The organism is Streptomyces hypolithicus (assembly GCF_052934925.1).
In genome coordinates this window covers 5,109,250-5,334,953 of record NZ_CM128811.1, presented here as the reverse complement: position 1 = coordinate 5,334,953, position 225,704 = coordinate 5,109,250, and the positions used below count along the sequence as shown (strand labels likewise).

At 70.8% G+C, this 225,704-nt stretch carries 206 protein-coding genes, 1 tRNA gene and 9 pseudogenes (1 of these 216 running past the window's edge); 78 read left to right on the top strand and 138 right to left on the bottom strand.

Features of this window, described 5'->3' with window-relative positions; genetic code table 11:
• Positions 1-123: 123 nt before the first annotated feature.
• Positions 124-1,551 (bottom strand): argininosuccinate lyase, encoded by a 1,428-nt coding sequence (gene argH, locus ACU6WZ_RS25110; RefSeq protein WP_447030468.1) that lies wholly within the window; start codon positions 1,549-1,551, stop codon positions 124-126.
• A 179-nt stretch (positions 1,552-1,730) separates the two neighbouring features.
• Positions 1,731-2,927 (bottom strand): argininosuccinate synthase, encoded by a 1,197-nt coding sequence (locus ACU6WZ_RS25105; protein WP_447030467.1) that lies wholly within the window; start codon positions 2,925-2,927, stop codon positions 1,731-1,733.
• A 206-nt stretch (positions 2,928-3,133) separates the two neighbouring features.
• Between ACU6WZ_RS25105 and ACU6WZ_RS25100 the strand changes: the two genes are divergently transcribed.
• A complete protein-coding gene (locus ACU6WZ_RS25100) occupies positions 3,134-4,537 on the top strand; it encodes an NAD(P)/FAD-dependent oxidoreductase (protein ID WP_447030466.1) in 1,404 nt (467 codons plus the stop codon).
• On the top strand, positions 4,521-5,099 hold the full coding sequence (locus ACU6WZ_RS25095; RefSeq protein ID WP_447030465.1) for a pyridoxamine 5'-phosphate oxidase family protein: 579 nt from the start codon (positions 4,521-4,523) through the stop codon (positions 5,097-5,099). The genes ACU6WZ_RS25100 and ACU6WZ_RS25095 overlap by 17 nt, the downstream gene beginning before the upstream one ends.
• 332 nt (positions 5,100-5,431) lie before the next feature.
• Here the strand turns inward: ACU6WZ_RS25095 and ACU6WZ_RS25090 are convergent, their stop codons facing one another.
• From ACU6WZ_RS25090 to argC, 5 genes are read right to left on the bottom strand one after another with little or no spacing between them, the layout of a single operon-like run.
• On the bottom strand, positions 5,432-5,974 hold the full coding sequence (locus ACU6WZ_RS25090; protein WP_447030464.1) for an arginine repressor: 543 nt from the start codon (positions 5,972-5,974) through the stop codon (positions 5,432-5,434).
• A 17-nt stretch (positions 5,975-5,991) separates the two neighbouring features.
• Positions 5,992-7,137, bottom strand: a complete 1,146-nt coding sequence (locus ACU6WZ_RS25085; protein ID WP_447034236.1) for an acetylornithine transaminase — start codon at positions 7,135-7,137, stop codon at positions 5,992-5,994.
• A gap of 53 nt (positions 7,138-7,190) precedes the next feature.
• Positions 7,191-8,096: an acetylglutamate kinase gene (argB, locus tag ACU6WZ_RS25080; RefSeq protein WP_447030463.1), complete on the bottom strand. Its 906-nt coding sequence runs from the start codon at positions 8,094-8,096 to the stop codon at positions 7,191-7,193.
• Positions 8,093-9,250: a bifunctional glutamate N-acetyltransferase/amino-acid acetyltransferase ArgJ gene (gene argJ / locus ACU6WZ_RS25075; protein WP_447030462.1), complete on the bottom strand. Its 1,158-nt coding sequence runs from the start codon at positions 9,248-9,250 to the stop codon at positions 8,093-8,095. The genes argB and argJ overlap by 4 nt, the downstream gene beginning before the upstream one ends.
• Complete coding sequence (gene argC, locus ACU6WZ_RS25070) at positions 9,247-10,275, bottom strand: N-acetyl-gamma-glutamyl-phosphate reductase (RefSeq protein ID WP_447030461.1); 1,029 nt, start codon at positions 10,273-10,275, stop codon at positions 9,247-9,249. The genes argJ and argC overlap by 4 nt, the downstream gene beginning before the upstream one ends.
• A 143-nt stretch (positions 10,276-10,418) precedes the next feature.
• Here argC and ACU6WZ_RS25065 point away from each other — a divergent pair, with 143 nt between their 5' ends.
• Together ACU6WZ_RS25065 and ACU6WZ_RS25060 are read left to right on the top strand one after the other, a co-directional pair.
• A complete protein-coding gene (locus ACU6WZ_RS25065) occupies positions 10,419-10,838 on the top strand; it encodes a helix-turn-helix domain-containing protein (protein WP_447030460.1) in 420 nt (139 codons plus the stop codon).
• A gap of 10 nt (positions 10,839-10,848) precedes the next feature.
• Entirely contained in the window at positions 10,849-11,265 is a 417-nt protein-coding gene (locus ACU6WZ_RS25060) for a VOC family protein (protein WP_447030459.1), read from the top strand.
• 231 nt (positions 11,266-11,496) lie between these two features.
• Here the strand turns inward: ACU6WZ_RS25060 and ACU6WZ_RS25055 are convergent, their stop codons facing one another.
• Positions 11,497-12,942 (bottom strand): glyceraldehyde-3-phosphate dehydrogenase, encoded by a 1,446-nt coding sequence (locus ACU6WZ_RS25055; protein ID WP_447030458.1) that lies wholly within the window; start codon positions 12,940-12,942, stop codon positions 11,497-11,499.
• Between the two features lie 197 nt (positions 12,943-13,139).
• On the opposite strand from ACU6WZ_RS25055, the pseudogene ACU6WZ_RS25050 reads away from it, so the two are divergent.
• A pseudogene (locus ACU6WZ_RS25050) lies at positions 13,140-13,514 on the top strand (FAD-dependent monooxygenase); the annotation flags it as partial.
• A gap of 4 nt (positions 13,515-13,518) precedes the next feature.
• Here the strand turns inward: ACU6WZ_RS25050 and ACU6WZ_RS25045 are convergent.
• Positions 13,519-14,862 carry an IS4 family transposase gene (locus tag ACU6WZ_RS25045; protein WP_447028847.1) on the bottom strand — a complete coding sequence of 448 codons (1,344 nt, stop codon included), beginning with the start codon at positions 14,860-14,862 and terminating at the stop codon, positions 13,519-13,521.
• Positions 14,863-15,064: 202 nt separating this feature from the next.
• Between ACU6WZ_RS25045 and ACU6WZ_RS25040 the strand changes: the two are divergent.
• From ACU6WZ_RS25040 to ACU6WZ_RS25025, 4 genes and pseudogenes are all read left to right on the top strand, one after another.
• Positions 15,065-16,388: pseudogene (locus ACU6WZ_RS25040) on the top strand (FAD-dependent monooxygenase); the annotation flags it as partial.
• 70 nt (positions 16,389-16,458) lie between these two features.
• On the top strand, positions 16,459-16,623 hold the full coding sequence (locus ACU6WZ_RS25035; protein ID WP_447030457.1) for a hypothetical protein: 165 nt from the start codon (positions 16,459-16,461) through the stop codon (positions 16,621-16,623).
• A 67-nt stretch (positions 16,624-16,690) separates the two neighbouring features.
• A complete protein-coding gene (locus ACU6WZ_RS25030) occupies positions 16,691-17,461 on the top strand; it encodes a VOC family protein (RefSeq protein WP_447030456.1) in 771 nt (256 codons plus the stop codon).
• A gap of 12 nt (positions 17,462-17,473) precedes the next feature.
• Positions 17,474-18,655, top strand: coding sequence for a methyltransferase (locus ACU6WZ_RS25025; protein ID WP_447030455.1), 1,182 nt, complete (start codon positions 17,474-17,476; stop codon positions 18,653-18,655).
• Here ACU6WZ_RS25025 and ACU6WZ_RS25020 read toward each other — a convergent pair.
• Positions 18,635-20,179 carry an aminotransferase-like domain-containing protein gene (locus ACU6WZ_RS25020; protein ID WP_447030454.1) on the bottom strand — a complete coding sequence of 515 codons (1,545 nt, stop codon included), beginning with the start codon at positions 20,177-20,179 and terminating at the stop codon, positions 18,635-18,637. The two genes, ACU6WZ_RS25025 and ACU6WZ_RS25020, sit on opposite strands and share 21 nt — an antisense overlap.
• Between ACU6WZ_RS25020 and ACU6WZ_RS25015 the strand changes: the two genes are divergently transcribed.
• Positions 20,076-20,996 carry a DMT family transporter gene (locus ACU6WZ_RS25015; RefSeq protein WP_447030453.1) on the top strand — a complete coding sequence of 307 codons (921 nt, stop codon included), beginning with the start codon at positions 20,076-20,078 and terminating at the stop codon, positions 20,994-20,996. The two genes, ACU6WZ_RS25020 and ACU6WZ_RS25015, sit on opposite strands and share 104 nt — an antisense overlap.
• A 107-nt stretch (positions 20,997-21,103) precedes the next feature.
• A complete protein-coding gene (locus ACU6WZ_RS25010) occupies positions 21,104-21,298 on the top strand; it encodes a DUF1918 domain-containing protein (RefSeq protein ID WP_447030452.1) in 195 nt (64 codons plus the stop codon).
• Positions 21,299-21,367: 69 nt separating this feature from the next.
• Here the strand turns inward: ACU6WZ_RS25010 and ACU6WZ_RS25005 are convergent, their stop codons facing one another.
• Positions 21,368-22,630, bottom strand: a complete 1,263-nt coding sequence (locus ACU6WZ_RS25005) for a glycoside hydrolase family 10-like protein (protein WP_447030451.1) — start codon at positions 22,628-22,630, stop codon at positions 21,368-21,370.
• 170 nt (positions 22,631-22,800) lie between these two features.
• Between ACU6WZ_RS25005 and ACU6WZ_RS25000 the strand changes: the two genes are divergently transcribed.
• Both ACU6WZ_RS25000 and ACU6WZ_RS24995 read left to right on the top strand, forming a co-directional pair.
• The gene (locus ACU6WZ_RS25000; RefSeq protein ID WP_447034235.1) at positions 22,801-23,661 is read left to right on the top strand and encodes a 3-hydroxybutyryl-CoA dehydrogenase; all 861 of its coding nucleotides are present in this window, start codon (positions 22,801-22,803) and stop codon (positions 23,659-23,661) included.
• A 165-nt stretch (positions 23,662-23,826) separates the two neighbouring features.
• Entirely contained in the window at positions 23,827-24,084 is a 258-nt protein-coding gene (locus tag ACU6WZ_RS24995; RefSeq protein ID WP_447030450.1) for a hypothetical protein, read from the top strand.
• A gap of 21 nt (positions 24,085-24,105) precedes the next feature.
• Here ACU6WZ_RS24995 and ACU6WZ_RS24990 read toward each other — a convergent pair whose 3' ends face one another.
• From ACU6WZ_RS24990 to infC, 9 genes are all read right to left on the bottom strand, one after another.
• Positions 24,106-24,636, bottom strand: coding sequence for an NUDIX hydrolase (locus ACU6WZ_RS24990; protein WP_447030449.1), 531 nt, complete (start codon positions 24,634-24,636; stop codon positions 24,106-24,108).
• Positions 24,637-24,687: 51 nt separating this feature from the next.
• Positions 24,688-26,028 carry a tetratricopeptide repeat protein gene (locus tag ACU6WZ_RS24985; protein WP_447030448.1) on the bottom strand — a complete coding sequence of 447 codons (1,341 nt, stop codon included), beginning with the start codon at positions 26,026-26,028 and terminating at the stop codon, positions 24,688-24,690.
• 335 nt (positions 26,029-26,363) lie between these two features.
• Positions 26,364-28,892, bottom strand: a complete 2,529-nt coding sequence (gene pheT, locus ACU6WZ_RS24980) for a phenylalanine--tRNA ligase subunit beta (RefSeq protein WP_447030447.1) — start codon at positions 28,890-28,892, stop codon at positions 26,364-26,366.
• Positions 28,892-30,019, bottom strand: coding sequence for a phenylalanine--tRNA ligase subunit alpha (pheS, locus tag ACU6WZ_RS24975; RefSeq protein WP_447030446.1), 1,128 nt, complete (start codon positions 30,017-30,019; stop codon positions 28,892-28,894). Before pheS ends, pheT begins: the two co-directional genes overlap by 1 nt.
• A 403-nt stretch (positions 30,020-30,422) precedes the next feature.
• Positions 30,423-31,544 carry a sensor histidine kinase gene (locus tag ACU6WZ_RS24970; protein ID WP_447030445.1) on the bottom strand — a complete coding sequence of 374 codons (1,122 nt, stop codon included), beginning with the start codon at positions 31,542-31,544 and terminating at the stop codon, positions 30,423-30,425.
• A gap of 95 nt (positions 31,545-31,639) precedes the next feature.
• Entirely contained in the window at positions 31,640-32,500 is an 861-nt protein-coding gene (locus tag ACU6WZ_RS24965; RefSeq protein ID WP_447030444.1) for a TrmH family RNA methyltransferase, read from the bottom strand.
• A gap of 121 nt (positions 32,501-32,621) precedes the next feature.
• Positions 32,622-33,008 (bottom strand): 50S ribosomal protein L20, encoded by a 387-nt coding sequence (gene rplT / locus ACU6WZ_RS24960; protein WP_447030443.1) that lies wholly within the window; start codon positions 33,006-33,008, stop codon positions 32,622-32,624.
• Between the two features lie 101 nt (positions 33,009-33,109).
• Positions 33,110-33,304, bottom strand: a complete 195-nt coding sequence (rpmI, locus tag ACU6WZ_RS24955) for a 50S ribosomal protein L35 (RefSeq protein WP_028815428.1) — start codon at positions 33,302-33,304, stop codon at positions 33,110-33,112.
• 121 nt (positions 33,305-33,425) lie between these two features.
• A complete protein-coding gene (gene infC / locus ACU6WZ_RS24950) occupies positions 33,426-34,091 on the bottom strand; it encodes a translation initiation factor IF-3 (RefSeq protein WP_447034233.1) in 666 nt (221 codons plus the stop codon).
• A 437-nt stretch (positions 34,092-34,528) separates the two neighbouring features.
• Here infC and ACU6WZ_RS24945 point away from each other — a divergent pair, with 437 nt between their 5' ends.
• On the top strand, positions 34,529-34,924 hold the full coding sequence (locus ACU6WZ_RS24945) for a DUF1844 domain-containing protein (RefSeq protein ID WP_447030442.1): 396 nt from the start codon (positions 34,529-34,531) through the stop codon (positions 34,922-34,924).
• Here the strand turns inward: ACU6WZ_RS24945 and ACU6WZ_RS24940 are convergent.
• From ACU6WZ_RS24940 to ACU6WZ_RS24930, 3 genes are all read right to left on the bottom strand, one after another.
• Positions 34,915-35,664 carry an SseB family protein gene (locus tag ACU6WZ_RS24940; RefSeq protein ID WP_447030441.1) on the bottom strand — a complete coding sequence of 250 codons (750 nt, stop codon included), beginning with the start codon at positions 35,662-35,664 and terminating at the stop codon, positions 34,915-34,917. The two genes, ACU6WZ_RS24945 and ACU6WZ_RS24940, sit on opposite strands and share 10 nt — an antisense overlap.
• Before the next feature lie 88 nt (positions 35,665-35,752).
• Positions 35,753-36,940, bottom strand: a complete 1,188-nt coding sequence (gene mycP, locus ACU6WZ_RS24935) for a type VII secretion-associated serine protease mycosin (protein WP_447030440.1) — start codon at positions 36,938-36,940, stop codon at positions 35,753-35,755.
• On the bottom strand, positions 36,937-37,734 hold the full coding sequence (locus ACU6WZ_RS24930; protein ID WP_447034232.1) for a hypothetical protein: 798 nt from the start codon (positions 37,732-37,734) through the stop codon (positions 36,937-36,939). The genes mycP and ACU6WZ_RS24930 overlap by 4 nt, the downstream gene beginning before the upstream one ends.
• 798 nt (positions 37,735-38,532) lie before the next feature.
• On the opposite strand from ACU6WZ_RS24930, the gene ACU6WZ_RS24925 reads away from it, so the two are divergent.
• On the top strand, positions 38,533-39,735 hold the full coding sequence (locus ACU6WZ_RS24925; RefSeq protein WP_447030439.1) for an alanine racemase: 1,203 nt from the start codon (positions 38,533-38,535) through the stop codon (positions 39,733-39,735).
• Between the two features lie 60 nt (positions 39,736-39,795).
• Here the strand turns inward: ACU6WZ_RS24925 and ACU6WZ_RS24920 are convergent, their stop codons facing one another.
• From ACU6WZ_RS24920 to ACU6WZ_RS24910, 3 genes are read right to left on the bottom strand one after another with little or no spacing between them, the layout of a single operon-like run.
• The gene (locus tag ACU6WZ_RS24920; protein ID WP_447030438.1) at positions 39,796-40,596 is read right to left on the bottom strand and encodes a 3-oxoacyl-ACP reductase; all 801 of its coding nucleotides are present in this window, start codon (positions 40,594-40,596) and stop codon (positions 39,796-39,798) included.
• Between the two features lie 2 nt (positions 40,597-40,598).
• Entirely contained in the window at positions 40,599-41,972 is a 1,374-nt protein-coding gene (locus ACU6WZ_RS24915; protein ID WP_447030437.1) for an aldehyde dehydrogenase family protein, read from the bottom strand.
• An 8-nt stretch (positions 41,973-41,980) separates the two neighbouring features.
• Positions 41,981-43,345, bottom strand: coding sequence for a glutamine synthetase family protein (locus tag ACU6WZ_RS24910; RefSeq protein WP_447030436.1), 1,365 nt, complete (start codon positions 43,343-43,345; stop codon positions 41,981-41,983).
• 77 nt (positions 43,346-43,422) lie between these two features.
• On the opposite strand from ACU6WZ_RS24910, the gene ACU6WZ_RS24905 reads away from it, so the two are divergent.
• The 3 genes from ACU6WZ_RS24905 to ACU6WZ_RS24895 all read left to right on the top strand — a co-directional run bounded on the left by ACU6WZ_RS24905 (position 43,423) and on the right by ACU6WZ_RS24895 (position 46,527).
• Complete coding sequence (locus ACU6WZ_RS24905; RefSeq protein ID WP_447030435.1) at positions 43,423-44,151, top strand: FadR/GntR family transcriptional regulator; 729 nt, start codon at positions 43,423-43,425, stop codon at positions 44,149-44,151.
• 124 nt (positions 44,152-44,275) lie between these two features.
• Positions 44,276-45,754 (top strand): ethanolamine permease, encoded by a 1,479-nt coding sequence (eat, locus tag ACU6WZ_RS24900; RefSeq protein WP_447030434.1) that lies wholly within the window; start codon positions 44,276-44,278, stop codon positions 45,752-45,754.
• Between the two features lie 53 nt (positions 45,755-45,807).
• Entirely contained in the window at positions 45,808-46,527 is a 720-nt protein-coding gene (locus ACU6WZ_RS24895; protein WP_447030433.1) for a gamma-glutamyl-gamma-aminobutyrate hydrolase family protein, read from the top strand.
• 102 nt (positions 46,528-46,629) lie between these two features.
• On the opposite strand, the gene ACU6WZ_RS24890 is transcribed toward ACU6WZ_RS24895, so the two are convergent.
• A complete protein-coding gene (locus ACU6WZ_RS24890) occupies positions 46,630-47,076 on the bottom strand; it encodes a hypothetical protein (protein WP_447030432.1) in 447 nt (148 codons plus the stop codon).
• A gap of 58 nt (positions 47,077-47,134) precedes the next feature.
• Positions 47,135-48,082 carry a LysR family transcriptional regulator gene (locus ACU6WZ_RS24885; RefSeq protein WP_447030431.1) on the bottom strand — a complete coding sequence of 316 codons (948 nt, stop codon included), beginning with the start codon at positions 48,080-48,082 and terminating at the stop codon, positions 47,135-47,137.
• A 90-nt stretch (positions 48,083-48,172) separates the two neighbouring features.
• Between ACU6WZ_RS24885 and ACU6WZ_RS24880 the strand changes: the two genes are divergently transcribed.
• Entirely contained in the window at positions 48,173-49,312 is a 1,140-nt protein-coding gene (locus ACU6WZ_RS24880; protein WP_447030430.1) for a TDT family transporter, read from the top strand.
• On the opposite strand, the gene ACU6WZ_RS24875 is transcribed toward ACU6WZ_RS24880, so the two are convergent.
• The gene (locus ACU6WZ_RS24875; protein WP_447030429.1) at positions 49,251-49,958 is read right to left on the bottom strand and encodes a helical backbone metal receptor; all 708 of its coding nucleotides are present in this window, start codon (positions 49,956-49,958) and stop codon (positions 49,251-49,253) included. The two genes, ACU6WZ_RS24880 and ACU6WZ_RS24875, sit on opposite strands and share 62 nt — an antisense overlap.
• Positions 49,959-49,972: 14 nt before the next feature.
• Positions 49,973-50,536: a helix-turn-helix domain-containing protein gene (locus tag ACU6WZ_RS24870; RefSeq protein WP_447030428.1), complete on the bottom strand. Its 564-nt coding sequence runs from the start codon at positions 50,534-50,536 to the stop codon at positions 49,973-49,975.
• Between the two features lie 215 nt (positions 50,537-50,751).
• Between ACU6WZ_RS24870 and ACU6WZ_RS24865 the strand changes: the two genes are divergently transcribed.
• From ACU6WZ_RS24865 to ACU6WZ_RS24840, 6 genes are all read left to right on the top strand, one after another.
• The gene (locus ACU6WZ_RS24865; protein WP_447034230.1) at positions 50,752-51,681 is read left to right on the top strand and encodes a 5'-3' exonuclease; all 930 of its coding nucleotides are present in this window, start codon (positions 50,752-50,754) and stop codon (positions 51,679-51,681) included.
• 97 nt (positions 51,682-51,778) lie between these two features.
• Positions 51,779-52,621 (top strand): siderophore-interacting protein, encoded by an 843-nt coding sequence (locus tag ACU6WZ_RS24860; RefSeq protein WP_447030427.1) that lies wholly within the window; start codon positions 51,779-51,781, stop codon positions 52,619-52,621.
• A gap of 231 nt (positions 52,622-52,852) precedes the next feature.
• Positions 52,853-53,437, top strand: coding sequence for a sigma-70 family RNA polymerase sigma factor (locus tag ACU6WZ_RS24855; RefSeq protein ID WP_447030426.1), 585 nt, complete (start codon positions 52,853-52,855; stop codon positions 53,435-53,437).
• On the top strand, positions 53,434-54,198 hold the full coding sequence (locus ACU6WZ_RS24850) for an anti-sigma factor (protein ID WP_447030425.1): 765 nt from the start codon (positions 53,434-53,436) through the stop codon (positions 54,196-54,198). The genes ACU6WZ_RS24855 and ACU6WZ_RS24850 overlap by 4 nt, the downstream gene beginning before the upstream one ends.
• A gap of 16 nt (positions 54,199-54,214) precedes the next feature.
• Positions 54,215-55,579, top strand: coding sequence for a cryptochrome/photolyase family protein (locus ACU6WZ_RS24845; protein WP_447030424.1), 1,365 nt, complete (start codon positions 54,215-54,217; stop codon positions 55,577-55,579).
• Positions 55,580-55,993: 414 nt separating this feature from the next.
• A complete protein-coding gene (locus tag ACU6WZ_RS24840; protein ID WP_447030423.1) occupies positions 55,994-56,647 on the top strand; it encodes a fasciclin domain-containing protein in 654 nt (217 codons plus the stop codon).
• A gap of 187 nt (positions 56,648-56,834) precedes the next feature.
• On the opposite strand, the gene ACU6WZ_RS24835 is transcribed toward ACU6WZ_RS24840, so the two are convergent.
• From ACU6WZ_RS24835 to ACU6WZ_RS24770, 14 genes are all read right to left on the bottom strand, one after another.
• Complete coding sequence (locus ACU6WZ_RS24835) at positions 56,835-57,476, bottom strand: TetR/AcrR family transcriptional regulator (RefSeq protein ID WP_447030422.1); 642 nt, start codon at positions 57,474-57,476, stop codon at positions 56,835-56,837.
• A gap of 94 nt (positions 57,477-57,570) precedes the next feature.
• Positions 57,571-58,941, bottom strand: coding sequence for a cytochrome P450 (locus ACU6WZ_RS24830; protein ID WP_447030421.1), 1,371 nt, complete (start codon positions 58,939-58,941; stop codon positions 57,571-57,573).
• 224 nt (positions 58,942-59,165) lie between these two features.
• On the bottom strand, positions 59,166-61,991 hold the full coding sequence (locus ACU6WZ_RS24825; protein ID WP_447030420.1) for a DEAD/DEAH box helicase: 2,826 nt from the start codon (positions 61,989-61,991) through the stop codon (positions 59,166-59,168).
• 205 nt (positions 61,992-62,196) lie between these two features.
• Positions 62,197-63,120: a diacylglycerol kinase gene (locus tag ACU6WZ_RS24820; RefSeq protein WP_447030419.1), complete on the bottom strand. Its 924-nt coding sequence runs from the start codon at positions 63,118-63,120 to the stop codon at positions 62,197-62,199.
• Positions 63,121-63,138: 18 nt separating this feature from the next.
• Positions 63,139-64,089, bottom strand: a complete 951-nt coding sequence (gene tatC, locus ACU6WZ_RS24815) for a twin-arginine translocase subunit TatC (RefSeq protein WP_447030418.1) — start codon at positions 64,087-64,089, stop codon at positions 63,139-63,141.
• 65 nt (positions 64,090-64,154) lie between these two features.
• Complete coding sequence (gene tatA / locus ACU6WZ_RS24810; protein WP_447030417.1) at positions 64,155-64,454, bottom strand: Sec-independent protein translocase subunit TatA; 300 nt, start codon at positions 64,452-64,454, stop codon at positions 64,155-64,157.
• 207 nt (positions 64,455-64,661) lie between these two features.
• Positions 64,662-64,859, bottom strand: a complete 198-nt coding sequence (locus ACU6WZ_RS24805; protein ID WP_447030416.1) for a hypothetical protein — start codon at positions 64,857-64,859, stop codon at positions 64,662-64,664.
• A gap of 54 nt (positions 64,860-64,913) precedes the next feature.
• On the bottom strand, positions 64,914-65,180 hold the full coding sequence (locus ACU6WZ_RS24800; protein ID WP_447030415.1) for a hypothetical protein: 267 nt from the start codon (positions 65,178-65,180) through the stop codon (positions 64,914-64,916).
• 17 nt (positions 65,181-65,197) lie between these two features.
• Entirely contained in the window at positions 65,198-66,157 is a 960-nt protein-coding gene (locus ACU6WZ_RS24795) for a helix-turn-helix transcriptional regulator (RefSeq protein ID WP_447030414.1), read from the bottom strand.
• Between the two features lie 16 nt (positions 66,158-66,173).
• Positions 66,174-67,130 carry a helix-turn-helix transcriptional regulator gene (locus ACU6WZ_RS24790; RefSeq protein ID WP_447030413.1) on the bottom strand — a complete coding sequence of 319 codons (957 nt, stop codon included), beginning with the start codon at positions 67,128-67,130 and terminating at the stop codon, positions 66,174-66,176.
• Positions 67,131-67,241: 111 nt separating this feature from the next.
• Positions 67,242-67,613 carry an FKBP-type peptidyl-prolyl cis-trans isomerase gene (locus ACU6WZ_RS24785; RefSeq protein WP_447030412.1) on the bottom strand — a complete coding sequence of 124 codons (372 nt, stop codon included), beginning with the start codon at positions 67,611-67,613 and terminating at the stop codon, positions 67,242-67,244.
• Positions 67,614-67,656: 43 nt separating this feature from the next.
• The gene (locus ACU6WZ_RS24780; RefSeq protein WP_447030411.1) at positions 67,657-68,607 is read right to left on the bottom strand and encodes an FKBP-type peptidyl-prolyl cis-trans isomerase; all 951 of its coding nucleotides are present in this window, start codon (positions 68,605-68,607) and stop codon (positions 67,657-67,659) included.
• 118 nt (positions 68,608-68,725) lie between these two features.
• Positions 68,726-70,087, bottom strand: a complete 1,362-nt coding sequence (pafA, locus tag ACU6WZ_RS24775; protein ID WP_447030410.1) for a Pup--protein ligase — start codon at positions 70,085-70,087, stop codon at positions 68,726-68,728.
• A 9-nt stretch (positions 70,088-70,096) separates the two neighbouring features.
• On the bottom strand, positions 70,097-71,368 hold the full coding sequence (locus tag ACU6WZ_RS24770) for an MFS transporter (protein ID WP_447030409.1): 1,272 nt from the start codon (positions 71,366-71,368) through the stop codon (positions 70,097-70,099).
• Between the two features lie 98 nt (positions 71,369-71,466).
• On the opposite strand from ACU6WZ_RS24770, the gene ACU6WZ_RS24765 reads away from it, so the two are divergent.
• A complete protein-coding gene (locus tag ACU6WZ_RS24765) occupies positions 71,467-72,537 on the top strand; it encodes a LacI family DNA-binding transcriptional regulator (protein ID WP_447030408.1) in 1,071 nt (356 codons plus the stop codon).
• Positions 72,538-72,629: 92 nt separating this feature from the next.
• On the opposite strand, the gene prcA is transcribed toward ACU6WZ_RS24765, so the two are convergent.
• From prcA to arc, 6 genes are all read right to left on the bottom strand, one after another.
• Positions 72,630-73,376 carry a proteasome subunit alpha gene (gene prcA, locus ACU6WZ_RS24760; RefSeq protein ID WP_447030407.1) on the bottom strand — a complete coding sequence of 249 codons (747 nt, stop codon included), beginning with the start codon at positions 73,374-73,376 and terminating at the stop codon, positions 72,630-72,632.
• A gap of 53 nt (positions 73,377-73,429) precedes the next feature.
• On the bottom strand, positions 73,430-74,275 hold the full coding sequence (gene prcB, locus ACU6WZ_RS24755) for a proteasome subunit beta (protein ID WP_447030406.1): 846 nt from the start codon (positions 74,273-74,275) through the stop codon (positions 73,430-73,432).
• Positions 74,227-74,469 carry an endonuclease domain-containing protein gene (locus ACU6WZ_RS24750; RefSeq protein WP_447030405.1) on the bottom strand — a complete coding sequence of 81 codons (243 nt, stop codon included), beginning with the start codon at positions 74,467-74,469 and terminating at the stop codon, positions 74,227-74,229. Before ACU6WZ_RS24750 ends, prcB begins: the two co-directional genes overlap by 49 nt.
• Positions 74,470-74,574: 105 nt before the next feature.
• Positions 74,575-74,793 (bottom strand): ubiquitin-like protein Pup, encoded by a 219-nt coding sequence (locus tag ACU6WZ_RS24745; protein ID WP_447030404.1) that lies wholly within the window; start codon positions 74,791-74,793, stop codon positions 74,575-74,577.
• A 123-nt stretch (positions 74,794-74,916) separates the two neighbouring features.
• Positions 74,917-76,428, bottom strand: coding sequence for a depupylase/deamidase Dop (gene dop, locus ACU6WZ_RS24740; protein WP_447030403.1), 1,512 nt, complete (start codon positions 76,426-76,428; stop codon positions 74,917-74,919).
• A gap of 247 nt (positions 76,429-76,675) precedes the next feature.
• Positions 76,676-78,442, bottom strand: coding sequence for a proteasome ATPase (gene arc, locus ACU6WZ_RS24735; RefSeq protein ID WP_447030402.1), 1,767 nt, complete (start codon positions 78,440-78,442; stop codon positions 76,676-76,678).
• A 242-nt stretch (positions 78,443-78,684) separates the two neighbouring features.
• Between arc and ACU6WZ_RS24730 the strand changes: the two genes are divergently transcribed.
• Positions 78,685-79,005, top strand: coding sequence for a ferredoxin (locus tag ACU6WZ_RS24730; RefSeq protein WP_447030401.1), 321 nt, complete (start codon positions 78,685-78,687; stop codon positions 79,003-79,005).
• Between the two features lie 34 nt (positions 79,006-79,039).
• Here the strand turns inward: ACU6WZ_RS24730 and ACU6WZ_RS24725 are convergent, their stop codons facing one another.
• From ACU6WZ_RS24725 to ACU6WZ_RS24715, 3 genes are all read right to left on the bottom strand, one after another.
• On the bottom strand, positions 79,040-79,609 hold the full coding sequence (locus ACU6WZ_RS24725; RefSeq protein ID WP_447030400.1) for a hypothetical protein: 570 nt from the start codon (positions 79,607-79,609) through the stop codon (positions 79,040-79,042).
• A 228-nt stretch (positions 79,610-79,837) separates the two neighbouring features.
• Positions 79,838-80,746: a tRNA (adenine-N1)-methyltransferase gene (locus ACU6WZ_RS24720; protein ID WP_447030399.1), complete on the bottom strand. Its 909-nt coding sequence runs from the start codon at positions 80,744-80,746 to the stop codon at positions 79,838-79,840.
• A gap of 108 nt (positions 80,747-80,854) precedes the next feature.
• Positions 80,855-82,192 (bottom strand): site-2 protease family protein, encoded by a 1,338-nt coding sequence (locus ACU6WZ_RS24715; protein ID WP_447030398.1) that lies wholly within the window; start codon positions 82,190-82,192, stop codon positions 80,855-80,857.
• Between ACU6WZ_RS24715 and ACU6WZ_RS24710 the strand changes: the two genes are divergently transcribed.
• The gene (locus ACU6WZ_RS24710; RefSeq protein WP_447030397.1) at positions 82,191-83,108 is read left to right on the top strand and encodes a RecB family exonuclease; all 918 of its coding nucleotides are present in this window, start codon (positions 82,191-82,193) and stop codon (positions 83,106-83,108) included. The two genes, ACU6WZ_RS24715 and ACU6WZ_RS24710, sit on opposite strands and share 2 nt — an antisense overlap.
• Positions 83,109-83,121: 13 nt before the next feature.
• Entirely contained in the window at positions 83,122-83,793 is a 672-nt protein-coding gene (locus ACU6WZ_RS24705) for a response regulator (RefSeq protein ID WP_447030396.1), read from the top strand.
• Between the two features lie 73 nt (positions 83,794-83,866).
• Here ACU6WZ_RS24705 and ACU6WZ_RS24700 read toward each other — a convergent pair whose 3' ends face one another.
• The 4 genes from ACU6WZ_RS24700 to metH all read right to left on the bottom strand — a co-directional run bounded on the left by ACU6WZ_RS24700 (position 83,867) and on the right by metH (position 91,949).
• Entirely contained in the window at positions 83,867-85,456 is a 1,590-nt protein-coding gene (locus tag ACU6WZ_RS24700) for an ABC transporter substrate-binding protein (protein ID WP_447030395.1), read from the bottom strand.
• Between the two features lie 71 nt (positions 85,457-85,527).
• Positions 85,528-87,129, bottom strand: coding sequence for an ABC transporter substrate-binding protein (locus ACU6WZ_RS24695; protein ID WP_447030394.1), 1,602 nt, complete (start codon positions 87,127-87,129; stop codon positions 85,528-85,530).
• Between the two features lie 499 nt (positions 87,130-87,628).
• A complete protein-coding gene (locus ACU6WZ_RS24690; RefSeq protein ID WP_447030393.1) occupies positions 87,629-88,330 on the bottom strand; it encodes an HAD family hydrolase in 702 nt (233 codons plus the stop codon).
• Positions 88,331-88,430: 100 nt separating this feature from the next.
• Complete coding sequence (metH, locus tag ACU6WZ_RS24685) at positions 88,431-91,949, bottom strand: methionine synthase (protein ID WP_447030392.1); 3,519 nt, start codon at positions 91,947-91,949, stop codon at positions 88,431-88,433.
• A gap of 248 nt (positions 91,950-92,197) precedes the next feature.
• On the opposite strand from metH, the gene ACU6WZ_RS24680 reads away from it, so the two are divergent.
• From ACU6WZ_RS24680 to ACU6WZ_RS24660, 5 genes are all read left to right on the top strand, one after another.
• Positions 92,198-92,962 carry an IclR family transcriptional regulator gene (locus ACU6WZ_RS24680; protein WP_447030391.1) on the top strand — a complete coding sequence of 255 codons (765 nt, stop codon included), beginning with the start codon at positions 92,198-92,200 and terminating at the stop codon, positions 92,960-92,962.
• Positions 92,963-93,207: 245 nt separating this feature from the next.
• Complete coding sequence (locus ACU6WZ_RS24675; protein WP_447030390.1) at positions 93,208-93,999, top strand: MIP/aquaporin family protein; 792 nt, start codon at positions 93,208-93,210, stop codon at positions 93,997-93,999.
• Between the two features lie 53 nt (positions 94,000-94,052).
• On the top strand, positions 94,053-95,579 hold the full coding sequence (gene glpK / locus ACU6WZ_RS24670) for a glycerol kinase GlpK (protein WP_447030389.1): 1,527 nt from the start codon (positions 94,053-94,055) through the stop codon (positions 95,577-95,579).
• Positions 95,580-95,591: 12 nt separating this feature from the next.
• Positions 95,592-97,202 carry a glycerol-3-phosphate dehydrogenase/oxidase gene (locus tag ACU6WZ_RS24665; protein ID WP_447030388.1) on the top strand — a complete coding sequence of 537 codons (1,611 nt, stop codon included), beginning with the start codon at positions 95,592-95,594 and terminating at the stop codon, positions 97,200-97,202.
• A 187-nt stretch (positions 97,203-97,389) separates the two neighbouring features.
• Positions 97,390-98,445, top strand: coding sequence for a PAC2 family protein (locus ACU6WZ_RS24660; RefSeq protein WP_447030387.1), 1,056 nt, complete (start codon positions 97,390-97,392; stop codon positions 98,443-98,445).
• A gap of 89 nt (positions 98,446-98,534) precedes the next feature.
• On the opposite strand, the gene mshC is transcribed toward ACU6WZ_RS24660, so the two are convergent.
• From mshC to ACU6WZ_RS24640, 4 genes are all read right to left on the bottom strand, one after another.
• Complete coding sequence (gene mshC / locus ACU6WZ_RS24655; protein ID WP_447030386.1) at positions 98,535-99,764, bottom strand: cysteine--1-D-myo-inosityl 2-amino-2-deoxy-alpha-D-glucopyranoside ligase; 1,230 nt, start codon at positions 99,762-99,764, stop codon at positions 98,535-98,537.
• 87 nt (positions 99,765-99,851) lie between these two features.
• A complete protein-coding gene (locus tag ACU6WZ_RS24650) occupies positions 99,852-100,685 on the bottom strand; it encodes an Rv2133c family protein (protein WP_447030385.1) in 834 nt (277 codons plus the stop codon).
• Positions 100,649-101,239 (bottom strand): Rv2134c family protein, encoded by a 591-nt coding sequence (locus tag ACU6WZ_RS24645; RefSeq protein ID WP_447030384.1) that lies wholly within the window; start codon positions 101,237-101,239, stop codon positions 100,649-100,651. The genes ACU6WZ_RS24650 and ACU6WZ_RS24645 overlap by 37 nt, the downstream gene beginning before the upstream one ends.
• A gap of 67 nt (positions 101,240-101,306) precedes the next feature.
• The gene (locus ACU6WZ_RS24640) at positions 101,307-101,993 is read right to left on the bottom strand and encodes a histidine phosphatase family protein (RefSeq protein ID WP_447030383.1); all 687 of its coding nucleotides are present in this window, start codon (positions 101,991-101,993) and stop codon (positions 101,307-101,309) included.
• 59 nt (positions 101,994-102,052) lie between these two features.
• Here ACU6WZ_RS24640 and corA point away from each other — a divergent pair, with 59 nt between their 5' ends.
• Entirely contained in the window at positions 102,053-103,045 is a 993-nt protein-coding gene (corA, locus tag ACU6WZ_RS24635) for a magnesium/cobalt transporter CorA (RefSeq protein ID WP_447030382.1), read from the top strand.
• 39 nt (positions 103,046-103,084) lie between these two features.
• Here corA and ACU6WZ_RS24630 read toward each other — a convergent pair whose 3' ends face one another.
• The gene (locus tag ACU6WZ_RS24630; RefSeq protein ID WP_447030381.1) at positions 103,085-103,873 is read right to left on the bottom strand and encodes a ferritin-like domain-containing protein; all 789 of its coding nucleotides are present in this window, start codon (positions 103,871-103,873) and stop codon (positions 103,085-103,087) included.
• Between the two features lie 402 nt (positions 103,874-104,275).
• Positions 104,276-105,325 (bottom strand): LLM class F420-dependent oxidoreductase, encoded by a 1,050-nt coding sequence (locus tag ACU6WZ_RS24625; protein WP_447030380.1) that lies wholly within the window; start codon positions 105,323-105,325, stop codon positions 104,276-104,278.
• Positions 105,326-105,475: 150 nt separating this feature from the next.
• Here ACU6WZ_RS24625 and ACU6WZ_RS24620 point away from each other — a divergent pair, with 150 nt between their 5' ends.
• Entirely contained in the window at positions 105,476-106,468 is a 993-nt protein-coding gene (locus tag ACU6WZ_RS24620; RefSeq protein ID WP_447030379.1) for an aldo/keto reductase, read from the top strand.
• The gene (locus ACU6WZ_RS24615) at positions 106,465-108,777 is read left to right on the top strand and encodes a helix-hairpin-helix domain-containing protein (protein WP_447030378.1); all 2,313 of its coding nucleotides are present in this window, start codon (positions 106,465-106,467) and stop codon (positions 108,775-108,777) included. The genes ACU6WZ_RS24620 and ACU6WZ_RS24615 overlap by 4 nt, the downstream gene beginning before the upstream one ends.
• 27 nt (positions 108,778-108,804) lie before the next feature.
• On the opposite strand, the gene ACU6WZ_RS24610 is transcribed toward ACU6WZ_RS24615, so the two are convergent.
• Complete coding sequence (locus ACU6WZ_RS24610; RefSeq protein WP_447030377.1) at positions 108,805-109,476, bottom strand: hypothetical protein; 672 nt, start codon at positions 109,474-109,476, stop codon at positions 108,805-108,807.
• Positions 109,477-109,915: 439 nt separating this feature from the next.
• Between ACU6WZ_RS24610 and ACU6WZ_RS24605 the strand changes: the two genes are divergently transcribed.
• Positions 109,916-110,104 (top strand): DUF5703 family protein, encoded by a 189-nt coding sequence (locus ACU6WZ_RS24605; protein WP_018535088.1) that lies wholly within the window; start codon positions 109,916-109,918, stop codon positions 110,102-110,104.
• 7 nt (positions 110,105-110,111) lie between these two features.
• Positions 110,112-110,477, top strand: a pseudogene (locus tag ACU6WZ_RS24600) (ATP-binding protein); the annotation flags it as partial.
• A 27-nt stretch (positions 110,478-110,504) separates the two neighbouring features.
• Here the strand turns inward: ACU6WZ_RS24600 and ACU6WZ_RS24595 are convergent.
• Entirely contained in the window at positions 110,505-111,098 is a 594-nt protein-coding gene (locus tag ACU6WZ_RS24595) for a TetR/AcrR family transcriptional regulator (protein WP_447030376.1), read from the bottom strand.
• 133 nt (positions 111,099-111,231) lie between these two features.
• Here ACU6WZ_RS24595 and ACU6WZ_RS24590 point away from each other — a divergent pair, with 133 nt between their 5' ends.
• Complete coding sequence (locus ACU6WZ_RS24590; protein ID WP_447030375.1) at positions 111,232-112,032, top strand: alpha/beta fold hydrolase; 801 nt, start codon at positions 111,232-111,234, stop codon at positions 112,030-112,032.
• 866 nt (positions 112,033-112,898) lie between these two features.
• Here ACU6WZ_RS24590 and ACU6WZ_RS24585 read toward each other — a convergent pair.
• The 3 genes from ACU6WZ_RS24585 to ACU6WZ_RS24575 form a co-directional block, all read right to left on the bottom strand.
• Entirely contained in the window at positions 112,899-113,714 is an 816-nt protein-coding gene (locus ACU6WZ_RS24585; protein ID WP_447030374.1) for a chaplin, read from the bottom strand.
• 142 nt (positions 113,715-113,856) lie between these two features.
• Positions 113,857-114,090, bottom strand: coding sequence for a chaplin ChpH (gene chpH / locus ACU6WZ_RS24580; protein WP_447030373.1), 234 nt, complete (start codon positions 114,088-114,090; stop codon positions 113,857-113,859).
• Positions 114,091-114,258: 168 nt separating this feature from the next.
• Positions 114,259-115,584: a M20/M25/M40 family metallo-hydrolase gene (locus ACU6WZ_RS24575; RefSeq protein ID WP_447030372.1), complete on the bottom strand. Its 1,326-nt coding sequence runs from the start codon at positions 115,582-115,584 to the stop codon at positions 114,259-114,261.
• A 149-nt stretch (positions 115,585-115,733) separates the two neighbouring features.
• Between ACU6WZ_RS24575 and ACU6WZ_RS24570 the strand changes: the two genes are divergently transcribed.
• Positions 115,734-115,821 (top strand) — tRNA-Leu (locus ACU6WZ_RS24570).
• 83 nt (positions 115,822-115,904) lie between these two features.
• Here ACU6WZ_RS24570 and ACU6WZ_RS24565 read toward each other — a convergent pair.
• The 5 genes from ACU6WZ_RS24565 to ACU6WZ_RS24545 form a co-directional block, all read right to left on the bottom strand.
• Positions 115,905-116,537, bottom strand: coding sequence for an MBL fold metallo-hydrolase (locus ACU6WZ_RS24565; protein WP_447030371.1), 633 nt, complete (start codon positions 116,535-116,537; stop codon positions 115,905-115,907).
• Positions 116,534-117,622 carry an S-(hydroxymethyl)mycothiol dehydrogenase gene (locus ACU6WZ_RS24560; RefSeq protein ID WP_447030370.1) on the bottom strand — a complete coding sequence of 363 codons (1,089 nt, stop codon included), beginning with the start codon at positions 117,620-117,622 and terminating at the stop codon, positions 116,534-116,536. Before ACU6WZ_RS24560 ends, ACU6WZ_RS24565 begins: the two co-directional genes overlap by 4 nt.
• A gap of 322 nt (positions 117,623-117,944) precedes the next feature.
• Positions 117,945-119,405, bottom strand: a complete 1,461-nt coding sequence (locus ACU6WZ_RS24555; RefSeq protein ID WP_447030369.1) for an amino acid permease — start codon at positions 119,403-119,405, stop codon at positions 117,945-117,947.
• A complete protein-coding gene (locus tag ACU6WZ_RS24550) occupies positions 119,402-120,136 on the bottom strand; it encodes a FadR/GntR family transcriptional regulator (RefSeq protein WP_447030368.1) in 735 nt (244 codons plus the stop codon). Before ACU6WZ_RS24550 ends, ACU6WZ_RS24555 begins: the two co-directional genes overlap by 4 nt.
• An 88-nt stretch (positions 120,137-120,224) precedes the next feature.
• Positions 120,225-120,926, bottom strand: coding sequence for a FadR/GntR family transcriptional regulator (locus ACU6WZ_RS24545; protein ID WP_447030367.1), 702 nt, complete (start codon positions 120,924-120,926; stop codon positions 120,225-120,227).
• 159 nt (positions 120,927-121,085) lie between these two features.
• On the opposite strand from ACU6WZ_RS24545, the gene ACU6WZ_RS24540 reads away from it, so the two are divergent.
• Together ACU6WZ_RS24540 and ACU6WZ_RS24535 are read left to right on the top strand one after the other, a co-directional pair.
• The gene (locus ACU6WZ_RS24540) at positions 121,086-121,604 is read left to right on the top strand and encodes a gluconokinase (protein WP_447030366.1); all 519 of its coding nucleotides are present in this window, start codon (positions 121,086-121,088) and stop codon (positions 121,602-121,604) included.
• 162 nt (positions 121,605-121,766) lie between these two features.
• A pseudogene (locus ACU6WZ_RS24535) lies at positions 121,767-121,958 on the top strand (GntT/GntP/DsdX family permease); the annotation flags it as partial.
• A gap of 231 nt (positions 121,959-122,189) precedes the next feature.
• On the opposite strand, the pseudogene ACU6WZ_RS24530 reads toward ACU6WZ_RS24535, so the two are convergent.
• The 4 genes and pseudogenes from ACU6WZ_RS24530 to ACU6WZ_RS24515 all read right to left on the bottom strand — a co-directional run.
• Positions 122,190-122,813 (bottom strand): annotated as a pseudogene (locus ACU6WZ_RS24530) (cytochrome b/b6 domain-containing protein); the annotation flags it as partial.
• Positions 122,797-123,462 carry a molybdopterin-dependent oxidoreductase gene (locus tag ACU6WZ_RS24525; protein ID WP_447034229.1) on the bottom strand — a complete coding sequence of 222 codons (666 nt, stop codon included), beginning with the start codon at positions 123,460-123,462 and terminating at the stop codon, positions 122,797-122,799. The pseudogene ACU6WZ_RS24530 and the gene ACU6WZ_RS24525, both read right to left, overlap by 17 nt.
• 135 nt (positions 123,463-123,597) lie before the next feature.
• Positions 123,598-125,160, bottom strand: coding sequence for an APC family permease (locus ACU6WZ_RS24520; RefSeq protein WP_447030365.1), 1,563 nt, complete (start codon positions 125,158-125,160; stop codon positions 123,598-123,600).
• Positions 125,161-125,194: 34 nt separating this feature from the next.
• On the bottom strand, positions 125,195-126,154 hold the full coding sequence (locus tag ACU6WZ_RS24515) for a hypothetical protein (protein WP_447030364.1): 960 nt from the start codon (positions 126,152-126,154) through the stop codon (positions 125,195-125,197).
• Positions 126,155-126,763: 609 nt separating this feature from the next.
• Between ACU6WZ_RS24515 and ACU6WZ_RS24510 the strand changes: the two genes are divergently transcribed.
• Entirely contained in the window at positions 126,764-127,342 is a 579-nt protein-coding gene (locus ACU6WZ_RS24510; RefSeq protein ID WP_447030363.1) for a dihydrofolate reductase family protein, read from the top strand.
• 328 nt (positions 127,343-127,670) lie between these two features.
• Here the strand turns inward: ACU6WZ_RS24510 and ACU6WZ_RS24505 are convergent, their stop codons facing one another.
• From ACU6WZ_RS24505 to ACU6WZ_RS24490, 4 genes are all read right to left on the bottom strand, one after another.
• On the bottom strand, positions 127,671-128,624 hold the full coding sequence (locus ACU6WZ_RS24505) for an AEC family transporter (RefSeq protein WP_447030362.1): 954 nt from the start codon (positions 128,622-128,624) through the stop codon (positions 127,671-127,673).
• Positions 128,612-129,535 carry an aminotransferase class IV gene (locus tag ACU6WZ_RS24500; protein ID WP_447030361.1) on the bottom strand — a complete coding sequence of 308 codons (924 nt, stop codon included), beginning with the start codon at positions 129,533-129,535 and terminating at the stop codon, positions 128,612-128,614. The genes ACU6WZ_RS24505 and ACU6WZ_RS24500 overlap by 13 nt, the downstream gene beginning before the upstream one ends.
• A 1-nt stretch (position 129,536) precedes the next feature.
• Positions 129,537-129,659 (bottom strand): hypothetical protein, encoded by a 123-nt coding sequence (locus ACU6WZ_RS24495; RefSeq protein ID WP_447030360.1) that lies wholly within the window; start codon positions 129,657-129,659, stop codon positions 129,537-129,539.
• A gap of 293 nt (positions 129,660-129,952) precedes the next feature.
• A complete protein-coding gene (locus tag ACU6WZ_RS24490; protein WP_447030359.1) occupies positions 129,953-131,608 on the bottom strand; it encodes an FAD-binding dehydrogenase in 1,656 nt (551 codons plus the stop codon).
• A gap of 323 nt (positions 131,609-131,931) precedes the next feature.
• Here ACU6WZ_RS24490 and ACU6WZ_RS24485 point away from each other — a divergent pair, with 323 nt between their 5' ends.
• From ACU6WZ_RS24485 to ACU6WZ_RS24455, 7 genes are all read left to right on the top strand, one after another.
• Positions 131,932-132,453 carry an NUDIX hydrolase gene (locus ACU6WZ_RS24485; RefSeq protein WP_447030358.1) on the top strand — a complete coding sequence of 174 codons (522 nt, stop codon included), beginning with the start codon at positions 131,932-131,934 and terminating at the stop codon, positions 132,451-132,453.
• Positions 132,454-132,475: 22 nt separating this feature from the next.
• On the top strand, positions 132,476-132,871 hold the full coding sequence (locus ACU6WZ_RS24480) for a YidH family protein (RefSeq protein WP_447030357.1): 396 nt from the start codon (positions 132,476-132,478) through the stop codon (positions 132,869-132,871).
• On the top strand, positions 132,868-133,200 hold the full coding sequence (locus tag ACU6WZ_RS24475; protein ID WP_447030356.1) for a DUF202 domain-containing protein: 333 nt from the start codon (positions 132,868-132,870) through the stop codon (positions 133,198-133,200). The genes ACU6WZ_RS24480 and ACU6WZ_RS24475 overlap by 4 nt, the downstream gene beginning before the upstream one ends.
• A 111-nt stretch (positions 133,201-133,311) precedes the next feature.
• Positions 133,312-133,608 carry a hypothetical protein gene (locus ACU6WZ_RS24470; protein WP_447030355.1) on the top strand — a complete coding sequence of 99 codons (297 nt, stop codon included), beginning with the start codon at positions 133,312-133,314 and terminating at the stop codon, positions 133,606-133,608.
• A gap of 107 nt (positions 133,609-133,715) precedes the next feature.
• Complete coding sequence (locus tag ACU6WZ_RS24465; RefSeq protein ID WP_447030354.1) at positions 133,716-134,627, top strand: MBL fold metallo-hydrolase; 912 nt, start codon at positions 133,716-133,718, stop codon at positions 134,625-134,627.
• Positions 134,628-134,720: 93 nt separating this feature from the next.
• A complete protein-coding gene (locus tag ACU6WZ_RS24460) occupies positions 134,721-135,755 on the top strand; it encodes a phosphotransferase family protein (protein ID WP_447030353.1) in 1,035 nt (344 codons plus the stop codon).
• Between the two features lie 6 nt (positions 135,756-135,761).
• Positions 135,762-136,994, top strand: coding sequence for an acyl-CoA dehydrogenase family protein (locus ACU6WZ_RS24455; RefSeq protein ID WP_447030352.1), 1,233 nt, complete (start codon positions 135,762-135,764; stop codon positions 136,992-136,994).
• Between the two features lie 60 nt (positions 136,995-137,054).
• Here ACU6WZ_RS24455 and ACU6WZ_RS24450 read toward each other — a convergent pair whose 3' ends face one another.
• Genes ACU6WZ_RS24450 through ACU6WZ_RS24440 form a run of 3 tightly spaced genes read right to left on the bottom strand, consistent with a single transcriptional unit; the run spans position 137,055 to position 140,097 of the window.
• Positions 137,055-137,648: a TetR/AcrR family transcriptional regulator gene (locus tag ACU6WZ_RS24450; protein WP_447030351.1), complete on the bottom strand. Its 594-nt coding sequence runs from the start codon at positions 137,646-137,648 to the stop codon at positions 137,055-137,057.
• A 32-nt stretch (positions 137,649-137,680) separates the two neighbouring features.
• Entirely contained in the window at positions 137,681-139,336 is a 1,656-nt protein-coding gene (locus ACU6WZ_RS24445) for a class I adenylate-forming enzyme family protein (protein ID WP_447030350.1), read from the bottom strand.
• Entirely contained in the window at positions 139,333-140,097 is a 765-nt protein-coding gene (locus ACU6WZ_RS24440) for an SDR family oxidoreductase (protein ID WP_447030349.1), read from the bottom strand. The genes ACU6WZ_RS24445 and ACU6WZ_RS24440 overlap by 4 nt, the downstream gene beginning before the upstream one ends.
• Before the next feature lie 181 nt (positions 140,098-140,278).
• On the opposite strand from ACU6WZ_RS24440, the gene ACU6WZ_RS24435 reads away from it, so the two are divergent.
• Together ACU6WZ_RS24435 and ACU6WZ_RS24430 are read left to right on the top strand one after the other, a co-directional pair.
• Complete coding sequence (locus ACU6WZ_RS24435) at positions 140,279-141,529, top strand: exo-beta-N-acetylmuramidase NamZ family protein (protein WP_447030348.1); 1,251 nt, start codon at positions 140,279-140,281, stop codon at positions 141,527-141,529.
• Between the two features lie 125 nt (positions 141,530-141,654).
• Entirely contained in the window at positions 141,655-142,269 is a 615-nt protein-coding gene (locus ACU6WZ_RS24430) for a hypothetical protein (protein ID WP_447030347.1), read from the top strand.
• Between the two features lie 37 nt (positions 142,270-142,306).
• Here the strand turns inward: ACU6WZ_RS24430 and soxR are convergent, their stop codons facing one another.
• Positions 142,307-142,801 carry a redox-sensitive transcriptional activator SoxR gene (gene soxR / locus ACU6WZ_RS24425; protein ID WP_447030346.1) on the bottom strand — a complete coding sequence of 165 codons (495 nt, stop codon included), beginning with the start codon at positions 142,799-142,801 and terminating at the stop codon, positions 142,307-142,309.
• Between the two features lie 159 nt (positions 142,802-142,960).
• On the opposite strand from soxR, the gene ACU6WZ_RS24420 reads away from it, so the two are divergent.
• Positions 142,961-143,422 (top strand): MaoC family dehydratase, encoded by a 462-nt coding sequence (locus ACU6WZ_RS24420; protein ID WP_447030345.1) that lies wholly within the window; start codon positions 142,961-142,963, stop codon positions 143,420-143,422.
• A gap of 43 nt (positions 143,423-143,465) precedes the next feature.
• On the opposite strand, the gene ACU6WZ_RS24415 is transcribed toward ACU6WZ_RS24420, so the two are convergent.
• The 3 genes from ACU6WZ_RS24415 to ACU6WZ_RS24405 all read right to left on the bottom strand — a co-directional run bounded on the left by ACU6WZ_RS24415 (position 143,466) and on the right by ACU6WZ_RS24405 (position 145,733).
• Positions 143,466-144,092, bottom strand: a complete 627-nt coding sequence (locus ACU6WZ_RS24415) for a TetR/AcrR family transcriptional regulator (protein WP_447030344.1) — start codon at positions 144,090-144,092, stop codon at positions 143,466-143,468.
• Positions 144,093-144,216: 124 nt separating this feature from the next.
• A complete protein-coding gene (locus ACU6WZ_RS24410) occupies positions 144,217-144,504 on the bottom strand; it encodes a YiaA/YiaB family inner membrane protein (RefSeq protein WP_447030343.1) in 288 nt (95 codons plus the stop codon).
• A 77-nt stretch (positions 144,505-144,581) separates the two neighbouring features.
• Positions 144,582-145,733, bottom strand: a complete 1,152-nt coding sequence (locus ACU6WZ_RS24405) for an acyl-CoA dehydrogenase family protein (protein ID WP_447030342.1) — start codon at positions 145,731-145,733, stop codon at positions 144,582-144,584.
• A gap of 62 nt (positions 145,734-145,795) precedes the next feature.
• On the opposite strand from ACU6WZ_RS24405, the gene ACU6WZ_RS24400 reads away from it, so the two are divergent.
• The 5 genes from ACU6WZ_RS24400 (at position 145,796) to ACU6WZ_RS24380 (ending at position 150,393) form a co-directional block, all read left to right on the top strand.
• Positions 145,796-146,446, top strand: coding sequence for a TetR/AcrR family transcriptional regulator (locus tag ACU6WZ_RS24400; protein ID WP_447030341.1), 651 nt, complete (start codon positions 145,796-145,798; stop codon positions 146,444-146,446).
• Between the two features lie 216 nt (positions 146,447-146,662).
• On the top strand, positions 146,663-147,850 hold the full coding sequence (locus tag ACU6WZ_RS24395; protein ID WP_447030340.1) for a sialidase family protein: 1,188 nt from the start codon (positions 146,663-146,665) through the stop codon (positions 147,848-147,850).
• Between the two features lie 88 nt (positions 147,851-147,938).
• Positions 147,939-148,499, top strand: a complete 561-nt coding sequence (locus ACU6WZ_RS24390) for a GNAT family N-acetyltransferase (RefSeq protein ID WP_447030339.1) — start codon at positions 147,939-147,941, stop codon at positions 148,497-148,499.
• An 80-nt stretch (positions 148,500-148,579) separates the two neighbouring features.
• Entirely contained in the window at positions 148,580-149,305 is a 726-nt protein-coding gene (locus ACU6WZ_RS24385; protein WP_447030338.1) for an ArsR/SmtB family transcription factor, read from the top strand.
• A 32-nt stretch (positions 149,306-149,337) separates the two neighbouring features.
• Positions 149,338-150,393, top strand: a complete 1,056-nt coding sequence (locus ACU6WZ_RS24380; protein WP_447030337.1) for a DMT family transporter — start codon at positions 149,338-149,340, stop codon at positions 150,391-150,393.
• Here the strand turns inward: ACU6WZ_RS24380 and ACU6WZ_RS24375 are convergent.
• From ACU6WZ_RS24375 to ACU6WZ_RS24335, 9 genes are all read right to left on the bottom strand, one after another.
• Complete coding sequence (locus tag ACU6WZ_RS24375; protein WP_447030336.1) at positions 150,353-151,684, bottom strand: MFS transporter; 1,332 nt, start codon at positions 151,682-151,684, stop codon at positions 150,353-150,355. The genes ACU6WZ_RS24380 and ACU6WZ_RS24375 overlap by 41 nt on opposite strands.
• Before the next feature lie 248 nt (positions 151,685-151,932).
• Positions 151,933-153,012: a Zn-dependent alcohol dehydrogenase gene (locus ACU6WZ_RS24370; RefSeq protein WP_447030335.1), complete on the bottom strand. Its 1,080-nt coding sequence runs from the start codon at positions 153,010-153,012 to the stop codon at positions 151,933-151,935.
• A 17-nt stretch (positions 153,013-153,029) separates the two neighbouring features.
• Positions 153,030-154,424 carry an aldehyde dehydrogenase family protein gene (locus ACU6WZ_RS24365; protein ID WP_447030334.1) on the bottom strand — a complete coding sequence of 465 codons (1,395 nt, stop codon included), beginning with the start codon at positions 154,422-154,424 and terminating at the stop codon, positions 153,030-153,032.
• 52 nt (positions 154,425-154,476) lie between these two features.
• Positions 154,477-154,602 carry a DUF397 domain-containing protein gene (locus ACU6WZ_RS24360; protein WP_447034228.1) on the bottom strand — a complete coding sequence of 42 codons (126 nt, stop codon included), beginning with the start codon at positions 154,600-154,602 and terminating at the stop codon, positions 154,477-154,479.
• A gap of 242 nt (positions 154,603-154,844) precedes the next feature.
• Complete coding sequence (locus ACU6WZ_RS24355) at positions 154,845-155,624, bottom strand: class F sortase (protein WP_447030333.1); 780 nt, start codon at positions 155,622-155,624, stop codon at positions 154,845-154,847.
• 94 nt (positions 155,625-155,718) lie between these two features.
• Entirely contained in the window at positions 155,719-156,309 is a 591-nt protein-coding gene (locus ACU6WZ_RS24350) for a hypothetical protein (RefSeq protein WP_447030332.1), read from the bottom strand.
• Between the two features lie 152 nt (positions 156,310-156,461).
• Positions 156,462-157,862, bottom strand: coding sequence for a CitMHS family transporter (locus ACU6WZ_RS24345; RefSeq protein ID WP_447030331.1), 1,401 nt, complete (start codon positions 157,860-157,862; stop codon positions 156,462-156,464).
• Between the two features lie 118 nt (positions 157,863-157,980).
• Positions 157,981-160,218 carry a molybdopterin oxidoreductase family protein gene (locus ACU6WZ_RS24340; RefSeq protein ID WP_447030330.1) on the bottom strand — a complete coding sequence of 746 codons (2,238 nt, stop codon included), beginning with the start codon at positions 160,216-160,218 and terminating at the stop codon, positions 157,981-157,983.
• Between the two features lie 111 nt (positions 160,219-160,329).
• On the bottom strand, positions 160,330-160,920 hold the full coding sequence (locus tag ACU6WZ_RS24335) for a TetR/AcrR family transcriptional regulator (protein WP_447034227.1): 591 nt from the start codon (positions 160,918-160,920) through the stop codon (positions 160,330-160,332).
• 230 nt (positions 160,921-161,150) lie between these two features.
• Here ACU6WZ_RS24335 and hmgA point away from each other — a divergent pair, with 230 nt between their 5' ends.
• The 4 genes and pseudogenes from hmgA to ACU6WZ_RS24315 all read left to right on the top strand — a co-directional run bounded on the left by hmgA (position 161,151) and on the right by ACU6WZ_RS24315 (position 165,810).
• Complete coding sequence (hmgA, locus tag ACU6WZ_RS24330; protein WP_447030329.1) at positions 161,151-162,470, top strand: homogentisate 1,2-dioxygenase; 1,320 nt, start codon at positions 161,151-161,153, stop codon at positions 162,468-162,470.
• An 18-nt stretch (positions 162,471-162,488) separates the two neighbouring features.
• Positions 162,489-163,238 (top strand): GntR family transcriptional regulator, encoded by a 750-nt coding sequence (locus ACU6WZ_RS24325; protein ID WP_447030328.1) that lies wholly within the window; start codon positions 162,489-162,491, stop codon positions 163,236-163,238.
• Positions 163,239-163,271: 33 nt separating this feature from the next.
• Positions 163,272-164,481: pseudogene (locus ACU6WZ_RS24320) on the top strand (type ISP restriction/modification enzyme).
• Positions 164,482-164,613: 132 nt separating this feature from the next.
• Positions 164,614-165,810 (top strand): CaiB/BaiF CoA transferase family protein, encoded by a 1,197-nt coding sequence (locus tag ACU6WZ_RS24315; protein WP_447030327.1) that lies wholly within the window; start codon positions 164,614-164,616, stop codon positions 165,808-165,810.
• 35 nt (positions 165,811-165,845) lie between these two features.
• On the opposite strand, the gene ACU6WZ_RS24310 is transcribed toward ACU6WZ_RS24315, so the two are convergent.
• Together ACU6WZ_RS24310 and ACU6WZ_RS24305 are read right to left on the bottom strand one after the other, a co-directional pair.
• The gene (locus ACU6WZ_RS24310) at positions 165,846-166,109 is read right to left on the bottom strand and encodes a hypothetical protein (RefSeq protein ID WP_447030326.1); all 264 of its coding nucleotides are present in this window, start codon (positions 166,107-166,109) and stop codon (positions 165,846-165,848) included.
• Between the two features lie 412 nt (positions 166,110-166,521).
• On the bottom strand, positions 166,522-167,331 hold the full coding sequence (locus ACU6WZ_RS24305; protein WP_447030325.1) for an SGNH/GDSL hydrolase family protein: 810 nt from the start codon (positions 167,329-167,331) through the stop codon (positions 166,522-166,524).
• A gap of 185 nt (positions 167,332-167,516) precedes the next feature.
• Here ACU6WZ_RS24305 and ACU6WZ_RS24300 point away from each other — a divergent pair, with 185 nt between their 5' ends.
• Complete coding sequence (locus ACU6WZ_RS24300; protein ID WP_447030324.1) at positions 167,517-167,939, top strand: hypothetical protein; 423 nt, start codon at positions 167,517-167,519, stop codon at positions 167,937-167,939.
• A 222-nt stretch (positions 167,940-168,161) separates the two neighbouring features.
• Positions 168,162-169,256, top strand: coding sequence for a DUF5925 domain-containing protein (locus tag ACU6WZ_RS24295; protein WP_447030323.1), 1,095 nt, complete (start codon positions 168,162-168,164; stop codon positions 169,254-169,256).
• Positions 169,257-169,363: 107 nt separating this feature from the next.
• Here the strand turns inward: ACU6WZ_RS24295 and ACU6WZ_RS24290 are convergent, their stop codons facing one another.
• Positions 169,364-169,738 (bottom strand): GntR family transcriptional regulator, encoded by a 375-nt coding sequence (locus ACU6WZ_RS24290; protein WP_447030322.1) that lies wholly within the window; start codon positions 169,736-169,738, stop codon positions 169,364-169,366.
• 72 nt (positions 169,739-169,810) lie between these two features.
• Between ACU6WZ_RS24290 and ACU6WZ_RS24285 the strand changes: the two genes are divergently transcribed.
• On the top strand, positions 169,811-170,731 hold the full coding sequence (locus ACU6WZ_RS24285; RefSeq protein WP_447030321.1) for a GNAT family N-acetyltransferase: 921 nt from the start codon (positions 169,811-169,813) through the stop codon (positions 170,729-170,731).
• Positions 170,712-171,197: a ribonuclease FAU-1 family protein gene (locus ACU6WZ_RS24280; RefSeq protein WP_447030320.1), complete on the top strand. Its 486-nt coding sequence runs from the start codon at positions 170,712-170,714 to the stop codon at positions 171,195-171,197. The genes ACU6WZ_RS24285 and ACU6WZ_RS24280 overlap by 20 nt, the downstream gene beginning before the upstream one ends.
• Positions 171,198-171,655: 458 nt before the next feature.
• Here ACU6WZ_RS24280 and ACU6WZ_RS24275 read toward each other — a convergent pair whose 3' ends face one another.
• Complete coding sequence (locus tag ACU6WZ_RS24275) at positions 171,656-173,083, bottom strand: IS1182 family transposase (protein WP_447033827.1); 1,428 nt, start codon at positions 173,081-173,083, stop codon at positions 171,656-171,658.
• A gap of 262 nt (positions 173,084-173,345) precedes the next feature.
• Here ACU6WZ_RS24275 and ACU6WZ_RS24270 point away from each other — a divergent pair, with 262 nt between their 5' ends.
• The 3 genes from ACU6WZ_RS24270 (at position 173,346) to ACU6WZ_RS24260 (ending at position 175,804) form a co-directional block, all read left to right on the top strand.
• Positions 173,346-174,338 carry a lytic polysaccharide monooxygenase auxiliary activity family 9 protein gene (locus ACU6WZ_RS24270; RefSeq protein WP_447030319.1) on the top strand — a complete coding sequence of 331 codons (993 nt, stop codon included), beginning with the start codon at positions 173,346-173,348 and terminating at the stop codon, positions 174,336-174,338.
• Between the two features lie 11 nt (positions 174,339-174,349).
• On the top strand, positions 174,350-175,513 hold the full coding sequence (locus tag ACU6WZ_RS24265) for an IS701 family transposase (RefSeq protein WP_185302568.1): 1,164 nt from the start codon (positions 174,350-174,352) through the stop codon (positions 175,511-175,513).
• A gap of 171 nt (positions 175,514-175,684) precedes the next feature.
• Positions 175,685-175,804 (top strand): LPXTG cell wall anchor domain-containing protein, encoded by a 120-nt coding sequence (locus ACU6WZ_RS24260; protein ID WP_447034226.1) that lies wholly within the window; start codon positions 175,685-175,687, stop codon positions 175,802-175,804.
• A 270-nt stretch (positions 175,805-176,074) separates the two neighbouring features.
• Here ACU6WZ_RS24260 and ACU6WZ_RS24255 read toward each other — a convergent pair.
• The 3 genes and pseudogenes from ACU6WZ_RS24255 to ACU6WZ_RS24245 form a co-directional block, all read right to left on the bottom strand.
• Positions 176,075-176,961: pseudogene (locus ACU6WZ_RS24255) on the bottom strand (esterase/lipase family protein).
• A gap of 171 nt (positions 176,962-177,132) precedes the next feature.
• Positions 177,133-178,095, bottom strand: coding sequence for a DNA polymerase Y family protein (locus ACU6WZ_RS24250; RefSeq protein ID WP_447030318.1), 963 nt, complete (start codon positions 178,093-178,095; stop codon positions 177,133-177,135).
• Positions 178,092-181,586, bottom strand: a complete 3,495-nt coding sequence (locus ACU6WZ_RS24245; RefSeq protein WP_447030317.1) for a DNA polymerase III subunit alpha — start codon at positions 181,584-181,586, stop codon at positions 178,092-178,094. The genes ACU6WZ_RS24250 and ACU6WZ_RS24245 overlap by 4 nt, the downstream gene beginning before the upstream one ends.
• Before the next feature lie 142 nt (positions 181,587-181,728).
• On the opposite strand from ACU6WZ_RS24245, the gene ACU6WZ_RS24240 reads away from it, so the two are divergent.
• On the top strand, positions 181,729-182,787 hold the full coding sequence (locus ACU6WZ_RS24240; protein ID WP_447030316.1) for an ABC-2 transporter permease: 1,059 nt from the start codon (positions 181,729-181,731) through the stop codon (positions 182,785-182,787).
• Positions 182,788-182,915: 128 nt separating this feature from the next.
• On the opposite strand, the gene ACU6WZ_RS24235 is transcribed toward ACU6WZ_RS24240, so the two are convergent.
• From ACU6WZ_RS24235 to ACU6WZ_RS24205, 7 genes and pseudogenes are all read right to left on the bottom strand, one after another.
• Positions 182,916-183,998, bottom strand: coding sequence for a S1 family peptidase (locus tag ACU6WZ_RS24235; protein ID WP_447030315.1), 1,083 nt, complete (start codon positions 183,996-183,998; stop codon positions 182,916-182,918).
• A gap of 780 nt (positions 183,999-184,778) precedes the next feature.
• Positions 184,779-185,543 carry an SDR family NAD(P)-dependent oxidoreductase gene (locus ACU6WZ_RS24230; RefSeq protein ID WP_447030314.1) on the bottom strand — a complete coding sequence of 255 codons (765 nt, stop codon included), beginning with the start codon at positions 185,541-185,543 and terminating at the stop codon, positions 184,779-184,781.
• 28 nt (positions 185,544-185,571) lie between these two features.
• On the bottom strand, positions 185,572-186,492 hold the full coding sequence (locus tag ACU6WZ_RS24225) for an MFS transporter (protein WP_447030313.1): 921 nt from the start codon (positions 186,490-186,492) through the stop codon (positions 185,572-185,574).
• 94 nt (positions 186,493-186,586) lie between these two features.
• Positions 186,587-186,841 (bottom strand): annotated as a pseudogene (locus ACU6WZ_RS24220) (MFS transporter); the annotation flags it as partial.
• A 165-nt stretch (positions 186,842-187,006) separates the two neighbouring features.
• Positions 187,007-187,591, bottom strand: a complete 585-nt coding sequence (locus tag ACU6WZ_RS24215; RefSeq protein ID WP_447030312.1) for a TetR/AcrR family transcriptional regulator — start codon at positions 187,589-187,591, stop codon at positions 187,007-187,009.
• Positions 187,592-187,744: 153 nt separating this feature from the next.
• Positions 187,745-188,560: a DUF1684 domain-containing protein gene (locus ACU6WZ_RS24210; protein WP_447030311.1), complete on the bottom strand. Its 816-nt coding sequence runs from the start codon at positions 188,558-188,560 to the stop codon at positions 187,745-187,747.
• A gap of 72 nt (positions 188,561-188,632) precedes the next feature.
• Positions 188,633-189,865 (bottom strand): DUF5685 family protein, encoded by a 1,233-nt coding sequence (locus ACU6WZ_RS24205; RefSeq protein ID WP_447030310.1) that lies wholly within the window; start codon positions 189,863-189,865, stop codon positions 188,633-188,635.
• A 312-nt stretch (positions 189,866-190,177) separates the two neighbouring features.
• Here ACU6WZ_RS24205 and ACU6WZ_RS24200 point away from each other — a divergent pair, with 312 nt between their 5' ends.
• Positions 190,178-190,618 carry a cell division protein SepF gene (locus tag ACU6WZ_RS24200; RefSeq protein ID WP_447030309.1) on the top strand — a complete coding sequence of 147 codons (441 nt, stop codon included), beginning with the start codon at positions 190,178-190,180 and terminating at the stop codon, positions 190,616-190,618.
• Between the two features lie 16 nt (positions 190,619-190,634).
• On the opposite strand, the gene ACU6WZ_RS24195 is transcribed toward ACU6WZ_RS24200, so the two are convergent.
• Together ACU6WZ_RS24195 and ACU6WZ_RS24190 are read right to left on the bottom strand one after the other, a co-directional pair.
• Complete coding sequence (locus ACU6WZ_RS24195) at positions 190,635-191,840, bottom strand: acyl-CoA dehydrogenase family protein (protein WP_447030308.1); 1,206 nt, start codon at positions 191,838-191,840, stop codon at positions 190,635-190,637.
• A 91-nt stretch (positions 191,841-191,931) separates the two neighbouring features.
• On the bottom strand, positions 191,932-193,665 hold the full coding sequence (locus ACU6WZ_RS24190) for an MFS transporter (protein WP_447030307.1): 1,734 nt from the start codon (positions 193,663-193,665) through the stop codon (positions 191,932-191,934).
• Between the two features lie 446 nt (positions 193,666-194,111).
• Between ACU6WZ_RS24190 and ACU6WZ_RS24185 the strand changes: the two genes are divergently transcribed.
• Positions 194,112-195,137 carry a phosphatase PAP2 family protein gene (locus ACU6WZ_RS24185; protein ID WP_447030306.1) on the top strand — a complete coding sequence of 342 codons (1,026 nt, stop codon included), beginning with the start codon at positions 194,112-194,114 and terminating at the stop codon, positions 195,135-195,137.
• 122 nt (positions 195,138-195,259) lie between these two features.
• On the opposite strand, the gene ACU6WZ_RS24180 is transcribed toward ACU6WZ_RS24185, so the two are convergent.
• From ACU6WZ_RS24180 to ACU6WZ_RS24160, 5 genes and pseudogenes are all read right to left on the bottom strand, one after another.
• Complete coding sequence (locus ACU6WZ_RS24180; RefSeq protein WP_447030305.1) at positions 195,260-195,475, bottom strand: I78 family peptidase inhibitor; 216 nt, start codon at positions 195,473-195,475, stop codon at positions 195,260-195,262.
• 372 nt (positions 195,476-195,847) lie between these two features.
• Positions 195,848-196,048, bottom strand: a pseudogene (locus ACU6WZ_RS24175) (WCX domain-containing protein); the annotation flags it as partial.
• 193 nt (positions 196,049-196,241) lie between these two features.
• Positions 196,242-197,108: a hypothetical protein gene (locus tag ACU6WZ_RS24170; RefSeq protein WP_447030304.1), complete on the bottom strand. Its 867-nt coding sequence runs from the start codon at positions 197,106-197,108 to the stop codon at positions 196,242-196,244.
• Positions 197,105-198,388: a glycosyltransferase family 4 protein gene (locus ACU6WZ_RS24165; RefSeq protein WP_447030303.1), complete on the bottom strand. Its 1,284-nt coding sequence runs from the start codon at positions 198,386-198,388 to the stop codon at positions 197,105-197,107. Before ACU6WZ_RS24165 ends, ACU6WZ_RS24170 begins: the two co-directional genes overlap by 4 nt.
• 282 nt (positions 198,389-198,670) lie before the next feature.
• Positions 198,671-199,234, bottom strand: a complete 564-nt coding sequence (locus tag ACU6WZ_RS24160; protein WP_447030302.1) for a transglycosylase family protein — start codon at positions 199,232-199,234, stop codon at positions 198,671-198,673.
• A 214-nt stretch (positions 199,235-199,448) separates the two neighbouring features.
• On the opposite strand from ACU6WZ_RS24160, the gene ACU6WZ_RS24155 reads away from it, so the two are divergent.
• On the top strand, positions 199,449-200,237 hold the full coding sequence (locus tag ACU6WZ_RS24155; protein ID WP_447034225.1) for a DUF8842 C-terminal domain-containing protein: 789 nt from the start codon (positions 199,449-199,451) through the stop codon (positions 200,235-200,237).
• A 98-nt stretch (positions 200,238-200,335) separates the two neighbouring features.
• The gene (locus ACU6WZ_RS24150; RefSeq protein ID WP_447030301.1) at positions 200,336-200,728 is read left to right on the top strand and encodes a hypothetical protein; all 393 of its coding nucleotides are present in this window, start codon (positions 200,336-200,338) and stop codon (positions 200,726-200,728) included.
• Between the two features lie 62 nt (positions 200,729-200,790).
• On the opposite strand, the gene der is transcribed toward ACU6WZ_RS24150, so the two are convergent.
• The 5 genes from der to aroH form a co-directional block, all read right to left on the bottom strand.
• Complete coding sequence (gene der, locus ACU6WZ_RS24145; protein ID WP_447030300.1) at positions 200,791-202,251, bottom strand: ribosome biogenesis GTPase Der; 1,461 nt, start codon at positions 202,249-202,251, stop codon at positions 200,791-200,793.
• 69 nt (positions 202,252-202,320) lie between these two features.
• Positions 202,321-202,977, bottom strand: coding sequence for a lysophospholipid acyltransferase family protein (locus tag ACU6WZ_RS24140; protein ID WP_447030299.1), 657 nt, complete (start codon positions 202,975-202,977; stop codon positions 202,321-202,323).
• On the bottom strand, positions 202,974-203,681 hold the full coding sequence (gene cmk / locus ACU6WZ_RS24135) for a (d)CMP kinase (protein WP_447030298.1): 708 nt from the start codon (positions 203,679-203,681) through the stop codon (positions 202,974-202,976). The genes ACU6WZ_RS24140 and cmk overlap by 4 nt, the downstream gene beginning before the upstream one ends.
• A gap of 102 nt (positions 203,682-203,783) precedes the next feature.
• Positions 203,784-204,869, bottom strand: coding sequence for a prephenate dehydrogenase (locus ACU6WZ_RS24130; RefSeq protein WP_447030297.1), 1,086 nt, complete (start codon positions 204,867-204,869; stop codon positions 203,784-203,786).
• Entirely contained in the window at positions 204,866-205,228 is a 363-nt protein-coding gene (gene aroH / locus ACU6WZ_RS24125) for a chorismate mutase (RefSeq protein ID WP_447030296.1), read from the bottom strand. Before aroH ends, ACU6WZ_RS24130 begins: the two co-directional genes overlap by 4 nt.
• Before the next feature lie 148 nt (positions 205,229-205,376).
• On the opposite strand from aroH, the gene ACU6WZ_RS24120 reads away from it, so the two are divergent.
• Together ACU6WZ_RS24120 and ACU6WZ_RS24115 are read left to right on the top strand one after the other, a co-directional pair.
• Positions 205,377-205,850, top strand: a complete 474-nt coding sequence (locus tag ACU6WZ_RS24120) for a Rieske (2Fe-2S) protein (RefSeq protein ID WP_447030295.1) — start codon at positions 205,377-205,379, stop codon at positions 205,848-205,850.
• A gap of 19 nt (positions 205,851-205,869) precedes the next feature.
• The gene (locus ACU6WZ_RS24115; protein ID WP_447030294.1) at positions 205,870-206,595 is read left to right on the top strand and encodes a nucleotidyltransferase domain-containing protein; all 726 of its coding nucleotides are present in this window, start codon (positions 205,870-205,872) and stop codon (positions 206,593-206,595) included.
• A 46-nt stretch (positions 206,596-206,641) separates the two neighbouring features.
• On the opposite strand, the gene ACU6WZ_RS24110 is transcribed toward ACU6WZ_RS24115, so the two are convergent.
• The 13 genes from ACU6WZ_RS24110 to pyrG all read right to left on the bottom strand — a co-directional run bounded on the left by ACU6WZ_RS24110 (position 206,642) and on the right by pyrG (position 221,242).
• On the bottom strand, positions 206,642-207,655 hold the full coding sequence (locus ACU6WZ_RS24110) for an ADP-ribosylglycohydrolase family protein (RefSeq protein ID WP_447030293.1): 1,014 nt from the start codon (positions 207,653-207,655) through the stop codon (positions 206,642-206,644).
• Positions 207,652-208,410, bottom strand: coding sequence for an NUDIX hydrolase (locus tag ACU6WZ_RS24105; protein ID WP_447030292.1), 759 nt, complete (start codon positions 208,408-208,410; stop codon positions 207,652-207,654). The genes ACU6WZ_RS24110 and ACU6WZ_RS24105 overlap by 4 nt, the downstream gene beginning before the upstream one ends.
• Positions 208,407-209,507 (bottom strand): AAA family ATPase, encoded by a 1,101-nt coding sequence (locus ACU6WZ_RS24100; RefSeq protein WP_447030291.1) that lies wholly within the window; start codon positions 209,505-209,507, stop codon positions 208,407-208,409. Before ACU6WZ_RS24100 ends, ACU6WZ_RS24105 begins: the two co-directional genes overlap by 4 nt.
• Positions 209,504-210,157 (bottom strand): nicotinamide riboside transporter PnuC, encoded by a 654-nt coding sequence (gene pnuC / locus ACU6WZ_RS24095; protein ID WP_447030290.1) that lies wholly within the window; start codon positions 210,155-210,157, stop codon positions 209,504-209,506. Before pnuC ends, ACU6WZ_RS24100 begins: the two co-directional genes overlap by 4 nt.
• 125 nt (positions 210,158-210,282) lie before the next feature.
• Positions 210,283-211,611 carry a pseudouridine synthase gene (locus ACU6WZ_RS24090; RefSeq protein WP_447030289.1) on the bottom strand — a complete coding sequence of 443 codons (1,329 nt, stop codon included), beginning with the start codon at positions 211,609-211,611 and terminating at the stop codon, positions 210,283-210,285.
• Positions 211,611-212,261 (bottom strand): SMC-Scp complex subunit ScpB, encoded by a 651-nt coding sequence (gene scpB, locus ACU6WZ_RS24085; RefSeq protein WP_447030288.1) that lies wholly within the window; start codon positions 212,259-212,261, stop codon positions 211,611-211,613. The genes ACU6WZ_RS24090 and scpB overlap by 1 nt, the downstream gene beginning before the upstream one ends.
• Positions 212,258-213,229 (bottom strand): segregation and condensation protein A, encoded by a 972-nt coding sequence (locus ACU6WZ_RS24080; protein WP_447030287.1) that lies wholly within the window; start codon positions 213,227-213,229, stop codon positions 212,258-212,260. Before ACU6WZ_RS24080 ends, scpB begins: the two co-directional genes overlap by 4 nt.
• Positions 213,230-213,289: 60 nt before the next feature.
• The gene (locus ACU6WZ_RS24075) at positions 213,290-213,892 is read right to left on the bottom strand and encodes a hypothetical protein (RefSeq protein WP_447034223.1); all 603 of its coding nucleotides are present in this window, start codon (positions 213,890-213,892) and stop codon (positions 213,290-213,292) included.
• Positions 213,889-215,010 (bottom strand): ParA family protein, encoded by a 1,122-nt coding sequence (locus ACU6WZ_RS24070; RefSeq protein ID WP_447030286.1) that lies wholly within the window; start codon positions 215,008-215,010, stop codon positions 213,889-213,891. Before ACU6WZ_RS24070 ends, ACU6WZ_RS24075 begins: the two co-directional genes overlap by 4 nt.
• Positions 215,011-215,392: 382 nt before the next feature.
• The gene (gene ald, locus ACU6WZ_RS24065) at positions 215,393-216,508 is read right to left on the bottom strand and encodes an alanine dehydrogenase (protein ID WP_447034222.1); all 1,116 of its coding nucleotides are present in this window, start codon (positions 216,506-216,508) and stop codon (positions 215,393-215,395) included.
• A 147-nt stretch (positions 216,509-216,655) separates the two neighbouring features.
• Positions 216,656-218,710, bottom strand: coding sequence for a tetratricopeptide repeat protein (locus tag ACU6WZ_RS24060; RefSeq protein ID WP_447030285.1), 2,055 nt, complete (start codon positions 218,708-218,710; stop codon positions 216,656-216,658).
• A gap of 154 nt (positions 218,711-218,864) precedes the next feature.
• Positions 218,865-219,491: an NUDIX domain-containing protein gene (locus tag ACU6WZ_RS24055; protein WP_447030284.1), complete on the bottom strand. Its 627-nt coding sequence runs from the start codon at positions 219,489-219,491 to the stop codon at positions 218,865-218,867.
• 77 nt (positions 219,492-219,568) lie between these two features.
• The gene (gene pyrG, locus ACU6WZ_RS24050; protein ID WP_447030283.1) at positions 219,569-221,242 is read right to left on the bottom strand and encodes a CTP synthase; all 1,674 of its coding nucleotides are present in this window, start codon (positions 221,240-221,242) and stop codon (positions 219,569-219,571) included.
• A gap of 403 nt (positions 221,243-221,645) precedes the next feature.
• On the opposite strand from pyrG, the gene ACU6WZ_RS24045 reads away from it, so the two are divergent.
• Entirely contained in the window at positions 221,646-223,448 is a 1,803-nt protein-coding gene (locus ACU6WZ_RS24045) for a glycoside hydrolase family 15 protein (RefSeq protein ID WP_447030282.1), read from the top strand.
• On the opposite strand, the gene ACU6WZ_RS24040 is transcribed toward ACU6WZ_RS24045, so the two are convergent.
• The gene (locus ACU6WZ_RS24040) at positions 223,449-225,083 is read right to left on the bottom strand and encodes a flavin monoamine oxidase family protein (RefSeq protein ID WP_447030281.1); all 1,635 of its coding nucleotides are present in this window, start codon (positions 225,081-225,083) and stop codon (positions 223,449-223,451) included.
• Between the two features lie 11 nt (positions 225,084-225,094).
• Positions 225,095-225,704 carry the 3' portion of an APC family permease gene (locus ACU6WZ_RS24035; protein ID WP_447030280.1) on the bottom strand. It continues 902 nt past the right edge of the window, so 610 of the gene's 1,512 nt are visible here — the last part of the coding sequence; the start codon falls outside the window, past its right edge; it ends in the stop codon at positions 225,095-225,097.

The window sequence follows — 225,704 nt, the reverse complement described above, 5'->3', positions numbered from 1 at the left end:
GAGACGACCATAACCCGAGTGAGACATTTGTGTCTCACTCGGGCGGGCGGACGGGCGATGGACGGGCAGGCGGGGAGGCCCGGCGGGTCAGTTCACGCCGGCCACTCGCCGGCCACTCGCGGGTCAGTTCTTCGCTGTGGCCCACGCGTGCTGCTTCGCCAGGTCCGCCTTCACCTCGGCGAGCTGGACGGCGACGGCGCGGGGAGCGGTGCCGCCGCGGCCGTCACGGGAGGCGAGCGCCCCGGCCACGTTCAGGACCGTACGCACCTCGGGGATCAGATACGGCGAGATCTTGGCGAACTGCTCGTCGGAGAGCTGGTCGAGTTCGATGCCGTGCCGCTCGCACTCCTTGACACACTCCCCCGCGACCTCGTGCGCCACCCGGAACGGCACGCCCTGCTTGACCAGCCACTCGGCGATGTCGGTGGCCAGCGAGAAGCCGGCCGGCGCCAGTTCCTCCATGCGCTCACGGTTGACGGTGAGCGTGGCCATCATGCCGGTGAAGGCCGGCAGCAGGACTTCCAAAGTGTCGCAGGAGTCGAAGACCGGCTCCTTGTCCTCCTGGAGGTCGCGGTTGTACGCGAGGGGCAGCGCCTTGAGCGTGGCCATCAGGCCCGTGAGGTTGCCGATCAGACGCCCCGACTTGCCGCGGGCCAGCTCCGCGATGTCCGGGTTCTTCTTCTGCGGCATGATCGACGAGCCGGTGGAGAAGGCGTCGTGGAGGGTGACGAAGGAGAACTCCTTCGTGTTCCAGATGATGATCTCCTCCGCGATCCGGGAGAGATTGACGCCGGTCATCGCGGTGATGAAGGCGAACTCGGCGACGAAGTCGCGGGAGGCCGTGCCGTCGATCGAGTTGGCCGACGAACCGTGCTCGAAGCCGAGGTCGGCCGCGACCGCTTCCGGGTCCAGGCCGAGCGAGGACCCGGCGAGCGCCCCGGAACCGTACGGCGAGACGGCGGTCCGCTGGTCCCACTGCCGCAGCCGCTCCGCGTCCCGCGACAGGGACTGGACGTGGGCCAGCACATGGTGGGCGAAGAGGACGGGCTGGGCGTGCTGGAGGTGCGTACGGCCGGGCATGGCGACGTCCGGGTGTGCCTCGGCGAGGCCGACGAGCGCGTCCTGCAGATCGGCGATCAGGCCGGCGACGATGCGGGCGTGGTCGCGCAGGTACATCCGGAAGAGCGTGGCGACCTGGTCGTTGCGCGAGCGGCCGGCGCGCAGCTTGCCGCCGAGGTCGGCACCGAGGCGCTCCAGCAGGCCGCGCTCCAGGGCGGTGTGCACGTCCTCGTCGGCGATGGTCCCGGTGAAGTCGCCCGAGGTCACGTCCTGTTCGAGCTGGTCGAGACCCCCGAGCATGCGGGTCAGCTCGTCCGCGGTGAGCAGGCCCGCCGTGTGCAGCGCGCGCGCGTGGGCGCGGGAGCCCGCGATGTCGTACGGTGCGAGGCGCCAGTCGAAGTGGACGGACGCGGAGAGTTTCGCCAGGGCCTCGGCGGGGCCGTCGGCGAACCGGCCGCCCCAGAGGCGGACATCGCCGGTGTTGCTGCTCACGGTTGCTCCTTGTCGTGCGGTGGGGCGGGGCGGGGAGTCGTACCCCGCCCCGCCCCTTCCCGTAACTGGGGACTCCGCCCACGGGCCCCGCTCCGCAAGCGCCGGAGGGGCCGAAGGGGCTGGAGGTTCGCGGTGCGACTGGTACGCCGACTGGTACATCGGGCCAGGTCGGCGTCAGGCTACGCCTGCAGGTCGCGCCGCGCCGCGATCTTCGACGAGAGGCCGAAGATCTCGATGAAGCCCTGCGCCTTGGACTGGTCGAAGGTGTCGCCCGAGTCGTACGTCGCCAGGTTGAAGTCGTAGAGCGACTCCTCCGAGCGCCGGCCGGTGACGACCGCGCGGCCGCCGTGCAGGGTCATCCGGATATCGCCCGTGACGTGCTGGTTGGCCTCATTGATGAAACCGTCCAGGGCCCGCTTGAGCGGGGAGAACCACAGGCCGTCGTAGACCATCTCGCCCCAGCGCTGCTCGACCTGCCGCTTGTAGCGGGCCAGCTCGCGCTCGACCGTGACGTTCTCCAGCTCCTGGTGGGCGGTGATCAGTGCCATGGCGCCCGGGGCCTCGTACACCTCACGGGACTTGATACCCACGAGCCGGTCCTCGACCATGTCGATCCGGCCGATGCCCTGCGCGCCGGCCCGCTGATTGAGCTGCTGGATCGCCTGCAGGACGGTGACGGGCCGGCCGTCGAGGGCGACCGGGACGCCCTCCTTGAAGGAGATGACGACCTCGTCGGCCTCGCGCGGGGCGGCCGGGTTCTCGGTGTACTCGTAGATGTCCTCGATCGGCGCGTTCCAGATGTCCTCCAGGAAGCCCGTCTCGACGGCGCGCCCGAAGACGTTCTGGTCGATGGAGTACGGGGACTTCTTGGTGGTCGCGATCGGGAGGTTCTTCTCCTCGCAGAAGGCGATCGCCTTGTCCCGGGTCATCGCGTAGTCCCGGACCGGGGCGATGCACTTCAGGTCGGGGCCGAGCGCGGAGATGCCGGCCTCGAAACGGACCTGGTCGTTGCCCTTACCGGTGCAGCCGTGGGAGACGATGCCGGCGTTGTGCTTGTGCGCGGCGGCAACGAGGTGCTTGACGATGGCCGGCCGGGAGAGGGCCGAGACCAGCGGGTAGCGGTCCATGTAGAGGGCGTTGGCTTTGATCGCCGGGAGGCAGTACTCGTCGGCGAACTCGTCCTTGGCGTCCGCGACCTCGGCCTCGACGGCACCACAGGCGAGCGCGCGCTTGCGGATGACGTCCAGGTCCTCGCCGCCCTGGCCGACGTCCACGGCGACGGCGATGACCTCGGCGCCCGTCTCCTCGGCGATCCAGCCGATGGCGACGGAGGTGTCCAGGCCGCCCGAGTAGGCGAGTACGACGCGCTCGGTCACGAGATTCTCCTAACGATGCATGCGGTGATGGGTATAAGTATGCACTCCACCGTATGTTTCGTCAACGCGCACCCGCGGGCCCTCTCCCAGAACCCGCCCCAGGACCCGAATGCACCCCGCCGGCGCGCGGGTGCCCCTGCTGGCGCAGAGGGTGGGAGGCACTACGCACAACAGCCGATGTCAGCCGTGAGGAGCAGTGGACTGCTATGACGCGAGCGAAGATCCTCGTGGTCGGCGCGGGTTTCGCCGGGGTCGAGTGCCTCCAGCGGCTGGAGCGCAAGCTCTCCCCTGGCGAGGCCGAGCTGGTGCTCGTCTCGCCGTCCGACTACCAGCTCTACCTGCCGCTGCTCCCGCACGTGGCGGCCGGAGTCCTCACCCCGCAGTCCGTCGCCGTGTCGCTGCGCCGCCGGCTGCGCCGTACCCGTATCTGCCCGGGCGGCGCCATCGGCATCGACGCCAAGGCGAAGGTCTGCGTCATCCGGAAGGTCACGGGCGAGGTGATCGCCGAGCCGTACGACCAGCTGGTCCTCGCCGCGGGCAGCACGACCCGCACCTTCGACATTCCCGGCCTGCGCGACCACTCGCGCGGCATGAAGTCGCTGTCCGAGGCGGCGTACATCCGCGATCACGTGATCGCCCAGCTCGACATCGCCGCGGCCACCACGGACGACGCCGACCGAGCGGCGCGGCTGCAGTTCGTGGTGGTCGGCGGCGGCTACGCCGGCACCGAGACCGCCGCCTGCCTGCAACGCCTCACCACCGCGGCGGTCCGCCGCTACCCCCGGCTGGACAGCGCGCAGATCAAGTGGCACCTGGTGGACCTGGCGCCGAGGCTGCTGCCCGAACTCGGCGAGAAACTGGGCGAGAAGGCCATGGCGATGCTCCGCTACCGGGGCATCTCGTTCTCCCTGGGCACCACGGTGGCCGCAGTCGACGCGACCTCGGTCAAGCTCACCGACGGCCGTACGCTGCCGTCGCACACCCTGATCTGGACCGCCGGAGTCGCCGCGAGCCCCCTGGTCGCGACGCTGGGAGCGGAGACGGTACGCGGCCGGCTCGCCGCCACACCGCAGCTGACCGTGCCCGGCTTCGACGGCCTGTTCGCCGCCGGCGACGCGGCCGCGGTCCCCGACCTCGCCCGGGGCGGCGACACGATGTGCCCGCCGACCGCGCAGCACGCCCAGCGCCAGGGCAAGGCCCTCGCCGACAACATCATCGCCCGGCTGCACGGCACTCCGCTGAAGCCGTACATCCACAAGGACCTCGGCCTCGTGGTGGACCTCGGCGGCAAGGACGCGGTGTCCAAACCGCTCGGCCTGGAACTGCACGGCCTGCCCGCTCAGGCCGTGGCCCGCGGCTACCACCTGCTGGCGCTGCCCACGCTGACGGCCAGGACCCGGGTGATGACCAACTGGACGCTCAACGCCGTCGCCGGCGACGACTTCGTCCGCACCGACTTCCAGTCCCGGCGCGCGGGCACACTCCAGGACTTCGAGAACGTGTCGTCCTACCTCACCCCCGACCAGGTCCGCGAGCACAGCAAACCGCTGGTGGCAGCGGCCCAGACGGTGGTCGACGCGCATAATGTGGGTCATGGGAAAGCTCTATGAACGGATAGACGGCCGAATCCGCACCTTCATCGAGGAACAGCCGGTCTTCTTCACCGCCACCGCGCCGCTCGCCCCGGGCGGACACGTCAACGTGTCGCCCAAGGGACGCGCCGGGACGCTCGTGGTGATCGACGACATGACCCTGGCGTACCTGGACTTCGGTGGCAGCAGCGCCGAAACCGTCGCGCACATACGGGAGAACGGGCGCGTCACGCTGATGTGGTGCGCGTTCACCGGACCGCCCAAGGTGCTGCGGGTGCACGGCCAGGGCGAAGCCGTGTTCCGGGACGACCCGCGCTGGGCAGAACTCATCCGCCGGTTCGAGGACGTCGACGGGCCGAGCGCGCGCGCCGTCGTCGTGGTCCGCGCCCGGCGCATCAGCGACAGCTGCGGCTTCGCGGTGCCGTTCATGGAGTACCAGGAGGAACGCACGCAGCATGCCGAGCACTTCGCCCGCAAGACGGACGACGAGTTCGCGGCGTACTGCGAGAAGAAGGAGTACGTCGGCGTGAGCCTGGACGGGCTGCCCGCCCTGCCGCTCCCGCTGCCACGGCGCCCCTAGCTTGAGATTTAACCTCCGGATTCGAACAGCTCCGACCAGCCCTTCCTGCCGCACGAGCAGGCCCCGCAGCACAGTCGGAAACCTAAGCAAGTCGGGACAAACGGTGCGCATGCTGGTTCCGTGAAGCCGACTTGCGGTCGTGTTCGAGCGGCGAGGTTAAATCTCAAGCTAGGGGGTGTCTGACAATTCCCCGCGGCGTCGCGACGCCCGGCACGCACGCTCGCAGCGTTGCCGAAAAGCCCTAGTAGCTCCGCTACGAGGACTGTCCGGCGCCTTACGATCGCACGCACCGGACGCCGCTCCTTGACCCACGGGGAATTGTCAGACACCCCCTAACGGTCGTTCTGGGCCAGCCGCAGCAGGTGGTCGGCCAGGGCCTGGCCGCCCGCCGGGTCGCGGCTGATCAGCAGCAGCGTGTCGTCGCCCGCGATGGTGCCGAGGACGGCGTTCAGTTCCGCCTGGTCGATGGCCGAGGCCAGGAACTGCGCGGCCCCCGGCGGCGTACGCAGCACGACGAGGTTGGCCGAGGCCTCGGCGGAGATGAGCAGCTCCCCGGAGAGGCGCCGCATGCGCTCCTCCTTGGCGGACTCGCCCAGCGGCGCGTGCGGGGTGCGGAAGCCGCCCTCGCTCGGTACTGCGTAGATCAGCTCGCCACCGGTGTTGCGGATCTTGACCGCGCCCAGTTCGTCGAGGTCGCGGGAGAGCGTCGCCTGGGTGACGCTCAGCCCGTCGTCGGCGAGGAGCTTCGCGAGCTGGCTCTGCGACCGCACCGGCTGCCGGTTCAGGATGTCCACGATCCGCCGATGTCTGGCGGTGCGGGTCTGCGGTACGGCGGGGCCGCCGTGCTCGTTGTCCTGCGCCTGGGTCTCGGTCATCGTCGTCAGTCTCCGGATCATCGGTCCCCGTGTGCGGTGTCGAGAACGCCGGGCAGGGCCCGGAGGAACGCGTCCACCTCGCCGTCCGTGATGACGAGCGCCGGCATGAGCCGTACGACATCGGAGGCGGGGGCGTTCACCAGGAGACCGGCGTCCTGAGCCGCCTGCTGCACCTGGGGAGCGAGGGACTCGGTGAGCACGATACCCAGGAGCAGGCCGCCGCCACGGACGTGGGATACGAGCGGGTGGTCGAGGGACTCGATCCCCTCCCGCAGTTTCTCCCCAACGCGCTTGACGTGGTCGAGCAGTCCTTCGGCCGCGATCGTGTCCAGTACGGCGAGTCCGGCGGCGCACGCCACCGGGTTTCCGCCGAAGGTGGTGCCGTGCTGACCGGGCGCCAGCAGGTCGGCCGCGGCTCCGAAGGTGATGGCCGCACCGATCGGCAGGCCACCGCCGAGACCCTTTGCGAGCGTGACGATGTCGGGCTCGACGGCCTCGTGCGCCTGGTACTCGAACCAGTGGCCGGTGCGGCCGATGCCGGTCTGGACCTCGTCGAGCACGAGCAGCGTGCCGGTGGCGCGGGTGATCTCGCGGGCCGCCCTGAGATAGTCCTCGGGCGGCACGATCACACCGATCTCGCCCTGGATCGGCTCGATGATCAGCAGCGCGGTGTCGGTGGTGACGGCCTCGCGCAGCGCGTCGACGTCGCCGTACGGGACGTGCGTGACGTCGCCGGGCAGCGGCAGGAACGGGGTGCGCTTGGCCTCTTGGCCGGTGAGGGCGAGGGCGCCCATGGTGCGGCCGTGGAAGCCGCCCTGGGTGGCGACCATGTGCGTACGGCCGGTGAGGCGCCCGATCTTGAACGCCGCTTCGTTGGCTTCGGCGCCGGAGTTGCAGAAGTACACGCGGCCGGGGCGGCCGGAGATCTGGATCAGCCGCTCGGCGAGGGCGATCGGCGGCTCGGCGACGAACAGGTTGGAGACGTGGCCCAGCGAGGCGACCTGGCGGGACACCGCGTCGACGACGGCGGGATGGGCGTGGCCGAGGGCGTTCACGGCGATGCCTCCGACGAAGTCGACGTACTCCTTGCCGTCGGCGTCCCACACCCTGGCGCCCTCGCCGCGGACGAGGGAGAGCTGGGGTGTGCCGTAGTTGTTCGTCATGACGGACTGCCAGCGCCGCTTCAGCTCCTGGTTCGCGGTCACGTCGTCCAACGTCACTTCGTTCCCCCCTCGTGCAGGTCGGGCACGACCATCGTGCCGATGCCTTCGTCGGTGAAGATCTCCAGCAGGATGGAGTGCTGCACCCGGCCGTCGATGACGCGGGCCGTGTTGACTCCGTTGCGTACGGCGTGCAGGCAGCCCTGCATCTTGGGGACCATGCCGCTGGAGAGCTCGGGCAGCAGCTTCTCCAGCTCCGTGGCGGTGAGCCGGCTGATCACGTCGTCGCTGTTCGGCCAGTCCTCGTAGAGGCCCTCGACGTCGGTGAGGACCATCAGCGTCTCGGCGCCGAGCGCGGCGGCGAGCGCGGCCGCCGCGGTGTCGGCGTTGACGTTGTAGACATGGTGGTCGTCGGCGCTTCGCGCGATGGACGAGACGACGGGGATACGTCCGTCGTCGAGCAGGGCCTGGATGGCGCCGGTGTCGATGCCGGTGATCTCGCCGACCCGCCCGATGTCGACACTCTCGCCGTCGATCTGCGGGAAGTGCTGGGTGGCGGTGATGGTGTGGGCGTCCTCGCCAGTCATCCCGACGGCGAGCGGGCCGTGCTGGTTGAGCAGCCCGACGATCTCACGCTGCACCTGGCCGGCCAGGACCATGCGTACGACGTCCATGGCCTCGGGCGTGGTGACCCGCAGGCCGGCCTTGAACTCGCTGACCAGGCCGTGCCGGTCGAGCTGGGCGCTGATCTGGGGGCCACCGCCGTGCACGACGACCGGCTTGAGGCCGGCGTGGCGCAGGAAGACGACGTCCTGGGCGAAGGCGGCCTTGAGGTCCTCGTCGACCATGGCGTTGCCGCCGAACTTGATGACGACGGTACGGCCGTGGTGGCGGGTCAGCCAGGGCAGTGCCTCGACGAGGATCTGCGCCTTGGGCAGGGCGGTGTGCTTGCGGGCGCTCACGAGCTGTACGCGCTGTTCTCGTGGACGTAGTCGGCGGTGAGGTCGTTGGCCCAGATGACGGCCGACTCGGTGCCGGCGGCGAGGTCGGCGGTGATCTTGACCTCCCGGTAGCGCATGTCGACGAGGTCACGGTCCTCGCCGACGCTGCCGTTCTTGCAGACCCAGATGCCGTTGATGGCGACGTTCAGCTCGTCGGGTTCGAAGGTGGCCCGGGTGGTGCCGATGGCGGACAGGACGCGGCCCCAGTTGGGGTCCTCGCCGTGGATGGCGCACTTGAGAAGGTTGTTACGGGCGATGGAGCGGCCTACTTCGACGGCGTCGTCCTCGGTCGCGGCGTTCACGACCTCGATCCGGATGTCCTTGCTGGCGCCTTCGGCGTCGCCGATGAGCTGGCGGGCGAGGTCGTCGCAGACGGTGCGTACGGCGGCGGCGAACTCCTCTTCGCCCGGCGTCACGTGGGAAGCACCGGAGGCGAGCAGCAGCACGGTGTCGTTGGTGGACATGCAGCCGTCGGAGTCGACCCGGTCGAAGGTCTGCCGGGTGGCGTCGCGCAGGGCCGCGTCGAGTACGGCGGCTTCGAGGTCGGCGTCGGTGGTGAGGACGACGAGCATCGTGGCGAGCCCCGGAGCGAGCATGCCCGCCCCCTTCGCCATGCCGCCGACCGTCCAGCCGTCCTGGGTCACGACGGCCGTCTTGTGGACGGAGTCGGTGGTCTTGATGGCGATGGCGGCCTTCTCGCCGCCGTGCTCGGACAGTTCGGTGGCGGCCTTCTCGATGCCGGGCAGGAGCTTGGCCATGGGGAGGGTGATGCCGATGAGGCCGGTGGAGGCGACGGCGATCTCACCGGCGCTGTGCCCGCCGGCCAGCGCCTCGGCCGCCTTCTCGGCGGTGGCGTGGGTGTCCTGGAAGCCCTGGGGGCCCGTACAGGCGTTGGCACCGCCGGAGTTGAGAACGACGGCGGAGATCCGGCCACCCTTGACGACCTGCTCGGACCACAGGACGGGCGCGGCCTTCACACGGTTGGAGGTGAACACGCCCGCGGCGGCCAGGCGGGGGCCGGTGTTGACCACGAGGGCCAGGTCGGGTCCGCCGCTGTCCTTGATCCCCGCGGCGATGCCCGCCGCGGTGAATCCTTTCGCTGCCGTGACGCTCACGGTGCAACTCCGATCGTGGAAAGTCCGGTGTCCTCGGGGAGCCCGAGGGCGAGGTTCATGCTCTGCACGGCGCCGCCGGCCGTGCCCTTGGCGAGATTGTCGATGGCGCTGATGGCGATGACGCGGCCGGCTGCCTCGTCGTACGCGACCTGGATCTGAACGGCGTTGGAACCGTGTACGGAGGCGGTGGCGGGCCACTGGCCCTCGGGGAGGATGTGCACGAACGGCTCGTCGGCGTACGCCTTCTCGTAGGCGTCCCGCACCGCTGGCGCCGTCACGCCGGGCTTCGCCTTCGCACTGCAGGTGGCGAGGATGCCGCGGGACATGGGCGCCAGGGTCGGGGTGAAGGACACGGTGACCCGCTCCCCCGCGGCGGCGCTCAGGTTCTGGATCATCTCGGGGGTGTGCCGGTGGCCGCCGCCGACGCCGTAAGGCGACATGGAGCCCATCACCTCGCTGCCGAGCAGGTGCGGCTTGAGCGCCTTGCCCGCGCCGGAGGTGCCGGTGGCGGCGACGATTACGGCGTCGGGCTCGGCGAGGCGGGCGGCGTAGGCGGGGAAGAGGGCGAGCGAGACGGCGGTCGGGTAGCAGCCGGGCACGGCGACGCGCTTGGCACCGGCGAGCGCGGCGCGGGCGCCGGGCAGCTCGGGCAGGCCGTAGGGCCAGGTGCCGGCGTGCGGCGAACCGTAGAACTTCTCCCAGTCGACGGCGTCGCGGAGCCGGAAGTCGGCGCCCATGTCGACGACCAGCACTTCGTCGCCGAGCTGCTGAGCTACAGCGGCGGACTGGCCGTGCGGCAGCGCCAGGAAGACCACATCGTGCCCGGCGAGCACCTCGGGGGTGGTCGGCTCCAGCACGCGCCCGGCCAGCGGCAGCAGATGTGGCTGGAGCGGACCGAGGCGCTGTCCGGCGTTGGAATGGCCGGTCAGGACGCCGACCTCCACGCCGGGGTGCGCGAGCAGCAGCCGTAGCAGCTCCCCGCCCGCGTACCCGCTCGCCCCTGCCACTGCTGCTCGTACCACCATCGAACCCTCCTCGTCGATGGCATGACTATACGCAGCTACGTAGCTTTATGCAATGAGCGTCAAGGCTGCCACAGCCCCGCAACTGTGGTCGGGTAGCCGGGGCTCACCGGCATGGCGACCGGCGCCGTGCCATGCTGGTGCGCATGGCGCTGGAGGACCTTGTACTGCTGCGCCGCGCCCGGGACGCCATGGACCGCGACTACGCGCGGCCGCTGGACGTTCCGGCGCTGGCGAACGTCGCCCTCATGTCGCCCGGGCACTTCTCCCGCAGCTTCCGAGCCGCCTTCGGGGAAACGCCCTACAGCTATCTGATGACCCGCCGTGTCGAGCGGGCCAAGGCGCTGCTGCGGCGGGGCGACCTGAGCGTGACGGAGGTGTGCCTCGCGGTCGGATGTACTTCGCTGGGGTCGTTCAGCTCACGCTTCAGCGAGCTGGTCGGCGAGAGCCCCAGCGCCTACCGGGCCCGCCGTCACGAGGCCGGCGCCGCGATCCCGGCGTGCGTCGCCAAGATTTTTACGCGACCGGTCAGGAACGGAGAAGCGGAATCTGCCGCTGCCTCGTAGCGTCGCAGGCATGAACATCAACCTCGCACAGTGCTTCATCGCAGTCGACGAGCACGACAAGGCGCTCGCCTTCTACCGCGACGTCCTCGGCCTGGAGGTACGCAACGACGTCGCGTTCGAGGGGATGCGCTGGGTGACCGTCGGCTCACCCGCGCAGCCGGACGTGGAGATCGTCCTCGAACCGCCGCTCGCCGACCCCAACGCCTCGCCTGCCGACAAGCAGGCGATGGCGGAACTGCTGGCCAAGGGCCTGCTCCGCGGCGTGATCTTCTCCACCGACGACTGCGACGCCACCTTCGAAAGCATCCGGGCCGCCGGCGGGGAGGTGTTGCAAGAGCCGATCGACCAGCCGTACGGCGTCCGCGACTGCGCGTTCCGCGACCCGGCCGGCAACATGCTCCGCTTCAACCAGCCCCGCAAGCGATAGTTCTAGCGCCGGGCGCGGCTGCGGCCGACACCGCCGATCACGCGGGCCGCTGCCGCGACCGGCGCGACGAAGTAGAACCAGACGTACTGCTCGAAGCTGGCCACATCGAGCCAGACGACGCCGACGGAGACCGCGAAGGCGGCACCGCCCGACAGATGGAGACACGATGAGCATGGCCACGCGGACGGACCAGCAGTCGCCTGCGCTGCACGTTGCCGACAGCCTCCGAGATCAGACCACCGGAACCGGGTACGTCGGGTACTCCACCCCGGATACGTGCTGGACGACGCGGATGACCTGGCAGGAGTAGCCGAACTCGTTGTCGTACCAGAGGTAGAGGATCGCGTCGTCGCCCTCGACCTTGGTGGCGCCGGCGTCGACGATCGAGGAGTGGCGCGAGCCGATGAAGTCGCTGGAGACCGCGTCGGGGGCGCTGATGAAGTCGATCTGACGCTTGAGAGGCGAGGCCAGCGAGACGTTGCGGAGGTAGTCGAGGACCTCCTCGCGGGTGGTCTCGCGGGCGAGCCGCAGGTTGAGGATCGCGATCGAGACGTTCGGCACCGGGACGCGGATCGAGCTGCCGGTGATCCGTGCCTTGAGGTCGGGCAGTGCCTTGGCGACGGCGGAGGCGGCACCGGTCTCGGTGATGACCATGTTGAGCGGCGCCGAGCGGCCACGACGGTCGGAATCGTGGTAGTTGTCCAGCAGGTTCTGGTCGTTGGTGAACGAGTGGACGGTCTCCACGTGGCCGCGCAGGACGCCGTACTCGTCCGCCATCGCCTTCAGCGGCGGGACGATCGCGTTGGTGGTGCAGGACGCGCAGGACAGGATCTGCTCGTCCGACTTGATCGAGTCGTGGTTGACGCCGTGGACGATGTTGGGCACGTCGCCCTTGCCCGGCGCGGTCAGGACGACCTTGGCGATGCCGGGCCTGAGGTGCTTCGACAGCCCCTCGCGGTCGCGCCACCTGCCGGTGTTGTCGATGAGGATGGCGTCCTTGATGCCGTACGCCGCGTAGTCCACCGACGTCGGGTCGTCGGAGTAGATCACCTTGATCTCGTTGCCGTTGGCGATGATCTTGCTGTTCGCCTCGTCGACGGTGATCGTGCCCTGGAACTGGCCGTGGATGGAGTCACGGCGCAGCAGTGAGGCGCGCTTGACGATGTCCTGGCCGGCGCCCCTGCGCACGACGATGGCGCGCAGGCGCAGACCGTTGCCGGAGCCGGCCTTCTCGATGAGCAGGCGGGCGAGGAGGCGGCCGATGCGGCCGAAGCCGTAGAGGACGACGTCCCGCGACTCGCGCCGCTCGATCTTGTTGACACCCGTGGCGCCGCCGACGGCCTCGGCGGTGAACTCCGCCACGGAGAGACCACGGTCGTCGGTCCTGTAGATCGCGGCGAGCATGCCGATGTCGATCTGGGAAGGGCCGAGATCGAGCGTGGTGAGGGCCTGCAGGAAGGGCAGCGTCTCGGTGACCGAGAGTTCCTCACCGGCGATCTGCCGAGCGAATCGGTGGGTCTTGAGAATGCTCACCACCGACTTGTTCACCAAGGAGCGGCTGTGCAGCAGAACGGTGACATCCCGCTCCCGGTGCAGCCTCCCGACTATGGGAATCATCGACTCCGCGATCTCCTCGCGGTGCTTCCAGTTGGTGAACGAGTCGTCATTGACAGTCACAGGTTTTATCTTTCGAGCTAGGCGGCGCTCATATGCTAACCCGCCCGCCATTTTGATCGTTCAAACGGTACCCATGGCGGATCCCGAAGCCGCCGGACCCCGGCCGCCGAGTGAGGGCGCGGTGGCCGGGAACCGCCCGCCGGGGCCACCCTGGAGGGGAGATCCATTCCAAGGGGGCCTCGCGCAGGGAGACGCCAGTGACGCATTCCGACACCGACGCACGAAACGTGGATGTGCTGGTCGCGGGCGCCGGGCCGGTAGGGCTGACCGCGGCCGCAGAACTGCGCCGGGCCGGGGTCGCCTGCCGGATCGTTGACCGCCTGCCCGTCAGGCTGCCTTATGCGAAGGCGGTCGGCATCCAGCCACGCACCCTGGAGATCTGGGACCGGATGGGCATCGTCCGGTCCGCGCTGGAAGCAGCCGTCCCGATGCGCGGCCAGCTGACGTATGTCAACGGAGCCCAGCAGGACCGGCTGGACCTCGCACTGCCGCCCGAGGTGCCGTACGGCTTCGCCGCGCTGCCGCAGTACGAGACCGAACGCATCCTCGAGGACAATGCCGGGAAGCTTGGCTTGATCATCTCGTGTGGCTGTCGGGCTCCGCGGTGGTCGGCGGGGTTGTGTCGAGTGGGATGATTTCGATCCCGTATCCGGTGATTTTTGTGCTGCGGCTGGCCGGCCCGGCGGGTTTCGAGGGGAAGATGGAGCTGGGGCGTTTCACGGTCCGGGGGCAGACCCGCAGGCGTCGCTCGGCCGATCGCAGGTTCGCCAGCAGCGACGTGGTCATCTCGGCGAGGTGGGTGCCGATCCGCGCCGTGGTGCGGATCACGGTGTCCCGGGCGACGGTCAGGGCGACAGTGAAGGAGAGCCGGTCGGCATCGAGCCCGTGGCCGGCGGCGGTGGAACTGATCGTGCGGCGGATCGCCTGGTGGGTGACGAGATACGCCCAGATCTCCTGGTTGACCAGCGCGGGTGTCTTCGATCTCAGGACGGCGCGTGCCCCGCGCTGAGTGATCTTCAAGTCCCGGAATTCGAGCTCGGATTCCCACCGCTGGGAATACAGTGCGGCCAGTTCACCGGCGGGGAAGGCCGCAGGGTCGAGCAAGGTGGTGATGAGCCGGTAGGGCTCATGGCGTCGTGACCCGTCGGCGGCCTCGATGACGACCACCATCTCGATCACCCGGATCCGTACCGACCGGGGCCGCCCCGCCAGGGCTTTCGTGATGTTCTTGTGCGCGTGCCGGGTCGCGAGCCAGGAGCCGTCGGGCAGGACCTCGTCGGGGACCAGCCGCACCGCCGCCGAGATCCGCCACAACAGATCCGCCCCGCCGGCGGCGGCATCGACCCACAGCAGCCAGCCCGGGAATCCCCGGTCGGCCAGGACCAGCATCCCGGGGCGCATCCGGTCCAGCAGGCGCCGTGTCAGGTCCTGCTCACAGACCCGGCGGATGTCGAACGCCACCCCGAGCAGCGCCCGGGTCCCGCACTCGATCAGCGCGACCAGGCGGACCTGGGGGAACGCGGCGATCCGCCGCTGATTGCGGGTCCGGCCGAACACCGCGTTCACCGCGGTGTCGGCGACCTCGAGAAACGTGCCGTCCACCGAGGCCAGCCGAAGCCCCCGCCAGAACACCCCCGGCATCGCGACCGTGCCGACCGGCCCGGCGATCCGCTCGAACAGTAACCGGAACGGCTCCGGGCCCAGCGTGACGCGGCGCTGCCGCAGCGCCGAGGAGGAGACCAGCTGGCCCCGCGCGGCCAGCCGCGCCGTCCCACCGGCCAGCTTCGACAGCACCGACCGGTAGCCGTCTCTCGGGAACAGCGTCAACGCGAGCACGAAGAACACACACGTCACCGCGCAGAGTTTGCCGTCACTACGCCGGTCCCCGCGGCCGGAAGCCGCCAGCACATCCGTGACCATCCGCCGTGTCACAACCTGGCGCAACACACCCAGCTGCCCCGTCTGTCCCGCGCTCGCACGCGACGACCCCTCTATGCCAGACTCCCCAGACAACGAAGCTCCTGTTCCGAACAAGTCGATCGTGGTAGATCGCTCGTTCTACAGGAGCTTCGCTGCATCCAGCGCCCGCACACGAGATGATCAAGCCAAGCTTCCCGGCATTGTCCTCGAGGAGTCCTTGGCCCGCTTCGGCACCCGCATCGAGCGCGGCACCGAGCTGGTGTCGTTCACCCAGGACGCCGACGGGGTGACCAGTCGGCTGGTCACTTCCTCCAGCTCCGAGGAGGAGGTCCGCTCCCGCTTCCTGGTGGGCTGCGACGGTGCGCACAGTGCCGTCCGCAAGGGACTCGGGCTCACCTTCGAGGGGGGCGCGTTCCCCGAGGAGTACATGCTCGCGGACGTCGAGGTCGACTGGGACCTGCCGGACGGGTACGGCGTACGGGCCACGCACCGCGATGCCCAAGGCGCCGTCGACGACCTGCTCGTGTGCATCCCGCTGCCGGGCGCACGGCGTTACCGGATGTCCATGCTTGCGCCGCACGAGCTCTCGACCACTGGGCAGGCCGGGGGCGGGGACGGGGTGGCTCACGGACTGGAGGGGGGGGCGGACACCCGCGCTCGCCCACATCCAGACCGTCCTGGACCAGCTCGCTCCACAGCCCACCACCGCGTCGGCCATGCGGTGGTCCTCCGTGTTCAGGATCAGCCACCGGCTGGTGGACCGTTACGCGGACGGCCGGGTATTCGTCGCCGGGGACGCCGCTCACATCCATCCGCCGACGGGCGCCCAGGGCATGAACACCGGGATCCAGGACGCTTACAACCTGGCGTGGAAGCTCGCACTCGCGGCCGGGGGCACAGCGCATCCGCGGCTGCTCGCAAGCTACGACGCCGAGCGCCGACCGGTCGGCGATGAGGCCGTCGGCCGCACGGTCCGCCGCGCCGCCGAGGGCGTCCAGGCCGACCCCACCGACCCGGCGACCCTGATGCTGCGCGACGCGCAACTGCTCGTCGGCTACCGCGACAGCCCGATCGTGGGGCGACCGGATCCGGCAGGCGACGGCCCGCAGCCCGGTGACCGGGCTCCCGACTGCGGCGGCCTGACTGGCAGGATCTCCACCTACCCCCTGCGCCTGTACGACCTCCTGCGGGACCGCCGTCACGTGCTGCTGCTCTACGGAAGCGACGCGGTGGGACACGCCTTCGACGAACTGGCTTTTATAGCAAGGGAGTTGTCGCACGGCGACGTGGAGGCATGCGCGGTGCTCGCCGACGGCGGCGCGGCCGACGGGCTGCGGCTACCGGCGTATCGCGACGGAGGCGGCGAGTTCGGGCGGGCCTACGGGGTGCGTGGGCCGACGGCTTTCCTAGTGCGCCCGGACGGCTATCTGGGCGCCCGGCTCTGCCCGCCGACCGCACAGGATCTGACCGCACATCTCACTCGGGTGTTCGGCGCAGATGGAACAGGCCGCCTCCCCGTGGCCTGAGCAGCGGACTGAGTACCTCGGCTTACCTCGACGGCTGGACCACCCTCGCCCGGGTCGACAGACTGACCTCATGACTGATCACGCCACAACCCCTCAGGCCCCGGCGCGACCCTCCATCGCCGAGAGGCCCGTGGAAAAGGTCATGAAGGCCATTCTCCTCGTGGCCGCCGTGGTGGGGACGCTCGTGGCGCTGTACGTGGGCTTCTTCGTCGTCGGCTTCGCCCTGGCCGATTGAGGCCAATATCCGACCTACTTCCTGCCTATCGTCGACGCATCAGCCCCGAATCCCTCAGGAGCATCGGATGAGCGTCGTCGTCAGCAATCAGCCCGAGTCCACGCCGACCTGGATCGACCTGGACGTCCCCGATGCCGAGCGGGCGAAGGAGTTCTACGGGGCACTCTTCGGCTGGGAGTTCCAGACCGCGCCGGCGGACGGGCCGGCGTACACGACGTGTCTGTTGCGCGGTCGCGCCGTGGCCGGGTTCCGGCCGGTGGGCGCGCCGGATTCCGCGCCCGGTTTCTGGCGGGTGTACTTCGCCACCCAGGACTGCGACGCCACCGCCGTACGCGTGGCCGAGGCGGGCGGGGCGGTGACACAGGGCCCGTTCGATGTCGGGGACCAGGGGCGCATCGCGCGCGCCCATGACTGCGTCGGCGCCCGGTTCGGGCTCTGGCAGGGCGGCGCCCTCCCCGGCTGCGAGATCGTGAACGAACCCGGATCGCTGGTCCGCAACGATCTCAGCACGCCCGAGCCGGGCCCCGCCCGGGACTTCTACACGGCGCTCTTCGGCTACACCCTGGACGGCAACGAGGACCTTCCCGGCTTCGACTTCACCTTCCTGCGCCGGCCCGACGGCCACGAGATCGGCGGGATCTTCGGCGACCCCACCGCCACCGCCTCGGTCTGGCAGACCACGTTCGAGGTCGCGGACACCGACGCGGTCACGGCCCGTGCCGTGGCGGCGGGCGGTACGGCGGGGAAGCCCGCGGACTCGCCGTACGGCAGGATCGCGGAGCTCGGCGATCCCTTCGGGACGTCCTTCAGCGTGATCGCCAGGCCCGAGGCCGGTTAGCCTGAGGGCACAATGAACCATTTGACGACGTCACGGGGCGCGTACGACCTCGTCCGCTTCCCCGAGGACCCGCGCGACAGGCTGCGTGCCTGGGACGCCGCCGACGAGTATCTGCTGCGGCATCTGGACGGCGACGGCGGCGTCCCAGGCACGGGCGAGGATGCCGCGGAGGCCGTGGACCTGTCCGGCGACGTCGTGGTCGTGGGGGACCGCTGGGGAGCCCTGGTCACCGCCCTCGCCGACTGCCGCCCCACGCAGATCACCGACTCCTTCCTCACCCAGCAGGCGACCCGGGTGAATCTGGAGCGGAGCGGGGCCGACCCGTCGGCGGTGCGGATGCTGTCGACCCGTGACACGCCGCCGGAGCGGATCGACGTCCTGTTGATCCGGGTGCCGAAGAGCCTCGCGCTGCTGGAGGACCAGCTGCACCGGCTCGCTCCGCACGTCCACGCGGGCACGCGCGTCGTCGGCGCCGGAATGGTCAAGGAGATCCACACCTCGACGCTGCGGCTCTTCGAGCGGATCCTCGGCCCGACGCGTACGTCGCTCGCGGCGAAGAAGGCACGGCTCATCTTCTGTACGCCCGACCCCGCCCCGACCCGGGGCGCCAACCCCTGGCCGCACCGATACGCCCTGCCGGCGGACGTGGGTGCGATGTCCGGGCTGACCGTCACCAATCACGCCGGGGTGTTCTGCGCGGAGCGACTCGACATCGGCACCCGGTTCCTCCTCGGCCACCTCCCCAAGCGCCGCGGCCCCGAGCGCGTCGCCGACCTGGGCTGCGGCAACGGCGTCGTCGGTACGGCGACGGCGCTCGCCAACCCCGAGGCCGAGATCCTCTTCGCCGACGAGTCGTTCCAGGCGGTGGCATCGGCGGAGGCGACGTTCCGGGCGAACGCCGGAGCGGCCCGCACGGCGGAGTTCCTGGTGGGCGACGGGCTGTCGGGCGTCCCCGGGGCGACCCTGGACCTCGTACTCAACAATCCACCGTTCCACAGCCACCAGGCGACCACCGACGCCACCGCCCGGCGCATGTTCACCGCCGCCCGAGACGCGCTGCGCCCCGGCGGCGAACTGTGGGTCGTCGGCAACCGGCATCTCGGGTACCACGTGACACTGCGGCGGATCTTCGGGAGCAGCGAACTCGTCGCGAGTGACCCGAAGTTCGTGGTGCTACGGGCGGTCAAACGCTGAGTCGCACGCTTCGCGCAGCCGCCGCACGCCCTCCGTGATCTCGGCGGGGCCCGCCACCCCCGCGAAGCTCAGCCGGATGTGTCCGGCCGTCGGTTCGGCGCTGAAGTACGGGCGGCCCGGCGCGATCGCGACGCCGGCCCGGAGCGCGGCCGACACGACGGTGTTCTCGTCCGCGCCGTCGGGCAGGCGCAGCCACAGGTGGTAGCCGCCGGCCGGGATGTGCGGCAGGGCGAGTTCGGGCAGATGGTGGCGCAGGCCGGCGGCCAGGGTGTCCCGGCGTATCCGCAACTCCCTTGCCACCGTACGCAGATGACGGGGCCAGGCCGGTGATCCGACCAGTTCGACGGCGGCCTCCTGGAGGGGGCGGGGCACGAAGAAGCTCTCCACCACCTGGATGGCGCGCAGCCGCTCCAGCACCGGGCCCCGCGCGGCCAGTGCGCACACCCGGAAGCTCGGCGAGGTGGCCTTGGTGAGCGAGCCGACGTGGACGACCACGCCGTCCGGGTCGTCGGTGGCGAGCGGCCGCGGCAGGGGCCCCGCGCCGTCGTGGACGAGTCGGCGCACGAAGTCGTCCTCGACGACGAACGCCCCCGCCCCGCGCGCGATGCGCAGCACCTCGGGCCTGCGCTCCGCCGAGAGAACGGCGCCGGTCGGGTTCTGGAACAGCGGCTGGCAGACGAAGACGCGGGCCCCGGTGGCCTCGAACGCGGCGGCCAGGAGATCGGGGCGTACGCCGTCGGAGTCCACCGGCACCGGCACCGGCCGCAGTCCCGCCGCGCGGGCGATCGCGAGCATCCCCGGGTACGTCGGCGACTCGACCAGCACCGGAGCGCCGGGCGGGGCGAGTGCGCGCAGCGCGGTCGTCAGCGCGCTCTGGCCGCCGGCGGCGATGAGCACCTCGGCGGCTGTGACCGCGCCGCCGATGCCGCGGGCGAACCACTCGCGCAGCTCGGGGACACCGTCGGTGGGCGGCCGCCCCCAGGCGCCGGGCCGCCGCCCGGCCCTGGCGAGGGCGGCGGCCATGGCCCGTTCGGGCTGCAGACCGGCGTGGAGGTAGCCGCTGTTGAACTCGATGACGCCCGGCGGCGGCGCCGCGAGAGTCACCAGCACACCGGACGCGTCGACCGAGCGCGGGGCAAGGTCGGTGGCGCCGTCGGCGCTGAGCGAGACCTCCTGCCACGAGGTGTCGCCGGGCGCGGCGGTGTCCGTACGGGGCTGCGCCCGGTAGGCGCCGGCACCGGGCCGGGTGACGACGAGGCCTTCGGACGCGAGCTGCGCCAGTGCGCGGGAGACCGTCACGGGGCTCACCCGGTGGCGCTCGACGAGGACTCGGCTCGACGGGAGCTTTCCACCGGGCGAGTAGCGGTCGAGCTCTTGCCGCAGGATTCCAGTCAGCTCGGTGACACTGCTACGCTCGTACATGAGAACCCAGGATAGCGCTACGCAGCACACGGCAGTAGCGGTGAGCGACCCGGCGTCCGGTAGGCGAACAAGCGGCACTCTTCTCGCCGCGCTGGGCGTCATCGCGTTCTCGCTGACCTTCCCCGCCACCGCCTGGGGCCTCGAAGGCTTCGGCCCCTGGTCGCTCGTCGCCGTACGCAGCGTCCTCGCCGCCCTCGTCGCCGGGGCCGCACTCCTCGCCCTGCGCATACCGGCGCCGCCCCGCCGTCACTGGGCCGGGCTCGCGGTGGTCGGCGGTGGCGTGGTCCTCGGCTTCCCACTGCTGACCACGCTCGCCCTCCAGACCTCCACCACCTCGCACGCGGCGGTGGTGGTCGGCCTGCTCCCGCTGACCACCGCCGCCCTCTCGGCGCTGCGCACCGGGGCCCGGCCGTCCCGCGCCTTCTGGGCGGCGGCGCTGGCCGGAGCCGCCGTCGTGATCGCGTTCACGGTGCAGCAGAGCGGCGGCGCCGTGTCCGCCGGCGACGCGTACCTCTTCGGCGCGCTGCTGGTGTGCGCGGCCGGCTACACCGAGGGCGGCAGGCTGGCCCGCCTGATGCCCGGCTGGCAGGTCATCGGCTGGGCGCTGATTCTGTGCCTGCCGCTCGCGCTCCCCGCGGCGGCGCTGGCGCTGGCCCTGGAGCCGGTGGACCTCACGGCCCGCAGCGTCGCGGGACTGCTGTGGGTAGCGGTCGGATCTCAATTCCTCGGCCTGGTCGTCTGGTACCGGGGCATGGCCGAGATCGGCGTGTCCAAGGCCAGCCAGCTCCAGCTCGCCCAGCCGCTGCTGACGCTGGTGTGGTCGGTCGCCCTGCTGGGCGAGCACCTGTCGCCCGCGGCGCCGCTCGCCGCCGTCGGCGTCCTGGTGTGCATCGCGCTCACCCAGCGCACACGGGCGTGAGCGAGCGGCGGAGGCAACGAGCCGCGGAGGCCAGAGCGAAGGGCCGGCTCCCGCCCCCGGCCGTAGACTGGCCGTACGACCGTCGGCACCGAGGGAGGTCTGTCGCGATGCAGGCAAACGTGGGCGACCAGCTACTGGTACACGGCAGGACCGTCGGTCATGAAGACCGGACGGTGAAGATCATCGAGGTGCTGGGCTCCGGCGGCAACCCGCCGTACCGGGTCCGGGACGAGGACGGGCACGAGGCGCTGGTGTCGCCGGGCCCGGACTCCGTCGTACGGCACACGGACCCGGCGGGTTAGGGGCGCCCCCGGGCGTCCCCAGGGCACCCAGGCGAGGTCCGGTTCAGCCGGCTCCCGGCTCGACCCCGTTCAGCGAGGCGGCTTGACCCGGGTGGGGTAGTGGTCAGCCACCACCCGGTGCATCGCCCCGAAGCGGTCGTGCGCGACCTCCTTCGCGGAGAAGAAGACATGGCCGCGCACTTCGGCGTGCTCCTTGCCGAGCGTCACATGGCGGGACAGCTCGGCCGGGTCCTGCCAGGGGGCGGGCTGCGCCGGCTCGCCGGCCTTGTAGAGGGCCTCGCCGGCGTACAGGTGGACGCCCGTCCCGCGCACCGTCCGCGACCACCAGCTCAGCAGCTCGGTGTAGTCGGCCGCCTCGTACCCGATGTTCCAGTACAGCTGGGGCACGATGTGGTCGATCCAGCCCTCCTTCACCCACTTGCGGGTGTCGGCGTGCAGATCGTCGTACGTCTGCACCCCGGCCCGGGTCCGGGAGCCCAGCGGGTCGGTCGCCGCGTTGCGCCACACGCCGAAGGGGCTGATCCCGAAGCGCACGTTCTTCTTGATCCGGCGAATCCGGTCGGAGGTCTCGCGCACCAGCCGGTCGGTGTTGTCGCGCCGCCAGGCGGCCCGGTCGGAGAAGGAGCCGCCGTAGCGGGCGAACGCGTCGTCGTCGTCGAAGACCTGGCCCGCCACCGGATACGGGTAGAAGTAGTCGTCCCAGTGCACGGCGTCGATGTCGTAACGCTTCACGGCGTCGAGCATCGCCTCCTGGACGAAGCGCCTGACGTCCGGCAGCCCCGGGTTGTAGTACAGCTTTCCGCCGTACGGCAGCACCCAGTCCGGGTGCTTGCGCGCCGGATGGTCCGCCGCCAGCCGCGAGGGATCCGTGTGATTGGCCACTCGGTACGGGTTGAACCAGGCGTGCAGCTCCAGTCCCCGCCGGTGCGCCTCCCTGACCGCGGTCCCCAGCGGGTCCCAGCCCGGGTCCTTGCCCTGTACGCCGGTGAGGTACTGGGACCAGGGTTCGTACGGAGAGGGCCACAGGGCGTCGGCAGTCGGCCGCACCTGGAACACCACCGCGTTCAGGCGGCGGCGTACCGCGGTGTCCAGCAGGGCCAGCAGCTCCTCCTGCTGCTGGGCCGCGGTGAGGCCCGGCCTGGAGGGCCAGTCGCGGTTGGCGACGCTCGCCAGCCACATCCCCCGCAGCTCGGGCTTCGGTGCCCTGCCCCCGGCGGAGCGCGCGCCCCGGGACGCGGCCAGCGCCGCGTCGCCGGGAACCGAAAGCGCTGTAAGGGCCGACAGTGCGCCGGCCGCTCCGACCAACAACCCTCTTCTACCGATCTGACCCATATGTCGTCTGCTCCTCGCTCAGGGTGTCCGTCATGTCCGCAGAGCATTCCCGCCCCGGCCCGTCATCCACACGTGGGTTCGGAGTAACGTCGGGGGCTGAGGCGGGCACCGGCACAGGCCGGATGCCTGCCGAACTGTTGATCAGCGAAAGGCACGATGTGACGGACTCCATGGCGGATGTGCAGCGCGTCGGAGTGGTGGGCTGCGGCCAGATGGGCGCAGGCATCGCCGAGGTGTGCGCCCGCAGCGGCCTCGAGGTGAAGGTTGCCGAGACCACGGGCGAGGCCCTGGAGATCGGCCGCACCCGGCTTTACAACTCGCTCACCAAGGCCGCCGAGCGCGGCAAGATCACCGAGGAGGAGCGGGACGAGACGCTGGCCCGCCTCAGCTTCACGACCGACCTCGGGGAGTTCGCCGACCGCGACCTCGTGATCGAGGCCGTCGTCGAGAACGAGGGGATCAAGACCGAGATCTTCCAGGTCCTCGACCAGGTGGTGACCCGGCCGGACGCGATCCTCGCCTCCAACACCTCCTCCATCCCGCTGGTGAAGCTGGCGGTGGCGACGTCCCGCCCGGACCAGGTCATCGGCATCCACTTCTTCAACCCGGCCCCGGTGCAGAGGCTCGTCGAGCTGATTCCCGCGCTGACCACGTCCGAGGAGACGATCAAGCGCGCCGAGGCGGTGGTGCAGAACGTGCTCGACAAGCACGCCATCCGCGCCCAGGACCGCTCCGGCTTCGTGGTCAACGCTCTCCTCATCCCGTACCTCCTCTCGGCGATCCGCATGTTCGAGTCGGGCATCGCCAGCCGCGAGGACATCGACAACGGCATGGAGCTGGGCTGCGCCCACCCGATGGGCCCGCTCAAGCTCGCGGACCTCATCGGCCTGGACACCGTCGCCTCGGTCGCCGACTCGATGTACGCCGAGTTCAAGGAGCCGCTGTACGCCGCTCCGCCGCTGCTCCAGCGCATGGTGGACGCGGGCAGGCTCGGCCGCAAGACGGGCTCGGGGTTCTACCCGTACTCCTGACGCACGGACGATTCGCACGGAGTGTGCGGGGCGTACCCGCATATGCCCCGCACACACGCTCCCGCCATGGGCCAGGGACGAGTTGACTCCGCGTCACACGTCACATGCACATCACACGCATGAGACGACACGACGCCGGACGAGCTTGTCGAAAAGGAGCGGACCGTGAGTATCGACCCCGACCAGACCCTGGTCGTAGAGGAATGCGCAGAGTTACGCCGTTGCATTGACGTCGGCCTGACCAGGATCGACGGGCGGCTGGCGCTGCTGGCCCTGCGGAGCGACCAGGCCGGCCACGATGTGGCAGACCTGGCCGCACGTGTGACGGCCCTGGAGCACACCCGTTGGCCGCTGCCCACCGTGGCGGCGCTCACCGCGATCGGAGCGCTCGCGGTGGCCGTGTGGCAGGCCCTCGGCCGGTAGCCGTACGGCGGGCAGGGGCCGCTAGCCGAGGCGCAGGTGGTGCAGCATCAGCAGCCCGGCCGCCATGTTGGCGGCCGGGACCTCGCCCCGGGCCACCATGTCGGGGACCAGCTTGAGCGGGACCCATTCGCGCCGTGAGGACTCGAAGTCGTCCTCGGGATGGCCGGTGTACGTCGCCTCCTGCGACCAGTAGAGGTGGTGGCGGGCGTCGGTGAGGCCGTTGGACGGCTCGACGGTGAGGAGGTGGCGCAGCGGCCCCGGCCGCCAGCCCGTCTCCTCCTCCATCTCACGCGCCGCGGCGTCCTCCACGGCCTCGCCGTCCTCGACGACACCCGCCGCGAGTTCCCAGCCCCAGCTGTCGGTGATGAAGCGGTGCCGCCAGAGCAGCAGCACCTCGTTGGCCTCGTTGACCGCTGTCGCCACCGCCACCGGGCGCAGCCGTATGACGAAGTGGTCCAGGTGACGGCCGTCGGGGAGTTCGACGTCCGCGAGGTTGACCCGGAACCAGCGGTTCTTGTACACACTGCGTTCGCTCAGATTCGTCCACTGCACTGTTCTGCCACCTTCCGACAAGTAGATGGCAACATCGCAGCAGGAGCACGGTCAGAGCGGAACGCGCAGCGCCCCGTCGATCAGTTCTGCAGCCTCTTCCGCGCCGGCGCATCCACTGCCCACCAGATGCTCGCGCACCGCCCGCAGACGGTCCCGCAGCCGCTGCGACTCCATCCCCTGGGCACGCTGCGCCATCTCCGTCGCGATCTCCACCGCCCGGTCGGCCTTGCCCTGGCGCAGCTCGATGTGGGTGAGCATGGCCAGCCGGTGGACCCGACCCCGGTCGTGCGCGGGGGTGCCGACCGCGGCGTCCGCGTGCTCGCGCGCTGCCGGCAGGTCACCGAGGCTGAGCAGCGCCTCGGCCACCTGGACATTGACCAGGCCGGGTTGCACGTACCCCGTCTCGTCGGGTTCGCTCCCCGGTCTGATGCACTCGGCCTCCGACTCCGCCCGCCGGATGCACGACAACGCGCCCTTGTTGTCGCCGAGATGGGCGTACGCCTTGGCCTGCATGGCGTGCAGATCGGCGGCCAGCGCCGGGGTGATCTGCTCGCCGGCGGTGCGCAGCGCCGCCTCCGCGAAGGCCACCGCCTGGCGGTACTCGGCCATGAACAGCGACTGGTTGACGAGCAGCGCGATGACGTACGCGCCGAGCCCCCGGTCCCCGCTGGCCTTCGCGAGCCGCAGTGCCTGGTGGAAGTACCGCTGGGCGAGGCCCTGGGCGTCGGAGTCGTACGCGCAGATGCCCGCCACCGCCACCAGACCCCCCGTTGCCCGGTGCAGTTGACGGCCCGTCGTATTCGAGTAACTGCCGCGCAGCAGAGGCGCGGTCTCGGTGTTGAGGAATCCGACGATGCGTGCGCGGGTGGCGATGCCACCGGCCTTGCGGTACATCAGTTCGTAGTGCGCCCTGGCCGCCCGCAGCATCTGTACGTCGGCGGTGCTGACGTGGGTCTGTCCGTTGCGCGAGACGTCCGAGTCCTCGGGCGGGTTCTCCCACTCCCAGACCGGCATCACCGCCGGCGTCCCGGTCACCGCGGGGGCGCCCAGTATGTGCGGCCGCTGCTGTTCGTCCGAGCGCCAGAGCGCGGTGGCGCGCTCCACGAAGCCCGTCAGCGGCGAGCCGTGCGGCATGGCCGATTCGCCCGGCATGCCGAAGCCGATGTCGTCCAGCGTTATCGGCCGGTGCAGCCGGGCGGCGAGCACTTCGCAGATCAGGTCGGGCACCTGGCCGCGCGGCCGCTGGCCCTTCAACCACCGGGCGACGGCGGTGTGTTCGTACCTCAGCGCCAGGCCTCGCACACGTCCCGCCCGGTTCACGTGGGCGGCCAGACCGGCGTTGGAGATGCCCGCCTCGTCGAGCAGGGCGTCGAGCAGAGTGTTCGGCTGCATGGCCTCTCCGGTGGCTCGGTGCGGCACAGCGTAGTGGAGACGCGTTCACACGGGGTGTGAACCAAGTGCCCGCATTCGTACCCCGCGTTCCCTCCCGTGCACCCCGTCGGCCCCGCTTGACTTGGGGCGCCTCACAAAGAGGCGGCCGGGCCGCCGGCTCCCCCTCGTACAGTACGGCGGCCCGATCCCGCACCGTCCGCCTTGCCGGTCTGCCCGACACTCCACGGCGGGGCCGACGGAGCCGGTCCACCTGGTACCGACGGGAGGCATGAGTGAGGGGCGTATCCGAACCACCTGCCGGATACGCCCCTCAGTGCTATGTCACGAGTCAGCCGCTACGCGCCGCGCAGCACCGCGCCCGTGCGTGCGGCGGCGAGTGCGACGGCGGCGTCGCGGGCCGCCGTGGCCTCCTCGACGGTCAGCGTGCGGTCGGGCGCCCGGAAGCGCAGCGCGTACGCGAGCGACTTGTGGCCCGCGCCGAGCTGCTCACCGGTGAACACGTCGAACAACCGCAGCGATTCGAGGAGTTCCCCGGCGCCTTCGCGCAGCGCCGCCTCGACGTCCACCGACGGAACATCGGCGGCAACGACGAGTGCGACGTCCTGGGTCGCCACCGGGAAGGTGGAGATCCGCGGGGCCCGCAGGGCTCCGGCACCGGCCCGCTCCAGGCGGTCCAGGTCCAGCTCCATCGCGCTGGTACGCGCCGGCAGGTTCAACGCCTTGACGACGCGCGGGTGCAGCTCGCCTGCGAAGCCGATGAGCTGCGGCTCCCCGTCGATCACGACGCTCAGTTCGGCGCAGCGGCCAGGGTGCCACGGTCCGTACTGGCCCTGCCGGACGATCAGTTCGGCCCCCGCCTCGCGGGCGAGCGTACGGGCTGCCTCGACGGCGTCCGCCCAGTCGGCCGGACGTGCTTTGCCCCACCAGCCGGCCTGCTCGCGCGCACCCGCCAGGACGACCGCGGCATGCCGCGGCTGCGCCGGCAGCCCGGCGCCGAGCGTGGCGATCTCCTCGACAGTGGGACGGCGGTCGACCGGGAGCCGCACCGCGACACCGGTCTCCTCGCCCGCCCGGAAGACCAGGCCGGTCTCGAAGAGCGCGAGGTCGTGGCTGCCCCGGCTGTCGTTGCGGTGCAGTGCGCCAAGGAGACCCGGCAGCAGCGCGGTGCGCAGTGCGGGCTCCTCCTGGGACAGCGGGTTGACCAGCTTGACCACGCTGCGGCAGGTGTCGTCCGCCGGAATGTTCAGCTGGTCGAGGACCTGCTCCGAGATGAAGGGGTAGTTCAGCGCCTCGACGTACCCGGCGCCAGCCAGCGCACGACCGACGCGGCGGTGCAGGCGCTGGCGGTCGGTGAGCCCGCGGCCCGACGGCGGCGTGGGCAGGGTGGAGGGCAGGTTCTCGTACCCCTCCAGCCGGATGACCTCTTCGGCCAGGTCGTTCGGGAAGGACAGGTCGGGGCGCCAGGACGGCACGGTCACGACCAGTTCGTCCTGCCCGTACACGTCGCAGCCGACCTGCTGGAGGCGGCGTACGACGGTCTCCCGGCCGTAGTCGACACCCGCGACGCGGTCGGGGTGGTCGGCCGGCATGGTGATCGTCCGGGGCGCGGTGGGCGCGATGGCTTCGGTGACCCCGCCCTCGGCTGAGCCGCCGGCGAGCAGCACCAGCAGGTCGACGGTCCGCTGGGCGGCCGCGGCGGTGGTCTGCGGGTCGGTGCCGCGTTCGAAGCGCTTGGACGCCTCGGAGGCGAGCTTGTGACGGCGCGCGGTGCGTGCGATGGAGAGCGCGTCGAAGTGCGCGGCCTCGATGACGATCTCCGTGGTGCCGGTGACCTCACCGGTCGCGGGGTCGGTCACGGAGTCGGCGATCTCGGTGTTGGCGCCGCCCATCACACCCGCGAGCCCGATCGGACCTCGGTTGTCGGTGATCACCAGGTCCTCGGCGTCGAGGACGCGCTTGGCACCGTCGAGCGTGGTGAGTTTCTCGCCCGGCTCGGCGCGGCGCACCCCGATCGGCCCGTCGATGCGGGACCGGTCGTAGGCGTGCAGGGGCTGTCCGAGCTCCAGCATCACGTAGTTGGTGACGTCGACCGCGAGCGAGATGGGGCGCATCCCGGCCTTCTGCAGACGGCGCCGCAGCCAGATCGGGGAGCGTGCCTCGGGCTGCAGGCCGATGACGGTACGCGCGGTGAAGCGGTCGCAGCCCTGCGGGTCGGCGACCCGCACGGGGTAGCCGTGCGGGTTGGGGGCCGGCACGTCGAGCAGCGCCGGGTCGCGCAGCGCCAGCCCGTACGCGGTGGCCAGCTCACGGGCGACGCCGCGCATCGACAGGCAGTAGCCCCGGTCGGGCGTGACGGCGATGTCGAGGACCTCGTCGACGAGTTCGAGCAGCTCGATGGCGTCGGTGCCCACCTCGTGCTCGGGCGGCAGCACGATGATGCCGCCGCTGCCGTCGTCGCCCATCCCCAGCTCGTCGCCGGAGCAGATCATGCCGTGCGAGGTCTTGCCGTACGTCTTGCGCGCGGCGATGGCGAAGTCGCCGGGCAGGACGGCGCCGGGCAGCACCACGACGACCTTGTCGCCGACGGCGAAGTTACGGGCGCCGCAGACGATCTCCTGCGGGTCGCCGGTGCCGTTGGCGGCGCCGACGTCGACGGTGCAGAAGCGGATGGGCTTCTTGAACTCCGTCAGCTCCTCGATGGTGAGGACCTTGCCGACGACCAGGGGGCCCTTGAGGCCGGCGCCGAGCTGCTCGACCGTCTCGACCTCCAGGCCGGCGGGCACTAGCTTGGCCTGTACGTCACGGCCGGTCTCGGTGGCGGGGAGATCGACGTACTCCCGCAGCCAGGAAAGCGGGACCCGCATCAGATCTCCATCCCGAAGGGCCGAGTGAACCGGACGTCACCCTCGACCATGTCTCGCATGTCTTCTACGTTGTGGCGGAACATGAGCATCCGCTCGATGCCGAAGCCGAACGCGAACCCGCTGTACTTCGCGGGGTCGACGCCGCAGGCCGTGAGCACCTTCGGGTTGACCATGCCGCAGCCGCCCAGCTCGATCCAGCCCTCGCTGCCGCAGGTGCGGCAGGGACGGTCCGGGTTGCCGACGGACGCGCCGCGGCAGACGTAGCAGACCATGTCCATCTCGGCGGACGGCTCGGTGAACGGGAAGTAGTTGGGGCGCAGCCGGGTCTTCATCCCCTCGCCGAAGAGCGCCTGGACCATGTGGTCGAGGGTCCCCTTGAGGTCGGCCATGGTCAGGCCCTCGTCGACGGCGAGGAGCTCGATCTGGTGGAAGACCGGAGTGTGCGTGGCGTCGAGCTCGTCGGTGCGGTAGACACGGCCGGGACACACGACGTACACCGGCGGCTCGCGGTCGAGCAGCGCGCGGGCCTGGACCGGCGAGGTGTGGGTGCGCAGGACGACCCCGGACTCGTCGTTCTTCGCCCCGTCGGACGCCTGCACGAAGAAGGTGTCCTGCATCTGGCGCGCGGGGTGGTCGGGCACGAAGTTCAGGGCGTCGAAGTTGAACCACTCCGCCTCGACCTCGGGGCCCTCGGCGACCTCGTAGCCCATGGCGACGAAGACGTCGGAGACCCGCTCCATGAACGTGGTCAGCGGGTGCCTGGCGCCGGCCGGGGTGCGGTCGTGGGGCAGCGTGACATCGACGGCCTCCTCGACCAGCACCCGCTCGTCGCGCTCGGTCTCCAGTACGGCGAGGCGGGCGCCGAGGGCCTTGTTCACGGCGCCGCGCGCCATGCCGACGCGCTTGCCCGCCTCTGCCTTGGCGGCCGGCGGCAGGGCGCCGATCTCGCGGTTGGCGAGGGAGAGCGGCGAGCTGGGGCCGGTGTGCGCGGTCTTCGCGTGGGTGAGCGCGTCGAGGTCGGTTGCGGCGGCGAAGGCGGCGAGCGCCTCGTCCCGCATGCGCTCGATCTCTTCCGGTTTCAGCGCCTCGACCTCAACAGGGTCGTACGACTTATTGGGTGCGGACATCTCTTCCCGTACTTCCGGTTGGCTGGTACTTCCCTTGCCGGGGGACACCCCCGGACCCCCGAGGCCCCCGCTCGACGACTGAGGACGCAAAGGTGCCAAAGGCCGATTCTAATGCCCCTCCCGGCAAGCTTTTCCCCGTCGCGCCGCCCAGCACGCACGCTCGCCGCGTTGGCCAAAAGCCCTGGTAGCTCCTTCCCCAAGCTCTCAACTTCGTTCGAGCAGGGGAGACCCCATCCAAGGACTTCCGGCCGCCTTGCGATCGCACGCACCGGACGATGCTCCTCACTGGGCAAACATTGCCGGTCGCGGCACTAGAGGCCGCAGGGGGTGCGCGAGCCCGTGGGCTGCTCAGCGCCTCCCGTCGCCCGCCGCCGCCCCCTGCCGAATTGCTTCGTAAACCCTCTTATTTCAGATAGGCCGGGGCGCCGACGGGCAGAATAAATCGGAACTCGGCGCCGCCGCCGGGGCCGCGGCCCACCGTGATCGATCCGCCGTGCGCCTCGACGATGCCCTTGACGATATAGAGACCGAGACCGGTCCCACCGCGCTTGCTGCCCCGCCAGAACCGCGTGAAGACGCGGCCCATCGACTCCTCGGGAATGCCGGCGCCTTCGTCGCTCACGGTGACGGCTGTTCCCTTCTCGTCGTTCTTCGCCAGAGCTGCTGCCACCTCGATGGTGACCGTTCCTTCTCCGTGGCGCACCGCATTTTCCAGCAGGTTGCCGAGCACTTGGTCGATCTTGTCCGGGTCTGCCCACAGATCGGGCAGCGGCTGCTGCGCGCGAACCAGGAAGCGGTACGGGGACTGGCCGTTCGAGATGTGCGCCTGTACGTGCCGTCCGACGGCCGTCGGTATGTCCACGGGCTGCCTGCGCAGTTCGAGCCGCCCTGAGTCGATCCGGGAGATGTCGAGCAGCTCGGCGATGAGCCGCGTGACGCGGTCCGCGTCGGCGTCGACGGTCTCCAGCATGAGTTTCTTCTGCTCGTCGGTGAACCGCGTCCACTTGGCGAGCAGGGTGGCCGTGAACCCCTTGACGGAGGTCAGCGGGGAGCGCAGTTCGTGTGCGACGGTGGCGATCAGTTCGGCGTGCGAGCGCTCGGTGCGGCGCCTGGCCTCGGTGCCGCGGATCGACACCACGACCCGGCGGACGGGGCCGGTGGGCTCGTGGCGTACGTAGCGGGCCGAAACCAGGACCTCGCGGCCGCCGGGCAGCAGCAGGTTGCGTTCGGGCTGTCCTGCCCTAATGGCGAGTCCGCCGTACGGATCGGTGAGGGGCCACCAGCGGCGGCCCTTGAGGTCTTCGAGGGGCAGCGCGCTCTCCAGCGGCCTGCCGAGCGCGGCGTCCTTGGCGATGGCGGTGATCCGCGCGGCGGCCGCGTTGAAGCAGATGACGCGACCGCTCTCGTCCGCGACGGCAAGTCCGTCGGGGAGGTCGTCCGGGTCGATTCCGCCGTCCCCGGCCCACGCGGACGTACCCAGCAGGGAACCGCTCAGCTGTGACGGGCCGCTCGCGGCAACTGCCATCCCCGTTCCCCACCTCTTTCGCATAGCGGTGGGGGTACCTCCCTGCTCGAGCGAAGCCGAGAGCTTGGGGGAGGGCCCCCGAGTCCGTCAGCCTACTAGCTGGAGGTGACGCTGCGGCACCCTCCGGAAGCACGCTGCGCACGGGCGGAGGCGTAGAGGCACACGGCGGCCGCCGTGGCGAGGTTGAGGCTCTCCGCCTTGCCGTGGATCGGCACGCGTACGACGGCGTCCGCGAGCGCACGGGTCTCCTCGGGCAGGCCCCAGGCCTCGTTTCCGAAGACCCAGGCGGAGGGCCCGCCCATGGTGCCCGCGTCGAGTTCGCCGTCGAGGTCGGCCTCGCCCGCGCCGTCGGCGGCCAGGATGCGCAGCCCCGCGTCCTGGAGTCCGCTGACGGCCTGCTCGACGGGGACACCGACGGCGACCGGCAGGTGGAAGAGCGAACCGACCGAGGCGCGGACGGACTTGGGGTTGTAGAGGTCCACGGAGGCGTCGGTGAGCACGACCGCGTCGGCGCCGGCGGCGTCCGCGCAGCGCAGCACCGTACCGGCGTTCCCGGGGTCGCGGACGTGCGCCAGTACGGCGACGAGGCGGGGCCCGGCCGCCAGGATCTCCTCGAAGGGCGAGTCGACGAAGTGGCACACACCGACGATGCCCTGGGGGGTGACGGTCTGCGACACCTCGGCGAGCACCTCGTCCGGGGCGAGGAGGACGCGGGAGCCGATCGCGCGGGCGGCGTCGACGATGTCGGCGTACCGCTCGGCGGCCTCGACGGTGGCGAACAGCTCGATCAGGGTCGCTTCCCCCTCCCCCTCGGCGCTGTGCAGCGCCGCCTCGCGCACGGCCTGCGGACCCTCGGCGATGAACCGGCGCTCCTTGCCGCGGAAGCTGCGCCTGGCCAGCCGCTTGGCGGCGGCGACGCGCGGGGATCGCGGGGAGATCAGCTCGGGGGTGCCCATGGTCGGCGGCTCACTTCTGTGCGTACGAAAAGGGTGGTGCGGGGCGACAACGCATCGGACCCGCAGGCGCGTGGCCTGCGGGTCCGGTGGGCGAAAGCTGCTGCCTGGAGATCGGTGCAGATCAGGCGGCGGTCTTCGGGGCGTTGACGTCGCTCGGGAGCGCCTTCTGGGCGACCTCGACGAGCGCGGCGAACGCGTTGCTGTCGTTGACCGCGAGCTCGGCCAGGATCTTGCGGTCCACCTCGATGTTGGCGGCCTTCAGACCCTGGATGAGGCGGTTGTACGTCATGCCGTTCTCGCGGGCAGCGGCGTTGATGCGCTGGATCCACAGCTGACGGAAGTCGCCCTTGCGCTTCTTGCGGTCGTTGTAGTTGTAGACCAGGGAGTGGGTGACCTGCTCCTTGGCCTTGCGGTACAGGCGCGAACGCTGACCGCGGTAGCCCTTGGCTGCCTCGAGAATTGCCCGGCGCTTCTTGTGGGCGTTGACTGCCCGCTTGACGCGTGCCACTTGTTAACTCCTTGTAGCGGGGCCGTGGTGGTCCTCACACGGCCCGAAAACGAATTGGTCCCGGTCCCGGCGTCGCGCTCCGGTCGCCCGAAGCGGCGGCGTCACTTGCCGAGAAGCTTCTTGATCTTCGGGGCGTCCGCCGGGGACACCACGACAGCGCCGGTCAGCGAGCGGGTCTTCTTGGAGGACTTGTGCTCCAGGAGGTGGCGCTTGCCGGCCTTCTCGCGCATGACCTTGCCGGAGCCGGTGACCTTGAAGCGCTTGCTGGCACCGCTGTGCGTCTTGTTCTTCGGCATAGCGCCGTTCTCTCCTCGTCAGTGGCGCTCCCCCGATGTGTCTACCGGACTGCGGGAACGTCAGAAGTTGGGGTGGGTTTCCGGGCGAAGCCCGGGGCCGCCTGGATGGCAGCCCCGCGAATCACGCTTCGGAAGGGGTCTCGGTCTGGCCCTCGGCCGGAGCCTCGGTGACCTCGTCCGCCGATTCGGCCGGGGCGGCCTCGTCGGTGGTGGTGCCCTGGCGCTCGGCCTTGCGGGCCGCCTGGGCCTCGCGCGCCTCGGCCATGGCCTCGGTCTTCTTCTTGTGCGGGCCCAGAACCATGATCATGTTCCGGCCGTCCTGCTTCGGGTTCGACTCGATGAAGCCAAGGTCCTCGACGTCCGACGCCAGACGCTGGAGCAGTCGGAAGCCGAGCTCGGGGCGGGACTGTTCACGACCACGGAACATAATCGTGATCTTGACCTTGTCGCCCTGCTTGAGGAACCGGACGACGTGACCCTTCTTGGTGTCATAGTCGTGCGGGTCGATCTTCGGCCGGAGCTTCATTTCCTTGATGACCGTGTGCGCCTGGTTCTTGCGCGCCTCACGGGCCTTCATGGCCGACTCGTACTTGAACTTCCCGTAGTCCATGAGCTTGCACACGGGCGGACGGGCTGTCGCCGCGACCTCGACCAGGTCGAGGTCGTACTCCTGCGCAAGCTCCAGGGCCTTCGCAAGCGGCACAATGCCGACCTGCTCGCCGCTGGGTCCGACAAGTCGCACCTCGGGAACGCGAATCCGGTCGTTGATGCGGGGCTCGGCGCTGATGGATCCTCCTCAGTAGCACCACACGACTGTCTGGCAGACAGCCGCGTAACGTCTGTTTCGTGAGACCAACCTCGGGGAGCCATGAAAAATAGCCCCGGACGGGAACACAGGCGGGGCTCCTGGAAATACCGGAGCACCACCGTGCATCTACCGTCACGGGGCGCGTCGAGCGGTTCCATCGTCCGTACGGAACGATGGTGACCGCCTGACCGGTGACCCGCCGTCCGCGAGGACAGTCAGGTGGGAGATCGGAGCCTCCACTTGTGGGCCGGGCACATAGGTGTCCGGCCGGTCGTTACACAAGGTTAGCAGCTCCGCCCGGGAGGAGCGAACCGAGGCGGGCGAACCGAGGCGGGCGAACCGAGGCGGAGGAGCGAAACCATTGGGAAGAACGCCCGGCGGCCCAGCCCCGCGGGCCTGGGCATATCGTGGGCCCCATGAGTGACGCGACCTCCCCCCACGCATCCCCCGACGGTTCCTCCGAAGGCGAAGGAGGTTCCCCCGACTTCGACGCCATGACGCGCGACATCGCCGAAGTCCCCGCTGTCGAGGTGATCGTGACGGTCGCGGTCAACCTGATGAGCGCCGCCGCCGTGAAGCTCGGTCTCACCGAGGACGGCGACGCGCACAAGGATCTCGACGAGGCCCGCAAGCTGGTGCACGCGCTGGCCGGGCTGCTGGACGCGAGCGCGACCGAGATCAGTTCCTTCCACGCGGCGCCGCTGCGGGACGGCCTGAAGTCCCTCCAGCTCGCCTTCCGCGAGGCGTCCGTCGTGCCGGACGAGGTCGGTCACGGCCCCGGCGAGAAGTACACCGGGCCCGTCTACGGCTGATCTTTCCGCTCGCGTACGAACAGGGGCCCGCCCGGCGGCGTCGCCTCGGCCGGCAGCAGTGCCAGGTCGAGGCCGCGTGCCAGGCGGGCCCTCAGCGTCGCGTCGGCGGCGAGCGCGCCGGCGACGCGACGGGCCGCTGCCGCCGGTTCGGCGGTGCCGGGGGCGAGGACCAGCGCGAGAGTGCCGTCGGCGGTGCCCGGGCCGAGGTGGGCGCGCAGCACCGCGGGCTCTGCGGCGACGGCCGCCCGTACGGCCTCCACGACCGCCGGGTCGTCCAGCGGCTCCGCGCTGGTGCGGCCCTCGGCGGCGGCGAGCAGCGCGGAACCGGTCAGCTGATACGGGACAGGGCCGGCCAGGTCGAGGACGAGGGTGTCGGCCCGCTCGTGGGCGAGCGCCTGGAGCGCCTGGTGCAGGGGAACGGCGACGGGGCGCGCCTCGGGGTTCCAGCGGGTCAGGGCCTCGGTGGAGGTGAAGGCGGGCAGGGCCCGGCGCTCACCCGCCTGGAGGGTCGGCACGGCCATGTCACTGGTCTTCTCGCGCCGCAGACCGTTCTCGTCGGTCTCGACTTCACCGAGTACGGCGACGACGGGGACCAGCAGCCGGGCGCCGGCCAGCGCTTCGAGCACGGCGGGTTCCTCGGCCCGGTCCTCGGCCCAGGCGGCGAGCGCCGCGGTCAGCCGGGGGTCGGCGGTGCCGTCGTCTTCGGAGAAACCGGGGTCCGGGATGTTCTTGAGCGCCACGGGGCGAGCTTAGTGCCCCTCCCGGCAAGCTTCGCCCCGTCGCGCCGCCAGGCGAAGCGCGCCCGCTCACCGGCCGCTCGCTCCCCCGTCACCTGTGCCGGGTGCGCCACAGGGCGACGGCCCCGGCCAGCAGCAGCGAACCGACGCCGCCGGCGAGCGGGGCGAGCCAGCCGGCCGGCTCCCCGTCCTCGGGCTCGGGGGCGGGCCCGGAGCCGAAGTACTTCTTGCCGTACGTCGCCGGGCTGGGCCGCAGGTCGGCCGGGCGGAGCTCGCGGCCGGCCTCGATCGCGGCGGCCGGGTCGACGAAGCCGTAGCCGCGGGAGTCGTCGCGGCCGCCCTCGGGGGCGTTGCGGGCGGTGTCCGCGAGGAGCTTCTTGACCTGCGCCGGGGTCAGGTCCGGGTGCGCCGAGCGGACCAGGGCCGCGGCGCCCGAGACGAAGGCGGACGCGGCGCTGGTGCCCCAGCCGTTGTAGTAGCGGCGGTCCGGGTAGGTCATGATCACGTCGACGCCGGGGGCGCTGACGGTCGCGTACCAGCGGCGGGTGGAGAAGGAGGCGTGCGTACCGGCGCTGTCGACGGCGGCGACCGCGATCACGCCGGGGTACGCGGCGGGGTAGGAGATGTGGTCGCCCTCCTCGCCGCTGTTGCCGGCCGAGGCGACCACGACGGCGCCCTTGGCGATGGCGTACTGGACGGCGGCGTCCTCGGCGGACTCGGGGTGCGCCGACTTGCTGTCGTCGCCGAGCGAGAGGTTGATGACGTCGGCGCCGTGGTCGGCGGCCCAGCGGATGCCCTCGGCGAGTGCGCCGCCTTTGGAGCTGCGGGCCTTCTTACGGGCCGGGTCGCCGCCTTCGAGGATGACGCGGACCGGGAGGATCTTCGCCTCGGGTGCGATGCCGAGTACGCCGTCGGTGCGGCCGGGGCCGTGCCCGCGACCCGCGATGATCCCGGCCATGGCGGTGCCGTGCTGGGCCCAGGCGCGCTCACCCCGTCCGGCGCCGAAGCCGATGAGGTCCTTGCCCGGCAGGACCCGGCCTTCGAGGTCGGGGTGCCTGGCGTCCACGCCGGTGTCCAGTACGGCGACGGTGATGCCTTCGCCCTTCGTCGTACGCCAGGCCTCTTCGGTGTGCATCGCGTCGAGCGCCCACTGCTGGGCCTGGATGCCGTCGGAGTGGGCGGGGGTCGCCGGGAGGAGGGCGACCGCGGTGGCGGCGAGGGCGCCGGCCACGCCGCGGCGGGCGGCGCGGCGGGCGGCGCGGCGGGGCAGTCGGGTCATCGGGGGCTCTCCGTGGCCGGGCTGACGGCTCTGCGCAGGCCACGCTCGACGCGGTCGGCGATGCCCTTCGCGTCGTGGCCGAGCCCCGCCTGGGCGGGGGCGTTGGTCGCGCCGGCGGTGCTGGCGCGGTCGGCGGGCTGCGGGTCGGGCACGGTGCGGCCGTCGGCGAAGCCGGCCACGGCGTACACGATCGCGGGGGCGTCGGTCAGGACCCTGACGGTCCAGCTCGCACGCTGCTGGTCGCTGAAGGCTGCGGCGGCGGTGCCCTCGGCGGGGTAGGCGCGGGGCATCAGGTCGGTGCGGTCGGCGAGGCCCTCGTTGGTGAAGCGTGAGCGCAGGGCCCGCATGGCCGGGGCGTCGGCCTCGGTGAAGACCATGCCGACCGTGGTGACGGTGCTGGTGGTGGCGTCGGTGTAGGTGGCGCGCAGGACCCGCAGGCACCCGGCCGGCTCGACGGCCTTGCGCAGCAGCGGGTCGAGAGCCTTCGCGCAGCCGCTGTCGGGGGCGATGGCGATACGCGTCCAGACGCGGTCGGCGCCGCCGGGCCCGGCGCCGTCGCCCTTGATCGTCGGCGGGAGGAGCGTGTCGACGGGGGCGCTGTGCCACAGGGCGCGGGCCTTGGCGTAGCCGGTGGGGTCGGCGCTCGTGGCATCGGCGCCACCCGTGAGCCACCGCCCGGTGACGGCACCGCCGATCAGCCCGGTCCCGAGTACGAGGCAGAGCGCTGCGGCCACCAGGCGGCCGGGGCGCCGGGCAGGGACGGGGCGCAGCCGGGTGGTGGTCTCGGCGGGCATCGGGGCGACGCCCCAGTGCGGCGGCTGCGCGGCGAACGGGACCGCGGACGGCAGGGGCGCACCCGGTCGCGGCGCCCTGCCGGTGACACCGGCGGTTCGGCCCGGCCCAGCGGCGGGCACGGGCCGAAGCCGCGCGGTGGTCTCCACGACCCGCTCCCCGCTGCGGCCCGGGGCGCCCCGGGGAACCTCGGGCGGCAAGGGCGCGCGGACACCGCGCGGGGCGCCGGGCGCGTCGCCGCGCGGGGAAGTCGGCGGCTGCGGAGCCACCCCGGAGCCGGGCGCCGTGGGCACGCCGGCCCCGGAACCGTGCGGCGTGGGCCCCGGTGGGCCCGGGTGTACGGCGTTGCGCGGGCCGCCGTACGGGTGCGAAGAGGCCCCGCCCACGCCGCCACCGGCGGCCGGCCCCGCACCGGGCGGACACGGTGCCGGCGCGGGGACCGCGGTGCGCGGGGGCGCGGGGGTGCTGAGGGGACGCGGGGGGCGGGTGCTCGCGGCGGGGGGTGGCGGGACGCCCGGTTCGGGGGGCCGGGTGGTGGGGAGCGGGGGTGCCGTGGGGCGGGGTGGGAGTGGGGCACGGTGTGCCTCGGTGCTCATCCGCCCCCCTGTCGTGTCCCGCCCGGCCGGTGTCCCGGCGATGCCCGATCGCCGTTCGAGGCAGGTCCGTTCGTACGTCCTCACCGGCTTCGGCGTCACTCTACGGGCTGACATGCCCCGGGCGGGAACCGGTCAGCAGGCTCGTGGGGATCTGACCGGATGATCCCCCTACCCAGCGGTAATCCACTCTGGCAAGCTCTGGTCATGACACCGCGCGCTGCCGACCGGGCCAGGTACGACCGGGCCACCGCCCACCTCGACGCCCCGGTCGCCGTCGTCGATCTGGAGGCCTTCGACGAGAACGCGGCGGACCTGGTCCGCAGGGCCGCCGGCAAGCCGGTCCGGGTGGCCAGCAAGTCCGTACGCTGCCGGGCGCTGCTGGAGCGGGTGCTGGCGCGCGAGGGGTTCGCCGGAGTCATGTCGTTCACGCTGACGGAGTCGCTGTGGCTGGCGCGGTCGGGGTTCGAGGATGTGCTGCTGGCGTATCCGTCGGCCAACCGGGCGGGCTTCGCCGAGCTCGCCGCGGACCCCAAGCTCGCCGCCGCGGTGACGGTGACGGTCGACGACCCGGCGCAGCTGGAGCTGATCGACGGTGCCAGGGACGGCGGACGGGAGGAGATCCGGGTCTGCCTGGAGCTGGACACCTCGATGCGGCTGCTCGGCGGCCGGGTCCGGATCGGCGCGCTCCGCTCGCCGCTGCGCGAGCCCGCCCAGCTGGCCGAACTGGCCCGCTCGGTGGCCCGCAGGCCGGGCTTTCGGCTGGTCGGGATCATGGCGTACGAGGGCCATGTCGCCGGGGTCGGCGACGCGCTGGCGGGGCGTCCGGTGCGGTCCCGGGCGATCCGGCTGATGCAGGGTGCGGCCCGAAAGGAGCTGGCGGCGCGGCGCGCGGAGGCCGTACGGGCGGTCCGGGCCGTCGCCCCGGACCTGGAGTTCGTCAACGGCGGCGGCACCGGCAGCGTCCAGCACACCGCCGCTGAGGCGGCGGTGACCGAGATCGCGGCGGGCTCCGGGCTGTTCGTGCCCCGCCTCTTCGACAACTACTCGTCGTTCACCGGCCGCCCTGCGGCCCTCTTCGCGCAGCCAGTGGTGCGCAGGCCGGGCGTGGGTGTGGTGACGGTGCTCGGCGGCGGCTATCCGGCCTCTGGGGTCGCTGCCCCGGACCGGGCGCCTGTCCCGTACCTCCCGGAAGGGCTGCGGTACGACGCCCGGGAGGGGGCCGGTGAGGTGCAGACACCGCTGCTCGGCTCCCCCGCCGACGATCTGCTGATCGGCGACAAGGTGTGGTTCCGGCACGCGAAGGCGGGCGAACTGTGCGAGCGGTTCGACGAACTGCAGCTGATCGAGGGCGACGTGGTGACGGGTGCGGCGCCGACGTACCGGGGCGAGGGACGCACGTTCTTGTAGGGCCATCCGTGCGTGCCGCCGCCCCTGGCAAGGCGGCGGCACGCACTCAGGCGTAGCCCGTCAGTGGCCGGCGGCGAGCGGCGTGACGTACGCCCCCGCGATGCCTCCGTCGACCAGGAAGTCGGTGGCGTTGACGAACGACGCGTCGTCGCTCGCCAGGAACGCCACCGCCGCCGCGATCTCGTCGGCCTCCGCGAACCGGCCCACCGGGATGTGCACGAGCCGGCGCGCGGCCCGCTCCGGGTCGCTGGCGAACAGCTCCTGGAGCAGCGGGGTGTTGACCGGCCCCGGGCAGAGCGCGTTCACGCGGATTCCCTCGCGAGCGAACTGCACGCCCAGCTCACGGGACATGGCCAGGACACCGCCCTTGGACGCCGTGTACGAGATCTGCGAGGTCGCCGCGCCCATGATCGCGACGAAGGACGCGGTGTTGATGATGGAGCCGCGCCCCTGGCGCCGCATGTAGGGGATGGCGGCCTTGCAGCACAGGTAGACGGAGGTGAGGTTGACGTCCTGGACGCGCTTCCACGCCTCCAGTCCTGTGGTGAGGATCGAGTCGTCCTCGGGCGGCGAGATCCCGGCGTTGTTGAAGGCGATGTCGACCGAGCCATAGGTGTCGTACGCCGTTTCGAAGAGCGCTTCGACCTGTTCGCCGTCGGTGACGTCGACCGGTACGAAAATGCCGCCGACCTTGTCGGCCGCCGCCTTGCCCGCGTTCGCGTCGATGTCGCCGCAGACGACGTGCGCTCCCTCGGAGGCCAGGCGGCGGGCGGCGGCGAGGCCGATGCCGCTGCCCGCGCCAGTGATCACGGCGGTACGTCCGACCAGGCGGCGGCAGACGATGGAGTCGGTCCGGGTCATGTTCAGGCCTCCGTGCTGATGAAGATGTTCTTGGTTTCGGTGAAGGCGACGAGTGCGTCCGGGCCCAGTTCGCGGCCGAGCCCCGACTGCTTGTAGCCGCCGAACGGGGTCGAGTGGCGGACGCTGCTGTGGGAGTTGACGGACAGGTTGCCCGCCCGTACCCCCTGCGAGACGCGCAGGGCGCGGCCGACATCGCGGGTCCAGATGGAACCGGAGAGGCCGTAGTCGGTGGCGTTGGCGAGGCGGATCGCGTCTGCCTCGTCGTCAAAGGGCAGGACGACGGCGACGGGACCGAAGACCTCCTGCGTGGCGACGGCCGCGTCGGGGTCCGCGCCGGTGAGGACGGTCGGGGCGAACCAGAAGCCGGGGCCCTCGGGCGCGCTGCCGCGGATGACGTCGGCGCCCTGGGCGGCCTCGGGGACGTACGCCCGTACCCGCTCCAGCTGGGCCCGCGAGATCAGCGGTCCCATCTGGGTCTTGTCGTCCGACGGGTCGCCGACCACCACGGACTCGATCGCGGGGGCGAGCAGCTCCAGGAAGCGTTCGTACGCCGTGCGCTGGACGAGGATCCGGGTGCGGGCACAGCAGTCCTGGCCGGCGTTGTCGAGGAAGGACATGGGGGTGGCGGCGGCCGCGGCCTCGATGTCGGCGTCGGCGAAGACGATGTTGGGGCTCTTGCCGCCGAGTTCCAGGGTCACGCGCTTCACATGGCCGGCGCACTTGGCCATGATCTGCTTGCCGACGCGGGTGGAGCCGGTGAAGACGATTTTCGCCACGCCGGGATGCTCGACCAGCGCGTTGCCCGCCACGTCGCCCGCGCCCGGCAGAACCTGGAAGAGGCCCTCGGGAAGCCCCGCGTCGAGGGCGAGTCGGGCCAGGCGCAGGGCGGTCAGCGGGGTGGTCTCGGCCGGTTTGAGTACGACGGCGTTGCCGGCGGCCAGTGCGGGCGCCGTCCCCCAGGCGGCGATCGGCATGGGGAAGTTCCAGGGTGCGATCACCCCGACGACGCCGAGCGGTTCGAGGAGGGTGATGTCGAGGCCGCCCGCGACGGGGATCTGCCGGCCGCACAGCCGCTCCACTCCCCCGGCGGCGAAGTCGAGCAGGTCGCGTACGTTGCCCGCTTCCCAGCGGGCGTTGCCGAGCGTGTGGCCGGCCTCGCGGACCTCCAGTTGGGCCAGTTCCTCGATGTGCTCGTCGACGGTGGCGGCGAAGCGGCGCAGCAGCCGGGCGCGGTCGGCGGGGGCGGCGGCGGCCCAGGCGCGTTGGGCCCCGGTGGCCCGTACGACGGCCGCGTCCACGTCTGCGGCGGTCGAGGCCGCGACGGTGGCGACTACCTCTTCGGTGGCGGGGTTGAGAATGTGGTGCTCGAAGGGCACGGCGGGCCTCACAGGCGTTCGAAGGAGCGGCGGAGCTCCCAGTCGGTCACCGCGGAGTCGAACGCTTCGAGTTCGACCCGCGCCATGTTGCGGTAGTGCGCGACGACTTCGTCGCCGAAGGCGGCCTTGGTCACGAGGCTGTTCTCCCAGAGGTCGGCGGCCTCGCGGAGGGTGGTGGGGACGTGCTCGTAGTCGCCGGTGTAGGCGTTGCCCGTGCAGGCCTCGGGGAGTTCGAGCTGCTGCTCTATGCCGTGCAGCCCGGCGGCGACCAGAGCGGCCACGGCGAGGTAGGGGTTGACGTCGCCGCCGGGCAGCCGGTGCTCGAAGCGCATGGAGCGGCCGTGGCCGACGACACGCAGGGAGCAGGTGCGGTTGTCGTGGCCCCAGGCGACGGCTGTGGGGGCGAAGGAACCGGGCTGGAAGCGCTTGTAGGAGTTGATGTTGGGCGCGTAGAGCAGCGTGAAGTCCCGCAGCGCGGCCAGCTGTCCGGCGAGGAAGTGCCGCATGATGTCGGACATGCCGTCGGGGGCGTCGCCCGCCATGACGTTGTCCCCGCCGGCGTCCTGGAGCGAGAGGTGGATGTGGCAGGAGTTGCCCTCGCGCTCGTTGTACTTCGCCATGAAGGTGAGCGAGACGCCTTCCTGGGCGGCGATCTCCTTGGCGCCGGTCTTGTAGATGGCGTGCTGGTCGCAGGTGACGAGCGCTTCGTCGTACTTGAAGACGATCTCGTGCTGGCCGGGGTTGCACTCGCCCTTGGCCGACTCGACGGTCAGTCCCGCCGCGGTCATGTCGTTGCGGATACGGCGCAACAGGGGCTCGATGCGGCCCGTCCCGAGAATCGAGTAGTCGATGTTGTACTGGTTCGCGGGTACGAGGTCCTTGTAGTCGCGGTCCCAGGCCTGCTCGTAGCTGTCCTTGAAGACGATGAACTCGAGCTCGGTGCCGACATGGGCGCTGTAGCCGAGCTCGGCCAGGCGCTCCAGCTGGCGACGCAGGATCTGGCGCGGCGCGGCCACGACCGGGGAGCCGTCGTTCCAGGCCAGGTCGGCCATGAGCAGCGCGGTGCCCTCGTTCCAGGGGACGCGGCGCAGGGTGGAGAGGTCGGCGTGCATGGCGAAATCGCCGTAGCCGTGGTCCCAGGAGGACATGGCGTAGCCGTCGACGGTGTTCATCTCAGTGTCGACGGCCAGCAGGTAGTTGCATCCTTCGGTGCCGTGGGCCAGGACGTCTTCGAGGAAGAACGGGGCGGCGAACCGCTTGCCCTGGAGGCGCCCCTGCATGTCGGGGAAGGCCAGGACTACGGTGTCGATCTCGCCGCTCGCCACCAGGGAGCGGAGCTCCTGGAGAGCGAGCGGTGGTGTGCGGTCTGCCACGGAAATTTCCTCCTTCGGTCAGCCGGTCGGTCTAAGGTATTGCTGAAGACCATTGCTTGGGAAGGGGAAACCGCGACGTGGCGAGTGAAATCGGCTCGGTGGACCGTCTGACCCCCGTCCTGCGGCCCGTGCGGGCGGGGAACGGCTTCGAGGAGGCCCTGGAGCAGATCCTTCAGGTTCTGCGGCTCGGACTGGTGCCGGTCGGTGAGCGGCTGCCCGCGGAGCGGGAGCTGGCCGACCGGCTGCGCATCAGCCGGGTCACACTGCGCGAGGTCCTCAAGGTCCTCCAGGACCAGGGCCTGGTCGAGAGCCGGCGGGGCAGGTACGGCGGTACGTTCGTGCTGCCGCACCCCGACGCGTCCGGCGAGGGCGAGCTGCGCCGGCGGGTGGCGTCCGTCGACGTGGAGGACGCCCTGCGGTTCCGCGAAGTGCTGGAGGTCGGCGCGGCCGGGCTGTGCGCCGCCCACGGGCTGGACCGGGCGGGCGAACAGCACCTGCGGGAGGCACTCGCAGCGACACACGACGCACCACTGGGGGACTACCGCAGGCGGGACACCCTGCTGCACCTCACGCTTGCCGAACTGTCCGGGTCGCCGACGCTGATCGCGCAGTACGCCGCGGTGCGCGCGACCGTCAACGGACTCCTCGACTGCATCCCGCTGCTCGTACGCAACCTGGAGCATTCGCAGGCGCAGCACACCGCCGTGGTCGAGGCGGTGCTGGACGGCGACGCGGACGGCGCGCGGGAGGTGATGCGCGAGCACTGCTCGGGTACGGCCGCGCTGCTGCGGGGCTTCCTCATGTGAGCCGGGATGAGGTGATCCGTAACAACGGCTTTACGCAGAGGCCTTGCGCTCGGACCGGCAGGACCACAAAGGTATGGCCATAAAGGTATGGCCACCAACCATTGCCCCGAGGCAGGAGCGGCTCATGGCCGACAGCACCGACTCGCGCACCCCACCCCCAACCCCAGCACCGACCACCGACGCCGCCGGCACCCCCCACGCCGACTATCTGCAGCGCCGCACGCTGCGCCGCGGCAGCGCCGGCTGGCTGCTGCTCACCGGACTCGGCGTCGCGTACGTCGTCTCCGGGGACTTCTCCGGCTGGAACATCGGCCTGGCCGAAGGCGGCTTCGGCGGCCTCGCGATCGCCATGCTGCTCATGGGCGTCATGTACGCCTGCCTGGTCTTCGCACTCGCCGAGCTGTCCGCCATCCTGCCGACCGCGGGGGGCGGCTACGGCTTCGCCCGCCGGGCGCTCGGCACCTGGGGCGGCTTTCTGACCGGCACAGCCATCCTCATCGAGTACATCCTGGCGCCGGCCGCCATCGCCATCTTCATCGGCGACTACGTCGAATCGCTCGGTCTCTTCGGGCTCACCGCGGGCTGGCCGGTCTACCTGGCCTGCTTCGCGGTCTTCATCGGCATCCACCTGTGGGGAGTCGGCGAGGCGTTGCGCTTCAGCCTCGTGGTGACCGCCATCGCCGTGGCCGCGCTGCTGATCTTCGCGGTCGGCGCGTTCACGGAGTTCGACGCAGGCGGCCTCAACGACATCCCCGTCGACCCGGACGCCTTCGGCGCGGGCTCGTGGCTGCCGTTCGGGCTGCTGGGCATCTGGGCCGCGTTCCCCTTCGGGATGTGGTTCTTCCTCGGCGTCGAGGGGGTGCCGCTGGCGGCGGAGGAGGCCAAGGACCCGGTGCGCTCCATGCCGCGCGCCCTGTCGATCTCCATGGCGGTGCTCGCGCTCCTTGCCCTGATCACGTTCTTCGCCGCGACCGGCGCGCGCGGCTCGGCCGCCGTCCAGGACGCAGGCAACCCGCTGGTGGTGGCGCTGCAGGGCGACGGCGACCCGACGGCGCTCAGCAGGTTCGTGAACTACGCGGGGCTGGCCGGTCTCGTCGCGTCGTTCTTCTCCCTCATCTACGCGGGCTCCCGGCAGCTGTTCGCGCTCTCCCGGGCCGGCTATCTGCCGCGCTTTCTGTCGCTGACCAGCCGCCGCAAGGCGCCCTATCTGGGGCTGCTGATCCCCGGTGCGATCGGCTTCGCGCTGGCGGCGTGGACGCAGGACGGGGCCCGGATGCTGAACATCGCGGTCTTCGGCGCCACCATTTCGTACGCTTTGATGGCGCTCTCGCACATCGTGCTGCGCCGACGCGAGCCCGGACTGCCCCGCCCGTACCGCACGCCGGGCGGGATCGTCACCTCGTCGGTGGCGTTCGGGCTGGCGCTGGCGGCGCTCGTGGCGACGTTCCTGGTGGACAGGGACGCGGCGTTCATCGCGCTCGTGGTGTACGCCGTGGCCCTCGCCTACTTCGCGCTCTACAGCCGCCACCGGCTCGTCGCCACCGCCCCCGAGGAGGAGTTCGCGGCGCTGGCCGAGGCGGAGGCCGAACTCGACCGCGGCTGAAAAATGCCGCACCGGACGCACAACGAACCGGACACCCGACGACCGGAGGACCCGTGCCCAAGCCTCTCATCGGCATCAGTACCTACCTGGAGCCCGCCCGGTGGGGTGTGTGGGACCTGCCCGCCGCCCTGCTCCCGGCGGCGTATCCACGCCTGGTGCAGGCCGCGGGCGGCCTGGCGGCGATGCTCCCGCCGGACTCGGCCTCGTACGCCGCCGAAGTGGTAGGCCGCCTCGACGCTCTGGTCGTCGCGGGCGGCGCCGATGTGGAGCCGCTGCGGTACGGCGCCGAGCCGCACCCGCGCACGGGGCCACCGGCCCGGGAGCGGGACACCTGGGAACTCGCCCTGATCGACGCGGCGTTGGCCACCGGTACGCCGCTGCTCGGGATCTGCCGAGGCATGCAGCTGCTGAACGTCGCACGCGGCGGCACCCTCGTCCAGCACCTCGACGGCCACACCGGAGGCCCCGGAATCCTGACCGAGCACACGGTCACTCCGGTTCCCGGCACGCTCTGCGCCTCGGTTGTGCCCCAGGAGACGGGCGTGCCGACGTACCACCACCAGGCGGTCGGCCGGCTCGGCGAGGGGCTGGTGGTGTCGGCATACGCCGCCGACGGGACGCCCGAGGCGCTCGAACTGCCGGGTGCGGCCTGGGTACTGGGTGTGCAGTGGCACCCGGAGATGGGCCAGGACCCGCGGGTGATGGCCGCACTGGTGGCCGCGGCCGCGGCCCGCGCGGGGCGGCGGCGCGAACCGCAGCCGCTGCCCGGATGACAGCCCGAAGCCCTCGGCCGTCGGACCGGCCTGACGTCAGGCGGGTCCGGCGACCGAGAGCTTCGGGAGGGGCTCACACCGGCACTGAGCGCCCGACATCCCTCAGATCCGGCCGGACAGCAGCCGGGTGATGGGACCGTGGCTGCGCTGCTCGGCCTTGCGGCCCGCGACGAACGAAGCGGCGCCGATCGCGATCACGCCGGCGCCCGCGCCCGCGACGACGGCCTTGCGCGCCTTCAGCAGCACCCAGGCGGCAGTCGCCGTCGACGCGACCTTGGCGGGCACGGCCCCCAGGGCCTGCCGGCCTGCCTCGACACCCTTGACTCCGGCGCCCTTGGCCGAGTCGGCCGCCGCCTTCGCGGAAGTGGCCGCCGTCCTCATGGAGCCGGCCGCCGCGCTCTTGGCGGAGGTGGCCGCGCTCTTCGCGCTGCCCGCGGCGCTCTTCGCGGAGCCGGCCGCCTCGGTGACCTTTCCTGCGGCGCCGTCCGCGGCGGTGCGCGCTGCGGTGGTCTTGGTCTTCGTGCTGGCGTTCTCGTCCTGTTCAGTCATAGCCTTCGGGTATCCGCTCAGGGCGGTCACAAACAGGCCGCACCCTGCTGACTGCCCGTCAGCCGCGCTCGGTGGCCGGACGGGTCAGCGACAGCAGGTCGCGGGCGGGACCCGTCGGCCTGGGGCCGGTCGGCCAGACGGCACGCAGGTCCCGCCGCAACGGCACTCCCTCGACCGGGATTTCCACCAGACGGCGGGACGCCAGTTCCTCACCCACCGCCAGTTCGCTGAGCACACTGGGTCCCGCGCCGCTGACAGCCGCCGCCTTCACCGCCGTTGTGGAGGCGAGTTCGAGCAGTGGGGCGGCGAGGCCGCCGTACCCGGCGAGCGCCGCGTCCAGGACCTGCCGGGTACCGGACCCCTGCTCGCGCAGGATCAGCGGCGCCTGCGACAGTTCGCGCGCGCCGACCGGCCGGCGCCTGCGCGCCCAGGGGTGGGCCGGGGCGGCGACCACGACGAGCCGGTCGTGGCCGATGACGACACCGTCGAGTCCGTCGGGCACCGCCAGGCCCTCCACGAAGCCCAGGTCCGCCTCGCCGGCGAGCAGCCGCTCGGCCACGACGGCGGAGTTGCCCGCGAGCAGCGAGACCGCGGTGCCGGGCCGCTGGCCGCGCAGGGCGATCAGCCAGCCGGGCAGCAGGTATTCGGCGATCGTCATGCTGGCCGCGACGCGCAGCCGCGAGTCCCGCCGTCCCCGCAGCGCCTGCGCCCCCGCGTCGAACGCCTCGGCCGCCTCCACCACCCGGCGCGCCCAGTCGGTGACGAGCGCGCCCGCTTCGGTGAGGCGCGAGCCGGCCGGTGAGCGGTCGACGAGGGCGACCCCGAGCTGCCGTTCCATGGTGCGGATCCGGCTGCTGGCGGCCGGCTGGCTGATCCCCAGCTCCCGTGCGGCCCGCCCCAGGCTGCCGAGCCGGGCGACGGCGAGCAACAGCTCCATGGCGCCGAGGTCGGGCACCCGGTGCGCGAGCGGCTGCCGGTCGCCGGCTGCGGCGTCCCGCGCGGTCATGCGGCATCCTGACACGTCATAAGGTCAGTTTATGACCTCATAGACCCGTCGTCCCTGGTGGGGGCCGGTCCACCCGGACACAGTGGGCGCATGGCCCTCTGCGCGCAGCCTCGTCCCGTTCTCGCCGCCCCGCGCCTGCCCGCGCTGCGCCATCTCGGCCCGAACTGGTACGCGGCGGTCATGGGCACCGCCATCGTCGCCAACGCCGGCGCCGCCCTCTCCCCCTCCGTTCCCGGCCTGCGCGCCCTGTGCACGGTTGTCTGGGCGCTGTCCGCGGCGCTGCTCGGCGCGCTGCTCGTGGCCCGGGCCGGCCACTGGGCGTACCACCGCGACCAGGCCAGAAACCACCTGCTCGACCCCGCCGTCGCCCCCTTCTACGGCTGTCCGGCCATGGCGCTGCTCGCGGTCGGCGGCGGCACGCAGGCGCTCGGCGGCGACGTGATCGGCCCCGGTGCGGCGCTGGCCGTCGGGGCGGGGCTGTGGGGGGTGGGGACGCTCGCCGGTTTGGGGGCCGCCGTCGTGATCCCGTATCTGATGGTCGTACGCCACCGGGTCGAGCCCGGCAGCGCCTCTCCCGTCTGGCTGCTGCCGGTGGTGGCGCCGATGGTCTCGGCGGCGCTCGGCCCGCAGCTGATCCCGGAACTGCCCGAGGGGCAGTGGCGTGCGGGGATGCTGATGGCCTGCTACGCGATGTTCGGGCTCAGTTTCCTGGCCACCCTGCTGATACTGCCGCTGATCTTCGCCCGCCTGGTCCACCACGGCCCGCTCCCGCTCGCGCTGACGCCGGCGCTCTTCCTGGTCCTGGGGCCGCTCGGCCAGTCCACGACGGCCGTCAACGCCCTCGCGGACGTGGCGCCGGGCGCGGTAGGGGCGACGTACGCCCAGGCCCTCGGCTCGTTCGCCGTCCTCTACGGGGTGCCCGTCCTGGGGTTCGCGCTGCTGTGGCTGGCGCTGGCCACCGCCATGGTGGTGCGGGCCGCGCGCGCGGGGATGCCGTTCGCGATGACCTGGTGGGCCTTCACCTTCCCCGTCGGTACGTGCGTCACGGGCGCCGCCGGACTGGCCCGCCACACCGGGCTCGACGCCTTCGGCGTGCTGGCGGGCGTGCTGTACGCCGCGCTGGTCACCGCCTGGGCCGTCGCCGGGCTGCGTACGCTGCGGGGCCTGCTCAGCGGAGCGCTGCTCGCAGCACCCGGGGTGCTTCGGCCAGTGACGGCCCGTACCAGGTGAGGTGACGGCCGCTGACGAGCGCGGCGGGCAGCCCGGGAAACGCCTCGGGGCCGTCGTCGGCGGTGAACCGGTACGGCTCGTCGGGCAGTACGACGAGGTCGGCCCCGGCGGCGCGCAGCGCGTCGAGCGGGATGCGCGGATACCGCTCGGGGTGCCCGGCGTAGAGGTGGTCGACGCCGAGCCTGGCGAGCAGGTCCCCGGCGAAGGTGTCGCGGCCGAGCACCATCCAGGGCCTGCGCCAGATGGGTACGACCGCCGTCCGGCGCGGGCCCCGCGAGGCCGTGTCCCACGCCCGCTCGGCCTCGTCGAGCCAGGCCGGGCGGGAGCGCAGGCCGCACCCGTCGACCAGGACCCGCTCCAGTTCGGCGAGGGCCTCGGGGAGGTCGCGGATCACCGTGAGGAGGACCGGGAGACCTGCCTGACGCAGGGCGGCGAGGTCGGGCTCGCGGTTCTCCTCCTCATTCGCGATCACGAGGTCGGGGCTCAGCCGCACCACGGCCTCGACGTCCGGGTTCTTGGTCCCGCCGACCCTTACGACGCTGAGATCCGCCGGGTGGCTGCACCAGTCGGTCGCCCCGACCAGCAGCCCCGGTGCGCTGACGGCCACGGCCTCGGTCAGGGACGGCACGAGCGAGACGACACGCATGACTGCCGGGCCTCTTAGCGGTCGCCGTGGGCGTCGGAGCCGTCCTGGCCGACGGTGCCGGCTGCCGCGACGACCAGGATGCGGGTGCCGGGCTCGGTCGTCCGCCACCGGTGGCGGACGCCGCCGGACAGGAACAGCGTGTCACCGCGCTCCAGCCGATACGCCCGCCCTTCGGCCTCCACCTCGACGGCGCCGTCCGCGACGTAGATCAGTTCGTCGCCGTGGTGCTGGAACTCGCGCCCGGTGTCCTGCTCGCCGGTGTACTCGGTGGCGCGCAGCTGGTGCCGGCCGCGCACCACGTACCGCACGCTGCTCGCGGCGTCGTCCTCACCGGCCCGCACGACGTCGACCGTGTGGCCCGAGTCCGCCGCCGCGATCAGCTCCGCCGCCGACATCTCCAGGGCCTCGGCCACCCGCTCCAGCGAGCGCGGGCTCGGTCGGGCGCGTTCGTTCTCGATCTGGCTGAGGAACGGCACCGACAGGCCGCTGCGGGCCGCGACCGCGGCCAGGGTCAGGGCCAGGGCTTTGCGACGCCTCCGGACGGCCGTACCGACCCGAAGAGTTTCCTTGTCGTCCATCGCTCCGGCTCCCTCCCTGTCTCCTGGTCGTCAGCGTCTCGTGGTCGTCAGCTCAGTGCAGCCTACGCAGCTTCGCTCGCCACGTGCGTGCTTACGCCGACGGAAGGTGCTCATCCCCGGACGCCAGCAGCCGGGATTCGCCCACTTCCCCGCACCGGGCACCTCCCGGCCGACCGCACGGGGTACGGCATCATCGGGGTGTGACGCGACGCCTGATGCTCCTCGACACCGCTTCCCTCTACTTCCGCGCGTACTTCGGGGTCCCGGACTCCGTGCGCGCGCCGGACGGCACGCCCGTCAACGCCGTGCGCGGCCTGCTCGACTTCATCACCCGGCTCGTCCAGGACCACCACCCCGACGACCTGGTGGCCTGCATGGACGCCGACTGGCGCCCGCACTGGCGGGTGGAGCTGATCCCCTCCTACAAGGCGCACCGCGTCGCCAGCGAGGCCGTGGCGGGGCCCGACGAGGAGGAGATCCCGGACACGCTCTCCCCGCAGGTTCCGATCATCGAGGACGTACTCGACGCGCTCGGCATCGCCCGCGTCGGCGTCGAGCCGTACGAGGCGGACGACGTGATCGGCACCCTCGCGGGCCTCGCCGGCGGCCCCGTCGACATCGTCACCGGGGACCGCGACCTCTACCAGCTGGTCGACGACGCCCGCGGGGTGCGCGTGCTGTACCCGCTCAAGGGCGTCGGCTCGCTCCAGATCACCGACGAGGCGTGGCTGCGCGAGAAGTACGCGGTGAACGGGCCCGGCTACGTCGATCTGGCGCTGTTGCGCGGCGACCCGAGCGACGGGCTGCCCGGCGTACCCGGGATCGGCGAGAAGACCGCCGCGAAACTGCTCGACGCGTACGGCGACCTGGCCGGGATCATGGCCGCCGTGGGCGACCCGGCGTCGAAGCTGACCCCGTCGCAGCGCAAGCGGCTGGACGAGGCGCGGGACTACGTCGCACTCGCCCCGAAAGTGGTGCGCGTCGCCGCCGACGTACCGCTGCCGGAGTTCGACCCCGCGGTGCCCACCGCCCCACGCGATCCGGCGGCGCTCGACGAGCTGGCCGCCCGGTGGGGACTGGGCGGCGCCCTGCAGCGGCTGCTCACCACCCTGCACGGCCAGGGGGACGGTCGGATGCTAACTTAGGTAAACCTAAGCACCGGTAACCTAAGCACCGCACCGAGTACCGCTTGCTGCCGTCCCCCACACCCGACGGCAGACCCGTCCGTCTGGGGAGAGTTCCGTGGCAGAACGACCGGCCCGAAAGACACCGCAGGCCCGTGAGGCACGGGTGGTGCGTACCGAGCGGATCACTCCGCACATGGTGCGCGTCGTCCTGGGCGGAGCGGGGCTGGCGGGCTTCGCCGCCGACGAGTTCACCGACCACTACGTCAAACTCCTCTTCCCGCCCGCCGGGGTGACCTACCCCGAGCCGTTCGACATGGCCCGCATCCGCGAGGAGTTCCCGGCCGGGCAGTGGCCGGTCACCCGCACGTACACGGTGCGCGCCTGGGACGCCGTACACGGGGAACTGACCATCGACTTCGTGGTGCACGGCGACGAGGGGCTGGCCGGCCCGTGGGCGGCGTCCGTGCGGCCCGGCGAGACGGTGCGCTTCCAGGGCCCCGGCGGTGGCTACGTGCCGGACCCCGCCGCCGACTGGCATCTGCTGGTGGGCGACGAGAGCGCCCTGCCCGCCATCGCCGCTTCGCTCGAAGGCATGCCCTCGGGAGCGGTCGTGCGTGCCTTCCTGGAGGTGAGCGGCCTGGAGGAGGAGCAGAAGATCGCCGCGCCCCACGGGGTGGAGGTCACCTGGCTGCACCGCGGCAGCGCCCCGGTGGGCGAGAAGCTGATCGCCGCGGTGCGTGGCCTGGACTTCCCCGCGGGCGATGTCCACGCCTTCGTGCACGGCGAGGCGGGCTTCGTGAAGGATCTGCGTCGCCATCTGCGTATGGACCGGGAGGTCGCGCGCGAGCGGCTGTCCATTTCGGGGTACTGGCGGCTCGGGCAGGACGACGACGCGTGGCGCGCGGTCAAGCGCGAGTGGAACGAGCAGGTCGAGCGCGAGCAGGAGTCCGCCGCCTGACCCCTGCCCCCTGGCCCCTGACCGCACGGCCGCCCGTCCGCAGTGCCCTGCGAGACCCGGGCGACCCCCGGCCGATCCGGCCGGCGGTCTCTTCCGTCGTCCGGCCCCGCTGCGAGGGCGCAGACTGTGGAACGATCGGGACACGAAACCAATCCGTCCCGCTCTCGGCTCCGAATGGCCGGTGAAGCCTGCTTCGGGCCCGGCCAGGCCCGCACTGTGGAGGAAAACCGCGTGAACGAAGCCGTACACATCGGGGGTATCGCCTCGCGCCCACCCGATCTCCAGGAGCTGATGGGGAAGGTGGCCCGTGGGGACCAGGACGCCTTCAGCCAGGTCTACAACGCGGTCTGCGGGCCCGTACTGGGCCTGGTCCGCGCGGTGCTGCGCGACCCGGCCCAGTCGGAGGAGGTCACCCAGGAGGTGCTGATCGAGGTGTGGCGCGGCGCCGCACGCTTCCAGCCCTCCCGCGGCTCGGCGATGACCTGGGTGCTCACTCTCGCGCACCGCAGGGCCGTCGACCGGGTCCGGTCGTCCCAGGCTTCCTCGGACCGGGAGCGCAAGGCGGCCCTGCTGGAGCAGACGCCCGCCTTCGACGAGGTGACCGAAGAGGTGGAGCACCGCCTCGAGCGCGAGCAGGTACGGCGCTGCCTGCGCAGCCTCACCGAACTGCAACGCCAGTCGGTGTCGCTCGCCTACTACCGCGGTCTGGCCTACCGCGAGGTGGCCGAACTGCTCGCCGTGCCGCTCGGAACGGTCAAAACACGCCTGCGCGACGGACTCATCCGGCTGCGCGACTGCCTGGGGGTCGACGCATGAACTCCGTTGAGCTGCACACGCTGACCGGGGCATACGCGCTGCACGCGCTGACGCCGGAGGAGCGCGCGGAGTTCGAGAGCCACCTGGTGGACTGCTCGCCGTGCGCGCAGGAGACCCATGAACTCGTCGCCACCGCGGCCCGGCTCGGCGTCGCCGTGAGCGTGCCGCCGCCCACCGCCATGAAGGCCGAGGTGCTGCGGCGGATAACCTCCGAACGCCAGGACCCGCCCCACGTCCCCCGGTCCTCGCCCCACGAGTCCGCTTCCAGACGCTGGGGCCGCGGAGTGCCGCGGTTCGCACTCGCGGCCTGCCTGGCCGCCGCGGCGGCCTTCGGCGGCATCGCGGTGTGGCAGCACGACGAGGCCGGCGACGCCCAGGACCAGGCGCGGCGTACGCAACAGCAGTCCGAGGCACTGACCTCGGTACTGGCGGCGCCGGACGCAAAGATCAGCGTGGGCGAGCTGACGGACGACGCGACGGGCACGGTGGTGGTCTCCCGCGAGCGCAACAAGGCCGCCTTCCTGGCAGCCGGGATGCCTCCCGCGCCGAGCGGCAAGGTCTACCAGCTGTGGTTCAACGACGGGGGCACCATGCGCTCGGCCGGTCTGATGACCGGGGAGAACACCGGGGCGACGCAGGCCGTCCTGATGGACGGCCCCCTCGACAAGGCGAGCGGCATGGGTATCACGGTCGAACCGGCGGGCGGCTCCGAGCAGCCGACGACGGACCCACTGGCCCTGATGAACTTCCCCACCGCGTAACACAAGGAACGCGCGTATGAGTGTCGCGGTGGTGCTGTTCACCTCGGACCTACGGCTGCACGACCAACCGGTGCTCCACGCGGCGCTGCGCCGGGCCGACAAGGTGGTACCGCTGTTCGTACGGGACCGGGGCGTGGCCCGGGCCGGTTTCGACGCCCCGAACCGCCGCGCCTTCCTGGCCGATTGTCTGGCCGCTCTGGACGCGGGCCTGCGTGAGCGCGGCGGGCGCCTGGTGGTCCGCAGCGGGGACGTGGTGGAGGAGGTGTCCCGTGTGGTGACTGAGACGGGCGCCCGCGAAGTGCATCTCGCGGGCGGGGTGAGCCACTACGCGGCGCGGCGCGAGGAGCGGCTGCGTACCGCTCTCGGCAATTCGCGCTGTGAGATGCACGTCCATGACGCGGTCATCACCGCTGTCGCGCCCGGGAGCGTCACGCCGGTCGGCAAGGACCACTTCGCGGTCTTCACGCCGTACTGGCGCGAGTGGGAAGCGACCGGGGGGCGCGACCCGATCGCCGCCCCGCGCGCGGTGCGGGTCCCCGAAGGCGTCGAGGGTGAGTCTCTGCCGGCCCGCGACGCCGTCACGGGGACCTCTCCCGCCCTCGCGAAGGGCGGCGAGATTCGGGCCCGCAAGCAGCTGGACGACTGGCTCGCCGGCGGCATCGGGTCGTACGACAAGCGCCACGACGACCTTTTCGAGGACGTCACGTCCCGGCTCTCCCCGCATCTTCACTTCGGCAGCCTCTCGGCGGCCGAACTGGTCCACCGCGCACGGGAGAAGGGCGGTCCAGGCGCGGGCGCGTTCGTACGGCAGGTGGCCTGGCGGGACTTCCACCACCAGGTACTCGCGGCCAGGCCCGCCGCCGCTTGGTCCGACTACCGCGGGCGCGGCGACCGGTGGCGTACGGACAAGAACCAGATCGCGGCGTGGCGGGAAGGCCGGACGGGATATCCGGTCGTCGACGCGGCCATGCGCCAGCTGCGGCACGAGGGGTGGCTGCACAACCGGGGCCGGCTGCTGGTGGCGAGCTTCCTCACCAAGACGCTGTACGTCGACTGGCGGGTCGGCGCCCGGCATTTCCTGGACCTGCTGGTGGACGGCGACATCGCCAACAACCAGCTCAACTGGCAGTGGGCCGCGGGGACCGGCACCGACACCCGGCCCAACCGGCTGCTGAATCCGCTCGCGCAGGCGAGGCGGTTCGACCCCGAGGGCGACTACGTGCGGCGCTGGGTGCCGGAGCTCGCCGGGATCGAGGGTGGTGCCGTGCACCAGCCCTGGGCGCTGCCGGCGACCGGCCGGGACCGTTCCGGCTACCCGGCCCCTTTGGTGGACCTCGCGGAGGGACGCGCCCGCTTCGAGCGGGCACGCGGCTTGCGCTGACTCCGCACTGGCTGTTGCCCGGGCTGGTGCACTGGCTGGGGCACTGGCTGGGGCACTGGCTGCTGGGTCGGCTGCTGTGCTCACGAATTCCACCGGCGGAATGCCGTGACTGAAGGGCCTGAAGGTCGTTCGCCAGTACGGAGTTTGATCAGATCGAAGAACGACCAATCCGCAGCCCCCAGGGCACCGAATACCCGTTGTGAGCAGAGACCAGGCAGTCACCGACCGGCAGAGCGGACCGTATGACGGCCGCCGCCGGAACGGATCGTCGGCCGCACCACGCGGCGGTCGAGGACTACGCGGTGCCTGCCTGCGGGAGCGCCGACAGCCGGTGATCACCGTCAGGCGCATCCCGGCGGCGCCTGCACACCCTCGACTCCACCCCCTTTGTACGCACCTCTTCAAGGAGAACGCATGAACACGAACCGCTTCCAGCGCATGGCCATCGCAGTTGCCGGAGCGGCTCTGCTGCCCCTGTCCCTGACCGCGTGCTCCAGCGACGACAGCAAGGACAGCGACGCCGCGGCCGACAACGCCGCTTCGCCGTCCGCGCCGCAGGAGTCCGAGCCGTCCGCGGACGACACGGCCACCATGGACAAGCCGTTCGGCCCGGGCTGCGCGTCGGTCCCGGCCGACGGTGCCGGCAGCTTCGACGGCATGGCCAAGGACCCGGTCGCGACCGCCGCCTCGAACAACAAGGACCTGTCCACCCTGGTCACCGCGGTGAAGAAGGCCGGTCTGGTCGACACGCTCAACAACGCCGAGAACATCACGGTGTTCGCGCCGACCAACGACGCCTTCGCCAAGATCCCGAAGGCCGACCTGGACAAGGTCCTCGCCGACAAGGCCATGCTGACCAAGGTTCTCACCAACCACGTCGTGGGCGAGAAGCTGACGCCGCAGCAGCTGGAGAAGGGCTCCTTCGACACTCTGGCCAAGACCAAGCTGACCACGGCCGGCTCGGGCGAGGAGTACAAGGTCAACGGCAACTCCACCGTCGTCTGTGGCAACGTCCCGACCGCCAACGCCACGGTCTACATCGTCGACACCGTCCTGATGCCCAAGTAAGCACCCTGGGCTCGGCGCGGGTAAGCGTCCGGGCCGGGTGAGTCCTCGGTCGGCATGATCACCGACTCCCCCGGAGAGCTATCACCCGGACGGCACCACCGATTCACCCGAGACCGGCCAGAGCGACACTCGTCGCTCCGGCCGGTCTCATCGGTGTGCGCACGAGGGCACGCCGCCGCCCGTCAGCTCAAACGGGCGGGCGCTCCGTGATGCCCGCGATACGCAGGGCCGCGTCCGCCGTCGCGGCGGCGAAGACCTCGCGTGGGCGGTCCGGGTCGAAGCGGTGGATGAGGATCACACCCTCGATGAGTCCGAAGACCAGGTCCGTACGGAGCGCCAACTCGCCCGCGTCCAGGGCGCCGCACGCTTTCGTCTCGGCGAGCAGTTGCCCATACGCGTCCTTGAGGTCGGCTCGCACCCGGCGGAAACCCGCGAACGCCTCCGTGCGCGCCTCGGGCAGCAGATACAGCGCGCCCAGGTTGTGACCGCCGCCGCACAACAGCTCGACATCGGAGCGGCAGAGCTGCCAGAGCCTGGCCTCCGCCGAGTCCGTGCTCTCGGCCAGCAGCCGGCGGGCGAGGGCCAGGGACGGCGCGACCGTGGATTCCAGCAGCTCGACGAGGAGTTCCTCCTTACCGGCGACATAGTGGTACATCGTCGCCTGGCGCATCCCGGCCCGCTCGGCCACGGCGCGGGTCGTCGTGGCGGCGTATCCGCGCGTGGTGAACAGCTCGGCCGCCGCCCCGAGGAGGTCTTCCCGAGGGCTCAGCCCGGTGTCCGGCCGCTCCGTGACGCGTGGCCGTCCCACCCTTCGTCCTGCGGTGCTCATGGGACCGATCGTCCCATACGGACCACCGGCCGCCCCTGGTCAAGCGCAGGACACCGGCCCCAGCGCACCGCGCCCGGCCCCCGCCGCGTCGGCCCTACCGGGCGCGGACCGTGGCCAGTACATCCCGGTGCGGCTGGAGCGTGAGCTTCGGCACCGGACGTATCTCACCCGGGTCGACGTCAAGCTCGAAGCGCCGCGCCAGCACCGCGAGAACGAGCACGGCCTCCACCATGGCGAACCGCGTCCCGAGGCAGACCCGCGGCCCACCGCCGAACGGGAACCACGCGTACTCAGGTATCGCGTCCCCGCTCTCGGGATCCCATCGCTCGGGGCGGAACTCCTCCGGTTCGGGGAACCATCGGGCGTCCCGGTGCGTGGCCCACTGACTGCTCCACACCCGGGTCCCGGGCGTCAGCGGCAGCCCTCCGATTCGCGCCCCCTCCTTGGCCACCCCGGTGAGCAGCCAGATCGTCGGATAGAGCCGCAGTGTCTCCTTCACCACCGCTTGGGTGTAGGTCAGTTGTGCGTAGTCCTCGAAGGTCGGCTCGCGGTCACCGAGCACCCGGTCCAGCTCGGCGGCGAGCGCCTGGCGCACCCGCGGGTTGCGCGCGAGCAGGTACCACGCCCACACGAGCGTGCTGCTGGTCGTTTCGTGACCGCCGATGTACAGGGTGACGGTCTCGTCGCGTATCTCCTGGTCCGTCAGCCGGGCCCCGGTCTCGTCCTGTGCGGCGAGCAGCCGGCTCAGCAGGTCGGGGCGCTCCCCGTCGCCCTGCCGGTGGCGGGCGACGACCCGGGCGACTTCGGTGTCGATCACGGCGGCCGCCCGCCGGATCCTGGTCCGTCCCCGCGTCGGCACCCAGTCCGGCAGCAGCGCACCGATACCGCTGAACTCCGCGCCGATCTCCCGCTGCGCCACGTCCATCGCCCGGCCGATCGCCTCGGCATCCGCGTCGGTGTCCGCCCCGAAGATGGTGCGCACGGCGATCCGTTGCGTGAGTGCGGCCATCTCCCGCTTGATGTCGATCCTGGCGCCGTCCGTCCAACGGTCGGCGAGCTCCACCGCGCACCCCGCCATCGTCGCGGCGTACGAGCGCACCTGCTTCGGCCGCACCGACGGCTGCACCAGGGACCGCTTGCGCCGCCAGTCCGGCCCCCGCGCCACCACCACCCCGTTGCCCATCACCGTTCGGAACGCGATGCCGAGATCCGGCTGGTCGAAGGTTCGCTCCGTCTCGGTCATCAGCTCACCGATGTGCTGTGGGTCGGCGAGAAAGAGCGAGTTCCCCGGCCCGAACCGCCAGCGGACCATGTCGCCGCGGGCCCGCAGCTGTTCGAAGAAGGCGAGCGGGTCCTTCCCGAACTGCGGCAGGTTGCCGAGGAACGGCACACCCCGCGGCCCTGCCACAGTCGTCCCGCGTCCCTGGGGCTGGGCGTCGACGGCCGCACCGGTGTCCGTGGTCATGACGGGATCTCCCCTGCTCGGGTGGAGCGCTCCGTTCGTGCGCTGCGCATGACCCCATCGAAGCGCACAAGTCCGACACCGCACCACCCCTGTGGATAACTGACAACCACCAGTCACACCAGCCCCGTTGGCCCCACACGCACCGGCGCGCCGCCTCCCCGGAGGAAAGCGGCGCACCAGAACTGATCCTTCGGGAGTATCCCCGGACCCCGCAGGGGGCCTCCTCAGCCCACCGACGAGTACGCGACAACGCCCCGCAGCACGGCGTCGACCGCCTTGCGGGCGTTCTTCGCGACCGTGCTGCCCTCGGAAGAGGGCGGCGCCGCGGCCGCGATCTGCCCCAGGACGTCGATGACCTGCTTGCACCAGCGCACGAAGTCCCCCGCCGGCATCTCCGCCTCGCGCAGCACCTCGTCGAGCCCCTTGCCTGAAGCCCACATGAACACCGCCCAGGCGAAACCGAGGTCGGGCTCTCGTTGCCCGACCCCCTCCGCCTGACTGATCTTGAAGTCCTCCTCCAGGGCGTCCAGCCTGCCCCAGATACGGATCATCTCACCCAGCGCTTCCTTCGCCGGCCCGATGGGCAGCTTCGGCGCCACGGCGTCGTCCGACTGACGCGCTTCGAACACCAACGCCGATACACATGCGGCCAGTTCGGCAGGGTTGAGCCCCTCCCACACGCAGGCGCGCAGGCACTCGGAAGCCAGCAGGTCAAGCTCCCCGTACAGCCGGGCGAGCCGCTTGCCGTGCAGGGTGGCCTCGTCACCGCGCAGGTAGTCCAGCTCGGTCAGCAGGGCGTAGATCCGGTCGAAGGTACGGGCGATGGTGTTCGTCCGGCCCTCGATGCGCCGCTCCAGCTGCTTGGTGTCGCGCTGCAGCCGGTGATAACGCTCGGCCCAACGGGCGTGGTCCTCACGCTCGTCACAGCCGTGGCACGGGTGTGCGCGCAGCGTGGTGCGCAGCCGGGCGATCTCCCGGTCGTCGGCGGCGGCCGCGCGCTGCTTGCGGTGCCGGTCGGGCACGATGTGCCCGGCCTTCGTCCGCAGCGCCGAGGCCAGATCGCGCCGCGACTGCGGGCTGCGGGCATTGAACGACTTGGGGACGCGCATCCGCTCCAGCGCCTCGACCGGCACCGGGAAGTCGATCGATGCCAGTCGCTTGACCTGCCGCTCCGCGGTCAGCACCAACGGCCTCGGCCCGTCCTGATGTTCGAACCCGCGGTGCCCGTTGGCCCGCCCGGCCGGCAGCCCCGGATCCAGCACCAACGCCAGCCCCGCGAACTTGCCGGTGGGCACGTGGATGACGTCTCCGGCCTTGAGCTTCTCCAGCGCCGAGGCCGCTGCGGCCCGCCGCTGGGCAGCGCCCTGCTTGGCCAGGTCCGTCTCGCGGTCCTTGAGCTCGCGGCGCAGCCGCGCGTACTCCTCGAAGTCGCCGAGGTGGCAGGTCATGCCCTCCCGGTAGCCCTCGATGCCCTCTTCGTTCTTCTGCACCTGCTTGGAGATCCCGACGACCGACTTGTCCGCCTGGAACTGCGCGAAGGAAGTCTCCAGCAGTTCACGCGACCTGTGCCGGCCGAACTGCTGCACCAGGTTCACCGCCATGTTGTACGACGGCTTGAAGCTGGAGCGCAGCGGGTACGTACGCGTCCCCGCCAGTCCGGCGAGCGCGCTGGGGTCCATACCGCGCTGCCAGAGCACCACGGCGTGGCCCTCGACGTCGATACCGCGCCTGCCCGCCCGGCCGGTCAGCTGGGTGTACTCGCCGGGGGTGATGTCGGCGTGCTGTTCGCCGTTCCACTTGACCAGCTTCTCCAGCACCACCGAGCGGGCCGGCATGTTGATGCCGAGTGCCAGCGTCTCGGTGGCGAAGACGGCCTTGACCAGTCCGCGCACGAACAGCTCCTCGACAACCTCCTTGAAGGTCGGCAGCATGCCGGCGTGATGCGCGGCGATGCCCCGCTCCAGGCCTTCGAGCCATTCGTAGTACCCAAGGACATGCAGATCCTCGCCGGGGATGGACGCTGTCCGCTCCTCGACGATCTCGCGCACCAGCAGCCGGGCGTCCTGGTCGTTGAGCCGCAGGCCCGCGTACAGACACTGCTGTACGGCGGCCTCGCAGCCGGCCCGGCTGAAGATGAAGGTGATCGCGGGCAGCAATCCCGCGTTGTCGAGTCGCTCGATGACCTCGGGCCGGGCCGGCGTCCAGATACGGGTGCGCTGTCTGCGCTCCCGCTCCCGGTCCGCCTCCCGCATGTTCTTGCCGCGGCGCTTGTCCCGGGAGTAGTGCGGGCTGCCACTCTCCATCCGGGCCATCCGCACCAGGTCAGGGTTGACCTCGCGCCGGCCGCCCCTGCCGTCGTCGGACTCCTCGAAGAGGTCGTACGTCTTGCGGCCGGCCATCACGTGCTGCCACAGCGGTACGGGCCGGTGCTCGGAGACGATCACCTCGGTGTCACCGCGGACGGTGTCCAGCCAGTCACCGAACTCCTCGGCGTTGGACACGGTCGCCGAGAGCGACACCAGCGTCACCGACTCAGGGAGGTGAATGATCACCTCTTCCCATACGGCGCCGCGGAAACGGTCGGAGAGGTAGTGCACCTCGTCCATGACCACATACGCGAGGCCGAGCAGGGCCTGCGATCCCGCGTACAGCATGTTCCGCAGGACCTCGGTGGTCATGACGACCACCGGGGCGTCCGCGTTGACGCTGTTGTCGCCGGTCAGCAGGCCCACCTTGTCGGCGCCGTAGCGCTTCACGAGGTCCTGGAACTTCTGGTTCGACAGCGCCTTGATCGGCGTGGTGTAGAAGCACTTGCGGCCCTCGGCGAGCGCCAGGTGCACGGCGAACTCGCCGACGATGGTCTTGCCCGAGCCGGTCGGCGCGGCCACGAGCACGCCCTTGCCGGCTTCGAGGGCCTGGCATGACTCGATCTGGAAGGGATCCAGGTCGAAGTCGTACAGCTCACGGAAAGGGGCGAGCGCGGTCGCCTGCTCGGCGGCGCGGATCCGGGCAGCGGCGTATCGCTCAGCTGGGGAAAGGTCCTCTGTCATCTTGTTCTTGAGCCTACCCGCCCGGTCTGACAGTCAGCCCGATCTTTAGAGCGACCGGCAAATGGGGAGCTGGTCAAGGAGCGGGGTCTGGTGCGTGCAGCTGCAAGGCAGAGGATTGAGGCAACGCGGAGCGTTGTTGATTGACGACAACGCCGCAGATGTGCGTGCCGGGCCCCGCGACGCCGCCCCCATTTGCCGGTCGCTCTTAGTCGCCCCGTGCGCAGTGCTGGGCGAAGCCCTGGGCGCCGAGCACCCTGACCGCTCCCCGAACGCACTGCGCGGTGAGCGGCAGGTGCCCCAGCGGCTCGCCGTCGGCGTACCCGGTGATCCCGTCCGCCGCCAGGTCCACCTTCGCCGCCCGGTGCACGGACACTTTGGGGTGGCTGAGGTGCGTGCCCCGGTAGACCCGTGGGAAGACCTTGATCAGCGTCGTACGGGAGCAGTCGCCGACCACCGTGACGTCGAACAGCCCGTCGTCGGTCCGCGCGTCGGCGCAGATCCGCATCCCACCGCCGTACGACGGCCCGTTCCCCACCGCCACGAGCGTCGCCTCGACCTCGCGCACGGCCCCGTCGTCGAGCGTGATCCGGTACGGGACGGGCCGGAAGGCGGCCAGCTCCGCGATCATCGCCAGGTCGTACTTGAACCGCCCACTGGGCCACCGCATCCGGTTGCCCCGGTCATTGACGCGCGAGTCGAACCCGGACGCCAGCACGGTCCCGAACCACCTCTCCCCCACCCGCCCCAGATCCACGTCGACGATCCACTCGCCCTTCAACGCCTCCGCGGCCAGCCTCCCGGCGGCCCCAGGGTCCCGCACGGGCAGCCCGAGCGTCCTGGCGAAATCGTTCCCCGTCCCGACCGCGACGACCCCCAGCGGAGTGCGCGTCCCGGCGACCGCCTGCAACGCGAGCGAGGCCATCCCGTCCCCGCCGACGGCGACGAGCGCCCCGGTTCCGCCCTCGACGGCGTCGCGGGCCCGCCGCAGGGCGTCGTCGGCATCCTCACCGAGCACGGTACGCACGGAGAAACCCGCATCCCGCAACGCGGCAGCTGCCGGCTGCGCGGCCCGCGCGCCCCGCCCGCGCCCCGCGGTGGGATTGACGAACAGAGTGATCTCGCTGGTCACCCGCGGGACCCTACAAGGTCAGGTGATGTCGTCGTAACCGGTCAGCTGCTTCGGGCCGCCCGATACGACGCTCTCCCCGGGAGCCTGCGCGGGCAGAGCACGCGCCGCGGGGACCGTCTCGACCTCGCCGACCGCTTCCGGGGTCAGGTCGAGCTGCGAGGCCTCGTCGTCGTCCAGCTCGGCATCAGGGTTCTTGCGGTCCCTGCGCTTGTCGTTCAGCACCGAGAAGCCCGCGGCCAGGAAGTAGAGGAAGGTGATCGGTCCCGCGAGAGCGAGCATGCCGATGGGGTCGGTCGTGGGCGTGATGATCGCGCCGAAGACGAAGACGCCCATGATCACGCCGCGCCACCACCCGAGCATGCGGCGGCCGGTCAGAATGCCCGTGAGGTTGAGCATCACCAGGATCAGCGGCAGCTCGAAGGCGAGGCCGAAGACCAGCACCATCCGCAGCGTGAAGTCAAGGATGTCCCCGAGGGACAAGATGTTCGCGGAGCCGGGCGGCGTGAGGCTGATGAGCACCTTCACGCTGATGGGCAGGATCAGATAAGCGAGGTAGGCGCCGGCGGCGAACAGCGGCACAGCGGCGCCGACAAACGCGTACGTGTACTTCTTCTCGTTCTTGTGCAGCCCCGGCGCCACGAACGCCCAGAGCTGGTAGAGCCACACCGGACTCGCGATGACGAGACCGGCGACCAGGCTGACTTGGATCGTCACGCTGAACGGCGCCGTCAGTGTGTTGAAGGAGACGATGGCGCAGTTGCCGCCGCTGCTGGTCTCGCCCCTGCCGCACTTGGGCACCGACGCCGTAATGAACTGCAGCAGTTGCTCGCTGTACACGAGGGCCACGATCGTGACCGCCATGATCGCCACAACGCCCTTGGCGAGCCGGTTGCGCAGCTCACGCAGGTGCTCCACGAGCGGCATGCGCCCCTCGGGGTCCTTCTCCAGTTTGGGGGCAGACTTGAGCAACCCACGTCCTCATCTCGTGCGGCAGGCGATCAGCGTTCTGCGCGGTGGCCTGCGGCGGCCCATTGTCAGCGCTTGGTCGTGTCGGTCGGCTCGGCCACGGGGCGCGAACTCGTCACGTCACCCGGGGCGGCCTTGATCGTACGAGGCGAGGGGGTGGTGTGGTCCTGCGCGTTGCCCGTCGCGTGCGGCGGCGGGTCGGCCGGGGCGCTCTGGTCGTCGTCCTTCTTCATCGCCTTGGCCTCGCTCTTGAGGATGCGGGCCGACTTGCCCAGCGAACGGGCCATGTCCGGAAGCTTCTTGGCACCGAACAGCAGGATGATGATGACGAGGATGAGGATGATCTCGGTGGGGCCGAGCCTACCCATAGTTTTACCTTCTTCACCGAGGCGACAGGGAGTCTGGTGCCCGACCGGCCGGACACTTGTCCGGTCGCCGCGCTGGCTGCGATCGTAACCCGTAGGAGTAAACGCGGGGCAATGCCTGTGCGTACTCTGGCTTGCGGCTCGCGCCTCGCTCCTGTAGCCGCCTCACCAGCCTACGCCCCTGACACCGGCCGGTGGAGGCCACGCTTCCTATCGCCAGGCTTCACCAGTGCGGGCCAGGTCCTCGGCGGCCCGCTCCAGGTTCTCAGCCGCCGTGTTGATCTCCCGTGACGTGTCCGCGACCTGCCGTCCCAGGCGCTGGACCTCCAGGAACACCCTGATCGCCAGCACACCCAGCACGGCGAGACCACAGAAACCAAGAGCGATTGCGAGCATCGGCCAGAGCATGCGCTGAGCCTAGTGCCCCTCCCGGCCATGTTTACCGGTCGCGGCGCCAGACCGTCAGACGGTGGCGTGGAGGCGCAGCGTCCGCACGCCGCCGCCGGTGAGCAACTCGACTATCCGCTCCCCCGCCGGTTTGCGCACCACAGCCTCGCACTCGGGGCAGGTGAAGGAGTAGAAGGTCGTACGGCGGCTCGCGCCTATCGCCAGCCGCAGCGCTCCCGCTGACAGTTCGAAGCGGGCCCCGCAGTCCGGGCAGCCCGCCTTGAAAAGGACCGGGCCCGGCGCCGGGCCCACCTGCGCGGGAACACCAGGCAGTAGCGACATTTCCACCAATCTTCCTTCTAGACCTGTCCGCTCTCGTACCCCGCGAGCGCCTCGCGGGCCGCGTCCCGGGCGCTGGCCGCCAGTTCAGGGGGCGACACGATGTGGCCGTCCCCGCCGAGCCGCAGCGCCAGCCGTCGCAGTGAGGCCGGGTCGGGCGTACGCAAAGTGACCCGCAGGCCGCCGTCCAGGAGTTCCTCGGCGCTGTCGTGCGGGTAGTACTCCGCGACCCAGCGCCCTCCGGGCCCGACCTCCACCACGACCTCCGGATCGTCCGCCGACGGCTGCACGAGGCCCTCCGACAGGTCACGAAGCTCGAGCTCCGGCGGTACGGACGGTTCGTCCAGCAGCCGGATCTCGGCGACCCGGTCGAGCCGGAACGTACGCCGCGCCTCAGAGAGCCGGCACCAGGCCTCCATATAGGTGTGGCCGACCGCGAACAGCCGGATCGGGTCGACCTCCCGCTCGGTCAGCTCGTCGCGCGCCGGCGAGTAGTAGCGCAGCCACAGCCGGCGTCGCTCCGAGATCGCCCGGTCGACGTCGGCGAAGACCCCGCCCTCCGACTCGAAGGTGACCGACAGCCGGGAACTGGCGCTCGCGGCCTCGCCCGCCGCGGCCTCCAGCTTCGCCGTGGCCCGCAGCAGCGCCTGCCGGTCGCCCTCCCGCAGCCCGGGCAGCGTCGAGACGGCCCTGGCGGCCACGAGCAGCGCGGTCGCCTCGTCCGCGGCAAGCCGCAGCGGCTCGGCGACATCGTCGGGGTTGTGCCACCAGATCCGGTCACCGTCGGTGTCGATGTCGAGCAGGTCGCCGCCCCGGAAGCTCGTGCCGCACATGGGCAGCACGTCGAGGTCGGAGATCAGCTCGTCCTGCGTGATCCCGAACGCCCGGGCCACGTCACCGACGTGCGCCCCCGGGCGTTCACGCAGGTACGTCACCAGGGACAGCATCCGCCGGGTCTGGTCGATCGCGTTGGTGGCCATGAAGCCCCGCTCCCCCTCAGTCCTTGGCCACGGCGCGCAGCCGGTCCACGACGTCCGCCCGCAGATCGTCGGGCTCCAGCACGACCACCTCGGGGCCTAGTTCGACGAGCCAGGCGTCGAGCCCGTGCCCGTACGGAATCGTCAGCTCGTCCCAGCCGTCCCCCAGGTCACGCACGGCGGTGGCCCTGGACCGCAGCGGATAGCCGGATCCGGAGCGCAGCTTGATCAGGGCGCTGCGGGTCGCGGTCTCGCCCGCCCAGCGCTCGACGGTCTCGCGTACGGTCACGACGTCAGGCACCTCGGCGGTGAACGAACCCGCGCGTGAGCGCACCCTGCCGCTGATCCGGGAGAGGCGGAAGACCCGCTCGGCCCCCCGCTCGCGGTCCCATCCGGCGAGGTACCAGTGGCCGCGCCAGCACTCCAGCGTCCACGGTTCGACCTGCCGGGTCTCGGGACGCGCGGAGTTCGCCTTGCGGTAGTCGAAGACGACGGGCCGACGGTCGCGGCAAGCCAGCATCAGCGGCTCGAAGGCCGTTTCGTGGACAGGGATCCTCGGTTCCAGGGCGCTGTAGTGGCCCTGGTACGGGTCCTCCGCCTCCGGCATGCCCGCCGCCCGCAGCTTCTGGAGCGCCCCGCTGGCGGCCCCGGCGAGACGCGCCTGCTGCCAGACCTTCGCGGCCAGGCCCAGAGCGGCGGCCTCTTCGGCGTCCAAAGTGATGGCGGGAAGCCGGTTGCTGTCACGGCGGGCCAGATAGCCCGCGTCGCCGTCGAGGTTCTCGACCGTCTCGATGACCAGACCGAGTTCGCGAAGATCGTCCTTGTCGCGCTCGAACATCCGGTTGAAGGAATCGTCGCTGCCCGCCTCCAGGTAGGCCTCGATGGAGCCCCGGAGCTCACGCTTGCTGAGCGGGCGCCGCGTCCCGAGCAGGCACAACGCCAGGTTCATCAACCGTTCGGCCTTGGCAATCGCCATCGGCACCCTCTCTCTTGCTCTACGACCGTCGACCGTACCGCCCCGGGGTGTCGCGGCAAAAGCCGAGGGCCCATGCCTGACGGCATGGGCCCTCGCGCGAATGACGCCGGATCAGACGGCGACGAGATCGCACACGAAGATCAGCGTCTCGCCCGGGGCGATCACGCCGCCGGCGCCGCTGTCACCGTACGCGAGGTGCGGCGGGATGATCAGCTCACGACGGCCACCGACCTTCATGCCCTGTACGCCCTGGTCCCAGCCGGCGATGACACGGCCGCCCCCGAGCGGGAACTGGAGCGGCGTACCGCGGTTCCAGCTGGAGTCGAACTCCTCACCGGTGGAGAAGGCCACGCCCACGTAGTGGACCTTGACGTTGTGGCCGGCCTGAGCAACCTCGCCTTCGCCCTCCCAGATGTCCCTGACCTGCAGGTCCTTCGGCGGCTCGCCACCCGGGAAGTCGATCTCGGGCTTGTCGATGCTCACTGAAACGCTCCTCTGTACTGCGAACTGGGCAACCTGGACAGTCCTACATCACTGCGAGAATGTCCACCTGGAAGACCAGGGTCGAATTGGCGGGGATGCTCTGCTGCTTCTTGTCGCCGAAGGCCTGGTCCGGCGGGACGACGACCAGGACCCGGCTGCCGGCCTTCTTGCCAACCAGGCCGGTCTTGAGGCCCTTGAGGGTGACCTGCGGCAGCGCGAACTGCTGGATCTTGCCCTGGGCGTACGTGCTGTCGAAGAGCTTGCCGCCCTTCCAGATCAGCCCCTGGTAGGCGACGGACACCGTGTCGGTCGCCTTCACCGTGGGGCCGTCCGACTCCAGCACGTAGTTGGACACGAGCTTCTTCGGCGGGTCGGACTCCTTGGGCATCGTGACCTTCGGGGCCTTGCCGTCCGAGGTGGTCGCGACCTTCGGCAGGTCGATGTTGTCCTGCGCGACCTCGCTGCCCTTGGCGGACGACGGGATGCTCTTGGCCTTGAGGATGTCCACGACGAAGACCAGGGTGGCGTTGGGCTTGATCGAGGGGGGCGAGCCCTGGGCGCCGTACGCCTGCTCCGGCGGAATGACGAGCTCGACGCGGCTGCCGACCTTCTGGCCCTCCAGGCCCTTGTCCCAGCCGGGGATGACCATGCCCGCGCCGAGAGTCAGCGGGAACGCCTGCTTGCGGTCGAAGCTGTTGTCGAAGGGCTTCGTGGAGTCCCAGGCCTGGCCCAGGTAGTTCACCTCGATGGCGTCACCCTTTTTGGTGGTCGCCGCGTCCTTCTTGCCCTCGCTGATGACCTCGGTCTTCAGTTCCTTGGGCGGATCGCCCTTCCCCTTGGCGATCGTCGGCTTCTCGCCGAACTTGGCGCCCGCGGTGATCGCCGGCATTCCGTTCTTCGAAGAGGTGGAGTCGGAGCCCTTGTCGTCGCTGCCGCACGCCGCTGTGGAAAGCAGCAGCAGGGGGACGACAAGTAGGCCGGCAAGTCGGCGCACGTGTTCCTCAGATCTCAGACGGCACGGTAGTTGCCCGACACTCTAAGCCGTGGGTCGGGCCCCACACGAGAAACGTGCGGGGCCCGAGTGAGGTTCCGGTGAGATCCGGGGCAACCGGTCACATACCGGCGATCAGTTTTTCCACCCGGTCGTCCACCGACCGGAAGGGGTCCTTGCACAACACTGTGCGCTGCGCCTGGTCGTTGAGCTTCAGGTGCACCCAGTCGACGGTGAAGTCCCGCCGCTGCTCCTGGGCCCTGCGGATGAAGTCGCCACGCAGCCGCGCACGGGTCGTCTGGGGCGGCACCGACTTGCCCTCGAAGATCTTCAAGTCGTTGCAGATACGAGCGGCCTGCCCCCTCTTCTCGAGCAGGTAGTACAGCCCGCGCCGCCGGTGGATGTCGTGATAGGCGAGGTCTATCTGGGCGACCCGGGGGTTCGACATGGTCATGTTGTGCTTGGCGCGGTAGCGCTCGATGAGTTTGTACTTCATGACCCAGTCGATCTCCGTGCCGATCCGGTCGAGGTCCTCCGCCTCGATCGCGTCCAGCGCCCGGCCCCACAGTTCGAGGACCTGCTCGACCGTGCCCGTGCGGATGCCCCGCCGGTCCACGAAGTCGACGGCCTTCTCGTAGTACTCGCGCTGCACCTCGATGGCGGATGCCTCACGGCCGCTGGCGAGGCGCACCTTGCGCTGCCCGGTGAGGTCGTGGCTCACCTCACGGATCGCCCGGATCGGGTTCTCCAGGGTGAGGTCACGCATGACCGTGCCCGCTTCGATCATGCGCAGCACGAGGTCGGTGGCGCCGACCTTGAGCAGCATGGTCGTCTCGGACATGTTCGAGTCACCGACGATGACGTGGAGCCTGCGGTAGCGCTCGGCGTCGGCGTGCGGCTCGTCGCGGGTGTTGATGATCGGCCGGGAGCGGGTCGTGGCGGAACTGACGCCCTCCCAGATGTGCTCGGCGCGCTGGCTGACGCAGAAGACGGCCCCGCGCGGGGTCTGGAGCACCTTGCCCGCGCCGCAGATCAGCTGCCGGGTGACGAGGAACGGGATGAGGATGTCCGCGAGCCTGGAGAACTCTCCGTGGCGGGCCACCAGGTAATTCTCGTGGCAGCCGTAGGAGTTTCCCGCAGAGTCGGTGTTGTTCTTGAAGAGGTAGACGTCGCCCGCGATTCCCTCCTCGTGCAGGCGGTGTTCGGCGTCGACGAGCAGACCTTCGAGGATGCGCTCGCCCGCCTTGTCGTGGGTGACGAGCTCGGTCACGTTGTCGCATTCGGGAGTTGCGTATTCCGGATGCGATCCCACGTCGAGGTAGAGGCGGGCGCCGTTCCGCAGGAAGACATTGCTGCTGCGGCCCCATGACACAACACGGCGGAAGAGGTAGCGCGCCACTTCGTCAGGAGACAGTCGGCGCTGTCCCCTGAACGTGCACGTGACGCCGTACTCGTTCTCCAGCCCGAAAATGCGGCGGTCCATGACTGAACATTACGCCTGATGGCCTGTCCTGAAACCGGGTTCGGCCGCACCGATTCGATCATTTTCGCAAGGGATAACGACCGGGCCACCGGATTCGGGACCGGATACGGCAATGCGCAGGACCCGCTGAGTGGCCGTCAGGACCAGCAGTGCGGCCACTCCACCGGCCCCCGCCACGGCGAAGCCCGCGGCCGTACCGCCGTGTTCGACGGCCGGTCCCGCGGCTCCGGTTCCCACCGCCGCGCCTACGCCGAAGGTGGTGACCAGCCAGGAGAACGCCTCGGTGACCGCGCCGCTCGGGGCATGCCGGTCTACGACGATGAAGGCGCAGGCGAGTGCCGGGGCCAGGAAGACTCCGGACAGGGCGGCGAGCGCCACCATCGCGGGGACACCCGGGGTGAGCATCAGCGGCAGGTACCCGGCCGCTAGCAGAGCGACGATGGCCCTCAGCCGACGCTCGGGGGCGCCCGCCCACTGCCGGGCGCCATAGACCACACCGCCCAGCAGGGCCCCGAAGCCCAGGGCCGCCATCAGCCAGCCGTACACCGCCTCCCGGCCGTGGTCGTCGGCGTACGCGACGCCCGCGACGGTGATGGAACCGAGCGCCAGGCCGACGAAGAAGAACGAGCCGAGGAGCGCCAGCAGGCCCGGCGAGCGCAGGGCGCCCAGCCAGTGCGCCTCCCGGGGCCCCGGCCGCCAGGCACGGGAAGGCTCGGACAGTACGACCCACAGCGCCCCCAGCACACCCGCGGCGTTGATGACGAGCAGCGCGGCGGCCGGCGACCAGAGCGCCACGAGCAGGGTGACCAGCAGGGGACCCGCGGTGAACATGATCTCCTGCGCCACCGCGTCCATGGCGTACGCCCGGTGCACCCGGTCTTCGCGGCCGAGCACACCCGGCCACAGGGCCCGCAGCCCCCCTTCGAGCGGCGGGGTGAAGAGGCCGGCCAGCGCCACGGCGGCGTACGCGAGCCCCAGCGGGTCGATACCGGCCAGACAGAGCAGCACCATGGCGAGGGCGGAGACGACGGCGGCGGGAAGCTGCACGCGCGGCTGCCCGTGCAGGTTCACGGCCCGGCCCAGCAGCGGTTGCCCGACGGCGGTGCCGAGCCCGTACGCCGCCGCGAAGCCGCCTGCCAGCGAGTAGCTGCCGCCCTCGGCCCGGGTGAAGAGCACGATCGCGATGGGGGCCGTTGCGTTGGGCAGACGGCCCACCAAGGTGCCCGCCAGTAGCCGTGCCGCGTGTCTCGTCCTGAGCAGATCCGCGTATCCCGTCGCCATGGTCGGCCCCTCTCTCCCCCCGGCGCCCCAAGGTTTTACGTATAACGTCTTGGGTCATACGTACCATGAGCCCAGCCCGAAGGTCTACCTCACGGGAAATGAACGCTGCTGCGGAGGCACGAGTGACCAGCCCGGACGACGCCCACCGCTCCGCGGCACCCGCTCCCGGCGCCCCGGCCACCAGCAGGGACGTCGCCGGGGCAGCCGGCGTCTCCCAGGCCACCGTGTCCCTCGTCCTCGGCGACAAATGGCGCGGCCGCGTCTCCGAGCGCACCGCCGCCCTGGTGCGGGAGGCGGCGCGGGAACTCGACTACCGGCCCAACCTCGCCGCTCGCAGCCTCAGACTCGGCCGCACCAGGACCGCCCTCCTCGTCGTCCCGGCCCTGACCAACGAATTCTTCGCCCGTGTCTACGCCGGCGCCGCCCGCACCGCAGCCGCACACGACTTCGGCGTGGTCCTCTACCCCTCCCCCGACGGCACCGGTCCCGCCCGCGACCCCTTCGCCTCCGCTCGCGCCGCAATCGACGGCGTCATCGCCTCCTCCATGGCGGCCGACGCACTCGACATCATCCGCGGCACGGGACTCCCCCTCGTCATGCTCGACAGCGACCCGGCGGACCCCGGCCCCGTCGCCCATGTCAACCTCGACATCGCCGACGGCATGCGCCAGGTCGCCGAACACCTCCTCGGCCTCGGCCACCGCCGCTTCCTCCACCTCGGCTCGGCCGTCGACTCCTGGACCTTCGACATACGCGCCACCGCCCTCCGCGACACGCTGCGCCGGGCACCCGGCACCCACCTCAGCGCCGCCCGCGCCCCCCTGGACGTACACGGCGCCCGGCAGGCCGCAGAGCACGCACTCACCGGCCCGGGCCCGCGCCCCACCGCCCTCGTCTGCGACGACGACATCATCGCGGCGGGCGCCTGCAAGGCCGTACGGCGCCTCGGCCTGCGCGTACCCGAGGACATCTCTGTCACCGGCTTCGACGACCTCGCGCTCGCCACCGCCGTCGAACCGGAACTCACCACGGTCCGGCTCCCCGCCGAACAGGTCGGGGCGCGCGGCATGAGTGCCCTGCTGGCCGCCCTCGACCGCCGGCCCGCCGACCGGGGGGAAATCCCCGTCGAACTCGTCGTACGAGGCTCCACCGCCCCACTGACCCCCTGACAGCACAGCGCCCCGGACCGCCGACGGGCTGTTCGGGGCGCTGCACGCTGTCCGGCGCAGACAAGCCGGATCCTGCGACTACTCCTCGGCGGTCACTCCTCGGTATCCGAAGGCGACTCGGTCGGCGCGGCCGCGTCACCGTCCGCATCCAGCAGACGCGAAAGCTGACGGCCGACGATCCGCTTGAACTTCCGCTCCTGCGGCCTCGTACGGTCCAGGACCGCGACCTCGAGACGCTCGGCCGGAATCTCCCGCTCACTGCCGTTCGTGTCCCGCGACAACGCCTGCACCGCAAGCTTCAGCGCCTCGGCCAGCGTCATACCGTCCCGGTGACGCTGATCCAGGAAACTGCTGATCTGCTCCGCGTTGCCACCGACTGCCACCGAACCGTGCTCGTCCACGATCGAACCGTCGTGCGGCAACCGGTAGATCTGGTCACCGTCGGGCTCCGATCCGACCTCGGCGACGACCAGCTCCACCTCGTACGGCTTCTCCGCGTTGCTGGAGAAGATGGTGCCCAGAGTCTGCGCGTACACATTGGCGAGCCCACGCGCCGTCACATCTTCGCGGTCGTATGTGTAACCGCGCAGATCGGCGTAACGGACACCACCGATCCGCAGGTTCTCGTACTCGTTGTACTTACCGGCAGCCGCGAAGCCGATCCGGTCATAGATCTCGCTGAACTTGTGCAGCGCACGGGACGGGTTCTCGCCGACGAACACGATGCCGTCGGCGTACTGCAGCACAACAAGGCTGCGACCACGAGCGATGCCCTTCCGGGCGTATTCCGCCCGGTCGGCCATGGCCTGCTGGGGTGAGACATAGAACGGCGTCGACACCGGCTATCCGTCCCTTTCTGTCAGTGGCACGTCGGTCAAGAAGGAAGGAGCCATCAGAGAAGCGCGGCACGGGGGCCGTCGGGCTGCTCCAGCCGGCGCTCGAGAATCGCGCGCGCCAACTCGGAGGACTCCGCCTCGGTCAGCCTCCGGAACCCGACCTCCGTGATGACAGTGACGATCGGGTAGATACGGCGGGCGACATCGGGACCGCCGGTCGCCGAATCGTCGTCGGCGGCGTCGTACAGCGCCTGGATGACCAGCGTGGTGGCCTGCTGCTCCGTCAGATCGTCACGGAACAACTTCTTCATGGAACCGCGGGCGAAAATCGACCCGGAACCCGTCGCCGCGAAGCCGCTCTCCTCGGACCGGCCGCCGGTCACGTCGTACGAGAAGATCCGGCCCTTCGCGCGGTCGACGTCCCAGCCCGCGAAGAGCGGGACGACGGCCAGGCCCTGCATGGCCATGCCCAGGTTGCTCCGGATCATCGTGGAGAGCCGGTTCGCTTTGCCCTCCAGGGACAGCTGGGCGCCCTCCACCTTCTCGAAGTGCTCCAGCTCCAGCTGGAACAGCTTCACCATCTCCACGGCGAGACCGGCGGTGCCAGCGATGCCGACCGCGGAGTACTCGTCGGCCGGGAAGACCTTCTCGATGTCGCGCTGCGCGATCATGTTGCCCATGGTGGCCCGCCGGTCGCCGGCGAGCACCACGCCGCCGGGGAACGACGCCGCGACGATCGTCGTGCCGTGGGGCGCCTCTATGACGCCCTTGACGGGCGGCAGGACGCGCTTGCCCGGGAGCATCTCCGGCGCGTGGTCACCCAGGAAGTCCATGAACGACGACGAACCCGGCGTCAGGAAGGCAGCTGGTAGACGCCCGGTGCTACGAGAATTGGCTTCCACGTGTTTCCTTCCAGATATTCTGCGGCCCGCCTTGTGGCATCCGGCCGATCCCTGAACTGCCCCAACCCCGCATTGCGGCTGAAGCGAAGTAACGCACGGACCCTACCCGTCGCGTGGGCGTGATCCACATGTTCGGGGGGCACCGCCAGGCAGCTGCAACAGACGCCCTGCTGCTCGGCGATCGTGGCCTCCAACTGGGCAGGCGTCAGACCCTACTTGCGCCGGGTAGGGGAATCCCGCGGCAGCGTCCGCCCCCATCGCGAGCAGACCTTCCCGTCGAGAACGGGGACATTCGGGCCCTACTCCCCACCCTTTTGCACGAAGGATTTCACGAAGTCCTCGGCGTTCTCTTCGAGCACATCGTCGATTTCGTCCAGAACCGAGTCGACGTCGTCGCTCAGCTTCTCCTGGCGCTCCTTGAGGTCCTCGGAAGCCTGCGCGTCTTGCGCGGTCTCCTCGACCTCCTCGGTGGACCGTGTGGCCTTCTGCTGTCCGCCGTCGCTGTCCTTGGCCGCCATCTACCTCACCCCGCTCGCTCGGTTCGATGTCCTTGATCAGACCCTACAAGCGAGGTCTGACATCCGCGCCGTACTTCCACAACGCGTAGGTACCATCTCGATGATTCCCACCCGCCGCCCCTTTCAGCCGCCCGCGAGCACCCGGACCAGGTCCTCCGCCGTGCGGCAGCGGTCCAGCAGCTCCTTGACGTGGTTGCGTGTACCCCGCAACGGTTCCATCGTGGGCACCCGCTGGAGTGAGTCCCGGCCGGGCAGATCGAAGATCACAGAGTCCCAGGAGGCCGCCGCGACGTCGTCCGCGTACTGCTCCAGGCAGCGGCCGCGGAAGTAGGCGCGGGTGTCCTCAGGAGGCTTCGTCCGGGCCCGTACCACGTCCGCCTCGTCCAGGAGCCGCTTCATCTTGCCGCGGGCGGCCAGACGGTTGTACAAGCCCTTCTCGGGGCGCACGTCGGCGTACTGCAGGTCGACCAGGTGGAGCCTGGGGGCGTCCCAGTCGAGGCCGTCGCGCGTGCGGTAGCCCTCCAGCAGCTCCCGTTTGGCGATCCAGTCCAGCTCGCCCGACAGGCTCATCGGGTCGTTCTCGAGCCGGTTCAGTACGTCCTCCCAGCGGCCCAGGACATCCTTGGTCTGGTTGTCGGCGTCGGCCCCGAACCGCTCCTCGACGTACTTGCGCGCCAGCTCGAAGTACTCCATCTGGAGCTGGACCGCGGTGAGTGTCCGGCCGCTGCGGAGCGTGATCAGCCGTTGCAGGGTGGGGTCGTGCGAGACCTGGTGCAGGGTGCGTACCGGCTGGTCGACGGCCAGGTCCACGTTGATGAAGCCGTCCTCGATCATGGACAGCACCAGCGCGGTCGTGCCCAGTTTGAGGTACGTGGAGATCTCGGAGAGGTTGGCGTCACCGATGATCACGTGCAGCCTGCGGTACTTCTCCGCGTCGGAGTGCGGCTCGTCGCGGGTGTTGATGATGGGGCGCTTGAGGGTGGTTTCCAGGCCCACCTCGACTTCGAAGTAGTCGGCGCGCTGGCTGATCTGGAAGCCGTGCTCGTGACCGTCCTGGCCGATCCCCACCCGCCCGGCGCCGGTGACGACCTGCCGGGAGACGAAGAACGGGGTCAGGTGGCGCACGATGTCCGAGAAGGGGGTTTCCCGCTTCATCAGGTAGTTCTCGTGCGTGCCGTAGGAGGCGCCCTTGTTGTCGGTGTTGTTCTTGTAGAGGTGGATCGGCTGCGCGCCGGGGAGCTGCGCGGCGCGCTCCGCGGCTTCGGCCATGATGCGCTCGCCGGCCTTGTCCCAGAGCACGGCGTCGCGTGGATTGGTGATCTCCGGGGAGCTGTACTCGGGGTGCGCGTGGTCGACGTACAGGCGAGCGCCGTTGGTGAGGATGACGTTGGCGAGGCCGATGTCCTCGTCGGTGAGCTGGCTGTTGTCGGCGGCTTCCCGGGCGAGGTCGAAGCCTCGCGCGTCCCGCAGCGGGTTCTCCTCCTCGAAGTCCCAGCGGGCGCGTCGTGCCCGGTGCATCGCCGCCGCGTAGGCGTTGACGATCTGGGACGAGGTGAGCATGGCATTGGCGTTGGGGTGGCCGGGGACGGAGATGCCGTACTCCGTCTCGATGCCCATTACTCGCCGTACAGTCATGCGGCCCTCCTTGCCCGGTGACGCCCCCGGCGGAGGCGTCACTCAAGTACCGCTGGTTCTCCGGTGCGCGTGCGATTGCCCGATCCCGCACTGCGCGTCTGGGCGGTACCGAAGAGCCTAGAACGCCTTTGCGCTGGTGGGGAGATCAATTCGGTCATTGCTCTGGTGTCGTCGCGGCGGCGTGGTCGCACGGGAGAAAGCAGCCGGCTGCGGATGCCCGGGCGGGCACCCGCAGCCGGTCTGCGATCTACAGGTACTGACCCGTGTTTGCCACCGTGTCGATGGATCGACCGGTGTCTGCGCCCTGTTTTCCGGTGACGAGTGTGCGGATGAACACGATCCGCTCGCCCTTCTTTCCGGAGATTCGGGCCCAGTCGTCCGGGTTGGTGGTGTTGGGAAGGTCCTCGTTCTCCTTGAACTCGTCCACGCAAGCCTGGAGGAGGTGGGAGACGCGCAGGCCCTTCTGGTTCTGGTCGAGGAAGGCCTTGATGGCCATCTTCTTGGCCCGGTCGACGATGTTCTGGATCATCGCGCCGGAATTGAAGTCCTTGAAGTACAGGACTTCCTTGTCGCCGTTGGCGTACGTGACCTCGAGGAAGCGGTTCTCCTCGGACTCGGCGTACATCTGCTCGACGACCGACTGGATCATGCCGTGTACGGCGCCCTCTCTGGAGCCCGTGTGCTCGGCCAGGTCGTCCGCGTGCAGGGGCAGCGTGGACCTGAGGTACTTGGCGAAGATGTCCTTGGCCGCTTCGGCGTCCGGACGCTCGATCTTGATCTTCACGTCGAGGCGGCCGGGCCGCAGGATCGCGGGATCGATCATGTCCTCGCGGTTGGAGGCGCCGATGACGATGACGTTCTCCAGGCCTTCCACGCCGTCGATCTCGGCGAGCAGCTGCGGGACGATGGTGTTCTCCACGTCCGAGCTGACGCCGGATCCGCGGGTGCGGAAGAGCGATTCCATTTCGTCGAAGAAGACGATGACGGGGGTGCCCTCGCTCGCCTTCTCCCGGGCACGCTGGAAGACGAGGCGGATGTGCCGCTCGGTCTCTCCGACGTACTTGTTGAGGAGCTCGGGGCCCTTGATGTTCAGGAAGTAGGACTTCCCGGCAGGCTGGCCGGTCACCTCGGCGACCTTTTTGGCAAGGGAGTTGGCGACGGCCTTGGCGATCAGGGTCTTGCCGCAGCCGGGCGGGCCGTAGAGCAGGATGCCCTTCGGTGGCCGCAGTTCGTGCTCCTTGAAGAGGTCGGGGTGGAGGTACGGAAGCTCGACTGCGTCGCGGATCATTTCGATCTGGCCGCCCAGACCGCCGATCTTGTCGTAGTCGACGTCCGGGACCTCTTCGAGGACGAGTTCCTCGACCTCGCTCTTGGGGATGACTTCGTAGACGTATCCGGACCGGGGCTCCAGCAGGAGGGCGTCGCCGGGGCGGATGGTGATGTCCAGCAGCGGCTCGGCGAGCCGCACCACCCGTTCCTCGTCGGTGTGCCCGACCACCAGGGCGCGCTCGCCGTCCTCCAGGATTTCCTTGAGGGTGACGATGTCGCCGGCGCGCTCGTACTCCATGGCCTCGACCACATTGAGCGCTTCGTTGAGCATGACTTCCTGGCCGCGCCTGAGCCCTTCGAGCTCGACGCTGGGGCTGACGTTGACCCGGAGCTTTCTGCCTCCGGTGAAAATGTCGGCCGTGCCGTCCTCGTTCGCCAGCAGGAATACACCGAAGCCGGCCGGCGGCTGTGCGAGCCGGTCGACTTCCTCCTTGAGGGCCACGATCTGGTCGCGGGCCTCGCGGAGTGTGTTGGCGAGCCGCTCGTTCTGTGCGGACACGCCTGCCACGTTCGTCTGCAGCTCAACGATCCGCTCTTCGAGAATCCTCGTATGACGCGGAGAGTCGGCGAGCTTGCGGCGCAGGACGGCGATTTCCTGCTCGAGATAGGCAACCTGGCCGGCGGGGTCCTCAGACCCTCGCCCCGGCCGGATGCCGCGGTTGATGTCGTCGTCGTGGGCTGCCACGGTCCTCACCTCCTCCAAGGGGAGCTGGACGCTTCCTGACCCTACCTGGGCTGGTGCGGGTTGAAACCCCTAGATCACAAAGACGGTCGGGGTGTGTCCGATCTTCACCCTTGCGTACTCCCTCACGACAGAGGAATACCCACCCATCAACATCGGAAAGCGGGCGGTTGTATCGTCGAAGTGTTCAACACCCGTCAGGGCTGGCTCCAATTGCTACAACCTCGCAGGAAACGGCAGGAGATATGACCGTGCAGCAGAAGGCTCCGACCGCCGACGGCGCGCAGACCGGCGACCCGCTCGAGGTGTGGATCGACCAGGACCTCTGCACCGGCGACGGCATCTGCGTGCAGTACGCCCCCGATGTCTTCGAGCTGGACATCGACGGCCTGGCGTACGTGAAGAGCTCCGATGACGATCTGCTGCAGAGCCCTGGCGCCACAACGCCCGTACCGTTGCCGCTTCTGCAGGATGTCGTGGACTCCGCCAAGGAGTGCCCTGGCGACTGCATCCATGTACGTCGCGTTTCGGACAGTGTCGAGGTCTACGGCCCCGACGCGGAGTGACGGCTCACCTACGCCGCGCTCATGTGCCCCGCGTTCACATGCCCCGTGCGTCGGGGAGCCGGGTCCGCGCGAACTTGCCGTCCTGCCACTGCCATTTGACGCTCTCCTCAAGGTCCGGGCAGCAGCGGGCCACGTCCGGCGAGGAGTAGCCGAGCAGGGTCGCGGAGACCGAGGCGCCGCGCACGGCGAAGTCGCCGACGCTCAGGCGGTCGGCGGGATCCACCAGGGTGGCCACGACGCGTGCGGGCCCCGTAAGTCCCGTAGGCCCCGTAAGTACGAAGACTCCGCTGGGCGGAGTTCCCGAGCCCGAAGCGCAGCGTACGACCGCCACGGTCTCGGGTCGGCCGTCGCCGTCGAGGTCTCCCGACCCCTGCTTGACGACGACGCTCCCGGCGCCGCCGCACTCCATCGGGTAACGCGCGTCGGCGGCGTCCGGCGCCGCGGCCGGTTCCGCGGGCCCGGCGGCGGTCTGGGAGGCCGTGGCGGCCTCGGGCTGGAGCAGGCCGGCGGCGGCGACTACCGCGGCCATGGCGGCGGCGGTGGCCAGCCAGTGCATGGTGCGGGGGCGGGTGTGCGCGAGGTCCGGGGCGGCGGAGGTCTGCACGCGAGGTGTCTCCTGTGGGGCGGTGCCGGTGGGGGTTGGCGGCATCGTGCCACACGTCACAGCCGCGCGGAACGGCGGGGTCGTTACGGATTCGGAAATTCCGTGAACCCCAGCAAGCACAGCGCCACGGCAACCGCAGCCCACAGCGGACGCGGTAACACAAAAGCGCCGCCGCTGAGTTCCCCGGTCGGTCGGGGAACTCAGCGGCGGCGCTTGCTCGTTGTCGGGTCAGCCGCGGGGGGCGGACCCGCTCTCGCTGCCGGGACCCGTGTAGTCGTCGCCGTACGCGCCCTTGGCGGGGCGGCGGCGGCGCAGCGGGGGTTCCACACCGTCCGCGAGGCGGCGGGCGGTCAGCAGGAAGCCGGTGTGGCCGATCATCCGGTGGTCGGGGCGGACGGCCAGGCCTTCGACGTGCCAGTTGCGGATCATCGACTCCCAGGAGGTGGGTTCGGCGAAGCAGCCGATCTCCCGGATGGACTCGACGGTGCGCGCGAGCTGGGTGGTGGTGGCCACGTAGCAGCAGAGGATGCCGCCGGGGACCAGCGCCTTGCGGACGACGTCCAGGCATTCCCAAGGGGCGAGCATGTCAAGGATGACGCGGTCGACATCGGTGTCGGAGAGGTTGTCCTGGAGGTCTCCGACGGTGAGCTGCCAGGCGGGGTGCGGGCCGCCGAAGTAACGCTCGACGTTCTGCGTGGCGATTTCGGCGAAGTCCTCGCGGCGCTCGTAGGAGTGCAGCATGCCGTGGTCACCGATGGCGCGCAGCAGGAAGCTGCTCAGGGAGCCGGAGCCCACGCCCGCTTCGACGACGCGGGCGCCGGCGAAGATGTCGGCGAAGGCCAGGATCTGCCCCGCGTCCTTGGGATAGACCACGGCGGCGCCGCGGGGCATGGACAGGACGTAGTCGGGGAGCAGGGGGCGCAGCGCGAGGTAGGCGACGTTTCCCGTGGTTCGGACAACACTGCCCTCGGGGGCGCCGATCAGTTCGTCGTGGGGGAAGGAACCCTTGTGGGTGTGGAAATTCTTCCCGGCCTCGAGCGTGAACGTGTAGTGGCGTCCCTTGGGGTCGGTGAGCTGGACCTGGTCCCCGACCTTGAAGGGGCCGCGACGTCGGGCGGCACCGGTCGGTTCGGACATGTGACCAGCCTACCGGTCTTTGGGGTGCCTCTTCGCCGCGGTGCGCCGCCGGGCACCGCCCCGCGCCTCGGGTGGGCGGGGGCGATTGGGCTGAAGCCGCGGAGCCCCTTACTGCGGGCGTGCCATGGCGGCGACGAAGGCGCGCTCGACGTCCGCGGTGGACAGGACGCCGTAGATCTGGCCGGTTTCCTCCATGACGAGGTATTCCGTGGCCGGGGCGGCGCGCAGGCGTTCCAGGAGGGCTTCGCCCGCGAGTTCCGCGGGGACTTTCATGTCGTCGGTGAGGTCCTGGGCCAGGCCGCTGACGGCGACCCAGGGCCTGCGGTGCTCGGGTACGCCGACGATGGCCGCTTCGCGGACGACGCCGGTGGGTTCGCCCTGGCTGTCGACGACGACCAGGGCGCGGGCTCCGGCCGCGTTGGCGCGGCGCAGGGCCTCGGAGAGCGGGGTGGCCGGCTCGACGGGGACGGCCCGGCGGGTGAGGGTGCGGGCGCGCAGGTCGGGGAGGTGTTCGCGCAGCCGGGCGACGCGCAGGCTGTTGCCGGCGCCGGTCCAGATGATGCCGGCGAGGATGGCGGCGAGCAGGGCGTCGGTGACGGTCTCCATGCCGCCGATGTCTTCGGTGGGATTGCCGAGGGCCCCGGTGTGGGTGAGCAGCGGCAGGCCGATGAGGACGGCGACGGCGAGGGCGCGGCCGACCCAGGCGGCGGCGATGGTGCCGCTCATGGGTTTGCCGGTGATCTTCCAGACGACGGCGCGGAGCATCCGCCCGCCGTCCAGGGGGAGGCCGGGAAGGAGGTTGAAGGCGGCCACGATGAGGTTGGAGATCATGAGGCCGGCGAGCAGGACGCCGGGGACGGTGGCGGGTTCGACGGCCCACATGGCGGCGTAGAAGATGCCGCCGAGGACGAGGGAGAGGAGGGGGCCCACGAAGGCGAGGACGAATTCGCGGCCGGGGGTCTCGGTCTCCTTCTCGATCTCCGACACCCCGCCGAAGAACTGGAGCTGGATGCGGCGGACGGGGAGTTTGAAGCGGAGTGCGGCCACGGTGTGGGCGAGTTCGTGGACGAGTACCGAGGCGTAGAAAGCGACGGCGAAGAACAGGGAGACGAGGTAGCGGAGGTTGCCCAACTCGGGCAGCACGCGGTCGAGCTGGCCGCCGAAGACCCAGGTGATGAGGGCCGCGACGAGGAACCAGCTGGGGGCGACGTAGACGGGTACGCCGAAGGGGCGGCCCATGAGGAGACCGCCGCCTGCCTCGCGCGGGCGCTGCGGCTTGCCCTCGCCGCGTTTGTCGCGCTCGCCTGTCTCGTTCACGGGAGCCCTTCGTTTGCCTGCGTCACTCGCCGCTGCCCGGGTCGGTGAGCCGGTCCGCGCAGCGCGAGGGGGTCTGCGGTCGATGGTATGCGGACGGCTGTCAGTGGCGGGCCTTAGGGTCGAGGACATGACTACGAGTTCCGGTATGAGTTCCGGTCCGGTGTGCGGTCCGGCCGACGCTGCCCGGCGCCCCATGTCGTTGTCGCCGTCGCGGGCGAGCGACTTCATGCAGTGCCCGCTGCTGTACCGGTTCCGGGTGATCGACAAGCTGCCCGAGAAGCCCAGTGAGGCGGCGACGCGGGGCACGCTGGTGCATGCCGTGCTGGAGCGGCTCTTCGACGATCCGGCGACGGAGCGAACGGCGGGGCGTGCCAGGGCGATGGTGCCGGGCCAGTGGGACCGGTTGCTGGAGTCGAAGCCGCAGCTGACGGAGTTGTTCGCGGAGGATCCGGAGGGTGCGCGGCTGTCGCGCTGGCTGGTGGAGGCCGAGGAGCTGGTGGAACGGTGGTTCTCGCTGGAGGATCCGACCCGGCTGGAGCCGGCGGAGCGGGAGCTGTTCGTCGAGACCGAGCTGGAGTCGGGTCTGCGGCTGCGCGGCATCATCGACCGGGTGGACGTGACGCCGTCCGGGGAGGTGCGGATCGTCGACTACAAGACGGGCAAGGCGCCGCGCCCGGAGTACGCGGAGGGCGCGCTGTTCCAGATGAAGTTCTACGCGCTGGTGATCTGGCGGTGGAAGGGTGTGGTGCCGCGCCGGTTGCAGCTGGTGTATCTCGGCAGCGGTGACGTGCTGACGTACGACCCGGTGGTGGCGGATCTGGAGCGGGTGGAGCGCAAGCTGCTCGCGTTGTGGGAGGCGATCAAGCTGGCCACCGAGACGGGTGACTGGCGGCCGCGTCCGACGAAGCTCTGCGGCTGGTGCGACCACCGTCCGGTGTGTCCGGAATTCGGCGGCACTCCCCCGGTGTATCCGCTGCCGGTGTCGGTCACCGTGCGCCCGGCCGATCAACCGCAGGGTGCCCAGGGCAGAATGGACCCGGTCTAGAGAAGGAGACTTCGTGGCGATCCGTGTCCTACTGGTCGACGACCAGCCGCTGCTGCGCACCGGCTTCCGGATGATTTTGGAGGCGGAGCAGGATCTCGCGGTCGTCGGGGAGGCCGGAGACGGTCTGCAGGCGCTCGACCAGGTCCGGGCCTTGCAGCCCGATGTAGTCCTGATGGACATCCGGATGCCGCGGATGGACGGTGTGGAGGCGACTCGTCAGATCACGGGGCCGGGCCGGGACGGTCCGGCGAAGGTGCTGGTGCTTACGACGTTCGATCTCGACGAGTACGTCGTGGAGGCGCTGCGCGCCGGGGCCAGCGGCTTTCTGTTGAAGGACGCGCCGGCCAATGAACTGGTGCAGGCGATCCGGGTGGTGGCCGCGGGTGAGGCGATGCTGGCACCGAGCATCACGCGCCGGCTGCTCGACAAGTACGCCGATCATCTGCCGTCGGGCGACGAGCAGGTACCGGACGCGCTGCAGACGCTGACCGATCGGGAGGTCGAGGTGCTGAAGCTGGTGGCGCGTGGGCTGTCGAACGCGGAGATCGCTGCTGATCTTTTCGTCAGCGAGACGACGGTGAAGACGCATGTGGGGCATGTGCTGACGAAGCTGGGTCTGCGGGACCGGGTGCAGGCCGCGGTGTACGCGTACGAGAGCGGGCTGGTCAGGCCGGGCGCCCAGTAGCCGGCCGAGAGCAGCGGAGGCCGGACCCCTGAGCGCGAGGAGCGCGGGGTCCGGCCTCCGGCCGTTGTCGGCGTCAGCCCTTGCTGATCTCCCAGAAGCGGAAGACCGTGGAGGCGTCCAGGGTCCACTCGAGGCCCGAGATGTTGTCGTAGGCCACGGCGTACTGCTTGCCCTGCCAGAGCGGGATCATGGGGACTTCGTCGGCGACGATGTCCTGGAGCTTGCCGAAGTCCTTCTCGGCCTCGGGGCGGTCGGTCGCCGCGGCGGTGCCGGGGATGATGTCGCCGGTGATTTCGCTGTTCTTGTAGTTGTTGCCGAGGACGTTGCCCTCGCCGAAGAACGGCTGGGTGAAGTTGTCCGGGTCCGGGTAGTCGGGGACCCAGCCCTTGACGTACACACCGTACTTCCCGGCTTCGATGTCCTTCTCGTACTGCCCGGTGGCGACCGACTCGACCTTCGTGTCGAACAGGCCGCTCTTGTTGAGCTGCGTGGCGATCGCCTCGAACTCCTGGACGGTGGCGGGGCCGTAGCGGCTGGGCGTGGCCCACAGGGTGAGCTTGACCTTGCCGGTGATGCCGGCGTCGCTCAGGGCCTTGGCGGCCTTGGCGGGCTGCGGGCTGCCCCCGTAGGTGTCGAAGAACGCCGTGTTGTGGGCGCCGATACCGGCCGGGACGATCGAGTACAGCGGGGTGGCCGTGGACTGGTAGACGTCGCGCACCAGTGCGTCACGGTCGATGAGGTACGCGATGGCCTTGCGCACGCCGGGCTTGCCGGCGACCGGGTCGGCGAGGTTGAAGACCAGGTGCTGGACCTCGGCGCTGGAGCCTTCGACGACCTCGATGCCCTTGTCGTCTCCGGCCGATGAGGTTTCCAGCTCGTTGATGTCGCCGGTGGTCAGGCCTCGGTAGGCGATGTCGACGTCGCGCCGCTTGAGGGAGACCGCCAGCGCCTTCTGGTCGCCGTGGAAGAACTTCACGCTGACGCCGGAGTTCTTCGTCTCGGCAGTGCCCTTGTAGCTCCCGTTGACGGAGAACGCCGCCTCGGACCGGTCGAAGCTGTCCAGCTTGTACGGGCCGGAGCCGACCGCCTCGTTGTCGGTGCGCAGCTTGTCCATCGCGTACTCGCGGTGGTCGACGATGGAGCCGGCGCCCGAGGCGATCTTGCTCGGGAAGGTGGCGTCCGGAACCTTGAGCTTGAAGACGATGTTGCGCTCGTCCGGCGTGTCGATCGTGCCGATGGAGGAGAGCATGACCGCCGCGGGGCCGGCCTTGTCGTTGATTTTCAGCGAACGCTCGAAGGAGAACTTGACGTCCTTCGAGGTCAGGTCGTTGCCGTTGCTGAACTTCAGTCCTGCGCGCAGGGTGCAGCGGAATACGGTGCTGCTGCCCCCGTCGAAGCCGCACTTCTCGGCGGCCTCGGGCACCGGGGACGAGCTGCCCTTGGGGAAGCTGAGGAGCGACTGGAAGACGTTGTTGAACAGCAGCCAGGAGCCCGGGTCGTAACCCGAGGCCGGATCGGTGGCAAGCACCTCGTCCGACATTCCCATGACCACTGCGTCACCCGTGCCCCCCGAGCCGCCCTCCTCGGCACCACAACCGCTGAGCAGACCCGCCGCCAGTCCCGCCGCGAGCGGGGCAGTCAGCCACTGGTTACGCCTTTTCACGGATCCTTGCCTCACAGATTCGATGAATTGCCCGCCGGCGGCACGGTCTTGGCCGCCGGGTACTGCCGGCGTCAGGAGACGCCGCGGCCCAACTCCCACAACTGCAGGTCGGACGAGGAGTTGACGGCCCATTCGACGCCGGTGATGTCGTCGCGCGCGGCGACGTACTGCTTGCCCTGCCACAGCGGCAGTACCGGCACGTCGTTGGCGACGATGTCCTGGATCCGCTCGAACGGCTTGGCGGCCGCGGCCCGGTCGGCGGCGCGACGCGACTGGGGGATGAGCTGGTTCCGGGCTTCGTTGTTCACGTACGGGGTGTTGAGGAAGTTGTCCCTGTCCAGGAACGGCGCGACGTAGTTGTCGGCGTCCGGGAAGTCGGGGAACCAGCCCATGCCGTAGACGGCGTAGTCGCCGCGCTTCTGGTTGTCACGGAACTTCGACCATTCGGTGCCCTCGATGGAGACGTCGAAGAGCTTCGTGGCGTTGAGCTGCTGCTGGAGCACCTCGAACTCCTTCTGCGTCGCCGAGCCGTAGTGGTCGGTGGTGTAGTTCAGCGTCAGCTTCACCGGTGTGCTGATGCCGGCCTCGCGCAGCAGGCCGGCGGCCTTGCGGTGGCTGGGCTCGCCGTACTTGTTGAAGAACGAGTTCTGGTGGCCGGGGATGGTGCTGGGGATGAGCGAGTACAGGGGCTCGGCCGTGGCCGGGTAGACCTTGCTGGCGAGCTGCCCTCGGTCCACGACGGCGGCGACGGCCTGACGTACCGCCTTGTTCTCGACGGTCGCGTCCTCGGTGTCGAAGCCGAGGTAGCGGATCTCCAGACCGGGCAGTTCGATGAGGTCGATACCCTCGGCCGGGTTGTCCGCGAGGTTCTTGATCTGGGTGGGCAGCAGGGTGCGCGTCATCATGCTGATGTCGCCGTTCCTGAGCGCCTTCTCCATGGACTGCGTGCTGTCGAACGACCGCAGTTCGACGTGGTCGTTCTTGACGTCCACGTCGCCCTTGTAGTGGGGGTTCTTGGTGAAGACGGCCTTGACGACCCGGTCGCCGTCGGTCTCGGTCTTCAGGGTGTACGGGCCCGATCCCTCGGCCTGGAGGCCGCTCCGCAGCTTGTCCGCGCGGTACGCCCCGGAGTTGACGATGCCCGCGGCGGGTGTGGCGATCTTGTGCGGGAAGGTGGCGTCCGGCGTCTTGAGGTGGAAGACGATGCCGTGGTCGCCATTGGTCTCGATGGCGTCGATGTTGGACAGCAGCGCGACGGGGCCGTTCCCGTCCTTGATCTTCAGCACGCGCTCGATCGAGAATTTGACGTCGTCCGCGGTGAGCGGGTCGCCGTCGGCGAACTTCAGTCCGCTGCGCAGGGTGCAGCGGTAGCTCTCGTTCTGGGTGTCCGTGAAACCGCACTTGGAGGCCGCGTCGGGTACGGGCTCGCCGCCGCCACGCGGGACGTGCATCAGCATCTGGACGGTCTGGCGCAGAACGTTCCAGGCGCCCGCGTCATAGGCGAACGCGGGGTCGAAGGGGGCGGGGGCCTCCTTCGTTGCGATGAACCGGTCGGTGGTGCCCACGACGATGGCGTCGCTGTCCTCGCCGCCGCCGACCGCGGAGCCGCAGGCGGCCAGGCCGGGCGCGAGCAGGCCGATAACGGCCGGCAGCACCAGAGTCTTACGGTTCATCCTGGACGTTCTCCCTCATCCGGCACTGAGTTTCAGCGGTGGTACGGGATACTCCGCCGCGGCCGCCCGGTCGGGGCGGAGCGATCGGGCCGGATCAGAGCGATCGAGTCGGTGGTCCCAGCAACTGGTTGAGTGCGGGGGCACCTGATGGTGCGGCGGAGTTCTCGCGTTGAGATTAGTGGGAATCGCCGGGAAGGCTGGACCGGCCCCGCGCCGGGCGTTATCGGCCGGTGATCTTGAATGGCCGCGTGTGATCGCTGCGGGACGGGAATGATTCGTACACCGCTCCACCAATGGGGACACAAGGACGCCCAAGAAGGCCGCCGAGGCGCGTTCCGACGGCCCTTAGCGTGCCGCCCAGCCACCCTGCGGGTGATAAACGTCACCCGGTGAACCGCTTTGATCGACTGTGCATTTCACGTTCGGTGTGTGACGGAAAATGCACGAACCAATGCCCTGAGTTTCCCTTCCATTCAGAGAAACACGCTCAGTGCACGGATCAGTTCATCCGGGTAATCAACTTCGTAAGAAAAGCAAGGTCGACTTCTTCGAGAGATCCCACGACGACCCTTCCCCTGGCCGGTGCGATGGGGGCGACGGACGGCACGGCCACCACCCGGCAGCCCGCCGCCTCCGCGGCGGCCACACCGGTCGCCGTGTCCTCAACGACAGCGCATCTGACCGGGTCGGCGCCGAGCCGGGCCGCGGCGTGCAGGTAGGGGTCCGGGTGCGGTTTCGTACGGGCGACCTCGTCGCCGGCGACGGTGAGGGAGAACTTCTCCGGGCCGAGCGACTCCAGGACGCGGTCGATGATGCGCCGGTGCGAGGCGGAGACCAGCGCCGTGGGCACCTGGTGGGCGGCGAGCTCCGCGAGCAGCCGGGCGGCTCCGGGCATCAGCGGCACTCCGAGGGCGATGCGCTTTTCGAAGGTGTCGTTGAGGAGCACCGTCAGCTCGGGCAGCGTGATGTCCGCGCCGGTGACCTCTACGAGGTAGCCGGCACTGCGGGTCATGGGCCCGCCGACCACGACGTCCCGCCAGGCCTCGTCCAGGACGTGACCGAGGCCGGCGAAGACCTCCACCTCCGCGTCCCACCAGAATCCCTCGGTGTCGACCAGGGTGCCGTCCATGTCGAGGAAAACGGCCTGCAGGGCGGAGCCTTCGGCCGTACGGGTACTGAGCGCGGGGACGGTACTCGTCATCCGGGCACACCTCCTGAAGGGACGAGAAGGCCGGCCGCCTTCCCTCAGGGAAGGCGGCCGGCCTGCACTGGACCGACAAGTGTACGACTTGTCCGGCTCGCTAGCGCGCGTTGAAGTACTTCGCTTCGGGGTGGTGGATCACGATGGCGTCGGTGGACTGCTCCGGGTGGAGCTGGAACTCCTCGGAGAGGTGGACACCGATCCGCTCGGGCTGGAGCAGCTCGGCGATCTTCGCGCGGTCCTCCAGGTCGGGGCAGGCACCGTAGCCGAGCGAGAAGCGCGCTCCCCGGTACTTCAGGGCGAACATGTCCTCCACCGCGTCGGGGTCGTCGCCGGCGAAGCCGAGTTCGGAGCGGACCCTGGCGTGCCAGTACTCGGCGAGTGCCTCGGCGAGCTGCACCGACAGGCCGTGCAGTTCGAGGTAGTCGCGGTAGGAGTCAGCGGCGAAGAGCTTGGCCGTCTCTTCGCCGATCTTCGAGCCCACGGTGACGATCTGAAGGCCGACCACGTCGGTCTCGCCGGACTCCTCGGGCCGGAAGTAGTCGGCCAGGCACAGGCGACGGCCGCGCCGCTGCCGCGGGAAGGTGAAGCGGGTGCGCTCGGATCCGTCGTCGTGGAGCAGGATCAGGTCGTCGCCCTTGGACACGCACGGGAAGTAGCCGTGGACGACGGCCGCCTCCAGCAGGTTCTTGGTGTGCAGCTGTTCCAGCCAGCCGCGCAGCCTGGGCCGGCCCTCGCTCTGCACCAGCTCCTCGTACGTCGGCCCGTCGCCGGTCCTGGCCTGCTTGAGGCCCCACTGGCCCTTGAAGAGGGCGCCTTCGTCGAGCCAGGAGGCGTACTCCTTGAGGCCGATGCCCTTGACGACGCGGGTGCCCCAGAACGGCGGGGCGGGGACCGGGTTGTCGACCGAGACGTCGGAGCGCACGGAGCCTTCGGGCTCCTCGACCTCCAGTACGGCGGTGTCCTTCTTGGCGACCCGGCGCTGCTTGAGCTCGGGGAGGACGGCGCCGGGCACGCCGCGCTTGACGCCGATGAGGGCGTCCATGAGGCGCAGTCCCTCGAAGGCGTCGCGGGCGTAGCGGACTTCGCCCTCGTAGATCTCGTGCAGGTCCTGTTCGACGTAGGCCCGGGTGAGGGCGGCCCCGCCGAGGATGACCGGGAAGTCCGCGGCCATCTTGCGCTGGTTGAGCTCCTGGAGGTTCTCCTTCATGATCACCGTGGACTTGACCAGGAGTCCCGACATGCCGATGACGTCGGCCTTGTACTCCTCGGCGGCCTCCAGGATGGCGGAGACGGGCTGCTTGATGCCGAGGTTGACGACCGTGTAGCCGTTGTTCGACAGGATGATGTCGACGAGGTTCTTGCCGATGTCGTGTACGTCGCCACGGACGGTGGCCAGCACGATGGTGCCCTTGCCGACAGCATCTTCGCCGTCGGCGACTTTCTCCATGTGGGGTTCGAGGTGGGCCACCGCGGTCTTCATGACCTCGGCGGACTGGAGCACGAACGGCAGCTGCATCTGGCCGGAGCCGAAGAGTTCACCGACGACCTTCATGCCCTCCAGGAGGGTGTCGTTGACGATGTCCAGGGCCGGGCGGGTCTGGAGGGCCTCGTCGAGGTCGGCTTCCAGGCCGTTCTTCTCGCCGTCGATGATGCGGCGCTGGAGGCGCTCGTCGAGCGGGAGGGCCATCAGCTCCTCGGCTCGGCCCGCCTTCATCGACTTCAGGTTGACGCCCTCGAAGAGCGCCATGAGCTTCTGGAGCGGGTCGTAACCCTCGGCGCGGCGGTCGTGGATCAGGTCGAGGGCGACTTTGACCTGCTCCTCCTCCAGGCGAGCGATGGGGAGGATCTTCGAGGCGTGGACGATCGCGGAGTCCAGACCGGCTTTGACGCACTCGTCGAGGAACACCGAGTTCAGGACGGTGCGGGCGGCCGGGTTGAGGCCGAAGGAGATGTTGGACAGACCCAGGGTGGTCTGGACGTCCGGGTGGCGGCGCTTGAGCTCGCGGATCGACTCGATCGTCGCGATGCCGTCCTTGCGGGACTCCTCCTGCCCGGTGCAGATGGTGAAGGTGAGGCAGTCGATGAGGATGTCCGACTCGTCGATGCCCCAGTTGCCGGTCAGGTCCTCGATCAGCCGCTCGGCGATGGCGACCTTGTGCTCGACGGTACGGGCCTGGCCCTCCTCGTCGATGGTCAGCGCGATCAGGGCCGCGCCGTGCTCCTTGGCGAGCGCGGTGACCTTGGCGAAGCGGGACTCCGGACCGTCGCCGTCCTCGTAGTTGACGGAGTTGATGACCGCGCGGCCGCCGAGCTTCTCCAGACCGGCCTGGATGACGGGCAGTTCGGTGGAGTCCAGGACGATGGGGAGGGTGGAGGCGGTGGCGAAACGGCCGGCCAGTTCGGCCATGTCGGCCACGCCGTCGCGGCCCACGTAGTCGACGCAGAGGTCGAGCATGTGCGCGCCCTCGCGGATCTGGTCGCGGACCATCTCCACGCAGTCGTCCCAGCGGGCTTCGAGCATGGCCTCGCGGAACTTCTTCGAGCCGTTGGCGTTGGTGCGCTCGCCGATCGCCAGGTAGGCGGTGTCCTGGCGGAAGGGGACCGACTGGTAGAGGGAGGCGGCGCCCGGCTCGGGGCGCGGATCGCGCTGCGACGGGGTGAGGTCGCGGGCCCGCTCGACGACGGCGCGCAGGTGCTCGGGCGTCGTACCGCAGCAGCCGCCGATGAGCGACAGGCCGTAGTCGCGTACGAACGTCTCCTGGGCTTCGGCGAGGCCGGCGGGGCCGAGCGGGAAGTGCGCGCCGTCCCTGGTGAGCACGGGAAGGCCTGCGTTCGGCATGCACATCAGCGGCGTACGCGAGTGGCGGGCCAGATAGCGCAGGTGTTCGCTCATCTCGTCCGGGCCGGTCGAGCAGTTCAGGCCGATCAGGTCGATACCCAGCGGCTCCAGCGCGGTCAGGGCGGCGCCGATCTCGGAGCCGAGCAGCATGACGCCGGTCGTCTCGAACGCGAGGGAGCAGATCAGCGGTACGTCGACGCCCAGGGCGTCCATCGCACGGCGGGCGCCGATCAGGCTCGACTTGGTCTGGAGCAGGTCCTGCGTGGTCTCCACGATCAGTGCGTCCGAGCCGCCGGCGAGCAGCCCCTCGGCGTTCTTCTGATAGCCGTCCCGCAGCACGTCGTACGCGATGTGGCCGAGCGACGGCAGCTTGGTGCCGGGTCCGATCGACCCCAGGACCCAGCGCTGGCGACCGTCCTTGGCGCCGAAGTCGTCGGCGACCTCGCGGGCGATGCGGGCACCCGACTCGGACAGCTCGAAGATCCGGTCGGCGATCTCGTACTCGTTCGCCGCCGAGTGGTTCGCACCGAAGGTGTTGGTCTCCACGCAGTCGACGCCCACGGCGAAGTACTCCTCGTGCACGGAGCGCACGATGTCGGGGCGGGTCAGGTTGAGGATCTCGTTGCAGCCTTCGAGGTTTTCGAAGTCTTCGAGGCTGGGGTCCTGTGCCTGCAGCATCGTGCCCATCGCACCGTCGGCGACCACAACTCGGCTGGCGAGTGCTTCGCGGAGGGCGGCTGCGCGGCTGGCAGGCGTGGGGGTCGGCAACGAGGCCATGGATCTGCTCCCTGGAGTGCGACGGCTGTCGGCTTTGCGTCTCCCGGCGGAAGGCGCACCCAGCCAGCCTAGCCGTGAGAGCGCCGGTGGCGTGAAGGCGTCCCACGGGGCGGAATGTGGCGTGTTCTGATTGCTCCCGTCGCTCCGGGTCCCGCGCCGGGCCGCCCACTCCGTGGCGCACCGTGACTGAGGGTCGGCATGAGCCGATAGTGTTCAGCATTGTCGAACCGAGGTGGAGGTGGCACAGCGTGGCGAAGAACATCCAGTCGCTGGAGCGGGCGGCGGCGATGCTGCGCCTGCTCGCCGGCGGCGGGCGCAGGCTCGGCCTCTCCGAAGTGGCCACGTCCCTCGGGCTCGCCAAGGGTACTGCGCACGGCATTCTGCGCACCCTCCAGGCGGAGGGCTTCGTCGAGCAGGACCCCGCGTCCGGCCGCTACCAGCTGGGCGCCGAACTGCTGCGCCTGGGCAACAGCTATCTCGATGTGCACGAACTGCGGGCCCGCGCGCTGGTGTGGGCCGACGACCTGGCCCGCTCCAGCGGCGAGAGCGCCTATCTGGGCGTGCTGCACCAGCAGGGCGTACTGATCGTGCACCACGTCTTCAGGCCGGACGACAGCCGCCAGGTGCTGGAGGTCGGAGCCATGCAGCCGCTGCACTCCTCCGCCCTGGGCAAGGTGCTGTCCGCGTACGACCCGGTGGCCCACAACGAGGCGTTCGACAGCGAGCGCAAGACCTTCACCCCGCGCACGATCACCGGCGCGGAAGACTTCGAGGCGCTGCTCGACCTGGTCAGGGCGCGTGGCTGGGCCTCCGACGTGGAGGAGACCTGGGACGGGGTGGCCTCGGTGGCCGCCCCCATCCACGACCGCAGGCGGATGCCCGTCGGCGCAGTCGGCGTCACCGGGGCCGTGGAGCGGGTCTGTGAGGGCGGAGAGCTCCGCCCCGACCTGGTGGCGGCGGTACGCGACTGCGCCCGCGCGGTCTCCCGGGACCTGGGCGCCGGACGCTTCTGAGGCGCGCGCGGCGGCTCGCGGGGTCACCCTGGTAACGATCGGGTTTTCCGGTCGCAGAGCTATTGACGCAGTGGTACCCGGAGGCAAAACTGCCGTTCACCGGTCGGCATTGTCGAACACCTGACGGCAATACGCGTTAGGGTGGGGCAACGCCAAGGGACCGGCAAGGCCCTCACAGAGGGCGCGAACCACCGGAGGGACCCGGAGTTCGCCTTTCCCCTGGACGATGGACAAAGGAGTCGCGGGTGTCCAGCTCCGACATCTTCATCGGCGAGACCATAGGTACCGCCGTACTCATACTGCTCGGCGGCGGCGTGTGCGCCGCCCTCACGCTGAAGCGCTCGAAGGCCCAGAACGCCGGTTGGCTCGCCATCACCTTCGGCTGGGGCTTCGCCGTACTGACCGGCGCCTACCTGGCCGGCGGCGTCTCCGGCGCACACCTCAACCCCGCGGTCACCGTCGGCCTCGCCATCAAGGGCGGGACCGAGTGGAGCGACGTACCGCTCTACTTCGCCTCCCAACTGCTCGGCGCCATGATCGGCGCGGTGCTGGTCTGGCTGACGTACTACGGCCAGTTCCAGGCGCATCTCACCGACCCGGAGATCCTCGCGGCGCAGCCCGCCGAGGAGGGAATGGTCGATCAGAAGGCAGCCGCCAAGGCGGGCCCGGTGCTCGGTGTCTTCTCCACCGGCCCCGAGATCCGCAACGCCGTGCAGAACGTCACGACCGAGGTCATCGCGACCTTCGTGCTGGTCCTGGCCATCCTCACGCAGGGCCTCAACAACGAGGGCAACGGCCTCGGGGTGCTGGGCGCCCTCATCACCGCGCTGGTCGTCGTCGGCATCGGTCTCTCGCTCGGCGGCCCGACCGGATACGCCATCAACCCGGTGCGTGACCTGGGGCCGCGGATCGTGCACGCTCTGCTTCCGCTGCCCAACAAGGGCGGTTCGGACTGGGGCTACGCGTGGATCCCCGTCGTCGCCCCGCTGATCGGCGGCGCCCTCGCGGGCGGTCTCTACCAGATCGCCTTCGCCTGAGTTCCGTACCGGACAGAGCCGTACTGAGCCGCAGAGACCTCATGGAGCATTCAGTGACCGACGCACACACCACCGGCCCCTTCATCGCCGCCATCGACCAGGGCACCACCTCAAGCCGCTGCATCGTCTTCGACACGGACGGCCGCATCGTCGCGGTCGACCAGAAGGAGCACGAGCAGATCTTCCCGAAGCCGGGCTGGGTCGAGCACGACGCGGCCGAGATCTGGACCAACGTCCAGGAAGTCGTCTCCGGGGCCATCGAGAAGGCGGGCATCACGCCCGCCGACGTCAAGGCGATCGGCATCACCAACCAGCGCGAGACGACGCTGCTGTGGGACAAGAACACCGGTGAGCCGGTCCACAACGCCCTCGTGTGGCAGGACACCCGCACCGACGCGCTCTGCAAGGAGCTCGGCCGCAACGTCGGCCAGGACCGCTTCCGCCGCGAGACCGGTCTGCCGCTCGCGTCGTACTTCGCCGGGCCCAAGGTCCGCTGGCTGCTCGACAACGTCGAGGGCCTGCGCGAGCGCGCCGAGGCCGGCGACATCCTCTTCGGCACCATGGACTCCTGGGTCATCTGGAACCTGACCGGCGGCACCGACGGCGGTGTCCACGTCACCGACGTCACCAACGCCTCGCGCACCCTGCTCATGAACCTGCACGAGATGCGGTGGGACGAGAAGATCGTGCAGTCGATGGGCATCCCGATGGCGGTGCTGCCCGAGATCCGCTCGTCCGCCGAGGTGTACGGAGAGGCGAAGAGCGGCGCGCTGGCCGGTGTGCCCGTGGCGTCCGCGCTCGGTGACCAGCAGGCGGCGCTGTTCGGCCAGACCTGCTTCGCCGAGGGCGAGGCGAAGTCTACGTACGGCACCGGCACGTTCATGCTGATGAACACCGGTCACACGCCCGTCAACTCCTACAACGGTCTGCTGACGACCGTCGGGTACCAGATCGGTGACCAGCGGCCCGTCTACGCCCTCGAAGGCTCGATCGCCGTCACCGGATCGCTCGTCCAGTGGATGCGCGACCAGATGGGCCTGATCAAGTCCGCCGCCGAGATCGAGACGCTGGCCTCCTCCGTCGAGGACAACGGCGGCGCGTACTTCGTGCCGGCCTTCTCCGGTCTGTTCGCCCCGTACTGGCGCCCCGACGCCCGCGGTGTGATCGCGGGGCTGACCCGGTACGTCACCAAGGCGCACATCGCCCGCGCCGTCCTCGAGGCCACCGCGTGGCAGACCCGCGAGATCAGCGACGCCATGACCAAGGACTCCGGCGTCGAACTGACCGCGCTCAAGGTCGACGGCGGCATGACCTCCAACAACCTGCTGATGCAGACGCTCTCGGACTTCCTGGACGCACCGGTCGTGCGCCCGATGGTCGCTGAGACCACCTGCCTCGGCGCCGCCTACGCCGCCGGCCTGGCCGTCGGCTTCTGGCCGGACACCGACGCGCTGCGCGCCAACTGGCGCAGGGCTGCCGAGTGGACACCCCGCATGGACGCGGACACCCGCGCCCGCGAGTACAAGAGCTGGCTCAAGGCCGTCGAGCGGACCATGGGCTGGCTCGATGACGAGAGCTGACGAGGAGTAATCATGACCACCCTGCAGAGCGTCCCGGCCCTCGGGACGCACCCGGCTGGCGGCTGCGCCACGAGCCGCGCCGAGACCCGGGAACAGCTTTCCAAGGCGACGTACGACCTCCTGGTGATCGGCGGCGGCATCCTGGGCATCTCCACCGCCTGGCACGCCGCACAGTCCGGGCTGCGGGTGGCCCTGGTGGACGCCGGTGACTTCGCCGGCGCCACCTCCTCCGCCTCCTCCAAGCTGCTCCACGGCGGACTGCGCTACCTGCAGACCGGCGCGGTCAAGCTGGTGGCGGAGAACCACTTCGAGCGCCGCGCCGTCTCGCGGGACGTCGCGCCGCACCTGGCGAACCCGCTGACCTTCTACCTGCCCGTCTACAAGGGCGGCCCGCACGGCGCGGCCAAGCTCGGCGCCGGCGTCTTCGCCTACTCCGCGCTGTCCGCCTTCGGGGACGGCGTCGGACACGTCATCAGCCCCGCGAAGGCGGCGCGTGCGGTGCCGGAGCTGCGTACGGACGACCTCAAGGCCGTGGCCGTGTACGGCGACGACCAGATGAACGACTCCCGCATGGCCCTGATGACGGTGCGCGCCGCCGTCGACTCGGGCGCCGCCGTCCTCAACCACGCCGAGGTCACCGGGCTGCGCTTCACGAACGGCCGGGTCACGGGCGCGGAGCTCAAGGACCGCATGGACGGCACCGAGTTCGGCGTCACCGCCCGTCTCGTGCTCAACGCGACCGGGCCGTGGGTCGATCGCCTGCGCACAATGGAGAACCCGGACGCGGCCCCCTCCATCCGGCTGTCCAAGGGCGCGCACCTGGTCCTCAAGCGCACCGCCCCCTGGCGGGCCGCGCTGGCCACGCCGATCGACAAGTACCGCATCACCTTCGCGCTGCCGTGGGAGGACCAGCTTCTGCTGGGTACGACCGACGAAGAGTACGAGGGCGACCCGGGCGACGTCGCCGTCACCGAGAAGGACATATCCCAGATCCTCGACGAGGCGGCCTTCTCGATCCGCGACCAGCAGCTGTCCCGCGATCTGATCACCTACTCCTTCGCAGGGCTCCGGGTGCTGCCCGGCGGTCCCGGCGACACCTCGAAGGCCAAGCGCGAGACGGTGGTCACCGAGGGCCGCGGCGGGATGCTGTCGGTTGCCGGCGGCAAGTGGACGACGTTCCGTCACATCGGCCGCACCGTGATGAACAAGCTCGCCGCCCTGCCCGGCCACCCGTTGGGCGAGGACATGGAGCCGATCTCGCGCCTGCCGAAGAAGCTGCCGCTGCCGGGCATCTCCAACCCGAACGCGGTCGCGCACCGGCTGCTCGTCGGCGGCGGTACGCCGGGTCCGCGGATGTCCGCCGACACCGCCCGCCACCTCGCCACGCACTACGGCTCGCTGTCCTTCGACATCGCGCGCCTGGCCGAGGACGACCCGGCGCTGGCCGAGCGCGTCCACCCGGACGCGCCGGAGATCTGGGCGCAGGTCGTGTACGCCCGCGACCACGAGTGGGCCGAGACGGCGGACGACGTGCTGCGCCGGCGTACGACGCTGACGATCCGGGGCCTGGCCACCGACGATGTCCGCGCCAGGGTCGAGGACGTGCTCGGCAGGAAGGCCTGAACACCACAGGCGTTACGTGACACCAGCGCCGCAACCCCCGCATCTCTTGCGGGGGTTGCGGTGTTCGCCGTCCCGCCCGGCATGGGACAGGTTTTGTTCACCTCGGCGTGACCCGGGGCTGCGGCGGGACCTGCTGGACACCGTAAGGTTGATGCGTGCACAAGGGAACTTCGGAAGGAGGCACTGGGTGATCGAGCTCGAGGGCGTACCCGAGCTGATTGACCCGGTCATGGTGGCCGCGTTCGAGGGATGGAACGACGCCGGCGACGCCGCCTCCACCGCGGTCGCGCACCTGGACCGGGAGTACAAGGGCGAAGTCTTCGCGGCGCTCGACGCCGAGGACTACTACGATTTCCAGGTCAACCGGCCCACCGTGTTCCTGGAGGGCGGGGTGCGCAAGATCACCTGGCCCACGACCCGGCTCTCGGTGGTGCGGATCGGCGGCGCCAAGCCCCGTGACCTGGTCCTGGTCCGCGGCATCGAGCCGTCGATGCGCTGGCGTTCGTACTGCAACGAGATCCTCGGCTTCGCCCACGAACTGGGCGTGGAGATGATCGTGATCCTGGGCGCGCTGCTCGGCGACACCCCGCACACCCGGCCCGTTCCGGTCAGCGGCGTGACGTCCGACGCGGATCTGGCCAGGACCATGGACCTGGAGGAGACCCGGTACGAAGGCCCGACGGGCATCGTCGGCATCCTCCAGGAGGCCTGTACGCACGCGGGTGTCCCGGCGGTGAGCCTGTGGGCGGCCGTGCCGCACTATGTCTCGCAGCCGCCGAACCCGAAGGCGACGCTGGCGCTCCTCAACCGCCTCGAAGACCTCATCGACCTGCGCATCCCGCTCGGCGAACTCCCCGAGGACGCACGGGCCTGGCAGGTCGGCGTGGACCAACTGGCCGCGGAGGACAGCGAGGTGGCGGAGTACGTGCAGTCACTGGAGGAGGCGCGCGACACCGCGGAGCTTCCCGAGGCGACCGGCGAGGCCATCGCCCGCGAGTTCGAGCGGTACTTGCGCCGGCGCGACGGGGGCCCGGGCGCCGGGCCGGGGCATGCCACGGACGGCAGCGAGGGCCCGGGTACGTACCTGCGCGACAGCTCCAGCGGCCGCCCGAAGCCGCGGCCGCCGCGCGCGGAACCCGGGTCCGGCTCCGGCTCCGGGCCCACGCCGGGGCCGCACGCCGCCGACGCGGACGCGGACGGGACCGACGACGACGGCAGCCCGGAAGGCTCCGAGGACCGGTAACAGGATCAGCAACCGTCACCGCCCCAGGCCCCCCTCATCACAGAGAGGGGGGCCTGGGGCGGTGACGGTGTGCCGGTCGGCGGACAGTCCTAGAGAGCCACGCCCAGCAGCGCGTCGACGGCGCGCGAGACCACACCGGGAGCGCCCTCGTCCGTACCGCCGTCAGCGGCCTGGAGTGCGGCCCAGCGGTCCACGGCGGCGAGGGCGGCCGGGGCGTCGAGGTCGTGGGCGAGCGCCGCACGGATCTCCTCGATCAGGGCGTCGGCGGACGGCCCGTCGGGCCGGGAAACGGCCGCGCGCCAGCGTCCGAGCCGCTCCAGGGCGTCTTCGAGTACCTGGTCCGCCCACTCCCAGTCGGACCGGTAGTGGTGCGCGAGCAGCGTCAGACGGATCGCGGCCGGATCCACGCCGGCCTGGCGCAGCTTGGACACGAAGACAAGGTTGCCCCGCGACTTCGACATCTTCTCGCCGTCCAGGGCGACCATTCCGGCGTGCACGTAGGCCTTGGCGAACGGGTGCTCGCCGGTCAGTGCCTGTGCGTGCGAGGCGCCCATCTCGTGGTGCGGGAAGGCGAGGTCGGAGCCGCCGCCCTGCACGTCGAAGCCCATGCCCAGGTGGTCCAGGGCGATGGCCACGCATTCGATGTGCCAGCCGGGCCGGCCGCGGCCCAGCGAGGCGCCGTCCCAGCTCGGCTCGCCCTCGCGGGCGGCCATCCACAGCATCGGGTCGAGCGGGTTCTTCTTGCCGGGGCGCTCGGGGTCACCGCCGCGCTCGGCGGACAGCAGCCGCATCGTTTCGGCGTCGAGGCCGGAGACCTCGCCGAAGTGCGGGTCGGCCTCGACGGAGAAGTACACGTCTCCTTCGAGTTCGTACGCCGCCCCGTTGTCCCGCAGCCGCTCGACGAGCGGCACGATGCCGGGTATCGCCTCGACGGCGCCGATGTAGTGCTGCGGCGGGAGCATCCGCAGGGCGGTCATGTCCTCGCGGAACAGGGCGGTTTCGCGCTCCGCGAGCTCGGTCCAGTCGTGTCCGTCGCGGATCGCCCGTTCCAGCAGCGGATCGTCCACGTCCGTGACGTTCTGGACGTAATGAACCTGCCGCTTGGTGTCGAGCCACACGCGCTGCACGAGGTCGAACGCGTTGTAGGTCGCCGCGTGCCCCATGTGGGTGGCGTCGTACGGCGTGATGCCGCAGACATAGATACGGGCGACGGGACCGGGGTCGAGGGTGATCAACCCACTGGTCGCGGTGTCGTGGATCTGGAGGTCGCGGCCCTTGCCGGGCAGGGCGGGGACCTCAGAAGCGGGCCAGGCATGCATGGGTTGAGCGTAACCGGACGGACCTTCCGGATACGAACCGGATACGGAATCGGGGCCGCCCGCAGGGCGCTGTCGCCGGTCGCGGCCCTAGACCGGCGGCCAGGGAATGGCCGGCCACTCTCCGGACGGCTCCGGATGGCGACCCGCCGCACGCAGCGCCGCCACCCGCGCCCGCAGCGCGTCCGCCTCGCCCACAGTGATCAGTTCGGCCAGACGCGTGGCGAGCGGCCGTCCGGCGGCGAGTTCCCCAGCGAGCCGGTCCAGCACCTCCACGGCCTCGGCCGTCAGCTCCTCCCCCGCCCAGCCCCACAGCAGCGTGCGCAGCTTGTCCTCGGCGTTGAACGTGACGCCGTGGTCGATGCCGTAGAGCCTGCCGTCGGCGGCAGGCAGCAGATGGCCGCCCTTGCGGTCGGCGTTGTTGATGACCGCGTCCAGGACGGCCAGTCGGCGCAGCCGCTGGTCGTCCGCGTGTACGAGTAGGGCGGTGCGGCCCTCGCCGACCTCCGCGAGGGCGATCGGCTTCCACCCCTCCCCCGGTTCCTCGTCCTCCACGAGGGCCAGCAGGGCGCCGTCCTCGGAAGGCGTCTCGATCCACAGCTGGCACATGCCTTCGCCGTAGGGTCCGTCGCGCAAGACCGTCGGCGGGACGAGGCCCCACCCGGTCGCCTCGGAGATCTCGTACGCCGCCACCTCGCGCTGCGCGAGTGTGCCGTCGGGGAAGTCCCACAGCGGCCGCTCGCCCGCGACGGGCTTGTACACGCAGGACGCCGACACGCCTTCGTACTCGACGGCGCAGTACAGCACCGCGTTGGACGCCTCCTGGACGCGTCCGCGCACCGTGAGCTGCCCCTTCGCCAGCACGGTGAGGAGGTCGTGCGAGGGGCTCACGCTCCCCGGCGGTATCCGTTCTGGCGCGGGCATACGTGTCCCTCCGGGTCGAGCGGCAGGCTGCACAGGGGGCACGGCGGCCGGCCCGCGTTGACGACGTCCAGGGCACGCTTGGCGAAGGCCCTGGCCTGGGCGCCGCTGAGGCGGACCCGCAGCATGGGCGGCCCGTTCTCCTCGTCCTGGAGGAGGCGTTCCTCGGCCTCGGCGAGGTCCTCTTCGGTCTCCACGTCCAGCTCGACGAGCGCCTGCGCCTCGACGATCATGCGTTGTTCCTCGCCGTCCCAGGCCAGCGCCATCGTGCCGACGCGGAACTCCTCCTCGACGGGGGCGTCCAGCGGCGCGCTGTCGGCGACATCGGAAGGGGCCATGGCCGGAACAGGGGCGTTCCCGCCGGTGCGGCGTACTACTTCGTCGAGCAGTTCGTCGATCCGCTCGGCGAGCGCGGTGACCTGGGTCTTCTCCAGGGCGACGCTGGTGACGCGGCCGGACGCGGATGCCTGCAGGAAGAACGTACGGCGCCCAGGCAGCCCGACCGTGCCGGCCACAAAGCGGTCCGGTGGGTCGTAGAGGAATACCTGACGGGACACGTCCTGTCTCCCTTGAAATCGTCTGTACGCGCGGTCTTGGGCGCGTCCACCCTACTGCGCCCGGCGATCACGGTGCGCCTGCGCCGCCCCCTACGGCCGCGTCCCCGCTCTTGCCGTTCTCCCGGGGGGCGAGCGCGGTGAAGTCCCCGGTGTCTCCGAGCCGCAGGAGAAAGGGGCGCAGTCCGGTGTAGCGGATGGCGGTGACGGAGCAGGGGTCGACGTGGATGCGCTGGAAGAGGTCGAGGTGGAGGCCGAGGGCGTCGGCGACGATCGACTTGATGATGTCGCCGTGCGAGCACATCGCGTAGAGGGCGTCCTCGCCGTGCTCGGCCTCGATGCGCGCGTTCCAGTCCCGTACCGCTTCGACCGCACGGGCCTGCATGGCCCGCATCGACTCGCCGCCGGGGAAGGCGACGGACGAGGGGTGCTGCTGTACGGCCGCCATCAGCGGTTCGTCGGACAGCTCCGCGAGTTTGCGGCCCGACCAGTCGCCGTAGTGGCACTCACCGATCCGGTCGTCGGTGTGCAGCGGGAGCGAGGGCCGTTCGTCGAGCAGCGGCCTGAGGGTCTCGCGGCAGCGGTCGAGCGGGCTGGAGACGGCGGCGGCCAGCGGCAGCCCGGCGAGCCGGCCGGGCAGGGCGGCCGCCTGGGCCGCGCCCCGCTCGTCGAGCGAGACCCCCGGCGTCCAGCCGGCGAGGAGCCCGGCGGTGTTGGCGGTGGAGCGTCCGTGACGTACGAGTATCAGCGTTGCCATGGGCGCCAGCGTAGAGCGATCGTGGGCCGCGGTGCGTTCCCCGCCCGATGCGGGGAAGAATGCCTGCCGTGATTGTCGACTGTGCCATTTACCGCGAAGGGCGCCGCACCGAGGGCCCTTCGGACTTCTCCGACGCGCTCTCGCAGGCGCGCGCCACTGGGGACGCCTTCTTGTGGATCGGGCTGCATGAACCAACGGAGGAGGAGTTCGACCTTGTGAGCAGCGAGTTCGCCCTGCATCCGCTGGCCGTGGAGGACGCCTTGTCTGCGCATCAACGGCCGAAACTGGAGGTGTACGACGACTCACTCTTCGCGGTGTTCAAACCCGTCCTCTACGAGCCGGAGAGCGACACCGTGACGTCCGGTGAGCTGATGGTCTTCGTGGGCGACTCGTTCGTGGTGACGGTGCGGCACGGCGAGGGCGCTCCGCTGGCCGCCGTACGCGACCGTCTGGAAGCCGATCCGGATGTGCTGCGGCACGGGCCGACGTCCGTGCTGTACGCGGTGAGCGACGACGTCGTCGACCACTACATAGAAGTCGGCGCGGAACTCCAGACCGACTTGGAGGAGCTGGAGACGGAGGTCTTCGTACCCGACGGGGGCGATGCGAAGAACAGTGCGGCGCGAATCTACACGTTCAAGCGCCAGGTGCTCGAATTTCGGCGGGCGACCGGTCCACTGATCCAGCCGATGACGCGGCTGTCCAGCCCCGGCCTGCCCTTCGTCGACGAGCACGCGCAGCCGTTCTTCCGGGATGTGAGCGACCACCTGACACGGGTCAATGAGCAGGCGGAGGGGCTCGACCGGTTGCTGTCGGACATCCTGTCCGCGCATCTCGCGCAGATGAGTGTGCGGCAGAACGACGACATGCGGAAGATCTCGGCCTGGGCCGCCATGGCGGCGGTACCGACGATGGTCGCGGGGATCTACGGCATGAACTTCGAGCACATGCCGGAGCTGACCTGGGCGTGGGCGTATCCGGCGGTGATCGGCGTGATGGTGCTGTGCGAGATAACCCTGTACCGCACGTTCAAGCAGCGCGGCTGGCTCTGAGGGCGGGCGCCGGTCCCGGGGCCTGTAGCCAGGAGCCTTTCAGACGAGTCCGGCCGCCGGTGTGGCGGGGCCGCCCAGCGCGTCGCGCCGCTCCGGCATCGTGAGGGACACCATGCGGCGCCAGCCGCCGGCGCGCTCGTAGGCGTACATCGCCTGGATGCCGGCCCGCAGCGCCGCCGCCTTGGGCTTCGGCCACTTCAGGATGCGCCCCATGTGTCCCATGACGGCGAGACTGACGTCCCGGTAGACGCCGCACTCGACTACGACGCACTCGCGCAGGACGCGCTGCATCGTCCGGCCGTGTCCGGCGCGGGCGAGCCGGAGCAGCTCCTCATGGCAGTACGCGAGGTGATTCTCCTCGTCGTGGCAGATCATGCGTATCGGTTTGCCCGCTTCGGGATGGTCGCCGAAGTACGTGACCAGCATGTCCATCTGATCGGCCGCGCGCTGCTCGGTCACCCGGCTGTGCGCGAGGTAGACGAGGATGTCGTGCTCGGTCAGCGGCTCGTCACGGCGCAGCTTGTCGTGGGCGAGGCCGATGCCGCGCTGTTCGAGCAGCATCGTGTAGTCGGTCTCGGGCGGGACGGCGACCGGTTCGAGTCCGCGTTTGTGCAGCATCGCGTTGAAGAGCCGGCCGTGCTTGTCCTCGTCGGCACCGTGCCGGGTGATCCTCGGCGCCAGCGTCCGCATGCTCGCGGGCACCAGGGCGGCGATCCGCCCGTTCTCCCAGCCGCCCTGGGCCTCACCGCTCGCGGCGATGGAGCAGAAGAGCTGAAAGGAGTCGTCGTTGTCGAGGATCTCCTGGAAGAGACTTCGGGCAGAGAGCATCGCTGGCACCTCCGTAGGACGTCCGCAAAGACCAAGTCAAGAGCGGTACGGGACACCAGGCAACAGTTGCGGGGGTCAACTCGGCCGGACGAATGAACCCCCGGGGGGGTACGGGCGCGTAACCGACCGGGGTGTGGCGCGTTGTTCTGCATGACGGCCGTGGCGGGGAAGACCCCCCGAGCCCCCACCACGGCCGCAGAACTCTCCGCGCTCCATCCCCTGAGCCGCCCTGAGCCCTAGGGGGTGTCTGACAATTCCCCGTGGGTCAAGGAGCGGCGTCCGGTGCGTGCGATCGCAAGGCGCCGGACAGTCCTCGTAGCGGAGCTACCAGGGCTTTTCGGCAACGCTGCGAGCGTGCGTGCCGGGCGTCGCGACGCCGCGGGGAATCGTCAGACACCCCCCTTAAGCCAGGCCGGCGCGCTCCAGCGCTTCCGTGCCGGCGCGCAGGGCGGTGATCCGCTCGTCCAGCGTGAAGCCCGCAGGAGCCAGTGTCAGCGTGGTCACCCCGGCCGCCGCATATGCCTGCATCCGGTCGGCGATGCGCTCCACGGAACCGAGCAGCGTGGTCTGGTCGATCAACTGGTGCGGGATCGCGGCGGCGGCGCCCGTCTTGTCGCCGGACAGGTACTTGTCCTGGATCTCGGCGGCTTCCTTCTCGTAGCCCATGCGCTGGGCGAGCTGGTTGTAGAAGTTCTGCTTGCGGCTGCCCATGCCTCCGACGTACAGCGCGGTGTACGGGCGGAACACGTCGGCCAGGGCGTGCACGTCCTCGCCGAGGGCGAGCGGCAGGGTCGGGCAGACGTCGAAGCCGTCCATCGTCTTGCCGGCCTTCTCGCGGCCGGCGCGGAGGTGCCGGATCGCCGTGTCCTCAAGGTGGTCGGCCGACGGGAAGATCAGCAGGGCGCCGTCGGCGATCTCGCCGGTCTGCTCAAGGTTCTTGGGGCCGATGGCGGCGATGTACAGCGGAATGTGCTCGCGCTGCGGGTGGACCGTGAGCTTCAGCGGCTTGCCGGGGCCGTCGGGCAGCGGCAGCGTCCAGTGCCGGCCCTCGTACGACAGGCGCTCGCGGGTCATCGCCTTGCGGACGATCTCGACGTACTCGCGGGTGCGGGTCAGCGGTTTGTCGAACTTCACGCCGTACCAGCCCTCCGAGACCTGCGGCCCCGATACGCCGAGGCCCAGCCGGAACCGGCCGCCCGAGAGCGAGTCCAGGGTGGCGGCGGTCATCGCGGTCATGGCGGGGGCACGGGCCGGGATCTGGAAGATCGCGGAGCCCACGTCGATGCGTTCGGTCTGGGCGGCGACCCAGGACAGGACGGTGGCGCCGTCCGAGCCGTACGCCTCGGCGGCCCAGCACACGTCGTAGCCGAGCCGGTCCGCTTCCTGGGCGACGGCCAGATTGTCGCCGTCCATTCCCGCACCCCAGTAACCGAGGTTGATGCCGAGCCGCATGACCACACTCCTTACTGATCAGTAACGTTCGCGTGCCGGGGACTCTAGCGCGCGGGGGGCCGATCCGTCAGGGGCGAGCCGCTGGTCCCGCCCGCAAGTTATCCACAAGGTCTCCTGCCGGAACGCCCAGGGCCAGTAATCTCAGCGCCCATGGAGCAGAGGCATCTCGGCCGTACGGGCCTGCGTGTGTCCCGGATCGGGCTCGGCACCCTCACATGGGGCCGGGGCATCGACGAGCGTGCCGCCCGTGTCACAGCCGGCCTGTTGAAGGCCTTCTGGGACGCGGGCGGCACCCTCGTCGACACCGCGGACGTGTACGGCGACGGGGACGCGGAGTACGTGCTGGGGCAGCTCGTGGAGCGGCTCGTGCCACGCCGCGACCTGGTCATCGCCACCAAGGCGGGCAGCGTGCCCGACCCCGACCGGCGCTTCGACGGGTCGGGGGGGCATCTGCTGGCCGCGCTCGACGCCTCGCTGGAGCGGCTCGGCACGGACTACGTGGACCTGTGGCAGGTGCACGCCTTCGACCCCGCGACGCCGCTCGACGAGACGCTCCAGGCGCTGGACATCGCGGTCGGCAGCGGGCGGGCGCGGTACGCCGGAGTGTCCGACTTCTCCGGCTGGCAGCTGGCGAAGGCGGCGACCTGGCAGCTCGCGGCGCCGGGTGTACGCACCCGCCTGGCCAGCACCCAGATGGAGTACTCGCTGCTCCAGCGCGGCGTGGAGCGGGAGGTGCTGCCGGCCGCGCTGGATCTGGGTGTCGGGATGCTCCCTGCGTCGCCGCTCGGCCGGGGCGTACTCACGGGCAAGTACCGCCGCAGCGTCCCGCCGGACTCGCGCGGCGGGTCGGACCCCATGTCGGGGTTCGTCGCGCCGTACCTGGACGACGCGGCCCGCCGCATCGTGGACGCGGTCGCCACGGCGGCGGACGGCCTCGCCACGACGGCCCTTCAGGTGGCTCTGGCCTGGGTCCGTGACCGGCCGGGTGTGGTGGCGCCGATCGCGGGCCCGCGCAACGCGCGGCAACTCGCGGCGGCGTTGTCAGTGGAGGCGCTTAGTCTTCCAGACGAGATCTGCCAGGCGCTCGACGACGTGTCGGCGCCGGTGCACCGCTATCCCGATCAGGACTGGAGCACGCTGTGACCGCGCTTCCCGAGGGGGCAACCCCCGGCCCCCCGGCCGAAGACCCCGCCACCACCGGACCTGCGGCCCCGCCGCACGACACCACCGGAACCGAAGAGCGTTCGCCCGGCACGGGCGACGGCTCGGCGAACACGCCGGCCGCCTCGACGGAGGACGGCGAAGGTGCGGACGACGGCGGTGCTGACGCCGAAGAGCTCTCGCTCCCCGGGGACGACGGCGACGCCGTGGCCGGCCCGGACGCCGCGGGGGACGCCGACGCGGCCCCGGGCGGCGCCGGAGCGCAGCTGTCCGAGGCCGAGGCCGAGTTGGCCGCGCAGCGGGCCCTGCGGGAGCGGATCGCGCAGCGCAAGGCGGAGCAGACCGCACCCGTCGAAGCCGGTGCCAAGCTGAGCGGGCAGGCCGCCGATCTGCTCGCGGCGGTACGCGCCGTGGAGAGCGGCGAGAAGGCGTCGGCCTCGCTCTTCGCGTCCCCGGCGCCCGAGCCGCGCCGCACAGCGGCCCCCGCCGCCACCGCGCCGGTTCGGGCTGCGCGACAACCCGTGGCAGCCGCACCGCAGGCCGTGGCGTCCGTGCGCGCCGTACTGGCCGAGGGCGGGGCGCCGGAAGCGCTGGCCGCCCAGGTCGCGGCCGTGCTCGGGGAGCACGCCGGGCAGGTGCTGCGCGACGACCCGTGGCAGCTGCTGTCCGTAGCGGGAGTACGGATCGAACAGGCCGACGGGTTCGCCCGCGCCCTGCTCGGCGCCGAGGCCGGCCCGGGCGACGAGCGCCGGACGGCGGCCCTCGTCGGCCGGCTGCTGGAGCGGGCGGCGCTCCAAGGGCACACCGCACTGGCGTCGGACGCCGTCCGCGAGGCGCTGGCCGAACACAAGGTGCCCGACCCGGACGAGGCCGTGCAGCACGCGATCGCCGAGGGAGTGGCACTGGTCTTCCAGGACGGCGAGGGCTTGGCGGACGAGGAGAGCGTGCCGGACGGCGAGGGCGTGGCGGACGCCGGGGACGCTGCCGGCACCGAACCGGTGCCGTTCCTGCTCGGTCTGGAGCGGTACGCGCTCGCCGAGGAGGGCCTCGCGGACGCCCTCGCCCGGCTGGCCGGCACCTTCACCCAGGAGCACGCCGAGGCGGGCGCGGAATGGACAACCGACGGCCTCTCCCCTTCTGCCGCCGAACTCACGCGCGCGGTCGCGGCGAACGGCCTGGTCGCCCACAGCGGCGGCGAGGCCGCACGCGCCGAACCGGCCGCGCTGACCGCCGCCGCACGCGGACTCGGCCTGCGGGCGTACGCCGCCGCGCACAGCACCGACGGCCGCCTGCGCCTGGCCGCCGCCATCGGCGAACCCGCGGCCGCACTCAGCGTGGCGGGCCTGCTCGCCGGGACCGAGGGCCCGGGCCGCGACGAGGAGGGCGCGCTCGCCCTCGACCTGCTGGTGGTGCTGGACGCGCCGCAGCTCGACGTGGAGGCCGCAGCCGTTCTCGTCGAGTCCTTGGCGGACGGCACCCGGCTGGTCCTCAGCGGCGACCCCGGCGTGCTGCCGTCGGCCGGCGCAGGCCGGGTGTTCGCGGACCTGCTGGCAGCTCGCACGTGCCCGCACATCGTCTCCCGTACGCCCGACCCCGGACCGATCGGCGAGCTGGTCTCCGGCATCGGCATCGGTGAGCTGAACCAGGTGGAGGCACCCGGCAAGGAGGTGGTGATCGTCCCGGTCCGGGACGCCGGCGAGGCCGTGCACCGCAGCGTCCAGCTGGTCGCCGACTCGGTTCCGCGCGCCTTCGGGGTCACTCCCGCTCAGACCCAGGTGATCACGCCGGGCCACGGCGGCTCGGCGGGCACCCGCGCCCTCAACGCGGCGCTCAAGCAGCGGTTCAACCCGGGCCCCGGCCGGTTCGGCGGCTTCGACCCGGGAGACAGGGTCGCGTACATCCCGGCGCCCGGCAGGACCCTGCCCGGCGCGGTCGTCTCGGCGGACGCCGACGGCCTGCACCTCGACTGCGAGGGCACGCCCGTCGTGGTGCCCCAGGACCGGGTGGAGACGGCGGTGCGGCACGCCTGGGCGCTCACCGCGCACCAGGCGGCCGGTATGCGCTGGCCCGCGGTGGTGGTCGTGCTGCCGGGCGACGCCGCCCCGGCACTGAGCCGCCCGTGGATCTACACCGCGTTCAGCCGGGGGGAGCGCCACCTGTCGGTGGTGCAGGGCGTGGACCAGGCGCTGCCCCGCGCCGTCGCGGAGATCCCGGACCGCCCCCGCACCACCCGCCTGCGCACCTTGCTCCAGCCCCCGCCGGAGCAGCCCGCCGAACCGGACGCCCCCTGAGGGGCGGCCGGCGGCAGGGGGCGGCGCTCAGGCCTGCTCAGACCCGTCGGCGTCGTCGATCTCGTCGTCGAAGACAGAGCTGACGTCGAAACGGCACACGACGCTCTGCGGATCGGCCGACTCGAAGGGATTGTTCAGCCACTCCCCCGGCTCCGGCAGGTCGTCGGCGGCGGCGACCCACAGGGTGGAGTCACCCTCCTCCAAGCCGAACTCCTTGTGCCGGGAGGCGATTTCATCCGGTTCGTACTCACCGAAGAGCACGCCCAGCGCGGCGTGGACGCTGCCCCCGACGATCGCCGCCGTACCGGAGCGCTCGCCGGTGTCCGGCACCGACACGTCGACGTCCGGGTCGAGATCAGCGATGCGCTGGGCCTGGGCGAGCAGCCGCTGCGTCTGCCGCACCTCGTAGTCGCGGCGAATGAGAACGCTCACCGCCTTGGGCTCCTCGGGCCCGGTGTACGGCGGGAGGGAGTCGTCGGAGCCCGGGATCTCGAACGGCGTGACCTCGTCGTACCTGTCGTAGAGCCGCTCGTCGTACGCCTCAGCGGCCGCGGCGAGCGCGTTGCACGCGTCGTAGACGGCCGGATCGTCGTCTCCGGTGCGGCGTTCGACCGCGTCGAGGTGACGGTCGAGCGCGACTTTGACCGCCTCGGCGGCGGCGCGTACCTCGGCAGCGGTGGGCTGCGCAGCATCAGACATAGTGCAGACGCTATCCGTACTGGGGCGCTGCCCGCACAGTAGATACGCATCCGACGCCGAGGCGACCTGCGGTGACCCACCGCCCAACCGTCTGAGCTGCCAAAACGCCTCTCCTCGTCTCCCACGCCTGCCGGCGTGAGGTTCGTCGCCCCGGAGACGGTCCGCCGGCTGGGCGTGAAACCGATTGCACGAAGGCCGGCCCAGCCATGCTGCACCTGATCGGCGTGCGCCTGCTTCCGGCCACCGTGCGGCACTCTCATCACGACGAAACCCTTTGACGAGACGACGAGACGGCGACTCTTCACCGGGGCCGAGCACCACGGGGCCGGGCGCCACCGGGCCGGGCGCCACGGGCTCCGGTAAACGGCCCGCACCCGGCGGCCGGCAAGCCCCGGCGCGCACGTTGTCCCCCCGAGCGCCTGCCCTCACAATGGACGCGATGCCGGAATATGAATTTGTCGACGTGTACGTGCCACGCGGGGTGTCCCGCAAGGAGGCAACTCGTCTGCTGACCGATCATGCCGAGTACGGGCACTGGGAGTTGGACCGGCTGAGTCTGCGCCGGGACGGCAGCCGGCGCGTGCGGCTGCGCAGGCGGATCATCCGACAAGTGCGCGCCACCTGGTGAATACTTCAACGAGCTGATCGAGGCCGCCGACGAGAAACTGCTGGCCAAGACCATCGCCAGCTACGGCCGCGTCGACCTTTTGTGTATTGATGAGCTCGGGTATATGGAGCTTGATCGTCGCGGAGCCAAGCTGTTGTTCCAGGTTCTGACGGAACGTGAGGAAAAGAACAGTGTGGCCATCGCCTCCAACGAATCCTTCGGAGGGTGGAGCAAGACGTTCACCGATCCCAGGCTCTGCGCAGCCATCGTCGACCGCCTGACCTTCGGCGGCAACATCATCGAGACCGGCACCGACTCCTACCGGCTCGCCTCCACCCGGGCCCGAGCCGCACAACAAGCCGCCGCCGCCGCCGCAGCAGCAGCCGCTGGCTGACAAGCGGCCAGCGAACTGCTGGTGGCTTCAGGGCTGACCAGGTCCGAGGATGCGGGCCAACGCACGCAGGCCAGCGAGGACGTCGGCGCCGCTGGGGGCCTGGTCAGGGTCAGTGAGCCACTGCGTCATCAATCCGGTGAGCAGGGCCATCTGGACGGCGCCCAGCGTGCGCGCGGTGGTGTCGTCGACCGCGTCCTCCTCGACGCCGCTGAGGACCGCCGCCAGTCCCCGCCTCCCCTGGGCCTGGCCCCCTGCGAGGTAGCGGCGGAGGTCGTCGGAATGCTCGGCCTGGGCGAGCGCCTCGATCGAGGCAAGCCACAGGGTGCGGTGCGTGGAGAAGGACTCGATCACTTGTTCCCACATCGCCTCGTACCGCTTGGCGGGCGTGTCCCCGCCCGCCCCGAAGGCGGCCAGGGTGCGGCCGGTGTGCGTGCCCCACCTGTCGATCGCCTCGATGAGCGCGGCGTTGAGCAGTGCCTCACGGGAGCCGAAGTGGTAGCCGATGGCGGCCATGCTGACGCCGCCGGACGCGGCCGTGATGTCGCGGACGGTGGTGCGCGCCCACCCTTTTTCCTCCAGGCAGCGGCGGGCCCCGGCGAGCAGGTCTTCGCGATTTCCCATGGCCGAATGCTATCCGGTGGTGGGGCGATCGCGCTAGGCGGACGCCTTATGCAATTGAATTAGGCGCCCGTCTTGTGCAAACGCGCAACCTCTCGATACGGTCCTGCCACCGCAACCGAGCAAGGGCGATCCAATGAACGACATGGCCGCGCACGAAACCGCCGCCCGCGCCGAACTGGTCATCGACGGCCGCCGACTGTCCTACCTCGACTTCGGCGGCACCGGCCGCCCGCTGGTCGCACTGCACGGACACCTGTCCGAAGGCGCCACCTTCGCCCGCCTCGCCCACGCACTTGCCCCCGAGTGGCGGCTGATCGCCCCGGACCAGCGCGGCCAGGGCGAGTCCGATCGCGCCCCCGACTACTCACGGGAGGGCTACCTCTCCGACATTCAGGCACTCCTGGACAACCTGGGCCTGGACCGCGTCGTACTGCTCGGCCACTCCCTCGGCGCCATCAACGCCTACCAGTTCGCCGCCCGCCACCCTGAGCGCGTCAGCGCGTTCGTCAACGCCGAGGGCCCGGCCGCGCTCGGCCTGGACGGGTCGAACCCCTTCGGATTCCTGCTCGACCTGCCCTACCAGGCGCCCACCCGCGACGCCCTGATCGCGGGCCTGGGCCCGGCCGGCCCGTACTTCTCCGACCGGCTGCGCGAGAACCCCGACGGCAGCTGGCGACTGCCCTTCCACCCTCAGGAGATGTACCAGTCGGAGGAGTCGGTGCACGGCGACCACTGGGGCGACTGGACGGCCACCACCTGCCCCGCCCTGCTGGTCCACGGCACCAAGGGCGTCATCCCGGCCGAGCAGGTCCGCGCCATGGTCGAACGCCGCCCCGGCACCGTATCGGCAGAGCTGGACGCCGACCACCTGATCCCCGTCAGCGACCCGGACGGATTCGCCGCCGCGGTCCGCGTCTTCCTCACCGCGCTCTAGCCAACCGCATCCCCCCTCTGCGCTGCCTCCTCGACCTGTCGGTCGAGGAGGCAGCGTCATTTCGGCCAGCCCCGACTTCGTAGCCGGATACATGTAGCCGAGCGTGTCCGGGGCCAGCAACAGCTGAAACCGTGCCCGCGCGGTGGAGTCAGATCTCACCTTCACGACGGGCCCTGAACCCCAATGCCGTTGCTTGAGCTCTGCACGCAGTTCGTCGTGACGCTGCGGTGGTGCGGTCGCTGGACTCGGTATGCATCCCTGGGTGGGGTTATCCGATCATGTGCGACTGGGGGCGGTGACCCGGTGGGTGACCCCGGAACTCATTGCGGAGACGCTGACCGAGTGCGGAATCATGGACAAGAAGCCCGGCGCGTGAGACGACGCGGCTCCGGCGTCTCAACCAACGTTGTCTCTCTGCAGGTCAACGCTTCGCCGGGCGGCAAGATCGAATGAGACGGGACACCTTCCGTTCGCGGCAAGCCCGCACCCGGCACCGCGAAGAGCAGTACCGAGCCGACCGTGACCACTCGACCCCCACCGTCCAGCACCGCCCACACACCGGACACTCCGCCAGGTCACCACGCCGCATGGCGATCACCCGCCGCCGCGCTCTCTCAAGCGCCCGCCACCGCCGCGACCCGAGCAGAACACCGCCTCCGCCGCCATCGTCAACGGCAGCGGATCGCCGCACTCCCGGCAGTACCGCCGGCCCACCCCTCGCGCCCCCACAAACACCGATCATCCAACCGGCCAGACGTCATGGCCAGCCTTCAAAAACAAGCTCTGAGCGGGCCCGGCGATTCGCGGGGCCCGCTCAGTGTGCGCGCCGACCAGTTCTGCCCGCCCGGTCGGCGCATGTCGCTGCCTTACGCCGATGCGCGTGCCCGGCGGTACAGCATCGCGCCGCCCAGCAGCAGCCCGGCGCCTGCCGGGATCGCCAGGCCGAGCGGGACACCGGCGCCGGTCTGCGCGAGCACTTCGGTGGCCTTGGGCTCGGTGACGGTCTGGGTGCCGGGGGTGCTCGGGGTGTTCGGCTCGCCGGCGGGGCCGGGCTTCTCGGGCGTACGCGGCTTCTCCGGCGTACGCGGGGTGTTCGGCTCCTCCGGCTTTTCGGGGTGGTGCGGCTCGCCCGGAGGTTCCTCTGTGCCGGGGCCCGGCCGGGTCGGGGTGGAGTCGTTGGCGCACTCGTTGCCGGTGACCGGGTTGAGCAGACCGATGACGCTCACGCTGTTCCCGCAGACGTTCACGGGTACGTGGATCGGCGCCTGGATGCTGTTGCCCGAGCCGACACCGGGCGAATCGCTCGTGTGCCCGCCGGCCTGAGCGCCGCCGCCGTTGTGGTGGCCGGAGTTGCCGTGGCCGCCGGGGTGGCCCCCCTCGTTGCCCGGGTGGCCGGGCCGGCCGTGGCCGGAGCCTCCCGGCTTGTGCTGCTTCGGATTGGCCGACTTGTTGGCGCAGCTGTTGCCCAGAGCCGGATTGAGCACGCCCACGACGTTGACGGTGTTTCCGCAGACGTTGACCGGGACGTGCACGGGGGCCTGGACGGAGTTCCCGGAGAGTACGCCCGGGGAGTCCGTGGTGGACCCCTTGGCTCCCGAGTCGGCGTGCGCGTTACCGCTGATCGCCAGCAGTCCGCTCGCGGCCGCCATGGTGACCAGGCTTTTCCTCGTGACCTGACGCATTGGTGTTCCCTTGTCGCTCTTACCTTCACCGATGCCCGCGGAACGTTTGGCGACCGCGGGCCGAAAGCCCAGCGGCCCCGGAGTGCATGGCGCGCACTCCGGGGTCGCCCGGGCTCAGACCCTCACGGGTTGATGCACAACGTCACTTGTTGACGCACACGTTGCCGAAGGCGGGGTTCAGTAGCCCGATCACGGAGACCGTGTTGCCGCATACGTTCACCGGCACGTGGACGGGGACCTGGACCAGGTTGCCCGAGAGCACGCCGGGAGAGTTGGCAGCGACACCCTGGGCGCCCGAGTCGGCAACGGCCATACCCGCGCCGGCCAGAATCAGACCACCGGTGGCAGCCGCAGCAGCGACGACCTGCTTGATCATTACTTTTCCTCCTTGTTGGCAAATGCGATCCCAGCCGCGGACCGCACACCCTGTAACGAAGGAGAAACGCTGGGGCTACTACCGTATGGTCGCATTCACTCGTTTCAGTCAACTAGCACAGGCAGTCGAATACTTGGGGTACGTGAGGTCGGTCATGGGGCCAGGCTGTCAGGAGTGGTCGAGGAAGCGGTCCAGGACCCGTACGCCGAACTTCAGACCGTCCACCGGCACCCGCTCGTCGACACCGTGGAACATGCCGGCGAAGTCCAGCTCGGGCGGCAGCTTCAGGGGGGCGAAACCGAAGCAGCGGATCCCCAGGTCGTCGAAGGACTTGGCGTCGGTGCCGCCCGAGAGCATGTAGGGGACGGCCCGCGCGATGGGGTCCTCGGCCTTCAGCGCCACCTGCATCGCGTCGACGAGGTCCCCGTCGAAGCTGGTCTCCAGCGCCTTGTCCCCGTGCACGTCCTCGCGCCGGACGCGTGGGCCGAGGATCCGGTCCAGGTCGGCCAGGAACTCCTCCTCGTATCCCGGCAGGAAGCGCCCGTCGACGTGCGCGGTCGCCTGGCCGGGGATCACGTTCACCTTGTAGCCGGCGCCGAGCATCGTCGGGGCGGCGGAGTTGCGGAGCGTGGCGCCGATCATCTTCGCGATGCCGCCGAGCTTGGCGAGGGTCGCCTCCATGTCCTCCGGGTCGAGCGGGGTGCCGAGCGCGTCCGAGAGCTCGTCGAGGAAGGACCGCACGGTCTTGGTGACCCTGACCGGCCACTGGTGGCGCCCGAGCCGCCCGACGGCCTCGCACAGCTCGGTGATCGCGTTGTCGTTGTTGGTCATCGAGCCGTGGCCTGCCGTGCCGTCCACGGTGAGCCGCATCCAGTGCATGCCCTTCTGCGCGGTCTCGACGAGATACAGCCGCAGGTTCTCATTGACGGTGAAGGAGAAGCCGCCCACCTCACCGATGGCCTCCGTGACGCCCTCGAAGAGCTCGGGGTGCCGGTCGACGAGATGGCGCGCCCCGTACGTACCGCCCGCCTCCTCGTCGGCGAGGAAGGCCAGCACGATGTCGCGCGGGGGTTTGCGGCCGCTGCGCATCCTGTCCCTGACGACCGCGAGGGTCATCGCGTCCATGTCCTTCATGTCGACGGCGCCCCGCCCCCACAGGCAGCCGTCCGCGATCTCCCCGGCGAAGGGGTGGTGCGTCCAGTCGTCGGCGTTGGCCGGAACGACGTCGGTGTGCCCGTGGATGAGCAGGGCCGGCCTGGAGGGGTCCTCGCCCTCGATCCTGGCCACGGTCGAGGCCCGGCCCGGGTGGGACTCGAAGATCTTCGGTTCGAGCCCGACCTCGGCGAGCTGCTCCGCGATGTACTCCGCCGCGGCTCGCTCCCCCGGGCCGGAGTGGTCGCCGTAATTGCTGGTGTCGATCCGGATCAGGTCACGACAGAGATCGACGACCTCGTCCTCGCCCGAAACGGTCCGGGCCGCTTTCGACTCGCTCACGCTGCTTCCTCCCACTGGCGGTGCTGGTGATCGCTCTCATCCTCACCCTCATCCTCCCGCCACCCGAACGGAGGGTGTGATCAGGGCGTCCGAATGTTTGCTATGGTTTTCCACGTCGGAACGGCCCAGGGCCGCACGATAGACACCTTGTCCGGGTGGCGGAATGGCAGACGCGCTAGCTTGAGGTGCTAGTGCCCTTTATCGGGCGTGGGGGTTCAAGTCCCCCCTCGGACACCAGAGAGAATCAGCGAAAACCCCCAGTCGATCAGTCGACCGGGGGTTTTCCCGTGTTCCGGGTTTTCCCGTGGCTCATCCGCGGCTCAGTGGCCTCTGGTGATCCATTCCTGAAGGTGCGGGGACTCGGCGCCGATGCTGGTGGGGTCGCCGTGGCCGGTGCGTACCTCGGTGTCCGGCGGCAGGGTCAGCAGCCGGTCGCGGATCGAGTCCACGATCGTCGGGAAGTGCGAGAAGGACCGGCCGGTGGCGCCGGGACCGCCCTGGAAGAGGGTGTCGCCGGTGAAGACGGTGCCGAGCTCGGGGGCGTAGAGGCAGACCGCGCCGGGCGCGTGTCCCGGGGTGTGCAGGACGGTGAGCGTGATGCCGGCGACGGTGAGGGTCTGGCCGTCGGTGAGCGCGCCGTCGGGGGTGCGGTCCGGGTGGGTCTGCTGCCACAGGGGAAGGTCGTCGGCGTGCAGCAGAACGGGGGCGCCGGTGGCGGCGGCGAGGGCCGAGGCGGCGTTGATGTGATCGTTGTGGGCGTGCGTACAGACGATGGCGCGCAGCGTTCGGCCGCCGAGGGCGGCGGCGATGGCGTCGGCGTCATGGGCCGCGTCGATGACGATGGCCTCGCTGTCGTCGCCGACGATCCAGACGTTGTTGTCGACGTCCCAGGTGCCGCCGTCGAGGGAGAAGGTGCCTGAGGTGACCAGGTGGTCGATGCGGGCGGATGTCATGTGAACTCCACCACCGAGCGCAGTACGTCGCCCTCGCGCATGCGCGTGAAGGCGTGCTCGATGCCGTCCAGGGCGATCGTCTCGGTGACGAACGCGGCGAGGTCGATACGGCCCTGTTGGTGCAGGTCGACGAGCATCGGGAAGTCGCGGGAGGGCAGACAGTCGCCATACCAGGAGGACTTGAGCGAGCCGCCGCGGCCGAATACGTCGAGGAGCGGGAGGTCGAGCCGCATGTCGGGGGTGGGGACGCCGACGAGGACGACGGTGCCGGCCAGGTCACGGGCGTAGAACGCCTGCTTGTACGTTTCGGGGCGGCCCACCGCCTCGATGACGACATCGGCGCCGAATCCGCCGGTCAGCTCGCGGACGGCCTCGACGGGGTCGGCGGCGCGGGAGTTGACGGTGTGGGTGGCGCCCATGGTGCGGGCGGTGGCCAGCTTGCGGTCGTCGATGTCCACGGCGATGATCTTCGCGGCGCCGGCGAGTTTCGCGCCGACGATCGCGGCGTCGCCGACGCCGCCGCAGCCGATGACAGCGACGGAGTCGCCGCGGCCGACTCGGCCGGTGTTGATGGCGGCGCCGATGCCGGCCATGACGCCGCAGCCGAGCAGACCGGCGACGGCGGGTGAGACGGTGGGGTCGACCTTGGTGCACTGGCCGGCCGCGACCAGGGTCTTCTCGGCGAAGGCGCCGATGCCGAGCGCCGGGGAGAGCTCGGTGCCGTCGAGCAGGGTCATCTTCTGGGTGGCGTTGTGGGTGTCGAAGCAGTACTGGGGGCGGCCGCGCAGGCAGGCCCGGCACTGTCCGCACACGGCGCGCCAGTTGAGGATCACGAAGTCGCCGGGGGCGACGTCGGTGACGCCGTCGCCGACGGACTCGACGATGCCTGCCGCCTCGTGGCCGAGGAGGAAGGGGAAGTCGTCGTTGATGGCGCCCTGCTTGTAGTGCAGGTCGGTGTGGCAGACGCCGCACGCCTGGATCTTGACGACTGCCTCGCCGGGGGCGGGGTCGGGGACGATGATCGTCTCCACGCGGACCGGCTCGTTCCTGGCCGGTGCGATTGCCCCTTGGACCTGCTGTGCCATGCGTGAAGTTCCTTCCGCCGCGCGTCGGGTGCGTCGAGGTCGAGTGCGTCGGTACGTGGAGTACGCCGCCGCCGCTCCTTGGCACCGTATCCGGGTATCCCGGTGGGCGGGGGGTGTGACGTGGGGGTGGGCTTTCCCCTGCCCGCCCCTTCCCGCTGTGACATCGTGCGGCTCCGCCGCGTGGGGGCTCCGAGCCGGACCCCGCTCCTCAAACGCCGGAGGGGCTGGATTGCCTGCCCAGGGGCTGGATGCGGGGGCGGAACGCGCCTCGCCGTGCAGGCTCGGGGGGGGAGCCTCCACGGCGAGGGGTGCAGCGGGGGTGTCAGGCGCGGTGGCGTTCCACCGCTATCGTCGCGACCCGCTTGCGGACCATGAACCAGCCGCCGACCAGGGCCGCCGCGATGAGCGGGAGGCAGTACACGGTGGTGCGGCCGATGCCGCCGCCCCACCACATCAGGACGACGACGCTGGCGAGGAAGGCCAGCGTGACGAGCTGGGTGTACGGGGCCCAGGGCAGCCGGTAGGCCGGGCGGGTGACCCGGCCGTCCTTGGAGCGGTGCCAGAACAGCAGCGAGCAGAGCATGATCATGCCCCAGGTGCCGAGGATGCCGATCGACGCGAAGTTCAGGACGATCTCGAAGGCCTCGCCGGGCATGACGTAGTTCAGCCCGACGCCGAGGACGCCGAAGCCCGCGGTGAGCAGGATGCCGCCGTACGGCACCTGCCCCTTGTTCATCCGGCCGGTGAACTTCGGTGCGGAGCCGGCCAGGGCCATGGAGCGCAGGATGCGGCCGGTGGAGTACAGGCCCGAGTTCAGGCTGGAGAGGGCCGCCGTCAGCACGACGAGGTTCATCACGTCGGCCGCGCCCGCGACGCCCAGCTTGTTCATCACGGTGACGAAGGGGCTCTCGTCGCCGGAGTAGGACGTGTAGGGCAGCAGCAGGGCGAGCAGGACGACCGAGCCGACGTAGAAGATGCCCACGCGCCACATGATCGAGTTGATCGCCTTCGGCATGATCTTCTCGGGGTTCTTCGTCTCACCGGCGGCGACGCCGCACAGCTCGACGGAGGCGTACGCGAAGACGACGCCCTGGATCACCAGGAGCATCGGCAGCATACCGACGGGGAAGAGGCCGCCGCCGTCGCTGATGGTGGAGAAGCCCGGGGTGTGGCCGTCGAGCTGGTGCTGGGTGACGACGAGGTAGATGCCGATGGCCATGAAGACCACGAGCGCGGCGACCTTGACGATCGCGAACCAGAATTCCATCTCACCGAAGTACTTGACCGAGATCAGGTTCGCGGTGAGGACGACGGCCAGCGCGATGAGGGCGAGGATCCACTGGGGTACGTCGCTGAACATGGCCCAGAAGTGGGCGTAGGTCGCGGCCGCTGTGATGTCCGCCACGGCGGTCGTCGACCAGTTGAGGAAGTACAGCCAGCCGGCGGCGAAGGCGCCCTTCTCCCCCATGAACTCACGGGCGTACGAAACGAAGGCACCGGAGGAGGGGCGGTAGAGGACCAGCTCGCCGAGCGCGCGGACGACGAAGAAGGCGAAGACTCCGCAGACCGCGTAGGCGATGGCCAGGGAAGGGCCGGCGCCCGCCATCCGGCCGCCGGCGCCCAGGAAGAGGCCGGTGCCTATCGCCCCGCCGATCGCGATCATGTTGATGTGGCGGGACTTGAGGTCCTTGCTGTAACCCTCGTCACCCGCGTCGACATGTGGGGATGTCGATACGGGATCGGTGGGACCGGCCTGGGCCGCAGAGAGAGTGCGGTCACTCATGTGATTTTTTCGCCTTCATTTGGGGGGTGTGCGATACCGGGCCGCACGATCGCGTGGAGCGTGCTCTCGACGTGTTCGAGGTGAGCGGCCATCGCCTGCACGGCCGCCCCCTCGGACCCGCCGACGATGGCCTCCACGAGGGCCCGGTGCTCGAGGTCCGACTGGCGTCGCCGGTTTCCGAGTTGGTTCAGGAAGGTGGACTGCCGTGCCAGGGCGTCCCTGATCTCTTCGATGATCTTGCGGAAGACGGGGTTGCCCGACGCCTGGGCGACGCTCAGGTGGAAGAGCGTGTCCAGCGCCACCCAGGCGGTGGGGTCGGGCTCCTGCTCCATCTTCTGGATCAGGTCCGTCAGCAGGTCGAGGTCACCCGGCGTACGGCGGACAGCAGCGTAACCCGCCATGGGGATCTCGACATGCCGTCGCACTTCGAGCAGGTCACGGGCGGAGTACGGGCCGAAGACGGGGTTCTGGTCGGGGCCGGCTGCCGCGACGTACGTCCCCTTGCCGGCCCGCGAGACGGTGAGGCCGAGCGCCTGGAGCGTGCGCAGGGCCTCCCGTACGACGGAACGGCTGACCTCGAAGTGGCGGCCGAGTTCCGCCTCCGTGGGGAGCTTCTCGCCGACGACGAGTTCGCCCCGTTCGATGGCGTCCCGGAGGTGGCTGAGGACGGCTTCCATCGCGCTGATGCGCCGGGGGGTGCCGCCACCTGTCCGGCTGTCTGACAAGACCATGCGGTGAATGCTCGGAGGTCGGACAGGCAAGCGTCAAGAGTGAACGGCAAGTTGATTTAATACGACAATGAGGATAAAGGAGCGGGCATTACGGGGCAAGAACGTCCAGCTCCTGGAGGGCCCCGACGGCGATCTCACGGGTCAGCTCTTCCGCCCGCGCCGCGTCCCTTCCCCTTACCGCTTCGGCGACTTGAACGTGCAGGGTGACCGCCGCCGGATCGGGATCGTCGAACATCACCCGGTGCCTGGTGCGTCCGCTGAGGACTTCGGCCACCACATCGCCGAGCCGGGCGAACATTTCGTTGCCTGATGCACGCAGTACCACCCGATGGAAGGCGACGTCGTGCACCAGGTACGCGTCGAGCTGCCGGCCCCGCGAGGTCGCCACCATGCCCAGCGCGTGTTCGGTGAGCGCGGCGCACTGCGCGGGGGTCGCGAAGGTGGCGGCGAGGCCGGCCGCCACCGGCTCCACGGCAGAGCGCAGCACGGTCAGCGAGCGCAGCTGGCGAGGCCGGTCCGCGCCGGCCAGCCGCCACCGGATGACCTGCGGGTCAAAGACGTTCCACTCCTCGGTGGGACGTACGGTCACACCGACGCGGCGGCGGGACTCCACGAGGTGCATCGACTCCAGTACCCGGACGGCCTCACGGACGACGGTGCGCGATACGCCGAAACGCTGGGCGAGCTCGTCCGTACGCAGCACGCTGCCGGGCGGGTACTCACCGGCGGTGATCGCGGGACCGAGGCTTTCCAGCAGCTGGGCGTGCAGCCCCCGGGCCTGGATGGTCATGAAGTCAGCGTACGGGGCGGCCAACGAGAACAAAAAGTAGGACGTACATGTCACAGACTCTTGAATACGTCGTACCTAATGGGTTTCCTTGGCGCGACGGACCGATGTCGAGGACGACAGTGACGACAGTGAGGCACGACGCATGAACAGCACCCACTCATGACCAGCGCCCACGTCGTCGTGGTGATGGGCGTGGCAGGCACCGGCAAGACCACGATCGGTCCCCTGCTCGCCGGCCGGCTCGGCGTTCCGTACGCCGAGGGCGACGACTTCCACCCGCCGGCCAACATCGCCAAGATGTCGGCCGGTACCCCGTTGGACGACTCGGACCGGTGGCCCTGGCTCGACGCGATCGGGCAGTGGGCGCACGGCCGGGCGGGGCTCGGCGGGGTGGTGAGCAGTTCCGCTCTCAAGCGGGCCTACCGCGACCGGCTGCGGGCGGCCGCCCCCGGCGCCGTGTTCCTGCACCTCACGGGTGACCGGCGGCTGATCGAGGAGCGGATGCGGGAGCGAAGGGGCCACTTCATGCCCACCGCGCTGCTCGATTCGCAGTACGCCGCTCTGCAGCCGCTCCAGGAGGACGAGGCGGGCGTGGCCGTGGACGTCTCCGGGACTCCGCATGACATCGCCGAGCGAGCCGCCGCGGCCCTGCGCGGGCTCGGCAGCCAACGCGTCTGACCCAGGCCCCAGACGCGGCCTCCCCCAGCCTGGCCGCCCCCAGACACGACCGCCCCGAGACCTGGCCGCCCTCAGACCCAGCGGCCAGACCGCCAGACCCTGCAGAAAGAAGAAGACCGTGACCAGTCTCAGCGTCGAGACGCTGGCAGCGGACGCCGTCGAGCGGCGCTGCTGGTACTGGCGGTCGGTGCGGGATCGCTGTTCTTCAGCCACGTCAACGACGCCGGTTTCTGGCTGGTGAAGGAGTACTTCGGTATGAGCATCGGGCAGACCGTCAAGACCTGGTCCGTGATGGAGACGATCATTTCGGTGGTCGCGCTGGGCTTCGTGCTGCTGCTGTCACTCATCCTTTAGGGGCTGTCCGGTCGATCTCCGTGGGAGAAGGGGCGGGGCGTGGTGCGTGCAGCTGCAAGGCGGAGGAGGGAGGCGACGCGGAGCGTCGCCGACCGACGACAACGCCGGAGGGGGTCCCCCCTGGCCCTTAAGGCCTTGGGGCGTGCGTGCCACGCCCCGCGACGCCGCGGAGATCGACCGGACACCCCCTAGCGGCGCCCGGGAAGCGGCCGGAGTCTTGTGCTCCGCCGCCCACAGCGGGTGTTCCAGCTCCGCCCAGCGGCGGTCCACGGTCCCGGTGCGCATGCCGCGCCGGGACTCCGGCCGCTTCAGGGCCATGCCCACGTGCCCGGCGATCACCACGGTGACGGCGAGCGCGAGCCAGTCGTGGATGAACGTGGCGCTCGTACGCCAGACAAGCGGCGCCAGCCCGGTGAACCACATCAGCAGTCCGGTGCCGAGCATTACCAGCACCGCGCCAGCGATCCAGGCCGCGTAGAGCTTCTGCCCGGCGTTGAACTTCCCGGCCGGGCGCGAGGCGTGGCGGTGGTCGCGGCGCCGGGCGGCGCGCAGCCACTGCCGGTCGTGCGGCCCGAACCGGTTGAGCCGGCCCAGGTCCAGGCGAAAGGCGCGAGAGGCCAGGCCGAGGAGGAACGGGGCGGGGATCAGCAGGCCGGACCACTCGTGCACGGTCACCATCAGGTGGCGGCGGCCGACGAGTTCGGCGATCTGCGGTACGTACAGAGCAGCCGCCGTGGCCACGCACACCAGGGTCAGACCCGCCGTGGCGCGGTGCACCCAGCGCTGTGAGCGACTGAAGCGGCGCAGCCGGGCGGGTGGCGCGGGAGGTCGGGACTGTTCAGGTGGTGGGAACATCGTCTCGCCCGTTGGACCGCCCGACCCATGCGTCGATGTCATAGCCGCGCTTCTCCCAGTAGCCGGGCCGCACTTCGGGGGTGACGGTGATCCCGGAAAGCCATTTCGCCGATTTGTAGAAGTACATGGGCGCGACGTAGAGGCGCGCCGGGCCGCCGTGGGCGTGGGCGAGCGGCTTGTCCTGCATGCGCAGCGCCACCAGGACGTCCTTGCGCCGGGCCTGCTGGAGGGTGAGGCTCTCGCTGTACGTACCGTCGAAGCAGGTGAAGCTGACCGCCCCGGCGTCCGGGCGCACTCCGGCGGCGTCCAGCAGGTCCGCGAGCACGACGCCTTCGAAGGGCGTCTCGGGAACCCGCCAGCCCGTGACGCACTGGACATCGCGCACGATGCGCGTCTGCGGCATGGCGCGCAGGTCGGCGAGGGTGTGGGTGGCCGGCCTGTCGACCAGTCCGTCAATCGTCAGCCGGTAGCTGTCCGGGCCCTTGCGGGGTACGGAGGTGGCGACCGAGTAGTAGCGGAAGCCGCCGCTGTTGGGGAGGAGACCGGTCAGGCCGGTGGGGTCCTTGTCCGCGACAGCCCCGAGGGCGCTGTCGAGTCCGCGCTGGAGGTACGGCGCGGTGACGAGGCCCGCGGCGCCGAGGCCCAGCATGCCGAGGACGAGGCGGCGGCCCACGGGCGCGCCGCTACTGTCGGGTGCGGGTGCCGGTGGTTGAGGGGTCACGCAACCATTCGAGCACTCGCGGCCGCCGGGGGCCAGCGACCGCGGGTGCCCGTCAGACTTCCGTCACTTCCCGTCGGCCCCGGCGGCCTGCTTCTCCAGCTGGAAGGCCTCGTTGCCCAGGCCGATCCTGGCGTGCACCTCGGGCCTCGTGGAGCGCAGTACGGCGCCGTACACCAGGCCGCCGACGAGTGCGACGCCGATGATGGCCGGCAGGATCCAGCTCAGTGCGGAGCCGGGCCCCGCACCCACCAGGACGTCGAAGTCCTTGACCGTGTAGAACGCGATGACCAGCAGGGCGACCCCGGCGACGCCCGAGGCGACCAGGCGCCCGGCCTGGGCGCGGCCGGCCCCGCGGCGTACGAAGAAGATGATCACGGCGAGCGAGGCGGCGGCCATCAGCAGGATGACGCCGAGCGCGCCGACGTTGCCCATCCAGGTGAACAGGTGCAGCACCGGCACGGTCGGGTCGCCGGCCGGGAGGTCGTCGGTGAAGGCGAACGCGAGCACGACGACCACGGAGACCACGGACTGGAGCAGCGAGCCCGCGGCGGGGGCCCCGCTCGCCTTGTTCGTACGCCCGAAGGAGGCCGGCAGCAGGCCCTCGCGGCCCATGGCGAAGGCGTAGCGCGCGACGACGTTGTGGAAGCTGAGCAGCGCGGCGAACATGCCGGTGACGAAGAGGATGTGGAGTACGTCGGTGAAGGTGGAGCCGAGCCGGCTCTCGGTGAGGCCGAACAGCAGACCCGGCCCCTGCTCCCCGGCCGCCTTGACGATCTGGCCGGGGCCGGTGGCGATGCTGAGGGCCCAGGCGCTGAGCGCCAGGAAGAACGCGGCGTAGCCGACGGCGAGGAACATGACGCGGGAGACGACGATCTGCGGGCGGCTGGTCTCCTCGGCGTACACCGGGGCCTGCTCGAAGCCGACGAAGGCGGCGATGCAGAAGCACAGGGCGGTGCCGAGTCCGGCGCCGGTGAGGGTCTCGGGGTTGAACGCCTGGAGGGAGAGGCCCTCCTTGGCCGGGTCGGCGATGGCGGCCACGTCGAAGATCACCACGAGCGCGCACTCGACGACCAGCAGGACACCGAGGACCTTGGCGTTGAGGTCGATCTTGAGCCAGCCCAGCGCGCCGACGATCAGCGCGGCGACGAGGGCGGGGACCCACCAGGCGATGGTGATGTCGAGGTAGGTGGCGAAGAGCCCGGCGACCTCGAAACCGAGAATGCCGTAGATGCCGACCTGCATGGCGCTGTACGCGACGAGCGCGACCAGGGAGGCGCCGGCGCCGGCTGTGGGGCCGAGGCCGCGGGCTATGTAGGCGTAGAAGGCGCCGGCGTTGTGGACGTGCCGGCTCATCTCGGCGTATCCGACGCTGAACAGCATCAGGACGACGCCGAGGATGACGAAGAGCAGGGGCTGGCCGACGATCCCCATCACACCGTATGTGGTGGGCATGACACCTGCGACGACCATGAGGGGGGCGCTCGCCGCCAGCACGGACAGCAGCAGGCCCGTCGTGCCGAGACGGCCGGCCCGCAGGGCCCTTTCCTGCCCCTTGTACGTGCGGATCTCGCCGCCGGGGCCGCTGGTTCTGCTCTTCTCGCTCGTGCTCGAACTGCCCGTCGCCATTGCGGGGTTGTCCTTTCGGTTCGTTGGTGATCGGTCACGCGACGCCGAGCGCGACGCTGCGCGCGGCATGGAAAGCCTGGTGCGGGTCACGGTCGGGGTAGGACCACGGCGCGTCGGTGGCGTGCGGGCCGATGCGGCCCAGCAGGGCGGCCGCCTCGGCAGGCCTGCCCTCGCACAGCTTGGCGTGGGCAAGGTAGTTGAGGTCGACGAGCCGGCGCGGGTGTCCCTCGTGCTCCCACTCCAGCCACCAGTCGAAGGCGGCCTTCATCACCTGGCGGGCGCGGCGGCCCGTCCAGTGGCCGGAGGCGACGGGATCGTTCGGGGCCTGGCCCGCGGCGGCGAGGGCGCGGTAGCGCTCGGCGTGCGCGACCACCGGGAGTACGGCCAGCGGCGAGTCGGCGGGGGCCTGTTCGGCGGCCCAGGCGGCGAAGTCGTACACCTCGTGGAGCGGGTCGCTGCCGGTGCCCGGCAAGCGCTCGGCGAGGCGGGCGGTGATCAGGTGGTGGGCGTGGTGGTGCTCGGGGTGGCGCAGCCGCACCTGGTCGAAGAGCTGGGTGACCTCGTCCTCCGTACCGAGGGACCGGGCCAGCAGCAGCAGGCCGAGCCAGGGCGTCGGGTCGGCGGGCGAGCGTTCGGCGGCGCGGCGGCAGGCCTCGCGGGCGCGGGCCGGGGCGCCGCCGGCGTCCTTGCCGCGCAGCGCGCCGAGGACGGCGGCGCAGGCGATGAGGGTGACGGCGTCGCCGCTCTCGGGTTCGGCGAGCAGCCAGTCGTCCGCCCAGGCCGCCGCGCCGGTTGCCCCGGCGAGGACGAGCAGGCGGTGGCCCCGGCGGTCCCAGTCGTCGCCGGTGGCGGCGAGCAGAGCACGCGCCTTGGGCCAGCGGCCCTGGGCCAGCTGGCCGCGTACGGTGACGAGTTCGGCATCGTCGAGGGCCGGGTCGAAGGAACGGTCGGTCCGGCGGCGCGAGCGGCCGAGGGGTGGCGGAGGTGGGGGCATCCGCGGGTCCTCCACGACGCAGTGTGCGAGCGATTGATCACGCACAGCAAAGCGGTAGGGGGTGCTCCACGTCAAGGCGGGCAGGTTTCAACTTGGCAAGGGCGCGCAGCCGTTGGCCGGAATCGGGCGGAGCATGCCCCCTTCGAGCGTTTTGAGGAGGCGGTCCGGGGCGGCGCCCCGACGTGGCCTAGGCCCAATGCCGTTGGCATTGGGCTGAATCGGTGGGGCGACGTCATTTGGGGTGGTGGTGATGGCGTCGTCTCTTCCGGATCTGGCCGGGGTGGGTGTGCTGACCCGGATGTATCCGCCGTGGTTGGTGGATGAGGTGGTGGCCCCCTCGTACCGGCAGCCCCGGGGCTGCTGGACGCTGTCCTGCGGCTGCCGCTGCTCGACGCCGGCCGGGCACGCGCCGAACTGGGGTGGAGCCCGTCCCGCACCTCCACGCAGGCCCTCCAGAGTTCCTGGAAGGCCTGCGCACCGGCGCGGGGCTCGACACTCCGCCGCTGGCCGGCGCCACCCGTCGGTGAGCGCCGACGTGGCGATGAGTTTCGGGCGCGGCAGCGGTCTGTAAGGGTGAGCTTGCTCCGCAGACCGACGAGGGAGGCCTCAATGGCCCGAAAACTGATGGCGTGGATCACCGTGTCGATGGACGGCTTCGTTACCGACCCCGACGGCGGAATGGGGTGGCTCGTCGAGCACGTCACAACAGAGCAGTCCACCGCCTACTACGAAGGGATCTGGCGCGGGGTCGACACCGTGCTGCTCGGCCGGAACAACTACGAGGGCTTCCACGGCTACTGGCCACCCGTCGCGCGGAACCCCGATGCCGCACCGCGCGACCGGAGCCTGGCGACGTGGCTGGACGAGGTCGAGAAGGTGGTCTTCTCCCGCACGCTCACGTCAGCCGACTGGCCCGGAGCACGCATCGCACAGCGGAACCTGGAAGAGGAAGTACGGGCCCTGAAGGAAGCACCGGGGCGGAACATCCTCGTCCTCAACAGCGTCAGCATCATCCAGGCACTGCTGCACACCGGACAGTTGGACGAACTGCACCTCGGCCTCGTGCCCGCCGTCCTCGGCGGCGGACGCCGTCTGTTCCCCGACGGTCTGCCCGCCTCCGCCTGGAGGCTCGACGGCACGATGGCCTTCACCACCGGCGCCCTCGACCTGACGTATCGCAGACGCTGACACACGGAGGCTGCCGGCGAGAGCGTGGAGCAGGCCGAACCCGCCCCGTCCTCCAACGCCGCCGTCGACCCCTTGGAAGCCCTGCGCGCCAGCGTCGAGCACGCCCGCAGCCCCAAGGCCGGCCACGACAAGGCCACCACCTCCGGTGGCACCACCGGAGGTGCCACCGGGGGGAAGAAGCCCGCGGCCAAGAGGCGTGTCCGCTCCGCCCCCAGGCGGACGGAGATTCGGCTGGCATGTGCTGTCTGGATGGTCACGATCGGATCGGCCTTTCGGAAGAACGGTGCGGAAGGCGTGCGGGGTGCGTACGGACCCGCCCTCCTCGGCCTCAGCCGAAGTGGACGGTCCACTGCACCCACAGGGGAAGCAGGAGCAGCGCCGCGAGGGAACTCTTGACGACGAGCTCCGCGGACAGGGCCACGTCGACGTCGTAGCGCTGCGCGAAGATGAAGAGGTTCTGCGGTGCCGGCATCGCGGCGATCATGACGAGGTAGCTGAGCCATTCGCCGTCGACGCCGAAGAGGTAGCGGCACACCGCCCACGCGATGAAGGGGAAAGCCACGCACTTGAAGGCGATGAGCCACACCTCCTCCAGCGTGGTGCCCCGCACCCTGAGCCCGGCTCCGCCCAGGTGCAGGCCCAGGGCGAACAGCGCCACCGGGGAGGCGCTGTCGCCCACGAACGCGAAGCTGTCCAGGACCCCCTTCGGCAGGTGCACCGACAGCAGGTTGAGCAGGATGCCGGCGTTGCACGCGAGGACCACGGGCGTCACGAGCGACGCCCCGACGGCCCGGGCGAGCCGCCGGCCGGGGCCGCCTTCGGCGTGGGCTGGACGTCCCAGCTCCATGATCGAGATCACGACGAGTGACAGGACGCAGACCTGGAACAGGAGCACGGGGAAGATCGGCGCCGCGTTCCCGAACAGCATGATGAACACCGGTACGGCGAAGTAGGCGGTGTTCACCTGGACGCCCGCCATGATGCGCAGCGCGACGCCCCGGGGATCGCGTACGCCGAAGAGCCGGGCCGCGAGGCCGACGACGACCACCGCGCAGCCGGCGGCCGCCGCGTAGCCCCCGATCGCCCGCCAGTCGAAGAGGGCGGCCAGGTCGCTCGCGTAGATGTTGCCGAACAGGTAGCAGGGGACCGCGAAGAGGAAGGCGTAGTCGGCGAAGACCTTGGAGCTCTCCGCCGGTACGACCTTCCGCCTCGCGAGGAGCACTCCGCAGCCGAAGGCGAGGACCACCGGCAGCAGCTTCTCCAGAGCGGTTACCGCCCCCATGCGTGCGGCACTTCCACCTGGCCGCGGCCCGCGACGAGATCGTGATAGCCGGTGATCAGCCGCCGGATCACCTCGTTGCCGGTCAGGTCGTACCGGTGGCCGTCGATCCGGGCGACCGGCAGGATCTCGCAGGCGGTGCCACAGATGAACGCCCCGTCGGCGTCGGCGAGGAACTCCGGGCCCAGGTCTCGGATCTCGTACGGGATGCCCTCGTGCCCGGCGATCGCCAGGACGCAGGCCCGGGTGATGCCGTCGATGGTGCACCGGGTGGTCGGGGTGTGGAGCGTGCCTCCCCTGGTGAAGAAGATGTGGGCGCCGGTGGCCTCGACGATGTTGCCCTCGTCGTCGAGGAGCGGCGCGTCGTCGAAGCCGGCCCGCAGGGCCTGGTTCTTGCTGATCGTGCCGATCATGTAGTTGCCGGTGGCCTTGCTCTTGACCGGCGCGTACAGCGGGGAGGGCCGTCGGTACTCGGCGGTGACGAGGGAGATGCCCGTCCGGAGGGCGTCGGCCGCCGCGTAGTAGCCCGCCGGGATCTCCCAGGCATCCACGGAGGTGTGCACGGACGTCTTCAGCGCGGCGGTCTGGATGACCTCGGAGCCGCGCCAGGCGTTCATGCGGACGTAGCCCTCGGTGATGCCGGCCTCGACCACGACGTCGAGGGTGGCCCGGTGGAGCGTCTCGTCGTCGTGTTCGAGGTCGAAGTCGAGGATGCGCGCCGAGGTGCGCAGCCGTGCGATGTGCTCGCGCGGCATGAACGGGGCGCCCGCGTAGACGCGTACGCCCTCGAAGACGCTGCTGGCGTAGTGCAGGCCGTGGGGGAGTACGTGGAGTGTGGCATCGGCCCACTCCACGAGGTCTCCGTCGAGCCAGATGTGACCGGTTCGCTGGTCGAAGGGAAGCAAGGAGGGCACCTCAGAGCGCAAGGTCGAAGAGGGGGTTATGGAGATCGCCGACGAGGGCGACGAAACGCCGCTGGTGGGAGGTGAGGCTGCGCACCGACACCCCGTGCAGGGCGAGCGGGTTGATCGGGTACATCACGAGCGTGTTGCTGCGGTAGGGGACGGTGATGACCTCCTCGGCTTACGGCCTGGTACGCGATAGGCCGTTAGCCCGGATCGATGTCGAAGCGGTTGTCTCCGTACTCGGAGGCGCCACCCGGCGGTGTACGGGAATCGGGCCCCGACCGCGCTCGGCCCACGACGGTGACGAGCCGGGGGCGGGCAAAGCCCCACCGAGGGGGATGCCGCTGGACACCCCCGCCACTCGGTACGGGCACAAGCCCCTGCTGGCGCGCTGGTCCGCATCCTCACTTCTGGCCCAGCCGTGGCTTAGGCCACTGCCTTGGCCGCCGCCCGTCCCGCCGTCCGCCCCGAGAAGAGGCAGCCGCCCAGGAACGTGCCCTCCAGCGACCGGTAGCCGTGCACGCCACCGCCCCCGAAGCCGGCCACCTCCCCCGCCGCGTACACCCCGGGCAGCGGTTCGCCGCCCTCGGTGAGGACCCGCGAGGACAGGTCGGTCTCCAGGCCGCCGAGCGACTTCCGGGTGAGGATGTGCAGGCGTACGGCGATCAGCGGACCCGCCGCGGGGTCGAGGATGCGGTGCGGGGCGGACGTACGGATCAGCTTGTCGCCGAGGTAGTTGCGCGCCCCGCGCATCGCCATCACCTGGAGATCCTTGGTGAAGGTGTTGGTGATCTCCCGGTCGCGGGCGGTGATCTCGCGGCGCAGCCGCGCCTCGTCGATCAACGGCTCGTCGGTGAGCGCGTTCATGCCGCGGACCAGCGAGGCGAGATCCTTCTCGACGACGAAGTCCGCGCCCTTGTCCATGAAAGCCCTGACCGGCCCCGGTACGTCGGCCCTCGCCCGGCCGATCACGCCACGCACCGACTTGCCCGTCAGGTCCGGGTTCTGCTCCGAGCCCGAGAGCGCGAACTCCTTGCCGATGATCCGCTGGTCGAGGACGAACCACGTGTAGTCGTGGCCGGTCTTCATGATGTGGTCAAGCGTGCCCAGGGTGTCGAAGCCGGGGAAGAGCGGCACCGGGAGCCGCCGGCCGCGCGCGTCGAACCACAGGGAGGAGGGGCCGGGCAGGATGCGGATGCCATGCCGGGCCCAGATGGGGTCCCAGTTCTGGATGCCCTCGGTGTAGTGCCACATCCGGTCGCGGTTGATCATGCGGCCGCCGGCCGACTCCGTGACCCCGAGCATCAGGCCGTCGACGTGCGCGGGTACGCCGGAGAGCATCGAAGCGGGCGGGGCGCCGAGGCGCTGGGGCCAGTTGGCGCGTACGAGATCGTGGTTGCCGCCGATGCCGCCCGAGGTGACGATCACCGCCTGGGCCCTGAGCTCGAAGGCGCCGGTCGCCTCGCGGCCGCTGGCGGCGCCGCGCCCGGCGGCGGAGGGGGCCAGGATCTCGCCGCTGGCGGTGTCCACGGCCCCACCGCTGCGGGCGAGCCCCGTGACACGGTGGCGGAACCGCAGCCGGACCAGGCCCCGCGCGACGCCTTCGCGCACCCGGCGCTCGAAGGGGGCGACGATGCCGGGCCCGGTGCCCCAGGTGATGTGGAAGCGGGGTACGGAGTTGCCGTGCCCGGTGGCGTCGTATCCGCCGCGCTCGGCCCAGCCGACGACGGGGAAGAAGCGCACGCCCTGCCGGTGCAGCCACGCCCGCTTCTCACCGGCCGCGAAGTCGACGTACGCCTCGGCCCACTCGCGCGGCCAGTGGTCCTCGGCCCGGTCGAAGCCCGCTGTGCCGTACCAGTCCTGGAGCGCCAGCTCGTGGCTGTCCTTGATGCGCATGCGGCGCTGCTCGGGCGAGTCGACGAGGAAGAGGCCGCCGAAGGACCAGTGGGCCTGGCCGCCGATGGACTGCTCGGGCTCCTGGTCGAGCAGGATGACCGTGCGTCCCGCGTCGACGAGTTCCGCGGTGGCTGCCAGGCCGGCGAGGCCCGCCCCGATCACGATCACATCAGCGTCGTACGCCATGGTTTCCGTCCTTGCCGGGGCGAGTGCAGCGAATGGTTTCCCGTGCGTCAGATCTTCGGCAGAGGGCGACGGGGCGTCAACCAGCGGGTGAGACCGACCGGCGGTAGCGGAGCGGGGTCTGGTGCGTGCAGCTGCAAGGCGGAGGATTGAGTCAACGCGGAGCGAATGGGGTCTCCCCCGCTCGAGCGAAGCCGAGAGCCTGGGGAAGATTGACGACAACTCCTGAGGGGGTCCCCCCTGGCCCTTAAGGCCTTGGGGGCGGGCGTGCCGGGCCCCGCGACGCCGCTCCGCTACCGCCGGTCGGTCTGAGGTTGGATGGCGGCATGAGTTCTGCCGAGGAGATCGTGGACGTCGTCGACGAGAACGACGAAGTCGTCGGACAGGCCACGCGCGGCGAAGCGTACGCCCGCGGCCTGCGACACCGCTGCGCCTTCGTACTGGTGCGGGACGGCGAGGGCCGGTACTTCGTGCACCGCAGGACGCCGGTGAAGATGGTGTACCCCTCGATGTACGACGTGTTCGTGGGCGGTGTCGTCGCCGCCGGGGAGACCTACGACCAGGCGGCGCTGCGCGAGGCCGAGGAGGAGCTGGGGGTTCGCGGGCTGCCGCAGCCCGTGCCGCTGACGAAGTTCCTCTACGCGAGCGACGACGACGCGCACACCTGGTGGTCGTACGTCTACGAAATGCGCTGCGAGCTGCCAGTGGATCCCCAGGCCGAGGAGGTGGCGTGGCACGGCTTCCTCGCCCGCGAGGAGCTGGAGCGGCGGCTGGCGGAGCGGGAGTGGCAGTGGGTGCCGGACGGTCTCGCGGCGTGGGAGCGGTTGCGGGAGCTCGGCGCGGTGTGAGCCCGCCGGTAGGGTGCGGCGGGTGACCGAGTTCGTGCGCAGCCTGCGGCTGTGGTTCGCGCCGCAGCGCATCAGGGAAGAGGGCGAGACCCCCGACTACCGCTTCTCGCTGGCCAACGAGCGCACCTTCCTCGCCTGGATCCGTACGTCGCTGGCTCTCATCGGCGGCGGTTTCGCCGTGGACCAGTTCCTGCCCGACCTGGCGTGGGGGGCGCGGGCCGGCATGGCGCTCGGGCTGCTGGCGGCCGGTGTGCTGTGCGCGCTGCGGGCGGTCAACCACTGGGTGCGCTGCGAGCGGGCGATGCGGCGCGGCGACGATCTTCCGGTGACGCGCTTTCCGACCGTGCTGAGCCTGGTGGTCGCCGTGGTGGCGGTCGCCATGGTGGTGGTCGTCCTCTTCGGCTGGGAGAGCGGGTGAACGTCCCGGCGTCGCCCGCCCCGGCCAGGGACCCGGGCCTTCAGCCGGAGCGGACCCGGCTGGCCTGGCGGCGCACGACGCTGGCCTGCACGGTGGTGGCCGTGCTGGCGGGCAGGCAGGCGGTGAGCGGCGAGATCACCGCGGCCGGTGTGGTCGCCGCAGCGCTCTGCGCGTTCGCCTGGCTGGGTTTCCTGCGGGTCGCCCACCGCCGTATCCACGCCGTCGCCGACGCGGCCGCGCCGGCGCCGATGACCATGGGCGCGGCAGCGGCGGCGACGGCGTGCACCATCGCGTTGGCCGCGTTCGCGGTGGCGATGGTGGTGGCCTGAGGCCAGGAAGTGACGGCGGCCGCACGGCGTGAGCGGATGAAACAGCCATTCAGGACTAGCCTGGACAGAGGGCGATTTGTCGCCGTCGAGCAACCAGTCAGAGGTGAACTCATGGCCACCCTCCACCAGGAGCATCCGGCCCACCAGCACGCCCACGGCCCCGACTGCGGGCACGCTCCCGTGCCGCACGGTGATCACACCGACTACGCCCACGACGGGCACATGCACCGGGAGCACTCGGGGCACTGGGACGAATGCGAGTCCACGGATCACGTCACGCACAGCAGCCATACGCACGAACACGGCGAGGGGTGCGGGCACGCCTCCGTGACGCACGGGAATCATCTGGACTACGTGCACGACGGGCATCGCCACGCCGCGCACGGCGGCCACTGGGACGACCACTGACCTTCGGGCTTCCGAGCGTCGATCTCCAGGGTTCGCTCCCGGCGGGCGGCTGCGGGTGGCAGGCTCGTGCCGACCAGTTCGGCCACTGCCCCCGGGGGTTCACACCAGTGCCTGCCACCGACCCGTACCTCGTCCAGCTCGCCCCGTGCGTGCACGCCTACATCCAGCCGGACGGCGGATGGTGCCTCAGCAACGCCGGGTTCGTCAGCGACGGCGTCTCCACCCTGCTCGTCGACACCGCGGCCACCGAGCGCCGCGCGCACGCCCTGCGGGACGCGCTTGTCGGCACCGGCGCACCGCTCCCCCGTACCGTCGTCAACACCCACCACCACGGCGACCACACCTACGGCAACAGCGTCTTCGCCGCCGGGGCCGCCATCGTGGGGCACGAGAAGTGCCGGACCGAAGTGCTGGCCGTCGGGCTCCAGTTGCACCAGATGTGGCCGGACAACGACTTCGGTCACATCAGCGTCACCGCCCCCACCCTCACGTACAGCGAGCGGCTGACCGTGCACGACGGCGGCACCGAGGTGCGGGTGATCCATCCGGGGATCTCGCACACCACCGGTGATTCGGTCGTCCACCTGCCGGAGTACGGGATCGCCTTCACCGGCGACCTGGTCTTCCAGGGCGGTACGCCCTTCGTGCCCATGGGGTCGCTGAGCGGGTCGCTGCGCGCACTGGACCTGCTCCGCTCCCTGGGCGCGGAGACCGTCGTACCCGGCCACGGGCCCGTCACCGACCCGTCGGCGTACGACGCGACCGAGAGCTACCTGCGGTACGTCGCCGAGCTGGCCGACGCCGGGCACGCCAAGGGGCGTACGCCCCTGGAGACCGCGCAGGAGGCCGACCTCGGGATCTTCGCCGAGCTGCGCGAGAGCGAGCGGCTGGTGGCCAATCTGCACCGCGCGTACGCCGAGCTGGACGGCCTGCCGGAGGGGTCGCCGCTCGATCCCCTCGCTGTCTTCGGCGACATGGCGGTCATGAACGGCGGGAAGCCGGTCGCCTGCCACGCGTGATTCCGGTCTCGGGGTCCGCCGGCCCACTGGACGGCATACCGACTGGTCGGCATGATGAGGCGCCACGATTGATTCGCCCTCGGAGGTGCCCCCATGAGTGCAGTCCACCCGCCAGGCCTCGACCCCGAGCGGCTGCGCGGTCAACTCGACCGCGAGCGGCCCGGGCTGGTGGGCGGACCGCTCGGTGCCCGGCTGATCGAGGGCGGCCGCTCGAATCTGACGTACGCCGTCACCGACGGCACGTCCCGGTGGGTCGTGCGGCGGCCGCCGCTCGGCCATGTGCTGGCGACCGCGCATGACATGAAGCGCGAGTTCCGGGTGATCAGCGCCCTGCACCCGACGGACGTGCCGGTGCCGGCGCCGCTGCTGCTGTGCGAGGACGAGTCGGTTCTCGGGTCGCCGTTCTACGTCATGGAGTTCGTCGAGGGCGTTCCGTACCGTACGGCCGACGAGCTGGCCGCGCTCGGCCCCGCGCGCACCCGGGACGCCGTGCTCGGCCTCGTCGACACCCTCGTCGCCCTGCACGCCGTGGACCCTGAGCAGGTGGGCCTGGGCGACTTCGGCCGCCCCGACGGGTTCCTCGACCGGCAGCTGCGCCGCTGGGGCAAGCAGCTCGACGCCTCCCGCAACCGTGAACTCGCCGGCATCGACGAGCTGCACGCGGCGCTCGGGCGTGCGCTGCCGGCCTCCCCGGCGCCCACGGTCGTACACGGCGACTACCGGCTCGACAACGTCCTGATCGGCGCCGACGAGCGCGGCGGCGACCACATCAGGGCCATCCTCGACTGGGAGATGTCGACCCTCGGGGACCCGCTGACCGACCTCGGTCTGCTGGTGATGTACAGCTCCGAGCTGAGCCTGCCCGACTCCCCCGTCTCCACGACAGCGGGCGCCCCCGGGCATCCGTCGCCGCGCGAGATCGTCGAGCGATACGCCGCCGGGTCGGGCCGGGACACCTCCGCAATCGCCTGGTACACGGCCTTCGCCTGGTTCAAGCTCGCCGTGATCCTCGAAGGCATCCACTACCGCTACACGCTCGGGCAGACCGTCGGCGCCGGCTTCGACCGGATCGGCGATCTCGTGCCCGTCTTCATCGAGCACGGCCTCACGACCCTTCAGGAAGGCTGAGAAACCATGGACTTCGCTTACGACGCGCGCACCGAGGATCTCCGCGGCAGGCTCCTCGCCTTCATGGACGATTACGTCTACCCGGCCGAGACCGTCGCCCGCGAACAGCACGCGCGGCTCGCCTCGCCGTGGGAGACACCGGCCGTGGTGGGCGAGCTCAAGGCCGAGGCGCGCCGGCAGGGGCTGTGGAATCTCTTCTTCGTGGACCAGCACAGTCTGCCGGGCGCGGAGTACGGCGCCGGGCTGACCAACCTCCAGTACGCCCCGCTGGCCGAAATCACCGGACGTAGCCCGCACTTGGCGCCGACCGCGCTGAACTGCGCGGCGCCCGACACCGGCAACATGGAGCTGCTCGCGCAGTTCGCCTCCGACGAGCAGAAGAAGCAGTGGCTGGAGCCGCTCCTGGCGGGCGAGATCCGGTCGGCGTTCGCGATGACAGAGCCGGAGGTGGCCTCGTCGGACGCGACCAACATCGAGACTCGGATCGAGAAGGACGGTGACGAGTACGTCATCACCGGTCGAAAGTGGTACATCTCCGGCGCGATGAACCCCGGCTGCAAGGTCTTCATCGTGATGGGCAAGACCGACCCGGACGCCGCGGACGTACGCCGTCAGCAGTCGATGATCCTGGTTCCGCGGGACACCCCGGGGGTGGAGATCCGGCGCGCGATGCGGGTGTACGGGTACGAGGACCATCTCCACGGCGGTCACGCGGAGGTCGTCTTCGACGGGGCGCGGGTGCCAGCGTCGTCGATCGTCGGCGAGGAGGGCGGCGGCTTCGCCATCGCGCAGGCGCGGCTCGGTCCTGGGCGCATCCACCACTGCATGCGGCTGATCGGCATGGCGGAGCGGGCTATCGAGCTGATGTGCCGGCGGGCGGTGGAACGTACACCCTTCGGCAAGCCGCTGGCCCAGCAGGGCGTCGTGCACAACTGGATCGCGGACGCGCGGGTGAGCGTCGAGCAACTGCGGCTGCTGGTACTGAAGACGGCGTGGCTGATGGACACGGTGGGCAACCAGGGGGCGCACACGGAGATCCAGGCGATCAAGATCGCTACGCCGCGGGCGGTGGTGCAGATCCTCGACAACGCGGTGCAGCTGCACGGGGCGGGCGGGGTCAGCCAGGACTTCCCGCTGGCGGAGCTGTGGGCAGGGGCGCGAACGCTGAAGCTGGCGGACGGGCCGGACGAGGTGCATCAGCGGTCGCTGGCGCGGCGGGAGTTGCAGCGGTACACGTAGGTACGTCCTGGTGGGGCCGGGGTCCGGGGCGGAGCCCCGGCCGGCCGCGCCCCGCCCTCCCTACGGGCGGAGCGCTCGCAGCAGGAGGTCCGCCAGGTGGTCCGCCACCTGCCGCGGGCTCAGCGGCCCCCCCGGCCGGTACCACGTCGACAGGTGGTGGACGGACCCGAAGTGGTAGTCCACCACCAGGTCGGCCGGGGTGGCCGTGGAGAACACCCCCGACTCCTGCCCCTCCTCGATCAGCGCCCGGAACCGCTCGTGGTAGCGCCGCCGCTCCGCCCGTACCTGCTTGTCCTTCTCCGGGCTCAGGTGGTGCATGGACCGGAAGAAGATCGACGCGTCGTCGAGGTTGTCGATGGTCGTCACCACGACGTCCGCCGCCGCGTCCCGCAGCCGCCGCTCCACCGGCGCGTCCGCGTCCGCGAACGCGTCGAGCCGTTCCTGCTGGACGCGCAGCATGCGGGCGTACACCTCGTGCAGCAGGTCGTCCTTGGAGCCGAAGTAGTGGTAGAGCGCGCCCTTGGTGACGCCGGCCGCCTCGACGATCTCCTGCACCGAGGTGCGGTCGTAGCCGCGCTCGGCGAAGAGGCGGGTGGCGGCGGCCAGCAGTCGCTGGGGAACGGGGATGCCGCTCCCGTCCGTCGTCCTGGCCATGGCCGCCACCTGCCTCTCTTAGAAATGGTGCGTTACGGGCGGGAACGCAGTTCCCGCCTGAGGATCTTCCCACTCGCGGTCTTGGGAAGCTCCGTCAGGATCTCGACTGCGCGCGGGTACTTGTACGCGGCCAGCCGCTCCGCGCAGTACGCCGAGATCTCGCCGGGATCGGCGTCCGCTTCGGGGCGCAGGCTGACGTACGCCTTGACGCTCTCGCCGCGATAGGCGTCGGGGACGCCGACCACGGCTGCCTCGCGCACGGCGGGGTGGGTGTAGAGGACGTCCTCGACCTCGCGCGGCCAGACCTTGAAGCCGGACGCGTTGATCATGTCCTTCTTGCGGTCGACGACGTACAGCCAGCCGCTCTCGTCCATGAAGCCGATGTCGCCGGTGCGCAGTTCCCCGCCGGGGAAGGCCTCCGCGGTCGCCTCCGGGCGGCGCCAGTAGCCGGGGACGACCTGCGGGCCGCTGACGACGATCTCGCCGTGCTCACCGAACGGCACGTCGGCGCCCTTCTCGTCGACGATCCGCACGAGCGTGTCCGGGCCGGGCACGCCGACGGAGAGCGTCCCGGAGGCCGGGTCGACCGGGGCTTCCCGCTCGGGCGGCACGGACGCGCAGGGCGCGGTGCACTCGGTGAGCCCGTAACCGTTGCGGATGTATCGGCCGAAGCCCGCCCGGAACTTCTCCACCAGGGCAGGTGGCACCGGCGCCCCGCCCGAGGAGATCACCTGGAAGGAGGCGAAGTGGTCCGGGGTGACGCCGGGGGTGGCGGCCAGGGCCATGAAGGCGGTGGAGGGGCCGACGGTGTACGCGGGGCGGTGCTCGGTGAACGCGTCGAGGACGACGCCCGGGTGGAAGCGATACGCGAGGACGAGGGTGCCGGCGTTGGCCACGCAGGCACCCAGTTCGCAGACCATGCCGGTGATGTGGAAGAGGGGTGCGAGTGCGAAGTACGCGGAGCCCTCCGCTATGGGGTGGCTGGTGCGCTGGCGCTCGGCGTTGTACGTGATCCCGCCGTGCGTGTTCATGGCGCCCTTGGGTGTGCCGCTGGTCCCCGACGTGTAGCTGATCAACGCCACGTCGGAGCCCGCGAGTTCACGGCCCTCCGGAGCGGGCAGCCCCCTGCGTGCGACCGTCAGCAGATCCGCGGCGTCGGGCGCGGGCGCCGCGCGTTCGAAGTTCAGGACCCGGGTGTCGTTCCTGGTCTGGAGGTCGAGTTCGCAGGCGGTGAGGGCGATGCGTACCGGCGAATGGGCTACGGCGCCCCGCAGGTACGCCTCCCACGCCCGGTCCGAGCAGATCAGCGCGGTCGCCTCGGCGTCCCCGAGCGCGTGCCCCACCTCGGCCGACTTGTACATCGGATTGAGCGGTACGACGGTGGCGCCGGCCTTCCAGGCGCCGAGCAGCGCGAGGACGAAGTGCGGGCTGTTCTGGAGCATGATCGCGACGCGGTCGCCGCGCCGCAGGCCCTCGGCGGCGAGGTGCCCGGCGACGGAGTCCGACAGCTGGTCGGTCTCGCGGTAGGTGAGCCGGCCGTCGAAGTAGGCGAGCGCGGGATGGTCCGGCGCTCGGGTGACCGCGTCCCGGAAGGCGTGCAGCAGCGTGGGCGGCGGCGTCACGTGCGACCGCTGGGCCTCGCTGAGCAGGCCGAGCCAGGGCTTGGCCGCGTAGATCGACCCGGTCATCGGCCGGCCCCTTCCCACTTCTGCTGGAGGTGGTTCATGCCGGTCAGCCAGCGGTCGGGGCCGGCGGCCCGCGCCTGGTAGTAACCGGCGACCTCGGGGTGCGGCAGGATCAGGAAGCGGTCGGCGGCGATGCCTTCGAACAGTGCGTCGGCGACATCCTCCGGTTCGATGGCGGTGGGCGCGAGGACCAGCTCGCCCGCCGAACCCGCGGCGGTCAGCATGTCGGTGCGCACACCCTGCGGGCAGATCGCGTGGACCGTGATCCCGCGGTGGCGATAGGTGAGCGAGAGCCACTCGGCGAAGGCCAGGGCGCCGTGCTTGCTCACGCTGTACGGGGCCGCTCCGACCATCGTCAGCAGACCGGCCGCCGAGACGGTGGAGACGAACCGGCCGCTGCCGCGCTCCAGCCAGTCGGGCAGCAGCGCCTTCGCCGCCCTGACGTGCGCCATGACGTTGACGTCCCAGGCCGCGGCCCAGACGGCCTCGTCGGCGAACGCGTCGCCCGGCGAGGCGAGGCCCGCATTGGCGCAGTACACGTCGACGCGACCGCCGAGGGCGGCGCGGGCTTCGTCGACGATCGTGGACGCGTCGCCGGCGACGGGGGTGGCGCCGGTCTCGTCGGCGATCGCCTTGATCTTCGCCCCGTCGAGGTCGTTGACGACGACGCGGGCCCCCTCGGCCGCGAATCTGCGGGCGAGCGCGGCCCCGATGCCGCCGCCCGCCCCGGTGACGACTACTCCCGCGCCCTGGAACTGACTCATCTGTGCGGCCCGCCTCTCCTGCCGCTTCGGCGCGACAACCACAGCAGACTAACCAGTCGGTATGAAGTGACGGAAGGGGCGCACTCCGCAGAAACGAGCGTGTCCGGCGCGTTCCCCACAACCACCGATCACGCTAGCGTGCGTGCCCATGACAGACGGTGCCGATCACGGAGGTAGTGGAATGAGCCTGTCCAGACGAGGACTGCTGGCCGCGACGGGTGCGGCGGGAGCCGCCGGAGCGCTCGGAGCGAGCGCCACGCCCGCGGCGGCACGCTCGGGGCGCATCCGGGTGCGTACCGGCTTCGACCGGCTGGCCTCCGACGGGTACGCGCCCCTCGCGGGGCAGAAGGTCGGCGTCGTCACCAACCCGACCGGAATCACCTCGTCCGCCCGCCACATCGTCGACGTCATGCACGCGGACGACCGGGTGAACCTCGTCGCCGTCTTCGGGCCCGAGCACGGCTTCCGGGGCACGGCGCAGGCGGGCGGCTCGGAGGGGCGCTACGACGACCCGGCGACCGGCCTGCCGGTCTACGACACGTACCTCAAGAGCGGACAGCCCCTCGCCGACATCTTCACCGCGTCGGGCGTGGACGTGATCGTCTTCGACATCCAGGACGCGGGCGCACGCTTCTACACGTACATCTGGACGCTGTTCGACTGCATGGTGGCGGCCGTGCTCGCGGGCAAGCGCTTCGTGGTGCTCGACCGGCCGAACCCGGTCACGGGGCGGGCGGCGCTGGGGCCGGTGCTGGACAAGGCGTTCGCGACCTTCGTGGGGCGCGAGCCGATCGCGCAGGCGCACGGGATGACGGTCTGCGAGCTGGCGCGGCTCTACAACGCCGAGTTCCTCACGCGGCCCGTGGAGCTGGAGACGGTCAGGATGACGGGCTGGCGGCGCGATGACCTCTTCGACGAGACGGGCCTGCCGTGGGTGCCGCCGAGCCCCAACATGCCGACGCCCGAAACCGCGCTCGTGTACTCCGGCACCTGCCTGTTCGAGGGGACGAACCTGTCGGAGGGGCGGGGCACGACCCGGCCGTTCGAACTCCTCGGGGCGGCGGGCATCGACCGCCGGTGGGCCGAGGCGGCGAACGAAGCCGGGCTCGCCGGCGTGCGTTTCCGCGAGGCCTATTTCGCGCCGACGTTCTCGAAGTTCCAGGGCAAGACGGTGGGCGGCGTACAGCTGCACGTGTACGACCCGAAGGCGTACGACCCGGTGCGCACCGGCATCGCGCTGCTGGTGACCGCGAAGCGGAGCTGGAGCGGCTTCGCCTGGCGCCCCGACAACTGGATCGACAAGCTGACCGGCAACACCCGGGTCCGCACGATGATCGACGCGGGCGCGGGCACGGACGAGGTGGTAGGCGCCTGGCGGTCCGACCTGGAGGCGTTCCGGTCGGTGCGGCGGGAGTACCTGCTGTACCGGTGACGGAGGCGGGCCCCAGGGGCGAATTCCACGCTGATGGGGCCCATTCGATTTTCGATGGAGCCGAACGGGGCATGCGTACGTCCACTCTTTGACGCCGATGTACCAGCGACGGAGGTGGCAGTGCGATGGCCGGTTTCCGGAGTCTTGCGAGACAAGTGCGCGACCCGCAGTGCGATCTGGCCCTGCGGCGGTATTCGCTGCGCAAATGCCTGGAGAGGTTCGCCCCTTACGGGCATCGGGCGACCTGGGCCCACCTGTGCTCACGGCACAGGATCGAACCCGAGGACAGGGCCCCCGATCCGGCGCGGCTGGTGGCCGCGCTCGACGAGTTGGAGGAGGCACGGGCCGTCTGGCTCGCCTACGAGGGGGAGTTCGCGGAGCGCCGCAAGCGCGAGAAGCACGAGGGGGTGCGGCGCCCCGGCTCCTTCGACGACTGGCACCGGCGCACCTGGGGCGGGTTCGGGGTCGCCTGGTGCGACGATCCGGCCAAACATCCGTGGGCGACGCTCGGGGACGTACTGCGCCGGCTGATCTCCGCCCTGGAGTCCGAGGCCGGCGCCAACTGCCCGGTCTGCACGGCGAGCGGGATCGTCTGGAGGCGGGATCTGGACCACGAGCCGTGGTCAGGTCCGGCCTGTACGGGCTGCGGCATCCTGGTGCCGCAGCCCGTACTGACCCAGGAGGCGCTGGCGGAGTCCAAAAGGGTGCGACTGAGCAAGGAGTTGGCATCCGTGGCGTGATGCGTCCGGCGTGACTCAGACCGACCGGCAGTCGGTCTCAGGCGTCGCTCGGCTGCTTGCTGTCGTTCCGCCCGTTGCGCCGCTCCGGCAGCAGCAGGGAGCCGGCCAGTCGCTCGCCGAACGCGTCGTCCGGGTTGGACAGCACGCACGTCTCCAGCGACAGGCAACCGCAGCCGATGCAGTCGGTGAGGTGGTCGCGGAGCCGGCCGAGCTGCTTGATCCGCTCGTCGAGTTCGGCGCGCCAGTTTTCGGAGAGCCGCGCCCAGTCCTCGTGGTTGGGGGTGCGCTCCTCGGGCAGCTGGGCCAGCGCGTCCCTGATCGTGGCGAGCGGGATCCCGACACGCTGCGCCGCGCGCACGAAGGCGACGCGCCGCAGCGTGTCACGGCCGTAACGGCGCTGATTGCCCGGAGTCCGGCGGCTGGCGATCAGGCCCTTGGACTCGTAGAAGTGCAGGGCGGAGACGGCGACGCCGCTGCGCGCGGACAACTGGCCGACCGTGAGCTCGTGGATCTTCTCTGGAATCTGCGGCACTCCTCAAACCCTACTGGCCCCGTCGTTGACAGAACAGCGGCAGCCCAACCATGCTGAGCAAGCGCTTAGACAGGGCGCTGCGGGTTAGACAGACCGGCAATTGCCGGTCTGTCTAAGAGTTCTCAGCCTTACGACCGTTTGAGAGGCAGGGCCAGGGACATGGCAGAGCCGAGGATCTTCGCGTCCCCCGAGGAGCTGCGCGCCGGAGTCGGCGAGCAGCTCGGGTACAGCGAGTGGCTGGATGTCGACCAGAAGCGGATCGATCTCTTCGCCGATGCGACCGGCGACCACCAGTGGATCCACGTGGACGCGGAGAAGGCGGCCACGGGACCGTTCGGGAAGACGATCGCGCACGGTTATCTGACGCTGTCGCTGCTGCCGGCGCTGGTGCCGCAGATCCTGCGGGTCGAGGGCATGAAGATGGGCATCAACTACGGCACCAACAAGGTGCGCTTCCCCTCCCCCGTCCCCGTCGGCTCCCGGCTGCGCGCGACGGCGGTGCTCAAGGAGGTCACGGAGGCGGGCGGCGGCGTACAGGTGACGGCGCTCGTCACGGTGGAGCGCGAGGACAGTGAGAAGCCGGCGTGCGTGGCGGAGTCGGTGTCGCGCTACTACTTCTGAGCGGCGGCGGGGCCGGGGCCGGACCCGCCCGGCCCCGGCCCCGCTACTTCGGGGCGGCGACCATCCGCAGGACGAGGTCGGCGTAGAGCGCGCCGACCTCGTCGGGCGTCCTGCGGCCCTGCGCGTTGAACCAGCGCGCCACGTCGATGCACAGCGACAGCACCGCGAGGGTGGTCCCGGGAACGTCCGGTACGTCGAACTCCCCCGTGCGCACACCGTCACCCAGGATGCGGCGCACGGCGGCGTCGGTGCGGCGTCTGAGCCCGACGATCTCGGCGCGGTGCTCGTCGCCGAGCGCGTCGAGTTCGTACTGGACGACGCGCGCGGTGGTGTGCCGTTCCGCGTGCCAGCGGACGAACGAGCGCACCGCGCCGTCCAGCCGTTCGGCCGGCGAGCCCGGGCCGTCGGCCGCGGCCTCCAGGATCTCCAGCGCCTTGTCGTGCCCGATGCGGCTGATGCGGTGGAGCAGTTCTTCCTTGGTCTTGTAGTGGATGTAGAGCGCCGCGGGGCTCATGCCGGCGCGGCTCGCGATGTCGCGTGTCGTGGTCGCGTGGTAGCCGCGCTCGGCGAACGCCTCGACGGCGGCTACCAGCAGTTTCCTGGCCGCCTCCGGGGCCACCTCGGCCCACGGCTGCTCGGCCCCGCCGGCCGTCTCCTCCGCCGCATCCATGGCTCGCCCCTTCCGTCGGACAGGAACGCACACCATACCCCGAAGGTGAGCAAGCGCTTAGAGAGTGCTCGTGGATTGGTCAGCGCCGCATTGCTGAGACCTTCATTGCTGAGACCTTCATTGCTCAGAGCTTCTGGAAGGGATCGTGCTCGGCGAGGAGTTTCTCCAGCCGGGCCTGGTCGACGCGGCTCACGATCTGCCCCGCCTCCTGCCGGTCCCGGATCACCTTGGCCAGCGTGAAGGCGGAGGTGACGAGGTAGAGCACGCCGATGCCGAGGAAGGCGCGCACCCAGGCGTCGGCCTCCAGGTTGATGATGCCGAGGGCGACGGCGCCCAGGGCGATCGAGAAGGCGATGACGGCCTGTCCGTAGTACGCCGCCGTGTTCTGCTGCTTGACCGCTGTGTCGCTCATGTCTGACAGCATCCGCCGGTGCGGCGCGGCCGACATCCGCTCAGGTACTCACTCGGCGTACTCAGCCGTCCACCGGTTCAAAAAGCCGAAACCCCGGTCAGGGCGCGGCCGATGACGAGTTTCTGGATTTGGCTGGTGCCCTCGTACAGCGTCATCACGCGGGCGTCGCGCAGCAGCTTCCCGGCCGGGTACTCGTCGATGTAGCCGTAACCGCCGAAGACCTGGAGGGCGTTGTTCGCGGCGCGTACGGCGGCCTCGGAGGCGAAGAGCTTCGCCGTGGACGCCTCGGTCACGAACGGCTCGCCGCGGTCGATCAGGTCGGCGACCCGCCAGGTGAGCAGGCGAGCGGCGTCGACATCCACGGCGATGTCGGTGAGCAGTTCCTGGACGAGCTGGTGGTGGGCGATGGTCTTGCCGAACTGCTCCCGCTCGGTGGCGTACGTGAGCGCCGCGTCCAGGGCCGCCTGGCCGATGCCGACGCAGCCCGCCGCGACCGACATCCGGCCCTTGGCGAGCGCCGACATGGCGACCGTGAAGCCCTTGCCCTCGGGCGCCATCATGGCGGAGGCGGGGACGCGTACGTCCTCCAGGACCAGCTCGGCGGTGGCCTGGCCGCGCAGCCCGAGCTTGCCGTGGATCTCGCGGCGGGTGAGGCCGGGCGTGTCGGTGGGCACGAGGAAAGCGGAGATGCCCCGGTGGCCGGGGGCGTCGGTGGAGCGGGCGAAGAGGAGCACCACGTCGGCCCAGGTGCCGTTGGTGATGAACATCTTGGAGCCGTTGATGACGTAGTCGTCGCCCTCGCGCACCGCGCGGGTGGTGAGGTTGCCGGCGTCGGAGCCGGTGCCGGGCTCGGTGAGGCCGAAGCAGCCGACCAGGTCGCCGGAGGTGAGGCCGGGCAGCCACCGTCGCTTCTGCTCCTCGCTCCCCCAGTGCGCGACGGTCTTGGCCACCAGACCGAGCGATACGGACACGATGCCGCGCACCGACGAGTCACCGCGCCCGAGTTCTTCGGTGACCAGGCAGTAGGCGAGGTGGTCGCCGCCGGAGCCGCCGTACTCCTCGGGGATCGTCAGCCCAAGAAAGCCGAGTGCCCCGAGCTTCTTGACGACGGCCCGGTCGACGCTCTCGGCGCGGTCCCACTCGATGACGTGCGGGGTGATCTCGCGGTCGGTGAAGTCCTTGGCGAGCTGCCGCACGGCGGTCTGCTCCTCGCTGAGCTCCAGATTCATCCCGGCACCCCACTTTTAATTAGCACTGCTAGTTTCTGGCTTGCAGCCCTACTATGTGCCGCATGGCCCGACCACGCAAGCCCCTCCTCAGCCGCGACCGCATCGTCAGCGCGGCGAGTGCGCTCGTGGACGCCGAAGGGCTGGACGCGGTCTCGACCCGCCGGCTCGCCGCCGAGCTGGGGGTGAGCGGGCCGTCCCTCTACAACCACTTCCGAAACAAGGACGAGATCCTCGACGCGGTCGCGGACGCGGTCCAGGCCCGGATCGACCTGTCGATGTTCGACGCCGACGACGGCCGCGACTGGCGCACGGCGCTGCATGACTGGGCGGTCTCCTACCGCGCGGAACTCACCGGGCACCCCCATGTCATTCCGCTGCTGGCCCAGGGGCCGGGGCGGCGGCCGGCGGGCCTGCGGGTCGCCGACGCGGTGTTCGGCGCGATGGTGGGGGCGGGCTGGCCGCCGGCCCAGGCGACGTACATCGGGGCGCTGATGCGGTATTTCATCACCGGCTCGGCGCTCGGCTCGTTCGCGAGCGGCTTCGTCGACGACGAGGCGGCGTACGACCCGGCGGACTATCCGCACCTCGGCCAGGCCCATCTGCTCGCCGAGCGGCGGCAGAAGGTAGACGAGGGGGCCTTCGAGACGGGGCTGCGGGCGCTCATCGACGGGCTGGAGGTCCAGTACGCGCAGTACACGAAGGAGGCCACCTGACGACACCCGGCGGCGCCCGGTAACGGGGTGGGCGGTGACCCGGTGACCTGCTGACCAGCGGCCGCCCTTACGTGTCGAATGATGACAAAGCCTCCCCTATCGCTATGTTTCTTCCGGACGGGCAAGGGTGACGGCGACTCAGCACCCGGTGACTCACCCCCCGGTGACTCAACACTTGGACCTCACCGCCCCGCACAACACCGGATGAGAGACGCGATGAGCCCTCGTGCGCCGAAGCGCCGACGACTGGTTGTCCTGCTGGCGCTCCTCGCCGCCCTGGAGTTGGCCCCGCCGTCGGCGGGGACCGCAGCGCACGAACGGGCGGCGCGGTGCGAGGCATCCGTGCCGTACCGCTCGGACTCGTCCGGCTACCGCACCTTCCGCATCCCGGCCGCACTCCGGGCCCCCGGCGGTGCGCTGCTCGCCTTCGCCGAAGGCCGCCGGCACTCGGCCGCCGATCACGGTGACATCGACCTTGTCCTGCGGCGTTCCCTGGACGGCGGATGCACCTGGCAACCGCTTCAGACGGTCGCCGACGCCGGGAAGGACACGGTGGGCAATCCCGTGCCCGTGGTCGATCCCCGCAGCGGGGACGTCGTGCTGCTGTCCTGCCGGACCATCGGCGGGGCGACCAAGCGGCAGGTGACGACCGGGAAAGTCGCCGCATCGGTGCGCCGCGTGTACGTCCAGCGGAGCACTGACGACGGCAGGACGTGGTCACGGCAGCGGGACATCACCGGATCAGTCAAGCCCACGCACTGGCGTTGGTACGCGGTGGGCCCCGGCCACGCGGTTGCTCTCGAACACGGGCCGCACCGGGGCCGGTTGCTGATCCCCGCAAACCACAGTTCCGGTTCGACCTGGCGTAGCGGAGGGCATTCCCTCTACAGCGACGACGGCGGGCACACCTGGCGGGTCGGATACGTGAGTGGTTCGGTCGATGGCCCGCTCGCGCTGAACGAGAGCACGCTGGCCGAACTCCCGGACGGCACGGTCTACATCAACGCCCGCGATCACGACCCGACGGCCGAGGGCACCCGGGCGGACGCCTACAGCGCCGACGGCGGACTGACGCTGTCCGTCCCGTTCGGGCCACAGCCCCAGCTGGCGGGTCCGATGGTCCAGGGCAGTGTGCTGCTGCTGTCCGCCGCGGCGCACGCGGGCCGATTGCTCTACTCCGGCCCGTCGGCCCCCGATCGGCGACGGCGGATGCAGGTGCGGGCCAGCGACGACGGAGGGCGGTCTTGGCGCCCGGTGTGGACGGTGTCGAAGGACCCGGCCGGCTATTCGGACCTGATCCGCACCGGCCTGCTCACCACGGGCCTCCTCTACGAGACGGGGCCACGCGGTTCCCACGACACCATCCGCTTCGCCCGCGTCCCCCGGGCCCTCACGATCCCTTGAGAAGCACCGGCACCAGGCGGGAGTACCACGCGCGCCCGTGCGAAGATCCCCTCGCCGTACGTGCTGGTTCCGACCGTGGAAGGTGACGATGTACGCGATATCCCTGGGTGACGACGGCGCGGAGCTGCGCCCGCTCGAACCGTGGCGGGCCGAGGAGTTCCTCGCCCACATCGATCGCGGCCGGGAGTTCATCGGGCAGCACAACGGGCTGCCCGACGTCGTCACCGACCTGGACACGAGCCGGGCGTTCCTCCAGGCGTACGCGGACAAGGCCGCGGCCGACGCCGGGCGGATCCACGGCATCTGGACGGACGGCAGGCTGGTCGGCGCGGTCATTTTCCGCATGATGGATGCCCGGCGTGGCACCGCCGAGGCGGGCTGCTGGCTGGAACCGTCGGCGGTGGGCAGGGGGCTGGTGACCCGGGCCGTGCGCGTGATCATCGACTGGGCCGTCGAGGAGCGGGGCATCCACCGCGTGGACTGGTGGGTCTCGTCCACGAATGAGCCCAGCATCGCCGTGGCCCGGCGGCTGGGGATGACGAGAGAGGGCGTACTGCGGGAGAGCTACCTGTACCGGGGGATGCGGCACGACGAGGAGGTCTGGTCGGTGCTCGCGCCCGAGTGGCGGGCGGGCAGGCAGGCACCCTGAGCTACCACTCCCCCCGCCCCCCACGGGGCGCCTGCCACACTTCGGCGGCTTCCGAATAGTCGATGAGGCACTCTGGACGCATGTCTGTCATCGACTCCGACTCCGACGCCGCCACCCCGGGCGCCCGGCTCGCCGCCTTCGCGGCGCTGCTCGCCGACGAGACCCGCGCCGTCTTCTGCCTGTCCCTGCTCGACGGGCGGGCCTGGACGTCGGGCGAGCTCGGGCGGCAGGCGGGCGTTGCCGCGTCCACGGCCAGTGAGCACCTGGGGAAGCTCGTCGCGGCCGGGCTGCTCACCGAGGAACGCCAGGGCAGGCATCGGTACGTACGACTGGCCGACGCCTCCACCGCGCAGCTCGTCGAGGCGCTCGCCGCCCATGCGATCCCTGGCCGCGACAATCCGCACACCCTTCGCGCGTCGAGCGCGAGCAGCGCCATGGCCCGTGGACGCACCTGTTACGACCACCTCGCCGGACGCCTGGGCATCGCCCTCACGGAGGCGATGGACCGGCGCGGGCTGCTGATCATGGACACGGGATTCGCCCTCACCGACGCAGGCGTCACCTGGTTCGGGGAGCTGAACATCCCCCTGGAGAGCAAGGGCCGCCGGCCGCTGGTGAGTTCCTGCCTGGATTGGACGGAGCGCAAGCGCCACCTGGCGGGCGTCGCCGGAGCGGCCCTGTGCCGCCACGCGCTGGAGGCCGGGTGGTGCGTACGGATCGGGACCGAGCGCGCGGTGAAGGTGACACCGGCCGGTGAGCGTGCGTTCGGCGAGCTGCTCGACATCGGGGCAGACACATTTCGGTAGCAGCCGAAATGTCGAGCCCCTAGTATCGAGGCATGCCTACTTCATCCCCTCCCGCGTCCCCTCCCGCGTCCCCTCCCGCGTCCCCTGCCGCCTCCGCCGGCACCTCCCCCTCGGCCTCCGGTCGCACGGAGCCCCTGGCGCTGGTCGCCGCCGGAATCACCGTCGTGCTGTGGGCCTCGGCCTTCGTGTCGATCCGGAGCGCGGGTGAGGCGTACTCGCCGGGGGCGCTCGCCCTGGGGAGGCTCGCCACCGGGTCGCTGGTGCTCGTCGCGATCCTGCTGATACGTCGTGAGGGCCTGCCGCCGCGAGCCGCGTGGCCGGGCATCGCGGTGTCGGGGCTCCTCTGGTTCGGCGGCTACGCGGTGCTCCTCAACTGGGGCGAGCAGCTGGTCGACGCGGGCACGGCGTCCCTGGTCGTCAACGTCGCGCCCATCCTGATGGCCCTGCTCGCGGGCAAACTGCTCGGTGAGGGCCTGCCGCCTCGGCTGCTCGCCGGGATGGCGGTGTCCTTCGCGGGCGCGGCGGTCGTCGGCCTGTCGATGTCGGGCGGCGGCAGCACGTCCGCGCTCGGCGTGGTGCTGTGCCTGGTGGCGGCGGTGACCTACGCGAGTGGTGTCGTCGCACAGAAACCGACGCTGGCGCACGCGAGCCCGCTGCAAGTGACCACGTACGGCTGCCTGGTGGGCATGGTCGGCTGCCTGCCGTTCGCGTGGCAGCTGGCCGAGGACGCGGCCCGGGCACCGCTCTCGGCAACGCTCAACATGATCTACCTCGGCGTCTTCCCGACCGCGCTTGCCTTCACCACCTGGGCGTACGCCCTCGCCAGGACGACAGCGGGCCGGATGGGCTCGACGACGTACGCGGTCCCGGCGCTGGTGGTGCTGATGTCCTGGCTGCTGCTGGACGAGGTGCCGGGCTGGCTCACGCTGCTGGGCGGCGTGATCTGCCTGGCCGGCGTGGCGGTGTCCCGCTCCCGGGCCCGTACCGCGTCCGCCCGGGTGGTGGCCACCCGAGCGGACGCGGAGGAACAGCCGGCCGAGGCGGACCTCAGTCCCGGGCGGCCGCCGCGCGCTTCGCGAGAATCCTGATCGAGAGCAGGGCGATCACGGCCAGGACGATGATGTACGCCGAGACCGCCATCGAGGTCCCCGTCGCCTCCAGCAGCAGCACCATCATGAACGGGGCGAGGCCGCCGCCGAAGACCGCGGCGATCTGGTAGCCGAGTGACGCGCCGGTGTAGCGCATCTCCGCCGTGAACAGCTCCGCGAACAGCGCCGCCTGCGGGCCGTACATGATGCTGAGGAAGCAGCTGGTGACGAAGGTGCCGACGGCCAGCCACAGCAGCGACTTCGTGTCGATGAGCAGGAACATCGGTATGGCCCAGACGAGCAGGCCGACCGCGCCCGCCGCATAGATCTTCAGCCGGCCGATGCGGTCGGACAGGGCCGCCGCCGCCGGGATCAGGGCGAGCTGGGTGAGGCTGACGCAGAGGGAGACCGTGAGGACGGCGCTGCGCTTCATGTCGAGTTCGCGGGTCGCGTAGTCCAGGACCCCGGTGATGATGATGTAGAAGGTGGCCGTGTTGACCGCGAAGGATCCGCCGGCCAGGAAGACCGTGCCGAGGTGCTTGGTGAGGATGGTGCGCAGCGGGGAACGGGCCTCACCCTTCTCCTGCTCGGACAGCGCGCGTTCGGCCTCACGGAACGCCGGGGTCTCCTCGACCTTGGTGTGGATGTACCAGGCGAGTACGAGCACCAGGACGCCGACGAAGAACGGCACCCGCCAGCCCCAGGACGCGAAGGTGCTCTCGCTGGTCGTGGCGCCCGCGATGAGGAAGACGGTGTTCGCGGTGACCACGCCGATCGGCACACCGAGCTGGACCAGGCTGCCGTACAGGCCCCGCTTGCCCTCCGGGGCGTACTCGGTCGCCATCAGCATCGCGCCGCCCCACTGGGCGCCGACCGCGATGCCCTGGAGGACGCGGAGGAGGACGAGCAGGATCGGTGCGGCGATGCCGATGGTCTCGTACGTCGGCAACAGGCCGATGCCGGTGGTGGCGAGGCCCATCAGGGTCAGCGCCAGCACCAGCATGGGCTTGCGGCCCCGCTTGTCGCCGAGCTGGCCGGCGATGATGCCGCCGATGGGGCGGGCGAGGAAGCCGACGGCGAAGGTCGCGAAGGCGGCGAGGACGCCGGCCGAGGAGCTGCCGGACGGGAAGTACAGGTCACCGAGCACGAGGGCCGCGGCGATGCCGAAGACGAAGTAGTCGTACCACTCGACGGCGGAGGCGAGGGCGGCGGCCGTGGCCACCTTGCGCCGGTTGCGGTCCGCGGGCGCGGCCGGCGCGGTCGGCGTGAGCGGGGAAGATGCCGTGTCCATGCGGTGCACACTCCGGTGGGTGCGGGGACGGAAGGTGGGGGTGGCGGCGGCTGAATTCCGGGGGTCAACACCGGTTGCCGGGAACGTACCGACCGGGTGGTACGGCGGTCAACGGGTCGGGCAACAGCATTTTTCGCCGTCCTGTGGCCCGTAGCGGGAACGCCGCCCCGGACAGCCCGAGCCGCCCCGGCCGCGCACGGCGACCGGGGTGGGGGCAGGGGGCCGAAAGTGGCCGGGTGAGGCCTGGCCTAGAAGATGACCAGGGCTCTGCCGCCCTTGCCCGCGAGCATGTTGTCGAACGCGGCCGGGATCCCGTCGAGGCCGATCCGGTCGGTCACCATCGAGGCCAGGTCGAGGCGGCCGGCGCGGATGTGCTCGGCCAGTACGGGCAGGTCGCGCGCAGGGTCGGAGTTTCCGTACACGCAGCCGGCGAGCGTACGGCCGAAGTGGAAGATCTCCAGCGCGTTGAAGGTGACCTGCTGGTCCTTGCCTCCGATGCCGACGACCGTGGTGCGTCCGCCCCGCCGGGTGGATTCCCACGCCGTACGGATGGTGACGGCCCGGCCCACGCACTCGACGGCCACGTCCGTCCCCTGGCCGCCCGTGAGCTTGCGGATCTCCTTGGCCGTGGTCTCGGAGGCGATGACGAAGTCGGTGGCTCCGGCGGCCCGCGCCAGCTCCTCCTTCGCCGGCGAGACATCGACGGCGATGATCTGCCCCGCCCCCGCGATACGGGCCGACTGGAGGACGGCCAGGCCGACACCACCCACCCCGAACACCGCGACGGACTCCCCCGTACGGACCCGCGCCGAGTGGTGCACGGCGCCGTAGCCCGTGAGGACCGCGCAGCCGAGCAGCGCCGCGTCGGTCAGCGGGATGCCGTCAGGGGCCGGCAGTACGCAGTTGGCGGCGACGACCGTCTCCTCTGCGAACGCCGCCACGTTCAGCCCCGGATGCAGGTCGGTGCCGTCGGCGGTACGGGCATGGACGTTGCCCACGCCGGACAGCGCCCGGGCGCACAGCCACACCTCGCCGATGCCGCAGTGGTGACAACTCCCGCAGGAGGGAGCCCAGTTGAGCACCACACCGTCACCGGCCGCGACGTGCGTGACACCCTCGCCCACGGAGACGACGGTCCCGGCGCCCTCGTGGCCGAGGACGGCGGGCACCGGGACCCGCATGGTGCCGTTGGTGAGGGAGAGATCGGAGTGACAGACCCCGGCGGCGGCGAGGCGGACCCTCACCTGGCCGGGGCCCGGCTCCGGAAGATCGATGTCGGTGATCTCCAGCGGAGCACCGACGGCGGACAGAACTGCGGCGCGGACCATGACGGCTGCCTCCCGGCTCAGAACTGGAGGGACTTGGTCTGGAGGTACTCGGACAAGCCGTGCGACCCCAGTTCGCGGCCGACGCCGGACTGCTTGTAGCCGCCGAAGGGGGCGAGCGGGTTGAAGCGGCCGCCGTTGATGTCGACCTGCCCGGTGTCCATGCGCCGGGCGAAGGCCACGGCCTCCGACTCGTCCCCGGCCCAGACCGCGCCCGCGAGGCCGTAGACGGTGCCGTTGGCGATGCGCAGCGCGTCGGCCTCGTCCTCGTACTTCAGGATGGCGACGACGGGTCCGAAGATCTCCTCCTGCGCGATGGTCATGTCCGGCGTCACATCGGCGAAGACGGTCGGGGCGACGTAGTAGCCCGCGTCGAGCGGCGCCTCGGCGCCGCCCGCGACGATCCGTGCGCCCTCTTCGACGCCCTTCTCGATGTAGCCGCGCACGCGCGCCTGCTGCTTCGCGTTGACCAGCGGCCCGACCCTGTCCCCGACGGTGTACTTCGCCACGGCGGCAGCCGCAACGGCCACGGCCTCGTCGTACTGGTCCTGGTGAACCAGCATCCGGGTCCAGGCGCTGCACGTCTGCCCGGAGTTGCCCATGACGTTCGCGATGCCGACGCTGACCGCCTTGGCCAGGTCTGCGCTCGGCAGGATGACGTTCGCGGACTTGCCGCCCAGCTCCAGGGCGACCCGCTTGACGGCGGCGCCGGCCGTGGCGCCGATCTGCTTGCCGACAGCCGTGGAACCGGTGAAGGACACCAGGTCCACGCCCTCGTGCTCGGCGAGCGCCTGGCCCGCGACCGGCCCGAGCCCGGTGACCAGGTTGAACACACCCGCCGGGATGCCCGCCTCATCCACGGCCTCGGCGAACAGCTGAGCGGTGAGCGGGGTGTCCTCGGCCGGCTTGAGTACGACCGTGCAGCCGGCGGCGAGGGCGGGGGCCACCTTGGCGACGATCTGGTGCAGTGGGTAGTTCCACGGCGTGATCGCGCCGACCACGCCGACCGGCTCCATGAACACGGTCGAGTTCCCGGTCTTCTCCTCGAAGGAGTACGACGCGGCCAGCTCGGCGTACGACCCGGCGACCATGATCGGCACGCCCGCGTGCACCATCTGCGAGAAGCCGAGCGGCGCGCCCAGCTCGGCCGTGATGGTCGCGGCGATCTCGTCCTTGCGTGCCACCAGGACGTCGCGCAGGGCGGCGATCTTAGCGGCGCGCTCGGCGGGCGGGGTCGCGGCCCAGCCGGGGAAGGCGTCGCGCGCGGCCCCTACCGCCGTGTCGACGTCCTCGGCGGTGCCCGCGGGGACCTGCCCGATGACCTGCTCATCGGCCGGGTTCACGACCGTGATCGAGTCCTGACCTGCGGCGGGCAGCCACTGCCCGCCGATGTACATCGCGTCATGTGCCTTCATCGCGTTCCTCCAGGGCAGGCGTCATCATCGTCCGCACCCCAAACTAGCGCTGTTAGTTTTTTGGCGCCAGGGGTCGCTGGGCGAGGAAGTCCGTCCAGGCGCGGGAGGGGAGGGCGAGGGTCGGACCGTCCTTGACCTTGGAATCGCGGACGTGGACCGTGTCGGGGCAGGTGGCGATCTCAACGCAGTTGTCGCCCGCGGTTCAAAGACGGTGTGGGCGACGCTCTCGGTCACCCGCCCGCACGGCCCCACCGACGCGAGGGGGCGGGACGCGCAGGGGGTGGTGTTCGGGACGTAGAGCGTGATTTGTGGCGCTGAACGCCGGCCACGCGACGCAACCCCGCTACGCGCCTAAATCATGCAGTCCCGAACGCCGCCCCCGGAGCGGCCCGCCCCCGCCCCCACGGCGTACCCACCCGGTCACACCGTGCGGGCCACGTCCGTGAGGTGGGCGAAGACCACGACGTTGGACTCGTAGCCCTTCTTGCGGTCGAACGCCCCGCCACAGGTGAGGAGCCGTAGCTCCGGGCGGCCGGTCGGCCCGTACACCTCGTCGTCGGGGAACTTCGACTTCTCGTACGTCCGCACCGCGTCGACCGTGAACACGGCGATCCGGCCGTCCTTGCGGGTGACGCGGACGGTGTTCCCCGGTCTGAGCAGCTTGAGATTGAGGAACACCGCAGGGCCGGTCCGCGTATCCCGGTGACCGACGGCCACCGCCGTCCCCATCTCGCCCGGAGTGGGGCCGCCCTTGTACCAGCCGACCAGACGCGGATTGTCGACCGGCGGGGTGACGAGCCGGCCCGCCCGGTCCAGGCCCAGTCCGACGACCGGTGCCGTGACCCCGAAGGCCGGGACGGCCAGACGTATCGCGCGGGAAGCCGTCAGCGGCTTAGGCGGCGGCTTCGGCGAAGGCGGCGGCTTCGGCGAAGGCGTCGGCTTCGGCGAAGGCGTCGGCTTCGGCGAAGGCGTCGGCTTCGGCGAAGGCGTCGGCTTCGGCGAAGGCGTCGGCTTCGGCGAAGGCGTCGGCTTCGCCGCAGCGGGCTTGGGCGGCGGCTCGGCCACCGCCGGCGCCGGCGCCGCCGCCTTGCCGTCCGCCGCCCCCGCCCCGGCGACCGCCGCCGGGGTGGTGGGCGGTGCGTCCTCCGCCCACCACAGACCCCCGGCGACCAGCAACCACGTCAGCACCACCGTCCGCACGAGCCGGAAGAGCCGGCGGCGCCTCCGCCTGGCAGCCGACCGGGGGGAGCGATGGGATGCGGGGGATCGTGGAGGCCGGGGGCCCGGACGCCCCCTAGGACGCGCCATCGGTGCGGCGACGGGACCGGCGTACGACGATCAGCCCGGCCGCCCCCGCCAGCCCCGCGGCGAGCGCCGCACCGACGCCGAACGACGAAGTACCGGCGCCCGCGTCGGCGTCGACATCGGCCGCGCCGCCGCCGCCCGCCCCGACCGGCCCGTTGGGCCGGCTGCCGTTGGTGCCCTCCGGGCAGTCGACCTTGAACACCTTCGACTTGGGCGCGCCCGTCGCACCCGGGAAGGTGACGGCGAGCTTGTACGTGCCGTCCGTCAGGTTGAGCGGAGTGCTCTGGCCCGTACCGGTGGCCAGGGTGATCGTGCCGTTGAGGTTCGGCGTGATCGCCTTGGCGGGCTGCGGAACGATGGTGTAGGTGACGGCCGGGAGGGTGTCGAAGTTGAACGCGGCGAGGTAGAAGGCGCAAACCTTCGGCTCGTTGTGCTGGTCGTTGAAGGGCGTACCGACGGAGTGGATCTTCACATCGCCGTTGTCGCCGGGGGCGGCGACGGCTGTGGGCGTTCCGGCCAGGCACGCACCGGTGAGGGTGAGGCCGGCGACGGCGGTGCGCAGAAGTGGTCGGACAGTCATGCGGGGTTCCTCCGAACCATGAAGGTGAAGAACGGATAAGCCGTTAATCTGACTATCTGTTACTCCATGGAAGCGGAGGGGGGACGCAACGCCGCTGACGCCCCGAATGTCCCCCGTCCAGCCCATGGGCACCCGTGGCCCCCATGGCCTCCTCAGATGACGCCGAACAGGATCCCCGCCCCCAGAACCACCAGCGACGTGAGCGCGGCCCACTTGACCGTGAACTTGGTGTGGTCGCCGAACTCGACCTTGGCCATGCCCACCAGCACGTACACCGCAGGGACGAGCGGGCTCGACATGTGCAGCGCCTGGCCGACGAGCGAGGCGCGGGCGATTTCCAGCGGTGAGACGCCGTGCGCCGCCCCGGCTTCGGCGAGGACCGGCAGGACGCCGAAGTAGAAGCCGTCATTCGACATGAAGTAGGTGAGTGGCAGGCTCAGTACGCCGGTGACGATCGCCATGTGCGGGCCCATGCCCTCGGGGATCGCGCCGACGAGCCAGTCGGCCATGTGCTCGACCATGCCGGTGCCGGTGAGGACGCCGGTGAAGACGGCGGCGGCGAAGACCATGCCGGACACGTTCAGGACGTTGTCGGCGTGGGCGGCGAGGCGGGCCTTCTGCTCGCTCATGTCGGGGTAGTTGACCGTCAGGGCGAGCGCCGCTCCGATGAGGAACAGGACCGGGATCGGCAGCAGCTCCATGATCATCGAGGCCAGCAGCACGACGGTGAGCCCGGCGTTGAACCAGTACAGCTTGGGCCGCAGCGTCGGACGGTGCGGGGCGAGACCCTGGAAGCCCTCGTCGTCGTCACCCTTGTCGTCGCGACCCTCGGCAAGGTCCGCGTCGCCACCGGCACCACCCGTGCCCCTCCGGGCCTCGGAGCCGCCACCCGCGCCCACCAGCACCGGCTCCGGCGCCCCCTCCTCCTCCAGCGTCAGATACCCGAGCCGCTTGCGCTCCCGTCGGCCCAGTACGTACGCCAGGATCAGCACGAAGACCAGCCCCATGCCGAGCGCCGGGATCATCGGCACGAAGATGTCGGCCGCGTCCAGCTTCAGCGCGGTGGCGGCGCGGGCGGTCGGGCCGCCCCACGGGAGGGTGTTCAGCACGCCGTTCGCGGTGGCGGCGACGCCGGTCATCACGACCAGGCTCATGCCGAGCCGCTTGTAGAGCGGATACATCGCCGAGACCGTGATCATGAAGGTGGTCGAGCCGTCGCCGTCGAGCGAGACGATCGCCGCGAGCAGGGCCGTACCCACCACGATCCGCATCGGGTCGGCCCGGCAGAACCTCAGGATGCCGCGCACGATCGGGTCGAAGAGGCCGACGTCGATCATCACGCCGAAGTAGACGATGGCGAACATCAGCATGGCCGCTGTCGGCGCGAGATTGCCGACGCCGTCGAGTACGTAGTCGCCGAGCTCGGCGCCCTGCCCGACGAACACACAGAACAGTGCGGGGATCAGGACCAGCGCCGCGATCGGCGACATCTTCTTCGTCATGATCAGAACCAGGAAGGTCGCGATCATGACGAAGCCGAGGATGGTCAGCATAGAGACACCTAACGTTCGCCCTTAACTCCCACCGGGAGCGGCGGTTCGTCGACGTTAGGCAGCGCCGGATCGCGTTAACAAGATGTTGACGTGCGAGCAATAAGAGCAAAACCCCAGGTCACGATATGGGCCGCACATCGACGGGGAATCCGTTGAGCACCGACGTGCCGGACAGCGGGTCCAGCAGGCTCCCGTCGAGGAGCTGGTTGACGTTGACGCCGGGGGTGGCCGCCGCGACCGCCATGCGGGCGCCTTCGCGGTCGTGTCCCCAGCCGTGCGGGAGGCTCACGACTCCGGGGCGTACCGCGTCCGTCACCTCCACCGGGACCTCCAGCGACCCGCCGTCGGCGCTGATACGGGCCTGCGCACCGTCGGCGAGGGTGAGCCGGGCCGCGTCGTCGGGGTGGATCTGGAGGGTGCAGCGGTTGCTGCCGCCGTTCAGGGTCGCGATGTTGTGCATCCAGCTGTTGTTGGAGCGCAGATGGCGGCGGCCGACGAGGACGAGCGCGGCGGGCCGCCCGTCGAGGGCCCGGCGCAGCCGGGGCAGGTCGGCGGCGACGGGGGCGGGCAGCAGCTCGACGCGGCCGCTGCGGGTCTTGAGGATCTGCGGCAGGCGGGGCTTCAGCGGGCCGAGGTCGATGCCGTGGGGGTGGGCGAGGAGGTCGTCGAGGACGAGGTCGTACGGGCCGAGGCGCAGCATCATGTCGAGGCGGCGGGCGGGGCCGTCCGCCCCGGTGAGCCGAGCTGCGAGCTGCTCGGGGTCGGCGCCGTGCACGGGTGAGTGCGGTTCGGCGACGGCCTTGGCGAGGCTGCCGGCGATGGCGAGGTCGTCGACTACGGACGGGTCCGCGCCGTGCCTGCCGCTGATCGCGAGGATCAGGCGGGCGTGGATCTCGCACTCGTCCAGCCGCCCCTCCTCCAGCGGGACGGCGGCCGGGGTGTAGCGGGCCTGGTTGTGCACGGCGAAGTTGTTGAAGGCGAAGTCGAAGTGGGCGCTCTGGGACGGCGGGGGCGGGGGCAGGATCACGTCGGCGTGGCGCGAGGTCTCGTTGAGGTACGGGTCGACGCTGACCATGAAGTCGAGGTGCTCGCTCAGGGCCCGGTCCAGGCGCAGCCCGTCGGGCGCGGAGAGCACCGGGTTGGCCGCGATGGCGACGACCGCGCGTACCCGCCCCTCCCCCGGAGTGTCGATCTCCTCGGCGAGCGCGGCGAGCGGCAGCTCCCCCTTGGCCTCGGGGTGCCCGCTCACCCTGCTCTTCCAGCGGCCGAGCGCGAAGCCCTTGCCGGGGCCTGCGGGGCGGGGTGCTCGGTCGGTGGCGGAGAGGGGGAAGAGGGCGCCGCCGGGGCGGTCGAGGTTGCCGGTGAGGATGTTCAGTACGTCGACGAGCCAGTTCGCCAGGGTGCCGAACTCGACGGTGGAGCTACCGACCCGGCCGTAGACGGCGGCGGTGGGAGCGGCGGCGAGCCCGCGGGCCAGCAGACGGATCTCGTCGGCGGGTACGTCGCAGGCGGCGGCGACGGCTTCAGGGGTGAAGTCCCTTACCGCTTCCCGTACTTCGTCCATGCCCTCGACGTGTTCCGTCAGCTCGCCCGGTGCGGTCAGCTTCTCCTCGAAGAGGACCTGGGCGAGTGCGGCGAGCAGCAGTGCGTCGGTGCCCGGCTTGATGGGGACGTGCCGGTCGGCCAGTTGCGCGGTGCGGGTGCGGCGGGGGTCGACGACGACGAGGGTGCCGCCGCGCCGGCGCAGCGCTTTGAGCTTGCCGGGGAAGTCGGGGGCGGTGCACAGGCTGCCGTTGGAATCGAGGGGGTTGGCGCCGAGAAGCAGCAGGTGGTCGGTGCGGTCCAGGTCGGGCACCGGGACGGCGAACGCGTCGCCGAAGAGCAGCCCGCTGGAGACGTGCTTGGGCATCTGGTCGACGGTGCTGGCGGTGAAGAGGCTCCGGGTGCGCAGCATGGAGAGCAGGAGCGGCGGGTAGAGGGCGCCGGCCATGGTGTGGACGTTGGGGTTGCCGAGTACGACGCCGACGGCGTTCGGCCCGTACTCCTCGATCAGCGGGGGCATCCGCGCGGCGATCAGGTCGAACGCCTCGCTCCAGGTGGCTTCGCGGAGCGTGCCGTCCTTGCGGACGAGGGGCTTGGTCAGCCGGTCGGGGTCGGCGTCGAGCTCGCCGAAGGAGGCGCCCTTGGGGCAGATGAAGCCCCGGCTGAAGATGTCGTCGCGGTCGCCGCGCGCACCGGTGACCCTGGTGCCCTCGATGGTGAGCGTCAGACCGCAGGTGGCCTCACACAGGGGGCAGATGCGCAGGGCGGTTCGGGGCTCGGCTACGGCGTCGTGGACTGCGTCGTGACCGGACATGGGCCCTCCCGGGGGCGGCGGCAACGGTGGCGCACGGGCATCACCGAGCATACCGACCGGTAGGCACGCCGGGGAGTCCCCGGCATGGGCTCCCTGTCGTGGGGGAGGCCATCAGTCCAGGCTTCGCGCGAGGTAGGCGTGGAGGACTGCGCGGGTCTCGGTGATGAGGTCGGGGTCGCCGGACGGGCCCGCGCGGAAGGCCAGTTGGAGGAGCGCGTCGGCGGCCTCGACGGCGACCAGGACCGTGCGGCGCAGCGCGGGGTCGGGGGCCAGGCCGAGGTGGGCCGCGAGCAGGCCGGTCAGGCGGTCGGTGACGCGGTAGTCGATGCCGCCGCCGGGGGCACCGACCGGGATCTGCACGCCGAAGTCGATGAGGCCGAAGCCGGGGACGGTGCGCTTCATGTGGATGTACTCGTCGAGTACGGCGTCCAGAGCGCCGCGCCAGTGGCCGCCGGGCAGCGCGGAGATGCGGGCGCCGACACGCTCGGCGTAACGGTCGAGGTTGCGCCGGGCGAGGGCATCGGCCAGGGCGCGCTTGTTGCCGAAGAAGCGGTAGACGGAGCCGATGGGCACGCCCGCGCGGACGGCCACGGCCCGGGTGCTCAGGTCGTCGTAACCCACCTCGTCGAGGAGTTCGGCGCAGGCGTCCAGTATCCGGGCGAGGCGGTCGGCGCTGCGCTGCTGGACGGGGGTGCGGCGCAGCGGGGTCGGCGGAGGCGCCGGGGGCGGGTACGGCGTGTCCGGCGGGTGCGGCTGCGCTGGGGGCTCCGGCGGGTCCGGCGGCGCGGGGGGAACTGGAGGCACTGGGGGCACGGGCTCCATGATGCGCCGCCGCCCCGCCGGTGTCCCCCGCCCGCGCGGCACCCGTTGACGGGCGGGCCCGCGAATCCTACTGTCAAGCATAGGATTCCTTCGGCACCGGGAGCGGAACGATGAGCGGCATCGAGCAGGCGAGGAAGACGGCTGAGGGACTGGCCCACTCCTCGGGCTTCGGCAACGAGCACAGTTCGGAGGCCGTTCCCGGCGCGTTGCCTCATGGCCGGAATTCGCCCCAGCGTGCGCCGCTCGGCCTGTACGCGGAGCAGCTGAGCGGTTCGGCGTTCACCGAGCCGCGCTCCCACAACCGCCGCTCGTGGCTGTACCGGATCAGGCCATCGGCGGCGCACCCCGCCTTCGTCCGCACGGACAACGGCGGCCTGCGCAGCGCGCCGTTCACCGAGACCGTCCCGGACCCCAACCGGCTGCGCTGGAACCCGCTGCCGGAGCCCGCGCCCGGCACCGACTTCCTGGCCGGGCTGTGGACGGTCGGCGGCAACGGCGACGCGACACAGCGCACCGGCATGGCCGTCCACCTCTACCACGCCAACTCCGCCATGAAGGACCGGGTGTTCAGCGACGCCGACGGCGAGCTGCTGATCGTCCCCGAGCACGGCGGCCTGCTGCTGCGCACCGAGTTCGGCCTGCTGCGCTGTGAGCCCGGCCACATCGCGCTGATCCCGCGCGGGGTGCGGTTCCGGGTCGAGCTGCTGGACGCGAGCGTGCGCGGGTACGTCTGCGAGAACTACGGGCAGCCCTTCCAGCTCCCCGACCTCGGCCCGATCGGCGCCAACGGCCTGGCGAACGCCCGGGACTTCCTGGCGCCGGTGGCGGCGTACGAGGAGACGGATGGCCCGGTCGAGGTGGTCAACAAGTTCTGCGGCAACCTGTGGTCGGCGACGTACGGCCACTCGCCGCTCGACGTCGTCGCCTGGCACGGCAATCACGTGCCGTACGTCTACGACCTGCGCCGCTTCAATGTCATGGGCACCATCAGCTACGACCACCCCGACCCGTCGATCTTCACCGTCCTCACGTCGCCGTCCGACACCCCGGGCCTGGCGGGCGTCGACTTCGTCGTCTTCGCCCCGCGCTGGCTGGTCGGCGAGGACACCTTCCGGCCGCCGTACTTCCACCGCAATGTGATGAGCGAGTACATGGGCCTGATCGAGGGCGCCTACGACGCGAAAGCGGAGGGTTTCGTGCCGGGCGGCGGCTCGCTGCACAACATGATGTCGGCGCACGGCCCCGACCGGGAGACCTTCGACCGGGCGAGCGCAGCCGAGCTGAAGCCGCAGCGCATCGACGACGGCCTTGCCTTCATGTTCGAGACGCGGTGGCCGGTCACGGCGACCGGGCAGGCTGCTTCCGCCGGCCATCTTCAGACGGCGTACGACGACGTGTGGCAAGGTCTGCAACGTCATTTCCGGTCGTAGCGCCTACGGAGAAGCACCTTGACCGCCTTCGCCCCCGACTCGCTCGTCCTGAACCGGAAGCTGCCGCTCTGGTACCAGGTCTCGCAGTCCCTGCGCGCCTCCATACTGGGCCGCACGCCCGACGCGGAGCTGCGGCTGCCGACCGAGGAGCAGCTCGCCGCGCACTACGGGGTGAGCGTGCTCACGATGCGGCAGGCGCTCAAGGAACTGGAGACCGAGGGCCTGATCAGCAGGCACCGGCGGCGCGGCACGTTCATCGAGCCGGGCGCCCGGCGCGGCGCCCCGCGCCGGCTGCTCGGCTCGATCGACGCGATCGTGGCCCAGCAGTCCGGGGAGCGCACCACGATCCTGGGGCACGGGCCGACTCCCGTCCCCGGCGAGCTGCTGGAGCACTTCCCGGACGTGCGCGAGGTGGTCACCTACCGGCGACTGCGCTGGGACGGCGAGAGCGGCGAGCCGACCAACTGGGCGGAGAACGCGGTGCGTGCGGACATCGCCGCCGCTCTCGATGTCGCCGATCTCGAACGCTGGCCGATGACAAAGGTGCTGCGGGACGTGGTCGGGGTGCGCATCAGCAAGATCACGGACACGGTGGAGGCACGGCTGGCGGACCCGGAGACGGCCGAGCTGCTGAAGGTGCCGCTGCTGAGCCCGATCCTGCACTACACAGGGGTGACGTACGACCGCGAGGGGCGGATCGTGGATGTGGCGCGGATCCGCTACCGGGGGGATCGCTTCTCCTTCTCGGTGACGGTGGACGCGCACTGACGTGCGCCTTCGGGCCCTGGCTACGATGCCCGCATGAGTGCTGCGAAGGGGTCCGACGACCCGCTGCTCGGCGACCTCATGCCCTGGTCGGTGGCGCCGCTGCGGCTCGGCCGCGACTGGGTGCTGGCGCCGGACAGCCGCACGCTGCGGGCCCGTTGGGACGCGTTGATACGGGCGGAAGGTCCCCGGCGCGAGGAACTGTTCGGGACCACGCGAGGGCGTACGACGCACAGCGCGGTCGCCGCGCTGCCCGGCCGGACCGACGCCGGGACGGGGGCCCTCGCGTACGAGAGGGGGCCGTGTCCGGATCCGGTCCGCGTCCTGCACGGGGCGTTCGACGAACAGTGGCTGATTCCCGACCACCGGCTGATCGACGCGGCGCGACCGGAGTTGTGGCGGGTGGCGGACGCGGAGCAGCTCTTCGCGGTGGAACAGGGGTACGTGGCGCAGGGGGCGACCGGGCCGGCGCTGGTGGTCGGCGCCCTGCTGCCGGACGGCCGCGCCTCGGCGGGGCGTGGCGGCCTGGTCCGCCCGCTGTACCGCAGGCCCGGGGGGCGCGAGCCCGACGTCACGCCGGGACTGCTGCCGCTGCTGAGCGGCCGATACGGACGGGACGTGACCGCCGGCGACCTGCTGGCCTGGGCAGTCGCGGCCGCCGAGGGGTCGTCGGCGGGCGTGGTGGTACCGCTGCCGGTGGCGCCGGAGGCGTGGGCGGCGGGGGTGGAGCTGGGGCGCCGGATGACGGACGTATGCGTACGGGGTGCGCGGGGCGGGGCGCGGCCCCGGCTGCCGGGCGGGCGGCGGCCGTATGTGCGGGCTGCGGTACCGGCGAGGCCGGCCGAGCTGCGATACGCCGTGGAGGAGAAGGCCCTGTACGTGGGGGACGGCCGCGTCTCGCCCGTACCGGCTGCGGCGTGGGACTTCCGGGTGGGGGGTGTGCGGGTGCTGGAACTGTGGTTCGAGCGGCGCGTGGCCGCCACGGCCGAGGCGGGGACTTTGGCGGCGATCCGGCCGGCGGGGTGGCCGCAGGAGTGGACTTCGGAGCTGTTGGAGCTCGTCACGGTGCTGGCGCTGCTGGGTGAAATGGCCCCTGAGCAAGCGGCTTTGCGGGGCGGGAAGCGGATCTCGCGCGAGGAGCTTAGGGGGGGCGGGGGTGCTGCCGGTGCCCGCGGCGGCGCGGCGACCGGCGTCTGTGCTGGACCACCGGGAGGAGGGGCCGGGTGGGCAGTTCGCGTTGCTTTAGCACTTCAGCCCCTCCGGCGTTTGAGGAGCAGGGTCCGGGGTGGAGCGCCGGCTGCGCCGCTCGCCGTCCGCACGTACGCGGACAGCGGACGGTGATGACAAAGGTGGTACGTACACGGTAGGGAGGGCTGTCATGAGCACTCAGCCACTCCCTCTGGACGGCATCACCGTCGTCGCCGTCGAACAAGCCGTCTCGGCGCCCTTCGCCACCCGCCAGCTCGCGGACCTAGGCGCCCGGGTCGTCAAGATCGAGCGGCCCGACGGCGGCGACTTCGCGCGGGGGTACGACACCGCCGCCGGTGGACTCGCCTCGCACTTCGTGTGGTGCAACCGGGGCAAGGAGTCCATCGCCGTAGACCTCAAGGATCCGCGGGGGCTGGCCGCGGTGCGGCGGCTGGTGGCCGGGGCCGATGTGTTCGTGCAGAACCTCGCGCACGGCGCCGCCGCGCGGCTCGGCCTGGACGCGGCGACACTGTGCGCGGCGCATCCGCGGCTGATCGCCGTCGACATCTCCGGCTACGGCGGCGAGGGGCCGTACGCCGACAAGCGGGCGTACGACATGCTCGTCCAGTGCGAGGCGGGGCTGGTGTCCGTGACCGGCACGCCGGGGCAGCCCGCCAAGGCCGGCATCCCGGCGGCCGACATCGCGGCGGCCATGTACGCGTTCTCCGGCGTCCTCGCGGCGCTATTGCGGCGCGGCACGACCGGGCGGGGCGGGCCCGTCGAGATCTCGATGCTGGAGGCGCTCGGCGAGTGGATGGGGCACCCGCTGCACCACGTGATGCACGGCGGTGAGGCCCCGGCGCGCACCGGCGTCGCGCACGCCGTCATCGCCCCGTACGACGCCTACGCGACCGCCGACGGCGGTCAGGTGCTGCTGTCGGTGCAGAACGACCGGGAGTGGCGGCGGCTGGCCGAGCGCGTGCTCCAGCGCCCGGAGCTGGCCGACGACTCGGCGTACGCCACGAACTCCGCGAGGACCAGCAACCGGCACAAGACGGACGCCGTGGTGGCGCAGGCGCTGCGGGCGATGACGGCGCCGGAGGCGATCGCGGCGCTGGAGGCGGCAGGGATCGCCTGCGCCCGGCTGAACACGGTGGCCGAGGTGGCCGCGCATCCGCAGTTGGCGGCGCGAGGACGTTGGCGGGAGGTCGACACGCCGGTGGGGCCGCTACGGGCGATGCTGCCGCCGATCACGATGCCGGGCGGGCCGGACCCACTCATGGGCCCGGTTCCCGCACTCGGCGAGCACACCGACGCGCTGCTGCACGGCCTGGGGATGACCGCCGCACAGATCGCAGCGCTGCGCCGGGACGGTGTGGTCGCCTGAGCGCGTTGTCGCGTGTTGGCTGAAGGCCGTCCCGTTCAGCGGCGGCTGCCGAAGAGCGAGCGACGCAGCCGTCGCAGCGGGGCGAGGAGCGAGACGCGCGCGCCCCTGCTCGCCCGCGAGTGCGCAAGATCACGTGAGGTGAGCTCACGCATCAGCAGCGTCGCCTCGGCCGCCTCGCGCTGCGGGACGGCTGGTCCGCCGAGCACCGCGAGATGGCGGTCGAGTCGCGAGCTGGTCGCACCGCTCCCGCATGTGATCGCAGGCACTCGCGGCCTGCTGCGCACCGTTATCTGTTCCATGTCACTCCCCACCCGTACGAGGGCACCCGGCCCGGGCAGGTTAACCCTATCGCTCCATCGGGACACTCGTGTATCCCGCCCATGTGATTCACCTTCCCGGTAAGGGGGTTGACGACTCCCCCCTGAATGCGTCTGATTACAGGGCGAGTTGGACAGCATACGGCGAGGTGACGCTCCGTCCGGTCGCACTTCCGGTCAGAAGGAGACCCGGTCGTGGCAAGTACGGACGCGACAGACGCCGCACGGCCATTCGGCGGACACCACCCCGCCGGCCCGCACCTTCCAGCGGCCCGCTGCCCGCGGCTCGCTGTCCAGCCGCCCGCGGGCCCGCTGTCCAGCCGCCCGCGAGGAGGAGACCCGTCGAGCCGGGGTCTCCTCCTCTTCGTACCGGCCTACTCGGCCGAGGCGCGGATCAGGCGGCAGAGGCGAAGGGAGGCAGGTAGCCGCCCGACTGTCCGGCCGCGGTCGGGTGGTACGACTCGCCGATGTTGGTCCACTTCACACTGTGCAGCCACGGCGCCGACGAGCAGATCTCGTGGCCGGTGAAGGCCGGGGTGACCTGCGCGAAGGTGTAGCCGTGGTCGGCCGCGCGCTTGGCTGTCGCGTCGTTGAGGTAGTCGGAGGCGTCATTGATGGCGGAACGTTCGCGCTCGCTCAGCCCGGCGATGCAGTTGCCGCTGAGCTTGTAGAAACGGGGATAGCCGAGCACGACCACGTGCGCGGCGGGGGCCTTGGCTCTGATGGCGCCGTACACCGAGTCGAGATTGCCGGGCAGGGTGGAGTCGACGTAGGAGCGCGCCTCCGCGATCCGGGCGAGACAGCTGGATTCGGACTGGAGCACGCACGTCGTCATGACGTCCGCGAAGCCCGCGTCGTTGCCGCCGACGGTGAGGGAGACGAGGTCGGTCGAGGCGTTGAGCGGGCCGAGCTGACCGGCATTCACGTCACTCGTACGAGCGCCCGAGCAAGCGGTGAACGCGAACGACGAGGGTGAGTTGGACGCCGCCCACAGGGCCGGATAGGCACGCGAGCTGCGCTTGCAGTCGCCGCTTCCACTGATGTAGCTGCCGGCCCCGACGCCCGAGGAATAGGAGTCGCCGAGGGCCACATAGTCCACAGCTTGGGCCTGTTGGGCCGCCTGAGCCGCGCCCGCTCCGGTGAGAGCGAGGGCTGCCGCAAGCAGGAGTGAGGATGATAATGCCGCGATTCGGGACAGTTTCATGGAACCTCCCTTAGCAGGATTTCCGCCTCAACTGTCGTACCAGTCCCTCTACTTCACCGGAAGTGTTCATGCCAAAAACTTTCGGTGGCGATCTTCCGTACGGCGTCCACGCGTCCTTGACGGGGTGGTGTGAGCTGCGCGACATTGAAGCCCGGCATCCGGCGCTTCGGGGGGCAAAGTCGCCAATGCAGACGATCAGCGATAAACCATCAGTAGCGGTCACAGAATCGCTGCCCGTTCTCGCGGGCGCCGCGCTCGCCGTGTCGGCCGTCGGCGCGGTGCTGGCGCTCGCAGACGTGGCGTCGCCGCTTCGCGCGCCGTTCACCCTCTTCTTCCTGCTCGTCGCACCGGCGTCCGCCGTGGCCACGGGGCTTCGCGGGCTGGAACCACTGGGTCGCACCGTGGCCGGGGCGGCGGGCGCAGTCGCTCTCAACCTGCTGGTGGCCCAGACCATGCTGGCCCTGCACATCTGGTCGGCGCGGGGCGCGGTCGCGGCGGTCGCCGGGATCAGCACGCTGCTGTTCCTGCTGGTCCTGATACGGCCCTTCGCCGGCCGCCCGGTAGGCAGGGCACGACGGCGCGACCGCCCCAGGGCGTCGGACTGGTAGCGGCCGGGCGAGGGGCGTGCCGTGCACCGTGTCGCCGTCAGCGGGGGCGCCGGCGTTCCCACTGCGGCCCGGTCCGGCGTCGGGATGCGTCGCGCACATCGTCAGTACGAGCGCGAGCGCGGGTAGGCGCGGGGCGGGCGGGGGTGTCATTCCTGCAGGCATCGGTGGTGACTTGGGCGAAACCTGGGTGCAAGGGGCGCTCTCGTGCCCGATCATGGCGTCATGTCCGCAACCCCTGAAGCCGCGCTGCCGATCCGGCTGAACGTCGACGACAGCGATTCGCCGTCGGACGTCGTCGACGCGCTGTTCCTCGGCCGTTTCGCGACGGGCGAGCAGCCGTACTCCCACAGCCGGTCGATCGAACGGGTCAAGCCAGGCGCCTCGCTCCTCCCCGCGTCCGCGAAGGTGCTGCGGGCCGCCCGAGACGACGACCGCAGCGCGACGCTCGCCGAGGGCGAGGGCTGGACGATGCTGGTCTCGCGCTGGAGCCGCGGCGCGGACGTCACCGTCACCGCCGTCACGTCCGACCTCGCGGAGCTGGTCCTGAAACAGGCGACGGAGGACGCGCAGGACGAACCCGAGCCGCAGCCCGAGAACGTCACGATGGGCTTCTGGTACGTCTCGCCGCGCCGCGGCCCGCACCGCACCACCCGGCAGATCGCCGCGGGTACGTGGGAGGAAGTGCGGCCCAACTGCACGGAGCCGGTGGCCGACGCCCTGGACCGGCTGATGAAGGTGACGCCGGACGACATCGCGGGCCGGCTGCTCCTGCTGCACGGGCCGCCTGGCACGGGCAAGACGTCGGCGCTGCGGACGCTGGCCCGCTCGTGGCGGGACTGGTGCCAGGTCGACTGCGTACTGGACCCGGAGCGGCTGTTCAACGACGTCGGCTATCTGATGGACATCGCGATCGGCGAGGACGACGGCTCGGCGAAGGGCCGCTGGCGGCTGCTGCTCCTGGAGGACTGCGACGAGCTGATCCGGGGCGAGGCGAAGCACACGGCGGGCCAGGCTCTGTCCCGGCTGCTCAACCTCACGGACGGCCTGCTCGGACAGGGCCGCAACGTGCTGGTCGGCGTGACCACCAACGAGGACCTGGAGCGCCTGCACCCGGCGGTGGTGCGGCCGGGGCGCTGCATGGCGCGTATCGAGGTGGGTTCGCTGACGCGTGCGGAGGCGGTGAACTGGCTGGGCACGGAGGGGGGCGTGGGCCGGGAGGGCGCGACGCTGGCGGAGCTGTACGCGCTGCGCCGGGGCACAGCGCCCCCCTCGGTCCCGGCGCAGCCGGACGGCTCGGACGCGGGCCTCTACTTGTAACGGCCTGATCCGCCCCCTATCGCGCACCAGGCCGTAAGGGCTGTCCCGTAATCCCTGGTGGATCAGCGCGCGGCGTCAGATGCGGTGCATCGCAAGGCGGAGGGGCGCTATCGCCCGTACGCCGCCCGAATCGCGCCCTCGACCGCCGCCAACGCCTCCGCGCGCGAGAGGCCGAGCCGCTGCGCCCGTTCCGCGTACCCCGCCGCGGCGGCCGCCGCCTGCCGCTCCGCCGCATCCCCCGCCGCCGCGACGAACGTGCCGTTGCGCCCCCGCGTCTCGATCACGCCGTCGCTCTCCAGCGCGCGGTACGCCTTGGCGACGGTGTTCGCGGCGAGCCCCAGTTCCTGCGCGAGACCGCGCACGGTCGGCAGCTTGTAGCCCACCGGCAGCGCCCCGGAGCGGGCCTGTTCGGAGATCTGGTCGCGCAGTTGCTCGTACGGCGCGATCCCGGCATCCACGTCAATGGCGATCTTCAAGGTCACGCGCCGATTGTCCCTCACCGACGGAAGAAATTGGGAGGCACCGCAGGCGCCCCGCACGTAACGTCCCGCCGTATGACGCCGATCGTTCGTGACTTCGCGCCCGCCGACACCGACGCCTGGGTCCGGGTGCGCCGCGCCTCGGTCCCCTTCATGGTGACGACCCCGGAATCCGTGACCTTCACGCTCACGACGTCGCACCCCGCCAAGAAGCTGCGCATGCTGGTGGCCGAGGAGGGCGGCGAGGTGGTCGGGACCGCCTTCGCGGGTGTCGCCTACGACTCCGCCGACCCCGGCCAGTCGTACGTCACGCCGCACGTTCACCCCGACCACCGTGGCCGCGGCGCCGGTTCGCTGCTGCTGCGTGCCGCTGAGGAGCACCTGGGGGCGGTCGGCGCCACGACCGTGTACGCGTGGGTGCAGGACGCGCCGGAGTTCTGCGCGTTCGCCGAGAAGCACGGTTACGCACCCACCCGCTCCCTGCACTTCCAGCGCCTCGACCTGGCGAACGGCGCCCTGCCGCCGCGCGGCCCGCTGCCCGCCGGGGTCGAACTGCTTACCGCGGCCGACTTCCGCGGCGACCCGCGGCCCCTGTTCGAGGCCGACGCCGAGGCCACCGCCGATGAACCGAGCGACATCGCCACGGACCTCACCGACTACGAGGACTGGCTCAGCCATACGTGGAACAACCCGCTCCTCGACCACGAGCTGTCCACCGTCGTCGTGGCCGACGGCAAGGTCGCGGCGTTCACCGCCGCGCAGACCGACGGCCTGACCCGCTACTGGTCCGCCATGACCGGCACCGTGCGCGCCCACCGGGGCCGCGGGTTCGCGAAGCTCGCCAAGACCGACTCCCTGCACCGGGCCCGCGCCGCCGGCTGCACGGACGCGTACACGGGCAACGACGCTGACAACGCTCCGATGCTCGCCGTCAACAAGTGGTTCGGATACCGGATCTGCGCCTCGGAGGTACGCCATGTCCGTACGCTCGGTTGAGATCGCCCTCGTCAAGGCCGGTCGTACGAAGATCACCTATCCGGCGTCCGTGGTCTCCGACGACGGCACGCACCTGGTGGTGCGCGCGCCGTGGGCGGCGCCGGGAGTACGCGACTTCGGCTTTGTGCGGTTCGAGCCCGGCGACGTGTTCACGGAGCACTACTGGCGGGACCGGTGGTACGCCGTGAAGGAGGTCAGGACGGGCGACGGCACGCTGAAGGGCTGGTACTGCGACGTGGCTCGGCCCGCGGTGGTACGCGACGGCCGGGTGGAGGTCGAGGATCTGGACCTCGACCTGTGGAGGTCGGCGGACGGCTCCACCGTCCTGCGCCTGGACGAGGACGAGTTCGAGGCGAGCGGCCTGGCCGACAGCGCCCCGGAGGCGGCAGCCGAAGCGCGCCGCGCTCTCGACAGCCTCGAACGCCTGGCACGGGCCGACGGTTTCACCGCTCTCCTCAGCGCCTGACCCGCGCCACCGTCCCACCGCCCCACCCGTCCGGACCTGCCCATCCCCCGAGGCCTGGCCCGCTGGGTGGGGCGTACTGAGCCATCAGGGGACGACTCCGAACGCCTTCGCGTGGCGTGGGGCGGACAGGAGGGCATGGTCGTAAGTCCGGATCCCTGTCACGCGGCAGCGCCCGCCGCCACCCACCGCACTTCCGGTGGATCGGCTGAGGCCCCGCGAGGGTCGTTCTTAACGATCGCTGAGTGGCTCCTTAAACGCACCATAAGGATCGCCATACCCCGCTCTCAGCAGGGGTTTTCGTCATTTCCTGGGGCTAGGAGCGTGGGTCAGTAACGAGCAGGCGGCCGGGTGGTCGGGTCGGCGGGATCGGTCACAGTCGCCCGGTCGGTGTCGGCTGGCCCGAGGCTGGGGTCTCCTGGGCCTCGGGATGGTCCAGAGGAGGGCCTGGGCCGGGCCGGTCACCCGGTCGCCGCGGCGAGTCCGGTGGCCGTGGTGTGCCGGAAGATCTTGCGGAGGTTGTGGCAGGCTGCGAGCAGTCGCCACTCTCCGCGGGCGCCGTCTTCGCCGCGGAGCATGAGCTGGCGGCCGTTCTGGCAGGTCATGATCTGGCCGAAGACGGGTTCGACGATGGCTTTTCGGCGGCGGTAGGCGGCTTTGCCGGGTTTGGTCCGCAGTTTGCGGGCCATGCGTTCCTTCAGCGTGGCGTTCGCCGGGATGCGTCCGCGTGGTGCGGGCGGGACCTGTTCGTCGTGGGCGAGGCGGCCGGTGGCCATGAACGTGTCGGTGCCGCAGGTGAGTTGGCGGTCTTTCGCGGCCTGGAGGTTGGTCTCGGAGCAGTATCCCGCGTCGACCAGTGCCTGCTTGGGGTGGATGCCGGTGTTCTGGGCGGACTGGTTGAGCATCGTGGTGTAGTTCAGCGTGTCCGCGGCGTTGGTCGTCACGTCGGCGGCGGTGATGACCTGGTGTTCGGCGTCGACGACGGCCTGGGCGTTGTAGGCCTGGATGTAGGCGCCGTCGCTGTTCTTCATGATCCGTGAGTCGGGGTCGGTGAAGTTGGCCTGCGCCTTCGGCTTGGGACGGGCTTTCGCGGCGGCCTGCTGCCCGGCGTCGGTGACGGCCTGTTCGTCGTCGGTGCCGGCGCGATCCTGCCTGCGGCGTTCCTTGTCCTCGGCGTGGCGGCGGGCCTTCTCAGCAGCCTCGGCTTCGATCTGGGCGCGGGCGGCCTGGAGCCGGGCGAGTCGCTTCTCGCGGCGGTCCAGCTCGGCGGGCAGGTCCACGTCCTTGCCGTCGGCGCCGAAGATCCGGTCCTCGGCGGTGTCGGTGGACTCGGCGTCGGCCAGCAACGCGGCGGCCTTGGACTCCAGTTCGGCGATCTCGGCTTCGATCCGCTCCTCCTTGTCGATCAGTCGGGAGTAGCTCATCGCCTTGTGTCTGGAGGCGCTGGCCTCCAGCTTCGTGCCGTCCAGCGCGACCCGGCCCATCCTGACCATGCCCAGCTTCTGCGCCAGGTGCAGTGACTGCGTGAACAGGTCCGCGAGCGCGTCCAGGTGGCGGCGGCGGAACCGTGAGATCGACCGGAAGTCCGGCGCCTGGTCGGCGGCCAGGAACCGGAACGCGATGTCATCCACGCACTTGCGCTCGATCGCCCGCGAGGACCGGATGCCGGTGGTGTAGCCGTAGATGAGCAGGCGCACCATCAGGCGCGGATCGTAGGGCGGGAAGCCGCGCTTCTCGGTGTAGCCGGCCAGGACCGGCCCCAGATCCAGCACGTCGTCGACCAGGTCGGCGACGAACCGGGCCAGGTGCCCCTCGGGCAGCCAGTGGTCCAGCGACGGTGGCAGCAGCAGGACCTGGTGCGGGTCGAACGCCCGGAACCGCTTGTCCACCGCCGCTGGATGACCCTGCGGCTGCTTCTTCTCGACCGGCTCGACCTCAAACAGTCCATCCCCACCACGCATACGGACATCATTCCTTACGAATGATCACGAACCGAAGGCGGGTTGCCGGTTACTGACCCACGCTCCTAGCGTGCTGGTCGTCGGGGCGGTTCGGGCCCGTCGGCGCCGCTTGTTTCTTCGGGGGGCTGCGCCGCCGGACCGATCCGCGCCCCGTACCCCCGCATGTCCCCACCGCTAGGAGAACGTCCCGATGACCGCTCGTCGCAACGCAGCGCGTACGGCCGCTTCGATCGCCGCCCTCAGCATCGCGCCGCTCACGCTGACCGCCCTGTCCGCCGCTCCGGCTGCCGCCCACGGTTCGATGACGGACCCGGTTTCCCGGGTGTCGGCCTGTTACGCGGAGGGGCCGGAGAGCCCCGGCTCCGCGGCGTGCAAGGCGGCGGTGGCGGCCAGTGGTGTGCAGGCGTTCTACGACTGGAACGCGGTCAACATCGCCAATGCCGCCGGGAACCACAAGCAGCTGATCCCGGACGGCGAGCTGTGCAGCGCCGGCAACGACAAGTACAAGGGGCTGGATCTGCCGCGCGCCGACTGGCCGTCGAGCAAGCTCGCCGCGGGCAAGCACACCTTCCGCTACAAGGGCACCGCCCCACACAAGGGCTCGTTCGAGCTGTACATCACCAGGGACGGGTACGACCCGGCGAAGCCGCTGAAGTGGTCCGACCTGGAGGAGAAGCCGTTCGCCGACGTGACGGACCCGAAGATGGAGAACGGCGACTACGTCTTCGACGGCACGATCCCCACCAAGTCGGGCCGCCACCTCGTCTACAGCGTCTGGCAGCGTTCGGACAGCCCGGAGGCGTTCTACACCTGTTCCGACGTGGTCTTCGGCAAGGACACCGGTGGCGTTGGCACGGGCGACTCGGGCGCTGCCCCGGCCCCGGCAGCGTCGGCGCCGACCGAGCAGGAGCTCGCGGACGGCACCGACAAGTCCACGGTGGAGCACAACGGGCACGGGGACGGCGACCACAACACCCGCGCCGAGGCGACGGCCCCGGCGGGCAAGCCCATTGGGCAGGGCACAGAGCAGGGCACCGAGCAGCCCGCCGACAAGCCGAGCGCCGCCGAAGAGCCCGCCCCCGCGAACGCCCCGGAGGCCAACAACGCCGCTAATACTGCAACCGCATGTGGCGTGACAGGGCGCCGTCTTGGTCGTTGGACTGACTGTGTGATGAATCGCTGACGGTCGCGCAGATCGAGAACTGGTCCGAGGGGATAGCCGATCTTCATGCTCGCTTTGCGGGCCGTTTCGGCAGGTCGGAGCCGCGTGAGCGGGCGCTGGACTACCTGAGTACGTTGCTCGCACCGCTGGAGAAGAAAAACGGGTGGACGCTGGCCGAGCAGGCTGGCCAGCGTCGCCCCGACGGTTTCCAGCGGCTGCTGAACTTCGCCGACTGGGACGAGAATGCCGTCCGTGACGACGTGCGTGACTTCGTCGTCGAGACGATCGGCGCCAAGGACGCGGTGCTGATCGGGGACGACACCGGCTTCCTGAAGAAGGGCGTCAAGTCGGCCGGTGTCCAGCGGCAGTACTCCGGAACGGCCGGCCGCACGGAAAATTGTCAGATCGGCACGTTCCTGGCCTACGCCTCCGTGAAAGGCCGGGCGCTGATCGACCGGGAACTGTATGTCCCCGCCTCCTGGACCGATGACCGCGAGCGGTGCAGGCAGGCCGGGATCGGTGACGAGGTGCCCTTCGCCACGAAGATCGAGCATTTCAAGTGGATGCTGCAACGCGTGATCGACGCCCGTGTCCCCTTCGCCTGGGTCACTGCGGATGAGGCATACGGCCAGGTCAAACACATGCGGGCCTGGCTGGAGGAACGGCACGTCGCCTATGTACTGGCCACCAAGGTCAACGACATCGTGACCACCACCGATGGTGCGGTCGCCGAGGTGCGCGACCTGATCACCGCAGTGCCCCGGCAGAGATGGAAGCGGATCTCCGCCGGAGCGGGCGCGCACGGTCAGCGGTTCTACGACTGGGCCCGGATCGCTGTCCGCCCGCAGTGGCAGGACGGCTTCGGGCACTGGGTCCTGGCCCGCCGCAGCATCAGCGACCCCGCCGAGATCGCCTACTACGTCTGCTACGGCCCCGCCACCTCCCGGCTGAAAGACCTGGTCAGAACCGCTGGCGCACGGTGGCAGGTGGAGGAATGCTTCCAGATCGCCAAGGGCGAATGCGGCCTGGACCACTACCAAGTTCGTCTCTACCGGGCCTGGTACCGGCACATCACCCTCGCGATGGCCGCCCTCGCCTACCTGACCGCCACCCGTGCCGCAGAAGCCACAAAAGGGGCAGCCGAGACGACGAGCAAGACCTCATACCCCTCAGCGTCCCGGAGATCCGCCGGATGATCGGGCACGTCGTCATCACGCCCCGCTGCCACGACAACGAGCACCGTCTCCGCTGGTCACACTTCCGACGCCGCAGCCAGGCCCGAGCCCGCCGCTGTCACTACCAACGCCGAGGCCAAAACCCACACATGCGGTTGCAGTACTAAGCCGGTCGCCGCCACCGACGAGAACCTGGCCGAGACGGGCGGCGCCAGCACCACGCGGTACCTCGCGATCGGTGGTGCGGCCGCGCTCGCTGTGGGCGCGGCGGCGATGTTCGGCTCGGTCCGCCGCAGGGCCGCCCGCCGCTAGGGAGTGTTTTAGAAGTAGCGTCGTCCGCCCGGAGGGCGGGTCTCGCGTGGTCTGGGGCGTGCGATCGCAAGGCGCCGGGATGGTCTCGTAGCCGAGCTACTAGGGCGTTTCGGCAACGCGGCGAGGATGGGGTCTCCCCTGGTCGAGCGGAGCCGAGACCTTGGGGAAGTGCCGGACCACGCGAGACAGACGGGACTTCTAAAACACGACCTAGGACGGGAGCACGCTCTGAGTCGGCCGGGCTTGAAACTCAAGCCTGGCCGGCGATGTTCAGCCGATCGCCGACGCGCAGGTCGTCGGGGTGGCGTGGGCCGGGTCGAGGGAGTTGGCGACCTCGTGGAAGGCGATCCGGTCGATCACGCCGATCGCCACATGCTCGGAGAGGTCGAGCGGGCACAGATCCTGAAGCGTGACGTTCCGTACGCCGGGACCGTCCAGGAACTGTGTGCGGTACGGCGTACCACCTCGTCGTACTTCGTGGCGATGACGGTGTAGCGCACCCCGGGCACGGTGTCGCCGCCCTCATTGAGCCTGGCGAGGAAGGCTGAGCCGGCGATCTGGTCGGCCAGGGCCGGCGTCTTGGTGGTCAGCAGGTGCCCCACACCGGGGAAGTGGGGCAGCAGCCGGGTGAGTCCCAGGAGCGTGGTGCCGTGGTTGTCGGGCGCGATACCGATCAGGGCGTTCACCTCGTCGGCTCCGCCGAGGAACTTGAGGTAGTGGCGCGGCATCATGCCGCCCTGCGAATGGCCCACCAGGTCGGCCTCGGGCGCACCGGTCGCGGCGAGCACCCGGTCGACGTAGGTGTCGAGTTGCTGCGCGGACTTGTCGATCGGACCGAGACCGTGGAAGAACGGCACGTCGGGGAGTTGTCCGTAGTCGAGGGAGAAGACGCAGTATCCGCGCTTGACCAGGTAGGGGGCGAGGCCGAGCCAGTTGTCGACGGAGTTCCCGAAGGTGCCGTGGACGAGGACGACGGGGCGGGGATGGGAGGCGGACGGCTTGCATGAGTAGTTGTTCCAGCCGCTGGTGGGGGCAGCGGCGGTGGCGCTCGCAGTGGCGGCGGGGGCGAGGACGGCCGCGACCGCCAGGAGCAGGGCGGCGGCGGGTCTGAGCGCGCGATTCCAGCGCGGGCTCCAGAGCGATTTCCAGGGCAGCATCGAGTGATCTCCTTGCGGCTCAAGGGGAGTTGCGATGAGAGTGCGCCCTGTGATCCGGATCACAAAGATGACGTGCTCACGCTAAATTACGCGCGAGTAGCCGAAGAGTGAAGTGACGCGTCAACAAAATTTGACAAGCAGTCAACAACCGCCCCGAGCGCCGCCCCGGGCTCAAGCAGCCAGTGACCCCGGCACGATCGCCCGAGGGCCGAACTTCGCCCGGGCCCGGTCCGCCACCGCCTCGATCCTGCGGGCCTTGTCGTCCGCCGGGTCGAACATCAACTGGCGCGCGGCCCGCTGCGCCGGAGTCAGCCCCTCCGCCCGCAGCGCGATGCCGCGCACCCTGGCCCGCTGCAGGCCGAGCGCGTCGTAGGTCCCGTACGCCGTGGCGGTCAGCGCCGCCGAGTGGGCCGTCGGCTCCCCCACCGTCCTGGTCCGGGTGGTGGTGGACCGGTCGGCGTAGCGCACGGTGAGGGCCAGCGAGCGGCACACCTGTTCCTCGCCGCGCAGCCTGACCCCCACTTCCTGCGCGAGACAGAGCAGGGCGCGCCGGTGGCGGACCGGGTCCAGTTCGTCGCGGTCGAAGCGGCGTTCGGCGGCGAGCGAGCGGGAGGCCTCGTTCGGGACGACGGGCGTACGGTCGATGCCGCGCGCCCGCTCCTGGAGCTCGCGCCCCACCCGCACGCCGACGATGCGCTGGAGGGTGGCGAGCGGCGCGGCGGCGACCCGGCCGACGCTGTCGAGTCCGTACGAGCACAGGGCGCGGGCCGTCGCGGGCCCGACGCCGTGCAGCGAGGCGACCGGTTTGCCGCCGAGGTACGCGGCGACGGCCTCCGGGTCGCCGGGGACGGCCAGCGTCCTGCCCGGCGGCGCGTCCCGCGCTGCCGTCCTGGCCAGCAGGGGACTGGCGCCCACGCCGATCGTGCAGTCGGCGCCGCAGTGGGCGAGGGCGCGCACCCGCAGCAGGGCGGCGAGTCCGGCCGCGTCCCGCCCGAAGTACCGCTCGGCGCCCCGGACATCGACGAGTGCGGCGTCGGGCGGGAGCGCCTGGACGGTGGGGGTGATGTCCTCGATCAGCCCGATGAGGGCGGGCAGCGCGGCCTCGGGCGCGTGGAAGCGTACGTAGAGGATCATCCCGCGCTCCCCGGGCTGGAGTGCCACAGCTTGCGTCCGGTCGGGACCCCTTCGCCCGCGGGTTTGAGGTCGGCCCAGGGGTTCATCTCGTAGCCGGTGGGCAGATGGATGCGCCGGCCCCCGTCGCCTTGCGCCGGAGCCGCGTCCGCAGCGCCGGGAGCCGGCTCCGCCAGCCGCGCCGCGACCGCGTCGAGGCCGCCGGCGCGCCGCAACTCCACCAGCTCGGCCAGATTCCAGGCCGCCGCCCCGACCACGCTGAGGCTGCGCGGCCCGCGCCGCTGCACCACCCCGCGCACCAGCAGCAGCCAGGAGTGGAAGACGGTGTGCGCGCACGCCGCGTGGCTGTCGTCGAAGAAGGCGAGGTCGACCAGGCCCGTACCGTCGTCCAGGGTTGTGAAGATCACCCGCCGTCCCGAGCGGACGGGCGGCGTCTGGGTGGCGGCCTTGGCGCCCGCGACCAGGACGGTCTGTCCGTGCTCGGCCACCCGCAGCCGCTTCGCGGAGAGCGCGCCCAGCTCCTTGAGAAAGGCGTAGTGGTCGGCCATCAGATGGCGGGAGGTGTCCATGCCGAGGATGCCCAGCTCGGCGCTGAGCCGCTCCGCCTCGCTCAGGTCGGGCAGGCCGGCCGGTGCGGCCTGCTGCCCGGCGCCGAGGGAGAGCTGCCTGCCGGACGCCGAGCGGCCGCGCGCTCCGCCGTGCAGCGCGTGCAGTTCGGACAGGTGGAGCAGCAGGTCGCGGCGGTTGGCGCCGAACGCGTCCAGCGCGCCCACCTGCGCCAGCCGTTCCGCGACGGGCCGCCCGGGGCGGGCCCGCTGCCACAGGTCGAGCAGGGAGGAGTAGGGCTGTCCCGCGACGATCCGCCCGCTCTCGGCCTCGCTGATGCCGTGGACGTCACCGAGCCCGAGACGCAGCCCCCACACCCCATTATCAGACACCAGTTCGATCCGATGGGCGGCCGCCGACCGGTTCACATCCAGCGGCAGCACCGGCACCCCGCGCCGCCGCGCGTCCGCGAGCAGCAGCCGCTTCGGGTACATCCCCGGGTCGTGCGTGAGCAGCCCGGCGTAGAAGGCCGCGGGGTGGTGCGTCTTGAGCCACGCGGACTGGTACGTCGGCACGGCGAAGGCGACCGCGTGCGCCTTGCAGAAGCCGTAGCTGCCGAACGCCTCGACGATCTCCCAGGTACGGGCGGTCACTTCGGGCGAGTACCCGCGCCGCTTCGTCCGCTCCGCGAACCAGGCGCGGATCTGCCCCTGCTTGTCGGGGACGGACAGCCCACGCCGCATCTGGTCCGCCTCGCCCCGGTCGCAGCCGGTCATGATCCGCAGGATCTCGATGATCTGCTCGTGGAAGACGACCACGCCGTAGGTCTCCCGCAGCGCCTCCTCCAGGTCCGGATGCGGATACCGGGCGGGCGCGCGGCCGTGTCTGGCCTCGATGAAGGGCCGCACCATGTCGGCGGCGACCGGGCCCGGCCGGAAGAGCGAGATGTCGACGACCAGGTCACCGAAGGTCGCGGGCTGGAGCCTGCCGACCAGATCGCGCTGGCCGGGCGACTCGATCTGGAAGCAGCCGAGCGTCTCGGCCGAACGGATCATCTCGTACGTCGCCGGGTCGCCGGCCGGGACCTGCGCCGGGTCGTCGAGGTCGAGCGTCACGTCCGCCGCCCGCTTCAGCTCGGCCACCGCGTGCGCCATCGCCGACTGCATCCGTACGCCGAGCACGTCGAGTTTGAGCAGCCCGAGATCCTCCACGTCCTCCTTGTCGAACTGCGACATGGGGAGGGGGGCACCTCCCATGCCCTTAAGGCTATGGGGGACCTCGCCGCTCCTGGGCATGACGGGCGTGCGGTGCAGCAGCGTGGCGTCGGAGAGCAGCACCCCGCACGGGTGCATGGCGATCCCGCGCGGCAGCGCGTCGAGCGCTTCGACCAGGTCCCACATCCGGCCGTGCCGGCCCTGCTCGGCGGCGATCTCGCGCAGTTCGGGCAGTTCCTCCATCGCGGCGCGGGCGTCGCGGGCCCGGATGTGCGGGAACGCCTTGGCGATACGGTCCACCTCGGCCGGATCCATGGACAGTGCGGCGCCCACGTCCCGTACGGCATGGCGCACCCGGTAGGTCTCGGGCATGGCGACGGTCGCGACCCGCTCGACGCCGAAGCGTCCGATGATCGCGCGGTAGACCTCCAGACGGCGGGCGGACTCCACATCGATGTCGATGTCGGGCAGCGCGGCGCGGCGCTTGGACAGGAAGCGCTCCATCAGCAGGTGGTGTTCGACGGGGTCGGCGTGCGCGATGCCGATGAGGTGGTTGACCAGGGAGCCTGCGCCGGAGCCGCGCGCGGCGACCCGGATGCCCATGGTCTTCACGTCGTCGACGACCCCGGCCACGGTCAGGAAGTAGGAGGCGAAGCCGTGGTGGCCGATGATGTCCAGCTCGTGGTGCACCCGCTGCCAGTACTCCCGGGCACGCGGCCCGCGGTCGTAGCCGCGCAGCACCATGCCGGCGGCTGCCCGTGACGCCAGCGTGCGCTGCGCGGTGCGCAGGCCGGCGCCGACGAGGTGCGGCTCGGGGAAGTGGACAGTGCCGAGCCCGAGATCGTCCTCGGGGTCGACGCGGCAGGCGGCCGCGGTCTCCTCGGTCAGGGTCAGCAGCCGGTGGGCGGCGCTCTGCCGGAACCCGGCGGCCTCGGCGACCAGTTCGGCGTTGCGCGCCATCTCCTCGGCGCTCTTGAGCGAGCGCTCGCCGCTGTCGAGGTGCCCCCGTGGGTCGACGGGTACGAGCCTGCGGGCCGCGTCGAGCACGTCGGCGACGGGGCCGAGGCCCGGCCGGGCGTAGCGGACGGCGTTGGTGAGGACGGGCGCCACGCCCTGCTCAGCGGCGAGGCCCAGCGTGCGGGCGGCCAGTCGCAGCGAGCCCGGGCCCGTGCCCGTACGGCCGTGGTGGACGATCTCGAGGCGCAGGGCGGCGCCGTAGATCTCCCGCCAGGGCGCGAGCAGCCTGGCCGCCCGGTCCGGGCGGCCTGCGGCCAGCGCCCGGCCGACGTCGGAGCCGGGGCCGAGCAGCACGGTGAGTCCGTCGCCGTGGTTGTGGTCCCAGTCCAGTACGGGGTTGCGGTCGCCGGCGGCGTGGGCGGCGGTGATCAGCCGGCAGAGGTCCGCCCAGCCCGCGCCGTCCCTGGCGAGGAAGGTGGCGCGGGGCGCGGACTCGTCGATGAAGGCGCCGCCGCGCACCGGCGTGCGCTGGCGCTGCGTGCCCGCCTCCTCACGGGTGCGCTCCCCCAGCGCCAGCTCCGCCCCGAAGAGCGGCCGGAGGCCCACCTCGGCGCAGGCCTTGGCGAAGCGGACCGTGCCCGCGACGGTGTCCCGGTCGGTGAGGGCGAGGGCGTCCATGCCGTGCGCGGCGGCGCGCTCGGCCAGCTGCTTGGGATGGGAGGCGCCGTAGCGCAGGGAGAACCCGGAAACGGTGTGCAGATGCGTGAACACGGGCATCGCACCTCCTGAATCCGTCCCTGTCCCACCTCCCCCGTATCCACCATAGACCAAGTTTCGAACATTCGTACGACACCCCAGGTCTCGGCCATTCAGCCGCGCCCCACCTGCGCAAACACCGGCCGCCACCGAACGTGGGGGCATGACATTCGTCGACGAGGTGAAGACCGCAGTCACGCCACGGGCCGCACTGCTCGTCGTCGGTGTGCTCGTACTCCAGCTGCTGTTCATCACGTCGTACGTCGGCGCCCTGCACAGCCCGAAGCCGCGGGACGTGAAGGTCGCGGTGGTCGCCCCCGGCCAGGTCTCGGGCCGCCTCGTCGCCGAGCTGGAGCGACTGCCGGGCAAGCCGCTCGACCCGCGCGCGCTCCCCGACGCGAGGACCGCGCGCGAGCAGATGCTGAACCGGGACATCGACGCCGCACTGGTGGTCGACCCGCGCTCCACCACCGACACCCTGCTGGTCGCCACGGGGCAGGGCGCGACGGAGACCAGTGTGCTGGTGAAGATCTTCACGGAGGCCGGGAAGCAGCAGCAGCGCTCACTGAGGCTCGACGACGTGGCGCCCGCCGCCCAGGAGGACTCCGACGGGCTCTCCTCGTTCTACCTGGTGGTCGGCTGGTGCGTGGGCGGCTACCTGTGTGCGGCGATCCTCGCGATCAGCGCGGGCGCCAGACCCGCGAACCGCGACAGGGCCGCGATCCGTCTGGGGGCGATGGCCCTGTACTCGGTGGTGTCCGGCCTACTCGGAGCCGTGATCATCGGGCCCGTTCTGGGCGCACTGCCGGGCAGTGTCATGGCCCTGTGGGGACTGGGCGCGCTCGTCGTGTTCGCGGTGGGCGCGATCACCCTCGCGCTGCAGGCGGTGTTCGGCGTCGTCGGCATCGGCCTGGCGATCCTGCTGATCGTCATCGCCGGCAACCCGAGCGCGGGCGGCGCGTTCCCGCTCCCGCTGCTGCCGCCCTTCTGGGCGACGATCGGGCCCGCACTGCCACCGGGCGCGGGCACATGGGCGGCGCGCTCGATCGCGTACTTCGAGGGGAACGCGATCTCGGGCCCGCTCCAGGTGCTCACCATCTGGGCGATCGCAGGCGTGGTAGTCACCCTGATCATGGCCTCACTACGTAAACCGCCCGCGGCACAATCCAGCACCTCTGCACAATCCGGCGCCACGGCACAATCCAGCCCGTCCGGCGATTAGGCCGGGGGTCCGGGGCGGAGCCCCCGGGGCGCCGCCGCGCGCAGGCAAAAGGCCCCGCCCCGGTGCGGCGATAAGCGCCGGGGCGGGGCCCAGGGCCGGCCGAAGACCCGGCCAGAACCCGAAGGCGGTCAGCTGATCTTCGCACCCAGCGCGGTAAGCGCAGCCGGCACCGGCTGGAAGAACGTCTCGCCACCCGCGGTGCAGTCGCCGCTGCCGCCGGAGGTGAGACCGACCGCCGTGTCACCGGCGAAGAGCGAGCCGCCGCTGTCACCGGGCTCGGCACAGACCGTGGTCTGGATGAGCCCGTTCACGACATCGCCGTTGCCGTAGTTCACGGTGGCGTCCAGCGCGGTGACCTTGCCCTCCTTGACCTGGGTGGTGGAACCGCTGCGCGTCACCGCCATGCCGACGGTCGCCTCGCCGGCCTTGGTGATCGACTGCTTGCTGCCGTTGTAGAGGTTGACCTCGCTCGGGGCCTCGACACCCGCGTCGTACTTGACGATCGCGAAGTCACCGCCCGGGAACTTCGACTCGGTCATCGCGCCGAGCGCGCCGCCCGTGGAGTCCGTCCACTTGCTGCCGGCCTTTCCGCAGTGGCCCGCTGTGATGAAGTGCGGCGCCCCGTCCTTGACGACGTTGAAGCCGAGCGAACAGCGGCCGCCACCGTTGAGGATGGCGCCACCGCCCGCGATGAGCGGCTTGAACTCCCCGGCCGACCTCTTCAGCTCCGCCTTCTGACCGAGCGCACCGACGACGTCCTCCAGCTTGGTCCACGCCCCGCCCTTGACCGTACGGTCGGCCGTCACGACCACCTTGTTGGTCACCGGGTCGGTGGCCCACGAGGTGCCCGGGAGGGCGGCCTTGTCGGTGAGCGTGCCGCGTACGGCCGCCAGCTCGGCAAGGCTGTTCTCGACGATTCTGGCCTTGCCGCCCGCCTTGCGTACGCCCTGGGCCGCCGCCTCGTCCACCACGTTGACGACGAGCGTCCTGGACTCGCTGTCGTAGTACGCCCCGGCCGTGTCGCCACCGAGATCCGAGGCGAGGGTGGAGGCGAGCTTTCCGGCCCCCGTCGCCGACAGCTTCTTGACGGTGTACTGAGGCGTCTCGTCGCTGGCGTTCGCAGTCTGGAAGGTGACTCCCGCTCCAACCACGGCCGCGATGCCGGCTCCCGCCATGACTGCGCGCCGCTTGGGGATGCGTCGGTGCTTCACGTTATGTCCTCCTGTGGGGGGTTCGAGCCCTGAAAAGTGGGGGAGGCCCGGAGTAGGCCCACTATTCCGAGGCCGATTGGTAGCACACAAGGTCGAGTTCAGGACGCGCACACGACAACCTCCGCGCACCCTCGTTCTCTTTACATGCGGTGCACCTGCTGAGCCGGTCACGTTCGCGAACACCGCAAGCGATCATCGGAATAGCAGCGCGTAAGGACTAGTCCTGTCCGGTTCTCGCCCTCTCCGAACCGGAATCCGCGTTCGGTACCCCAAAACGCCGAGTGAAAGCACCGAGTCCCCGCCCGGTGGACCGGGCGGGGACTCGACTGCGAAAGGGTGTACCGGCAGACGTTCAGGCACAAAGCGCTGGGGGAGGCGCTCTACGAGATTGCGGCCAGGGTCGAGGAGATCTTCGAGACCTCTACCCGACTGCTGGCCAACCCCCTCGCCCGCGAAGAGGACTTCGAGGACCCGGACGGGTGGACGCTGCACCGGCTGAGGCACACCGCGTTCACACACGACGCCGAGGGCGGCACCTCCACCTACGATGCTGCTGGCCCGCTCCCGGCACACCACCGTACCGCTCCCTGGGCGGTACGCCCGCCCTCGGTCAGACGCCGTCGCGGCGCACGTCGCCTCCCGCGACCCGGCCGTTCGGCGGGGCGCACCCCGCTCAATCGCACAGGTTCGGCCTGTCAGGCCCGAGCGGCCGCAGCCAGGTCCAGACGGGTGCGCCAGGTGGCGCCGAAGTCCTCCGCCCATCTCGCACCGTGGCGGCCGTCAGGCAGCGGCGCCGCCATCGATCACCAGGTCGCCGCCTACCACGGAAGCGGCATCCTGCGAGGTCAGATACAGCACGGCTGCCGCAACCTCGGCGGTGGAGGACACCCGCCCAAGCGGCGACTCGTTCTTCATCCGGGCCGCGCGGTCGGCGTCGGTCTCACCCGGCCGCAGTGACATGGTCGTGGCGGACGCGCCAGGGCTGACGGCGTTGATGCGGACCCCGTCGGCGATGTGGTCCAGGGCGGCGGCCCGGGTCAGGGCGGAGACGGCCGCCTTGGTGGCGATGTAGCCGGCCACGCCCGGGATGCGCGTGTGCACGCCGAGGTTGGAGGAGATGTTGACGATGGCGCCACCTGTGGGCTGGTCGCGCATCCGGGCGACTTCGGCCTGGAGGCTGAGGAGTACACCGGTGACGTTGATGTCGAGCAGGGTGCGCCAGTCCTCCTCGGGGAGATCGGCGACGGGCGCGCCGCCCCGGAAGACGCCCGCGTTGTTGACGGCGACATCGAGGCTGCCGAAGTGTTCGACGGTGCGGCGGACCATGGCCCGTACGTCCTCGGAGCGGGTCACGTCTGCGGTGACCGCGGCGGCCGTACCGCCCTCCTTCTCGATCAGGGCGACCGTCTCGTCGAGCGCTACGGCGGTACGTCCGGCCGCGACCACCGAGGCCCCTTCGGCGGCGAAGGCGAGAGCGATGGCCCGGCCGATGCCAGAGCCTGCGCCGGTGACGAGGACGGTCTTGCCGGTGAAGCGTGCGGACATGGTGATGACTCCCTTGCTCGGTACTTGGTTACTTGGTGCGGGTGTTGAGGAGGGCGGCGGCGACGAAAGCGACTGCCGTCGCGGCGAGTGAGGTCGTGTCGGAGCCGAGGGTGAGCAGGGCTGCGAAGATGACGGTCGGGCCCAGCTCCATCGCGGTGTTCATGACGGCGCCCGCGAGTCCCGTCTGCTGCGGCTCCACCCCGTCTGTCGCGAGGACAGCAGCCCCCGCGAAGCCGGCGGCTCCGCCCGCCGACAGCAGGAGCAGGCCGGGGAGGAGTCCGTACGCGTACGGGCTGTGCGGGGCCAGGCCGGTGAGCGCGAGCAGCGCGAGGCCCGTCGCCGCGACCGCGAGCCCGGAGGTGGTGACGGCCGACGCCCCATACCTGGCGATGAGCGGGCCTGCCGTCCGGCCCGATATGAGCAGTGCCACCGCGAATGGGACGAATGCGGCGGAGGTCTGCAGTGCCGACCAGCCGCGGTCCTGCTGGAGATGGAGCGAGAAGAGGACGAACGTCGTGGCGGTCCCGGCGGCGGTGAGACCGATGGCGGCGAGCGCGACGGCCCGGCGCCGGTCGCGGAGGAATCCGCGCGGGAGCAGCGGGTCGTGGGCGCGGCGCTCGGCGATCAGGAATCCGATGAGGAGCGCGGCCCCGGTGAGCAGGGGGGCCAGGACGGCTGCCGATCCCGGGGGGTGGGCGTCGGTGAGGACGAGGCCGTAGCTGGCCAGGGTGATCCCGGTGGTGGCGAGCAGTGCACCCGGCAGATCTAGGGAGCGGCCCGCTCCGGCCGGGGTGGCGGGCAGCAGCCGGGGTGCGAGGGCGAGGGCGGCGACAGCCACCGCGACCGGGACGGCGAAGGCCAGTCGCCAGGACGCGAGCGCCGAGATAACCCCGGAGAGCAGGTTCCCTGCGGTCGCGCCGAGGACCGAGAGCCCACCCCAGGTGGCCATCGCCCTTCCATATGCAGCAGGTTGAGGGAAGACCGCGCAGTACGGCCATGGCGGCGGGCGCGGTGAGCGCGGCGCCTGCCCCTTGTGCGAAGCGGGCGGTGAGCAGAGTCTCCGGACCCGGGGCGAGCGGCGCGGCGAGGGACGCCACGGCGAACACAAGCAGCCCGGCGGTGAGAGCGCGACGCCCGCCGAAACGGTCGGCGACGCGGCCGCCGAAGAGCAGCAGTCCGGCGAAGGTCAGCCCGTACGCGGCACTGAGGAGAATCAAGTCGTCGCGGTCAAGGGAGAATTCGCGGCCGATCCGGGGAAGCGGCACGACGAGCGAGGTGAGCGTGAAGATCAGCGACATCTGTACGGTGCCGAGCAGGGCGAAGGCAGGGCCGGGCGCAGGCCCGGTCGAGGTGGCTGAGGTCGTGGTGTTCCGGCTCTGCGTGACGGTCATTTCCCACCCGATATTTGATCGATCGTTCCATAATGCGCGCGCATGAAAGCACCTCCCCGCAGGAGGTGCTGCTCAGTCCAGCAGCGTCAGCGCCTGCTCTGCCGCGTCCCGCACCCGGCTCGGGTCGTCCGACGCCTTGCCGACCACCCGCAGGCCTTGCATCAGCACCAGCAGCATGCGTGCGAGCGTGCGTGGATCGCGGTCCGCGGGCAGTTCGCCCTGCGCACGGGCCCGCGTCAGGGCCGAGTGCAGCAGGATCTCGACGTGACCCCAGCTCGCCTCGACCCGGCGGGCCGCCGCCGGGTCGTGCGCGCCCAGCTCGGCAGCCGTGTTGGTGACGAAACACCCGTTCAGGCGCCGTTCGCTGGAGCTCGCCTCGGCCGCGAAGCGCCGCACCACCGTACGCACGGCGGGCAGTGCGGGACCCGGCTGGGACAGTTCGCGCAGGAGGCCCGGGTTGCGGATCTCGTTGTACCGGTCCAGCGACTTCAGATACAGCTCGCGCTTGTTGCCGAAGGTCGCGTAAATGCTGGCGCGCCCGATGCCGAGGTGTTCGACGAGGTCCGCCATCGAGGTCGCCTCGTAGCCGCGCTGCCAGAACAACTCCAGGGCTGACTGCAGAGCGGCTTCCGGGTCGAATTCCTTGGTTCTGGCCACGTTCGAACCCTAAGGGATACTGAAACGGTCGGTCAAGTATTCTCTGATGAAACGGCTCACCGAGGGCCGAGGAGAGCTGACGGCGCTGTACGTGCCTGCCGTGTCGGCGCCAGCGTTCGGTACGGCGGCCGCCGGACGGGCGGTTCGAGTTCGCTATGGGGTGTCGAGCAGTCGCCGCTCGCCCGCCGGGACCCCCACCGTCAGGGTGTTGCCCGGTGGCGGGAGGGGGCAGATGAAGTGGTCGGCGAAGGCGCACGGTGGCAGCAGCACCCGGTTGAAGTCGACCGTGACCGTGCCGTCGGCCGCGGGCTTCGGCGGCCGCAGGAAACGGAAGCGATAGCTCCCGGCGCCGCTGGTCGCGTCGGCGAAGACCGCCCACAGCGAGCCGTCGGCCTCGACCGCGACCTGGAGCGTGTGCCCGGCGCCGTCGAGGGTGAAGGCGATCTCACCGGCGAGACCCAGTCCGCGCTCACGCCCGTCCGCGTTCTCGACCCGGACCGTGATGGTGCGCCCTTCGTCGTACGGGCGGAACCGGCCCGCCACCGCCCATGTCGCGTCGTACGGCGTCACGTCGAGGCCGGTGAAGGCGCGCCGCGCCGGCGCGTCGGGGTCGAACACGCGGACCGCCCAGAGGCCCTCGCGGCGCAGCACGACCAGCCGCCGCCCGGCGGACTCGACATGGGGCGGCGTGAGGGGCCCGGCGTCAGCGGTCAGCCCGGCGGCGCCGGTCAGGGGCTGCCCGTCGACGGTGACCGCGTCCTTCGGGTCAGCGGTGTCCTTCGGGTCAGCTGCCAGGACGACCTCGTCGCCGTCCGCCGCCCACCGGCCCGGCACCCCCGGAATACGGCCCTGCGGATAGTCGGAGAGCCAGTGCGTGCCGGTGAGCGACAGCGGACCGTACGGCCCGCGGACCGTCTCGGTGCGCTGCTCGCACCACTGCTGCCAGTCCTGCCGGGGGTCGCTGCTCATGCGCCCCACCTTTCCACACGGGCGCCGGGAGCCCCCGCAGTGACCAGAAGCGGCCGCGCTCCTGATGCGACTTCAGCAGCCGTCGCAAGAACAGCAGTCGCAGCAGTCGCACTCGCACTTGTGGCAGCAGCCTTCCCGTTGCTTGCGCGACCAGGGCCCTTCGTACCGCTCGGCGCAGCAGAGCTTGCACGTGCAGCACAGCTCGATCGCGGCGGCGCATCCGGCCCAGAATCCACGCCGGGCCGGCCTCCCGGGCCGGTGCGGCTCACCCGTGAAGCCCGGCGATCCGGGTGGCCCGGGCGGTCCCGGTGGCATCCCGCCCGCCCCGCCCACCCCGCCAGGCACGCCCTGGCCGCCGCCGTAGGGGTTGTTCGAGCCGTACGGGCCACCGCCCCCGGACCCGGGCGGCGGCGGCCCGTATGCCTGGGCCCGAGCCGCGTGGCCGCAGCTCACCGTGCCGAACACCCGGTCCACGGAACGGCTCAGTTCGTGCGCCAGCAGTACGTGCGCCAGCCTGCCGTCGGTGAACTCCGCGTCACGCAGCGCGAGCCGTACGCCGTGCACCGCGTCGTCGCACAGCCGGCGCGCTTCCAGCAGGCCGGTGCCCGTCGCGGTCAGCGGGTTCCACGCACCCGACGCCGCGTCAGCTTGCTGGTCCTCCACGGCGTCCAGCAGATGCGCGAGCCTCCCGAAGAGTCTGCCTGCCTCCGCGAGCGGCGCCGCATTCTGCGGCCGGCCCGCCAGAACGGCGGTGTGGGCGAAGGCCGCCGCGGTCGCCGTCTCGGCAGGCTCGGTGACGTCGAGGACGGACGTGCCCGGCCCGGCCAGCGACTCGATCGCGCTCTGCCGGTCCACCGCGTCGACCAGCAGCGCCGTGTCGAAGCCGAGCGAGGCGCCCGTACGCGCGCCCGCCCGGTCCCATCCGGCGGCGAGGCGGCGCGCGGCCGCGGCCACCGGCCGGCGGGCCAACACCCCGTCCCGGTCGGCGACGTGGTCCCTCACCTTCGCCGAGGCCAGGACCAGCGAGACGGCGGCCGCGAGCCTGGCGCCCTCGCCCCGGGCGACCGGAGCGGTCCGCATGGCGCGCAGCGGGCACGGTCCCGCGGTGCGCCTGTGGCCCTCGTCACGGACGGACTGAGCCTCCGTCAGCACGGAGACGATCAGCCCGTCGTAGTTGGTGACGACCCTGGCGAGCTGCCCGTGGTCGGCGCGAAGTGCCAGGCAGAGCCCGCAGAGATGGGCCATCCACTCCTCCTTCAGTCCCCCCGGAAGTCGATGACTGCATGGCCTGACTATTCCGAACACGGCGCTCCCCCTGGATTCGTCGGACAGTGCGGGCCGCATCGTATCGAGGGGAATGGCAGGGGCCTGACGGGGCATCCGTTCACCCGTCCGACCCCTTCATCACCCGTGCGGCGCGCACGCGGACCGACGATCTTATTTTTCACTCTGTCAGCAGCCTTGCACAGCCAAAACCTTGACGAATCGCCACAACTTCTGCACCAGTACCGTCACGAATCCCCTGCGCGCCGACTATTCACTTGGCGCGTAATCCGCATCATGGACGACCATAGGGGGAGCGGAACACAGACCGACCGCGGTGAAAGGAGGCGTCCCATGGGATCGGTGCGCAAGGCCAGTGCCTGGCTCGGGCTCGTCGAGGACAGCGACGAACGCTACTACGACGACGAGTACGCCGAGGGGAACAACGAGAGGGCCGAACCCTGGGTCACCGACCCGAGGGTGCGGGTGGCCTCCGACTCGGCCCAGGACCAGGGCCGCCGGATCGCCACCGTCGCCCCGGACGGCTTCCGAGACGCACGGGGCATTGGTGAGCTGTTCCGGGCCGGCGTCCCGGTCATCATGAACCTGACGTCCATGGAGCCCTCCGACGCCAAGCGTGTCGTCGACTTCGCCGCCGGTCTCACCTTCGGCCTGCGCGGTTCGATCGAGCGCGTGGCGACCCGGGTCTTCCTGCTGAGCCCTGCCGACACCATGGTGGTCAGCGGTGAGGCCGCGGGCGGCCGCGAATCGAGCGGTTTCTTCAACCAGAGCTAGGGGGTCTGCGGTCGGCTCACCGGAAGGCATCGAGGCCGGTGAGCGCCTTGCCCAGTACCAGCTGATGCATTTCGACGGTGCCCTCGTAAGTGAGCACCGATTCCAGGTTTGTCGCGTGCCGCATCACCGGGTACTCCAGCGAAATCCCGTTCGCGCCAAGAATCGTCCTGCTGGTGCGGCAGATCTCGATCGCCTCGCGCACGTTGTTGAGCTTTCCGAAGCTGACCTGCTCGGGCCTGAGCTTCCCGGCGTCCATGCGCCGCCCCAGGTGGTGGGCGAGCAGGATGCCCTTGTGGAGTTCGACCGCCATGTCGGCGAGCTTGGCCTGGGTGAGCTGGAAACCGCCGATGGGCTTTCCGAACTGCTCACGGGTCTTGGCGTAGTCGACCGCCGCCTCGAAGCTGGCGCGGGCGGCTCCCATCGCCCCCCACACGATGCCGTACCTGGCGTGGCTCAGGCAGCCCAGCGGCCCCTTCAGCCCGGTGACGCCGGGGAGCACGGCGTCGGCGGGCAGCCGTACGTTGTCGAGGACCAGCTCGCTGGTCACCGAGGCGCGCAGCGACCACTTGTGCTTGATCTCGGGCGCCGAGAAGCCGGGGGTGTCCGTCGGCACGACGAACCCCCGAATGCCGCTGCCGCCGCCGTCCTCGGTCGTCTGCGCCCAGACGACGGCGACCCCGGCGACCGAGCCGTTGGTGATCCACATCTTGCGCCCGCTCAGCACCCAGTCGTCGCCGTCCTTCTTCGCGTACGTCCGCAGGCCGGCCGGGTCGGAGCCGTGGTCGGGCTCGGTCAGGCCGAAGCAGCCGATGATCTCGCCGGCGGCCATGCCGGGCAGCCAGCGCTGCTTCTGCTCCTCGGAGCCGAAGCGGTGGATCGCGTACATGGCGAGCGAGCCCTGCACGGAGACCAGCGAGCGGATGCCGGAGTCGGCGGCCTCCAGCTCCAGGCAGGCCAGGCCGTACTGCACGGCGGACGCGCCGGCGCAGCCGTAGCCCTCCAGGGACATGCCGAGGGCGCCGATCGAACCGAGCTCACGGGCCAGGTCGCGGATGCCGGGCAGTTCGCCGCGCTCGTACCAGTCGGCGATGTGCGGCAGCACCCGGTCGGCGGCCCAGTTCCGTACCGTCTCGCGGATCGCGAGGTCCTCGTCGGACAGCAGATCGTCGACGCCGATCGGATCACGGGGGTCAAACGGCACAAGCTTCGAGGTTGCGGACATTGCTGGCCCTCCGGCTCACGGTGCGGCGTAGAACTAAGGTGCGGCGTAAAACTAGCAGTGTTAGTTACGGCTCGCGGGCGACGTTACGTGGTCACCGTGCGGCTCGTCCAGACCCGGCCCGCTCGGCGGGCTCCCGGCGCGCCGGAAGCTCTGGGCGGTGCGCCTGGGCCTTCGCCCGGGGCGGCGGGCCCTGCTGCTGCGGCACCCCGCTCCGCCCCGGCTCCTGCGCCGGGCGGTGCTCGGGTGGCCCGGCGGGTTCGCGGGCGCCGCAGTCCATCAGGCGCGGCAGCCGCAGCGCGGCCAGCGCGCCGAGCAGCAGCAGGCCCGCGCTGACGAAGAGCGTCACGTGCAGACCGTGCACGAAGGCGTGCCGCGCGGTGGCGCGCAGCGCCTCACCGGCCGGCCCCCCGAGCCGGGTGGCGACGGTGTACGCCTCGCCGAGCGAGTTCGCCGCGCCTGCGCTGTCCGCAGCGGAGACGCCCGGGATCGCCGCGAGCCCCGGCGCGTAGGCGGCGTTCATCACGCTGCCGAGCAGGGCGATGCCCATGCCCGCGCCGAGCTGGTACGACGTCTCGCCGATGGCCGCCGCGGCGCCCGCAGCCTCGGGCGGCGCCTCGCTCAGCATCGACTCGTACGCGCCGAACAGGGTCGCCTGGAGCCCGAAGCCCAGCAGCACGAAGCCGACGGTCAGCAGGGCGGGCCGGTCGTGCTGTCCCATCAGGGTCAGTACGAGCACGGCGGCCGCGGTCAGCGCGAAGCCCAGTGACACCATGGCGCGCGGGCCGAGCCGGTGCAGGGTGTACGAGCCGGTGGCGCCCGCCGCCATCGCGGCGAAGGTGAGCGGCAGCAGCCGCAGCCCGGTCTCCAGCGGTCCCAGGCCGAGCACGAGCTGGAGGTACTGGACGGCGATCAGCTCCAGGCCGACCAGCGCCAGCATCGCCAGGACGATGCAGCCGACGGAGGTGGAGAACGCCGGCCGGGCGAACATCTTCACGTCGACGAGCGGATGCGCCCGCGCCTTCTGACGCCGCACGAACACCACGAGCAGCGCGAGGCCGGCCAGCAGCGCGAGCAACGTCTGCGCGTCGGCGATGCCCTGCCCGGTGCCCACCCGCTTGACGCCGAGGACCACGCCCAGCACACCGCCCGCCGCCATCAGCGCGCCGAGTACGTCCCAGGGGCCCTTGCCGCTCCCCCGGGACTCGGGCAGCAGCCAGCGGCCGACCGGCAGGATCAGCGCCATCAGCGGGATGTTGATGAGGAAGACCGAGCCCCACCAGAAGTGCTGGATGAGGAAGCCGCCCAGCACCGGCCCCGTGGCGGCGCCGACGGCCGCGACGGCGGTCCAGATGCCGATGGCGACCGCGCGCTCGCGCCGGTCGGGGAAGACCTGGCGGAGGATCGACAGGGTCGCGGGCATGATCATCGCGCCGCCCACGCCGAGCAGGGCGCGGGCCGCGATGAGGACGTGGGGGGTGTCGGCGAAGGCGGCCAGGGCCGACGCCACGCCGAAGAGTCCGTAACCGAGCAGGAGGATGCGGCGGCGGCCGGCCCGGTCGCCGAGCGTGCCGAAGAGGATCAGGAGCGAGGCGCAGACCAACGGGTAGGCGTCGACGATCCACAGCAGTTCCATCGCGCCGGGCCGCAGGTCCTCGGTGACAGCGGGGACGGCGATGTGCAGGATCGTCGCGTCGAGGGCGACGACCAGCAGGCTGACACACAGGACCAGCAGGACGGCCCAGCGGTTCTTGGCGGCTGTCAGGTCCGGCCGTCGCCCGGAGGCGCCCGCAGACCGCTGCGCTCCGGCCGTGGTCGTCCCTGACATGTACGTACCTCCCAGTGGGCGTCCCTCACGCTCGGCGGACCGGCGGGGACGGTGTGGTCCGGCGTCCACGCGGGCCCGGCATCGACGGGCGAGTGAGCCGTCAGCGTACGCGAGTTCAGGGACATCAAACGTGGTGCAGCTCTCACCCGCTTCGGGGACCCGGTGTGTCGTACGCCACACGGAGGAGCCCAGGTCGTGATCTTGCGGTGCCCACGCGGGGCGTGAGGGGACGGCAAATTCCACATTGAGTCCCGGTGAACCCAATTCATCCAGGCATCTATTTATCCCCCGCATGCGCCCCTCCCAATGAATAGGACGCAAGGTCGTCCGCATTTCCGAATCGGCCAGAAATAAGCAGTGTGATGAGACGCAGCCCACATCACATCGTCATCACAAAGGTGGCGGATGTGCCGGGCTTGTCACTCACCGGCTGTAACGTCGATTGGGTGCGTACCGACCAAATCTTTGCCCGCCTGGACCGGGAACCGGAGCCGCCGAAGATAGAGATCCCCGGGATGAGCCGCACCCGTGCGGCTCTCTTCGGTTCGACGATGGCGTTCTACATCGCCATCGTCTGGGCCGTGCTGATCACTTCCTGGCTGGTGACGCTCGACTGGAAGGTCATGCTGTTCCGGCCGTACGAGCAGTGGCCCGTCATCCACCCGTACCTGGACTACTTCGTGGTCCTCGGCCAGCGCGGCCCCACCGCGGTGATGGTCGCGGCCTGGCTGGGCTGGCGATCCTGGCGTCAGCACACCCTGCGTCCGCTGCTGACGCTCGGCGCCTCGCTGCTGCTGCTGAACGTGACGGTCGGCGCGGTCAAGCTCGGCCTCGGCCGCCTCGGGCCGCACTACGCGACGGAGATCGGTTCGGCCGAGATGTTCGCGGGCGGCGATATATTTCCTTCGGGCCACACCGCCAACGCCGTGGTCACCTGGGGCATCCTCGCCTACCTGGCCACCACCCCGAGGGCCAGGCGCTGGCTTTCGGTGCTCTCCGCCGTGGTCGCCCTCGGCGTCGGCGCGACCACCGTCTACCTGGGCACCCACTGGCTGAGCGATGTCCTGCTCGGCTGGGCGGCCGGTCTGCTGATCCTGCTGAGCCTGCCGTGGTTCGAGCCGCTGATCGGCCGCACCGAAGCCTGGATCTTCGAAATGCGCGAGGCCTGGCGTGCACGCGGCAGGCTCGGCGCGGAGCAGCCGGCGCCGGCCGGCGGAGCCCTGTCCCCCGGGATGCTCTCGCAGCCCCTCGCCGGCAGCCCCCAGGACTGCAAGCCCGCGCGCGAGCCGGTGGGTTCCGGCGGCGCCCCCCGCTCCACGGGCACCAGGACCGCAGGACACGTCTCGGCGCGGCCGCACCAGGTGCACACGGTCCGCTCGGAGCGGACGCCCGTCACCCCGGCGGGCAGCCGCCGACCGCCGCACAGCGACCGTACGGCCCGGCCCGTCCATCAACCTCCGCGAGGCCGCTGACAGGCGGCTGACCCACCACGGACCGCGGGACGGTACGCACAAACCTCACCCCGCGCGCGCAGGCCCCGGCGGCTCCACCTGGAGCCGCCGGGGCCTGCGTCGTTGGCTGGCTGGTTGGCTGGTCAGCCCTGCCAGCAGCGGGTAACGGTGTCCTGGTCGACCTCGAAATTGAGGCGCCCCGCCATGTACTCCATGGTGATGATCGAGCCGGGCGGCAGCGCCCTCACGGTGCTCCAGCCCTTCTCGTGGGCGAGGCGCTGGGCGCCGCCGGAGTCGAGGCCGACGTACGCCTCGGGAGCGTCGTCGGGCTGTGCGGAAGGGGTCGGTTCGGTTGCCATGAAAGCCACCGTAGGCCGCCGCGAAGGAGGACGGAAGTCCGCACTCCGCAGGGGCCACCGCCCGCCACCGCCCCCGCGTCACCCTCCGTTGCACCGTCCACGGCACCTTCCGTGGCAGCGCCTCCGATACCCCACCGGTCACGCTTGTGTCACAGGATCACGACAAGCGTTTGGGGCGAACTCCGTCACCCGAAAGGCCCGACGCGTGCTCCGGAAGCACGAATTGCTCGCCCCCGAAATGAATGGCAATAGCAGGCAGCCTTTCCCTTTCCGACGACCGGCGGCTGTTCCGGAAATTCCGACGGGTGTCCCGCGATAAAATCTGACGGGGCGTAGCGAATTCACCGATTCCCCACACGATCCACACCCGGGTCAGGCCGGCCTGCCGGCGTCCAGGGAGCGCGTGAGGAGGTCGCGGGCCGCCCTGATCCGGTCGGTCAGCTCCGGTGGCTCGACCACCTCGAAGTCGAAGCCCATCAGCACGATGTGGATCACCAGCACGTCCAGGCTCGCCGCCCCGGTGCGCAGCAGGCAGCTGTGCTCGTCCACCGCCTCCAGTACACCCCGCGCTGGGCGAGACCGCCTGCGCCGCCTGTGCGCGGGGTGACGCCGAGCCGCTCGGCGAGATCCTGCCCCGCCCATTCACGGTGGGCCTGGAGCAGCGAGAGCAGACGTGCCGAAGTCTCCAACATGGGAGCAAGTCTGCCCGTGCTTGAGGACAGTGACTGTCCTCAAGCACATTCCTCAAGCACGGGCATTAATGCGCTCACTTCGCGCTGTCGAGCCGCACGCTGAGGTCGTTGTCGACGGTGAAGTACGGGTACGCCGTGGTCGGCCTGGTGGCCTGCGGGCCCTCGGCCGCAAGCACCGGGTAGCGGAAGATCGCCTTCTTGTCCCAGACGTCGTCCAGGATCCGCCCGAGCCGTACGGCGCCGCCGGACCCCGACTGCGTGCCCGAAGGCGTTCCCGACGGGCACAGCCACAGGTCCCACAGGCGCTGCTCGTCGCCGCGCCCCTCGGACAGCGGCCCGTACCCCAGCGTGAAGGTGAACGCGCCGTCGCGGCCGCCGGTCACGGGCACCCGCAGGCGGTCGTCCTTCGGCGCGTCGCGCAGCCGGGCCTCGACGGCCGCGTCCTCGCCGAGGACGGCGCCGTACAACTGCCCCTGCACCGTCATCGCACCGTGCGCGAAGGTGATGGCACCGGCCTCCGCGTGCGGGGCGCGCAGCCAGGCGCGCACCGCGAGCCTGCCGTCGGCGGTCGGATAGGGGATGCGTACGGCGACCTGGGGGCGTCCGGGGTCGGGGGCCCGGTCGACGAGCGAGCGCAGGTCCCTGAGGCCGGGCTCGATGTGCTGCTCCCCGCTCTCGTCGCCGTGGGTGGTGAACGCGTCCCAGCGGCCCTCGGGCAGCTCGACCGTGCTGGGCAGCACGGCACGCAGCCGCCCGTCCCCCGCCGGGGTGAGCGGCAGCCGCAGCACGTCGGCGGGCGTGGGCGCGACGGCCCCGCGCCGGCGCAGGACGAGCACCGCGCCCGGCGCGTCGTCACCGACGATGTCGAAGGTGACGCCGCCCGCGGAGTCCGCGATGCAGTCGGCGCGCGGCGGCCCGGTCCGGGTGGGGGTGGTGCTCATGCGGTCTGCCCTTTCCGGAGCGCGGAGGCGGCCTTGTGGCGGAGGGAGTACGCCCCGTCGAGCACGGCCCCACGGGAGAGATAGAGCGCCTCGTGGACGCGGCTGCGCGGACGCCCGCGGGCGCCGCGTGAGATCAGCTCGGTGAAGAGCGCCTCGTGACGCTCGGCGATGTGCGCCGGGTCGAACCGGGCGGAGCGCTTCAGCGCGGCCGCACCCATGGCAGCGCGCAGTTCGTCGTCGTTGATCAGGCCGAGCAGCGTGTCGGCGATCGCGTCGACGTCACCGACCGGCACCAGTCGTCCGTCGAGACCGTCGGCGATGATCTCCCGGGGCCCGTGCGGGCAGTCCGTGGCGACGACCGGCAGACCGGAGCGCATCGCTTCGACGATGGTCATGCCGAACGACTCGGAGCTGGAGGTGACAGCGGCGATCGAGCCCTTGACCCACTCGGGCTCGATCGGGTTGGCCGTGCCCATCAGGAAGACGTGGTTGTAGAGACCGAGTTCATTGATGAGGGCCCGCAGCGCCTTCTTCTTGTTGCCGCCCGCGTCGCCGTCGCCGTAGATGCGCAGCCGCCAGTCGGGGCGGGCCGCCACCACCTTCGCGAAGGCCCGCACCAGCAGGTCGTACCGCTTGACCTTGGTCAGCCGGCCTGCCGCCACGACCCACTTGGCGCCGGTGTCGACCGGATCGAGCACGGACGCGGGAACGCTGTTGGGCACCGCCTCGATGCGTACACCGGGCAGCTTGAGACGGGTGCGGTAGGCGCGGGCGTCGGCCTCGGTGACGGTCGTGACGGCGTCCAGCATCCCGTAACGGTGGCTCAGTTCATGGCGCAGCCGGAGGCTGTGGCCGTCGAGCGTGAGGTGCTCCTGGCCCACCCGGACCGTGCCGCGCCGGGTCTGACGACTGATGTGCACGTTCAGTCCGGGCCGGGTGCCCACGACGACGTCCGCCTCCAGGGACTTCAGATGCGTCGCGATACGGGCGTCGGTGAGCCGGCTGTACTGCTTGTAGCGGCTGTCACCCGACGCGAACACCTTCGCGGGGAGCGCGAACCGCTCGTCGTCGCCGTCGTATCCGGGGCTCTTCTTGCGGATGTCCACCAGATAGTCCAGCCGTACGCCCACGGGGGCGCCCAGCGCCGGTACGTCACCGTGGCGGAATACCGACACAATCTCGACGTCGTGCTGCTCGGCCAGAGTCTGGGCGAGGTTGAACGTGGTACGGATCGTTCCCCCGATGCCGTACGCGTTGTGGAGCAGAAAAGAGATGTGCATGCGCCGACGCGACCCCCAGTAGTTGAGCGGGCTTGGTCCAGACCCGCTGCCTTCAAAAGGGACTGTACTGGCCACAACCGGGTTGATCCGGTCCGGGCCAAATCGTTCTAATACGGTTGCGACATCGTTGGCACCGCCGGGGCAACCAAACGGATCTCTCACCCGTCAGGGCGCGTAGGAAAAGAATAAAAACGTTGGACAGCCCCGCACTTGTCTGCGCAGCTCGTCAACTGCCATTTTGAGTAACGGCACTTGGCGCCGCACCATTCGTCAGCTACTCCCCTACTGCGGGACGACGAGCCTGATCCCGGTGCCGATCCGGTCGGGATCGCGCCCGACAACTTTCTCGTTGGCCTTGTAGAGCGCCTTCCAGCCGCCCTTGACGCCATAGCGCTTGGCGATCGAGTAGAGGGTGTCGCCCGCCTTGACGACATGGACGCGCCCGTCCAGGCCGTAACGCTTCGAGCAGACCGGCCACGCCTTCCAGCCCTGCGTGGCCAGCACCTTCTCGGCCACCTTGATCTGCTCCGCCCGGGTGGCCAGATCCGCCCGCCGCGCGTACGCCAGGCCGCCGTGCTCCTCCCAGGTCGGCTGCCAGAACTGGAGCCCGCCGTAGTAGCCGTTGCCGGTGTTCGCGTCCCAGCGGCCGCTGCTCTCGCACTCGGCCAGGCAACCCCAGGGCCACTGGTCATCGGCGCAGTCCCGCAGCCAGGAGACGGCTCCGGGCGACAGGCTTCCGGGGGCGGGCGGCGGTGGGACGGCGGCCCGGGCGGCCGTGGACCCGAGGGCCAGCAGTACGGTGAGCAGGGAGACCGGGAGGACGCGGGACCGCGGCAGCTTGGGCATCGCGCCACGCTAAGCAGCCGCCGGGCACGGGGCCGCGTGCCGCGCGGTGTACGCCGGTGAGCCCCACCCGGTCGGACGACCCGCGCGGCGGCCACGGGCCCGGGTTGGTTCGATTCTGTTCCCCTCCTCGCGTGACCCGGGCGGCGGCTCATCCGTTGTCTCCATGACGAGCCGGGGACCTCCCGGCACCCGCACCGAGTCCGAGGAGTCCCCCGTGCCGCGCATGCTCGACGTAAGCGACGACGTACGCACCGAGATCGGCAACGAAGAAGCCGACCGGCTGCTCGCCGGCGACAACGCCCCGGGCAGCTACGACTGCACCTCCTGCCGCACCCAGGGCGACTCCGACCTGGAACGCACCAGCACCGTGCTGTTCGTCGGAGAGGAGACCGCCGTGCTGGCGTTCGCCCACGCCACCTGCATCCCCTCGCAGGTCGTCCAGGTGGCCGAGGAGCAGCTGCAGGGCGCCGTACGCAGCATCACCGGCGGCGCCGAGAGTCCCGACGGAGGGGCACTGGGCGGCGCGTCCGACCAGGCCGTGCTGGGGATCACCAGCGGCCTCGTGCTGATCGAGGACCAGCTGCATCCCGCCCTGGTGGTCGAGCCGACCGGGCCGATCGCCCGACCCGGCTCGGACGCCGGCACCGACGAGTTCCTGGCCCTGGTCACCGAGCAGGGATTCCAGCCGGTGACCGACATGGGGAAGGTGCCCGCGCCGCTGCCCGGCTGGTCCGTGCTGCTCGCCATGGGCCAGCTGCACGCCGTGCTCCAGCCCGGCACCGGAGGCGGCACCCCGGTCTCCTGGTGGCAGGCGCACCAGCCGCTCCAGGTCACGGAGGGCTGGCGGACGGCCGCCAACAAGTCCAGCACCGTCCTCGTCTTCGCCGCGCCCGCCGGTTCCATCGGCCAGCAGCCCCGTGAGGACCTGCTGCGCGCCGCGCTGGAGAAGGCCGCGGCGAACGGCCTGCTGGCCGCCGCCGCCATGCCGCTGGCCGGCACCTGACCGTCGCAGGGCGCACCGCGCGCCCCGCGCACCCCGGCCGAGCAGGGAATTCCCCTGCTCGGCCCGCATCCGTAGGACGTCCGGTTCGTTGGCCGTACGTGCACTCATACGACCCCTCACGCCATCAGCCGTACCAGAGCCAGATCCCCGCGATGCGCCCCTCCCGGGACTCACAGACCGAGCGCTCGCACACCCCGATCTTCGACGCGCTGTACTCGGAGTACCGCAGGTCCTTCCGGGCCCTGCCGGGCGACCGGTCGGGCGAGGAGGATCTGAGGTTCACGGGATTCACCGGCTACACCACGGGCATGCACCGCAGCCAGGGCCCCGGCTCCGGGAGCCAGGGCAGCCACGGCACCGGCTTCTGGCAGAGCGCCGGCAGCGGCACGGGCAGCCACGGACGTGACACCGGCACCCACAGCAGCGGGCGGCAGCACAGCGGGAATCACTCCCCGCCGGCGCTGCCGCCCGCTCCCCGTCGGGGGTTGTGAGCCGTCCTAGTACGTCCTGGTACTCCAGCCGGAGCAGGCGTCCTGGGAGAGTCCCGTCCGCGTCACTTCTTGCGGCCGCGCTTCTCGCGCACCCGTACCGAGATGTGGATCGGAGTGCCGTCGAAGCCGAACTCCTCGCGCAGCCGGCGCTCGACGAAGCGCCGGTAACCGTGCTCCAGGAAGCCGGAGGCGAAGAGCACGAACCGCGGCGGCTTGCTGCCCGCCTGGGTCCCGAAGAGGATGCGGGGCTGCTTGCCGCCGCGGACCGGGTGCGGGTGGGAGGCGACGATCTCACCGAGGAAGGCGTTGAGCCTGCCGGTGGGGATCCGGGTCTCCCAGCCCGCCAGCGCCGTCTCGATCGCCGGGACCAGCTTCTCCATGTGGCGGCCGGTCTGCGCCGAGACGTTGACCCGCGGCGCCCATGCGACCTGCGCCAGCTCGGTCTCGATCTCGCGCTCGAGGTAGTAGCGGCGCTCCTCGTCGAGGGTGTCCCACTTGTTGTAGGCGATGACCAGCGCGCGGCCCGCCTCGACGGCCATCGTGATGATCCGCTGGTCCTGGACGCTGACGGACTCGCTCGCGTCGATCAGTACGACCGCGACCTCGGCCTTCTCGACGGCGGCCGCGGTGCGCAGAGAGGCGTAGTAGTCCGCGCCCTCCTGGAGGTGGACGCGGCGCCTGATGCCGGCCGTGTCGATGAACTTCCAGGTGATGCCGCCGAGCTCGATGAGCTCGTCGACCGGGTCACGGGTGGTGCCCGCGATCTCGTTGACGACGACCCGGTCCTCGTTCGCCACCCGGTTCAGCAGCGAGGACTTGCCGACGTTCGGGCGGCCGATGAGGGCGATGCGGCGGGGGCCGCCGAGGGCCTGGCCGAAGGTCTGGGCCGGGGCCTCGGGCAGTGCTTCCAGTACGGCGTCCAGCATGTCCCCTGTGCCGCGGCCGTGCAGTGAGGAGACCGGGTGCGGCAGGCCGAGGCCCAGCGACCACAGCGCGGTCGCGTCCGCCTCGCCGCTCTGGCCGTCGACCTTGTTGGCGCACAGCACGACGGGCTTGCCGGCCCGGCGCAGCAGCTTGACGACGGCCTCGTCGGTGTCGGTGGCGCCGACCGTGGAGTCGACGACGAAGACGACCGCGTCGGCGGCCTCGATGGCGTACTCGGCCTGGGCGGCCACGGAGGCGTCGATGCCCAGTACGTCCTGCTCCCAGCCGCCGGTGTCGACGACCTTGAACCGGCGGCCCGCCCACTCGGCCTCGTAGGTCACGCGGTCACGGGTGACGCCGGGCTTGTCCTCGACGACGGCCTCGCGGCGGCCGATGATGCGGTTCACCAGAGTCGATTTGCCGACATTGGGACGGCCGACGACGGCGAGGACGGGCAGCGGGCCGTGGCCGGCTTCGCCGATCGCGCCCTCGACCTCTTCCGGGTCGAAGCCTTCCTGCGCGGCGAGCTCCATGAACTCCGCGTACTCGGCGTCGCCAAGTGCTCCGTGCTCGTTGCCGGAGTGAATCTGGTCGTTCATGAAGTCCGTTCCTCGTTCATCATCGATGGACCACCCGATGGTTCGCGCGGTCCACTACTCAAGTCTCGCCTAGCGCCCGGTGAGGCGCCTGGCACTTTCCAGGTGGGCGGCCAGCCGCTCCTGGATCCGTACGGTGGCCTCGTCAAGCACCTTGCGTGTACGCAGTCCGCTGCCGTCGCCGGCCTCGAACGGGTCGCCGAAGACGACGTCCACCCGGCTGCGCAGCGGCGGCAGCCCGGGTATCAGCCGCCCGCGGCGCTCGGTGCTGCCGAGCACCGCCACCGGCACGATCGGCGCCGAGCCGCGTACGGCGAAGTACGCGAGCCCGGCGCGCAGCGACGCGAAGTCGCCGGCGCACCGGGTGCCTTCGGGGAAGATCCCCAGCACCCCGCCGTCGGACAGGACGCCCAGCGCGTTCGAGATCGCCGTGCGGTCGGCGGTCGTACGGTCCACCTTCAGCTGACCCATTCCGCGCAGGAACGGGTCGAGCGGGCCGACGAACGCCTCTTTCTTGATCAGGAAGTGCACCGGCCGGGGGGCGGTGCCCATCAGCATCGGCCCGTCGATGATGTGGGCGTGGTTGACCGCGAGTATCACGGGGCCGGTGGGTGGCACCCGCCACGCGCCCAGGACGCGGGGCCTGAACAGGCCGTACATGAGCCCGATGCCGATGCCCCGTCCGACGGCGGCGCCCCGCAGCGAGGGTGCGCTCACCGGTGCGGTCACTTCGCGACCCGCTTCTCCTCGACGAGAGTAACGACACACTCGATGACCTGGTCGAGTGTCAGGTCACTGGTGTCGACCTCGACCGCGTCGTCGGCCTTGGCGAGCGGCGAGGTCTTGCGGCTGGAGTCGGCCGCGTCCCGCTTCAGCAGGGCGTCCCTGGTCGCGGAGACGTCGGCGCCCTTGAGTTCGCCGCTGCGGCGTGCGGCGCGCGCCTCGGGCGAGGCCGTCAGGAAGATCTTGAGGTCGGCGTCGGGCAGCACCGTCGTACCGATGTCGCGCCCTTCGACGACGATGCCGCCGGGGGCGCCCTTGGCGATGGAGCGCTGCAGGTCCGTGATCAGGGTGCGCACCTCGGGCACGGCGCTGACGGCGCTGACCTTGGAGGTCACTTCCTGGGTGCGGATCGGCCCGGAGGCGTCGACGCCGTCCACCGTGATCGTGGGCGCGGCCGGGTCGGTGCCCGAGACGATCACCGGCTTGCCGGCGGCGTCCGCGACGGCGACGGGGTCACCCACGTCGATGCCGTTGTTCAGCATCCACCAGGTGATCGCCCGGTACTGGGCGCCGGTGTCCAGGTAGCTGAGGCCCAGCCCCGCGGCGACGGCCTTGGATGTGCTGGACTTGCCCGTGCCGGAGGGGCCGTCGATGGCGACAATCACTGCTGCCGGGGCGGTCCGGGCGGCGGTTTCCACGGTGTAGGACACCTTCCTGGTACACGGGCTGGCGGGTCGGGGCGCGACTGCGGCCCCACACCAGGTTACCGAGTCCCGGACCCCGCCCTCGACGCGCCCGCACAGCGGGCTCCGCTACTGCCGGATCGACCAGCCCAGCTCCCGCAGCGACGCGGTCAGCGAGGGGACCGCGGCCGGCTCGACCATCAGCTGGACGAGGCCCGCCTGCTGCCCCGTCGCGTGCTCGATGCGTACGTCCTCGATGTTGACGCCTGCCCGGCCGGCGTCCGCGAAGATCCTGGCCAGCTCGCCGGGGCGGTCCCCGATGAGGACCGCGACGATCTCGTACGACGCCGGGGCGGCTCCGTGCTTGCCGGGCACCCGCTCGCGTCCCGCGTTGCCGCGCCGCAGGACGTCCTCGATGCCGTCGGCGCCGCCCTTGCGCTTGTCGTCGTCGGCGGACTGGAGGGCGCGCAGGGCCTGCACGGTCTCCGCCAGGTCCGCTGCGACGCCGGTGAGCACGTCCGCCACGGGACCGGGGTTCGCGGAGAGGATCTCGACCCACATGCGGGGGTCGGAGGCGGCGATGCGGGTCACGTCCCTGATGCCCTGCCCGCACAGCCGTACCGCCGTCTCGTCGGCCTCTTCCAGCCGGGCCGCGACCAGCGAGGAGAGCAGCTGCGGAGTGTGCGAGACGAGGGCGACCGCGCGGTCGTGGGCGTCCGCGTCCATGACGACGGGCACGGCGCGGCACAGGGCGACCAGTTCCAGGGCGAGGTTGAGGACCTCGGTGTCGGTGTCGCGGGTCGGGGTGAGGACCCAGGGGCGGCCCTCGAACAGGTCGGCGGTCGCCGCGAGCGGGCCGGAACGCTCCTTGCCCGCCATCGGGTGCGTACCGATGTACGACGTGAGGTCGCAGCCCAGGGCCTGGAGCTCCCTGCGGGGGCCGCCCTTGACGCTGGCGACGTCGATGTACGCGCGGGCGGCCCGGCCCCGGATCACCTCGGCCAGCGCGCCCGCGACGTGCGCCGGGGGGACGGCGACGACGGCCAGGTCGACGGGGCCCTGGGGCGCTTCGTCGGTTCCGGCGCCGAGCGCGGCCGCGGTACGCGCCTGGCCGGGGTCGTGGTCGGTGAGGTGCACGGTGACGCCGCGGCCGGCCAGGGCGAGCGCCACTGAGGTGCCGATCAGGCCGGTTCCGATGACGAGGGCGGTTCTCACTGGGCGATGTCCTTGCGGAGGAAGGCGGCGGCGCCGAGGTAGACGTGCGTGACGGCGGGCTTGGGGAGGTCCGATTCGACGTGCGCGAGGATACGTACGACGCGGGGCATCGCGCCGGCCACGTCCAGTTCCTGGGCGCAGATCAGCGGTACGTCGACGATGCCGAGCCCGCGGGCGGCGGCGGCGGGGAAGTCGCTGTGCAGGTCGGGGGTGGCGGTGAACCAGATGCTGATGAGGTCGTCGGGGGTGAGGCCGTTGCGCTCCAGGATCGCGGTGAGCAGGCCGCTCACCTGCTCGTCCATGTGTCCGGCCTCGTCCCGCTCCAGTTGGACGGCCCCACGGACTGCTCGTACTGCCACGTCTGCTCCTCGCTGCGTACCTGGTCGGCACGTACCTCGTCGGCGCCTGCGTGATCCAGCGTAGTTCGGTGAGGTGGGGCGGGCCGCCACGCGCGGTGCGGGGCCTCGGGGGCGAAGATGGTGCTGGAAACGACATGAGGAGCGCGTGATGGACGAGAGCACGAGCCGCCGGGTGGTCCTCGTGGCCGGCGCCGCGGCGGCGGGGACGGCGCTGGTCGCCGGTTGCGGGGACTCCGGTGAGGGAGGCGGGGGCACCGAGGAGACGGCGCCCGCACCCTCGGAGCGGCCCGCGTCGCCCGAGGGGTCACGGTCCGCCGGGGAGCCGTCGGCCGATGGCGGGGCGCTGGCGGGGACCTCGGAGATCCCGGTGGGCGGCGGCAAGATCTTCAAGGCGGAGAAGGTGGTGGTGACCCAGCCGGAGGCGGGCACCTTCAAGGCCTTCTCGGCCATCTGCACGCACCAGGGATGCGCGGTCAGCAGCATCGAGGACGGCACCATCAACTGCGCCTGCCACGGCAGCAGGTACCGTGTCGCCGATGCGTCGGTCGCGGGCGGCCCGGCGACCAAGCCACTCCCACCGCGGCGGATCACCGTGGAAAGTGACTCGATCCGACTGGCCTGACCGGGGCACAATCCGGGGCATGATCGCGCCAGCCGCCGTACCCGGCCCCGGACCCGGCCCCGGACCGTCGCCCGAAGATCTCGTACGGGACCACACCGTCTATTCCTGCGTCATGGGCTCGCGCGCCTTCGGGCTGGCGACGGCCGGCAGCGACACCGACCGGCGCGGTGTCTTCGTCGCGCCCACGCCGCTGTTCTGGCGCTTCGACAAGCCTCCGACGCATGTCGAAGGGCCGGCCGACGAGCAGTTCTCCTGGGAGCTGGAACGTTTCTGCGAACTGGCCCTGCGCGCCAACCCCAACATCTTGGAGTGCCTGCACTCCCCGCTGGTCGAGCACATCGACGGGGTCGGCCACGAACTGCTCGCGCTGCGGGGCGCGTTCCTCTCCCGCCAGGCGCACGAGACCTTCGTCCGGTACGCGACCAACCAGCACAAGAAGCTGGAAGCGGATGTGAAGCTGCACGGCGCCCCGCGCTGGAAGCACGCCATGCATCTGCTGCGGCTGCTCGGCAGCTGCCGCGATCTGCTGCGTACGGGCGAGCTGGTGATCGACGTCGGCGCGGACCGCGAGGACCTGCTGGCGGTCCGGCGCGGAGAGGTGCCGTGGCCGGAGGCCGAACGCCGAATGGAACGGCTCGCGGCGCAGGCCGAGTCGGCCCGGAGCGCCAGCCCCCTGGCCGAAGGTCCGGACCGCCCCCGCGTGGAGGACTTCCTGCACCGCGTCCGCCGCGCTTCAGCCTGCTGACGGTCGTTGACGTTGGCGAAGGCTCGCGAACGAACGGATGCATGGATCACGAGTCCCAGAGCGCGCCCAGCGTCAGCAGCTCGTTCCGGTACTCGACGCGCTCCGCCCATCCGGCAGGCCAGGCGTCCGTTCCCAGGTGCGCTCCGGCGAACGCTCCCGCGAGCGCGGCGATCGAGTCCGAGTCGCCTCTCGTGCACGCCGCACGGCGCAGCGCGGTGAGGGGTTCCTCCGGGAAGAGCAGGAAGCACAGCAGCGCGGTCGTCAGAGCCTCCTCTGCGACCCAGCCGTCGCCCGTCGCCAGGCAGGGATCGGTCTCGGGTGAGGGGGCGCGCAGTGCTGCCGTCAGGCGTTCCAGCGCGGCGAGGCACTCGTCCCAGCCGCGGGCGGCGAAGGCCTGCGGCGACGCGTCGGGGGCGTACGTCCACAGGTCGCCGAGCCACTGCTGGTGGTAGCGGGTGCGGTTCTCGTACGCGTACGAACGCAGGCGGCCCACCAGGCCGGTCGGTTCCGTGCCCTGCGCGAGCAGGTGCACCGCACGCGCCGTCAGATCGCTCGCCGCCAGCGCTGTGGGGTGCCCGTGGGTGAGTGCGGCCTGCAACTGGGCGGCCCCGGCGCGCTGTTCCTCGCTCAGTCCCGGTACGAGCCCGACCGGCGCGACCCGCATGTTGGCGCCGCACCCCTTGGAGGCTACCTGGCTGGCTTCCTGCCAGGGGCGGGCGCTGTCCAGCAGTTGGCACGCGACCATGCAGGTGCGGCCGGGAGCCCGGTTGTTGTCGGGCGAGTGATACCAGTTCACGAACTCCTCGCGCATCGGCCGCGCCAACCGCAGCGGCCCGAGCACCCCTCGGTCCATCGCGGTCCGTATTCCCTGCCCCAGCGCAAGCGTCATCTGGGTGTCGTCCGTGACGAACGCGGGCTCGGGGAGTTCCATCTCCCGCCACGGCCCGCACTTGGCGAGTATCGACGGTACGTCGTTGAACTCGGTCGGGAAGCCCAGTGCGTCACCGAGCGCGAGGCCGATGAGGGAACCGGTGGCTGCGTGCTTCGTACGGATCGTCATGCGGGCCGTCCTTCCGGGCGCAGTAGTGGTGGATGCAACGCGGCGGCTGTTCCCGCCCGGTACAGGGCGGCCGGTTTCCCGCGTCCTCCGGTACGCCGCGGTGGGCCCGCCACGGGCTCCACGAAGCCGGGTGTGGCCAGCACCTTGCGGCGGAAGTTCGGCCGGTCCAGCTCCACCCCCCACACCGTCTCGTACACCTGCTGGAGCTCCCCCAGGGTGAACTGGGGCGGGCAGAAGGCCGTGGCCAGGCAGGTGTATTCGAGCTTGGCGCCGATGCGCCCTCGCGCATCGGCGATGATCTGCCCGTGGTCGAACGCGAGGGTCAGCGCGCTGCCCGCGGGCGTCCACTGGGCGTGCGCCGCGTCGCCGCCGCCGCGCGGCTCCGGCAGGTCGGGGACGAGAGCGGTGTAGGCGACGGAGACCACACGCATCCGGGGGTCTCGGTCCGGTTCGCTGTACGTCCGCAGCTGCTCCAGGTGCAGTGCGGCGGCGGACTCCTGCGACAGCCCCGTCTCCTCGGCCAGCTCGCGCCTGGCGGCGGCCTCGGCGTCCTCGCGCGGCAGTATGAAGCCGCCGGGCAGGGCCCACGCCCCCGCGTACGGAGCCTGCCCCCGGCGGATCAGCAGCACGTGCAGCCGGCTGTCCCTGACGGTGAACACGGCGAGGTCGACGGTCACCGCGAACGGCTCGAAGGCGCCAGGATCGTACCCCTCTGGACGCTCCCCGGGGCTCTCGGGCACGCGGGAGGCGTTCACCGCTTCTCCGGAAGGGGATCGGTGAAACCCCACCCCTCGGCGAGCAGCGCGTCCACCGAGGCGACGGCCTTCGCGAGCCGCTTTTCGTGCGTTCCCCGGAGCGTCACGAAGCGGCGTCCGGTACGGGTGAGCTCTGCGCGGAAGCGACCCGTCATCCAGGGCCGCAGGTGCTCGCCGGCGCGCAGCCCGTCGTCCTCGAAGGGCACTCCGGTGTGGTCGGTGAGCAGCCACAGGTGCTGCGCGCCCCTGGCGGCGATCGCTGCGACGTCCGGATTCGAGGCGCCCAGGTAGCGCTCGTGCCACACCGTGGTGGCGAAGGCGTCTGTGTCGCAGAACAGCACGGGTGAGCCCGCGCCGGCTGCCGCGTCCTCGTCGTCGGACTGCCGCTGCGCGATCAGCGGGAACTCGTCCGTGGTGAAGGTGACCTCGTCCCAGTGCGCACCGGGACGCTGTGCGCGCAGTGCGGCCAGTTTCTGTGCGCTGAATTCCCTGCCGTACTCGGGAATGCTCTGTGTGCGTTCCCAGACGCCGCCGCGGCGCCGGTAGTACTCGGTGAGTGCCCGCACCATGGTGGTGGTGCCGGTGGACTCGGCCCCGAGCACGACCACACGCCGGGCGAGTGCGGCCCGTACCGGCTGTTCCAGGTGTTCCCAGGAACGGACCGGGTCTGCGCGCACTGCCGTTCCCGAGACGGGGAAGGCCGTCCGCGCCGGATCCACGCAGACCGCGTCCGCGCCGAAGCGCCGGCCGAGTTCGTCGCCGTACGTCTCCGACGTGAAAACCGCGTGCACAGCCTGCGGGACGGCGGCCCGGAACACTGCCATGTGGGCGTCCCACACGGCCGGGTCGGTGGTGTCGACGGGGGTGTCGTCCAGCACGCCCACCACATCGGCGTCCGGATGCACGGCCCGCATCCACGCGACCCGGTCCGACAGCGGCACGGACTCGACGGACGAAGCGCACACGAGAACGGTGAGCCGCTCGCAGCGTTCCCGTGCGGTACGGACCAGATGGTGGTGTCCCGCGTGCGGCGGATAGAACTTCCCGAGAACGAGCCCGTGACCGTACACAGCCGTCTCTTGCGCTGCCGCCGTCATGCCACGGCCTGCACTGCGGTCCGCCGCCCCGTCAGCGCGTCGCGCCGCCAGTTGCGCAGTCCGAGGACACACAGGGCGAGGAAACCGATGTACAGCAAGGCAGTGAGATACAGCTCCTTGTAGGCGTACAGCGGGATGTAGACGACGTCGGCCGCGATCCACAGCCACCACGACTCCAGGCGCTTCCTGCACTGCCCGTAGGTGGCCATCAGGGACAGCGCGGTCGTCGTCGCGTCCCAGAAGGGAACGGTCGAGTCGGTGGCACGGTCGAGCAGGAGTGTCAGGGCGAGTGCCCCCACCACCCCCGCCGCCAGCAGCCAGGTCCACTCGGTGCGGCTGGTGCGCCGTACCGGGAGGAACGAGGAGCCTGGTCCACCCCCGTGGGTCCAGGTCCACCAGCCGAAGGCGGCGAGGGCGATGAAGACGACCTGCAGGCCCGCGTCGGCGTACAGGCCGGCCTGGGTGAACAGCAGGATGAAGAAGAGGTTGTTGGCGATGCCGACCGGCCAGTTGGCGATGTGCTGGCGGGTGACAAGCCAGACGCAGAGCGCGCCGCTGCCGAAGCCGAGAACCTCGATCCAGCTCACCGCGGTTCCCAGGACCGTCACCTGGGGCTGCTGCAGGGGTGCGATCAGGTCGTCGAGACTCACGCGCCCACCTCCTTTATGGTCACAGTGACTATAAAGGTCCCGGGCCCGCACCACAAGCAGAAAAACCCCCGGCCGGTTCCAGTACGTACTGGAACCGGCCGGGGGTTCGGCTAAGAGGGTCGGGCCTACAGGCCGACCTCCGCCATCAGCATGCCGACTTCGGTGTTCGTGAGGCGGCGCAGCCAGCCCGACTTCTGGTCGCCCAGCGGAATCGGCCCGAACGACGTCCGCACCAGGCGCTCGACCGGGAAACCGGCCTCGGCCAGCATACGGCGCACGATGTGCTTGCGGCCCTCGTGGAGGGTGACCTCGACCAGGTAGTTCTTGCCGGTGTTCTCGACGACCCGGAAGTGGTCGGCGCGGGCGTACCCGTCCTCCAGCGCGATGCCGTCCTTGAGCCGCTTGCCCAGGTCGCGCGGGAGCGGCCCCTGGATCGCGGCGAGGTAGGTCTTCTTCACGCCGTACTTCGGGTGGGTGAGGCGGTGGGACAGCTCACCGTGGTTGGTGAGCAGGATGATGCCCTCGGTCTCGGTGTCCAGCCGGCCGACGTGGAAGAGACGCGTCTCACGGTTGTTGACGTAGTCGCCGAGGTTCTGGCGGCCGTCCGGGTCACCCATCGTGGCGACGACTCCGGCCGGCTTGTTGAGCGCGAAGAAGAGGTGCGACTGGGTGGCGACCGTCAGGCCGTCGACCTTGACCTCGTCCTTGTGCACGTCGACGCGCTTGCCCTGCTCGGTGACGATCTCGCCGTTGACCTCGACGCGGGCCTGTTCGATGAGCTCCTCGCAGGCACGCCGCGAACCCATGCCCGCGCGGGCGAGGACCTTCTGCAGGCGCTCGCCCTCCTGCTCGGCTCCCGGGAACGTCTTCGGAGTCTTCACCTGGGGCTTGCTGTGCCGCTCCCGGTTGCGCTCCTCGATCTTGGCGTCGAGCTCGCGCGGCCGCGCCGGGGTGGTCCTGAAGCCGCGCCCCGCACCCCCGGTCCTCGCGCCGCCCTGCGGGGCCTTGGGGCCGCCCTTGGCGCCACCGCGCGCGGAGGCACCACGCCCACTGCCGGCGCCGCCGCCCGCACCGCTGCCGCCACGGCCCGCGCCCGCACCGCTTCCACCACGACCGGCACTGCTACCTCCGCGACCGGCGCCGCCACCGCCATCGCGGGCGGCACTGCTACCTCCGCGACCGGCGCCGCCACCGCCATCGCGGGCGGCGCCGCTACCTCCGCGACCGGCGCCGCTGCCACCGCGACCGGCGCCGCCACCGCCATCGCGGGCGCCGGGGGCGTCACGGCCCACGTCGTAACGGCGCTCCTCCGGACGCGGACGGTCCGGACGGTCGGAGCGGTCGGAGCGGTCGGGGCGGTCCGACCGCTTCTGCTTGTCGTCGCGCCCCTTGCCCACGCCCCGCTGATTCCGGTCGTTGCCGCTTCCGCTGTTCCTGCCGCTGCTGCTTCGCATCAAAATTCCGTCTTGTCGTCTGCGTCGGTGTCCGGGGCGTCCGGATCGAACGACGGCACACCCTCTAGCGTCTCAGCCTCGATCGCGTCCGCCTCCGGGAGGAATGGCGCGAGCTCCGGGAGCTCGTCCAGGCCACGCAGGCCCATCCGCTCCAGAAAGTAGTTCGTCGTCCTGTACAGGATCGCACCTGTTTCGGGTTCCGTGCCCGCCTCCCCGACCAGACCACGCTGCAGCAGGGTGCGCATCACACCGTCGCAGTTCACCCCGCGCACGGCCGAGACCCGCGACCGGCTCACCGGCTGGCGGTAGGCGACCACCGCGAGGGTCTCCAAGGCGGCCTGGGTGAGACGGGCATGCTGTCCGTCGAGTACGAAGCTCTCCACCGCCGCCGCGTACTCGGGCCGGGTATAGAATCGCCAGCCGCCGGCCACCAGCCTCAGCTCGAATCCGCGCCCCTGGGCCGCGTACTCGTCGGCCAGCTGCCGCAGCGCGTCCCCCACGGCCCTGCGCGGCCGCTGAAGGACCTTCGCGAGGTGATCCTCGGTGGCGGGCTCGTCGACGACCATGAGGACCGCCTCCAGAGCGGGCCGGAGATCGAGAGCCGCCACGGCGCCGTCCTGAGCACCCTGCCGCGTACCCGGCTCGCTCACGCTGTCTCCTCCACCACTTGGTCGAACTCGTCCGTCACCAGGTCCGTCACGGGGGCGTGCGCCGCTTCCCCGCCGGCCCAGCGCACCATGAGCTCCCCCAGCGCCTCCTCCTGGTCCAGGACCACCGCCTTCTCGCGGTACAGCTCCAGCAGTGCCAGAAAGCGGGCCACCACGGTGAGGGTGTCCGGGGCGTCCTCGGTGAGCACCTGGAAACTCGCCTCCCCCACCTCCCTGAGCCGCGCGACGACCACCTCGGCCTGCTCCCGTACGGACACCAGCGGCGCGTGGATGTGGTCGACGTATACCTGTGGCTCGGCCCTGGGCTGCATCGCCTTTACGGCGAGCTTCGCGAAACCGTCGGGGCCGATGCTGATCACCACCTCCGGCAGCAGAGCCGCATGGTGCGGTTCCAGGCCGACCGTGCGCGGGTAGCGCCGGGCCTCGGCGTCCAGCCGGCCGTTGAAGATGTCGGCGATCTGCTTGTACGCGCGGTATTGCAGCAGCCGCGCGAACAGCAGGTCCCGGGCCTCCAGCAGCGCGAGGTCGCCCTCGTCCTCCACCTCGGCGGCGGGCAGCAGCCGCGCCGCCTTCAGGTCGAGGAGTGTGGCCGCGACGACCAGGAACTCGGTGGTCTGGTCGAGATCCCAGTCGGGCCCCATGGCGCGGATGTGCACCATGAACTCGTCGGTCACCCTGGACAGGGCCACCTCGGTGACGTCGAGCCTGTGCTTCGAGATCAGCTGGAGCAGCAGGTCGAACGGCCCCTCGAAGTTCACCAGCCGGACCGTGAACCGCCCGTCCCCCGCCTCCGCCGGCTGGGACGCCGGCGGATGGGAGGCCGCCGGGTCGGGCACCGCCGGGTCAGGCGGCTGCGGGGCAGCGGGGCCGGACGCCCTCGGCCCGCGCCCCAGGCGCCGGCGCGGCGCACCGGCGCCCCGGTCGGCGGCGGAATCGTCAGTGGACTGCATCAAGGGTCCAGGGGCAGCGAAGACGGGCAGGGGCAGCGCGCACGCTACCGCCCGGTCCGGTCAGCGCCCGCGCAGGCGCCGTACGAGAATGCTCGCGTCGCCCCGCGACTCCAGATCGGCGAGTACGACGGCGACCGCTTCCCGCACGATGCGGCCACGGTCGACGGCGAGCCCGTGCTCGCCGCGCAGCACCAGCCGAGCGTGCTCCAGGTCCATCAGTTCCTCGGCCGAGACATAGACCGTGATCTTCTCGTCGTGCCGCTCGCGGCCGGAGGGGCGGCGGTTCGCCCCGCGCCCACCGCGCCGCCGGGGCTGAGCGCCCCCGGCAGGCCCGCCGGGACGCTGCTGGGCGCCCGGCTGTGCCTCCTCGGGCGCCCGGCGGTCCTTGACGGCCGCCTGGTCACCCTCGGCGGCCCGGCTGCGATGCCCGGCGGCCTCGGCGTCCGCAGGGGCGTGCTCCGCCCCGTCACCGGCCGCGGCACCCGGTCCGCCGCCCGGCCGCCCCTGGGGCGGCTCGCCCGCCGGGGCAGCGGGGTCGCTCTCCCCCGCGGGGCCCGGCACACGCGGCTCACCATTGGCGGACGGCGCCCGTCGCGGGGACGACGACTGGAGCGCCATGCCCCCGGTCGTACGGAACAGCTCGTCGGCCCCCGGCAGACTCACTCGGCGTGACACCGGGCGAGCACCTCCCTGGCAAGCTGACGGTAGGCGGCGGCGCCGACCGAGTTGGAGGCGTACGTCGTGATCGGCTCACCGGCGACCGTGGTCTCCGGGAAGCGGACCGTGCGTCCGATGACCGTGTGGTAGACGTGCTCGTCGAAGGCCTCGACGACCCTCGCGAGCACCTCACGGCTGTGCACCGTGCGGGAGTCGTACATCGTGGCGAGGATGCCGTCGAGCTCCAGCTCGGGGTTGAGCCGCTCCTGGACCTTCTCGATCGTCTCGGTCAGCAGGGCCACACCGCGCAGCGCGAAGAACTCGCACTCCAGCGGCACGATCACCTTGTGGGCCGCCGTCAGCGCGTTCACGGTCAGCAGACCGAGCGAGGGCTGACAGTCGATCACGATGTAGTCGTAGTCCGACATCAGCGGCTTGAGCGCCCGCTGAAGTGTCGACTCCCGGGCGACCTCGCTGACCAGTTGGACCTCGGCGGCCGACAAGTCGATATTGCTCGGCAGCAGGTCCATGTTGGGCACCGCGGTCTTCAGGAGGACCTCGTCGGCCGCCATGCCCCGCTCCATGAGCAGGTTGTAGATCGTCAGGTCGAGCTCCATCGGGTTCACACCGAGGCCGACCGACAGGGCTCCCTGCGGGTCGAAGTCGACGAGCAGGACCCGTCGTCCGTACTCCGCGAGAGCCGCACCCAGATTGATGGTCGACGTCGTCTTGCCGACGCCGCCCTTCTGGTTGCACATGGCGATGATCTTCGCGGGGCCGTGATCGGTCAGGGGGCCCGGGATCGGGAAGTACGGCAGCGGCCGCCCGGTCGGGCCGATCCGCTCGCGGCGCTGGCGGGCAGCGTCCGGGGCGAGGGTGGCCGCGTACTCGGGGTCGGGCTCGTACTCGGCATCGGGATCGTAGAAGTGCCCCTCGGGCACTTCCTCGAAATCGGCGAAGCGGGTGGTGGACTTGTCCCCACTCTGGTCGCCGGCCATGGCGTTCACGTGTAGGCCGTCCATGCTCTGGTGGGCTGTCGTCATGTGCTGATGAGTGGCGAAGGTGCGGACAGCGACGGAGCCGACAGCCTGGAGCCCCGATGGGCCCTGGCCCCGTGCAGGCATTCCTGGCTGACCACCCCCGGGAGTAAATGTCGACTCATTCACAAGTCGTCTTACCTCCTTGGGACGTGACCAGGAAACTTATCGATAGGTCAGCGTGGCACCATGCCGACGGTTGGCGACTCTATGGCGTGTCACCGGTCCGCAGCAACACAATCCGCCGGACCCGGCCCGATGTGTCGGCAGCGCGGCACCCTTCTGTCAAGGGTGTGGAGGCGCGGAAGCGAGCCGTTGGCCGCGCGTTTCGCGGGGGCGCGAAACGGTTAAAGGGTTACGTTCACGGCGAGTTGAACCCGCTCCCGGGAGTACCCGGACATGCCGCCGGCCGGCCCTTGCTCGGCAAGGTCCGGCCGGTTGCGTGAGGTTGACGACCGTCGTTGACGCGTCAGGCGAGCAGCGTGCTCAGTTCGAGGTGCGGCAGCAGGTGCGCCTCCGCCACCTCGCGGTAAACGACCTGGCCGTCATGGGTGTTGAGGCCCTTGGCGAGCGCGGCGTCGCGGCGCAGCGCCTCGACCCAGCCGCGGTTGGCGAGCTCCACGATGTACGGCAGCGTGGCGTTGGTCAGCGCGTAGGTGGAGGTGTTCGGGACTGCGCCCGGCATGTTCGCGACGCAGTAGAAGACCGAGTTGTACACCATGAAGATCGGCTCGGCGTGGGTCGTGGGACGCGAGTCCTCGAAGCAGCCGCCCTGATCGATCGCAATGTCGACAAGAACACTTCCCGGCTTCATCTTGGCGACGAGCTCGTTGGTGACGAGCTTCGGGGCCTTCGCGCCGGGGATGAGCACGGCGCCGATGACGAGGTCGGCCTCGGTGACGGCCTTCTCCAGCTCGAAGGCGTTGGAGACGATCGTCTTGACCTTGGTGCCGAAGACCTTGTCGGCCTCGCGCAGCTTGTTGATGTCGCGGTCGAGCAGGGTCACGTGGAAGCCCATGCCGACGGCGATCTGTGTGGCGTTCCAGCCCGAGACGCCGCCGCCGATGACCACGGCTTCGCCGGCCGACGTACCCGGGACGCCGCCGGGGAGCACACCGCGGCCGCCGACCGAGCGCATCAGGTGGTACGCGCCGACCTGCGGGGCGAGCCGGCCCGCGACCTCGGACATGGGGGCGAGCAGCGGCAGCGCGCGGTTCGCGGTCTCCACCGTCTCGTAGGCGATCGCCGTGGTGCCGGAGGCCAGCAGGGCGTCCGTGCACTCGCGGGAGGCGGCGAGGTGCAGGTAGGTGAAGAGGGTCTGGTCCTTGCGGAGGCGGTGGTACTCCTCCGCGATGGGCTCCTTGACCTTGAGCAGCAGGTCAGCGATGGCCCAGACCTCGTCGGCGGTGGCCAGGATCTGCGCACCGGCGGCGATGTACTCACCGTCCGTGATCGAGGATCCGGCGCCGGCGCTCTGCTCGACGAACACCTGGTGGCCGTGGCGAACCAGCTCGTGGACTCCGGCGGGGGTGATGGCCACCCGGAACTCGTTGTTCTTGACCTCGCGGGGGATGCCGACCTTCACGTCGATCACGGTCCTTGGCTCAGGGGGGATAAAGGGGGTCCATGCCATACATACCCAGGTAAGCGGGGCACACCCGGGGAACACCGCAGAATGGTGCGGCGGAGCCAGTCTAATGAAGGATTTCCAGCTGTCTAGCCTTACAAAGCATCAATCTCTCGTCGAACCACTACGGATTTCGTAGGTAGAACCCGGTTCTCCGAGCAATGTTTCAGCAGCGCTCCGGTGCAGTCGGGCGGCCGCCGGGTCGCCGAGCCGGTCGAGTGTGTCCGCGAGCCGAAGCTCAAGTGCGGCGTGAAGCCGCACGTCGGCGGCCTGCCGCGCCCATTCCACCGCCTCCTGACAGGTGCGCAGCGATTCGGTGGGGCGCCCGGCGTACTCCTGCACCCGGGCCGTCTCGCTCAACGCCCTTGCGTAGCCCGGGAGATCACCGGCCTTGCGGAGTCCTGCCGCCGAGGACCGCCAGTCGCGCAGCGCCTCGCCGTACCGGCCCGCATAGGTGTGTACGGCCCCGAGCCGCCCGTACAACCGCGCGGCGTCCGCCCGCTCCCCCCGCGTCAGCCGCTGTTCCAAGGCCCTGCCGTACCAGTCGGAGGCCCGCTGCCAGTCGCCCAGCTCCTGGTAGGTCCCCCCTACGGATTCCATCGCCCGGGCTACGGCGTACGGGTCGGCGGCGGCCCGGCCCGCGTCCAGCGCCGCCCGGTAGCGCGCCATGGCCTCGTGCGTACGCCCGGTCTGCGCGTCCAGGTCGGCGAGGTTCAGCAGGGCCGCCGCCCGCTCCCGGTGCAGACCGCACCGGTCGGCCACATCGAGTACGAGCCGGTGCAGGCCGTACAACTCGGGAGCGGCCGACTCGGTGCCCCGGTGCGCGGCCAGTGCCCGTACCAGCGCGGCCACCAACCGCCTGGCCAGCGTGTCGAGTTCACCGTCCTCCACCGCGATCCGGGCCGAGGCGAGCAGCGCGGGCTGGCGCATCCGCAGCCACTCGGCCCCGGCGACGGCGTTGGGAAACCGCAGCGCGCGCGGCAGCCCCGCGAGCTTCTTGCGGGCCGGGGACCCGTCGGGCTCGGTGATCGCCCGGCAGGACTGGAGCTGCCGTACGGTCCGCTCCAGCATCCGGGCCCGGGCGAGCTGTACCTCTGAGGGCCGGTCCCGGTTCTCCATGAGGGCCTTCAGCATCGGCGCGAAGCAGCCGGGCACCTCGTACTGCCTGCCGGGGAGCCTGCACAGCAGGCCGAGCGCGACGAAGTCGTCGAGGGTCGTCTGGGCTCCGGAGACCGAGCAGCCGGCCAGTGCGGAGGCCGACTGGGCGTCGACGAGGCCGGCGGGAGCGAGCGCGAGCAGGCGCAGCATCCGGGCCGTGGGCTGCGAGAGGCAGTCGTAGACGAACGCGAAGGCGCGGGCCAGCGGCCTGGCCCCGGTGGGGTGCTCGGTGTCCACGGGCATGGCGTGCAGGCGCTTGGTCACATCGGCGACCGACGCGTTGGGCCGGGCGGCGAGCCAGCCGCCGACCAGCATCAGCGCGGCCGGCTGTCCGGCGCACTCCTCGGCGAGGGCGTGGGCGGCCGTCGGGTCGACGGTGACGCGCACCTCGCCGGTGAAGCGGCCGAGGAGCTGGACGGCGGAGCCGCTGTCCAGGCCGCCGATGGTGCACGGACGGACGTCGGGGATGCCGGTGAGTGGGCCCTGGGCCGTCGCGACGACCAGGCAGTCCAGGTTGTCGGGCAGCAGCGGGTCGACCTGCTCCGCGTCGGCGGCGTCGTCGAGAACCAGCAGAAGGCGTCGCAGGGACAGCGTCTCGCGCACCATCTCGGACAGCTCGTCGCCGCTCGCCCCGGCCGGCGCGGGGACCGCCAGGTCGTCGAGCAGGCCGCGGGCCGTCTGCTCGGTGGGTACCCGCCGGCCGCCGGGGGCTGTCAGCCGGGCGCGGAGCACACCGTCGGGGTAGTCGGCGGCGAGGCTCGTGGCGAGTTCCCCGGCGAGAGCGGTGCGCCCCGAGCCCGGGCGTCCGGCGATGAGCAGGACGCGGGCCCTGGGCGCCTTGCGGCCGGCGAGCGTGTCCAGACCGGCGCGTTCGATGTCGGCCCGCAGCGCCTTCAGCTCGCGCTCTCTGCCGAAGAACTCACCCGTCGCCCACGATGGCGCGGAAGGCGCCGCCGCGGAACGTGCCGCCGTACCGCTGGTGTCCACCGCCTGATCCGTCACGGGCCACGCTCCCGTCCGCCTGCGCACAAGCCCGCCGCGACTGCGGCCGGAACTTGGAGCGTAGTTCACGCTCTGCGACGAACCGTGTGGAGCGCGGCGGGCGGGTCCCCCGATCGGATCAGCGGCCTATCAGATAGTCACCGTCGGACAGTCGCTACGCCTCGAAGGGCCGGGCCGGCCACGGGGCATCGGCCGGGCGGAGCGCGTCCGCGCCTTCGCCGGCCAGCGCCGCGGACAGTGCGAGAACCGCCACGACCAGGCAGTTGTTGTGCACTTCGCCGGCGAGAGCGGCGCTCACGAGCTCCTGCAGCGGGACCCGGGCCTGCTCCATGTCGGCCTCTTCCTCCTCGACCAGGAAGCGCTCGCCCTCGATGTCGGACAGATCGCGGGCGAGGAAGATCCGTACCGCCTCGTCACAGCCCCCGGGCGTGGTGTAGACGTCGACCAGCACCCGCCAGTCCTCGGCCTTGACGTGCGCCTCCTCATAGAGCTCCCGCTGAGCGGCGTGCAGCGGGTTCTCTCCGGGTACGTCGAGCAGGCCGGCCGGGATCTCCCACAGCCGCTGGCGCACCGGGTGGCGGTACTGGCGGATGACGGCGACGCGGCCGAGGTCGTCGAGCGCGAGGACCGCGACCGAACCGGGGTGGACCTGATAGTCGCGGCGCACCACGCCGCCGTCCGGCATGACCACGTCGTCGGTGCGGACACTCGTCTTGTTGCCCGTGAAGGGAACCGCTGTCGCGGTGACCTGCCATTCCTCGGGGGCGTCCTTGATGGCCATGAAAGCGTCCTCCCAAACCAGAAAACCGGGGTACGGGCCCCGAAAGGCCCATACCCCGGCAACCGTATCGCCTGTCCCTACTGGCCGGCCGCGCCGGTCTGCGCCGCACGCTGCTGCCGTTCGACGGCGGCCTTGACCAGGCCGGCGAAGAGCGGGTGCGGGCGGGTCGGGCGGGAGCGGAGCTCGGGGTGCGCCTGGGTGGCGACGAGGTAGGGGTGTACCTCGCGGGGGTACTCGACGTACTCGACGAGTTTGTTGTCCGGGGAGGTGCCGGAGAAGACCAGACCGGCCTTCTTCTCCAGCTCCCCGCGGTAGGCGTTGTTAACCTCGTAGCGGTGACGGTGGCGCTCGTCGACGTAGGGCTGGTCGCCGTAGACCTCACGCACGATCGAGCCCTCGGCGAGCTTCGCCGGGTAGAGGCCGAGCCGCATGGTGCCGCCGAGGTCACCAGCGCCTTCCACGTACGCCAGCTGCTCCTCCATGGTGGAGATCACCGGGTGCGCGGTGGCGGGGTCGAACTCGGTGGAGTTGGCGTCCGCGATGCCGGCGAGGTTGCGGGCCGCCTCGATGACGATGCACTGCAGACCCAGACACAGGCCGAGCAGCGGGACCCTGTTCTCGCGGGCGAAGGTGATCGCGCCGACCTTGCCGTTGACGCCGCGATCGCCGAAACCGCCCGGAATGCAGATCGCGTCGACGTCACCGAGCTGGGCCGCGGCGCCCGCCGGGGTCTTGCAGTCGTCGGACGCGACCCACTTGACCTTCACCCGGGCCTTGTTCGCGAAGCCGCCGGCGCGCAGCGCCTCGATGACCGAGAGGTAGGCGTCCGGCAGGTCGATGTACTTGCCGACGAGCGCCAGCGTGACCTCGTGGTCGGGATTGTGGACGCGGTCCAGCAGGTCCTCCCACTGGGTCCAGTTCACATCACGGAACGGCAGATCCAACTTGCGTACGACGTACGCGTCCAGGCCCTCGGTGTGCAGCACCTTCGGAATGTCGTAGATCGACTTGGCGTCGATCGCGGCGACCACGGCGGCCTCGTCGACATCGCACATCAGCGAGATCTTGCGTTTGATGGACAGCGGCACCTCGCGGTCGGCGCGCAGCACGATCGCGTCGGGCTGGATACCGATGTTGCGCAGGGCCGCGACCGAGTGCTGGGTCGGCTTGGTCTTCAGCTCGCCGGAGGGGCCGATGTAGGGCAGCAGCGAGATGTGCACGACGAAGACGTTGTCGCGGCCGACCTCGTGCCGGACCTGACGGACGGTCTCCAGGAACGGCAGCGACTCGATGTCGCCGACCGTGCCGCCGACCTCGGTGATGACGACATCGACATCGTCGGCCGCCATGCGCCGGATGCGGTGTTTGATCTCGTTGGTGATGTGCGGAATGACCTGAACGGTGTCACCGAGGTACTCACCGCGCCGCTCCTTGGCGATGACTTGCGAATAGACCTGACCGGTGGTGACGTTGGCCGAGCCGTCGAGGTCGACGTCGAGGAACCGCTCGTAGTGGCCGATGTCCAGATCGGTCTCGGCGCCGTCGTTGGTGACGAACACCTCACCGTGCTGGAAGGGATTCATCGTGCCGGGGTCGACGTTGAGATAGGGGTCGAGTTTTTGCATCGTGACCCGCAGGCCCCGCGCCTTGAGCAGCGCACCCAGGCTGGAGGCCGTCAGGCCCTTACCGAGGGAGGAGGCGACACCTCCGGTGACGAAGATGTGCTTGGTCGTCATGGATTTGGGCGGCATCGCCAAGAGGGGGCTCCCGTGGTCGCGAGTGGTGGTGCGTACCGGCTGTGGGCCCGGAATGCGGGTCACGCCGTCGCTGCGGTTCGGGGGCGTCTGATGAAAAAGCAGGCCACCGGTCCACGGGGTACCAGGGTATCAGCGACCGGACGAGGCCGCTTCCGGCCACGCGCCGCACCCGCCCCCCACCTGCCCCTCACCCTTGGCTCACCCGTTCGGCTTCCTCATGTTGCCAAGGCGGGCGCGCAGATCACCCGGACGCGTCGTATCCTGCTCGGACACATCGCTGCGAGCCTGCCGGCGAAGGCACCATCACCGCCCGCTCCCGGGACCGAGAGCTCGTCGGAAATCCCCTGACCGCAAGCGCCCTAAGGGGCGGACGTGGCCGTTCGACTGGAGATTGCACGTGGCCGGGCGCATCGAGGACTACGCACTTATCGGAGACATGCAGACCGCGGCACTGGTCTGCAGGGACGGCACAGTCGACTGGCTGTGCCTCCCCCGCTTCGACTCCCATGCCATTTTTGCCGGACTTCTCGGCACCGAGGAACACGGATTCTGGCGGATCGGCCCCGCGCACGCGGCCGACGCCGGACCTCCGGCGGCCACCCGCCGCCGTTACCGCGGGGACTCACTGATTCTCGAATCGGAGTGGGACACCCCACGCGGCACCGTCAGGGTGACCGATTTCATGCCGCCCCGCGACGGCGCTCCCCAAGTGGTGCGCATCGTCGAAGGGATCAGCGGCCGGGTACGGATGCGCTCCGCGCTGCGGATGCGTTTCAGCTACGGACGTGTGGTGCCCTGGGTCCACAAGGTCGACACGCGCACGGTCGCGGTCGCCGGGCCCGACTCGGTGTGGCTCGACTCCGACACCGAGACTTACGGCAAGAACCTCACGACGTACTCCGACTTCACCGTCTCACCCGGCGAGCGGATCACCTTCACCATCAGCTGGCAGCCCTCGCACAAGCCCGAACCGCCGATGCCCGAGCCGGAGGGTGCGCTGGAGGCGACCGCCGACTTCTGGCGCGAGTGGGTCGAGCAGTGCACGTACCACGGCCCGTACCGCGAGGCCGTAGTTCGCTCACTGATCACGCTCAAAGCCCTCACCTACGCCCCGACGGGCGGCATCGTCGCCGCCCCCACCACCTCCCTTCCGGAGGAGATCGGCGGCGTACGCAACTGGGACTACCGCTACACGTGGCTGCGCGACGCGGCCATCACCCTGTCCTCGCTGCTGCGCACCGGCTACCGCGAGGAGGCACGGGCCTGGCGCGAGTGGCTGCTGCGCGCGGTCGCCGGCGACCCGGAGAACCTGCAGATCATGTACGGGATCGCCGGCGAGCGGGAGCTCGGCGAGGCAGAGCTGGACTGGCTGCCGGGGTACGAGAACTCCGGCCCGGTACGGGTCGGCAACGGGGCGGCCCACCAGCTCCAGCTCGACGTGTACGGCGAGGTCACCGAGGCCCTGCACTTGGCGCACATGACGGGCCTGGCCCGCAACGACTACGCCTCCCTCCTCCAGCTCAAGCTCATCCGCTACCTGGAGGAGCACTGGAACCAGCCCGACGAGGGCATCTGGGAGGTGCGCGGCCCGCGCCGCCACTTCGTGCACTCCAAGGTGATGGCCTGGGTCGCGGTCGACCGGACCATCAAGCTCATCGAGATGGGCGACGCGGACGGGCCCATCGAGCGGTGGCGCGAAATGCGCGACGAGATCCACCGCGACGTGTGCGAGAAGGGCTACGACGCGGAGCGCAACACCTTCACCCAGTCGTACGGGTCGAAGGAACTGGACGCCTCCCTGCTGCTCATTCCGCAGATGGGCTTTCTGCCGCCCGACGACAAGCGGGTCATCGGCACGATCGAGGCGATCCAGCGCGAACTGTCCACGGAGGACGGATTCGTGCTGCGCTACCCGACCGCGGGCGACAACGCGGGCGTGGACGGGCTCGAAGGCGACGAGGGCGCGTTCCTGGCGTGCTCGTTCTGGCTGGCCGACGACCTGGCGATGATCGGGCGGGTCGACGAGGCCCGCAACCTCTTCGAGAAGCTCCTGGGGCTCCGCAACGACCTGGGGCTGCTCGCCGAGGAGTGGGACTCCAATCTGCAGCGCCAGGTCGGCAACTTCCCGCAGGCATTCAGCCACGTGCCGCTGATCGACACGGCACTGCGGCTGACGGCCAGCGGGGCGTACGGCGGCTGACTAGGCCAGTTTGCCGATCACTTCACGGGCGGCGCGTTCCCCTTCGGTCGCGCCGCCCTCCATAAAGCCCTGGAAGTCGTAACTGCAGTGCTCACCGCCGATGTGGATGTTGCCCTGTGGGGTGCCTTCGTAGCCGGCGTACCGGTGCAGGTAGCCGACGGGCCAGTAGGAGTACGCGCCGAGCGTGTAGGGGTGGCGGTGCCAGGCGGACAGCTGTGCCTTCCCGGTCCACTTTCCGGAGGTTCCCGGGAAGAACGCCTCGATCTCCCGGGAACGGCGCGCGGCGAGGTCCCGTACGTAGGGGTCCGACTCGGTGGCGAAGGGTGTGGCCGGGGTGAGTGCCGTGGCGAGCCTGCCGCTGCCGTACTGGATGAGGATGCCGCCGGTGCCCGGCTGGAGCTTGGTCGTGTCCCAGGTCTGCTGTACGTCGCTGTCGGTGAAGCAGTCACCCGCCGAGACTCCGGGCCAGGCGCCCGCGCCGCGCCACGGCCGGGTGGAGAACTGCATGTTGAGCTTGGTGCAGGTGCCCATCCGGGCATCGCGCACCAGGTTCGTCATGAGTGGGTCGAAGCGGGCCGCTGACAGGTCCAGCCGCTGGAGGACCGGCAGCGGCACACACAGGACGGTGTGGTCGGCGGTGACGGTGGTGGTCGTGCCGGCGTCGGTGAAGGTAAGGGTCTGGGTGCCATTGGCGTTGGCCCTTACCGCCGTGAGCTGTTTGCCCATCCGGACCGTGCCGGCGGGCAGCGCGTTCGCGATGGCGCGCGGGAGCTGGTCGTTGCCGCCAGTGATGTGATAGCGCTCGTTGGACAGACCCCAGACGTTGAAGTGTCCCGGGTTCGGCTGGTAGCCCATGAGCAGCACCAGGGCGAGGGCCGACTGTTCGGTGGTGTCCGCGCCGTACTCGACGTTGTAGGCGACGTCGATGAAGCGGCCGAGCGGTGCGGAGTGCCCGCCGGGAACGCGCGAGTCGATCCACTCGTGAATCGACATGTTGTCCAGGGCCGTGCCTGTCGGGGTGGTCTGGTTCCACATCACCTCGCCCGACTCCTGGAGGTCCCGGTGAAGGGACTGGAATACGTCCTTGAAGTCCTCGTCGGCCTGCTCGCGCGGGTAGTAGGCCCCGTTGAACCAGAGCACTTCCTCGGCGCCGTTCGGCCCCCCGCCCAGGAAGTCCTCCGTCGGCAGGCCGAAACGCCTGCACAGTTCCAAGATCTTCTTGTGGCTGGTGTCGATCAGCTCGCCGCCGATCTCCGACGTCTGGCCGTACGCCCAGTGGCCGTGCTGGGTCCACATGCGGCCTCCCACCCGGTCCGGGTTCGCCTCGTAGAGCGTGCAGGCAAGGCCCGTGTCCTTGAGCGTCAGGGCCGCGGTGAGGCCGGCTATGCCTGCGCCGACCACGGCGATTCTGGGCGCCGCCGCGCCCCGTACGGACGCGGCCGCGCGGACCTGGGACGCGTGGGCGGGGGCGGCCTGGCCGGCCACGACCGTACCGAGGCCGAGGGCCGCGGCGCGGGCGAGCAGTTCACGGCGGCTGGAGCCGCGGACCTCGGAGGCGGGCATGCGCAGCCTGCGGGCGGCGGCGTGCTGTGCGGCGAGCTGTCGTAGTGCGTGCATCGCGTGCGTACGGGACATGGCAGAGCTCCTCAGACGGTCGCGGCTGGGTGGCTGGTCTGCGGTTCGTCAGTGCGCTCGGCCGTGTCGTCGAGGACGATCCGGCCGATGATCTCGTAGCGTTCCGGCCTCTTGGCCTTGAGCCAGAAGCCGAGCCCGAGGCCGCCGATGAAGACGAGTCCGACGATCCACGGAATGAGCTCGAAGAAGAGGGAGTCGGCGGCGAGCCCGGCCGCGGTCTCCATGTTGAGCACGAGCAGGACGACGACGGCGATCATTCCGATGCCGCCGAGCAGCGGGGCGGTGAACGTCCTGAACCAGTGCCGGTCCTCCGGATGGTTCTTGCGGAAGTAGCCGATCACCGCGAACGAACAGAGTGTCTGGACGATAAGGATCGCCATCGTCCCGAGGATCGCGAGCAGCGTGTAGAGATGGACGTACGGGTCCTCGCCGGCCAGCCAGAACGCGGCGACCAGGAGCGTGGCGATGGCGGACTGGACGTACGACGCGATGTACGGCGAACCGTGCGATCGGTGCGTGCGTCCGAGGGCGGGGTGCAGGAAGCCCTCGCGGCCGATCGCGTAGAGGTAGCGCGACGCGCACTGGTGGAACGCCATGCCGCAGGCGAACGAACCGGTGAGC

Bases quoted from the DNA above. Each gene is read 5' to 3' on its own strand.
- ACU6WZ_RS25100 (WP_447030466.1), top strand. From the start codon at position 3,134: ATGACGCGAGCGAAGATCCTCGTGGTCGGCGCGGGTTTCGCCGGGGTC.
- ACU6WZ_RS25095 (WP_447030465.1), top strand. From the start codon at position 4,521: ATGGGAAAGCTCTATGAACGGATAGACGGCCGAATCCGCACCTTCATC.
- ACU6WZ_RS25090 (WP_447030464.1), bottom strand. From the start codon at position 5,974: ATGACCGAGACCCAGGCGCAGGACAACGAGCACGGCGGCCCCGCCGTA.
- ACU6WZ_RS25085 (WP_447034236.1), bottom strand. From the start codon at position 7,137: ATGACGAACAACTACGGCACACCCCAGCTCTCCCTCGTCCGCGGCGAG.
- argC (WP_447030461.1), bottom strand. From the start codon at position 10,275: ATGGTGGTACGAGCAGCAGTGGCAGGGGCGAGCGGGTACGCGGGCGGG.
- ACU6WZ_RS25065 (WP_447030460.1), top strand. From the start codon at position 10,419: ATGGCGCTGGAGGACCTTGTACTGCTGCGCCGCGCCCGGGACGCCATG.
- ACU6WZ_RS25060 (WP_447030459.1), top strand. From the start codon at position 10,849: ATGAACATCAACCTCGCACAGTGCTTCATCGCAGTCGACGAGCACGAC.
- ACU6WZ_RS25045 (WP_447028847.1), bottom strand. From the start codon at position 14,862: ATGGTCACGGATGTGCTGGCGGCTTCCGGCCGCGGGGACCGGCGTAGT.
- ACU6WZ_RS25035 (WP_447030457.1), top strand. From the start codon at position 16,459: ATGACTGATCACGCCACAACCCCTCAGGCCCCGGCGCGACCCTCCATC.
- ACU6WZ_RS25030 (WP_447030456.1), top strand. From the start codon at position 16,691: ATGAGCGTCGTCGTCAGCAATCAGCCCGAGTCCACGCCGACCTGGATC.
- ACU6WZ_RS25025 (WP_447030455.1), top strand. From the start codon at position 17,474: ATGAACCATTTGACGACGTCACGGGGCGCGTACGACCTCGTCCGCTTC.
- ACU6WZ_RS25015 (WP_447030453.1), top strand. From the start codon at position 20,076: ATGAGAACCCAGGATAGCGCTACGCAGCACACGGCAGTAGCGGTGAGC.
- ACU6WZ_RS25020 (WP_447030454.1), bottom strand. From the start codon at position 20,179: ATGACGCCCAGCGCGGCGAGAAGAGTGCCGCTTGTTCGCCTACCGGAC.
- ACU6WZ_RS25010 (WP_447030452.1), top strand. From the start codon at position 21,104: ATGCAGGCAAACGTGGGCGACCAGCTACTGGTACACGGCAGGACCGTC.
- ACU6WZ_RS25005 (WP_447030451.1), bottom strand. From the start codon at position 22,630: ATGGGTCAGATCGGTAGAAGAGGGTTGTTGGTCGGAGCGGCCGGCGCA.
- ACU6WZ_RS25000 (WP_447034235.1), top strand. From the start codon at position 22,801: ATGGCGGATGTGCAGCGCGTCGGAGTGGTGGGCTGCGGCCAGATGGGC.
- ACU6WZ_RS24985 (WP_447030448.1), bottom strand. From the start codon at position 26,028: ATGCAGCCGAACACTCTGCTCGACGCCCTGCTCGACGAGGCGGGCATC.
- pheT (WP_447030447.1), bottom strand. From the start codon at position 28,892: ATGCGGGTCCCGCTTTCCTGGCTGCGGGAGTACGTCGATCTCCCCGCC.
- pheS (WP_447030446.1), bottom strand. From the start codon at position 30,019: ATGTCCGCACCCAATAAGTCGTACGACCCTGTTGAGGTCGAGGCGCTG.
- ACU6WZ_RS24970 (WP_447030445.1), bottom strand. From the start codon at position 31,544: ATGGCAGTTGCCGCGAGCGGCCCGTCACAGCTGAGCGGTTCCCTGCTG.
- ACU6WZ_RS24965 (WP_447030444.1), bottom strand. From the start codon at position 32,500: ATGGGCACCCCCGAGCTGATCTCCCCGCGATCCCCGCGCGTCGCCGCC.
- rpmI (WP_028815428.1), bottom strand. From the start codon at position 33,304: ATGCCGAAGAACAAGACGCACAGCGGTGCCAGCAAGCGCTTCAAGGTC.
- ACU6WZ_RS24945 (WP_447030442.1), top strand. From the start codon at position 34,529: ATGAGTGACGCGACCTCCCCCCACGCATCCCCCGACGGTTCCTCCGAA.
- mycP (WP_447030440.1), bottom strand. From the start codon at position 36,940: ATGACCCGACTGCCCCGCCGCGCCGCCCGCCGCGCCGCCCGCCGCGGC.
- ACU6WZ_RS24930 (WP_447034232.1), bottom strand. From the start codon at position 37,734: ATGCCCGCCGAGACCACCACCCGGCTGCGCCCCGTCCCTGCCCGGCGC.
- ACU6WZ_RS24925 (WP_447030439.1), top strand. From the start codon at position 38,533: ATGACACCGCGCGCTGCCGACCGGGCCAGGTACGACCGGGCCACCGCC.
- ACU6WZ_RS24920 (WP_447030438.1), bottom strand. From the start codon at position 40,596: ATGACCCGGACCGACTCCATCGTCTGCCGCCGCCTGGTCGGACGTACC.
- eat (WP_447030434.1), top strand. From the start codon at position 44,276: ATGGCCGACAGCACCGACTCGCGCACCCCACCCCCAACCCCAGCACCG.
- ACU6WZ_RS24890 (WP_447030432.1), bottom strand. From the start codon at position 47,076: ATGACTGAACAGGACGAGAACGCCAGCACGAAGACCAAGACCACCGCA.
- ACU6WZ_RS24885 (WP_447030431.1), bottom strand. From the start codon at position 48,082: ATGACCGCGCGGGACGCCGCAGCCGGCGACCGGCAGCCGCTCGCGCAC.
- ACU6WZ_RS24880 (WP_447030430.1), top strand. From the start codon at position 48,173: ATGGCCCTCTGCGCGCAGCCTCGTCCCGTTCTCGCCGCCCCGCGCCTG.
- ACU6WZ_RS24875 (WP_447030429.1), bottom strand. From the start codon at position 49,958: ATGCGTGTCGTCTCGCTCGTGCCGTCCCTGACCGAGGCCGTGGCCGTC.
- ACU6WZ_RS24870 (WP_447030428.1), bottom strand. From the start codon at position 50,536: ATGGACGACAAGGAAACTCTTCGGGTCGGTACGGCCGTCCGGAGGCGT.
- ACU6WZ_RS24865 (WP_447034230.1), top strand. From the start codon at position 50,752: ATGCTCCTCGACACCGCTTCCCTCTACTTCCGCGCGTACTTCGGGGTC.
- ACU6WZ_RS24850 (WP_447030425.1), top strand. From the start codon at position 53,434: ATGAACTCCGTTGAGCTGCACACGCTGACCGGGGCATACGCGCTGCAC.
- ACU6WZ_RS24845 (WP_447030424.1), top strand. From the start codon at position 54,215: ATGAGTGTCGCGGTGGTGCTGTTCACCTCGGACCTACGGCTGCACGAC.
- ACU6WZ_RS24840 (WP_447030423.1), top strand. From the start codon at position 55,994: ATGAACACGAACCGCTTCCAGCGCATGGCCATCGCAGTTGCCGGAGCG.
- ACU6WZ_RS24835 (WP_447030422.1), bottom strand. From the start codon at position 57,476: ATGAGCACCGCAGGACGAAGGGTGGGACGGCCACGCGTCACGGAGCGG.
- ACU6WZ_RS24830 (WP_447030421.1), bottom strand. From the start codon at position 58,941: ATGACCACGGACACCGGTGCGGCCGTCGACGCCCAGCCCCAGGGACGC.
- ACU6WZ_RS24825 (WP_447030420.1), bottom strand. From the start codon at position 61,991: ATGACAGAGGACCTTTCCCCAGCTGAGCGATACGCCGCTGCCCGGATC.
- tatA (WP_447030417.1), bottom strand. From the start codon at position 64,454: ATGGGTAGGCTCGGCCCCACCGAGATCATCCTCATCCTCGTCATCATC.
- ACU6WZ_RS24805 (WP_447030416.1), bottom strand. From the start codon at position 64,859: ATGCTCTGGCCGATGCTCGCAATCGCTCTTGGTTTCTGTGGTCTCGCC.
- ACU6WZ_RS24800 (WP_447030415.1), bottom strand. From the start codon at position 65,180: ATGTCGCTACTGCCTGGTGTTCCCGCGCAGGTGGGCCCGGCGCCGGGC.
- ACU6WZ_RS24795 (WP_447030414.1), bottom strand. From the start codon at position 66,157: ATGGCCACCAACGCGATCGACCAGACCCGGCGGATGCTGTCCCTGGTG.
- ACU6WZ_RS24790 (WP_447030413.1), bottom strand. From the start codon at position 67,130: ATGGCGATTGCCAAGGCCGAACGGTTGATGAACCTGGCGTTGTGCCTG.
- pafA (WP_447030410.1), bottom strand. From the start codon at position 70,087: ATGGACCGCCGCATTTTCGGGCTGGAGAACGAGTACGGCGTCACGTGC.
- ACU6WZ_RS24770 (WP_447030409.1), bottom strand. From the start codon at position 71,368: ATGGCGACGGGATACGCGGATCTGCTCAGGACGAGACACGCGGCACGG.
- ACU6WZ_RS24765 (WP_447030408.1), top strand. From the start codon at position 71,467: ATGAACGCTGCTGCGGAGGCACGAGTGACCAGCCCGGACGACGCCCAC.
- ACU6WZ_RS24745 (WP_447030404.1), bottom strand. From the start codon at position 74,793: ATGGCGGCCAAGGACAGCGACGGCGGACAGCAGAAGGCCACACGGTCC.
- dop (WP_447030403.1), bottom strand. From the start codon at position 76,428: ATGACTGTACGGCGAGTAATGGGCATCGAGACGGAGTACGGCATCTCC.
- ACU6WZ_RS24730 (WP_447030401.1), top strand. From the start codon at position 78,685: ATGACCGTGCAGCAGAAGGCTCCGACCGCCGACGGCGCGCAGACCGGC.
- ACU6WZ_RS24720 (WP_447030399.1), bottom strand. From the start codon at position 80,746: ATGTCCGAACCGACCGGTGCCGCCCGACGTCGCGGCCCCTTCAAGGTC.
- ACU6WZ_RS24710 (WP_447030397.1), top strand. From the start codon at position 82,191: ATGACTACGAGTTCCGGTATGAGTTCCGGTCCGGTGTGCGGTCCGGCC.
- ACU6WZ_RS24715 (WP_447030398.1), bottom strand. From the start codon at position 82,192: ATGTCCTCGACCCTAAGGCCCGCCACTGACAGCCGTCCGCATACCATC.
- ACU6WZ_RS24695 (WP_447030394.1), bottom strand. From the start codon at position 87,129: ATGAACCGTAAGACTCTGGTGCTGCCGGCCGTTATCGGCCTGCTCGCG.
- ACU6WZ_RS24690 (WP_447030393.1), bottom strand. From the start codon at position 88,330: ATGACGAGTACCGTCCCCGCGCTCAGTACCCGTACGGCCGAAGGCTCC.
- metH (WP_447030392.1), bottom strand. From the start codon at position 91,949: ATGGCCTCGTTGCCGACCCCCACGCCTGCCAGCCGCGCAGCCGCCCTC.
- ACU6WZ_RS24665 (WP_447030388.1), top strand. From the start codon at position 95,592: ATGACCACCCTGCAGAGCGTCCCGGCCCTCGGGACGCACCCGGCTGGC.
- mshC (WP_447030386.1), bottom strand. From the start codon at position 99,764: ATGCATGCCTGGCCCGCTTCTGAGGTCCCCGCCCTGCCCGGCAAGGGC.
- ACU6WZ_RS24650 (WP_447030385.1), bottom strand. From the start codon at position 100,685: ATGCCCGCGCCAGAACGGATACCGCCGGGGAGCGTGAGCCCCTCGCAC.
- ACU6WZ_RS24640 (WP_447030383.1), bottom strand. From the start codon at position 101,993: ATGGCAACGCTGATACTCGTACGTCACGGACGCTCCACCGCCAACACC.
- corA (WP_447030382.1), top strand. From the start codon at position 102,053: ATGCCTGCCGTGATTGTCGACTGTGCCATTTACCGCGAAGGGCGCCGC.
- ACU6WZ_RS24630 (WP_447030381.1), bottom strand. From the start codon at position 103,873: ATGCTCTCTGCCCGAAGTCTCTTCCAGGAGATCCTCGACAACGACGAC.
- ACU6WZ_RS24625 (WP_447030380.1), bottom strand. From the start codon at position 105,325: ATGCGGCTCGGCATCAACCTCGGTTACTGGGGTGCGGGAATGGACGGC.
- ACU6WZ_RS24620 (WP_447030379.1), top strand. From the start codon at position 105,476: ATGGAGCAGAGGCATCTCGGCCGTACGGGCCTGCGTGTGTCCCGGATC.
- ACU6WZ_RS24610 (WP_447030377.1), bottom strand. From the start codon at position 109,476: ATGTCTGATGCTGCGCAGCCCACCGCTGCCGAGGTACGCGCCGCCGCC.
- ACU6WZ_RS24605 (WP_018535088.1), top strand. From the start codon at position 109,916: ATGCCGGAATATGAATTTGTCGACGTGTACGTGCCACGCGGGGTGTCC.
- ACU6WZ_RS24595 (WP_447030376.1), bottom strand. From the start codon at position 111,098: ATGGGAAATCGCGAAGACCTGCTCGCCGGGGCCCGCCGCTGCCTGGAG.
- ACU6WZ_RS24590 (WP_447030375.1), top strand. From the start codon at position 111,232: ATGAACGACATGGCCGCGCACGAAACCGCCGCCCGCGCCGAACTGGTC.
- ACU6WZ_RS24585 (WP_447030374.1), bottom strand. From the start codon at position 113,714: ATGCGTCAGGTCACGAGGAAAAGCCTGGTCACCATGGCGGCCGCGAGC.
- chpH (WP_447030373.1), bottom strand. From the start codon at position 114,090: ATGATCAAGCAGGTCGTCGCTGCTGCGGCTGCCACCGGTGGTCTGATT.
- ACU6WZ_RS24565 (WP_447030371.1), bottom strand. From the start codon at position 116,537: ATGACATCCGCCCGCATCGACCACCTGGTCACCTCAGGCACCTTCTCC.
- ACU6WZ_RS24560 (WP_447030370.1), bottom strand. From the start codon at position 117,622: ATGGCACAGCAGGTCCAAGGGGCAATCGCACCGGCCAGGAACGAGCCG.
- ACU6WZ_RS24555 (WP_447030369.1), bottom strand. From the start codon at position 119,405: ATGAGTGACCGCACTCTCTCTGCGGCCCAGGCCGGTCCCACCGATCCC.
- ACU6WZ_RS24550 (WP_447030368.1), bottom strand. From the start codon at position 120,136: ATGGTCTTGTCAGACAGCCGGACAGGTGGCGGCACCCCCCGGCGCATC.
- ACU6WZ_RS24545 (WP_447030367.1), bottom strand. From the start codon at position 120,926: ATGACCATCCAGGCCCGGGGGCTGCACGCCCAGCTGCTGGAAAGCCTC.
- ACU6WZ_RS24540 (WP_447030366.1), top strand. From the start codon at position 121,086: ATGACCAGCGCCCACGTCGTCGTGGTGATGGGCGTGGCAGGCACCGGC.
- ACU6WZ_RS24525 (WP_447034229.1), bottom strand. From the start codon at position 123,462: ATGCTGGGCCTCGGCGCCGCGGGCCTCGTCACCGCGCCGTACCTCCAG.
- ACU6WZ_RS24520 (WP_447030365.1), bottom strand. From the start codon at position 125,160: ATGGCGACGGGCAGTTCGAGCACGAGCGAGAAGAGCAGAACCAGCGGC.
- ACU6WZ_RS24515 (WP_447030364.1), bottom strand. From the start codon at position 126,154: ATGCCCCCACCTCCGCCACCCCTCGGCCGCTCGCGCCGCCGGACCGAC.
- ACU6WZ_RS24510 (WP_447030363.1), top strand. From the start codon at position 126,764: ATGGCCCGAAAACTGATGGCGTGGATCACCGTGTCGATGGACGGCTTC.
- ACU6WZ_RS24505 (WP_447030362.1), bottom strand. From the start codon at position 128,624: ATGGGGGCGGTAACCGCTCTGGAGAAGCTGCTGCCGGTGGTCCTCGCC.
- ACU6WZ_RS24495 (WP_447030360.1), bottom strand. From the start codon at position 129,659: ATGTACCCGATCAACCCGCTCGCCCTGCACGGGGTGTCGGTGCGCAGC.
- ACU6WZ_RS24490 (WP_447030359.1), bottom strand. From the start codon at position 131,608: ATGGCGTACGACGCTGATGTGATCGTGATCGGGGCGGGCCTCGCCGGC.
- ACU6WZ_RS24485 (WP_447030358.1), top strand. From the start codon at position 131,932: ATGAGTTCTGCCGAGGAGATCGTGGACGTCGTCGACGAGAACGACGAA.
- ACU6WZ_RS24470 (WP_447030355.1), top strand. From the start codon at position 133,312: ATGGCCACCCTCCACCAGGAGCATCCGGCCCACCAGCACGCCCACGGC.
- ACU6WZ_RS24460 (WP_447030353.1), top strand. From the start codon at position 134,721: ATGAGTGCAGTCCACCCGCCAGGCCTCGACCCCGAGCGGCTGCGCGGT.
- ACU6WZ_RS24455 (WP_447030352.1), top strand. From the start codon at position 135,762: ATGGACTTCGCTTACGACGCGCGCACCGAGGATCTCCGCGGCAGGCTC.
- ACU6WZ_RS24450 (WP_447030351.1), bottom strand. From the start codon at position 137,648: ATGGCCAGGACGACGGACGGGAGCGGCATCCCCGTTCCCCAGCGACTG.
- ACU6WZ_RS24445 (WP_447030350.1), bottom strand. From the start codon at position 139,336: ATGACCGGGTCGATCTACGCGGCCAAGCCCTGGCTCGGCCTGCTCAGC.
- ACU6WZ_RS24440 (WP_447030349.1), bottom strand. From the start codon at position 140,097: ATGAGTCAGTTCCAGGGCGCGGGAGTAGTCGTCACCGGGGCGGGCGGC.
- ACU6WZ_RS24435 (WP_447030348.1), top strand. From the start codon at position 140,279: ATGAGCCTGTCCAGACGAGGACTGCTGGCCGCGACGGGTGCGGCGGGA.
- ACU6WZ_RS24430 (WP_447030347.1), top strand. From the start codon at position 141,655: ATGGCCGGTTTCCGGAGTCTTGCGAGACAAGTGCGCGACCCGCAGTGC.
- ACU6WZ_RS24420 (WP_447030345.1), top strand. From the start codon at position 142,961: ATGGCAGAGCCGAGGATCTTCGCGTCCCCCGAGGAGCTGCGCGCCGGA.
- ACU6WZ_RS24415 (WP_447030344.1), bottom strand. From the start codon at position 144,092: ATGGATGCGGCGGAGGAGACGGCCGGCGGGGCCGAGCAGCCGTGGGCC.
- ACU6WZ_RS24410 (WP_447030343.1), bottom strand. From the start codon at position 144,504: ATGAGCGACACAGCGGTCAAGCAGCAGAACACGGCGGCGTACTACGGA.
- ACU6WZ_RS24405 (WP_447030342.1), bottom strand. From the start codon at position 145,733: ATGAATCTGGAGCTCAGCGAGGAGCAGACCGCCGTGCGGCAGCTCGCC.
- ACU6WZ_RS24400 (WP_447030341.1), top strand. From the start codon at position 145,796: ATGGCCCGACCACGCAAGCCCCTCCTCAGCCGCGACCGCATCGTCAGC.
- ACU6WZ_RS24395 (WP_447030340.1), top strand. From the start codon at position 146,663: ATGAGCCCTCGTGCGCCGAAGCGCCGACGACTGGTTGTCCTGCTGGCG.
- ACU6WZ_RS24390 (WP_447030339.1), top strand. From the start codon at position 147,939: ATGTACGCGATATCCCTGGGTGACGACGGCGCGGAGCTGCGCCCGCTC.
- ACU6WZ_RS24385 (WP_447030338.1), top strand. From the start codon at position 148,580: ATGTCTGTCATCGACTCCGACTCCGACGCCGCCACCCCGGGCGCCCGG.
- ACU6WZ_RS24380 (WP_447030337.1), top strand. From the start codon at position 149,338: ATGCCTACTTCATCCCCTCCCGCGTCCCCTCCCGCGTCCCCTCCCGCG.
- ACU6WZ_RS24375 (WP_447030336.1), bottom strand. From the start codon at position 151,684: ATGGACACGGCATCTTCCCCGCTCACGCCGACCGCGCCGGCCGCGCCC.
- ACU6WZ_RS24370 (WP_447030335.1), bottom strand. From the start codon at position 153,012: ATGGTCCGCGCCGCAGTTCTGTCCGCCGTCGGTGCTCCGCTGGAGATC.
- ACU6WZ_RS24365 (WP_447030334.1), bottom strand. From the start codon at position 154,424: ATGAAGGCACATGACGCGATGTACATCGGCGGGCAGTGGCTGCCCGCC.
- ACU6WZ_RS24350 (WP_447030332.1), bottom strand. From the start codon at position 156,309: ATGACTGTCCGACCACTTCTGCGCACCGCCGTCGCCGGCCTCACCCTC.
- ACU6WZ_RS24345 (WP_447030331.1), bottom strand. From the start codon at position 157,862: ATGCTGACCATCCTCGGCTTCGTCATGATCGCGACCTTCCTGGTTCTG.
- ACU6WZ_RS24340 (WP_447030330.1), bottom strand. From the start codon at position 160,218: ATGTCCGGTCACGACGCAGTCCACGACGCCGTAGCCGAGCCCCGAACC.
- hmgA (WP_447030329.1), top strand. From the start codon at position 161,151: ATGAGCGGCATCGAGCAGGCGAGGAAGACGGCTGAGGGACTGGCCCAC.
- ACU6WZ_RS24315 (WP_447030327.1), top strand. From the start codon at position 164,614: ATGAGCACTCAGCCACTCCCTCTGGACGGCATCACCGTCGTCGCCGTC.
- ACU6WZ_RS24310 (WP_447030326.1), bottom strand. From the start codon at position 166,109: ATGGAACAGATAACGGTGCGCAGCAGGCCGCGAGTGCCTGCGATCACA.
- ACU6WZ_RS24305 (WP_447030325.1), bottom strand. From the start codon at position 167,331: ATGAAACTGTCCCGAATCGCGGCATTATCATCCTCACTCCTGCTTGCG.
- ACU6WZ_RS24300 (WP_447030324.1), top strand. From the start codon at position 167,517: ATGCAGACGATCAGCGATAAACCATCAGTAGCGGTCACAGAATCGCTG.
- ACU6WZ_RS24295 (WP_447030323.1), top strand. From the start codon at position 168,162: ATGTCCGCAACCCCTGAAGCCGCGCTGCCGATCCGGCTGAACGTCGAC.
- ACU6WZ_RS24285 (WP_447030321.1), top strand. From the start codon at position 169,811: ATGACGCCGATCGTTCGTGACTTCGCGCCCGCCGACACCGACGCCTGG.
- ACU6WZ_RS24280 (WP_447030320.1), top strand. From the start codon at position 170,712: ATGTCCGTACGCTCGGTTGAGATCGCCCTCGTCAAGGCCGGTCGTACG.
- ACU6WZ_RS24270 (WP_447030319.1), top strand. From the start codon at position 173,346: ATGACCGCTCGTCGCAACGCAGCGCGTACGGCCGCTTCGATCGCCGCC.
- ACU6WZ_RS24250 (WP_447030318.1), bottom strand. From the start codon at position 178,095: ATGATCCTCTACGTACGCTTCCACGCGCCCGAGGCCGCGCTGCCCGCC.
- ACU6WZ_RS24245 (WP_447030317.1), bottom strand. From the start codon at position 181,586: ATGCCCGTGTTCACGCATCTGCACACCGTTTCCGGGTTCTCCCTGCGC.
- ACU6WZ_RS24240 (WP_447030316.1), top strand. From the start codon at position 181,729: ATGACATTCGTCGACGAGGTGAAGACCGCAGTCACGCCACGGGCCGCA.
- ACU6WZ_RS24230 (WP_447030314.1), bottom strand. From the start codon at position 185,543: ATGTCCGCACGCTTCACCGGCAAGACCGTCCTCGTCACCGGCGCAGGC.
- ACU6WZ_RS24225 (WP_447030313.1), bottom strand. From the start codon at position 186,492: ATGGCCACCTGGGGTGGGCTCTCGGTCCTCGGCGCGACCGCAGGGAAC.
- ACU6WZ_RS24210 (WP_447030311.1), bottom strand. From the start codon at position 188,560: ATGAGCAGCGACCCCCGGCAGGACTGGCAGCAGTGGTGCGAGCAGCGC.
- ACU6WZ_RS24200 (WP_447030309.1), top strand. From the start codon at position 190,178: ATGGGATCGGTGCGCAAGGCCAGTGCCTGGCTCGGGCTCGTCGAGGAC.
- ACU6WZ_RS24195 (WP_447030308.1), bottom strand. From the start codon at position 191,840: ATGTCCGCAACCTCGAAGCTTGTGCCGTTTGACCCCCGTGATCCGATC.
- ACU6WZ_RS24190 (WP_447030307.1), bottom strand. From the start codon at position 193,665: ATGTCAGGGACGACCACGGCCGGAGCGCAGCGGTCTGCGGGCGCCTCC.
- ACU6WZ_RS24180 (WP_447030305.1), bottom strand. From the start codon at position 195,475: ATGGCAACCGAACCGACCCCTTCCGCACAGCCCGACGACGCTCCCGAG.
- ACU6WZ_RS24170 (WP_447030304.1), bottom strand. From the start codon at position 197,108: ATGAGCACCACCCCCACCCGGACCGGGCCGCCGCGCGCCGACTGCATC.
- ACU6WZ_RS24165 (WP_447030303.1), bottom strand. From the start codon at position 198,388: ATGCACATCTCTTTTCTGCTCCACAACGCGTACGGCATCGGGGGAACG.
- ACU6WZ_RS24160 (WP_447030302.1), bottom strand. From the start codon at position 199,234: ATGCCCAAGCTGCCGCGGTCCCGCGTCCTCCCGGTCTCCCTGCTCACC.
- der (WP_447030300.1), bottom strand. From the start codon at position 202,251: ATGAACGACCAGATTCACTCCGGCAACGAGCACGGAGCACTTGGCGAC.
- ACU6WZ_RS24120 (WP_447030295.1), top strand. From the start codon at position 205,377: ATGGACGAGAGCACGAGCCGCCGGGTGGTCCTCGTGGCCGGCGCCGCG.
- ACU6WZ_RS24115 (WP_447030294.1), top strand. From the start codon at position 205,870: ATGATCGCGCCAGCCGCCGTACCCGGCCCCGGACCCGGCCCCGGACCG.
- ACU6WZ_RS24110 (WP_447030293.1), bottom strand. From the start codon at position 207,655: ATGACGATCCGTACGAAGCACGCAGCCACCGGTTCCCTCATCGGCCTC.
- ACU6WZ_RS24100 (WP_447030291.1), bottom strand. From the start codon at position 209,507: ATGACGGCGGCAGCGCAAGAGACGGCTGTGTACGGTCACGGGCTCGTT.
- ACU6WZ_RS24090 (WP_447030289.1), bottom strand. From the start codon at position 211,611: ATGCGAAGCAGCAGCGGCAGGAACAGCGGAAGCGGCAACGACCGGAAT.
- ACU6WZ_RS24080 (WP_447030287.1), bottom strand. From the start codon at position 213,229: ATGCAGTCCACTGACGATTCCGCCGCCGACCGGGGCGCCGGTGCGCCG.
- ACU6WZ_RS24070 (WP_447030286.1), bottom strand. From the start codon at position 215,010: ATGCCTGCACGGGGCCAGGGCCCATCGGGGCTCCAGGCTGTCGGCTCC.
- ACU6WZ_RS24055 (WP_447030284.1), bottom strand. From the start codon at position 219,491: ATGGCCATCAAGGACGCCCCCGAGGAATGGCAGGTCACCGCGACAGCG.
- pyrG (WP_447030283.1), bottom strand. From the start codon at position 221,242: ATGCCGCCCAAATCCATGACGACCAAGCACATCTTCGTCACCGGAGGT.
- ACU6WZ_RS24040 (WP_447030281.1), bottom strand. From the start codon at position 225,083: ATGTCCCGTACGCACGCGATGCACGCACTACGACAGCTCGCCGCACAG.